This window comes from Nonomuraea sp. NPDC049480, assembly GCF_044465905.1.
Lineage (GTDB): Bacteria > Actinomycetota > Actinomycetes > Streptosporangiales > Streptosporangiaceae > Nonomuraea.
The window spans coordinates 1-229,097 of record NZ_JBITMD010000002.1; the positions used below are offsets into that span (position 1 = coordinate 1).

At 71.4% G+C, this 229,097-nt stretch carries 191 protein-coding genes (1 of these 191 running past the window's edge); 82 read left to right on the plus strand and 109 right to left on the minus strand.

The features are described from left to right. Positions 1 to 1,520 (plus strand): AAA family ATPase (locus tag ACIBX3_RS05505; protein ID WP_397113416.1); only part of this gene is annotated, 1,520 nt, incomplete at its 5' end. A 142-nt stretch (positions 1,521 to 1,662) separates the two neighbouring features. Here ACIBX3_RS05505 and ACIBX3_RS05510 read toward each other — a convergent pair. Then, on the minus strand, positions 1,663 to 2,583 hold the full coding sequence (locus tag ACIBX3_RS05510) for a DUF6461 domain-containing protein (RefSeq protein ID WP_397113418.1): 921 nt from the start codon (positions 2,581 to 2,583) through the stop codon (positions 1,663 to 1,665). Between the two features lie 102 nt (positions 2,584 to 2,685). On the opposite strand from ACIBX3_RS05510, the gene ACIBX3_RS05515 reads away from it, so the two are divergent. Continuing rightward, positions 2,686 to 3,078 (plus strand): hypothetical protein, encoded by a 393-nt coding sequence (locus tag ACIBX3_RS05515; protein ID WP_397113420.1) that lies wholly within the window; start codon positions 2,686 to 2,688, stop codon positions 3,076 to 3,078. 1 nt (position 3,079) lies between these two features. Next, on the plus strand, positions 3,080 to 5,428 hold the full coding sequence (locus tag ACIBX3_RS05520) for a DUF4132 domain-containing protein (RefSeq protein WP_397113422.1): 2,349 nt from the start codon (positions 3,080 to 3,082) through the stop codon (positions 5,426 to 5,428). On the opposite strand, the gene ACIBX3_RS05525 is transcribed toward ACIBX3_RS05520, so the two are convergent. Next, on the minus strand, positions 5,406 to 7,883 hold the full coding sequence (locus tag ACIBX3_RS05525; RefSeq protein WP_397113424.1) for a DUF4132 domain-containing protein: 2,478 nt from the start codon (positions 7,881 to 7,883) through the stop codon (positions 5,406 to 5,408). The two genes, ACIBX3_RS05520 and ACIBX3_RS05525, sit on opposite strands and share 23 nt — an antisense overlap. 24 nt (positions 7,884 to 7,907) lie before the next feature. Further along, complete coding sequence (locus ACIBX3_RS05530; protein ID WP_397113426.1) at positions 7,908 to 9,569, minus strand: acyl-CoA dehydrogenase family protein; 1,662 nt, start codon at positions 9,567 to 9,569, stop codon at positions 7,908 to 7,910. Positions 9,570 to 9,621: 52 nt separating this feature from the next. Here ACIBX3_RS05530 and ACIBX3_RS05535 point away from each other — a divergent pair, with 52 nt between their 5' ends. Further along, positions 9,622 to 10,320 (plus strand): PaaX family transcriptional regulator C-terminal domain-containing protein, encoded by a 699-nt coding sequence (locus tag ACIBX3_RS05535; RefSeq protein ID WP_397113428.1) that lies wholly within the window; start codon positions 9,622 to 9,624, stop codon positions 10,318 to 10,320. Here the strand turns inward: ACIBX3_RS05535 and ACIBX3_RS05540 are convergent. The 3 genes from ACIBX3_RS05540 to ACIBX3_RS05550 form a co-directional block, all read right to left on the minus strand. After that, entirely contained in the window at positions 10,310 to 11,338 is a 1,029-nt protein-coding gene (locus ACIBX3_RS05540) for a hypothetical protein (RefSeq protein ID WP_397113430.1), read from the minus strand. The genes ACIBX3_RS05535 and ACIBX3_RS05540 overlap by 11 nt on opposite strands. Before the next feature lie 64 nt (positions 11,339 to 11,402). Then, positions 11,403 to 12,800, minus strand: coding sequence for a glutamate--cysteine ligase (locus ACIBX3_RS05545; RefSeq protein ID WP_397113431.1), 1,398 nt, complete (start codon positions 12,798 to 12,800; stop codon positions 11,403 to 11,405). Positions 12,801 to 12,835: 35 nt separating this feature from the next. After that, complete coding sequence (locus ACIBX3_RS05550) at positions 12,836 to 13,546, minus strand: SDR family oxidoreductase (protein ID WP_397113433.1); 711 nt, start codon at positions 13,544 to 13,546, stop codon at positions 12,836 to 12,838. 101 nt (positions 13,547 to 13,647) lie between these two features. On the opposite strand from ACIBX3_RS05550, the gene ACIBX3_RS05555 reads away from it, so the two are divergent. Continuing rightward, positions 13,648 to 14,475, plus strand: coding sequence for a helix-turn-helix transcriptional regulator (locus ACIBX3_RS05555; protein WP_397113435.1), 828 nt, complete (start codon positions 13,648 to 13,650; stop codon positions 14,473 to 14,475). Between the two features lie 84 nt (positions 14,476 to 14,559). Continuing rightward, the gene (locus ACIBX3_RS05560; protein ID WP_397113437.1) at positions 14,560 to 15,597 is read left to right on the plus strand and encodes a zinc-dependent alcohol dehydrogenase family protein; all 1,038 of its coding nucleotides are present in this window, start codon (positions 14,560 to 14,562) and stop codon (positions 15,595 to 15,597) included. Here ACIBX3_RS05560 and ACIBX3_RS05565 read toward each other — a convergent pair. After that, entirely contained in the window at positions 15,575 to 16,063 is a 489-nt protein-coding gene (locus tag ACIBX3_RS05565) for a carboxymuconolactone decarboxylase family protein (RefSeq protein WP_397113439.1), read from the minus strand. The two genes, ACIBX3_RS05560 and ACIBX3_RS05565, sit on opposite strands and share 23 nt — an antisense overlap. A 158-nt stretch (positions 16,064 to 16,221) precedes the next feature. Between ACIBX3_RS05565 and ACIBX3_RS05570 the strand changes: the two genes are divergently transcribed. Together ACIBX3_RS05570 and ACIBX3_RS05575 are read left to right on the plus strand one after the other, a co-directional pair. After that, positions 16,222 to 17,244 (plus strand): hypothetical protein, encoded by a 1,023-nt coding sequence (locus ACIBX3_RS05570; protein ID WP_397113441.1) that lies wholly within the window; start codon positions 16,222 to 16,224, stop codon positions 17,242 to 17,244. A gap of 175 nt (positions 17,245 to 17,419) precedes the next feature. Continuing rightward, a complete protein-coding gene (locus ACIBX3_RS05575; protein ID WP_397113443.1) occupies positions 17,420 to 18,025 on the plus strand; it encodes a DNA-binding response regulator in 606 nt (201 codons plus the stop codon). Here the strand turns inward: ACIBX3_RS05575 and ACIBX3_RS05580 are convergent. The 6 genes from ACIBX3_RS05580 to ACIBX3_RS05605 form a co-directional block, all read right to left on the minus strand. After that, on the minus strand, positions 18,011 to 19,996 hold the full coding sequence (locus ACIBX3_RS05580) for a prolyl oligopeptidase family protein (RefSeq protein ID WP_397113445.1): 1,986 nt from the start codon (positions 19,994 to 19,996) through the stop codon (positions 18,011 to 18,013). The two genes, ACIBX3_RS05575 and ACIBX3_RS05580, sit on opposite strands and share 15 nt — an antisense overlap. Then, complete coding sequence (locus ACIBX3_RS05585) at positions 19,993 to 21,726, minus strand: ATP-binding cassette domain-containing protein (RefSeq protein WP_397113447.1); 1,734 nt, start codon at positions 21,724 to 21,726, stop codon at positions 19,993 to 19,995. The genes ACIBX3_RS05580 and ACIBX3_RS05585 overlap by 4 nt, the downstream gene beginning before the upstream one ends. After that, positions 21,723 to 23,366 carry an ABC transporter ATP-binding protein gene (locus ACIBX3_RS05590; RefSeq protein WP_397113449.1) on the minus strand — a complete coding sequence of 548 codons (1,644 nt, stop codon included), beginning with the start codon at positions 23,364 to 23,366 and terminating at the stop codon, positions 21,723 to 21,725. Before ACIBX3_RS05590 ends, ACIBX3_RS05585 begins: the two co-directional genes overlap by 4 nt. Before the next feature lie 74 nt (positions 23,367 to 23,440). Continuing rightward, a complete protein-coding gene (locus ACIBX3_RS05595) occupies positions 23,441 to 23,572 on the minus strand; it encodes a SapB/AmfS family lanthipeptide (protein ID WP_397113451.1) in 132 nt (43 codons plus the stop codon). Beyond that, positions 23,544 to 26,099 (minus strand): class III lanthionine synthetase LanKC, encoded by a 2,556-nt coding sequence (gene lanKC / locus ACIBX3_RS05600; RefSeq protein ID WP_397113453.1) that lies wholly within the window; start codon positions 26,097 to 26,099, stop codon positions 23,544 to 23,546. Before lanKC ends, ACIBX3_RS05595 begins: the two co-directional genes overlap by 29 nt. Positions 26,100 to 26,236: 137 nt before the next feature. Next, a complete protein-coding gene (locus ACIBX3_RS05605) occupies positions 26,237 to 27,367 on the minus strand; it encodes a sensor histidine kinase (RefSeq protein WP_397113455.1) in 1,131 nt (376 codons plus the stop codon). Positions 27,368 to 27,538: 171 nt separating this feature from the next. On the opposite strand from ACIBX3_RS05605, the gene ACIBX3_RS05610 reads away from it, so the two are divergent. The 4 genes from ACIBX3_RS05610 (at position 27,539) to ACIBX3_RS05625 (ending at position 33,358) form a co-directional block, all read left to right on the plus strand. Continuing rightward, positions 27,539 to 28,507 (plus strand): aldo/keto reductase, encoded by a 969-nt coding sequence (locus ACIBX3_RS05610; RefSeq protein ID WP_397113457.1) that lies wholly within the window; start codon positions 27,539 to 27,541, stop codon positions 28,505 to 28,507. 40 nt (positions 28,508 to 28,547) lie between these two features. After that, positions 28,548 to 30,227, plus strand: a complete 1,680-nt coding sequence (polX, locus tag ACIBX3_RS05615; protein ID WP_397113459.1) for a DNA polymerase/3'-5' exonuclease PolX — start codon at positions 28,548 to 28,550, stop codon at positions 30,225 to 30,227. A 423-nt stretch (positions 30,228 to 30,650) separates the two neighbouring features. Beyond that, positions 30,651 to 31,685: a sulfite oxidase gene (locus tag ACIBX3_RS05620; protein WP_397113461.1), complete on the plus strand. Its 1,035-nt coding sequence runs from the start codon at positions 30,651 to 30,653 to the stop codon at positions 31,683 to 31,685. Between the two features lie 143 nt (positions 31,686 to 31,828). Further along, positions 31,829 to 33,358, plus strand: coding sequence for a wax ester/triacylglycerol synthase family O-acyltransferase (locus tag ACIBX3_RS05625; protein ID WP_397113463.1), 1,530 nt, complete (start codon positions 31,829 to 31,831; stop codon positions 33,356 to 33,358). Here ACIBX3_RS05625 and ACIBX3_RS05630 read toward each other — a convergent pair. Then, complete coding sequence (locus ACIBX3_RS05630; protein ID WP_397113465.1) at positions 33,296 to 33,841, minus strand: TetR/AcrR family transcriptional regulator; 546 nt, start codon at positions 33,839 to 33,841, stop codon at positions 33,296 to 33,298. The genes ACIBX3_RS05625 and ACIBX3_RS05630 overlap by 63 nt on opposite strands. 130 nt (positions 33,842 to 33,971) lie before the next feature. Here ACIBX3_RS05630 and ACIBX3_RS05635 point away from each other — a divergent pair, with 130 nt between their 5' ends. The 3 genes from ACIBX3_RS05635 to ACIBX3_RS05645 all read left to right on the plus strand — a co-directional run bounded on the left by ACIBX3_RS05635 (position 33,972) and on the right by ACIBX3_RS05645 (position 37,054). Continuing rightward, the gene (locus ACIBX3_RS05635; protein WP_397113467.1) at positions 33,972 to 34,544 is read left to right on the plus strand and encodes a TetR/AcrR family transcriptional regulator; all 573 of its coding nucleotides are present in this window, start codon (positions 33,972 to 33,974) and stop codon (positions 34,542 to 34,544) included. Beyond that, positions 34,541 to 36,052 carry an MFS transporter gene (locus tag ACIBX3_RS05640; protein ID WP_397113469.1) on the plus strand — a complete coding sequence of 504 codons (1,512 nt, stop codon included), beginning with the start codon at positions 34,541 to 34,543 and terminating at the stop codon, positions 36,050 to 36,052. The genes ACIBX3_RS05635 and ACIBX3_RS05640 overlap by 4 nt, the downstream gene beginning before the upstream one ends. A 72-nt stretch (positions 36,053 to 36,124) precedes the next feature. Then, positions 36,125 to 37,054, plus strand: coding sequence for an aldo/keto reductase (locus ACIBX3_RS05645; RefSeq protein ID WP_397113471.1), 930 nt, complete (start codon positions 36,125 to 36,127; stop codon positions 37,052 to 37,054). A 19-nt stretch (positions 37,055 to 37,073) separates the two neighbouring features. On the opposite strand, the gene ACIBX3_RS05650 is transcribed toward ACIBX3_RS05645, so the two are convergent. Continuing rightward, entirely contained in the window at positions 37,074 to 38,093 is a 1,020-nt protein-coding gene (locus tag ACIBX3_RS05650; protein WP_397113473.1) for a polyprenyl synthetase family protein, read from the minus strand. Positions 38,094 to 38,361: 268 nt separating this feature from the next. On the opposite strand from ACIBX3_RS05650, the gene ACIBX3_RS05655 reads away from it, so the two are divergent. Both ACIBX3_RS05655 and ACIBX3_RS05660 read left to right on the plus strand, forming a co-directional pair. Then, a complete protein-coding gene (locus ACIBX3_RS05655) occupies positions 38,362 to 39,741 on the plus strand; it encodes a cytochrome P450 (protein ID WP_397113475.1) in 1,380 nt (459 codons plus the stop codon). After that, positions 39,738 to 41,306, plus strand: coding sequence for a prenyltransferase/squalene oxidase repeat-containing protein (locus tag ACIBX3_RS05660; RefSeq protein ID WP_397113477.1), 1,569 nt, complete (start codon positions 39,738 to 39,740; stop codon positions 41,304 to 41,306). Before ACIBX3_RS05655 ends, ACIBX3_RS05660 begins: the two co-directional genes overlap by 4 nt. Here ACIBX3_RS05660 and ACIBX3_RS05665 read toward each other — a convergent pair. Next, entirely contained in the window at positions 41,303 to 42,343 is a 1,041-nt protein-coding gene (locus ACIBX3_RS05665; protein WP_397113479.1) for a terpene synthase family protein, read from the minus strand. The genes ACIBX3_RS05660 and ACIBX3_RS05665 overlap by 4 nt on opposite strands. Before the next feature lie 187 nt (positions 42,344 to 42,530). Here ACIBX3_RS05665 and ACIBX3_RS05670 point away from each other — a divergent pair, with 187 nt between their 5' ends. The 4 genes from ACIBX3_RS05670 to ACIBX3_RS05685 are packed head-to-tail and all read left to right on the plus strand — an operon-like array spanning position 42,531 to position 46,210. Beyond that, positions 42,531 to 44,852 carry a nitrate- and nitrite sensing domain-containing protein gene (locus tag ACIBX3_RS05670; RefSeq protein ID WP_397113481.1) on the plus strand — a complete coding sequence of 774 codons (2,322 nt, stop codon included), beginning with the start codon at positions 42,531 to 42,533 and terminating at the stop codon, positions 44,850 to 44,852. After that, positions 44,849 to 45,268: a roadblock/LC7 domain-containing protein gene (locus tag ACIBX3_RS05675; RefSeq protein WP_397113483.1), complete on the plus strand. Its 420-nt coding sequence runs from the start codon at positions 44,849 to 44,851 to the stop codon at positions 45,266 to 45,268. Before ACIBX3_RS05670 ends, ACIBX3_RS05675 begins: the two co-directional genes overlap by 4 nt. After that, the gene (locus tag ACIBX3_RS05680; protein WP_397113485.1) at positions 45,265 to 45,642 is read left to right on the plus strand and encodes a DUF742 domain-containing protein; all 378 of its coding nucleotides are present in this window, start codon (positions 45,265 to 45,267) and stop codon (positions 45,640 to 45,642) included. Before ACIBX3_RS05675 ends, ACIBX3_RS05680 begins: the two co-directional genes overlap by 4 nt. Beyond that, positions 45,623 to 46,210 (plus strand): GTP-binding protein, encoded by a 588-nt coding sequence (locus ACIBX3_RS05685; protein WP_397113487.1) that lies wholly within the window; start codon positions 45,623 to 45,625, stop codon positions 46,208 to 46,210. The genes ACIBX3_RS05680 and ACIBX3_RS05685 overlap by 20 nt, the downstream gene beginning before the upstream one ends. Positions 46,211 to 46,250: 40 nt before the next feature. Here ACIBX3_RS05685 and ACIBX3_RS05690 read toward each other — a convergent pair whose 3' ends face one another. After that, the gene (locus ACIBX3_RS05690; protein WP_397113489.1) at positions 46,251 to 46,982 is read right to left on the minus strand and encodes a TioE family transcriptional regulator; all 732 of its coding nucleotides are present in this window, start codon (positions 46,980 to 46,982) and stop codon (positions 46,251 to 46,253) included. 78 nt (positions 46,983 to 47,060) lie between these two features. On the opposite strand from ACIBX3_RS05690, the gene ACIBX3_RS05695 reads away from it, so the two are divergent. Next, positions 47,061 to 48,293 (plus strand): erythromycin esterase family protein, encoded by a 1,233-nt coding sequence (locus tag ACIBX3_RS05695; RefSeq protein ID WP_397113491.1) that lies wholly within the window; start codon positions 47,061 to 47,063, stop codon positions 48,291 to 48,293. On the opposite strand, the gene ACIBX3_RS05700 is transcribed toward ACIBX3_RS05695, so the two are convergent. Further along, positions 48,265 to 49,200, minus strand: a complete 936-nt coding sequence (locus ACIBX3_RS05700) for an NAD-dependent epimerase/dehydratase family protein (RefSeq protein ID WP_397113493.1) — start codon at positions 49,198 to 49,200, stop codon at positions 48,265 to 48,267. The two genes, ACIBX3_RS05695 and ACIBX3_RS05700, sit on opposite strands and share 29 nt — an antisense overlap. Positions 49,201 to 49,222: 22 nt before the next feature. Here ACIBX3_RS05700 and ACIBX3_RS05705 point away from each other — a divergent pair, with 22 nt between their 5' ends. Then, on the plus strand, positions 49,223 to 49,834 hold the full coding sequence (locus ACIBX3_RS05705) for a TetR/AcrR family transcriptional regulator (protein WP_397113495.1): 612 nt from the start codon (positions 49,223 to 49,225) through the stop codon (positions 49,832 to 49,834). 155 nt (positions 49,835 to 49,989) lie between these two features. After that, a complete protein-coding gene (locus ACIBX3_RS05710; protein ID WP_397113497.1) occupies positions 49,990 to 52,155 on the plus strand; it encodes a BTAD domain-containing putative transcriptional regulator in 2,166 nt (721 codons plus the stop codon). Here the strand turns inward: ACIBX3_RS05710 and ACIBX3_RS05715 are convergent. The 9 genes from ACIBX3_RS05715 to ACIBX3_RS05755 form a co-directional block, all read right to left on the minus strand. Continuing rightward, positions 52,152 to 54,698: a S8 family serine peptidase gene (locus tag ACIBX3_RS05715; RefSeq protein ID WP_397113499.1), complete on the minus strand. Its 2,547-nt coding sequence runs from the start codon at positions 54,696 to 54,698 to the stop codon at positions 52,152 to 52,154. The genes ACIBX3_RS05710 and ACIBX3_RS05715 overlap by 4 nt on opposite strands. Before the next feature lie 2 nt (positions 54,699 to 54,700). Beyond that, positions 54,701 to 54,973, minus strand: coding sequence for a hypothetical protein (locus ACIBX3_RS05720; RefSeq protein ID WP_397113501.1), 273 nt, complete (start codon positions 54,971 to 54,973; stop codon positions 54,701 to 54,703). A gap of 18 nt (positions 54,974 to 54,991) precedes the next feature. Beyond that, a complete protein-coding gene (locus ACIBX3_RS05725) occupies positions 54,992 to 55,774 on the minus strand; it encodes a hypothetical protein (protein ID WP_397113503.1) in 783 nt (260 codons plus the stop codon). Between the two features lie 48 nt (positions 55,775 to 55,822). Next, positions 55,823 to 57,730, minus strand: coding sequence for a hypothetical protein (locus ACIBX3_RS05730; protein WP_397113505.1), 1,908 nt, complete (start codon positions 57,728 to 57,730; stop codon positions 55,823 to 55,825). Continuing rightward, positions 57,724 to 60,276: an alpha-mannosidase gene (locus ACIBX3_RS05735; protein WP_397113507.1), complete on the minus strand. Its 2,553-nt coding sequence runs from the start codon at positions 60,274 to 60,276 to the stop codon at positions 57,724 to 57,726. The genes ACIBX3_RS05730 and ACIBX3_RS05735 overlap by 7 nt, the downstream gene beginning before the upstream one ends. Then, complete coding sequence (locus tag ACIBX3_RS05740; protein ID WP_397113509.1) at positions 60,273 to 60,929, minus strand: SIS domain-containing protein; 657 nt, start codon at positions 60,927 to 60,929, stop codon at positions 60,273 to 60,275. Before ACIBX3_RS05740 ends, ACIBX3_RS05735 begins: the two co-directional genes overlap by 4 nt. Continuing rightward, positions 60,922 to 61,899, minus strand: a complete 978-nt coding sequence (locus ACIBX3_RS05745; protein ID WP_397113511.1) for an ROK family protein — start codon at positions 61,897 to 61,899, stop codon at positions 60,922 to 60,924. The genes ACIBX3_RS05740 and ACIBX3_RS05745 overlap by 8 nt, the downstream gene beginning before the upstream one ends. A 109-nt stretch (positions 61,900 to 62,008) precedes the next feature. After that, positions 62,009 to 63,049, minus strand: a complete 1,041-nt coding sequence (locus ACIBX3_RS05750) for a LacI family DNA-binding transcriptional regulator (protein ID WP_397113513.1) — start codon at positions 63,047 to 63,049, stop codon at positions 62,009 to 62,011. Further along, complete coding sequence (locus ACIBX3_RS05755; RefSeq protein WP_397113515.1) at positions 63,046 to 64,893, minus strand: MBL fold metallo-hydrolase; 1,848 nt, start codon at positions 64,891 to 64,893, stop codon at positions 63,046 to 63,048. Before ACIBX3_RS05755 ends, ACIBX3_RS05750 begins: the two co-directional genes overlap by 4 nt. Positions 64,894 to 64,925: 32 nt before the next feature. Here ACIBX3_RS05755 and ACIBX3_RS05760 point away from each other — a divergent pair, with 32 nt between their 5' ends. Beyond that, positions 64,926 to 66,674: a beta-N-acetylglucosaminidase domain-containing protein gene (locus ACIBX3_RS05760; protein ID WP_397113517.1), complete on the plus strand. Its 1,749-nt coding sequence runs from the start codon at positions 64,926 to 64,928 to the stop codon at positions 66,672 to 66,674. A gap of 54 nt (positions 66,675 to 66,728) precedes the next feature. Here the strand turns inward: ACIBX3_RS05760 and ACIBX3_RS05765 are convergent, their stop codons facing one another. From ACIBX3_RS05765 to ACIBX3_RS05810, 10 genes are all read right to left on the minus strand, one after another. Next, positions 66,729 to 68,243: an FAD-dependent oxidoreductase gene (locus tag ACIBX3_RS05765; protein WP_397113519.1), complete on the minus strand. Its 1,515-nt coding sequence runs from the start codon at positions 68,241 to 68,243 to the stop codon at positions 66,729 to 66,731. Beyond that, entirely contained in the window at positions 68,240 to 69,952 is a 1,713-nt protein-coding gene (locus ACIBX3_RS05770) for a hypothetical protein (RefSeq protein ID WP_397113521.1), read from the minus strand. The genes ACIBX3_RS05765 and ACIBX3_RS05770 overlap by 4 nt, the downstream gene beginning before the upstream one ends. 3 nt (positions 69,953 to 69,955) lie before the next feature. Further along, entirely contained in the window at positions 69,956 to 71,302 is a 1,347-nt protein-coding gene (locus ACIBX3_RS05775) for a GH1 family beta-glucosidase (protein ID WP_397113523.1), read from the minus strand. Next, a complete protein-coding gene (locus ACIBX3_RS05780; RefSeq protein WP_397113525.1) occupies positions 71,299 to 72,129 on the minus strand; it encodes a carbohydrate ABC transporter permease in 831 nt (276 codons plus the stop codon). The genes ACIBX3_RS05775 and ACIBX3_RS05780 overlap by 4 nt, the downstream gene beginning before the upstream one ends. Next, complete coding sequence (locus tag ACIBX3_RS05785; protein WP_397113527.1) at positions 72,126 to 73,019, minus strand: carbohydrate ABC transporter permease; 894 nt, start codon at positions 73,017 to 73,019, stop codon at positions 72,126 to 72,128. Before ACIBX3_RS05785 ends, ACIBX3_RS05780 begins: the two co-directional genes overlap by 4 nt. Positions 73,020 to 73,053: 34 nt before the next feature. Continuing rightward, positions 73,054 to 74,445 carry a hypothetical protein gene (locus ACIBX3_RS05790; RefSeq protein ID WP_397113529.1) on the minus strand — a complete coding sequence of 464 codons (1,392 nt, stop codon included), beginning with the start codon at positions 74,443 to 74,445 and terminating at the stop codon, positions 73,054 to 73,056. Positions 74,446 to 74,938: 493 nt separating this feature from the next. Beyond that, entirely contained in the window at positions 74,939 to 76,537 is a 1,599-nt protein-coding gene (locus ACIBX3_RS05795; protein WP_397114978.1) for a cation acetate symporter, read from the minus strand. A 17-nt stretch (positions 76,538 to 76,554) separates the two neighbouring features. Beyond that, positions 76,555 to 76,884, minus strand: coding sequence for a DUF485 domain-containing protein (locus ACIBX3_RS05800; protein WP_397113531.1), 330 nt, complete (start codon positions 76,882 to 76,884; stop codon positions 76,555 to 76,557). Between the two features lie 155 nt (positions 76,885 to 77,039). Then, complete coding sequence (locus ACIBX3_RS05805) at positions 77,040 to 79,298, minus strand: glycosyl hydrolase family 95 catalytic domain-containing protein (RefSeq protein WP_397113533.1); 2,259 nt, start codon at positions 79,296 to 79,298, stop codon at positions 77,040 to 77,042. Continuing rightward, positions 79,295 to 82,105: a glycosyl hydrolase family 95 catalytic domain-containing protein gene (locus ACIBX3_RS05810; RefSeq protein WP_397113535.1), complete on the minus strand. Its 2,811-nt coding sequence runs from the start codon at positions 82,103 to 82,105 to the stop codon at positions 79,295 to 79,297. The genes ACIBX3_RS05805 and ACIBX3_RS05810 overlap by 4 nt, the downstream gene beginning before the upstream one ends. A 232-nt stretch (positions 82,106 to 82,337) precedes the next feature. Here ACIBX3_RS05810 and ACIBX3_RS05815 point away from each other — a divergent pair, with 232 nt between their 5' ends. After that, a complete protein-coding gene (locus tag ACIBX3_RS05815; protein WP_397113537.1) occupies positions 82,338 to 82,994 on the plus strand; it encodes a polysaccharide lyase family 7 protein in 657 nt (218 codons plus the stop codon). A gap of 149 nt (positions 82,995 to 83,143) precedes the next feature. After that, complete coding sequence (locus ACIBX3_RS05820; RefSeq protein ID WP_397113539.1) at positions 83,144 to 83,545, plus strand: hypothetical protein; 402 nt, start codon at positions 83,144 to 83,146, stop codon at positions 83,543 to 83,545. Positions 83,546 to 83,589: 44 nt separating this feature from the next. On the opposite strand, the gene ACIBX3_RS05825 is transcribed toward ACIBX3_RS05820, so the two are convergent. From ACIBX3_RS05825 to ACIBX3_RS05840, 4 genes are read right to left on the minus strand one after another with little or no spacing between them, the layout of a single operon-like run. Beyond that, the gene (locus ACIBX3_RS05825) at positions 83,590 to 84,414 is read right to left on the minus strand and encodes a carbohydrate ABC transporter permease (protein ID WP_397113541.1); all 825 of its coding nucleotides are present in this window, start codon (positions 84,412 to 84,414) and stop codon (positions 83,590 to 83,592) included. Beyond that, the gene (locus ACIBX3_RS05830) at positions 84,411 to 85,304 is read right to left on the minus strand and encodes a carbohydrate ABC transporter permease (protein WP_397113543.1); all 894 of its coding nucleotides are present in this window, start codon (positions 85,302 to 85,304) and stop codon (positions 84,411 to 84,413) included. Before ACIBX3_RS05830 ends, ACIBX3_RS05825 begins: the two co-directional genes overlap by 4 nt. After that, the gene (locus tag ACIBX3_RS05835; RefSeq protein ID WP_397113545.1) at positions 85,301 to 86,560 is read right to left on the minus strand and encodes an ABC transporter substrate-binding protein; all 1,260 of its coding nucleotides are present in this window, start codon (positions 86,558 to 86,560) and stop codon (positions 85,301 to 85,303) included. Before ACIBX3_RS05835 ends, ACIBX3_RS05830 begins: the two co-directional genes overlap by 4 nt. A gap of 54 nt (positions 86,561 to 86,614) precedes the next feature. Continuing rightward, a complete protein-coding gene (locus ACIBX3_RS05840; RefSeq protein ID WP_397113547.1) occupies positions 86,615 to 87,778 on the minus strand; it encodes a trans-sulfuration enzyme family protein in 1,164 nt (387 codons plus the stop codon). 11 nt (positions 87,779 to 87,789) lie between these two features. Between ACIBX3_RS05840 and ACIBX3_RS05845 the strand changes: the two genes are divergently transcribed. Further along, on the plus strand, positions 87,790 to 88,788 hold the full coding sequence (locus tag ACIBX3_RS05845; protein WP_397113548.1) for a LacI family DNA-binding transcriptional regulator: 999 nt from the start codon (positions 87,790 to 87,792) through the stop codon (positions 88,786 to 88,788). A 33-nt stretch (positions 88,789 to 88,821) separates the two neighbouring features. On the opposite strand, the gene ACIBX3_RS05850 is transcribed toward ACIBX3_RS05845, so the two are convergent. The 10 genes from ACIBX3_RS05850 to ACIBX3_RS05895 form a co-directional block, all read right to left on the minus strand. Continuing rightward, on the minus strand, positions 88,822 to 90,309 hold the full coding sequence (locus ACIBX3_RS05850) for a cation acetate symporter (RefSeq protein WP_397113550.1): 1,488 nt from the start codon (positions 90,307 to 90,309) through the stop codon (positions 88,822 to 88,824). After that, positions 90,306 to 90,710, minus strand: coding sequence for a hypothetical protein (locus ACIBX3_RS05855; protein ID WP_397113552.1), 405 nt, complete (start codon positions 90,708 to 90,710; stop codon positions 90,306 to 90,308). Before ACIBX3_RS05855 ends, ACIBX3_RS05850 begins: the two co-directional genes overlap by 4 nt. Further along, positions 90,707 to 91,456 carry a LytR/AlgR family response regulator transcription factor gene (locus ACIBX3_RS05860; RefSeq protein WP_397113554.1) on the minus strand — a complete coding sequence of 250 codons (750 nt, stop codon included), beginning with the start codon at positions 91,454 to 91,456 and terminating at the stop codon, positions 90,707 to 90,709. The genes ACIBX3_RS05855 and ACIBX3_RS05860 overlap by 4 nt, the downstream gene beginning before the upstream one ends. Before the next feature lie 33 nt (positions 91,457 to 91,489). Then, positions 91,490 to 92,671: a histidine kinase gene (locus ACIBX3_RS05865; protein ID WP_397113556.1), complete on the minus strand. Its 1,182-nt coding sequence runs from the start codon at positions 92,669 to 92,671 to the stop codon at positions 91,490 to 91,492. Positions 92,672 to 92,693: 22 nt separating this feature from the next. Continuing rightward, entirely contained in the window at positions 92,694 to 93,098 is a 405-nt protein-coding gene (locus tag ACIBX3_RS05870) for an HIT family protein (protein ID WP_397113558.1), read from the minus strand. Next, complete coding sequence (locus tag ACIBX3_RS05875) at positions 93,095 to 93,802, minus strand: DUF1838 family protein (RefSeq protein WP_397113560.1); 708 nt, start codon at positions 93,800 to 93,802, stop codon at positions 93,095 to 93,097. Before ACIBX3_RS05875 ends, ACIBX3_RS05870 begins: the two co-directional genes overlap by 4 nt. 15 nt (positions 93,803 to 93,817) lie before the next feature. Further along, on the minus strand, positions 93,818 to 94,834 hold the full coding sequence (locus tag ACIBX3_RS05880) for a YihY/virulence factor BrkB family protein (protein ID WP_397113562.1): 1,017 nt from the start codon (positions 94,832 to 94,834) through the stop codon (positions 93,818 to 93,820). Position 94,835: 1 nt separating this feature from the next. Beyond that, entirely contained in the window at positions 94,836 to 95,462 is a 627-nt protein-coding gene (locus ACIBX3_RS05885) for a DUF3618 domain-containing protein (RefSeq protein ID WP_397113564.1), read from the minus strand. Beyond that, positions 95,459 to 95,839: a phage holin family protein gene (locus ACIBX3_RS05890; RefSeq protein ID WP_397113566.1), complete on the minus strand. Its 381-nt coding sequence runs from the start codon at positions 95,837 to 95,839 to the stop codon at positions 95,459 to 95,461. The genes ACIBX3_RS05885 and ACIBX3_RS05890 overlap by 4 nt, the downstream gene beginning before the upstream one ends. A 275-nt stretch (positions 95,840 to 96,114) precedes the next feature. Beyond that, positions 96,115 to 96,879, minus strand: a complete 765-nt coding sequence (locus ACIBX3_RS05895) for a class I SAM-dependent methyltransferase (protein ID WP_397113568.1) — start codon at positions 96,877 to 96,879, stop codon at positions 96,115 to 96,117. Positions 96,880 to 96,928: 49 nt separating this feature from the next. Here ACIBX3_RS05895 and ACIBX3_RS05900 point away from each other — a divergent pair, with 49 nt between their 5' ends. Further along, the gene (locus tag ACIBX3_RS05900) at positions 96,929 to 99,991 is read left to right on the plus strand and encodes a DEAD/DEAH box helicase (protein ID WP_397113570.1); all 3,063 of its coding nucleotides are present in this window, start codon (positions 96,929 to 96,931) and stop codon (positions 99,989 to 99,991) included. A gap of 2 nt (positions 99,992 to 99,993) precedes the next feature. Further along, positions 99,994 to 100,758 carry an SWIM zinc finger family protein gene (locus tag ACIBX3_RS05905; RefSeq protein ID WP_397113572.1) on the plus strand — a complete coding sequence of 255 codons (765 nt, stop codon included), beginning with the start codon at positions 99,994 to 99,996 and terminating at the stop codon, positions 100,756 to 100,758. Between the two features lie 11 nt (positions 100,759 to 100,769). Here the strand turns inward: ACIBX3_RS05905 and ACIBX3_RS05910 are convergent, their stop codons facing one another. From ACIBX3_RS05910 to ACIBX3_RS05940, 7 genes are all read right to left on the minus strand, one after another. Further along, entirely contained in the window at positions 100,770 to 101,708 is a 939-nt protein-coding gene (locus ACIBX3_RS05910) for a diacylglycerol/lipid kinase family protein (protein WP_397113574.1), read from the minus strand. Positions 101,709 to 101,754: 46 nt separating this feature from the next. Beyond that, a complete protein-coding gene (locus ACIBX3_RS05915) occupies positions 101,755 to 104,499 on the minus strand; it encodes an immune inhibitor A domain-containing protein (protein WP_397113576.1) in 2,745 nt (914 codons plus the stop codon). 121 nt (positions 104,500 to 104,620) lie between these two features. After that, positions 104,621 to 104,962 carry a fumarate reductase subunit FrdD gene (gene frdD, locus ACIBX3_RS05920; RefSeq protein ID WP_397113578.1) on the minus strand — a complete coding sequence of 114 codons (342 nt, stop codon included), beginning with the start codon at positions 104,960 to 104,962 and terminating at the stop codon, positions 104,621 to 104,623. Further along, positions 104,959 to 105,387: a hypothetical protein gene (locus ACIBX3_RS05925; protein ID WP_397113580.1), complete on the minus strand. Its 429-nt coding sequence runs from the start codon at positions 105,385 to 105,387 to the stop codon at positions 104,959 to 104,961. The genes frdD and ACIBX3_RS05925 overlap by 4 nt, the downstream gene beginning before the upstream one ends. Further along, positions 105,384 to 106,163, minus strand: coding sequence for a succinate dehydrogenase iron-sulfur subunit (gene sdhB, locus ACIBX3_RS05930; RefSeq protein WP_397113582.1), 780 nt, complete (start codon positions 106,161 to 106,163; stop codon positions 105,384 to 105,386). Before sdhB ends, ACIBX3_RS05925 begins: the two co-directional genes overlap by 4 nt. Then, entirely contained in the window at positions 106,156 to 107,889 is a 1,734-nt protein-coding gene (frdA, locus tag ACIBX3_RS05935) for a fumarate reductase (quinol) flavoprotein subunit (RefSeq protein ID WP_397113584.1), read from the minus strand. The genes sdhB and frdA overlap by 8 nt, the downstream gene beginning before the upstream one ends. Before the next feature lie 6 nt (positions 107,890 to 107,895). Beyond that, positions 107,896 to 108,129, minus strand: coding sequence for a hypothetical protein (locus ACIBX3_RS05940; RefSeq protein ID WP_397113586.1), 234 nt, complete (start codon positions 108,127 to 108,129; stop codon positions 107,896 to 107,898). A gap of 523 nt (positions 108,130 to 108,652) precedes the next feature. Between ACIBX3_RS05940 and ACIBX3_RS05945 the strand changes: the two genes are divergently transcribed. The 3 genes from ACIBX3_RS05945 to ACIBX3_RS05955 all read left to right on the plus strand — a co-directional run bounded on the left by ACIBX3_RS05945 (position 108,653) and on the right by ACIBX3_RS05955 (position 109,601). Continuing rightward, positions 108,653 to 109,030, plus strand: a complete 378-nt coding sequence (locus ACIBX3_RS05945; RefSeq protein ID WP_397113588.1) for a hypothetical protein — start codon at positions 108,653 to 108,655, stop codon at positions 109,028 to 109,030. Positions 109,031 to 109,116: 86 nt separating this feature from the next. After that, positions 109,117 to 109,314 carry a hypothetical protein gene (locus ACIBX3_RS05950; RefSeq protein WP_397113590.1) on the plus strand — a complete coding sequence of 66 codons (198 nt, stop codon included), beginning with the start codon at positions 109,117 to 109,119 and terminating at the stop codon, positions 109,312 to 109,314. After that, positions 109,314 to 109,601 carry a hypothetical protein gene (locus ACIBX3_RS05955; protein WP_397113592.1) on the plus strand — a complete coding sequence of 96 codons (288 nt, stop codon included), beginning with the start codon at positions 109,314 to 109,316 and terminating at the stop codon, positions 109,599 to 109,601. Before ACIBX3_RS05950 ends, ACIBX3_RS05955 begins: the two co-directional genes overlap by 1 nt. Here the strand turns inward: ACIBX3_RS05955 and ctaD are convergent. After that, complete coding sequence (gene ctaD / locus ACIBX3_RS05960) at positions 109,565 to 111,283, minus strand: cytochrome c oxidase subunit I (protein ID WP_397113594.1); 1,719 nt, start codon at positions 111,281 to 111,283, stop codon at positions 109,565 to 109,567. The genes ACIBX3_RS05955 and ctaD overlap by 37 nt on opposite strands. A 200-nt stretch (positions 111,284 to 111,483) precedes the next feature. On the opposite strand from ctaD, the gene ACIBX3_RS05965 reads away from it, so the two are divergent. Next, on the plus strand, positions 111,484 to 112,704 hold the full coding sequence (locus ACIBX3_RS05965) for an aminotransferase class I/II-fold pyridoxal phosphate-dependent enzyme (protein WP_397113596.1): 1,221 nt from the start codon (positions 111,484 to 111,486) through the stop codon (positions 112,702 to 112,704). Here ACIBX3_RS05965 and ACIBX3_RS05970 read toward each other — a convergent pair. Further along, the gene (locus ACIBX3_RS05970; RefSeq protein ID WP_397113598.1) at positions 112,701 to 113,252 is read right to left on the minus strand and encodes a hypothetical protein; all 552 of its coding nucleotides are present in this window, start codon (positions 113,250 to 113,252) and stop codon (positions 112,701 to 112,703) included. The genes ACIBX3_RS05965 and ACIBX3_RS05970 overlap by 4 nt on opposite strands. A gap of 70 nt (positions 113,253 to 113,322) precedes the next feature. On the opposite strand from ACIBX3_RS05970, the gene ACIBX3_RS05975 reads away from it, so the two are divergent. From ACIBX3_RS05975 to ACIBX3_RS06005, 7 genes are all read left to right on the plus strand, one after another. Further along, positions 113,323 to 114,684 (plus strand): FAD-binding oxidoreductase, encoded by a 1,362-nt coding sequence (locus ACIBX3_RS05975; RefSeq protein WP_397113600.1) that lies wholly within the window; start codon positions 113,323 to 113,325, stop codon positions 114,682 to 114,684. A 180-nt stretch (positions 114,685 to 114,864) separates the two neighbouring features. Next, positions 114,865 to 117,198, plus strand: a complete 2,334-nt coding sequence (locus tag ACIBX3_RS05980; RefSeq protein WP_397113602.1) for a protein kinase — start codon at positions 114,865 to 114,867, stop codon at positions 117,196 to 117,198. Positions 117,199 to 117,264: 66 nt separating this feature from the next. Continuing rightward, the gene (locus ACIBX3_RS05985) at positions 117,265 to 117,900 is read left to right on the plus strand and encodes a TetR/AcrR family transcriptional regulator (RefSeq protein WP_397113604.1); all 636 of its coding nucleotides are present in this window, start codon (positions 117,265 to 117,267) and stop codon (positions 117,898 to 117,900) included. Then, on the plus strand, positions 117,897 to 119,486 hold the full coding sequence (locus tag ACIBX3_RS05990) for an acyl-CoA carboxylase subunit beta (protein WP_397113606.1): 1,590 nt from the start codon (positions 117,897 to 117,899) through the stop codon (positions 119,484 to 119,486). Before ACIBX3_RS05985 ends, ACIBX3_RS05990 begins: the two co-directional genes overlap by 4 nt. Continuing rightward, on the plus strand, positions 119,483 to 121,357 hold the full coding sequence (locus ACIBX3_RS05995; protein ID WP_397113608.1) for a biotin carboxylase N-terminal domain-containing protein: 1,875 nt from the start codon (positions 119,483 to 119,485) through the stop codon (positions 121,355 to 121,357). The genes ACIBX3_RS05990 and ACIBX3_RS05995 overlap by 4 nt, the downstream gene beginning before the upstream one ends. Further along, complete coding sequence (locus ACIBX3_RS06000) at positions 121,354 to 122,115, plus strand: enoyl-CoA hydratase-related protein (RefSeq protein WP_397113610.1); 762 nt, start codon at positions 121,354 to 121,356, stop codon at positions 122,113 to 122,115. The genes ACIBX3_RS05995 and ACIBX3_RS06000 overlap by 4 nt, the downstream gene beginning before the upstream one ends. Then, positions 122,112 to 123,800, plus strand: a complete 1,689-nt coding sequence (locus ACIBX3_RS06005; RefSeq protein ID WP_397113612.1) for an acyclic terpene utilization AtuA family protein — start codon at positions 122,112 to 122,114, stop codon at positions 123,798 to 123,800. Before ACIBX3_RS06000 ends, ACIBX3_RS06005 begins: the two co-directional genes overlap by 4 nt. 9 nt (positions 123,801 to 123,809) lie before the next feature. Here ACIBX3_RS06005 and ACIBX3_RS06010 read toward each other — a convergent pair whose 3' ends face one another. Continuing rightward, positions 123,810 to 124,682, minus strand: coding sequence for an ROK family protein (locus ACIBX3_RS06010; RefSeq protein ID WP_397114980.1), 873 nt, complete (start codon positions 124,680 to 124,682; stop codon positions 123,810 to 123,812). A gap of 62 nt (positions 124,683 to 124,744) precedes the next feature. Here ACIBX3_RS06010 and ACIBX3_RS06015 point away from each other — a divergent pair, with 62 nt between their 5' ends. The 5 genes from ACIBX3_RS06015 (at position 124,745) to ACIBX3_RS06035 (ending at position 128,238) form a co-directional block, all read left to right on the plus strand. Beyond that, on the plus strand, positions 124,745 to 125,551 hold the full coding sequence (locus ACIBX3_RS06015; RefSeq protein WP_397113614.1) for a GNAT family N-acetyltransferase: 807 nt from the start codon (positions 124,745 to 124,747) through the stop codon (positions 125,549 to 125,551). Between the two features lie 61 nt (positions 125,552 to 125,612). Beyond that, positions 125,613 to 126,626, plus strand: coding sequence for a phosphotransferase family protein (locus ACIBX3_RS06020; RefSeq protein WP_397113616.1), 1,014 nt, complete (start codon positions 125,613 to 125,615; stop codon positions 126,624 to 126,626). Positions 126,627 to 126,732: 106 nt separating this feature from the next. Further along, positions 126,733 to 126,993: a hypothetical protein gene (locus ACIBX3_RS06025; protein ID WP_397113617.1), complete on the plus strand. Its 261-nt coding sequence runs from the start codon at positions 126,733 to 126,735 to the stop codon at positions 126,991 to 126,993. A gap of 57 nt (positions 126,994 to 127,050) precedes the next feature. Beyond that, entirely contained in the window at positions 127,051 to 127,902 is an 852-nt protein-coding gene (locus tag ACIBX3_RS06030) for a helix-turn-helix domain-containing protein (protein ID WP_397113619.1), read from the plus strand. A 72-nt stretch (positions 127,903 to 127,974) separates the two neighbouring features. Continuing rightward, a complete protein-coding gene (locus tag ACIBX3_RS06035; RefSeq protein ID WP_397113621.1) occupies positions 127,975 to 128,238 on the plus strand; it encodes a hypothetical protein in 264 nt (87 codons plus the stop codon). 9 nt (positions 128,239 to 128,247) lie between these two features. Here ACIBX3_RS06035 and ACIBX3_RS06040 read toward each other — a convergent pair whose 3' ends face one another. From ACIBX3_RS06040 to ACIBX3_RS06080, 9 genes are all read right to left on the minus strand, one after another. Then, positions 128,248 to 128,427 (minus strand): hypothetical protein, encoded by a 180-nt coding sequence (locus ACIBX3_RS06040; RefSeq protein ID WP_397113622.1) that lies wholly within the window; start codon positions 128,425 to 128,427, stop codon positions 128,248 to 128,250. A gap of 177 nt (positions 128,428 to 128,604) precedes the next feature. After that, positions 128,605 to 128,967: an ATP-binding cassette domain-containing protein gene (locus ACIBX3_RS06045; RefSeq protein ID WP_397113624.1), complete on the minus strand. Its 363-nt coding sequence runs from the start codon at positions 128,965 to 128,967 to the stop codon at positions 128,605 to 128,607. A gap of 185 nt (positions 128,968 to 129,152) precedes the next feature. After that, positions 129,153 to 129,608 (minus strand): hypothetical protein, encoded by a 456-nt coding sequence (locus tag ACIBX3_RS06050; protein WP_397113626.1) that lies wholly within the window; start codon positions 129,606 to 129,608, stop codon positions 129,153 to 129,155. A gap of 229 nt (positions 129,609 to 129,837) precedes the next feature. Continuing rightward, complete coding sequence (locus ACIBX3_RS06055; protein WP_397113628.1) at positions 129,838 to 131,784, minus strand: ArnT family glycosyltransferase; 1,947 nt, start codon at positions 131,782 to 131,784, stop codon at positions 129,838 to 129,840. Continuing rightward, a complete protein-coding gene (locus tag ACIBX3_RS06060) occupies positions 131,781 to 132,956 on the minus strand; it encodes a glycosyltransferase (protein WP_397113630.1) in 1,176 nt (391 codons plus the stop codon). The genes ACIBX3_RS06055 and ACIBX3_RS06060 overlap by 4 nt, the downstream gene beginning before the upstream one ends. Before the next feature lie 24 nt (positions 132,957 to 132,980). Beyond that, positions 132,981 to 134,360: a sensor histidine kinase gene (locus ACIBX3_RS06065; RefSeq protein ID WP_397113632.1), complete on the minus strand. Its 1,380-nt coding sequence runs from the start codon at positions 134,358 to 134,360 to the stop codon at positions 132,981 to 132,983. Next, positions 134,357 to 135,058, minus strand: coding sequence for a response regulator transcription factor (locus ACIBX3_RS06070; protein ID WP_397113634.1), 702 nt, complete (start codon positions 135,056 to 135,058; stop codon positions 134,357 to 134,359). The genes ACIBX3_RS06065 and ACIBX3_RS06070 overlap by 4 nt, the downstream gene beginning before the upstream one ends. Positions 135,059 to 135,169: 111 nt before the next feature. Continuing rightward, positions 135,170 to 136,690, minus strand: a complete 1,521-nt coding sequence (locus ACIBX3_RS06075) for a phytoene desaturase family protein (RefSeq protein WP_397113636.1) — start codon at positions 136,688 to 136,690, stop codon at positions 135,170 to 135,172. A 40-nt stretch (positions 136,691 to 136,730) separates the two neighbouring features. Beyond that, positions 136,731 to 137,621, minus strand: a complete 891-nt coding sequence (locus tag ACIBX3_RS06080; protein ID WP_397113638.1) for a LysR substrate-binding domain-containing protein — start codon at positions 137,619 to 137,621, stop codon at positions 136,731 to 136,733. A 70-nt stretch (positions 137,622 to 137,691) separates the two neighbouring features. On the opposite strand from ACIBX3_RS06080, the gene ACIBX3_RS06085 reads away from it, so the two are divergent. The 4 genes from ACIBX3_RS06085 (at position 137,692) to ACIBX3_RS06100 (ending at position 143,394) form a co-directional block, all read left to right on the plus strand. Further along, complete coding sequence (locus tag ACIBX3_RS06085) at positions 137,692 to 138,858, plus strand: YeiH family protein (protein ID WP_397113640.1); 1,167 nt, start codon at positions 137,692 to 137,694, stop codon at positions 138,856 to 138,858. A 107-nt stretch (positions 138,859 to 138,965) separates the two neighbouring features. Then, entirely contained in the window at positions 138,966 to 139,892 is a 927-nt protein-coding gene (locus ACIBX3_RS06090) for a pseudouridine-5'-phosphate glycosidase (protein WP_397113642.1), read from the plus strand. Continuing rightward, complete coding sequence (locus tag ACIBX3_RS06095) at positions 139,889 to 140,818, plus strand: carbohydrate kinase family protein (protein WP_397113644.1); 930 nt, start codon at positions 139,889 to 139,891, stop codon at positions 140,816 to 140,818. Before ACIBX3_RS06090 ends, ACIBX3_RS06095 begins: the two co-directional genes overlap by 4 nt. Positions 140,819 to 140,901: 83 nt before the next feature. Further along, complete coding sequence (locus tag ACIBX3_RS06100; protein ID WP_397113646.1) at positions 140,902 to 143,394, plus strand: hypothetical protein; 2,493 nt, start codon at positions 140,902 to 140,904, stop codon at positions 143,392 to 143,394. A 128-nt stretch (positions 143,395 to 143,522) separates the two neighbouring features. On the opposite strand, the gene ACIBX3_RS06105 is transcribed toward ACIBX3_RS06100, so the two are convergent. The 6 genes from ACIBX3_RS06105 to ACIBX3_RS06130 all read right to left on the minus strand — a co-directional run bounded on the left by ACIBX3_RS06105 (position 143,523) and on the right by ACIBX3_RS06130 (position 152,642). Then, on the minus strand, positions 143,523 to 146,504 hold the full coding sequence (locus ACIBX3_RS06105; RefSeq protein ID WP_397113648.1) for an AAA family ATPase: 2,982 nt from the start codon (positions 146,502 to 146,504) through the stop codon (positions 143,523 to 143,525). Positions 146,505 to 146,553: 49 nt separating this feature from the next. Next, entirely contained in the window at positions 146,554 to 146,988 is a 435-nt protein-coding gene (locus ACIBX3_RS06110) for a GNAT family N-acetyltransferase (protein ID WP_397113650.1), read from the minus strand. A 105-nt stretch (positions 146,989 to 147,093) separates the two neighbouring features. Next, a complete protein-coding gene (locus ACIBX3_RS06115) occupies positions 147,094 to 148,230 on the minus strand; it encodes an acyl-CoA dehydrogenase family protein (RefSeq protein WP_397113652.1) in 1,137 nt (378 codons plus the stop codon). Between the two features lies 1 nt (position 148,231). Beyond that, the gene (locus ACIBX3_RS06120) at positions 148,232 to 149,137 is read right to left on the minus strand and encodes a hydroxymethylglutaryl-CoA lyase (RefSeq protein WP_397113654.1); all 906 of its coding nucleotides are present in this window, start codon (positions 149,135 to 149,137) and stop codon (positions 148,232 to 148,234) included. After that, positions 149,137 to 151,068 carry an acetyl/propionyl/methylcrotonyl-CoA carboxylase subunit alpha gene (locus ACIBX3_RS06125; protein ID WP_397113656.1) on the minus strand — a complete coding sequence of 644 codons (1,932 nt, stop codon included), beginning with the start codon at positions 151,066 to 151,068 and terminating at the stop codon, positions 149,137 to 149,139. Before ACIBX3_RS06125 ends, ACIBX3_RS06120 begins: the two co-directional genes overlap by 1 nt. Positions 151,069 to 151,070: 2 nt before the next feature. Further along, positions 151,071 to 152,642 carry a carboxyl transferase domain-containing protein gene (locus tag ACIBX3_RS06130; RefSeq protein WP_397113658.1) on the minus strand — a complete coding sequence of 524 codons (1,572 nt, stop codon included), beginning with the start codon at positions 152,640 to 152,642 and terminating at the stop codon, positions 151,071 to 151,073. A gap of 61 nt (positions 152,643 to 152,703) precedes the next feature. On the opposite strand from ACIBX3_RS06130, the gene ACIBX3_RS06135 reads away from it, so the two are divergent. The 4 genes from ACIBX3_RS06135 to ACIBX3_RS06150 all read left to right on the plus strand — a co-directional run bounded on the left by ACIBX3_RS06135 (position 152,704) and on the right by ACIBX3_RS06150 (position 155,891). Continuing rightward, a complete protein-coding gene (locus ACIBX3_RS06135; protein ID WP_397113660.1) occupies positions 152,704 to 153,303 on the plus strand; it encodes a TetR/AcrR family transcriptional regulator in 600 nt (199 codons plus the stop codon). Positions 153,304 to 153,386: 83 nt separating this feature from the next. Then, positions 153,387 to 154,055: a PadR family transcriptional regulator gene (locus tag ACIBX3_RS06140; RefSeq protein ID WP_397113662.1), complete on the plus strand. Its 669-nt coding sequence runs from the start codon at positions 153,387 to 153,389 to the stop codon at positions 154,053 to 154,055. Further along, positions 154,056 to 155,033, plus strand: a complete 978-nt coding sequence (locus tag ACIBX3_RS06145; RefSeq protein ID WP_397113664.1) for an ATP-binding cassette domain-containing protein — start codon at positions 154,056 to 154,058, stop codon at positions 155,031 to 155,033. It begins immediately after the preceding gene. 3 nt (positions 155,034 to 155,036) lie between these two features. Beyond that, positions 155,037 to 155,891 (plus strand): ABC transporter permease, encoded by an 855-nt coding sequence (locus ACIBX3_RS06150; protein ID WP_397113666.1) that lies wholly within the window; start codon positions 155,037 to 155,039, stop codon positions 155,889 to 155,891. Positions 155,892 to 155,984: 93 nt separating this feature from the next. Here the strand turns inward: ACIBX3_RS06150 and ACIBX3_RS06155 are convergent, their stop codons facing one another. Then, a complete protein-coding gene (locus ACIBX3_RS06155) occupies positions 155,985 to 157,346 on the minus strand; it encodes a hypothetical protein (RefSeq protein WP_397113668.1) in 1,362 nt (453 codons plus the stop codon). 195 nt (positions 157,347 to 157,541) lie between these two features. Here ACIBX3_RS06155 and ACIBX3_RS06160 point away from each other — a divergent pair, with 195 nt between their 5' ends. Next, positions 157,542 to 159,764: a thiamine pyrophosphate-dependent enzyme gene (locus ACIBX3_RS06160; RefSeq protein WP_397113670.1), complete on the plus strand. Its 2,223-nt coding sequence runs from the start codon at positions 157,542 to 157,544 to the stop codon at positions 159,762 to 159,764. 7 nt (positions 159,765 to 159,771) lie between these two features. Here the strand turns inward: ACIBX3_RS06160 and ACIBX3_RS06165 are convergent, their stop codons facing one another. After that, positions 159,772 to 161,598 (minus strand): protein kinase, encoded by a 1,827-nt coding sequence (locus tag ACIBX3_RS06165; protein WP_397113672.1) that lies wholly within the window; start codon positions 161,596 to 161,598, stop codon positions 159,772 to 159,774. A 45-nt stretch (positions 161,599 to 161,643) separates the two neighbouring features. Next, positions 161,644 to 162,342, minus strand: a complete 699-nt coding sequence (locus ACIBX3_RS06170) for a M50 family metallopeptidase (protein WP_397113674.1) — start codon at positions 162,340 to 162,342, stop codon at positions 161,644 to 161,646. 193 nt (positions 162,343 to 162,535) lie between these two features. Between ACIBX3_RS06170 and ACIBX3_RS06175 the strand changes: the two genes are divergently transcribed. The 3 genes from ACIBX3_RS06175 to ACIBX3_RS06185 are packed head-to-tail and all read left to right on the plus strand — an operon-like array spanning position 162,536 to position 164,901. Continuing rightward, positions 162,536 to 163,009: a nuclear transport factor 2 family protein gene (locus ACIBX3_RS06175; protein WP_397113676.1), complete on the plus strand. Its 474-nt coding sequence runs from the start codon at positions 162,536 to 162,538 to the stop codon at positions 163,007 to 163,009. A gap of 16 nt (positions 163,010 to 163,025) precedes the next feature. Further along, on the plus strand, positions 163,026 to 164,144 hold the full coding sequence (locus ACIBX3_RS06180; RefSeq protein WP_397113678.1) for a magnesium and cobalt transport protein CorA: 1,119 nt from the start codon (positions 163,026 to 163,028) through the stop codon (positions 164,142 to 164,144). Positions 164,145 to 164,172: 28 nt separating this feature from the next. Next, positions 164,173 to 164,901, plus strand: a complete 729-nt coding sequence (locus tag ACIBX3_RS06185) for a hypothetical protein (protein WP_397113680.1) — start codon at positions 164,173 to 164,175, stop codon at positions 164,899 to 164,901. Between the two features lie 125 nt (positions 164,902 to 165,026). On the opposite strand, the gene ACIBX3_RS06190 is transcribed toward ACIBX3_RS06185, so the two are convergent. Next, a complete protein-coding gene (locus tag ACIBX3_RS06190) occupies positions 165,027 to 165,776 on the minus strand; it encodes a Clp protease N-terminal domain-containing protein (RefSeq protein ID WP_397113682.1) in 750 nt (249 codons plus the stop codon). Positions 165,777 to 165,801: 25 nt separating this feature from the next. Next, positions 165,802 to 166,554, minus strand: a complete 753-nt coding sequence (locus ACIBX3_RS06195) for an IclR family transcriptional regulator (RefSeq protein ID WP_397113684.1) — start codon at positions 166,552 to 166,554, stop codon at positions 165,802 to 165,804. Positions 166,555 to 166,603: 49 nt separating this feature from the next. Between ACIBX3_RS06195 and ACIBX3_RS06200 the strand changes: the two genes are divergently transcribed. The 4 genes from ACIBX3_RS06200 (at position 166,604) to ACIBX3_RS06215 (ending at position 170,422) form a co-directional block, all read left to right on the plus strand. Next, positions 166,604 to 167,644 carry a cupin domain-containing protein gene (locus ACIBX3_RS06200; protein ID WP_397113686.1) on the plus strand — a complete coding sequence of 347 codons (1,041 nt, stop codon included), beginning with the start codon at positions 166,604 to 166,606 and terminating at the stop codon, positions 167,642 to 167,644. Positions 167,645 to 167,669: 25 nt separating this feature from the next. After that, entirely contained in the window at positions 167,670 to 168,494 is an 825-nt protein-coding gene (locus ACIBX3_RS06205; RefSeq protein ID WP_397113688.1) for a fumarylacetoacetate hydrolase family protein, read from the plus strand. Continuing rightward, positions 168,487 to 169,224: a maleylpyruvate isomerase family mycothiol-dependent enzyme gene (locus ACIBX3_RS06210; RefSeq protein WP_397113690.1), complete on the plus strand. Its 738-nt coding sequence runs from the start codon at positions 168,487 to 168,489 to the stop codon at positions 169,222 to 169,224. The genes ACIBX3_RS06205 and ACIBX3_RS06210 overlap by 8 nt, the downstream gene beginning before the upstream one ends. 97 nt (positions 169,225 to 169,321) lie before the next feature. Next, positions 169,322 to 170,422: an FAD-dependent oxidoreductase gene (locus ACIBX3_RS06215; protein WP_397113692.1), complete on the plus strand. Its 1,101-nt coding sequence runs from the start codon at positions 169,322 to 169,324 to the stop codon at positions 170,420 to 170,422. Here ACIBX3_RS06215 and ACIBX3_RS06220 read toward each other — a convergent pair. The 8 genes from ACIBX3_RS06220 to ACIBX3_RS06255 are packed head-to-tail and all read right to left on the minus strand — an operon-like array spanning position 170,395 to position 181,085. Continuing rightward, on the minus strand, positions 170,395 to 171,948 hold the full coding sequence (locus ACIBX3_RS06220) for a heparinase II/III family protein (protein ID WP_397113694.1): 1,554 nt from the start codon (positions 171,946 to 171,948) through the stop codon (positions 170,395 to 170,397). The genes ACIBX3_RS06215 and ACIBX3_RS06220 overlap by 28 nt on opposite strands. Before the next feature lie 56 nt (positions 171,949 to 172,004). Then, positions 172,005 to 172,790 (minus strand): hypothetical protein, encoded by a 786-nt coding sequence (locus ACIBX3_RS06225; RefSeq protein ID WP_397113696.1) that lies wholly within the window; start codon positions 172,788 to 172,790, stop codon positions 172,005 to 172,007. Beyond that, positions 172,783 to 173,358, minus strand: a complete 576-nt coding sequence (locus ACIBX3_RS06230; RefSeq protein WP_397113697.1) for an RNA polymerase sigma factor — start codon at positions 173,356 to 173,358, stop codon at positions 172,783 to 172,785. Before ACIBX3_RS06230 ends, ACIBX3_RS06225 begins: the two co-directional genes overlap by 8 nt. A gap of 58 nt (positions 173,359 to 173,416) precedes the next feature. After that, on the minus strand, positions 173,417 to 174,370 hold the full coding sequence (locus ACIBX3_RS06235) for a winged helix DNA-binding domain-containing protein (protein ID WP_397113699.1): 954 nt from the start codon (positions 174,368 to 174,370) through the stop codon (positions 173,417 to 173,419). A gap of 8 nt (positions 174,371 to 174,378) precedes the next feature. Next, complete coding sequence (locus ACIBX3_RS06240) at positions 174,379 to 176,832, minus strand: transglutaminaseTgpA domain-containing protein (RefSeq protein WP_397113701.1); 2,454 nt, start codon at positions 176,830 to 176,832, stop codon at positions 174,379 to 174,381. Then, a complete protein-coding gene (locus ACIBX3_RS06245; RefSeq protein WP_397113703.1) occupies positions 176,829 to 177,911 on the minus strand; it encodes a DUF58 domain-containing protein in 1,083 nt (360 codons plus the stop codon). The genes ACIBX3_RS06240 and ACIBX3_RS06245 overlap by 4 nt, the downstream gene beginning before the upstream one ends. After that, on the minus strand, positions 177,911 to 178,951 hold the full coding sequence (locus ACIBX3_RS06250) for an AAA family ATPase (protein WP_397113705.1): 1,041 nt from the start codon (positions 178,949 to 178,951) through the stop codon (positions 177,911 to 177,913). Before ACIBX3_RS06250 ends, ACIBX3_RS06245 begins: the two co-directional genes overlap by 1 nt. 13 nt (positions 178,952 to 178,964) lie before the next feature. Beyond that, complete coding sequence (locus ACIBX3_RS06255) at positions 178,965 to 181,085, minus strand: fibronectin type III domain-containing protein (RefSeq protein WP_397113707.1); 2,121 nt, start codon at positions 181,083 to 181,085, stop codon at positions 178,965 to 178,967. A gap of 258 nt (positions 181,086 to 181,343) precedes the next feature. Between ACIBX3_RS06255 and ACIBX3_RS06260 the strand changes: the two genes are divergently transcribed. The 3 genes from ACIBX3_RS06260 to ACIBX3_RS06270 all read left to right on the plus strand — a co-directional run bounded on the left by ACIBX3_RS06260 (position 181,344) and on the right by ACIBX3_RS06270 (position 187,183). Continuing rightward, positions 181,344 to 182,543 carry a hypothetical protein gene (locus tag ACIBX3_RS06260; protein WP_397113709.1) on the plus strand — a complete coding sequence of 400 codons (1,200 nt, stop codon included), beginning with the start codon at positions 181,344 to 181,346 and terminating at the stop codon, positions 182,541 to 182,543. Further along, complete coding sequence (locus tag ACIBX3_RS06265; RefSeq protein ID WP_397113711.1) at positions 182,540 to 184,024, plus strand: hypothetical protein; 1,485 nt, start codon at positions 182,540 to 182,542, stop codon at positions 184,022 to 184,024. Before ACIBX3_RS06260 ends, ACIBX3_RS06265 begins: the two co-directional genes overlap by 4 nt. Before the next feature lie 63 nt (positions 184,025 to 184,087). Further along, a complete protein-coding gene (locus ACIBX3_RS06270) occupies positions 184,088 to 187,183 on the plus strand; it encodes a chromosome partitioning protein ParA (RefSeq protein ID WP_397113713.1) in 3,096 nt (1,031 codons plus the stop codon). Between the two features lie 18 nt (positions 187,184 to 187,201). On the opposite strand, the gene ACIBX3_RS06275 is transcribed toward ACIBX3_RS06270, so the two are convergent. Then, positions 187,202 to 188,419: a citrate/2-methylcitrate synthase gene (locus ACIBX3_RS06275; protein WP_397113715.1), complete on the minus strand. Its 1,218-nt coding sequence runs from the start codon at positions 188,417 to 188,419 to the stop codon at positions 187,202 to 187,204. A gap of 70 nt (positions 188,420 to 188,489) precedes the next feature. Here ACIBX3_RS06275 and ACIBX3_RS06280 point away from each other — a divergent pair, with 70 nt between their 5' ends. Further along, on the plus strand, positions 188,490 to 189,713 hold the full coding sequence (locus ACIBX3_RS06280; protein ID WP_397113717.1) for a LeuA family protein: 1,224 nt from the start codon (positions 188,490 to 188,492) through the stop codon (positions 189,711 to 189,713). A gap of 339 nt (positions 189,714 to 190,052) precedes the next feature. Further along, positions 190,053 to 190,688: an HAD family hydrolase gene (locus tag ACIBX3_RS06285; protein ID WP_397113719.1), complete on the plus strand. Its 636-nt coding sequence runs from the start codon at positions 190,053 to 190,055 to the stop codon at positions 190,686 to 190,688. A 70-nt stretch (positions 190,689 to 190,758) separates the two neighbouring features. On the opposite strand, the gene ACIBX3_RS06290 is transcribed toward ACIBX3_RS06285, so the two are convergent. From ACIBX3_RS06290 to ACIBX3_RS06300, 3 genes are read right to left on the minus strand one after another with little or no spacing between them, the layout of a single operon-like run. After that, positions 190,759 to 191,646: an NAD-dependent epimerase/dehydratase family protein gene (locus tag ACIBX3_RS06290; RefSeq protein ID WP_397113721.1), complete on the minus strand. Its 888-nt coding sequence runs from the start codon at positions 191,644 to 191,646 to the stop codon at positions 190,759 to 190,761. A gap of 22 nt (positions 191,647 to 191,668) precedes the next feature. After that, positions 191,669 to 195,472 (minus strand): AAA family ATPase, encoded by a 3,804-nt coding sequence (locus ACIBX3_RS06295; RefSeq protein ID WP_397113723.1) that lies wholly within the window; start codon positions 195,470 to 195,472, stop codon positions 191,669 to 191,671. Continuing rightward, positions 195,473 to 196,582: an exonuclease SbcCD subunit D gene (locus tag ACIBX3_RS06300; protein WP_397113725.1), complete on the minus strand. Its 1,110-nt coding sequence runs from the start codon at positions 196,580 to 196,582 to the stop codon at positions 195,473 to 195,475. Between the two features lie 107 nt (positions 196,583 to 196,689). Here ACIBX3_RS06300 and ACIBX3_RS06305 point away from each other — a divergent pair, with 107 nt between their 5' ends. Continuing rightward, positions 196,690 to 198,183 carry an alpha/beta hydrolase family protein gene (locus tag ACIBX3_RS06305; RefSeq protein ID WP_397113727.1) on the plus strand — a complete coding sequence of 498 codons (1,494 nt, stop codon included), beginning with the start codon at positions 196,690 to 196,692 and terminating at the stop codon, positions 198,181 to 198,183. Here the strand turns inward: ACIBX3_RS06305 and ACIBX3_RS06310 are convergent. Both ACIBX3_RS06310 and ACIBX3_RS06315 read right to left on the minus strand, forming a co-directional pair. Next, a complete protein-coding gene (locus ACIBX3_RS06310; RefSeq protein WP_397113729.1) occupies positions 198,156 to 199,079 on the minus strand; it encodes an alpha/beta hydrolase in 924 nt (307 codons plus the stop codon). The two genes, ACIBX3_RS06305 and ACIBX3_RS06310, sit on opposite strands and share 28 nt — an antisense overlap. 119 nt (positions 199,080 to 199,198) lie before the next feature. Continuing rightward, complete coding sequence (locus ACIBX3_RS06315) at positions 199,199 to 199,483, minus strand: enoyl-CoA hydratase-related protein (protein ID WP_397113731.1); 285 nt, start codon at positions 199,481 to 199,483, stop codon at positions 199,199 to 199,201. Between the two features lie 142 nt (positions 199,484 to 199,625). Between ACIBX3_RS06315 and ACIBX3_RS06320 the strand changes: the two genes are divergently transcribed. Next, the gene (locus tag ACIBX3_RS06320) at positions 199,626 to 201,059 is read left to right on the plus strand and encodes an LCP family protein (protein ID WP_397113733.1); all 1,434 of its coding nucleotides are present in this window, start codon (positions 199,626 to 199,628) and stop codon (positions 201,057 to 201,059) included. A gap of 10 nt (positions 201,060 to 201,069) precedes the next feature. Here ACIBX3_RS06320 and ACIBX3_RS06325 read toward each other — a convergent pair whose 3' ends face one another. The 7 genes from ACIBX3_RS06325 to ACIBX3_RS06355 all read right to left on the minus strand — a co-directional run bounded on the left by ACIBX3_RS06325 (position 201,070) and on the right by ACIBX3_RS06355 (position 208,748). Further along, positions 201,070 to 202,197 carry a mandelate racemase/muconate lactonizing enzyme family protein gene (locus tag ACIBX3_RS06325; RefSeq protein WP_397113735.1) on the minus strand — a complete coding sequence of 376 codons (1,128 nt, stop codon included), beginning with the start codon at positions 202,195 to 202,197 and terminating at the stop codon, positions 201,070 to 201,072. A 1-nt stretch (position 202,198) separates the two neighbouring features. After that, a complete protein-coding gene (locus ACIBX3_RS06330) occupies positions 202,199 to 203,167 on the minus strand; it encodes a D-2-hydroxyacid dehydrogenase (protein WP_397113737.1) in 969 nt (322 codons plus the stop codon). After that, positions 203,164 to 204,150, minus strand: a complete 987-nt coding sequence (locus tag ACIBX3_RS06335; RefSeq protein WP_397113739.1) for a hydroxyacid dehydrogenase — start codon at positions 204,148 to 204,150, stop codon at positions 203,164 to 203,166. Before ACIBX3_RS06335 ends, ACIBX3_RS06330 begins: the two co-directional genes overlap by 4 nt. After that, positions 204,144 to 205,331, minus strand: coding sequence for a hypothetical protein (locus ACIBX3_RS06340; protein ID WP_397113741.1), 1,188 nt, complete (start codon positions 205,329 to 205,331; stop codon positions 204,144 to 204,146). Before ACIBX3_RS06340 ends, ACIBX3_RS06335 begins: the two co-directional genes overlap by 7 nt. An 8-nt stretch (positions 205,332 to 205,339) precedes the next feature. Beyond that, entirely contained in the window at positions 205,340 to 206,209 is an 870-nt protein-coding gene (locus ACIBX3_RS06345; RefSeq protein WP_397113743.1) for a carbohydrate ABC transporter permease, read from the minus strand. After that, entirely contained in the window at positions 206,209 to 207,219 is a 1,011-nt protein-coding gene (locus tag ACIBX3_RS06350; protein ID WP_397113745.1) for a carbohydrate ABC transporter permease, read from the minus strand. Before ACIBX3_RS06350 ends, ACIBX3_RS06345 begins: the two co-directional genes overlap by 1 nt. A 62-nt stretch (positions 207,220 to 207,281) precedes the next feature. Next, a complete protein-coding gene (locus tag ACIBX3_RS06355) occupies positions 207,282 to 208,748 on the minus strand; it encodes an ABC transporter substrate-binding protein (RefSeq protein WP_397113747.1) in 1,467 nt (488 codons plus the stop codon). A 304-nt stretch (positions 208,749 to 209,052) separates the two neighbouring features. Between ACIBX3_RS06355 and ACIBX3_RS06360 the strand changes: the two genes are divergently transcribed. The 3 genes from ACIBX3_RS06360 to ACIBX3_RS06370 all read left to right on the plus strand — a co-directional run bounded on the left by ACIBX3_RS06360 (position 209,053) and on the right by ACIBX3_RS06370 (position 212,810). Further along, on the plus strand, positions 209,053 to 209,829 hold the full coding sequence (locus tag ACIBX3_RS06360) for a sugar phosphate isomerase/epimerase family protein (RefSeq protein ID WP_397113749.1): 777 nt from the start codon (positions 209,053 to 209,055) through the stop codon (positions 209,827 to 209,829). Between the two features lie 29 nt (positions 209,830 to 209,858). Continuing rightward, positions 209,859 to 210,887, plus strand: coding sequence for a LacI family DNA-binding transcriptional regulator (locus ACIBX3_RS06365; protein ID WP_397113751.1), 1,029 nt, complete (start codon positions 209,859 to 209,861; stop codon positions 210,885 to 210,887). A 105-nt stretch (positions 210,888 to 210,992) separates the two neighbouring features. After that, positions 210,993 to 212,810, plus strand: coding sequence for a DUF2264 domain-containing protein (locus tag ACIBX3_RS06370; protein WP_397113753.1), 1,818 nt, complete (start codon positions 210,993 to 210,995; stop codon positions 212,808 to 212,810). Positions 212,811 to 212,835: 25 nt separating this feature from the next. Here ACIBX3_RS06370 and ACIBX3_RS06375 read toward each other — a convergent pair whose 3' ends face one another. From ACIBX3_RS06375 to ACIBX3_RS06405, 7 genes are all read right to left on the minus strand, one after another. Further along, a complete protein-coding gene (locus ACIBX3_RS06375; RefSeq protein WP_397113755.1) occupies positions 212,836 to 213,132 on the minus strand; it encodes a hypothetical protein in 297 nt (98 codons plus the stop codon). A gap of 139 nt (positions 213,133 to 213,271) precedes the next feature. Then, positions 213,272 to 214,684, minus strand: a complete 1,413-nt coding sequence (locus ACIBX3_RS06380; RefSeq protein ID WP_397113757.1) for a PhoX family protein — start codon at positions 214,682 to 214,684, stop codon at positions 213,272 to 213,274. A 186-nt stretch (positions 214,685 to 214,870) separates the two neighbouring features. Then, on the minus strand, positions 214,871 to 215,296 hold the full coding sequence (locus ACIBX3_RS06385) for an archease (RefSeq protein ID WP_397113759.1): 426 nt from the start codon (positions 215,294 to 215,296) through the stop codon (positions 214,871 to 214,873). A 24-nt stretch (positions 215,297 to 215,320) separates the two neighbouring features. Then, complete coding sequence (locus ACIBX3_RS06390; protein ID WP_397113761.1) at positions 215,321 to 216,274, minus strand: asparaginase; 954 nt, start codon at positions 216,272 to 216,274, stop codon at positions 215,321 to 215,323. Beyond that, positions 216,267 to 217,085 carry an amino acid ABC transporter permease gene (locus tag ACIBX3_RS06395; protein ID WP_397113763.1) on the minus strand — a complete coding sequence of 273 codons (819 nt, stop codon included), beginning with the start codon at positions 217,083 to 217,085 and terminating at the stop codon, positions 216,267 to 216,269. Before ACIBX3_RS06395 ends, ACIBX3_RS06390 begins: the two co-directional genes overlap by 8 nt. Further along, entirely contained in the window at positions 217,082 to 217,726 is a 645-nt protein-coding gene (locus tag ACIBX3_RS06400; protein WP_397113765.1) for an amino acid ABC transporter permease, read from the minus strand. Before ACIBX3_RS06400 ends, ACIBX3_RS06395 begins: the two co-directional genes overlap by 4 nt. A 1-nt stretch (position 217,727) precedes the next feature. Continuing rightward, complete coding sequence (locus ACIBX3_RS06405) at positions 217,728 to 218,633, minus strand: glutamate ABC transporter substrate-binding protein (protein ID WP_397113767.1); 906 nt, start codon at positions 218,631 to 218,633, stop codon at positions 217,728 to 217,730. A 105-nt stretch (positions 218,634 to 218,738) separates the two neighbouring features. On the opposite strand from ACIBX3_RS06405, the gene ACIBX3_RS06410 reads away from it, so the two are divergent. From ACIBX3_RS06410 to ACIBX3_RS06455, 10 genes are all read left to right on the plus strand, one after another. Next, complete coding sequence (locus tag ACIBX3_RS06410; protein WP_397113769.1) at positions 218,739 to 219,878, plus strand: ROK family transcriptional regulator; 1,140 nt, start codon at positions 218,739 to 218,741, stop codon at positions 219,876 to 219,878. Positions 219,879 to 220,183: 305 nt separating this feature from the next. Then, positions 220,184 to 221,485 (plus strand): extracellular solute-binding protein, encoded by a 1,302-nt coding sequence (locus tag ACIBX3_RS06415; RefSeq protein ID WP_397113771.1) that lies wholly within the window; start codon positions 220,184 to 220,186, stop codon positions 221,483 to 221,485. Positions 221,486 to 221,492: 7 nt separating this feature from the next. Beyond that, a complete protein-coding gene (locus tag ACIBX3_RS06420) occupies positions 221,493 to 222,413 on the plus strand; it encodes a carbohydrate ABC transporter permease (protein ID WP_397113773.1) in 921 nt (306 codons plus the stop codon). After that, positions 222,410 to 223,291, plus strand: a complete 882-nt coding sequence (locus ACIBX3_RS06425) for a carbohydrate ABC transporter permease (protein WP_397113774.1) — start codon at positions 222,410 to 222,412, stop codon at positions 223,289 to 223,291. The genes ACIBX3_RS06420 and ACIBX3_RS06425 overlap by 4 nt, the downstream gene beginning before the upstream one ends. Before the next feature lie 18 nt (positions 223,292 to 223,309). Continuing rightward, positions 223,310 to 224,695: a carboxylesterase family protein gene (locus tag ACIBX3_RS06430; RefSeq protein WP_397113776.1), complete on the plus strand. Its 1,386-nt coding sequence runs from the start codon at positions 223,310 to 223,312 to the stop codon at positions 224,693 to 224,695. After that, complete coding sequence (locus ACIBX3_RS06435) at positions 224,695 to 225,834, plus strand: ROK family protein (RefSeq protein WP_397113778.1); 1,140 nt, start codon at positions 224,695 to 224,697, stop codon at positions 225,832 to 225,834. The genes ACIBX3_RS06430 and ACIBX3_RS06435 overlap by 1 nt, the downstream gene beginning before the upstream one ends. A gap of 62 nt (positions 225,835 to 225,896) precedes the next feature. Then, complete coding sequence (locus ACIBX3_RS06440) at positions 225,897 to 227,441, plus strand: GMC oxidoreductase (protein ID WP_397113779.1); 1,545 nt, start codon at positions 225,897 to 225,899, stop codon at positions 227,439 to 227,441. Beyond that, positions 227,438 to 228,046, plus strand: a complete 609-nt coding sequence (locus ACIBX3_RS06445; protein ID WP_397113781.1) for a hypothetical protein — start codon at positions 227,438 to 227,440, stop codon at positions 228,044 to 228,046. Before ACIBX3_RS06440 ends, ACIBX3_RS06445 begins: the two co-directional genes overlap by 4 nt. Next, positions 228,043 to 228,987, plus strand: a complete 945-nt coding sequence (locus ACIBX3_RS06450) for a sugar phosphate isomerase/epimerase family protein (protein WP_397113783.1) — start codon at positions 228,043 to 228,045, stop codon at positions 228,985 to 228,987. The genes ACIBX3_RS06445 and ACIBX3_RS06450 overlap by 4 nt, the downstream gene beginning before the upstream one ends. Beyond that, on the plus strand, positions 228,984 to 229,097 hold the 5' portion of the coding sequence (locus ACIBX3_RS06455) for a hypothetical protein (RefSeq protein WP_397113784.1). The gene runs 51 nt beyond the window's last position; the window shows 114 of its 165 coding nt (coding positions 1-114); its start codon is at positions 228,984 to 228,986; the stop codon falls past the right edge of the window. The genes ACIBX3_RS06450 and ACIBX3_RS06455 overlap by 4 nt, the downstream gene beginning before the upstream one ends.

Below are 229,097 nucleotides of genomic sequence, written 5' to 3' on the forward strand. Positions count from 1 at the left end.
CGCGGCTCCCCCAGGCACGGGTACTCATCGACATGGATCGTTACTTCGTGCTGCACGCGCCCCGGCAGACCGGGAAGACGACCGCGCTGCGCACCCTGGCCTCCGAGCTCACCGCCGAGGGTGACATCGCCGCCCTGCTGTTCTCCTGTGAGCGCGCCAAGGCGGCCGGTGACGACGTCGGCTGGGCGGAGTCGATTCTGCTGAAGTCCCTCCGCCAGGCCACCGAGTGGTCGGGATGGCCAGACGAACTGCTGCCGCCGGATCCCTGGCCGCAGTCACCCCCGGGCACCCGGTTCGGTACGGCGCTGAGCGAGTGGTGCCGCCGCTGCCCCCGCCGGGTGCTGCTGTTCTTCGACGAGATCGACGCGCTGCAGGGCAACAGCATGGTCAGCATCCTCAGTCAGCTCCGCGACGGTCACAACGCCCGGCCGGGGGGCCAGCCGTTCCCCGCATCCGTGGTCCTGTGCGGATTGCGCGACCTGCGTGACTACAAGGTCGCCTCGGGCGGCGATCCCGCCCGGTCCAACCCGGCCAGCCCGTTCAACATCATCGCCAAGTCGCTGCGCCTGGGCGACTTCACCGCCGATCAGATCGCCGAGCTGTACGACCAGCACACGCAGGCGACCGGCCAGGAGTTCACCAAGGACGCGGTGGATCGGGTCTTCGAGCTGACGCAGGGACAACCGTGGCTGGTCAACTCCCTCGCCCTTGAGATCATCTCTTGGATGAAGGTGACCGGCACCATCACCGCCGGGCAGGTGGAAGAGGCCAAGGAGCGGCTGATCCGGGCGCGCGCCACCCATCTGGACGCGCTGGTGAGGCGGCTGCACGAACCACGGGTCAAGCGGGTGATGGAGCCCGTGGTGGCCGGGTCGCTCCCCGACGCCGACCCCACCTTCTCCGACGATCTGTCCTACGTCTGCGATCTGGGCCTGGTCAAGCAGAAACCCCCGTTGGAGGTGGCCAACCCGATCTATCGGGAGGTCATCCTGCGGGTGCTGGGAGACCCGACGGAAAACTACGTGATGGCCGATCCGCGCAGCTTCGTGCTGCCGGACGGCCGTTTCGACCTGCCGCGTCTGCTGAAGGAGTTCGTCGTGTTCTGGCGCGAGCACGGCGAGGTGCTCATCCGGCAAGAGGGTTACCACGAGGCTGCCTGCCAGATCATCCTCATGGCCTTCCTGCACCGCCTGGTCAACGGCGGGGGCCATCTGGACCGGGAGTACGCCGCGGGCACCAAGCGCCTGGACGTGCTGATCCGCCGGCCCTACACCGGCCCGGACGGCGAGCGGCTGATGCAGCGGGACGCGATGGAACTGAAGGTGTGGCGCGCGGGCGAGGCCGACCCCCTGCCCGACGGGCTCGCACAGCTCGACCGCTATCTGGACCGCCTCACCCTCCCCACCGGCGTGCTCGTGGTCTTCGACCGGCGCCCAGAGGCCCCGCCCTGGAAGGAACGAGGCGGCTTCGAGCAGGCGACCACGCCGTCCGGCCGCCATGTCACCGTGCTGCGTGTATGACGGGTGCCTGAGTTTCCGGCAAGAGCCGGTCCCGCCGTTCGAAGACCATGCAGAGGATGCGACACGCCGCCGCTCTCCTCCGGAACGTGCGTTTTCGAAGCGTTCAGGAAGTACCAGTGTGCGCTGACCACCACGGAGCCGGCTACGTGGCGAGCATGGTCTTGAGCTCGGTGCGCAGGGCCGGCCACGCCTTGCCCAGGATTCGCGGCGCGGGGACCAGCGCGTCCACCGCCTCCCGGAACGGGTAGGAACCGCGGCGGCCGGTCACCGCGGCGTACAACGCCCGGAGAGCGGCGTTGTGGTCCGGTGAGACCTCTTCGCCCCAGGCCGACGGAGCCGGCGAAGCCGCGTCCGGTGGCCCGGAGGCGACGAGGTCCAGCGCCTCGCGGACCTGCGCGTCCCCGTCCAGCCCCGTCGCCGCCATGTACGCGCTCAACACCCGGTGGAGCGCCGCCCGCCGGACCGGCTCGGGTGCCAGTCGCAGGCGGACGTCGAGATCGGGGTCCGTCTCGCCCAGGGTGCTCGGCGGGCGCGGGTCCTCGGGAATCGTCCGCTCCAGCAGCAACCTGCAGGCGTCCGGGGAGGGGTGGTCGAGCGCGACCCCGGTGATCGTCTCCACCACGCCCATGGCGGCCGCGCGCCACTGGTGGCCCTCGGGCTGTTCCAGTGCGGCCAGCTCAGCGTCCAGCGCCTGCGGGTCCTTGCCCCGGCGTTCGCCCGGGAACAGCGGGTCGAGCTCGGTCACGACGGTGCCGTAGACGGCGTAGACCAGTCTCGCGTGCGCGTTGACGTTCCAGAACAGGCTGACCGTCCGGGCGTGCGCGCTGAGGTGGCGCAGCACTTCAGGCCGGACGCCCTGGTAGCCGTTGTACTCGTAGACGACGAACGAGGACCCTTCGCGGCTGATCCACAGCGCGCCCTCGTAGTCGCTCTCGTCGATCCCCTCGTCGGGCTCGTACTCGAGGTCTCCGGCCGATCCGCCGAGCCGCTCCGCGATGGCCTCGGGGGTCAGGGTGCCGGTCACCGGCTGGATCACCGTCCAGCAGACGGCATCGTCGATCATGCGGGCAGTATGCCGGGCACGGCCGACGGTTTTGTCGTCCGGCGCTGCTATAGATTGCGCCGTCCTCCGATATTTCGACATCATTCACGGGACGGGGTTTCGATGGCATCAGTGGTGTTTCGCGATGAGACGGCGACCGGCCGGGCGTTAGAGGAGTTCTCGCTGCCGGACCTGCCCGACCGGATCTCGGCCCGCGAGCTCGTACGGCTCCGCGTCCGCGAAGAGGTGGCCCGCCACAACGCCGTCCCTTCCCATCACTTCCGCGGCCTGGTCAAGCCGACCGACGCCGAGGCCGAGCTGAACGGCTACCGGATGCGCACCGCCCGCAGGCTCGACTGGGAGAAGCAGGCCGACGCCGCCGAGGCCGCTTTCGCCCGCAACGGCTTCCTCCTGCTCGTGGGTGACCGGCAGATCGAGGACCTCGGCGAGGAGGTCGACCTGACGGCCGACCCGGTGGTGTCGTTCGTCAAGCTCGTTCCCCTGGTCGGAGGCTGATGTGGATACGTGGGGTCGCCTGAGCCAGGCCGACGAGGAGGAGTTCGCGCGGCTGGACCGGGCCTTCGAAGCCGGAGAGCCGATGACCGGTGAGCACGGCGAGATCTTCGGTGTATGGGCGCTCGACCGGTTCTGCGCCGACCCGGCCGGCCCACGCCGCCGCGAGATGCTCCAGCAGGTCGTCGAGGACGTGCCGGCCTGGTCCGGGGATACGGTCTCCGGGCTGTGGAGCATGGTCCACGGGGCGACGAGGACGTGGCCCCAGGACGACACCGATCTCTACCTGGTGCCGCTCGCCGCCACCTCTTCGCTCTCCTTCCCCGAGCGGCGTATCGCGCTGGAACACGTGCCCCACGATTTCAGCAAGTATCGCTACTCTGAGTGGAAGATCCTTCGCGGACCGGTGACAGAGCTGCTGACCGAGCCTGAGGCCGGCGATCCCGGCGCGGCCGTCCGCAACGTCATATGGGAGGAAGACCCATTCGCGATCCGGCTGGCCACGGATTTCGCCTCTCGGCTCGCCTCATCCGAAGTGTTGCCGCTGCTGCGGCACTGCGCCACCGCCACCGCCTCCAAGCCCAGCCCCACGTGGCTCAAGCGGACCGCTGGCCTGCTGAACGAGCCGGCCGTCGAAGTGATCAGGGACGTCCTCCGGCAACTGGCCGCCCATCGTGAGGCGACGTTCCGGCCCCCGCACCGCGACGAGAGGTGGACGGGCGTCGTCTTCCTGCGCCGGCGGACCGCCGTGCCGCTGCGCGGCATGGTCTGGGCGTGTGAGCTGATCCACGAGCCTTGGGTGACCACGGTGCTCGGCGACGTCGCCGTGACGTGCGGCACCGGCGTCGGCGGGTCGGGTGCCAACGCTCGCAGCGAGATGCTGGCCAACGCGGCGACCGGGGTGCTGGCCCGGCGGGGCGGCCTGGACGTGGTGGCCCAGCTGGCGCGCGTGCAGGCCAAGGTACGCAAGAAGACCATCCTGGCGGCGGTGAGCCGCACGCTGGAGGCGGTCGCCGAGCGGACCGGGCTGTCGCCCGAGCGCCTGCTGGACCGCACCGTCCCGACGTTCGGCCTCGACCCCGACGGCACCCGCACCGAGCAGGGCCTGCGCCTGTCCCTGGACGGCACCATCACGTACGAAGGCCGTAGGACCATCCCCAAGACCGTCGACCGGGACCTGCTCACCGAGTTCAAGGCGACCGCCAAGGAGCTGAAGAAGGCACTGCCGGCCGAGCGCTTCCGGATCGAGCGCGCCTTGGCCACCGAGCGGATATGGCGCTGGCACGAGGTGTGCGAGTTCTTCCTGGACCCCCCGGTCACCGGCTCCTTCGCCCGCGCGCTGATTTGGGAGATCCTGCAGGGCCCCGCCGGGCTGCCGGTCCAGGTCGACGGGGCCTGGGAGCTGACCGACCCGGCCGGCCGCCGTATCCAGCCCCGCCCAGACACCCCTGTTCTCCTGTGGCACCCGATCTCGCACTCGGCGGACGAGGTCCGTGCCTGGCGCGACCACCTGATGGAGATCGGCCTGCGCCAGCCGTTCAAGCAGGCCTTCCGCGAGGTCTACCTGCTCACCCCGGCCGAGGAGGAAACCCGCGACCACTCGCGCCGCGTCGCCGGTCACCTGCTGCGCTACGGCCAGGCCAAGGCGCTGCTCACCGACCGCGGCTGGACCGGCCTGTCACTGGGTCACTGGGGCTGGGTGTACGGCTCCGGCCAAGCCGAGGCCACCAAGGAGCTCCCCGGCGGCCTGACCGCGCACTGGGATTTCCACCTCGGCGAGGGATCGTACGAACGGGACGGCTACGGCAACACCGCCTCGATCTGCGTCAGCGGCGTCATCCGCTTCACCGACGCCGCCGGTGGCCGGGTGCCGCTGGCCGAGGTGCCGGCGCTCACGTTGTCGGATACGCTGCGCGACGCCGACCTGGCCGTCGGCGTCACCTCCACCGGCCTGGAACCGGAGGGGCACGGCGAATACTGGGAGTCCTACGGCTTTGGCGACCTGACCGAGTCCGCTCACGTCCGCCGCGACGCTCTGACCCGGCTGCTGCCCCGCCTGGCCATCGCCGACCGGTGCACGCTGACCGACCGCTTCCTGCACGTCCGCGGCGACCTGCGCACGTACAAGATCCATCTGGGGTCGGGCAACATCCTCATGGAGCCCAACGACGCCTATCTGTGCATCGTCCCGAGCGGTGGCGCCGACCAGGTCTTCCTGCCGTTCGAGGAGGACGGCGGCATGCTGTCGGTCATCCTGTCGAAGGCGTTCCTGCTGGCCGCCGACACGGCGATCGACGACCCGTCCATCACCCGCCAGATCGGCCCCCCGGTCAGCCACGGATCTGAGCGGTGATGCTCGGATCGGTGATCTCGGTGTCCTTGGCCAGCAGCATCGCCTTGCTGAGGATGACCGCCAGCGTCTGGTCGCCTTCGAACGGCAGGAACACCTGATCGGCGACGGCCCCGGACGCCTGCTTCGGCACGATGCACAGGTATCGGTCGTCCGGCGTCATCAGGATGTTGCCCGACCCAAGATGGATCTTGTACGTGCGCAGATCCCCTCGGACGTGCAGGAACCGGCCCTCCAGGGAGCACCGGCCGGCGATGGCCAGGCGGGGCAGGAGCCGGGACAGGACGTCGCGCCGGGTCTGCGCGGTGACAGACAGCTCGCCGAAGCCGTAGGAGGTCCAGTAATCGCGGAACATCCCGTCCGGGCCGCCGTCCTGCCAGGTCGGGTCGTTGCCGACGCTGGCCACTCCGACGAACAGGTCGACGTCGCGCATGACCTCGCTGAACACCAGCGCAGGGATCTCGGCGAGCGGCACCGGCGGAACCCTGGAGGGATCGTTGTGCAGCCAGGCGGCGTACCCGCCGTAGTTCAGCTGGGCGTGGGGCGGAAAGAAACGCACCTGATCGGTGGTGACCCGGAGGTAGGCACCGGATTCGGTCCATTCGGCGTCGCCGTAGTCGGGTTCGGTCCAGAACTCCGCGCGCAGCCCCCACCCGGGCAGCTCGTACGCGGCGGGCGGGAAATCCCCGTCGACGGCCATGTGCAGCTCGTGGCGCCAGCCGCGGGCGGCGGCCAGCGCGTGGAACTGGTGCTGGCGAAGCACGTGGGCGGCGAAGCGGTTGGAGTAGTCGCCGGTCCTCTCCTCTGCCGGGGTGAGGAGGTAGACCTCCCGGTGCGCCTGCTTGAACGGCTGGGTGATCTCGTGCCGCTCCAGCCGGCTCCGCCAGGCCCGCACCTCGGCCACGTCACGGCCGATCGGGTGCCAGAGCCGTACCGTCGCGTCCGCCGCCGGGCGGGTCTCGGCGTCCTCGACGTCGCGCAGGCCGCCGTCCGCGTAGCCGTAAGGAACGTCGCCGATCAGCCAGATCAGCCGCCTGGCCAGGGTGCCGACCAGCGGATGGTCCAGGTAGCGTGCCCGCCACCTCTCGAACGGCCAGGTCCGCTGGGCGAGGAACAGCCGGTCCAGGCGGTCGGCCTGCGCGGAGAGCATCTTGGTGATGTCCTTCACCGCGCCCTTGAGCTCGGCGAGCTCCCCGGCGTGCTCCTGCCGGACGCTCGCGGGCGGCGCCTTGACCAGCTTCCCCTTCGCGTTGCGCCAGCCCAGGACGACCTTGCCGGCCGTCACGGCCAGCTCGGCCTCCGCCTCGCCGAGCGTCTCCACGCGCCGGCCGACCTCGGTCAGGCCGTACGAGGGCACGGCGAGCTCATCCACCTCATCCCGTGGCAGGCCGAGTGCCTTCGCCCTCGCGTCGAGCGCCCTGTTGAGCACCTTCAGCGTGGGCTTGTGCGTCACCTTCGCGGCCAGCCGGGCCAGCTGCCCCAGCGCGTCGGCGCCGTCCAGGCGCGACAGCGCGCCGATCGCGGAGGTGGCGGTCGCGGGGTGGCGCGGCCCGACGCCGGGGACCTTGCGCAGGGCCGACTCGGCGAGCGTGCCCAGGACGCGGCAGGTGTCCGGCCGCGGCGGCAGGCATCCCAGCAGCCAGATCAGCCCGCGCAGCGCGGGCGCGTTGTAGGGGTCGACGTAGTGGTCGTTGCCGCCGCGCAGGGGCAGCGATCGGGGCCGTCCGACCAGGGTGAGCCAGCCGGTGATCCGGGCCCGCGCCGCCTCGGGCCCGGCCTGCTCCAGCAGCGCCCTGGCGGTGCGCTGCCACTTGGCCGACGGTTTCGAGCTCGATATGGGTCGTGGTGAGTTGACGGACGCCGAGGATGTGGCCAGCGCGTGCTCCAGCAGGGCGGTCCAGTGCTCGTCCAGGTCCTCGGAGAGGATCTGGTCCGCCCACGGCTCGCCGACGTTGAGCAGCGGGACCCTGTGCTGGGCGATGAGCGGCGGGAAGACCACCTCGACCGCCCAGCCCGCCACGGCCGTGCGCCTGAGGGCCGCGAGCTGCGCGGGGGTGAGAGAGTTGCCGGCCTTGAGCCAGCACTCCAGGATCCAGGAGAGGTTCTCGTGGCAGTAGGTCTCGTGATGTGCCGCGCGGGTCAGGAACAGCCCGGCGGCCTCGGGCGTCCACGAGACGGAGATGCCGCCGGTGATGACCCTGGCCACGCCTTCGACGGACTCGACTTCGTCGTCGGCGCGGGACAGCAGGCGGGTGACCAGCTCCACCCGGGACGCGGCCGGCATCTGCTTGAGGGTGTCGTAGAGGGACTCGCCGGGGCCGTATGCCCAGAAGCTGAAGAAGTCCAGGCTGACGTCCTGCTTGAGGCGGACCAGTTCCTCGGCCAGCTCGTCGATCCGGCCCGCCTCGATCAGCGGCATCAGCGCCGCCACCCGCTCCCGCCCGGTCACTTCGATCATGGCGGCAGAGTCTAGTGATCTTTATCAGAGGATGACGGCTCCCTCCAGGAGATCGTCGAAGACCTCCAGCTCCTCCCCCGCCCGGTCGATCCCCCGCAGCGGCCCGTGATCGGCAAGGTGCGTCTCGGCGTACAGGCGGGCGACGAGCGCCTTGCGACCGTCGTCCAGTCCCCAGCCCGCCTGCTCCTCCAGCAGCGCCGCGGCGTACACGTCGGCCATGAACTGCGCCAGCGGGTAGAGCCGCGCCTCGGCCACCGCGGGCTCCAGCGCGGCCCACGCCGTGATCGCCTTGGCCAGGTCGTCGACGCGGGCGTGCACCAGGTCGGAGGTGGCCGCGGCGCGCAGCCGGTCGAGGAACGGTTCGTGAGCCCGCTCGCGAGCCATGGCCCGCCGCACGTCCAGGCAGAGGATGTTGTCGCCGCCCTCCCAGATCGGGTTGACCTGGGCGTCGCGCAGGAGCCTGGCCACCGGCCACTGCTCGATGTAGCCGTTGCCGCCGTGCACCTCGATCGCGTCGCTGGCGGCCGTCACGCCGAGCCGGGCGGCGCGCAGCTTGACCAGGGCGGGCGCGAGCCTCAGGCGCGGGCCGACGAGCCCGTCGAAGACGAGCGCCTGCGCGGCCTCGACCTCGACGATCAGTTCGGCGAGCTTGCGGCGCATCAGCGGCTGCTCGACGAGCGGCCGGCCGAACGCCTCGCGGGCGCGGGCGTAGCAGATCGACTCCACCAGCGCCCGCCTGGCCACTCCGAGGCCCATCATGCCCACGGAGAGCCGGGAGGCGTTGGTGAGCTTCATCATGGTCCCGAGCCCCGACCCGGAGCTCTGCCCGGCCAGCAGGAACGCCTCCGCCTCGGTGAACTCGACCTCGCCCGACGCGACCGAGCGGGTGCCGAGCTTGTCCTTGAGCCGCCGGATCCGCACCCCGTTGCGGCTGCCGTCCCGCCGCTCCCACAACACCAGGAACGGCGCCACGGCCCCCTCGGGCAGCCGCGCCAGCACCACGAACGCGGATCCGCCGGCGTTGGAGGCGAACCACTTGAAGCCCGACAGCAGCCAGGCGTCCCCGGCGGGCACGGCCGAGGTCTCCAGCGCCGCCAGGTCGGAGCCGCCCGTCCGCTCGGTAAGCATCTGAGCGGCCTCGCCGGAGTAGTAACCGTTGGCGAAGATCTCCCGGACGCGTGCGCGTACGTCCTCGGGCGCGTGCTTCTCGGCGAGTTGCACCACCATGTCGCCGCCCGTGCCGAGCGCGCAACCCATCCCGATGTCGGCCTGATTCAGCATGTACGTCCACGCGGCGCCCAGCGCCGCCGGATCCGCCCCATGAGCGCGGGCCGCTTCGGCGAACGACGGCGAGGTGAAGTTGTCCTCCATGAGCGCGTGCCGGGCGGCCAGGAACGACGGCGGCATGACGACCTCGCTGACGTCCCTGCCCCACTTGTCGTACTTCTCCAACCGCGGAGGGTTGCGGTCCGTCTCTTCGGCGGAGGAGGCCACGAGGCCCCCCATGAGCGCGCCCAGCCGGTCGAGGTGCGACTCGGCCCAGGAGAAACCGTCGCCGAGGTGGCGCCTCATGAGCAGGCGCAGCGTGGGATCGCAGGTCCACCAGTTGCGCCCGGCGGCGCCCTGGTAGCGCTCGGTGGCGTAACGGTCGCTGCGGTCGAAAGGTTCGATGAGATAACGCCCCATACTCGCGAGTGTTACATATAATCGACACGCGATGGAAGAGCGTAATAGTGCATTGAGTGCCCGTTCGGCCGTGCTGAGCGTGCTGCTGGGCACCCACCCGCCGCGCCTGCCGGCCCGCCAGCTGGTGCGCGTCGGCGCGCTGTTCGGCATCGCCGAGGGGACCGTACGGGTGGCGCTGTCGCGCATGGTGGCGGCCGGGGACCTGATCCAGGAGGACCGCTTCTACACGCTGTCGGAGCGGCTGATCGAGCGCCAGGCCAGGCAGGACGAGAGCCGGGACCCGCACACCAGGCCGTGGGACGGCACGTGGGAGGTGGCCGTGGTCACCGCGGAGCGGCGCGCGCCCGCCGACCGGGCCGCGTTCCGGCACACGATGACCGCGTTGCGCCTGGCCGAGCTGCGCGAGGGCACCTGGCTGCGGCCGGCCAACCTGGTGCGCGACTGGCCGGAGATCGTCACCGCGCAGTGCACGCTGATCGACGGCCGCCCGCACGGCGACCCCACTCCCCTGTTGTGGGATCTGGACGGCTGGGCCGCCGAGGCACACCGGCTGGAGCGGGAGCTGGAGCGCGCCGACGGGCTGGCCGAGGGGTTCCTGGTGTCGGCCGCCGTGCTACGCCACCTGCTGGCCGACCCGCTGTTGCCGGCGGAGCTGCTGCCGGCCGGCTGGCCGGGCGCGCGGCTGCGGGCCCGCTACGACGACTTCGACGCCCGCTACCGCGAGGTCCTCATGAAGCACCTCACAGAGTGACCCCGAAGATCACCCGCTTGTTCCTGAACTCGGTGACGCTCCACAGCTTGCCGCCCTGCACGGTCAGGTCCTCGGGACCGATCGGGAACGGCCTGGTCTGCGGCTTCCCGCCGGAGTAGACGAGCAGTTTGCCGTTGGTGGTGGAGTTGGCCGCCTGGCTGAGGTACCACTTCCCGCCCTGCGAGATCGCCCCCTGGATCTTGGGGTGGCCCATCACGAACACCTCGTTGGGCTCGCCGCCGGAGAAGCCGAGGTTCCAGTGCGCCACCCGGCCGCCGGGGTCGTTCTCGTGGTACTCGCCGGTGATCAACCGGTCCGTGTCGCCGCTGCGGTCGATCGACACGAACGAGAAGAGCGGGCCCGGCCGCGCGAGCCGCCAGAAGTCGGTCTGCGGGATGACGTACCGGTAGCCGAACGCGTGGAACTTGCCGTCATGCCGCCCGACCCGGGTGGGATCGCCCAGGTCGTTCTGGGCCGTGCGCAGGTCGAGCAGCTTGTTCAGGTCGAAGACGCGCAGCCCCCTGGACGTGTCGGCGACGTAGAGCAGGTCGCCGTCGATCGCGATGCCGCCCGCGTGGATGTTGATCGGCGCGTACGTGCCGTCCGGCTTGGCCGTCACCAGCAGCGCGTGCTGGTACTTCAGCGTGCGCGGGCTCAGGAACGACACCCGGATCCCGCGCTCGCCGGCCGTGGGCTTGAAATACCAGCTGGCCACGAACACCGGCACCCCGATGGAGCCGGACTCCTCCCCGCAGGACAGCCCCTGGGGATACCAGTCCGCGGTGTCCTGATCCTTGGCGTCGAAGGCATACCATTCGGCCGGTCTGGGCTGCATCGAGCCGAGCGCGGCCACGGCCCCCTTGCGGACGGCGGTCCTGTTGGCCTGCGCCAGCAGCGCTTCGACGGCGGTGCTGCCGATCTCATTGGCAAGCTTGGCCGCCCCGTCGGCGAGATCGCCCGTCGCCTGGTTCAGGGCGTAGGGCGCCTTGTCCGTGGGTACCATCCCCGTTGCCGCCATATCTCCCTCTCTTTTCCCGTCGCTTTACCAAGTGTGACGGAGCGGGGACGGCAACGGTTGGCGTTCAACGCCACAAATGCACCGGAAGTCCCGAGAGTGCAAGCTCGTAGTAGCGCCGCACGAGCCGTTCCCGGTCGCCTCCGAAGCGCGCCAGCGCCTCCCGCTGCCACGCCGCCCCCGTGCGGCGCAGCCGGGTGCGCTGCTCGACGATGCCCAGGGCGCGGTCGGCGTCACTCGGCACCACCCCGGCGCCGAGCAGCCCTTCCCGCGCCTCCGGCAGCAGGCGCAGCACCAGGTCGGCCGCTTCGAAGTCGCCGTCCACGCCCGGCCAGGAGAGCTTGGCGTCCAGGCCGTCCATGGCGGCCCGGTAGAAGTTCTGGTACGCCTCCGCGAACCGGTAGCCGGTCAGGTCCCGCTCCGCCTGCGACAGCGTCAGCCCCACCAGGAACGCCGTGTTGGCGGCCATGTCCGCGCACGACGGCCCGGCCGGCAGCGCCCGCATCTCGACCCGCAGGTGCCCGCCGTCGGCCGGGTCGTAGACGGGCCGGTTCCACTGCCAGATCGTGCCCTGGTGCAGCCGCAGCTCGGGCACCTCGTGCCGAGCGGCGTCATCGTGCAGGTCGGGCACGACCGGCTCGTAGTCGCGAACGTACCGCTCGAACAGCTCGTGCGCCCCCTCCCGCACCCAGTCCGAGCCGAACGTCACCCGCCCGTCCCTGCGCCCGCGCCGCTCCACGTCCCGGTCGTCGGCGGCCTCCTCCATCAGCGCGATCCGCGTCTCCTCCCACAGCCGCCTGCCCAGGAAGAACGGCGAGTTGCCGCACGCGGCCAGCACCGGCCCGATGGCGAGCTGGGCGGCGTTGAACAGCCGGGCGAACCGCTCGGGCGGCGTGCGGATGTGCACCTGCCAGGAGGTGTTGGCGGCCTCGAGTATCACGTCCTCCACGGCGAGCTCCAGGTCGTCGATCTTGACCAGGAACGGCTCCAGCCGCAGCCGCCTGATGCCCCTGCTCAGGGCCCGGTAGCGGTTCTGGTCGCTCATGGCGCCCACCGTGAAGTCCTCGGTGCCGAGGGTGGGCAGGATGCCGATGGGCACCGCGCCGCCGCCCTCGACCGCGCGGTCCACCTTCGTGATCGTCTCCTGGACCTCGCCGCTCAGCTGCTCGAAGGGCCTGCCCTCCAGCGGCGTCGGCGTCAGGTTCACCTCGACGTTGTAGCGGCCCAGCTCCAGCACCACGCGGGAGTCCCCGAGAGCCTCCAGCACCTGGCTGTTGCGCGGGAGCGGCCGTCCCCGATCGTCGATGAGGAACAGCTCCAGCTCGGCCCCGATCGTGACCGGGCCCTGGCCGAAGCCGGGGGTTGCGAGCAGCTCGCGCAGCACGCCCAGCTGCTCCTGGAGGCGTTCGCCGAAGCGGACGTACTCCGCCTCGGTAAATCGCTCTTTATCCAGATCTCGTCCCATCACCCCCTTCTGTCCGGTTCCTCAGGGTTGACACCTCACCAGGGGATCACGCCGTCATCCTGCAGGTAGGCGCCTGTGGGACCGTTCTCGTCCAGCGTCGCCAGCCGCACGGCGATCGCCGCACCCTGCTCGGCGGTACGGAACCCGGAGTGCCCGTTGAGGTCGGTGGCGCAGTAGCCGGGGTTGGCGGCGTTCACCTTGATCGTGGTGTCCTTGAGCTCCTTGGCGTAGCAGACCGTGATCATGTTGAGCGCGCTCTTGGAGGAGTTGTAGGCGATGAAGTTGGCGTCAGCGAAGGGACTGTCGGGGTCCGCGGCCATGGTCAGTGAGCCGAGCTCGCTCGACATGTTCACGATCCGGCCGGCCCGCGCCCTGCGCACCAGCGGCAGCATGGCGTTGGTCACGGTGACGACGCCGAACACGTTCGTCTCGTAGACCTCCCTGAGCGCCCGCGCCGGCGTGGTGCTCGGCAGGGCCTGGGCCAGGCCGGCGGAGATCCCGGCGTTGTTGACCAGGATGTCGAGGGCGCCGTACTCCCGCTCGATCCACTTCGCGGCGGCGACCGCGCTGTCCTCGATGGTCACGTCGAGACGCACGTACGGCTGCCCGAGCCGCTCGGCGGCGGCCCGCCCGCGCTCCTCGTCGCGCGCCCCCACGATCGCGGTGACGTCCTGCTCGGCCAGCAGCCGCGCGATCTCGTAGCCGATTCCCTTGTTCGCTCCGGTGATGAGTGCGATCTTCGTCATGTCTCCACGTTCGCGCAGGCCGGAGCGGCGGAGGAGAGACCTGGAAAGGCTGGGATCGGCGGTACCACCCACGACCGGCCGGCATGGCGGAGGATGGAGGCATGAACCGCGACCAACTCGCCGGCTTCCTCCGCAGCCGGCGCGCCCGCGTCACCCCGGCCGAAGTGGGACTGCCGAGCGGCGAGCGCCGTCGCACGCCGGGACTGCGCCGGCAGGAGGTCGCGCAGCTGGCCAACCTGTCGGTCGACTACTACATCCGGCTGGAGCAGGGTCGCGGCCCGAGCCCGTCGCGGCAGGTGCTCAACGCGCTGGCGAGGGCGCTCATGCTGAGCCAGGACGAGCGCGGCCACCTCTTCCACCTCGCCGGGCAGACGCTGGAGACCCCGACGATCAGCGACGACGTGCCCGGCGGCGTGCTGCACCTGCTGGCCTTCCTGGAGGACGTGCCCGCCTACGTCCTGAACGCCAGGTACGACATCCTCGCCTGGAACCCCATGGCCAACGTCCTCATGCACGGCCTCGACAACCAGCCGATCGAGCAGCGGAACGCCATCCGCTGGGTCTTCATGTCCCCCGACATCGCCGAGCACCTCACCGATGAGGAGAAGGGCCGCTTCGCCCGCGCCTCGGTCGCTGACCTGCGCGCCGCCGTCGGCCGCTACCCCGACGACCGCGAGCTGCAGGCGTTGGTCGCCGAGATGCTGGCGCTCAGTCCCGAGTTCGCCGAACTGTGGGGCAGGCACGAGGTCGGCATCCGCAGAGAACAGCGCAAACGGATCACCCACCCGCTCGTCGGCAGGATCGACGCGATCTGCCAGGTCATGGCGGTGCCCGACCGCGACGACCTCCGCCTCGTCCTCTACACGACCGAGCCCGGATCACCCTCCCACCGAGCCTTGCGCGAGCTGCGGCAACTGACTCTCCGGTGACCGGCCGCCCCGGAGTGGTGATCTCGCCCTTTCAGGATGCGGTACGCGACCTGCGGCAACTGACTCTGAAGCTAGTCTGATGAGATGCGAGCGGTTGCGTTTGACATCTTCGGCGGGGAGCTGGACGTGCGGGAGCTGCCCGATCCTGCCCCGGCCCCGCACGGAGCGGTGATCAGGGTCGAGGCGACGGGGCTGTGCCGCTCCGACTGGCACGGCTGGCAGGGGCACGATCCCGACATCAAGGCGCTCCCGCACGTGCCGGGGCACGAGTTCGCGGGCGTGGTCGAGGCCGTCGGCTCCGACGTGCGCGGCTGGCGGGCCGGGGCGCGAGTGACGGCGCCGTTCGTGTGCGCCTGCGGCACGTGCCCGTCCTGCGCGAGCGGCGACCAGCAGGTGTGCGAGCGGCAGACGCAGCCGGGCTTCACGCACTGGGGCTCGTTCGCCGAATACGTCGCCATCGACCACGCCGACGTCAACCTCGTCGCGATCCCCGAGGACATGGCCTACGCCACGGCCGCCGGGCTGGGCTGCCGTTTCGCCACCGCGTTCCGTGCCGTGGCGCAGGTGGGCCGGGTGCGGCCGGGCGAGTGGGTGGCGGTGCACGGCTGCGGCGGTGTGGGGTTGTCCGCCGTGATGATCGCGACCGCCGCGGGGGCCCGGGTGGTGGCCGTCGACATCAGCACCGACGCGCTGCACCTGGCCGAGCGGGCCGGCGCGACGCACTTCGTCAACGGCTCGGCCGGCGACGCGGCGGCCCAGGTGAGGGAGCTGACCAGGGGCGGCGCGCACGTGTCCGTCGACGCCCTCGGCAGCCCGCAGACGTGCGCGGCGTCGATCGAGAGCCTGCGCCGCAGGGGCCGGCACGTCCAGGTGGGGCTGCTGCCCGGCGGGCCGACGCCGGTGCCGATGGACCGGGTGATCGGCCACGAACTGCGGCTGCTCGGGAGCCACGGCATGGCCGCGCACGCCTACCCGCCGATGCTGGAGCTCATCAGGGCCGGGGTCCTGCACCCCGACCAGCTCGTCACCCGCACGATCGGGCTCGCCGACGCCGGCAAGGCGCTGGCCTCGATCGGCTCGGTGCCGGGCGTCACGATGATCACTCCTCGATCGCCACTCTGAGCGTCCTGAGCACCAGCGCCAGCATGCGGTAGTGGGCCACGAGCATGACCAGCTCGATCCTGCGCGCCTCGTCGTAGCGGTCGCACAGCGCCGCCCAGGTGGCGTCGGTCAGGTCGCCGGCGTAGTGGAGGTCGTCGGCCACCTGCAGCACGAGCCGGTCCTCGACCGGCCAGAGGGCGTCGGGCTGGCGTACCGACTCGATCTCCAGCTCCGTCAGGCCCGCCTCGCGGGCCAGGCGGGTGTGCTGGGCCCATTCGTAGGCGCTGTCGCTGTGGTACGCCGTCCGCAGGATGGCCAGCTCACGGTCGCGGGCGGGCAGTGTGCCGTTCAGCAGCGCGCCGCCGAACCGCAGCCAGGCGCGGTAGAGCGTCGGGTGGCGGGCCAGCGTGGTGAACACGTTGTACGGGTTGGCCCTCGTGAAGTCGTCCCACTCTTCGGGAGGAAGGGGCTGCACGCGCGGTTCCATGGTCGGAGCATCCCCCAATGAGCGGATCCCGTCAGGTATGTAGGCATGAGGCGCCGCCTGGCAAGCCCTCCCAACCATCTCGGCATGGCACCGGCCGGAGATGAACTCCGGCGGACGAGGGTCTCGTACACCGGGGCAATCACACCCCGGAGACAGCCATGACCATCAAACGTCAGCTATCCATCGTGCTCCTCCTGCCCCTCGCCGCCGCCTGCGGCCTCGTCGCCGAGACGGCGAACACCGGGCAGGCGAACACCGGGCAGGCGGCCGACGGCCGCGTCTCCGCGCCGTCCTCGTCTCCGCAGAAGCGGGCGGTCGTGACGGTGGCTGAGGCCAAGAAGATCCTCGCCCGCTGGGACGGCGCCGAGAACGAGGCGATGCGTCGGGGCGGCACGGACTGGTCGGCGGCGGAGGCGGGCCTCATCGCGGAGATCCACCAGGCCGAAGTCCGGCTGGACCGGTTGAGAGGGGAGACTCCATCCCTCACCCCGGAGGAGCGCATCGTCCAGTCCCGCTTCGCCATCCCCAGGGCGGGCACGGGGACGCCGTGGTTCATGGCCGACTTCAGGCGCAAGGGCGTCCAGGTGTGGACCCAGGTCGTCTTCGCGAAGACGCGGGCCGGGTGGCGCATGGTGGCCGGCTCCATGTCGCCGTACCGGACACCCGCCGTGGCACGTGACGGCGACGGATTCGCCACCGTGCTCGCCCCGGACGACCGCGCGGGGCTCGTGGTCTCACCCCGAGAGCTCGCCCGGACGCACGCGCGCCTGCTGAGCACCGCCGGCGACGACCCCCGCGCCAAGCGGCTCCTCGTCGACAACTTCTGGACCGGCGTGTACGCCGACACGCACAAGCAGGACCGGGAGGAAATGCCGGCCGGATGGAACCTGCGGCGCGACACCCAGCCCGCCCGGGAGCTGTACGCGCTGCGTACGACCTCCGGAAAAGCGCTGGTCTGGTACGGCATCACCGAAGAGGACACCTACACCGCCGGCTCCGGCGCGGCCGGGCTGAAGTTCTGGGACGGCACCCTTGCCAAGCCCCTGAGCAAAGGGAAGACCTTCCGGGAGAAGGCCGTCTACAAGAGGGCCTCGATGTACTTCGCCGTCGTGCCCAAGTCGTCGGGCAAGGTCGCGGTCACGTGGGGCGACTACGGCTACATGAGCGTCACCGGCTCCTGAGGGCCGCGCCGTCAAGCCATCCCATTCTTAGAAATGAGCGGCCGCTTGGCAGAACTCGGACAATTCCAGAAATCAGATTCAACGCTTTGACAGAAGGACTTTTCACGAACCAGTTAATCGGTCAAGATTAGGAGGCCCGCAGACGTTGTAGCCCGGCCGACCGCAAGGACGCACGGTGATCCGAACGTTGCTCGCAGAGGACATGAACCTGGTACGAGGGGCGCTCGTGGCGCTGCTGGCTTACGAGGACGACATCGAGGTCGTCGCCGAGGTCGCGCGAGGCGACCGCATCCTGGCCGCCGCCAGCGCCTGCCGTCCCGACGTCGCGGTGATCGACATCGCCCTGCCCGGCAAGGACGGGCTGGCCGCCGCCGGCGAGCTGCACGAGAAACTGCCCGAGTGCGGCGTGCTCATCCTGACCGGCGTGGGCACACCAGGCCTCCTGAAAAGGGCGCTGGACGTTTACGTGCGCGGCTTCATGGCCAAGGACGCGCCGCCGGGGCGGCTGGCGGACGGGATCCGCCGGGTGGCCGAGGGCGAGCGGGTCATCGACTCCGAGCTCGCGATCGCGGCCATGCGGCCGGCGGAGGCGCCGCTGACGCAGCGCGAGCTCGACGTGATCGGCGCCGCCGCCGACGGGGCGTCGATCGGGGAGATCGCCGCGTCGCTGTACCTGGCCGAGGGCACCGTCCGCAACTATCTGTCCAGGACGACGGCCAAGCTGGGGGCGCGCAGCAAGATCGACGCCGTCCGGATCGCCCGCGAGTCAGGCTGGATCTAAGCCGGTCCTGGCGGCGAGGAAGGCGAGGGCGTCGGCCGCCAGCCCGATCGAGCGGCTGACCGCCCGCGCGCCGTGCCCCACGTCCTGCTCGTGCCTGAGCAGGATCGGCCGGTCTCCCCCGGTGGCCCACTGCATCGCGGCGCACATCTTGCGCGCGTGCATGGGATCCACGCGGGTGTCGGCGGCCGAGACCGTGAACAGCGTCGCCGGGTAGTCGGTGCCCTTCCTGACATGGTGGTAGGGCGAGTAGCCGAGCAGCCAGGCGAGCTGCTCGGGGTCGCCGGGGTCGCCGTACTCGCCTTTCCAGGAAGGGCCGAGGCCGCTGAGGTGGTAGCGGGCCATGTCGAGCAGGCCCGCCGAGCACACGGCCGCGGCGAACAGCTCCGGCCGCTGGGTGACGGCGGCGCCGACGAGCAGGCCGCCGTTCGACTCGCCCCAGATGCCGAGCCGCCGGGGCGTGGTCCAGCCGTCGGCGATCAGTTTCCCGGCGGCCGCGGCGAAGTCGTCGAACACGTTCTGCTTGCGTTCCAGCATGCCGTCCCGGTGCCAGGCCTCGCCCTCCTCGCCGCCGCCGCGCAGGTTGGCGACGGCCAGCACGCCGCCCGCCTCGACCCAGGCCAGGGAGTCGGCGGCGTAGCCGGGCATGAGGGGGATGCCGAAACCGCCGTACCCGGTGAGTATCGCCGGCCGGGGGCCGCCGGGCGAGGGCAGGGCGACGACGACCATGCGGACGTGGGTGCCGTCGGCGGAGGCGTACTCGATGTGATGGCTGCGCACGTCGGGCAGCGCGACCCGGCCGGGCGCGGCCGACCAGAGGGTGGTGGCGTTCGTGCGGGCGTCGTACCGCCAGATCTCGGGAGGCGTGACGGCGTCGGTGTAGGCGAACCAGGCCTCCGAGCCGCCCTCGGGGCGGGAGGTGAGCGAGGCGATCGAGCCGCTGCCGGGCAGCGGCACCTCGGCCAGCCGTGCTCCCGTGCGGGCGTGGTGCACGGCGATCTCGCCGACCGCGTGGCGGGTTCTGGACACCAGCAGCCGGTCGCCGTCCAGGACCGTGAACGCGCCCAGCACCGCCTCCGGGTCCTCGGGGATCAGCTCGCGCCAGGCGGCGGGCTCGGCCGGGTCGGCCACGCACAGCCTGCGCCTGGGCGCGTCCCGGTCGGTGAGCAGGTAGAGGCGGCCGTCGCAGGCGACGGCGCCGGCGGTTCGGGCGTGGGCGCCGTCCTGTACGGGGTGGGGGCGGGGGGCGGCGGGATCACCCGCGGACAGGTCGGCCAGCCAGAGGGAGTTGCCGGTCGCGGTGCCGGCGGAGATCATCAGCCAGCGGCCTCCGGCGCTGATCTGGACGCCGTACGAGACCGGTCCCCTGGTGAAGATCGGCCGATCGTCACCGTCCGGTCGGTGCAGGAAGACGCCCTCGTGGAAGCGTACGTAGTAGAACGCCTCGCCGCCGGGCAACCAGGCGACCGGGGAGTAGCGGCAGCCGCCTATGGGGCCGTCGACGACGGCTCCCGAGGCCACGTCCAGGACGTACAGGTCCGCCTTCTCGTCGCCGCTGCGTGAGATCTGGTACGCGACGCGGCGGCCCTCCAGGTCGGGCTGCCAGTCGTCGAGCGTGGTCAGGCCCGTGAGGTCGAGGGTCATGGGGTCCAGGATCGGGGTGTCGTCGCAGTAGAGGACGGGATGCTCCTGTGAGGTGGACTGGCGCAGGTGGAAGCGGCGGTCGCCGCGCCAGACCGGGGGTGTGACCAGACCGGTGACGCTCATCTCCGTCAGCCTGGCCAGGAACCGGTCGCGGTGCGCGAGGGTGGCCGCGGTGGCGCGCCACAGCCGGTCCTGGGCCGCCAGCCAGGTGCGGGTACGGGGCTCGGCGGGATCCTCCAGCCAGCGGTACGGATCCTCGATCTCGTGGCCGTCACGGCGGTCGACGAGGGGGACGCGGTCGGCGGGTGGGTAACTGTCTTGAAATTTCATGACACGGGCTCCGGGTGCCAGTGGCCGGCCAGGTCGGCGTACAGCGGGGAGGCCTTGACCAGTTCGTCGTGGGTGCCGAGCAGGGTCTGGCCGCCGTCCATGAGGAGGATGCGGCGGGCGCGCAGGGCCGAGGTGAGGCGGTGGGCGATCACGATGAGCGTGCCGCCGCGTCGCGCGAATGCGCTCTCCGCCCTCGCCTCGGCGGCGGGGTCCAGGTGGCAGGTGGCCTCGTCCAGGATGATCAGGGGTGCCGGGGTGAGGTAGGCGCGGACGAGCGCGATGAGCTGTTTCTGCCCGGCCGACAGAACCGCCGGCTCCACCACCGCCTCGTAACCGCCCAGCTCGGCGACCAGTTCCCCGGCCCCGACGGCCGCCATGGCCCGCGCCACCAGCCCCTCGGCGGATCCGCCTGGCGCGTGTGCGGTCTCGGCCGTGGTCGTGGTCGTGTGCCGCAGGTATGCGAGGTTCTCCATGAGCGTGCCACGGAAGACGTACGCCTCCTGGGGGATCAGCACGCGGGCGGCGGGATCGACCTGGCCGGCGGGGACGCCGCCGATGAGGACCTCGCCCTCGGCGGGCGGGAGCATGCCGCTGATCAGGGCGGCGAGGGTGGACTTGCCCGCGCCGCTGGGTCCGACGATCGCCAGATGGTCCCCTTCGGGGATGGTCAGGTCGAGCCGGTCGACGACGGGGGTGGAGCGCGGGCCGTAGGCGAAGGTCACGTCGATGAGGCGTGTCTCGGCCGTGAGCGGGTGGATTCTCGGCCGGGAGAAGTGCGGGGGCACGGCCGCGATGATGCGGCTCAGCGCGGCGGCGAGGCGGACGCCGCTGACCCCGAGCCCCTGGACGAGGCCGCCGAGCGCGGGAGCCAGGGACTGGGTGACGTACGCCAGCGCCCCGACGATCACGCCCGCCCCCGCCCCGCCGGCCAGTAACCACGGGGTCCCGGCCAGCAGGAGCAGGACGGGCAGCCAGCCGCCGACGGCGAGGGCGGCGGTGCGGACGGCGGTCACCCCTGCCAGCCGGCGGGCGGCGGCGGCCTGCTCGCCGACCCGGTCGCTCAGCCGATCGCGCACGCGTTCCTGCAGGCCGCACGCCTCGATGTCGCGCAGCCCGCCGGCCATGCCGGTCATCGCCTCGGCCAGGTGCTCGTCGGCCAGCAGGAACGCCCGCTGCCGCCGCGCCAGCGCGGGCAGCGAGGCCAGGAACAGCCCCAGCCCGGCCGCGAACGGCGGCAGCACCAGCAGCAGCGCCTGCGGCGCCAGCGTCATGAGCCCCAGCACCACGCTGATCACCGTGAACGCGAACCCCCGCACGGTCGTGACCACCGCCGCGAACGCGTCCCTGGCCAGCTCGACCTGCAGTCCCGCCCGCGCCACGGCCGCGCTGTCCGCGCCGCTCTCCCGCCGCAGGGCCCCGTGGACGACGTGCGCCAGGAGGTCGTCGCGGAACGGCTCCGCCACGGCCGCGACGGCCAGCACCACCTGTCGGGCGGCGAGGGCGGCGACCACCCACGCGACGCCGAGCCCCGCCAGCCAGGCGAGCCCGATCACCGGCTCGGCCTCGGCGAACCCGTCTTCGATGGCGCGGGCGACGGCGTGCCCGATGAGGAACGCGGGCACCGCCTCCAGCACCGACCACCCGCCGATGCTGATGAGGTGGCGCGGCTCCCGCCCGAGCGCCCTCCAGAACCCGACCCGCACCGGGCCGTCGTGGCGCGAGGGGCTCATGTCGTGGCCTCCTGGAAGACGGCGCGATACGCGGGGTCCTGCCACAGCACGTGGTGCGGTCCCACGGCGCGGACCTTGCCGCCGTCGAGCCACACGACCTGGTCGGCGCGGGCCGCGGTGGCCGGGCGGTGCGCGGCGATGAGGCGGGTGCGGCCGCGGGGGTCGGTGGTGAGGGCGCGGGCGACCTGGCGTTCGGTGACGGTGTCGAGGCTGGAGGTGGCGTCGTCGAGCACCAGCAGCCGCTCGCCCTGGGCGAAGGCCCTGGCCAGGCCGATGCGCTGCCGCTCGCCGCCGGACATGGGGGCGTCGCGCAGGGGCGTGCCGTAGCCGTTCGGGAGCCGGGCGATGAACGTGTCCGCGCACGCGGCCGCCGCCGGTTCCGCCGGGTGCCGCCCGATGGCCTCGCCGATCGTCTCACCCACCAGGACCGGGCGTTCGAAGGCGTACCCGACGGCGCGGCGCAGCTCCTGCCGGCTCAGCTCCGCCAGCGGGACCCCGTCGAGCAGGACGGTCCCGCGTCCGGGGTCGGTGAGCCGGCCCGCGAGAGCGGCGAGGAGGGATTTGCCCGATCCGGACCGGCCCACCACGGCGGTCACGGACCCGCCGGGCAGCGTCAGGTCGCCGGCGGTGAGACCGTTCGCGCTCACGTCGCGGAACTCGACCGTGCCGGGGCCGGGCGGCAGCGTGCGGGTCCCGTGCCTGGTCGGCGGCAGGGACAGGACCTCCGAGACGCGGGAAGCGGCGGCCCGCGCCCTGGCCAGGCCGCCGATGTGACCGAGCGAGGTGCTGAGCGCCGCGCCGAGCACGGCGTAGCGGGCGGCGGCGTACAGCTCGCCGGCCGTGAGCCGGCCGGATGCGAGCATGAAGCCGCCGACGGCGAGGACGGCGACCTCCAGCAGCGGCACGACCAGTCCCGACTGGACGGCGGCGGCCGCGTTGGCGCGCCACAACTCCATGCCGTGCGCCCGCAGCCTCGGCAGCGGGGCGAGCACGCGCCGCACCTCCTGGGCGGCGGTCCCGGCGGCGGCGATGGTGCGGGCGCCGTCCATGGCGGACACGAGCCGGGCGGCGATCTCGCCCTGGACCTCCTGGTAGCCGCCCGCGATCGAGGTGGTGGCGCGGAGGAAGGCACGCAGGACGAGGAGGATGGCCACGATGCCGGCGCCGAGCGTCAGCGTCAGAACGGGGGCGATGAGAGTGAGCGCGACCAGCGCGCCCACCGTGGGCACGAGGAGGGCGAGCGCGCTGGTCACGGTCTCGGGCGCGCGGCCGGCCTCCTCGGCGTTGAGTCCGGCGCGCGTGACGAGCTCCCCTTCGGGGAAGCGGCGGGTGGCCGCGTGCCCGGCGCCGAGAACGTGGCGCAGAAGACCGCGGCGCAGCGTGGCGGCGGCGTGGGCGCTGCTCGCGCCGCGGGCCCAGACGCCGATGCTCTCGCAGAGCAGCACGACGGTGATCGCTCCGGCGCAGCCGGCGAGCCAGAGGCCCGGCCGCCCGGAGACGAGGGCGTCCACGGCGCGGCCGATGACGTACGGGACCGCCAGCTCGGCGGCCGCTCCGGCGACCGCGGTGACGGCCAGCACGGCGGGCCACGGTCCGCCACGCCGGATCATGCCGATCAGGAGCCGGTCCCCTGTCCCCACCGCGCCTCCTTCGTCGCTACCGTCGGAGGGGTCCCCACGCCACCACGAACGGCGCGGGGACCCTATGTCATGCATCAGTGGCAGAGAGCGACACTGAGGTTGCTGGGCTTGCCGGAGTGACATCCGAGAACCGTGAGCGTGCTGCCGCCGCTGGCCACGTCGCTGGCCGCGGGAGCCTCAAGACCCTGCAGGTCGAGAAGTACCATGTCGTACACCTCCTTCCAAGGTGTCGTCGGGGGTAGGCCGCTCGGGCGCGGCCTCCAGGAACGGCAGGCGGGCCGGCTGGTCGCCCAGCACCGCGCCGAGGGCGAAGAGCACGCCCGCCGTTCCGGTCGCGAAATCCATGGAGAGCCGCAGCAGCTGGTCGCCGGGGAATGCCAGGCCTCCCCCGTACGGGAGCGCGTGCCATCTCAAGCCCTTGACCAGGCCGGCATCGGGGAATGCCGCGATGAGTCCCGCCCGCCCGGTGAACAGCCCGGCCTGGACGAAGAAGCCGGAGCGCCCGGCCAGCCGCAGCCCGGCCAGCGCCGCCGCGAGCTCCTCGTCGGACCGGTGCGCCAGGTAGCGCTCCAGCACCAGGGCGATGCCGGCGGACCCCTCGTCCAGGTACGGCAGCAGCCGCCACCCCTGGTCGACCTGGAGCGAGCCGTCCTCGGACGCCCGGCAGCGCCGGAGGTCCTGCCGGAGCGCGGTCGCCGCCAGGTCGAGCAGCGCCGGGTCGCCGGTGTGCTCGTACGCGCGCAGGAACAGCAGCGCGGGTCCCGACGAGCCGTACATCAGCCCGGCGCGCGGGTTGGCGCCGCCGCTGATCTCGGGGACGGGCGCGGCGAGCCGCTCGGCGCAGATGTCGACGGCGCGGAGGGCCAGGCCGGGGTGGCCGAAGCGGAGGAGGTTCATGCCGATGCCGGACAGGCCGGAGTACAGCGCGGACTCCAGACGCTCCCAGTTCTCGCGCAGGCAGACGCCGATCAGCTCGTGCGCGTCGTCGTGGTGCCCGAGCAGGTCGAGCACGTACGCGATGCCGTGCAGCCCGTCGTACAGGCCGAGGCCGGAGCCCTGGGCGGGGCGGCGGGCGCGCTCGCGTAACCAGCGTTCGTAGTCGGGGAAGGGCCCCAGGCCGGCTGCGTGGAGGGCGAAGAGCACGCCGGCGGCGCCGTGCGCCAGGTTGAGCCCGCCACCCGGCTGGAACTGGGCCACGTCGCCGGGGAACAGCCGGTCGTCGCGGTCCGGGGTGGCGCTCGCCACGATGGCCCGGCGCATCGCGTCCCGCAGCTCCGGCCAGGAGGCCTCCCCTGGCATCGGCACGGGGGTCTGCTCGCGAGCGCCGCCGGCGATGGTCGCGACGGCCGCGTCGATCAGGCCCGCGGGCACGGGGAACGTCTCCTTGACGATCTCCCCGAGGTGGACGACCTTCGGCCGGTGCAGCGGCAGCATGATCGTGCACTGCGGCGCGAACAGGCCGAGGCGCAGGCAGGCCAGCGCGTACCTGTCCACGTCGAGGCCCTGCCGGTCGGCGGGCGGGGCGAAGGCGGGGTGGGCGAGCGCGGCGCGGGCCCGGTCGCCGGCCGATGCGGCCACCTCGTAGTCGATCAGCGCCACCCGGCCGCTCTCGGTCAGCAGGATGTTGTCGGGGTGCAGGTCGCCGAAGACGACGCCGCGCTCGTGCAGCGACGCGACGGCGGACTCGACGCTCTCCAGCGTCTCGACCGCCCACGCGGTGTACTCGGCGAGGTCGCGGCCGGTGCAGGTGGCGCGGGTCAGCGGGTAGCGGAACACCAGACGCCGCTGCAGCGGCGTGCCGTCGACGAACTCCTGCACGAGGAAGTGGTGCTCGCCCAGCGTGAAGTAGTCGCGCAGCGCGGGCGCCGCGGGCAGCCCGTCCAGGCGGCGCAGGATGTCGCGCTCGTGTGCGAGGCGGGTGACGGCGTCGCGCCCGGCCGCGTCGAGCCCGGCGTGCGGCCTGGCCTCCTTGAGCACCACCCGCTCCCCCGTGCGCGTGTCCCGCCCCAGGTAGACGCCCCCGCCGTTGGAGAAGTGCAGGACGCTCTCGATCGCGTACGGCAGCCCGCCCGTCGTCACGGCGTTGCGCGCGGCCAGATGCGGCTCCAGGAACGCGGGCAGCGTCGTCCACGGCGGCACCGCGAACGTGGCGCCTCGCACGTCGGGCACGAGCCGCCCGTCGCCGTCCTCGACGGCCAGGACGCGCTCGCCGGAGGCGGACAGGCAGCGCCGCTCGGCGAACCCGCCGTACCTGACGAACAGCGGGCCGTCACCGTAGCGCAGGTCGCTGAGGATGTACGGGCCGCGCACATCCCGCAGCAGCTCGTCGAGCTCCTTCAGCACCAGCTCCAGCTGGCCCTCGTCCCGGGGGTAGATCGTGATCAGCTTGCCGCTCGACGCCCGGGAGGCGGCCTTGGAGTTGACCATGACGAGCACGGGGGCGCCGCGCAGGAACTTGAACGCGATCGCCCGCGGCACGCAGTAGTCCCACACGGCGGCGATCGCCTTCTCGGCATCCTCGACGCGGGCGGACACGTGGATCTTCCAGCCCTGGGCGGGCAGCGGCTCCGCGCCGCCGGGGGCGTAATAGGACCAGGTGTCGGTCAGGTCGTGGGACCAGCCGTGCGGTACGGGTTTCCGCAGAAGGGGAAAGTCGGCGTCCTCAGCCGTGCTGTGCTCGATCGTGTCATAGAAACGGGGATCGGCAAGGCAATACAGCTCGTACTTGTCCATCGGGCGCTGACCTCCTGGGGCGGCGTGATTCAAAGCCTGACGCCCGAGAGACTTTCGGTCTAGTTACACACAACATTGCCGAAATATGCCTATTGAATTTTCATTTGTGTATTTATCATAATAAATCAGGCAATGGATTATTTCTTTCGTGGGACGTACACGCTGAACGTGAACTGGCCCGCGCGTGAGGACGTCGCCTCCAGCCAGCCGCCGAGGCCGGACACCCGCTCGGCCAGGTTCAGCAGGCCCTGTCCCGTGTCGCCGGGGCGGCGCGGCGGGCGCACTCCGTCGTTCCTGATCGTCAGGCGGATCAGCTGGTCGCGTTCGAGCAGGTGGATGGAGCACTGGCGGGCCTCGGCGTGCCTGAGCACGTTCGTCACGCCCTCGCGCAGGGCGTGAGTGAGCGACTCCTCGGCCTCCTCGGGCAGGTCGCGGCAGGACACCTTGATCTGGCAGCGCACCCGCGCCGACTCCAGCAGCGCCCGCGCCGAGCCCAGCTCGGCCGCCAGGGAGGAACTGCGCATGCCGTGGGCGACCGCCCTGACGTCGGCGGACAGCCCGCGCAGCAACTCGAGCGTCTCCTCCAGCTCCTCCCCCGCCTTCCCGTCCCCCTCGGCCACCAGCCGCTGCACGAGCTGCGCCTTCAGCACGAGCACGGTCAGCCGGTGGCCGACCAGGTCGTGCAGGTCGCGGGTGAAGCGGCGGCGCTCCAGCGCGACGGCTTTGCGCATGACGTCGGTACGGGCCTCGGCCAGCCGCTGGGCCCGCTTGGTCAGGGACACCAGCGCGTACTCGACCAGGCCGACGAGCGGGCCGGCGACCGCCCAGAGCAGGTGGATCATCGACTGCTGGGGCGCGGCGAGCAGCACCAGGCCGCTGGCCGGCGCGAGCAGGGTCAGCACCACCGACCGGATGCGGCCCGCCATCACCAGCAGGGCGCCGGACAGCAGCCCGCAGACCGGGGTCCAGGCCGGGCCGAACACGGTGAGCGGCAGATACGTCAGCCACGCCTGCACGGCCACGATCCACCACGAGCCGGCCCGGCGCACGGGAGTCTCCATGATGAACTTCGCGTGCAGGGCGAGCAGGACGATCAGCGTGATGGAGCCGGCGACGGCCTGCCCCGCCTTCGCCAGCTCGACCACGATCGGCACGGAAAGCCCGGCACCGCCGGCGACCAGGCCGAGGCCGCCTGCCCAGAGGGGAGAGGAGAAGGCCTCCAGCTTGGAACGTGCCCATGCCGCGAGCCCACGGTGTTCGCCTTCCACCTCACCCCCGGATGCGCCTGGCCACGGTGCGAGAGCACCCACCGCTGCCCCGTCCCTCTAATCGACATGATCTACACCGTCTCTGTAAAGGTCGTTTCCGCTTTTGGACAAGCCTGACTCTGGGTGGGACCAGGCGGTTAACCTGTGCGTTCGCCCCCTATGGTGATTTGCATGGATTACATGCGACTTGGTGACACGGGCTTGACGGTTTCGCGGGTGTGCCTGGGGATGATGAGCTACGGCGACCCGGCCCGGCAGAAGTGGGCGCTGCCGCAGGAGCAGGCCGAGCCGATCGTCCGCAGGGCGGCTGAGGCGGGCGTGACGTTCTTCGACACCGCCGACGTCTACAGCCAGGGCGAGAGCGAGGTCGTGACCGGCAACATGCTGCGCGCGATCTTCCCGCGGCGCGAGGACTACGTGCTGGCGACCAAGGTCTATTTCCCGATGGGCGAAGGGGTCAACGACCGCGGCCTGTCCCGCAAGCACATCCTGTCCTCCATCGACGCCTCACTCGAACGGCTGGGCACCGACTACGTGGACCTCTACCAGATCCACCGGTGGGACGACGAGACGCCCATCGAGGAGACCATGCAGGCGCTGCACGACGTGGTCAGGTCGGGCAAGGTCCGCTACATCGGCGCGTCCTCCATGTGGGCCTGGCAGTTCGCCAAGGCGCAGCAGGCGGCCGAGCGCAACGGGTGGACGAGGTTCGTCTCGATGCAGGACCACTACAATCTGCTCTACCGCGAGGAGGAGCGCGAGATGCTCCCGCTCTGCCTCGACCAGGGCGTGGGCGTGATCCCGTGGAGCCCGCTGGCCCGCGGCGTGCTGGCCAGGGCGGGGTCGGCGGCCACGACCACCCGGGCGGGGTCCGACGCGCGCATCGACGCCCTCTACGACCCGGAGAACGACAAGCTGATCCTCGACCGGGTGGCGCAGGTGGCCGCCGGCCGCGGGCTGCCGGCCGCGCAGGTCGCCCTGGCCTGGCTGCTGCACCAGCCGGCCGTCACCGCGCCGATCGTCGGGGCCACCAAGGACCGGCACGTCGACGACGCCGTGGCGGCCGTGGACGTGCCGCTGTCGGAGGACGAACTGGCGTTCCTGGCGGAGCCGTACCGGCCGCGCGAGGTGCGGTTCTGACCCATCCCGGATTGTCGGCCCGGCCCCCTAAGGTATGGGCATGCGGGCAAATGAGGAGGCGGCGTCGGCGCTGCAGGAATACGCGGAGCTGTTCGCGCTCTGCGGCGGCGACGCCTTCCGGGTGCGGAGCTACCAGAAGGCGGCCAAGGCCATCGCGGGGTTCCCCGAGGACATCTCGGTCGTCGACGTGCGCAGCGTCCCCGGGGTCGGCGAGGCGATCGCCAAGAAGATGGAGGAGTTCCTGCAGCGGGGGAGCTTCCGGCAGCTCGACGACCTGCGGGGGCGGGTCCCGGATGGCGTGCGCAAGCTGACGAAGGTGCCGACCCTGGGCCCGAAGACGGCGATCATGCTGTTCGAGGACTACGGCATCGACTCCACCGACGCGCTGCGCGAGGCGATCACCTCCGGCCGCCTCGACGGCGTCAAGGGCCTCGGCGCCAAGACCCTGGCCAACCTGCTCAAGGGCATCGAGCAGCTCGAGCAGTCCGGCCGCCGGGCGCACATCGGCGTCGCGATGTCGCTGGCCGAGCAGGTGATGTCCTCGCTGACGGCCGAGCGGATCGCGTACGCGGGGTCGCTGCGGCGGATGAAGGACACGATCGGCGACATCGACATCCTGGCGGTCGCGCCCGAGTCGATCATGGCGGAGTTCCGCGCGCAGCCGTACGTCGCCGAGGTCATCGCGGCCGGCGACAAGAAGACCTCGATCCGCACCACGTCCGGCACTCAGGTGGACCTGCGCGTGGTCCCGGCCGAGTCGTGGGGCGCGGCCATGCAATATTTCACCGGTTCCAAGGAGCACAACGTCGCCATCAGGGAGATGGCGGTGAAGAAGGGCTGGAAGCTGTCGGAGTACGGCCTGTTCGAGGGCGAGCGGGTGATCGCCGCCGCCACGGAGGAGGACATCTACGCCGCCCTCGGCATGCAGTACGTCCCGCCGCCGATGCGGGAGGACGGCGGTGAGGTCAAGGCCGCGCTCCGGGGCGAGTTGCCGGCGCTCGTGGAGCTGCCGGACCTCAAGGGCGACCTGCACACGCACACCGATCTGACGGACGGCATCGCCTCGCTGGAGGACATGGTGGCGGCCGGGCACGCCCGCGGCTACGCCTACTACGCGGTCACCGACCACGCGCCGGACCTGGCCATGCAGCGGATGACGCTGGACAAGGCGCTGGAGCAGCGGGGCCAGGTGGCCCGGCTGCAGGAGAAATATCCCGACATGCGGCTCCTGCACGGCACCGAGCTCAACATCGCGCCGGACGGGTCGGTCGACTGGCCCGGGGAGATTCTGCGGGAGTTCGACGTGTGCGTGGCCTCGGTGCACTCGCACTTCGGGATGTCACGGGACGAGATGACCCGCCGCTTCATCGCCGCCTGCGAAAACCCGTACGTCGACATCATCGGGCATCCCACCACTCGCAAGATCGGCAAGCGGGCGGCGGTGGACGCCGACTGGGACGCCGTCTTCCGCGCGGCCGCCCGCACGGGCACCGCCATGGAGATCGACTCGTTCCCGGACCGGTCGGACCTGCCGTCGGATCTGGTGCGGCTGGCCAAGCACCATGGGGTGAAGTTCTCGATCGACAGCGACTCGCATGCGATTCCGCATCTGGCGAACCAGCGGTTCGGGATCGGGATCGCGCAGCGGGCGTGGCTGACCCCGGACGACGTCATCAACACCTGGCCTCTGGACCGGCTCCTGGCATTCCTGGGCCGCTAGCCCAGGTGCGTCCCAAAGCCGCTCCCCTCGCCATCGACCAGCGCGAGCGGCTCAAGGCGACGCAGAGGGCCCGGCCACGCCGGCGGACATCAGCCCCGGAGCGACTTCCGGTCGACGCCGATCGGCGTGGACACCAAGGGCACCTCTTGTATTCCGACCGGCTCGAAGAAACGGTCCAGAGCAAATAAGCGGCATATGGCTGCCCTGTTCACTCGACGCCTTGTCATGACCTTTGTCTCGTCAGGCGGGTTGCAGTTGTGGAGGAGCGCACCTCGGGTAGAGGCGGGTTGGAACGTTCCCTCTCTCGTCGGACGCGACTCGCGGGCGGTTCGGCGAAAGGAGGGTGCGCGGAGTCGGCGACCACGATTAGATGGTTTACAGATAGGGAATGGGTGTTGTGAGGTGAGGTCGATGGAGCAAACCATGGCGACGATCGTGAAGCCGCTGCCCGACCACCTGTTCAGGGTGCACGACGAGAGTGCCGAGATGCGGTGGGAGGCCATGTCGGGGCAGGGATACCACACGCCGATCGACCGGTTCTTCGTGCGGAACCACACCTTCAGCCCGCTCATCGACGTCACCACCTGGCGCCTGCGGCTGCATGGCGCGGGGATCCGATGTCCGCGCGAGTTCGGCTACGCCGAGCTCCGGGCCATGCCGTCGCGGACGTACGACGTGGCGATCGAATGCGCCGGGAACGGGCGGCGGTTCTACGGGACCCAGCAGCACGACGCCGCCCCCGGCACGCAGTGGGGCCTCGGGGCGATCGGGGTCGCGCGGTGGCGAGGCGTGCCGCTGAGACACCTGCTCCAAGAGGCCGGGATACGACGCGAGGCCGTGGACGTGCTGCCGTCCGGCCTGGACGCGCCGTTCGAGGACTACGGCCACGTACGCCGGCCGCTACCGGTCGAGAAGGCCATGGACGACGTGCTCGTGGCGTACGAGATGAACGGCGAGCCACTGCCTCCCGACCATGGATTTCCCGTGCGACTGGTGGTGCCGGGATGGGTGGGAATAGCGTCGATCAAATGGCTCGGCGACATGGAAATTTCAACGAAGAAGCTCTTCACCCCATGGAACACGGTCTTTTATGCGGACGTCACGACAAACCCGGTGAAGAGCGCTTTCGAACTCGCCTGGAACGCCCGCCTGCCTCTCGGCGGGCCGCTTGTCCTGCACGGGCGATCCTGGTCGGGGCACGGCCGGATCGTCCGGGTCGAGGTCAGCTTCGACGGCGGCCTCAGCTGGCGGGAGGCCGAGCATCACGGGCATCACCTGGTCGGCGCCTGGTTGCCGTGGCACGTCGGGTGGGCTCCCCGGCGCACCGGGAGGTACATGCTCATGGCCAGGGCGACCGACGAGACTGGGGCCACCCAACCCCTGTTCACGCCCCGGCACCCGTTCGGCTATCACTTCGACGCGGTCGTGCAACACCCGATTCACGTTGTCATCGGATAGGTAATTGTCACCGATCCCGGCTGAGCTGGAGATTTACTTTACACGCGTACGGCCCGGCTGAATTCATCTGAAAGACTCTCGCGGAAACCTTCTGGAAATCCCCCCATGTGATGCTGCCCGCACGCCGGGAAAAAGGAGAGCAGATGCGCCAGCTGACCGCACTCGACGCCCAGTTCCTCAATGTCGAGACGGCGACCACCGCCGCGCACGTGGCGGGACTGGCGATACTCGACTCGGCGGAGGGGGCGGTCAACCGGGAGGCGCTGGCCGAGCTGCTGCTCGACCGGCTGCACCTGTCCCCCGCGCTCAGCCTGCGGCTGGCCGAGGTACCGCTGGGGCTGGACCATCCCTACTGGGCGCCGGATCCCGGCTTCGACATCGGCAACCATCTGTTCGAGCTGACGCTGCCCGCGCCGGGGCACGACTGGCAGCTGGCCGAGGCGGTGGCGCGGATCCACGCCCGCCGGCTCGACCGGGCACATCCACTGTGGGAGATGCACCTGATCAACGGGTTGCCGGAGGGCCGGGTGGCCGTCTACACGAAGGTGCACCACGCGGCCATCGACGGCATCTCGGGCGCGGAGACCCTGGCCACCCTGCTCGACCTCACCCCGGACGGCCACCTCACCCGCCGAAACCTCCCCACGACGAGCCGGCGAGCCCACACCGCCGCCAACGGCCACCCTGAGCCGGAGACCGGCGCCCAGGACGCTCCAGGACTGATCGGCATGCTGGCCGGAGCCGCCGTACGAACGGCGACCCACCCGGTGCGAGCCGTCCAGTCGGTGGTCAAGGCGGTCGAGGACCTGGACGCCATTCCCCTGGCCGCGGGCGTGCCCGGCGCGAAGCTCATCGCCAAGGCCGCGCGGCTGGTGGCCAGGGACCGGCCCAACCGGCCCGAGCTGCCGAGCCTGTCCGTCCCCCGCACCCCGTTCAACGGCCCCATCAGCGCCCGCCGCCACCTCTCCTTCGGCTCGGTGCCGCTCAAGGACGTCAAGAACGTCGCCAAGGCCAACGGCATGAGCGTCAACGACGTGGTCATGACCCTGTGCACGTCGGCCCTGCGTTCGTGGCTGGACGAGCGTGACGTGCTCCCGGAGGAGCCGTTGATCGTCGCCGTCCCGGTGGCGGTCCGTACGGCGGGGGCGAAGGACCTGGTGGGAAACCAGATCTCCGCCATGATCGCCCCCATGCCCACGAACGTGTCCGACCCGCACGAGCGCCTGCAGGCGGTGGGCGCGACCATGGGCCGGGCCAAGCGGCGATTCGCGCTGGCGCCGGCGACCTGGCTGAGCGAGCTGTGCTCCATGCTGCCCGCCCCGGTCACGAGCCTGGCCACGCCGGCGATCTTCCGGCTGGCGGGCATGGCGTTCCCGCCGATCAACCTGATCATCAGCAACGTGCCGGGCCCGCAGTTCCCGCTGTACCTGTGCGGCGGGCGGGTGCTGTCGTACTATCCGCTGTCCGTGCTGACCGACATGAGCGGCGGCCTGAACATCACGTGCTTCTCCTACGACGGCATGCTGGACTTCGGCATCGTCGCCTGCCCCGAACGCGTGGACGAGGTGTGGGGGCTGCTCGGCCACCTGCGTACGGCGCTGGACGAGCTGCTAGACGAGCGTGTGGGCGATGAGTTCCGCGACGGCGTCGGGGTCGATCTGATGGCCCGTTAGCTGCCAGAGGTTCTCCTGATAGAGCAGGACGGCGGCGAACATGGCGGCCGCCACCTCCAGTCTGGCCGCGTCCCCGCGCGCGCCCGGCTGTGCCAGCTCCAGCGCGAATCGGGCCCGTCTGACGAGCTCGTTGTTGAGGCGTCCGAGCCGTTCCTTGACCGAGCCGTGTGTGTCGGCCTCGCGGAACAGGATGCGCCGCATCGCCGGTGAGGCCCGCAGCGGCAGCCCGCGCGCGAGCCTGGCCAGTGTGCCGGCCGGATCGCCGGGGACCGCGTCGACCTCGCGCCCCTCCTCGATGTGCGTACGCTCGTTGACAAGAGCGACCAGTACGTCGATCTTGCGCGGGAAGTAGTCGAAGATCAGCCCTTTGCGCACTTTCGCGAACCTGGCGATGACCGCAGTCGGAGTGGCCTCGTAACCGGAGCCCGCGAACAGCTCCTCTGCCGCGTCCAGGATGCGCGTGCGCGCGTCACCCGTCACCACAGCACGAACCATAGCGCCACCTGCGGCTTCGCGCCACGTCTTCGTGCCGCGCCGAACCTAGGCGCCACCGTTGTGCGTCTGTTGTGTAGCATATGAGACAAATTTGTCGCAGACGATACGGCGGTGTCTGATGGCGATGAGCCGAGAGCAGATCATGACGGCGGCGATCCAGCACCTCAACGAGAGCCCGTCCGCCTCCATGGCGCAGCTCGCCGAGGCGGTCGGGATCAGCCGGGCCACGTTGCACCGGCACTTCAGCAGCCGGGAGGAGCTGATGCTCGCCCTGAGCCGGCGCGGCCACGACCAGTGGGAGCGGGTCCAGCTGGACGCCGGCCTCGAAGCGGCGACCGCTTCCGGGGATCGGGAAATGCTCGAGAAGGCCATGCGCGCCCTGCTCGTCGGCCTGATCGAGGTGGCCGACGAGTACGCCTTCGGCCTGACCGACTACGCGCTGGCCTACCACCCGGAGTTGCAGCGCCGCGTGGCGGAACTGGAGGACCGCGAGCTCGCCTTCTACACCGCCGCGCAGCGCGCCGGCCTGCTGAGCACCCGGCTGCCCGCCCGCTGGGTCGGCTCCCTCATGTACGGGCTGCTGGTGGCCGTGCGGGACAGCCTGCGGCACGGGGACATCGCCCGGCGGGACGTCCCCGGGCTGCTCCTGGACACGTTCCTGCACGGCGCCGCCCCCCGGAGGGACTCATGACGATCACCACGCCGCCGGTCTCGGCGAAGCGCCGCTGGGCCGGCCTGGCCGTGCTGTCGGCCAGTGTGCTGCTCGTGGTCATGGACATGACCGTGCTCAACGTCGCGCTGCCGGCGCTCTCGGCGGACCTGCGGCCCAGCTCCGTCGAGCTGCTCTGGATCGTGGACGCGTACGGGCTGGTGCTGGCCGGGCTGCTGGTCACGGTGAGCGCGCTGGGCGACCGGTGGGGGCGCAAGCGGATGTTGCTGACCGGGTTGGCGGTGTTCGGGCTGGCCTCGCTGGCGGTGCTGCTCGCCGACCGCCCGGCGGAGGTGATCGCGGTACGGGCGCTGCTCGGCGTCGGCGGTGCGATGATCATGCCGTCCACGCTCTCCATGATCCGCAACCTGTTCACGGACCCGGGCGAGCGTGCCACGGCGCTGGGCGTGTGGTCGGCGATGGCCGCGGTGGGCGCCGCGCTGGGGCCGATCCTGGCCGGGTTCCTGCTGGAGCACTTCAGCTGGCACTCGGCGTTCCTGCTGAACGTGCCGGTCATGGTGGTCGCGATCGGCGCCGGGCTGTTCCTGCTGCCCGAGTCCAGGAGCCCGAGCCCCAGCCGCTGGGACGCGCTCGCCACGGTGCTGGTGATGACGGGCATGGTGGCGCTGGTGTACGCGGTCAAGAGCTTCGGCAAATACGGCCTGACCGCGCCGAGCGCGCTGGTGGCGACGGCGGTCGCGGCCGTGGCGCTGGGCTGGTTCGCGGCGCGGTGCCTGGGCAGGCCCGATCCGCTGCTGGAGCTCAGGCTGTTCCGCAGCGGCCCCTTCTCCGCCGGGGTGACGACGGCGCTGACCACGTCGATCGCGATGGGCGCGGTGCTGTTGCTGCTCGCGCAGTGGATGCAGCTCGTGCAGGGCTACTCGCCGCTGGAGACCGGCGTGCGGCTGCTGCCCGCCGCGCTGGCCGCGCTCGTCGCCTCACCACTGGCCCCGTCGCTGGCGGGCAGGATCGGCGCGCGTACGGTCCTCGCGGGCGGGCTGGCGGTGACGGCCGCGGGCTTCATGCTGGTGTTCCTGGCGCCGGCGCCGCTGGGCTACTGGCCGGTCGCGGGCCTCCTGGTGCTGGTCGGCGTCGGGAACGGCGCGCTGGGAGTCGCCTCCGCGATGATCATGTCCGGTTCGCCCGCCGCCAAGTCGGGCAGCGCGGCGGCCATCGAGGAGACCAGCTACGACCTCGGCGGGGCGCTCGGCGTGGCCGTGCTCGGCAGCGTCGCGGCGGCCGTGTACCGCGGGGCGCTCGACTACGCGGGTCCGGCGGCCGGGGTCGCGCGGGAGTCGCTGGGCGGGGCGCTCGGCGTGGCCGGCGAGCTGGGCGCGGCGGGTGCCGCGCTGGCCGGGCGGGCGACGGCGGCGTTCACCGGCTCGCTGGCGCTGACCAGCGGGGCGGGCGCGGCGCTGATGCTGGCGGGCGCGCTGGTGGTGTGGCTGCTGACACCGCGCGACCTCGACCTGTCCGCCCCTCACCGCTGAGCGCCGCCGGCGCCGGCGCGCAACCGGGGAGCCGTCGAAGGCCGCCCTCGGCGAGGTGCGGATAATGGCGGGATGAGATCAATAGGTACCACGGACCTGTCCGTTTTCCCGATATCGCTCGGCACCAACGTCTTCGGCTGGACGGCGGACAAGGAGGCGTCGTTCGCGGTCCTGGACGCGTATGTCGAGGGCGGCGGCAACTTCATCGACACCGCCGACGTGTACCCGTACTGGGCGACCGGCGAGTCCACCTCCGAGATGATCATCGGTGAGTGGATGGCCGACCGGCGCAACCGCGACTCGCTCGTCCTGGCCACCAAGGTCGGCATGCTCGAAGGGCTGGAGGGCCTGGCCCCCGCCACCATCCGCACGGCGGTCGAGGACTCGCTGCGGCGGCTGCGTACCGACTACATCGACCTCTACTGGGCGCACGTCGACGACCACGACACGCCGATGGTGGAGACGCTGGCCGCCTTCGACGCGCTGGTGCGCGAGGGCAAGGTCCGGTACGTCGGAGCCTCCAACCACGGGGCGGCCCGGCTGGCGGAGGCGCTCAAGACCTCCGACGACGAGGGGCTGGTGCGATATGTGGCGCTGCAGCAGCAGTACAACCTGGTGGAGCGCGGTTACGAGGGTGAGCTCCGGGACGTGGTGGCCCGGGAGGGGCTGGCCAGCACGCCGTACTTCGGGCTGGCGCGCGGGTTCCTGACCGGCAAGTACGCGCCCGGGGTGACCGTCGACAGCCCGCGGGCCGGGATGGCCGCCGGATACCTGCAGACCGAGCACGGGCGCCGGACCCTGGAAACGCTCGCCAAGGTGGCGGCCGAGCGCTCGGTCCCGGCGGCGACCGTGGCGCTGGCCTGGCTCGCCGCCCAGCCGACGATCATCGCGCCGATCGCCAGCGCGCGCGACGTCGGCCAGCTGTGGGCGCTGATGACGGCCGCCGGGCTGACGCTGAGCCCTGAGGAACTGGCCCTCCTGGACGAGGCCTCCCGCGCCTGACCAGCCGGCGTGGGCGGGGTCAGCGGGTGCGGTTCACCAGGCCGGTGCACAAGGTCCGGAGGTCGGCGGCGTTCGGGAGGCATTCGTCCAGGACCTCGAGCGCCGACGCCAGGTAACGATCGGCCATGGCCCGGGCGGCGGCCCGGCCGCCGGCCTCCTCCACGAGGCGCGCGGCCTGGCGGGCGGACTCCTCGCCCGCGACCCCGGACGAGAGGACGGCGGCCAGTTCACGGGCGGCGGGCCCGTCGCCCGCGAGGGCGGCGAGGACGGGCAGCGTCTTCTTCTCCCGCCGCAGATCGTTGTGGACGGGCTTGCCGGTGACGTGGGGATCGCCCCAGATGCCGAGCATGTCGTCCGCGATCTGGAAGGCCACGCCCAGGTCCCGCCCCGCCTCCCACATCCGGTCCGCGAGCTCGGGCGCGCCGCCCAGGGCCACGCCCGCCGCCGCGGCCGCTCCCAGCAGGCCGCCGGTCTTGCCCGCGGCCATCTCCGTGTACTCGGCGATCGTGACCTCGTGGGGCCCGCTCCAGGGCCGGTTCTCGAAGGCCATGTCGGCGCTCTGCCCGTGGACGAGCTCGAGCAGGGCCGCCGACAGGTACGTCATCGCCTCCGGCCGCGCGGCGAGCCGGCCCACGGCCAGGGCGAGGAGGGCGTCTCCGGTCAGCAGCGCGGGCCCCACGCCGTACGCCTTCCAGAGCGCCTCGCGATGCCTGCGCCGCTCGTCGTGGTCGATGATGTCGTCGTGCGCCAGCGAGAAGGCGTGCACCAGCTCCACCGCCACCGCCGCCTGCAGCGCCGACTCGGCCGTGCCGCCGACGGCCTCGGCGCTGAGCATGGCGATGGTGGGCCGCACGCCCTTGCCGCCGTCCCCGTTGTACGGCCGGCCATCCGCGTCCGACCAGCCCAGCGCGAACGCCGCCATCCTGGCTCCCCACGGATGGAGCGCGGAGACCGCCTCGCGCATGGCCGGCTCGAACAGGCGCCGGCAACGCTCCACGGCACCGCCGGGCGGGACGGCGTCCGGATGGCTGAGATTCAACTGGCGCTCCTACCCCGGTACGATCTTGAATCTGCATGCAGGCGCATGTGACAATCCACTCACAGATTGACATATGTCCGGAAATGTCCGTGATGTGAGATGGGTGCCCATAGGCACACCAGAAGGTACATGTGGCGGCGAACGCCACCCCCCACGACTCCCCTATTTGATCGTCAAACGACCTCAGTGTGAGAATACCCAAAAGGCTACAAACGTCTCATATCAGACGTATAGCTGCATATCGCATCTGGATCAGGGGATCGCCGCCATGTCGCACGCCACGGACGCCTCCGGCACCAGCCCGAACACCCTCCCTTTTCACAAGGCGGTCCCACGACTCGTCAAGGACCCGGTCAACGAGCTGGCCAGAATGGGCGCCGCGGCCGGAGGGCGGATCGTCCGCCTCCACCTCGGCCCCTTCCGTCCCTACCTGGTCTCACACCCTGACGACGTCCAGCAGGTCCTCACGACGAACTGGTCCACCTTCCTGCGCGAGGGCATGTTCTGGCGGCCGATCCGGCGCCTGACCGGCCGGGGCATCCTCCGAGAAGGCGAGGAGTGGACGTCCACCCGGCGGATACTCCAGCCGCTCTTCACCGCGCGGGCCATGGCCTCCTTGTCCGAGGACATGGCCGGCGTCATCGCCGAGTCCGTGCTCGAACTCGACGACCACGCGCGGACGGGCCGGCCGATCGACGCCGAGGACGAGATGACGGCGATCATCAACCAGGCGGTCGTCGAGGTGCTCTTCGGCGGCCGGATCTCCCGGGAGACCGCCGGGCGGCTGGCGCCCGAGTTCGCGACCTGCGCCACGTCGTTCAGCTTCCGGCTGCTCTTCCCCACCGTGCCGTACTCCGTCCGGGTCCCCGGCGACCGCGCGTTCACGAACGCCACGAAGAACATCGACGCGATCGTCTATCCCCTGATCGAGCAGGCGCGCCGCGAGGGCGCCCGCGACGGGAAGGCGGATCTGATCGCGGCGCTGCTCGCGGCCAGGGCGGAGCAGGTCGGCGCGGGCGACCTGCGGCTGGTCCGCGACGACCTGGTCAGCATGTACGCCGTCGCCACGGAGACCACGGCGACGTCGCTGACCTGGCTGTGGACCCTGCTGCACGACCATCCCGCCGTGGGCGCCCGGCTCGGCGAGGAGATCGGCGACGTGGTGGGCGGCGGCCCGGTACGGCCGTCGCACGTGGCCCGGCTGCCGTACCTCGGCATGGTCCTGCAGGAGCTGTTACGGATGTACCCGGCGGGCTGGATCCTGCCCCGGCAGGCGATCGCGGACGCGGAGATCGGCGGCGTCCGGATCAGGGCCGGCTCGCAGGTGCTGATCAGCCCGTACGTCACCCACCGCCTGCCGGAGTTCTGGGACCGGCCCCTGGAGTTCGACCCGGACCGCTGGGCCGGCGAGGGCGCCGCCCTCCGGCACCGCTACGCGTTCTTTCCCTTCGGCGCAGGTCCGCACATGTGCCTCGGCCAGCATCTGTTCAACGTCGAGGCCCCGCTGGTGATCGCCAACCTGTTGAGCAGGTACCGGCCGGCCTTGACCAATCCCCAGCGGTTCGTCCCGCTGCCAGGGGCGTCGGCGCGGCCGAGACAACGGGTCCTGCTCCGCCTGACGCCGGCCGGCCGGGGCGGGACGGCGTGAACCACGAGAGCCTCGCCGGCGGCGTGACGGCGGACCTGGCCACGGCCGCGGGTGAGCTGGTCTCCAGCCTGATGCTGCGGCCATGGGGACAGGTGTCCACGTCGATCTACGAGACCGGCCGGATGGTCACACTGGCCCCGTGGCTGGTCGGTCACCTGGAACGGATCGACTACCTGATCGGCGCGCAGCGCCAGGACGGGGGCTGGGGCGCGCCGGACGGCTACGGCCTGGTGCCGACCCTGAGCGCCACCGAGGCGATCCTGTCGGCGCTGGCGCGCGGCGACCGGGGCCCGGATCTCGAGCGCCTGGCCCTGGCGGCGGAACGCGGCCTGCGTGTGCTCGCCGCCTGGCTGGGCGACCGGCTGGAACTGCCCGACATGCCGGCGATCGAGCACATCGTGCCGTCGCTCGTGGCCCGGATCAACCGGCACGTCGGGAACACGGCCGGTCACGCGCCCCTGCCGCTGCCCGACGGGATGAGCTACGACGCGCTCCGCCGGATCAGGTCGTGGATCGTCTCGGGTGCCGAGATCCCGGAGAAGCTGCTCCACGCCCTGGAGATCGCCGGCGACGCGGGGGGCGGGGCGCCAGGGATCCGGCCCACGGCCATCGGCACCGTCGGGGCGTCGCCCGCGGCGACCGCCGCCTGGCTGGGCGGACGGTGGGCGCAGGAAACGGACGGGCCGGTCCGCGGGCATCTGGAGGCGGTCGTCCGGCTCCACGGCGGCCCGGTGCCCGTCGGGTTGCCCATCACCGTGTTCGAGCGGGGCTGGGTGCTCAGCTGGCTGGTCCGCGCGGGCGTGCCCGTCGAAGCTCCGCCGGAGATGGTCGCGGATCTGAGGGCGGCGATCGGGCCCGGCGGGACGGCCGCGGGGCCGGGGCTGCCGGCCGACGCCGACACGACGTCCGTGGCGCTGTACGCCCTGTCGCTGCTCGGGGCGCCGTGCGAGCCGGACAGCCTGTGGCGGTTCCGCTCCGGCGCCCACTTCTCCACCTGGCTCGGCGAGCAGGGCGTCTCGGTCAGCGTCAACGCGCACGCCCTGGACGCCTTCGGCCAGTACGCGGCCCGCAGGCCGGCCGCCGCCCCGCGCTACGAGCCGACCATCTCCGGCCTGGCCGCCTGGATCCGCGACCGGCAGCGGCCGGACGGGAGCTGGACCGATCGCTGGCACGCCTCGCCCTACTACGCCACCGTCAGCTGCACGCTGGCGCTCGACGCCTTCGGCGGTGACGCGTCAGCCGGAGCGGTGCGCGCGGCCGTCGAGTGGGTGCTGGCCACGCAACGGCCGGACGGCTCCTGGGGCCGCTGGGAGGGCACCGCGGAAGAGACCGCGTACGGCATCCAGACCCTGCTGCTGACCAGGGGCGGAACCGACCCGCGCCGGGTGCGCGCCGCGGACGCGGGCCAGGCGTACCTGACGGCCTGGGGCGGCAAGGAGCACCCTCCGCTCTGGCATGACAAGGACCTGTACGTGCCGCTGGCCGTGACCCGCGCCGCGGTGATCGCCGCGGCGCACCTCGCGGAGCGGGCGCGCCGCCCGTCGCAGAAGGAGACGGTCCCCTAGACGCCGTGCGCGCCCACGTCCCTGACCAGGTCCTGAACGGTGTACGCGTGCGTGTCCCTGGCCATGTACCAGGCGCCGTTGAACGCCACACTCCTGCGCTGTCCCTCCGCGACGCCCGCCAGCGCGGGGGGCAGCTCCGCGAGCGCGGCGGCGAAGGCCGCGTTGAGCTCGGCGATGTGCCCGGAGACGCGTTCGACCGCCGCCTCCACGGTCATCCCGGCGCGCTCCAGGATGAGAACGGAGTTCGGCTTGCCCTCGCTTCTCTCGCGTTCGAACGTCCTGATGTCGTTGGCGAGCCGCATGCACGCGGCGCCGAGCGCGGTGGCGGGCGCGATCGATTCCCAGTGGGCGGGGTCGGCGGGGGCGGGGCCGCAGATCGCCAGGGCGGCCGCCCACCAGGTGGGGTAGAGGATCGTGACGCGGCCGTTGGCCAGATAGTCGTCGTACGCCGGCCAGGGCTCGCCGCCCGCCGCCCAGACCCGCTCGCGGGCCATGGCCGCGCCGGCCAGTTCCAGCCGCCGCACCAGGGTCGGCACGTGCGCCGCGGCGCCGGGGTGCCGGTGGAACCGGTCGCACCAGCCCTGCCAGGCGTGCAGGGCCTGCCCCATGGGATCGGGCGGCGCCGCGGAGCTCCGGGGCGACGGCCCGGAGACCCCGGCGCTCAACCTCGCGAAGAACGCGGCGACGTCGCCGTGGGACCATTGTCCCGCGATGTCGTCGGCGATGTCGTCGATGCCGAACAGGATCGTGGTCAGCGCCCCGAGATCGGCGATCTGGTCCGGCCGCGCGTGCGGGAACGTCGCCGCCGCCGACAGGCAGCTGAACGACAAGCGGCTCGCGGTGCTGTCGCCGTCGGCGAACAGCCCGGTGGAGTGCCGGAGCAGCCCTTCCGCTTCGGGCACGGCGCCGGCCGCGGCCCTGAGCACGGCGCCCCGATCCTTCTCCGGTACGCCGGCCAGCCGGTGCGCCCCGTGAAGGAGGCGGTCCACGACGTCGTTTCTGATGCTGAAGTACCCGGAGGGCCCGGCGTCGCTCACGTGATCAGGATATCCACTTGGATCCTATTTACTGAATTCTGTCAAAAAAGGGATTTTTGTGAGCAAAGTGATTAGTGCTGCTTGAGAGGTGCTTTGAGCGTGCGCTAGGGTTTCTTGATCGATAGCGTCGATATGCCACTTCAGTCCTGGTGGTCAGCATGAAAAATTCCTTCACAGGGTGGGTGTAATGGGCTTCCGCAATACCCGGCTGCGGACCAAAGTCACGGCTCTGCTGGTCTCGCTCGCGGCGCTGTGGGCCTTCGCCGCCTGGGTCACCCTTCGTGAAGGTGTCAACCTCCTGTGGGTCTCCCAGCTCGACTCCAGCATCGTGGCGCCGAGCGAACCCCTCCTCGTCGAACTGCAGCGGGAGCGCCGGATCTCGATCGTCAAGCTGAGCAACGCGACGACGCGGACCCGCAAGGACCTCGACACCCAGCGCAAGCAGACCGACCTCGCGCTGACCGCCTTCAGAGAGGCCGCGAGCGCGGGCATCGTCGACTGGGCGATGGACGACGAGGCGGCCAGGCGGCTCGGCGACGTGTTCCGGCAGCTCGACACCCTCAAGAAGACCCGGCAGGACGTGGATTCGGGCCAGGCCGGCCGCATCGAGGCGACGGCCGCCTACGGCGACGTCATCGACTCCGTCTACGGCCTCTACGGCTCCATGGCGACGCTCGACGACAAGACCCTCGCCAAGGACATCCGCACCCTCCTCACCCTGAGCCGCGCCAGGGAGGTCCTGTCCAGGGAGGACGCGCTGCTCGCCGGCGTCCTCGTCGAGGGCCGGCTGTCCCCCGCGGAGCACGCGCGGTTCACCCAGATCACGGGGGCCTGGCACCTCCTCGCCGAGCAGGCCGGCGCCGACCTCCCGCTCTCGGAGAAGGCCGCCTACGACAAGCTGATCAACGGCCAGTCCTTCGCTCGCCTGCGGGCGCTGGAGAAAGCGCTCTCCGAGCAGGACCCGAGCGCGGGAAGCCTGCCGTTCAGCGCCGACCAGTGGAAGGCCACGGCCGACCGCGCCCTGGGCGACCTCAACACACTGGTGATCGGCGGCGGGGACCGCCTGGTGGACCGGGCCGTGCCCGTCGCCGTCAACGTGGTCGTCCGGCTGGCCCTGGCGGGCGGTCTCGGGCTCCTCGCGGTCATCGCCTCGATCGTCCTGTCCATCACCACGGCGCGCTCGCTCTTCGCCCAGTTGCAGAAGCTGCGCGACGCCGCGCACGAGCTGTCGGACGACCGGCTCCCCAGCGTGGTCGACCGGATCGGGCGGGGCGAGGAGGTCGACGTGGCGGCCGAGGCGCCGCCGCTGCAGTTCGGCGACGACGAGATCGGCCAGGTGGGCCAGGCGTTCAACACCGTGCAGAGCACCGCGATCAGAGTGGCCGCCGAGCAGGCGGAGCTGCGCCGCAGCATCCGCGACATCCTGCTCAGCCTGGCCCGCAGGACGCAGGGCCTGGTGCACAGGCAGCTCACCGTGCTCGACGTGATGGAGCGCCGCGAGACCGATCCCGAGGAGCTGAAGGAGCTTTTCCGGCTGGACCACCTCGCCATCCGGATGCGGCGCAACGCGGAGAATCTCATCGTGCTCTCCGGCTCCTCCCCCGCCCGCACGTGGCGCCGCTCGGTGCCCATGGTCGACGTCGTACGCGGCGCGCTGGCCGAGGTCGAGGACTACACCCGGGTCACGCTGCTGCCGATGGGCGAGGTCGTGCTCGTCGGCCGCGCCGTCGGCGACGTCGTCCACCTGCTGGCCGAGCTCATCGAGAACGCCGTGTCGTTCTCCCCGCCGTACACGAACGTGCAGGTCGGCGGCCAGCTCGTGGCCAACGGATACGTGATCGAGATCGAGGACCGGGGCCTGGGCATGAAGCCCGAGGACCTCGCGGCCGCGAACGAGCGCATCGCGAATCCGCCCGAGTTCCGCATCACGGGCACCGCCCGGCTGGGGCTCTACGTGGTCAGCCAGCTGGCCAGGCGGCACGACATCCAGGTGGTGCTCAAGCCGTCGCCGTACGGCGGGACGACGGTCGTGGTGCTGCTGCCGCAGGACCTCGTCCAGCTCGACCCCATGCCCGAGAGGCACGGCGGCGCGGGCGGGGAACGGCTGCCGCGCCGGCCGACGGCCGTGGTGACGGCGGCGCGCCCCGCCGTCACCGGGGAGAACGTGCGCGCGCTCAAGCGCGCGCGCCCGGCCCCCGTCCCGGCGTCCGCGCCGCTCCCGGACCCGGTCCCCGAACCAGAACCTGAACCCGAACCGCCGGCGGAACCGGAGCAGCAGCCCGTGGCCGAGTTCACACCGTCCGGGCTGCCGCTGCGCGTACCCCAGGCCAACCTTGCGCCGCCGCTGCGGGACGACACGCCCACGCAGCCAGACTTCGAGGATGACGATGACGAGCGCTCGCCGGAGGAGATCCGCGCGATGATGGGATCCCTGCAGTCAGGCACCCGCCTCGGCCGCACTGAAGCGGCCAGGATGCTGGAGGAGCAGTCGGGAGGCGAGGCATCATGACCCCCACCTCGGGCACTGACCTGAACTGGCTGCTCGACGACCTCGTCGGCCGCGTCAAGGAGGCCGACCACGCCATCGTGCTGTCATCCGACGGCCTGTTGATGGCCTCGTCCGCCGGGTTGCAGCGGACCGACGGCGAGCACCTGTCCGCCGTGGCCTCCGGGCTGCAGAGCCTGGCCAGGGGCGTCTCGGACCGCATCGCCGGCGGCCCGGTGCGGCAGACCGTCGTGGAATGGAGGAACCAGTTCCTCATCGTGACCGCGGCGGGCGAGCGCGCCTGCCTGGCCGTGCTGTGCGTGCAGGGCGCCGACATCGGGCTGATCGCGTACGAGATGGCGATGATGGTCGCCCGGGTGGGCCAGTACCTCACCTCGGGCGCCCGCAACGCCGAGACCGTGGCGAGGGGCGACCGGTGACAGGGACGGGCGGCCCGACGGACGAGCACTGGGTCGACCCGGAGATCGTCCGGCCCTACGTCGTCACGCGCGGCCGGACGCAGCCGGCGCACGGCAAGTTCGACCTGATCTCCATGGCCCTGGCGATCGGCCCGCCGCCGGGCCCGGACGCCGGACTGGACCCCGAGCACCTGCGGATCCTGCAGCTCTGCCGCGAGCCCAAGTCCGTCGCCGAGATCGCCGCTCACCTGGACCTCCCCGCCGGCACCATCCGCGTGCTGCTCGGGGACCTGTTCGACCGCGAACTCGTCTCTGCCCAGGAACCGCAATCCGAGGTGGACATGCACGACATGAAGATGTACAGGGCGGTGCTCGATGGTCTTCGCTCGCTCTGAGCGCCCGCGCCTGCCGACGGCGATCAAGATCCTCGTCGCCGGGGGCTTCGGCGCGGGCAAGACGACGATGGTCGGCGCGGTCTCCGAGACCCGGCCGCTGCGGACGGAGGAGATCCTCACCGACCGCGGGGTCGGCGTGGACGACCTCACCTCGGTGGAGGCCAAGCGGACCACCACCGTGGCGATGGACTTCGGCCGGATCACGCTCGGCACCGACTACGTCCTCTACCTGTTCGGGACGCCGGGGCAGGAGCGGTTCTGGTTCGTGTGGGACGAGCTGGCGGAGGGCTCGCTCGGCGCGGTCATCCTGGCGGACACGCGGCGCCTGGCGGACTGCTTCCCGTCGGTGGACTATTTCGAGCGGCGGGGCACGCCGTTCGTGGTGGCGGTCAACTGCTTCGAGGGGGCGCCGACGTTCGAGCTGGAAGAGGTACGCCTGGCGCTGCAGCTCGACCCCGCGATCCCGATCATCATGTGTGACGCGCGGAAGCGGGACTCGAGCAGGGAGGTCCTGATCACGCTGGTGCAGCACTCGGCGCAGATGCGCGCGGAGCCCGTCGGAAGCTGAGGCCCGCTGTTCATCGTCGCGGGCCCACGAGCAGCGCGGGTCAGGCCGCGCCCTCCTGGCCCGAGGCGCGGTGGCGCAGGTAGGCGTCCAGTTCGCCGGCGCCGCCCAGCATCGCGCGCCCGCGGGCGGACAGCCGGCCGTGCCAGTCGTGCAGGGCGGACTCCAGCGGCGCCAGCCCGCCGGCGGTGCGCACCTGCTCGATCAGTGGGGAGATCTGCTCCAGCAGATAGCCGCCCCGCCGCAGCTGGTGCGCCAGCCGGGCGTCCCGTACGTCGGCCGCGCTGTACACCCGGTAACCGGTCTGCCGGTCGCGGCGCGGCATCACCAACCCGGCGCGCTCCCATTTGCGCAGCGTCGCGGGCCGGATTCCGAGTTTCCTGGCCAGCGGCCCGATGAACGTGACGCCGGGCTCGGGAGCGTCGCCGGGCAGGGTCGCGGGCGCGAGGTCGCGGAGGGCGTTCTCGACGGCGAGGAGGGTGCGGCGGTCGTCGAGGAGCCGGGCGTGGCTCTGGTCGATCAGCTCCAGCGCGTCCTCCACTGCGTCCCGGTTGACCGCCTGCATGATCGAGGTCGCGGTCTGGTGGCCGTGGCCGGGCACCAGGGCGAGGAAGGCACGGAGCGCCTGCGCGTGGAGCGCGGTGTAGGCGCGGTAGCCGGAGGGTGTGCGGGCGGCGGGCGGGAGGATGCCGGCCTCCTCGTAGTTCCTGATCGCCTGGGTGGACAGGCCGTGCTCGCGGGCGAGGTCCACCGGCCGGAGTCGCTCGTTCGCCATGTTGAAGGTCCGACCTCGTGTACGGGGCTGATATCGGCTCAAAGTCTACACAGAAGGTTCAACGATACCGTAGAAGGCATGGAAATCAGGGATACCGCTTACGCCCTCGACACGGAGGGCCCCGCCGCCGTCACGAGGCTCCTCCGGTCGCTCCCCGCCCGGCCCCGGCTGCTCGGGCTGGGCGAGGCGAAGCACGGCGAGGAGGCGCTTCTCGAACTGCGGAACGAGATCTTCCGGCACCTGGTCGAGCACGAGGGCTACCGGTCGTTCGCGTTGGAGAGCGACTGTCTCATGGGGCTGGTCGTGGACGACTACGTCACGGCGGGCACGGGGACGCTCGACGACGTCATGGCGCGTGGCTTCAGTCACGGGTTCGGTGCGTCGGCGGCCACGCGCGAGCTCGTCCGCTGGATGCGCGCGTACAACGAGGAACGGTCACCGGCGGAGCGGTTGCGGTTCTTCGGGTTCGACGGGCCCTTGGAGATGACCGTGGCCGCGAGCCCCCGGCAGGCGCTCACCGCACTGCACGGCTACCTCGCGGCCTGGATCGACGCCGGGCTCCTCGCCTGCACCGCGGAGACCCTCGATCGCCTGATCGGCGCGGACGACCGGTGGACGAATCCGGCGGCGGCCATGGATCCCACCCAGTCGGTGGGCCAGTCCGCCGAGGCCAAGGAGCTGCGTCTCATCGCGGACGATCTGGTGGCGCTGCTCGACGCGCAGACGCCGCACCTGATCGCGGCCACCTCGCGGGAGGCCTGGTGGCGGGCGTCCCTGTACGGGCGCACCGCGACCGGCCTGCTCCGCTACCACTTCTGGATGGTCGACGCGTCACCGCCCCGGGTGACACGGCTGATGTGCATGCGTGACGGGATGATGGCCGGCAACCTCGAGGCCATCGCGGAGCACGGGCCCACGCTGGTCTACGGCGGGAACCGGCACCTCCAGCGGGACAAGAGCACGTTGAAGCTGGGTGACCTGCCGCTGGAGTGGTGGAGCGCAGGGGCGATCGTCGACGCTCGGCTGGGCGACCGGTACGCCTTCCTGGCCTCGGCCCTCGGCACCGTACGCCACCAGAGCCTCGGCGTCCCGCACCCGGACACCCTGGAGGGACTCCTGTACACGCTCCCGGGAAACCGCTACGTCATCGACGCCCCCCGGCTGGCCGCGGCCCTTGACGGCGCGGGCAGGAAACCGGCCCCGCGCAAGGACATGTCGGCCGACTACCTCTACATCACGCTGGACCCGGACCACGTGGGCGAGAACGACGGGATCGTCTTCGTCAAGGACGTCCCCCCGAACCCGGCGTGAGCACGGCGGCCGTGGCCGGCCAGCCCTCCCGGGCGCTGGGATAGCGCGGGGACCAGCCGGTGGCCGCGCGGAATCGGGCGTTGCCGACCCGTAGCGAGCGGGTGAGCGAGGTGAGGCGGTCGCCGAAGAGGTACGCGGCGCGGCCGGGGACACGCAGCCACAGGCGGGCGCCGGCGGCGCGGGCGAGCGTGTCGGCGTACTCCCGCTTGGTCAGCGGCTCGTCGTCGACCACGTTGTACGTGCCCGCGGGCACCCCGAGGGCCGCGACCACGGCGGAGGCGGCGTCGGCCAGGTGGATGGAGGAGACGTAGCCGTCCGGGCGGCCGAGGACCATGCCGACGTGGTGGCGGGCCTGGGCGTACATCTGCTCGCTGTGCGCGGCGCCCGGCCCGTAGAACCAGCCGAAGCGCAGCACCACCCCCGCACCGCCGCCCTCCCGCTCGAAGCGGTGCGCGCCGGCCTCGGCGGCGAAGTTGCCGCGGGTCAGCGGGTAGTGATCCACGGGCGCGTCCTCGTCGATCCAGCGTGCGCCCTGGTCGCGGTAGAGCATGCTGACCGACTCCTGCACGACCCGGCCGACGCCGGCGGCGAGCGCGGCGTCCACGACCGCGGCCGAGCCCTCGGCGCGCACCCGGTGGTTCTCGCGCTGTGCCCCGGCGCTCATGAACCTGCTCATCGGCGGGATCGCGCTCGCCAGGTTGACCACCGCGTCGTGCCCGGCGAACGCCGAGGTCAGGGCCTCGCGGTCGAAGAGCGAGACCGTGACGGGGATGGCGCCGCGATCTCTGAGCGCGGCCGCCTTGCCCGGCGTGCGGGCGAGGGCGGTCACCGTGTGTCCCGCGGAGAGCAGCGCCGGGAGCGCGTGACCGCCGATCGCCCCGGTGCCGCCGGTGATGAACACTCGCATAGTGAGAGAGTACTCTCTTACCATGGCCAGATCCACGCCGGGCGTCACCCGGCAGCGCCTCATCGACGAGGCGGTGCGGCTGTTCTCCACCCGGGGATACGCCGCGACCTCGGTCGCCGACATCCAGGCGGCATGCGGGCTCACCACCGGCTCGGGCGCCCTGTACAAGCACTTCCCGTCCAAGCGCGCCCTCCTGGAAGAGGCCGTGCGGCAGAACCTGGAGACGATCGCCGAGCGCGCGGCGGCGGCCACGGCGCAGCCGCCCGCCGGCGAGGGCGGGCGGGTGGCGCTGGAGCGCATGGCGCGGGTGGTCTGGGACGTGCTCGAGAGCGACAGCGCGCTCGTCCGCATCATGCTGCGCGAGTACGACGCGTTCCCGGAGCTGTTCGAGCGCATGTGGCAGGGCGTGCTCGCGGGCGTCTACCAGCAGGGGGCCATGTGGATCGCCGCGCAGAAGGAGCTGGGCACCGTCGAGGCCGACGATCCGGAGGCGACCGCGGCCGTGCTGCTGGCGTCCTTGACCTACTACCCGATCCTCCGCACCATGATCGGCCACACGCCCGGTGACCTCGCCCCGGAACGTTTCCTCGCCACCTGGGTCGAGCACGCCGCCGCCACGTTGAAGCTGCGCTGATCCGGCGTCCGCGGGCCTGCGGTTCCCAGGGGTTCGCCTAGGGAAACCCCCGAGCCGGGTCCTGATACACGCCTGCCCGGCAGCTCCTATTCTTGGTCCGTTTGCCCGCGTTCCTGCTGTTTGTTCGCCGCAACGCCTTCGTGGGAGGTGCAAAGGTGCTCCTCGCCAAAGTGGCCGCGCCGATGCCGGAGCTGCGGTGGCCCGCCCAGTTCGCGTGCCAGGGACTCCTGGAGGGATCGCGGCACCGGCTGCTCGCGCCCGAGGGCTACCTGCTCGACGGGCGGCTGGCCGCCGACCTGCAGCGGAGCGGGCGAGAGCTCGGCTGGGTACGGCCGGAGCCGCACGAACTCCAGCCGCCGGGCCTGCTGGAGCTGGTGGCGGCCGGTTCGCCTGCCGCCACCGTGGTCATCCAGCCCGCCGCCGGCCTCGACCTGGACGGACCCGCGCCCACACTGGCGGCCACCGAAGTGGTGCTGTCGCCCGGCTCCGGTGACGGCGGCCTGGGAGTGGACGCGGCGACGGCACTGGCCGCGGCCGGGCACCTCGACTGCCCGCTGGGCGGCGAGAGCGTCGCCCGGCTGGTGGCGGTGACCGGTGGCCGGGCCGCCGTCGTCGACTCCGTGCTGCGAGCCGCCTGCCTGGACGGTGGCGACCGGCTCGGGGAACGCATCGCCCGCTCCGCCTGCCTCGCCGACCTCGTCGCCACCGTCACCCTCTGGGCGCTGCGCGACGCCGACCGCGCCCGGTTGGAGGCTCTCGCCCTGGCCGCCCGGCTCGGGTACGCCCACGACAGGCTGCCGGCACTGCGTCCCGCGCTCCGCGATCCGGACAGGGAACCGTGGTGGCAGCCGCTCACCGGCGGCTGGTATCGCGTGCTGCCGCTGTGGTCGACGGCGATCTGCGCGCTCCGCCGGGCCCGGCCGCGGAGCCTCCGGCAGCGGCTGGCGCGGCTGGTGGGAGAGCTGGAAAGCGATCACGCCGTCGAGGAGGCGATCGGCCTGTGCCGCCGGGTGGGCGACCGGGAGCTGGTCGCCCGGCTGCTGGCGGAGACGGGCGGAGCCGGTCGTGGGGAGCCGGGTGCTGCGACGGCGGACGGGCGGGGCTCTTCGGAGGACGGGTGGGAGGCGTGGCATCGGACCAGGTCCGCGCTCGTCGCCGGGCGCCTTTCCGAGGCGCTGGAGCACGGCAGGCGCGCCCGGCGGCTGGCTGCCGAGCCGGGCGGCGCGTACGAGCGGATCAGGTCCGAGCGGATCAGGAAGGTCCTGCGCCTGACGTACGGGGCCATGTGGGCACGTACGTCCCACGGCCGGATACGGCTCCTGCTGCGTGCGGTGGAGGCCATGGGCCTGCCTCCTGCCTCGGACGCGTCACCCACCCCATGCGCTGGCCTTCGCGAGGACACGCCTCCCGCGAGCCGGGCCGCCCCGCATGCGGCGCCGCCACCGGCCGGACGGGCCGACACCGGACGGGCCGACACCGGACGGGCCGACACCGGACGGGCCGACACCGGACGGGCCGACACCGGACGGGCCGACACCGGACGGGTGGATGTCGGGCGGGTGGATGTCGAGGCGTGGTTGCTCGGGGAATTCCGGCTGCGGATCGCCGGGCGGCCCGTCACCGAATGGTCCGGGAATCTCGGCAGATCGGTGCTCATGTTGCTCCTTCTCCGCCACCCACGCCCGATCCACCGGGACGTGATGATCGACTCGATCTGGCCGGGCGTACCGGACAGCGCCGCGCGCAACCGGCTCAACGCGGCCCTCCACACCCTCCGCGTCGACCTGCGCAAGGCCGTCCCGGACCGGCGGATCGTGGTCCACGCCCGCGAGAGCTACTCACTCGCCCCCGACCTGACCGTGTGGCTGGACACCGAGGAGTTCGCCCGCGGCTGTGCCACGATCACCGGTCCCGCTCCGGACGCGGACCTCGGACAGGCGATCCGCCGCCACGAGGAGACGCTGGCGCTGTACGCGGGCGAGCTCCTGGAGGACGCGCCGTACCTGGACTGGGTGGTCCCCGAGCGGGAGCGGCTGAACTCCGCGTACCTGGACCTGCTGGAGGGCCTGGCCGTCCTCTACCTGGCGTCGGGAGCCCACGCCAGATGCGTGGACACCTGCCGGCAGGTCATCGTCAGGGACTCGTGCCGCGAGCGGACCCACCGGCTGCTCATGCGCTCCTACGCCAGGCAGAACCAGCCGCACAAGGCCGTCGCCCAGTACGAGGCGTGCTGCCGGGAGCTCGACGCCTTGCTCGGCATGACGCCGGGCCCCGAGACGACCGCCCTGTACGAGTCGATACGCCGCCACCTGGCCGTCTAGCCCAGGCGCAGGTCACCTCGCTCCGCGATGAACGCCCCCAGCTCCCCCATGTCCCATCCGGGCTTCCTGGCGACGTCGTCGCTCTGGTGATGCCGCGCCTCCCAGCTCAGCACCCGGCGGGTCCGAGGGTCGGCGATCACCGTGACGGTGAACGAATGACGCTCGAAGGCCGCCGCAGGCTGCCCACCCGGCTGTTCCCTGGCCGCGGCCAGGAGCCGGGCCTGCGCGATCCAGTCCTGCTTGGCGAGCCGCTCGGCGCCGATCCCGAGGGGCTGGACGACGGCGGCGAGCTGCTCCGGCGACAGGGCGGCGAACTGCTCGAACGTGGTGATTCCCGCCTCGTTCATGCGCTGGGCGGTCTTCGGTCCCACGCCCTTGATCCGCTGGAAGTCGTCCACCTCCGGAGCCGGGGGCGCCGCGGTCACCGGCACCAGGTGTCCGTGGCCGTCGTTGTCGTCCCGCGTCCAGAGGCCCGAGCGGTCGGTCACCACGATCTCGCACACGTAGTCGCCGCCGGCCAGCCCGGTCAGGTCCGCCCGGTGCGTACGGCCGAACCCCGGCTGCTCCCGCTGGGCGACGGCCTTGCCGATGGTCAACTGGCCGAGCGCGGTGTGGCAGCGCAGCTCCCACGCGCAGTCCACGTCGGTCTCCCAGGCCAGCACGCCGCCGCCCTCGACGTGGAGGCTCGTGATCCGGGGGAAGACGGCCGTCCGTGCCGCCTCGACGGCCGCGGTCACGTCCAGCTTGCCCTCGCCCCACCCGTCGTCGGGCGAGGTGCCGGCGTCGCGGGCCGTACGACGCAGGATCTGCCCTGCCTGCTCCCCGTCGAGCGGGGGGAGCCCGGCGGCGAGGCGGGCCGCCATGACGAGCGCCGCCGCGCCGCAGACATGGGGCGCCGCCATGCTCGTGCCCGCCATCAGGGTGTGGGCGGCGTCCGGGCGCGGCGGTTGCGCGCTGCCGGCGGCGCGGGCGGAGGCGATCCACTCGCCCGGCGCGGTCAGGTCGGGTTTGCGCGCGCCGAGCCTGGTGGGGCCATGGCTGCTGAAGGCGGACAGTGCGCCCTGGCCGAAGAACGGGTTGGCGGGCCTGGTGGCGTACGAGCCGACCGTGATCACGCGGCGGGCGGTGCCGGGCACGGAGATGGTCCGGGTCGGGTCGGCGCCGGCGGGGGCGAACCTGCTCTGTTCGGCCGCGCCGGGGCCGCCGCGCGGCGCCCGTTCGATCCACGCGTCGTAGCGGCCGTGGCGGACGGCGTCACCGCGCAGGATCAGCCGCCAGACACCGGCCTCGATGCCGTCCCGGCCGGAGCCGGTGACGCCCGCCTCCGTGCCGGAACCACCGCCGGCGGTGATGATGACGGTGGTCGCCGTGTCGCCGCCGGCGTCGCAGTCGGTCTCGCTGTCGATCCTGACCCGGTCACCGTGGCGGGTGGTGAAGTCCCGCACCTGGCCCGGCCGGGTGAAGCCGGACGGCGGACCGTGCGGCGGCGCCACGGCGACGCCGATCTCGTCGGACCCGTCGAACCAGATCTCGACGATGTCGTCCTCCAGATCCCCCGGCGGGACGACCAGTTCGAGCTCGACCGTGTCGCCTTCGGCCAGCGTCCCGCCGGCGTGCGTGCGCCACTCCTGCTCGTTGCCGGCGGACTTGACGATGACGACGCCGGGACGGCGGGCGTAGGCGTCGAGCGCGCGTTCGACCAGGGACTCCCCCGCGTGGCCGCCGCCGTTCATGCCCTGGCTGATGTTGATCGCGACCGGGTGGCCGTCCGCGTGCTTGACGATGTAGTGGACGGCGTCTACCAGCTCTCTGGAGCGGCCGAGGCTGACGCCCGGGGTCCCGGCGAGCGCGACCACGATGAGGTCGGCGCGCGGCGCGAGGCCGGAGTAGTCTCCGCCGAGCCGGCTGTCGTCGCCGGCCGCGATGCCCGCGACGTGCGTGCCGTGCCCGGAGACGCCGTCGGTGTGCGGGACGACCCGGTGGGGGCGCGGGTCGGCGAGGGCCTTGTCGATGTCCTCCTTGACGTACTCCACGCCGTACGGCACCGCGGCCTCGGCCATGGCGTCCGCGGTCTGGTCCCACAGGTAGAGGATGCGCGAGGAGCCGTTGGCGTGCCGGAAGGCGGGATGGGTGTAGTCGATCCCGCTGTCGATGATCGCCACGATGGCGCCCGCGCCGGTGAGCGGGCCGGACCCGTCCGGGGCCTCGGCGACGCCGCGTACGTCCGGCCGCGAGACGTTCAGCTCGGGGAACAGCGGGCGCGACGACTCCACGCGCTCGATGGACGGCAGCGCCGCCAGCCGCTCCAGCGCATTCACGGGCACGCGCGCGCCCAAGACGTCGCGGTCCTCATCCGGCGCGAACGCCCAGGAGAGCAGTTCGTCCGGCCACGGGCCCTCCCCGCGGCGCAGCAGCACGTCGACCGTGCCCAAGTCGGGTCCCGGCTGCCAGCCCACGCGCTCGGCGAGCAGCGTGCCGGTCATCTCGACGTCGTCGTCCAGTCGCGCGAGAAAGTGCCGCAGGCGTGCGTCCAGCGTTGTCATGGTCACTCCGGGTGGGTCCGCCGGGGCAGTTCGATCCGCACCACGAACGGGAGCTCGGCCACGAGCCGCAGGTGCTCGATCCCGTCGACGGTGCCGGACAGCACGGTGCCCTCGGCCGCGTACGTCGTCATGCCCGCCCGCTCCAGCGCGGCGAGCTGCTCCTCGGCCAGGGGCGCGGCGGTGAGCACGAGAAGCCCGATGGCCCCGTGGCAATCCCCGGCGGCCAGGTGGCGCCGGCCACGGGCGTCGAGCTTGGCCTGCCAGTCCCGGCTCACCGCGCGCCCTCGATGTCGCTAGCGGTAGATCAGCACCCTGACGGGGCTTTCCTCGACGATCCCGGGAAGGATGTCGGGCTGTCCGAGGAACCCCGGCTGCAGGTCCGGCTGGAACCACCGGGTCGCGAACGCGGCGAACGGCGGCAGCCCGGTCCCGACGCCGACGACGTCAGCGGTGAGGTGGATCTCCAGGATCCGCGGCCGGCCCTCCAGCGGCTGCGGCAGGCTGGGGATCTCCATCGGGACGATGTTGATGAATCCCGCGCCGAACGGCTGGGGCGGCGGCTCGAACGCCGGACCCTGGCTGGCCGTGTTGATCTCGATGCTGGCGCCGCGTACCTGGTAGACCAGCGGCGCCATGACGGCCGAGGCCGACGGTCCGCCGGCGAGCGGCGTGGGGTTGCGCCACAGCACCGCGAAGAGCACGGCCCGCTCGCCGGACTGGATGATCCGGTTGGGCAGCAGCGGCCCGCCCGGCGCGATCTGCTTGAACGGGCCGACCGCCATGAGGTCGAACCACAGGTACGGCACCGGCAGCGGCGTCAGCACGCCGCCCTCGGCCGCGGTGGAATCGGGACGCGCGGCGACGGACTGGCGGCGGGTGGCCTGCTCGGTGAGCCTGCGGTACTTGTCCTGGTACTGCATGGTGTAGAGCTCGAGCTGGCGCTCGATGTGCGTCATGCACTCGCGCACCCGCTCGTCCTCCATCAGCCGCATGGTCGCCTCGTCGAGCTGCGGCGTCGCGGCCTGGCGAGTGGTGGCGGCCTGGCGGGTGGTGGCGGCCGGGTCGGTGATCGTCATGCGTCTGCCCTCGCGTGAGTCTGGGCGGGACTTCGGCGTCCTGCCTGCTCACGAACCTGGCACGGCGCGCTTAGCGAGCGCCCAGGCCGGCTGCGCGTCCCCGCTTAGTTCTCGCTTAGTTCCGGCTCGGCGGTCCCCGGCCAGCAGTTGCTCGCAGGCCAGCAGCAGCACTCCGGCGCTCCAGGCGTGCGACAGCGTCAGGTACATGCCCTTCGGCTGGAAGCAGTCCGTCTGGTAGTAGCGCTCGGTGATCATGCCGCGGTAGGCGTTGAAGTCTCCGTCGGCCGCCGGGAGCAGCTGGCGGAAGCACTCCAGGGTCTCGTGCGCCCGCTCCGCGTAGTACGGATCCCCCAGGGCCTCCGACAGCTCGATCAGCTCGGCCGTGCACACCAGCCCGTACGCGTGCACGTGCTGGTTCGACGGGGACGCCTGGTCGGAGCCCCGGGTGGCGAAGCCGTACACGCCCAAGGGTGTGCGGGGACCGAAGCGCACGTTGTAGGAGTAGCGGAAGGTGAGCATCCAGTCGGCGGCGCGGCGGGCCAGGCCGAGCCAGCGGCGCTCGCCGGTGCGGCGGTGCAGCGCCATGTACGCGATCACGGCCGCGTAGCCGTCCTCCGAGGTCGGGGCCAGATCCACGTCCTCAGGAGCGCCGTAGACGAACTCGTCTTCGACGAAGGAGGCGTAGTACTCGCCCGCGCGGACAGCGGCCCGCAGGTAGCGGTCCTCGCCGGCCTCGGCCAGGGCGGCCACCCAGGTCAGGCCGGAGGCGCCCGACCAGGACAGGACCTCGCCGGTGGCGGCGTGGTGCAGCGTGCCGAGGTTGCCGTCCGGGCGCTGGCGGGCCACCATCGCGTCCAGGTTGGAGCGGGCGGCGGCCAGCCAGCGGGGCTCTGGCCACAGCCGCAGCGCGCGCAGGAGGAACAGCGTGGCCTCGCCCAGCGTGCGGGCGTGCAGGGCGTCCTTGACCGGGGTCCAGCTCTGCGACCAGCCGGAACCCCGGTACCAGGTGCCCCAGAAGGTGCCGGACGGCGACAGGTTCGCGCAGATGAACCCGATGACCCGTTCGGCGGCGGCGACGTGCTCGGGCCGCCCCCTCCGCAGCCCGTGCTCCAGGAGCGCCGCCGCCCACGGGATGCCGCTCACCCAGCCGACGTGCATGGCCTGCCGGTCCACCCGCTCGCCGTTGGTACCGCTCACCTCACGGTCGAAGCCGGCCGTCTCCAGCAGCACGCCCGGGTCCGGGTCGTAGTGCCAGCGGTAGAGGCCGTCCGCGGCGATGCCGGCCGCCGACTCGACGTCCTCCCAGGGCCGGATGGGAGCCGTTTCGAGGCGGAGCGCGCGGTCCTCGCGCAGCAGCGGCGCGTACGCGTGCCGGTCGGCGGGCAGCTCGCACGTGGCGAGGGTCAGCGTGTGCGACTCGCCGGGCTGCCAGACGTACGTGGCGGCCTCGGCGGGCAGCGGCAACGCCGACCCGTAGTAGGTGATCGGGAACTCGCGGTACGGGAACAGCAGCGAGATCGTCGCCTGCCCGCCCTCGTGCTCCAACGCCAGGCCCGTCGTGCCCAGGGCCGACTCCTCGTCCGCGATCAGCGCCGCGCCGCCGGCGTCGCCCCACACCATGACCGCCGGAGTGGCCGCCCGGTCGGCGCGGAAGCCCCAGCGGGACGAGACCATCTCCTCCGGCCGGTCGGCGCCGGCCTCGAAGCGGGGGAACACGCGCGCGCAGGCCGCGGGCCGGTTCTCGCCGTAGAAGAGGCCGGGGATCAGCCACCACGGATCGGCGGCCGGCAGCGACCTGCTGACGCGCACGGTCCCGGCCGCGGGTTCGGCGCCGTCGTACCTGACGGTCAGGCGCAGCTCGCGGCGGCCGGTCGGCAGCCGCCCGCCCCACTCCCAGCCGATCGTGTACGGCCCCGGGCCCAGCACGTCGACGGCGATCTCGCCGATCGTCACCATGCTTCCACCGTGAACGCGCCCTTGCGGGTGGTCAGCTCGACGAGGTCCGTCTCGACGGCGGAGAGCGGATCGTCCAGGGGGATCCGGAACGTACGGATCTGGCTCGGCCCGAAGTCCGCCGTCAGCCTGACCCGGGCCAGCGGAACGCCGAGCGTGGCGACGCAGTCCCGCCCGGTGGTCTCGACGGCGCGGACGACGAGGTCGCGCGGCGCGTCCTCGTGCAGCTTCACCGCGGTCACCATGACCTGCCCGCCGCCGTCGTCCAGGAAGCCGCGCGCGCCGGGGAGCGGTCCGTCGTGGAAGCTCTCCAGCATCGCCCGCACCGGGGAGCCGAGCAGCGCGGCCCGCCGCGCGAGACCGGCGGCCCGCCAGTCGCCCGCGTGCGGCACCAGCAGGTACGTGAACCGCTGCGTCCCCTGGTCCTGGTAGGAGTAGTAGCCCTCGGGGTCCAGCAGCCGCGGGTCGTGCCAGGCGTAGACGGGGCTGCGTACGGCGGTGATGCCGATGCTGGGGCTGCGGCCCGGGGACCGCGGTGAGACGTCGTAGCCGTGCTTGGCGTTGTTCACGACGGCCAGGCCGGCTCCGGGGCCCGACAGGTCCACCCACGACTGCGCCGGTTCCTCGGCCCCGTCGACCGGCCTGGTCAGGTGCCCGAACGGGATCTCGTACGTGGCCGCCGGCGACGCCAGCGCGACCGGGAACCGCAGCTTCATCAGGTGCGCCTGCTCCCGCCAGTCCAGCGTGACCCGCACCTCGACCGCGTCGTCGTCGCCCGCGCCCAGGATGAACTCCTCGGCCATCGTGGATCGGCCCCATGCGCGCTCGACGCGGACGCGGGCCCGCAGCGGGCCGTCCTCGCGCAGCACGATGTTCGTGGTCGCCATCGCCTCGCCCGGCCAGTCGTAGGACACGACGCGGTGTCCCCAGGTGTCGGTCGGGTCCTCGCAGATCACCGTGTGCTCGCCGGTCGCCCCGGCCACCAGGTCAACGCCGGTGCGCTTGTCGAGCAGGCTCGACAGCCAGCCGGTGGCGGGGTCGAGCTCCAGGCGCAAAACGTCGTTCTCGATGTGGTGCTCACCGCAGGACAGGCCTTGGGGAGCCATGGGGGCGCCCTGGCGCAGGCGGTAGAGGCGGTAGCCCAGCGGCGGCAGCTCCGCCTGGAACACGGTGGCGCCGCGCCCCTTGTCGTCCGTGGTCGCGACGGACTGGGTGCGCTGGCAGAGCACGTCGGCGCCGCCGTCGTCCACGACGTGCACGCCGGTGGGCGCGAGGCCGTACTGCATCTCGACCCGGGTCGTGACCGGCCACGGGTGCGGGTTGAAGACGACCACCGGCTGGGTGCCGTCCTCCTGCGGGATGCGGATGTCGCGGGCGATCACGTTGTGCGCCCGCGTGATGATCCGTTTAGAGATCGCGACGGCCTCGCCGAGCTGGTCGCGGGCGTCGTCGTAGGCGGGCTCGATGGCCGAGCCCGGCAGCACGTCGTGGAACTGGTTGAACAGCACCTGCTTCCAGGCCCGCTCCAGGTCGGCGCGCACGTCGTGGCCGGCGACGGCGGCCCAGCGCTCGGCCGACAGCACCGCGGCCTGCGCCCGGCGCTGCCAGGCCTTGACGCCGGAGTGCGAGGAGTAGCAGCCGGCCGCGTGGTGCTGCAGGTCGTCGTGCCACACCGGCAGCTCGGCCAGGCCCTGCTCGCCGAGGCGCTTGGCCATCTCGTCGAAGTAGCGGCGCGGCGAGGACATCGTCAGCTCGCCGAACGTGCCCATGCGGTCGTAGCGGTGGATGGACTCGATGTTGGCCTTGGTGGGGCCGCCGCCGTGGTTGCCCACCCCGTAGAAGATCATCAGGTCGCCGAGCGAGCGGTCGAGCTGCCCCAGGGCCTTCTCGGTCTGGCCGGCGACCTCGCCGGGCGGGCTGCAGTACTCGAACGGGATCCGGTACGCCAGAACGCGGCTGCCGTCCGGGCTCTCCCACCAGAACATCGTGCCGGGCAGCTCGGCCTCGTGCGGTCCCGGGCGCAGGAAACAGTAGGAGTCCATGCCCTGGCCGCGCAGGATCGCGGGCAGCATGGCGTTGTGGCCGAACGGGTCGACGTTCATGCCGACGGTCGCGGTGACGCCGAACCTCTGCTTCAGGAAGCGCTGGCCGTACAGGCCCTGGCGGACGAACGACTCGCCGGAGGGCATGTTGCAGTCGGGCTCCACCCACCAGCCGCCGACGTTGACCCAGCGGCCCTCGGCGACCCGCTCGCGGATCCTGGCGAACAGCTCCGGGTCCGACTCCTCCACCCAGGACAGGAGCACGACCTGGTCGCAGGTGAAGACGAAGTCCGGGTACTCGTCCATGCGGTGGATCGCCGACCAGAACGTCGCGCGGGCCTCCTGGTAGCCCTCCTGCCAGGGCCACAGCCACACCGGGTCGAGATGCGCGTTGCCGATCATGTGCAGGGTGCGGTCGGGGGTGGCCGCCGGGCGGGGGGCGCGCGGAAGGCCCTGCGGCTGGGCGCCGGAGGGGGCGTTGGCCATGGGGGCGGGGCGCCTGGTCATGCGGCCGCCCAGGCGTCGACCTTCTCGCTGATCATGTGCAGCATCAGTGTGTGGATCTCCTGGATGCGCGGTGTCTCTGAGGAGGGGGCAAGGAGGAGGAGGTCGGCGTACTTGGAGGCGGCCCCTCCGTCGCCGCCGCCGAACAGTACCGTCACCGCGCCATTGCTTTGTGCCACTTCAAGGGCGTTGACCACGTTCGGGGAGTTGCCGCTGGTGGTGAACGCGGCCACGACGTCGCCCGGGCGGGCCAGCGCCTGGACCTGGCGGGCGAAGACGTCCTCGTAGGCGTAGTCGTTGGCGATGCACGTCATGACCGTGGCGTCGGTCGTGAGCGTCACCGTGGGGAGGGGGCGGCGGTCGCGCTTGTAGTGGCCGATCAGCTCGCCCGTCAAGTGCTGGGCGTCGGCGGCGCTGCCGCCGTTGCCCATCGTGTAGAGGGTGCCGCCGCGGGCGAAGGTCTCGATGAGCAGGTCCGCGGCCGCCTCGACGGCCGGCAACAGCGCCGTCATGCCCCGCGCGGCGGCCAGGTGCCCTTCGACATGCTCGGCGAGCACCGACGTGAGCGGCCGGACGGACGGCTCTCCGGACTCCCCGGAGGATACCCGCCCGGACAGCGGGGAGGGTTGTTCTGCGGTCGTGCGGCGATCACTCATGGGCTGTGGTTCTTCCTGAAACGAGAAGGTCATGGGCGACGGCACCCGCGCCGACCACGCACACACCGGCCCCAAGCCGCGCCGGCTCGATCCGCGCGCCACGCGCCGCGGGCGGCATGGCGTCCCGGGCGACGATGGCCGCCACAGGGTCGAAGAGCAGGGAACCGGACCGGGTGACGCCCCCGCCCAGGACCACGAGCTCGGGCTCGAACGCGTTCACCAGGTCGGTGAGCGCACTGCCCAGAGCCCAGGTGGTCTCGTCCCAGATCTCGCAGGCGAGCGGGTCCCCGGCCGCGGCGGCCCGGGAGACGTCCTCCGCCGTCGGCCGGTCGATCGCCGACAGGGACGAGGAACGGCCGGCGGCCAGCGCCTCGCGGGCACGCTCGGCGATGGCGGTCCCGGACGCGTACGCCTCCAGGCAGCCCAAGCGTGCGCACGTGCACTTCCGCCCGCCGGGACGCACCATGACGTGCCCGAGTTCGCCGCCGTTGCCGGCCGCGCCGCGGTGCAAGCGGCCGCCGATGACCGACCCGCCGCCGACGCCGGTCGAGATGGTCAGGTAGAGCATCGTGCTGGTGCCGCGGCCCGCGCCGTACCGGAACTCGCCCAGCGCGGCGGCTGTGGCATCGTTCTCAAGGGCCCACGGCACCCCGAACGCCTCCGCGGCCATCGCGCCCACCGGGACGTCGATCCAGCCCGGCAGGTGCGGCGGGCACTCCAACACACCGGCCGCGGTGTCCAGCGGCCCGCCGCAGGAGATGCCGACGGCGGCCACCTCGGGCAGCCCGGCCTCGGCGACCGCCTTCCTGCCCAGGTCGAACAGCCTGGTCAGGACGCGCTGCGGGCCCTCCTCCCTGCGGGTGGGGGTGACCTGCCAGCCGTGGATCCGGCCGTCGCCGGTGACGACGCCCGCGGCGAGCTTGGTGCCGCCGATGTCCAGGGACAGAACGGGGGGAAGAACGTGCTCCATGGGGCCTCCGAGCGGGAACGCGTGCCGCGTCAAGGGCTGTGACATCGTTCCCACACGGGGATCCTAGGGCGGCCTTTCCCATGGGTCAACGCAGGAGATGGGCGAAATGTCAGATCATGGGTGGTGGGGCGGTGGATTCCCGTGCCACGAGGTGCACGTTGAGCACGGTGGTGACGGAGTCGGCCTCGGGCATCTCGATGCGCTCGTCCAGCCTGCGCACGGCGGTCACGCCCAGGCTGACGGTGTCCTGGGACACCGCGGTGACCATGGGCGAGACCATGCTCATCCAGGGCGTGTCGTCGAAGGCCACGAGGCTGACGTCGGCGGGCACGCGCAGTCCCAGCTCGTGGATGGCCCGCCAGACGCCCTCGGCGAGCACGTTGTTGGCCGCGAACACGGCGGTCGGCCGGTCCGGGCCGCGCAGCATGTCGAGCGCCCGGCGCCGCGAGTCGGCCACGTCCCAGCCCGACGAGACGACCAGGTCGGGATCGACCTTGATGTCGCCCGCCCCGAGCGCCTCCAGATATCCCTGGTAGCGCTCGTAGCCGGTGGTCCAGTCGGTCTCGTCGATGAACAGCGCGATCCTGCGGTGTCCCAGCGCGACGAGGTGCGCGGTCGCCGTACGGGCGCCGACGCGGTTGCCCACCACGACCCCGTCGGTCGAGCCGGCCGCGAACTGCCGGTCCACCTCCACCACCGGGATGCCGTGCGAGGCCAGGTAGGTGGACACGGCCGAGGAGTTGGGCGTCACGATCACCCCGGCCACCCTGAGCGCGACGAGCGCTTCGGCGGCCTCGCTCTCCGCCTGCGCCGACAGGCTCGTGTCCGCCAGCACCATCGTGTAGCCGCGCTCGCGGGCCTCTCTGCTGGCCCCGGCCGCGAGCTCGGCGTAGAACGGGTTGCGCAGGTCGCTCACCAGGACCCCGACAGATCTGCTGACCTGCTGCTTCAGCGTGCGAGCCATCACATCGGGCACGTACCCGAGCTCCGCGGCGGCCCTCAGGACGCGCTCGCGCACGTCGCTGGCGGCGTACCCGCGCCCGGTGAGCGCGCGGGAGACGGTGGAGCGCGAGACGCCGGCGGCCTCCGCGACGTCCTTGATCGTAGGCCGCCTGGAACGGCTGAGGGGGGTACGCCGCTCGATGGTCATCGATACCCTTCCCCGACCACGTCGACCAGCGCCTCGGCGTGCTGCCCGAGACGCAGATCGCCGAGGGTCAAGTCGACTGCGAGGCGAACGCGGCGCCGCGGCACGACGTCGGCGCCGAGACGGAGATGCACCTGCTCCATACCCCCTCCGGGGATCCTAAGCGTCAGTGATCCCTGTTCGCGCTCCCAGCCTGGGGGAACGATGGGCTCGATGGTGGCGACGACCTTGTCGGGGAACGGGTTGCGCACGGTGGCCGTGAGCACGAACTCGCCGCCCGCCGGGACGGCCGTGTAGTAGGGGGTCAGGCGGCACAGCACGCCGTCCGCCTCCAGGTCGAGCCGGTCCAGCGGGAGCAGGTCGTAGTGCAGGGCGACGAGCTCCTCGCCGCGCTCGGTGATCATGTGAAGGTAGTCGTCGTCCACCCAGCGGGGTCGCCAGTGGCCGCTGATCATGAGCTCGGGGCGCAGGCGCCGGTAGAGCGCGGCGCTCTTGCGGTAGTCCTCGATCCTGAACCTGTTCTTGTACTGAAAATTCAGAATCTCCTGGCGTTCACCCCGAATGCCAGAGAAGTCCTGCTGGTCGCCGGTGGCCAGCACCCGGTGGCCGTCCACCACGAACTCGTACGCCGCCGCGAACAACGTGTGCCCCGGCAGGTCGTGCACCGTGATCTCGTACTCGCGCCAGCGCACCGTCTCGCCCAGCTCCAGCACCCGGTCGGTGGGGATCGGGTCGAACCACTGGCACGGCAGGTCATGGTGGAGCGGCGCGGCGAGGATGGGCGCGATGTGGGACGGCGCCCAGATCTCGGTGCCCTCGACGTCGCGCAGCAGCGGCATGCCGGCCACATGGTCGTCGTGGTAGTGGGTGGGCAGGGCGACCTCGATGCTGGTGACTCCGTAGTGCTCGCGCAGCGCGGGCAGCGAGGCCAGCCAGGGGCGGCGGGCCGCGCGGGAGGTGTTGTGCACCAGGCCGGTGGACATGTCGTAGCCGAAGTCGAAGACCATGGCCGCGCCCGACTCCGACAGCAGGACGTAGCTGTGGGACTGGGCGCTCTTGTTCATGAGCAGGTGGGAGGTCACCTCGACGAAAGGGTTGTTCAGCAGACCCTTCACGTCCCAGGGGTGGGGGCGGCGGAAGTCGACGTAGCGCTGCATGGACCGGGAGAGCTGGGCGAGTGCGGAGGCCGGGTCGGTCATCGGCTCGCCGTGCGACGGCAGTAACACCTCCAGCTCCTCCCGCTGGAGGAGCTCGCAGCTCAGGACGACCATGGCCGGGCCCTCGTTCTCGGTGTAGGACCACTGGGTGGCGGCCAGCGACCACACCTTGCCGGGCGCGTAAATGAGGTCGCCGGTGAAGGCGACCTTGTCCACGACGTACGTGACCGACCCGGGCGTGTGCCCGGGGGTGGGCAACACGCGCACGTCCACGCCTCCGTACGTGGCCGTCCGGTATTCGGGCACGACGCCGGCCACCGGCACCGGCTCCAGCAGCGAGAACCTGTCGTCACGCAGGTCGTAGTCGTTGCTGAGCTGGCGCCCGGACCACATCTCGCCGACCTTCTCGAAGAGATCGAGCTCGACCGGCGGGACGTGGATGGGGATCCCCGCCCCGGCCGCTCTGGCCAGCCCTTGAGCCTGGTCACGGTGGTGGTGCGTCATCAGGACGTCGGTGATACGGTCTATGCCCAGCTCGTCGAGGAGGTCGAGCACACGACCGGAACCGAAGTCGATCGCGATCCCGGTGCGTTCCTCCCCCGGCTGGTCAGGGGCCGTCACGACATAGACGTGACAGGTGTCCTCCACACGGAAGACACCGGGCACAACTTCGGTAACATCACTGCTCACGAGGCACGATTCTATCCGGTATCGTTCCCACAATGGATGCCCTGGACTGGATCATCCCCTGTCCGAAAAAGAGCTCAATAGGCAGATCGCATGTTGATCTGAGCGGGTGCCTGATCCAGGGCGGCGCCGCCGTCGGCACCGCGCTCGCCGCCCTCCGCACCGCTCTCACCCCCTTCGCCTCCCTGACTGAGCCTCCGGCCGTCCCCCCGGATACACCCGCCGGCGCGGTCGTGGTGGAGGTGCGGGTCGATGAGAGGGCCGAGCTGCCCGCCGAGGGTTACACGCTCACCGCCGGCGACGGCAGGGTGGTGATCGCCGGAGCCGATCCCGCGGGCGCGTTCTACGGGGTCCAGACGCTGCTCGCCCTGGCCGCCGCCCCGTGCGAGGAGCACGGGCTGTGCGTGCCGGAGTGCGACGTGCGCGACTGGCCCGACCTGCCGCTGCGGGGCACGATCGAGGGCTTCTACGGCACCCCGTGGACCCACGCCGACCGCATGGAGCACCTGCGCTTCTCCGGCAGGCACAAGCTCAACACGTACGTGTACGCCCCCAAGGACGACCCCTACCACCGGGAGCGCTGGCGGGAGCCGTACCCGGAGGAGGAGCTGGCCCGGCTGTCCGAGCTGGTCGCGGAGGCGGCGGCGCGGCACGTGCGGTTCGTGTTCGCGGTGAGCCCCGGCCTGTCCATGGTCTACAGCGACCCGGCCGAGCGGGCGGCGCTGCGGGCGAAGGCCGAGCAGGTGTGGCGGGCAGGCGTACGCGAGTTCGCGCTGCTCTTCGACGACATCCCGCCGGAGCTGCGGCATGAGCCGGACCGGGAGGCGTACGGCACGGCGGAGGGCGCGAGCGCCGGCGCCCACGCGGCCGTGTGCCGCGACTTCGCCGCCGAGTTCCTGGCGCCACGCGGTGCTGAGCGGCCGCTGACCATGGTGCCGACGGACTACGCGGGCACGGAGCGCACCGCCTACCGTGACCGGCTGGCCGAGGAGCTGCCGCCGGACGTGCTCGTCTGGTGGACCGGGTCCGACGTCGTGGTCGGCGAGATCACGGCGTACGACATGACGGCGGCCGCGGCCTCGTACGGGCACCGCGTGGCCCTGTGGGACAACTTCCCGGTCAACGACTTCGACTTCGCCAGGGTCTTCCTCGGGCCGCTGGTGGGACGGGCGACCGAGCTCGACGGCGTGCCGCTCGAGGGGATCACGGCCAACCCGATGGTGGAGGCGGCGGCCTCCCGGCTGGCGCTGACGACGGTGGCCGACTACGCCTGGCACCTGGCGGCGTACGAGCCGGCGCGCTCGCACCAGCGGGCCGTGCGCCTGCTGCCGGGCGCCGCCGAGCTGCTCCCCCTGGTACAGGCGTGCTCGTCGTGGCCGCCCGGCGACGACCAGAGCCCGGCCCTGACCGCCCTGTGCGCCTCCGCCCTCGACGCCCGCGTGCCCGGTGGCTCCGCTCCTGACGGCTCCGCCTTCGACGAGGAGCCCGCCGAGCGGCTGCGCGCCGAGCTGACCCGCCTGGCCGGGTTGCCGGCGGACGTGCCGGGGCCGATCGCCAGGGACCTGGCCCGCTGGGTGGCGGCCGCCAAGGACATGGCCGCGGCCGGCCTGGCCGCCCTCGACCTGCTCACGAACGGTGCGCGGCCGGCGGCAGGCGGCCGGGTGACGGCGGCCGAGCAGGCGCTGGCCCGCGCCGAGGCGCACGAGGCGAACGTGCTGCGCGGCGTGATCCCGCCGTTCGTGCGAGCGGCCCTGGAGCGCGCGACGGCGAGCACGGCGACCTGACCCACGAGGCGCCGGCCGGCACAGGGGGACCGGCCGGTTCGCCGAGCGCCCCCGTCACAGGGACAGCACCTGGCCGGCCGCGGCCAGGCCGGCCTGCAGGGCCGCCACGTCCACGTCCTGCACGGCCCTCCCGCTCCCCGCCGCCTGCGCGGCGGCGAGCCCGGCGGCGTGGCCGAGCATCTGGTACTGGACCTCCATCCGGATCGACGAGAACGCCACGTGCGACGCCGACACGCACACCGGCACCAGCAGGTTCGCGCATTCTTCCCGCCGCGGCACGATTGCCCCGTACGGGATCCGATACGGCCGAACGCCCACCGACAGATACCCCTCGGTGACCACCATCGCCACCGGGTCGGGATGCTCGTAGACCCACCGCCAGGTCCGCTGCACCTCCCGGATGTCGAGGTGATAGGACCCCATCGCGATCACATCGTCCTGCGGCCGACCCTGGACGAGGTCGTGCTCGGTGAGGTGCTTCTCCCCCACCATCCGCCGCGCCTCCCGCACGTACAGCTGGTGCGGCAGGTGCCCGGTGTCGGCGAACTCGTCGGCCGGCAGCCCCCACCGCCCCAGCTCGGCGCGTACGCTCGCCGGCACCTCGGGATCGTGGGACAGGAAGTACAGCAGGTCCTGGGCGTGGTGCAGGTGGTGGAGCCGGATCCGCTCGCGCTCGGCGGGACCGGCGTCAGGGTAGGCCCACGCGGACCGGTCGAGGACGCTGAGCGAGAAGGGCCCGAGCGAGTTGCCGTCGCACTTGCCGTTCGGCAGGTTCGGCTCCAGGCCCACCAGCCGCCCGGCCGGCGGCCCGATCCCCCGTTCCCGCCAGTGCCGGAACAGCCGCCGCCCGAGCTCCCAGTGCTCCTCGTCGTAGCCGGGCCGTCGCTCGAACGGGATGCGATCGGGCGCGGTGGTCATGCACACGCGGTAGCCGTACGACATGACGCCGCCGTCCCCGGCGCCCACCTCGGCCATCGGCCCGTCGGCGACCTGCGGGAGCAGGGAGCCGTCGGCGCGGAAGGGGGAGATCCACGGCGGGAAGTTGTGCGTGCCGGGCACGACCTCGCGCCGCCCGGCGAACGTCTCCCCGTGCAGCGTGCGGTCCTCCCGCCCGATCCGGTGGCTCACGCCTGCGGCGGCCAGCAGGTCGCCCTCGTAGCTCGCGTCCACGAACGCCCCGGCGGCGAAGTCGCCGCCTGCCGTGGCGGCCGAGAAGATGCGCTCGCCGTTCGTGACCACCGCGCGCAGCGGGGCGTCGAACACGACCTCCACCCCGGCACGCTCCAGCCAGGACAGGAAGATCTCCTCGGCGACATGCGGCTCTGGCCCGGCGTAGTGGCCGGGTGCGACGCCGTACGCGTCGGCGACGGCCCGGCGGAACTCGGCCGCCATGCCGCCCAGCACGCGCGGGTCGCCGATGTCGGTGTAGCCGAGCCCGCCGGACGTCATGCCGCCGACGTGCCGGCCGGGTTCGAGGAGCACGGTGTCGAGGCCGCTCCGGGCGGCGGCGACGGCGGCGCACACGCCTGCCGAGGTGGCGCCGTACACGACGACCTCGGCCTGTCTCATCGCCGCCACCAGCCCGCCACGAGCCGCAGGTCGTCGCCGGTGATCTCCTCCCCTGAGTTGTCGATGGACTCGGCGTAGTACAGCGCGGGCACGCCGAGCGCGGGCTGCGCCTCGGCGTAGGCGAGCCAGTCCGCCCGGCTCGGCATCGGCCACTGGTCGGTGTCGACGAGGTGCCCGGGCATGGCGTGGGTGGCGACCGCGTGGCGGAAGCGGAGCTGGTCGACGGCGGGGACGGGGTTGTCGTGGGGGTCGCGTTCGAGGACGTCGTTGAGCCTGATCATGTCGGTGACGTCGGCGAAGACGGGGTGCGGGGTGTGGGTGATCATGAGGGCGTCCGGTTTGACGCGCTTGGCGGCGTCGTACAGGGTGGCGAGCAGCTCGTGCAGGAGGGCGAGCCCCCAGGTGGAGCCGTACGCCTTCAGGTGCGAGCCGCTGGGGAACCACTGCGTGAAGTCGATCTTGAATCCGTCGGCGCCGAGGTCGCCGAGCAGCCGTTCCATGATCTCCTGGACGCGGAGGCGGTAGGCGGGGTTCGACGGGTCGGCGGCCACGGCCCGGCCGCCCGCGTCGAGCACGCACTCCTCGGCGGGCAGCCCGTCCGGCGACCAGGCCCGCCACCACAGCAGCACGCGCTGCCCGCGCGCGTGCCTGGCCGCGATCCACTCGCGCGGCGCGGGCCACTTCGCCGGGTCGGGCCGCAGGTCGCCGTAGGTGAGCTGCCAGCGGTCGTCGATCACGATGGTCCCCGGCACGACGCCGTGCTCCTCCAGCCTGGCCAGCCACTCGTCGTAGAGGTCCTGCCTGGACAGGTCCACCGGCGAGCGGCCGTCGGCCCGGGCGCACTGGGCGCCCCAGCCGCAGAAGATCGGCTCGCTCCACCATTCGTGCCGCTCATGGACGGGCCCGGCGGGCGCCAGGCCGTGCGCGACCAGGTCGTCGCGGTGGTGCGCGATCGCCTCCCACGGGGACGCGGCGGCGCGGAAGACGACGGCCGGTGAGCTCCACGAGCCGTGCACCACCGTGTGGCACTCGTAGTCGAAGCGCAGCAGCGCCCCGCCGTCCAGCGGTTCGTACGCGAGCTCGGTGAAGGTCAGGTCGGTGATCCCGGCGCGTACCGAGGCGCCCAGCCACGGCCCGCCGGGCACGCCGGTGGCGCCGCCGTCCGGCTCCTCCTTGGAGAAGGCCAGGACCAGCGGCGGCGGTGAGAAGACCGCGTGCAGGCGGCCCGGCGAGGCGTCGCCGATCACGGTGAGCGCGAGCGGCGTGGACACCGGCCGCACGACGTGCACGGGATGCGTGGGGGTGGGGTTGAAGACGCCGCGGGCATGCAGCCCGCTGCGGAACGTGCCGGCCGCACGGGTGTTGAGCACGGCCCGCCCGCCGAGCAGCGTCACGTCGCCGAGCACGCCGTCGCCCTCGACCCGGACCTCCAGGGCGATGGTCTCGGGAGTACAGGTCAACCGGACGATCTTCGTCTCCCAGGCGGTCGTGCGCTGGGGGAAGTCGAAGATCGCCACACCCTCGCGCTCCACGAGCACGGGCGGGAGGGTCTCGTACGTCTCGTCCCGGCCGCCCGCGGTGTGGACCGAGGCGATCAGGCTGAGTGACATCCAGCCCTCCAGCTCGGCGCTGGGGTCGGTACGGGAGACGGTCAGGCGGTAGTGACCGCTGTCCAGGAAGTAGGCCTGGTCGGTGGTGGTGATGCGCATGGTCTAGCCGAACGCCTCGATCCTGGGCAGGTCAGGGGCCGTGCCGCCCCCGGAGATGAGCTGGGCGTAGTATCGCCCGGAATCCTTGATGGTGCGTACGCCGGTCGCGTGGTCGACGTGGACGAGCCCGAACCTGGGCCGGTAGCCGAGCGCCCATTCGAAGTTGTCCATCAGCGACCAGTGGAGGTAGCCGCGCACGTCGGCGCCCGCGTCCAGGGCCGCGCGGACGGCCTGGACGTGGTCGCGCAGGTACGCGACCCTGCGGTTGTCGTGCACGAGGCCGTCGTGGGTGGGGGCGTCGCCGAAGACGCCGCCGTTCTCGGTGATCATGAGCGGGGTGCCGGGGAAGCGGCGGCTCAGCCCGATGAGCAGGTCGCGCAGCGCGTCCGCGTGGATCTCCCAGCCTTCGTCGGTCCTGGCCACGTCGCCGCTGGGCCCGACGACCCGCCAGGGGAACGGGTTGGGCGGCGCGGCGGCCATGACCCGCCTGGTGTAGTAGTTGATGCCCAGGAAGTCGCTGCGGCTCCCGATGGCGGCCTCGTCGCCGTCCCTGATGAAGCCGAGGTCGTGGCCGAGCGCCCGTTCCCAGTGCTCGCGCATGTCGTCGGGGTAGCCGTCGCCGAGCAGCGGGTCGAGGTACCAGCGGTTGACGTAGCCGTCGGAGCCCGCGGCCGCCGCCCAGTCCGCCTCGCTGTCCGTCGCCGGGTCGCAGGGGAAGAGGCTGAGCGCGCAGGCCGCCTTGACGCCCGCGTGCGTGTGCAGCACGTCGGCCGCCGCGCCGTGGCCGAGCAGCACGTGGTGCCCGGCCTTGACGGCGGTGCCCAGGTCGGCGACGCCGGGGGCGTGCAGGCCCAGCTGGAAGCCGAGCAGCGCGATGATCCACGGCTCGTTCTGGGTGATCCACCAGGTGACGCGGTCGGCCAGCCGGCCGGCGACCGGCTCGGTGTAGGCGGCGAAGGCGTTGACGGTGGAGCGCTCCGCCCAGGTCAGCGTCGCCGGCATGTCCCAGTGGTTGAGCGTGAGCACCGGCTCGACCCCGGCCTCCAGCAGCGCGTCGACGAAGCGCTCGTAGTGGTCGAGCGCCTTCGGGTCGGCGTGCGTGCCGTCCGGCATGACCCGCGACCAGCCGGTCGAGAAGCGGTAGGCCCGCAGCCCCAGCTCCTTGATCAGCTCGATGTCCTCGCGCCAGCGCAGGTAGGAGTCGCAGGCCCGGGACCCGTCGCCGCCGCCCTCGATCGCGCCGGGGCGCCGGCAGAACACGTCCCACACCGACTCGCCGCGGCCGTGGTGGCCCTCGATCTGGTACGCGGACGTGCCGGCGCCCCAGAGGAATCCGTTCGGAAAACTCATCCTTTGCTTCCCGTCGTAGCGATGCCTTTGACGAAGTGCTTCTGGCCGAGGAAGAACAGGATGATCATCGGGATCGTGGTGATCACGCTGGCCGTCATGAGGATCTCCCAGTGCCACTCGCCGCCGAAGCCGAACTGGTCGAGCAGCGCCTTCAGCCCGCGCGGCACCGTGAAGGTGGAGGAGTCGCGCAGGTAGATCAGCGGCCGCATCAGGTCGGTCCAGGCCGCCTGGAACTCGAACAGCAGCGTCACCACGACCGCCGGCTTGCACAGCGGCAGCGCGATGCGCGCGAAGATGTTCCAGTTGTTCGCGCCGTCGATCTTGGCCGCCTCGAACGGCTCGCGCGGCAGGCCCAGGAAGAACTGCCGCAGCAGGAAGATGTAGAAGGCGCTGCCGAACAGGTTCTGTGCCCACAGGGGCGTCAGGGTGCCGACCATGCCGAGGGAGTTCCAGATGAGGAACACCGGGATCATGGTGACCGCGCCCGGCAGCATCATCGTGGCCAGCAGGACACCGAACAACGCTCCCCTGCCCGGGAAGCGGAAGTAGGCGAAGCCCCAGGCCACCATCGCGCTGGTGATCGTCACGGCGACCGCGGCCAGCACCGTCACCAGCAGCGTGTTGGCCATCCACAGCGCCAGCGGCGCCTCCTGCCACACCTTGATGTAGTTGTCGAAGGTGAAGGTCTCAGGCAGGATCCGGTGGTCGAACACCTCGCTGCGCGGCTTGAACGACGCGCTGAGCAGCCAGATGAACGGGTAGATGAACGCGAGGGCGAACGCGCTCAGCGCCGTCCACGTCAGGATCAGCCTGATCCGCCGTCTCACGGCTGCTCCCCTTCGTAGTGGACGAACCGCCTGGTCACCAGGATCTGCACGGCGGTGATCGCCATGATCACGATGAACAGCAGCCAGGCCAGCGCGGACGCGTACCCCATGTGCAGGAACTCGAAGGCCTGCTGGAACAGGTAGATCGCGTAGAACAGCGCGGCGTCGTTGCTGTAGGTGGTGTTGCCGGCGCCGAAGAACGCGGTGTACGCCTCGGTGAACGACTGCAGCGCGTTGATGCTGTCCACGATGAACAGGAAGAACAGCGTCGGGCTGATCATCGGCACGGTGATCCGCAGCGTGCGCCGCCACCATCCGGCGCCGTCGACGAGCGCGGAGTCGTACAGCTCCTGGGGGACGCCGCGCAGCGCGGCCAGGATGATGACCACCGAGGCGCCGACCGTCCACAGGCTCATCAGCACCAGGCCGGGCTTGACCCAGTCCGGGTCGGTGGTCCAGGCGGGGCCCTCGATGCCGAAGATCCCGAGGAAGCCGTTGATCAGGCCGCTCTGGCCGTTGAACAGCATGAGCAGCAGGATGCCGATCGCGACCGGCGGCGTCATCTTCGGCAGGAAGAACGCGGTGCGGAAGAAGCCGGAGGCCCGCGTGGCGCTGTTGAGCAGCAGCGCGAGCCCGAGGGAGACGACGAGCTGGGTCGGGACCGACATGATCGTGAAGATGAACGTGTTCCTGAGCGCCAGCCCGACCTTCGGATCCTCGAAGAGCTGCACGTAGTTGTCGAACCCGACGAACGACGGGTCGTTGATGACGTCGTAGTCGGTGAGCGAGAGGTAGGCGCTGTTGATGACGGGCCAAGCGGTGAAGATCAGGAACCCGATGATCCAGGGGCTGATGAACAGCAGCGCCGCCCGGGTCTCGATCCACCGCATGGACCGCCGGAGAGGAGGCTTGGAGCGGGACATGTCAGTTCGTACGCTTCGTCCAGCCGGCCCAGGCCTTGTCGAGCGCCGCCTGCGCCTCCTGCTGTGCCTTGTCGAGCGCGGCCTGCGGCTGGTCCTGGCCGTTGAGCACCCGGTTCACCGCGTCCTGCCAGGCCTTCTTGAACTCCGAGTCGGCCGGGTTGGCCGGCAGGCTGAAGGTGTGGTCGTTGGCCTCGTAGAACGCCTTGACCCCCGAGTCCCACGGCTCGCCGCCCGGGGTGAGCATCTTCTGGATCTCCGCGTCGGCCTTGACGTTGCCGGTGAGGACGCCGGTGAACGGCTTCTTGTCCTTGTTGCGCAGGTCGAGGCGGGCCTGGGCGGCGGCCTTCCACGAGTCGACGAGCGTCATGGTCTTGGCGAACCGGCAGGCGGCCGCGGCGTTCTTGGAGCCCTTGGGAATGGCCCAGGCCGAGCCGGAGGAGTACGCCAGCGGCTGCCCCTGCGGGGTGCGGAAGGTGTCGAACGCGAGCGGCGCCTTGGGCGAGACGTCGTTGAGCACGTTGACGTACCACTGCTCCATCGGCATCGCGCCCAGCTCGTTCGTGGCGAACTGGTTGCCCTTGCCGAAGAAGTCGGCTGAGTCGCGCACGGCCTTGACCTTGGCGAAGCCGCCCTGCGCGGTGTAGATGCCGACGGCGAACTCCAGCGCCTTGACCACCGCGGGGTTGTTGAGCTGGGCGGTCTTGCCGTCGGCCGACAGCAGGTCGGCGCCGTTGGCCTTGGCCCACAGCGGCAGGAACTCCGGCAGCTTGCTGTCGAAGCCGATCACCTTGAGCTTGCCGCCGGGCGCGCTGTACAGCTTCTCGGCGGCGGCGGCGACCTTGTCCCAGTTGGAGCCGTTGACGTCCTCGATGGTCAGTCCGGCCTGCTTGAGCAGGCCGGCGTTGGCCATCGTGATCTGCACCTGGTTGAACTCGGGGATGCCCCAGATCTCGTTGCCGAGGGTCACCTGCGCCAGCGCGTTCTTGTTGTACATCGAGGTGTCGATCTGCTCACCCTGGATGCACGACGTCAAGGGCAGGATGGCACCGCGCGAGGCGAACGTGCCGATCTGGTCGCGGTTGGCGTAGATGATGTCCGGCGGGTCGCCGGCCGCCACCGAGGACAAGAACTGCTGGATGTCGAGGTCGCCTTCGATCAGCTTCACGTCCGCGCCGCCGAGTGACGCCTTGGCCTTCTCGACCCTGGTCGTGCCGACCTCATCGGTGGCGCCGAAGCCCATGACGGAAATGGTGCCCTGGAACGTGGCGGCCGGGTTGAACTGACCGGGCGACTGCACCGGGGCCACGCCGCCGCCGGTGCCTTTGGCACATGAGGTGAGCGCCAGGGCCAGCGACATGGACAAGACGGACCAACGGGCGAGGGGGGATGTCATCGGGGGTTCGCCTCCACACTGATCAAGCGGAGCATCAGGCATGCCTACAAGGCCACGTGGCGCCAGGCCGGTGTGGCAACGTTCACACATCTGAGAACGTACCCATGCCGCCGAAATCCCGTCAACCACTCATTTCACAGCGTTTCGCGGTCGTGGAGATCGCCAGCGGTGTGGGACGCGCGCATCTTCTTCCCAGGCCTGCCGCCCTCACACGCTTTCTCCCCGCCCAATCCACCGCCGCCGCGAACGCGGACAAGCCGCGGCCCCGGGCGCGCCGGCGGGAAGGGGGACGCGGCCGGGAAAGCCGGAGAATGCCCGGCACGGCCGCAGAACGAGGTGCGGGCAAGCGGAAGGGCCCGGCCTCGCGGAGAGGAGGCCGGGCCCTTGGGCGGAAGGCACCCGGGCGGGGAATGGGCGCCTTCGGCAGGAGGCGCCTCAGGGCAGGCGGCGCCTCGATGGGTGGCAGGGGTCAGTGCCCTCGACGGGCAGCGGGTCAGTGCGGGGTGGCCTGCTCGGCCCCGACGCCGGTCAGCGAGCGGACCTCGATCTCGGCGTACTTGGCGGCGTTGTACTCCTTGCTGAGCACCGTGCCGAGCCAGCCGCACAGGAAGCCCAGCGGGATGGACAGGATGCCGGGGTTGCTCAGCGGGAACCAGGAGAAGTCGGCCGTCTTGAACAGCGCGGTCTCCGATCCGGACACCACCGGTGAGAAGATCACCAGCACCAGCGCGGAGACCAGTCCGCCGTAGATGGCCGAGACCGCGCCCGCCGTGTTGAACCTCTTCCAGAACAGGCTGTAGAGGATCGCCGGCAGGTTGCCCGAGGCCGCCACGGCGAATGCCAGCGCCACCAGGAACGCCACGTTCTGACCCTGGGCGAGGATGCCCAGACCGATCGCGACCGCGCCGATGACCAGGGCGGAGACGCGGGCCACCACGACCTCCTGCCGCTCCGTGGCCGTGCCGCGCTTGAAGACGTGCGCGTACAGGTCATGGGCGAAGCTGGAGGAGGAGGCGAGCGTGAGCCCGGCCACCACGGCCAGGATCGTGGCGAAGGCCACGGCACCGATGAGCGCCAGCAGGATCGTGCCGCCGACCGGGCCGAACATGTCCTCGCCGACGGCCTGGGCCAGCATGGGCGCCGCGGTGTTGCCCGCCTTGTCGCCCGCGGTGATCGCGTCCTTGCCGACCAGGGCCGCCGCGCCGAAGCCGAGGACCAGGGTCAGCAGGTAGAAGGTGCCGATGATGCCGATGCCCCACAGGACCGACTTGCGGGCGTCCTTGGCGGTGGGGACGGTGTAGAAGCGGATGAGGATGTGCGGCAGGCCCGCCGTACCGAGCACCAGCGCCAGACCCAAGCTGATGAGGTCGATCTTGCCGGCCAGGCCCTGGGCCTCGGTGCCGTACTTCAGTCCGGGGATGAGGAAGCTGCCGGGGTTGGCCTTGGGGCCGCTGGTGGTGGCGGCCTGTCCGAGCAGCGCCGACAGGTTGAAGCCGAACTTGCCCAGCACCAGAAGCGTCACCAGCGCGGCGCCGCCCATCAGCAGCACGGCCTTGACGATCTGGACCCAGGTGGTGCCCTTCATGCCGCCGAACACCACGTAGACGATCATCAGCGCGCCCACGCCGACGATCGTCCAGGCCTTGCCCGCATCGCCGGTGATGCCGAGCAGCAGGCCGACCAGGGCGCCCGCGCCGACCATCTGGGCCAGCAGGTAGAAGATGCTGACCACGATCGTGGACACGCCGGCCGCGGTGCGGACCGGCCGCGGGCTCATCCGGAACGCCAGCACGTCGGCCATCGTGAACTTGCCGGAGTTCCGCATCAGCTCGGCCACCAGCAGCAACGCCACCAGCCAGGCCACCAGGAACCCGATCGAGTACAGGAACCCGTCGTAGCCGGACAGCGCGATGATCCCCGCGATGCCGAGGAACGAGGCGGCCGACATGTAGTCGCCGCCGATGGCCAAGCCGTTCTGCACGCCGGTGAACGACCGGCCGCCCGCGTAGTAGTCGGCGGCCGTCTTGGTCTGACGGCTCGCCCAGAAGGTGATCCCCAGCGTTCCCGCGACGAAGGTGAGGAAGAGGATCATTCCCAGCGTCGTGGAGCTCACTTGGTCTTCTCCTCAACCTCGTGGCGCAGCTTGTCGGCGATCGGGTCCAGCTTCTTCTCGGCGTGCCTGGCGTACGCCCACGCGATCCAGAACGTGGACACGAACTGCAACAGGCCGAAGATCAGCCCAACGTTGATCTCACCGAGCAGCTTGATCCCCATGAAGTCGCGCGCCCACCCGGACAGCACCACATACAGCAGGTACCACACGAGGAACGCCACGGTCATGGGGAACGTCCAGGCGCGGAAGCGTCGTTTCAGCTCCTGGAATTCACTGCTCTCCTGCATTTGTTCATAGACCGACGCGTCATGTTCTCTTGTTGTCACGAGACCTCCACTGTGATGCGGATCACGCTCAACGTAAGAGGCGAACCTACCCGGCGTGGAGATACGTAGAGGGGTTGTTCGCCGAGCCGCCGCCGTCCGGCGATGAGTTAGGAATGGTCTGCGGTGAAAGGTCCGTTCAGCGCGACGAACGGTCGCTAGGGCAGGCCCCAGGCAGGCGCGCTGCCGTTCGCCGCGACGTCCCGGGCCTGCGATGGACGGACGCCGCGCCGGGCGACCACGGCGGTCGCGCCCTTGCGGAGCGGGATCTCGATCGTGTCCGTCCCCCGGTACGGCAACGACCTGCCGCGCTCGTCACGCACCTCGAACGGGCCCGCGATGCCGTGCCGCAACCGCAGCGGCTCCCCGGCCTCGCTCCGCACCCTGATCCAGTCGGTACGCCCCCCGTCGCGCGAGGCGTCCACCACGAACGCCCCCTGCGCCCGCAGCCGCTCCACCGAGACGTCGCCCCAGGTCGCCGAGACCGCGGGGAACACCTCCACCACCCCGCCATGACTCTGGACGACCATGTCGAGCAGCGACTGCGCGGCGGCCAGCGGACTCTCGACGGCGAAGTTGGACCCCTCCCGGTACATCGTGTTGGGTGTGATCGCACAGTTGTCGACCACGTTGCCGTCGATGAAGAAGCGCAGGTAGGACAAGGCCTCCTCCGGGTTGCCGAACAGCGTCTCCATCGAGGAGGCCGCGGCGAAGCTGTAGCCGTGCCACCGCTCGCGTATGCTCGCCCAGTGCTCGAAGCTGCGCCGGTCGAGCGACTCGCGCAGGGGATAGAGCCACAGCAGGTGCGAGTAGTGCCGGTGCGACTCGGCGAGCGGCACGTTCGCCCCGATCATGACGCCCTGCTCGTTCCGGTGGTACGGCACCAGCCGCGCGAGGATCTCCCGCCACCGGCCCGCGCGCGGGTCGTCGACGCGGAGCCGGCCGGCGGTGTCGAGCAGGGTCCGGCAGCCCCAGCGGATCAGCGACAGGTCGTAGGTGGCGTCGGAGGCGTTGGCGTACTCGGGCGATCGGGTCTCGGGCAGGTGGAGCTTGCCGTCGGAGCCCTCGACGAGGAACCGGTCGTAGTAGTTGATCGCGCGGGTGAGCACCGGGTACAGGATGTCCTTGAGCACGCGGCCGTCCATGCTGTGCCGGTGGGCGAGCCAGACGTTGTGCATGGCCCAGGTGAGGTTGCCCGTGTGGTCGTTCGGGCTCACGCCCGGGATGCCGACGTAGCGCGGCCCGGGGCGGAGCATGCGGTCGCCCGGATGGCACAGCGCCCAGGAGTTTCCGTCGCGGTATTCGGGCCGGACGTTCAGCTCAAGGTTCTCGTGATATTTCCGGAAGGTCGTGGTGATGGCGTCGAGCTCCGGGTGGTTCGAGCCGTTGACCAGCGGATAGGCGACCTGCACGTTGAGGTTCCACCAGATGTTCGTCCAGCTGTTGCCCACCTCGGGGAACCACGGCCCCCATTCGGTGACGACGGGAGCGTTCTCCCGGGTGGCCGAGGCCATCTTGTAGAGCTGGATCCAGTAGAAGCGCTGCAGCTTCTTGTCCGGGACCGAGACCAGGCTGCGCCGGTGGAACCGCCTCCACCAGAGCCGGTGGAGGAGGACCTGCGCCTCCGGGTTGCCGTCGAGCACCTGGCGCAGCGTGCGCAGTGCCGCCTCGACGCCGGTCGAGTCCGGGAAGCCGTAGGCGATGGTCGCCGCGAGCAGCCGCCTGGAGCCGTGGCGGACCTCACGCCAGGCGGTGGTGTAGCCGCCGCCCGCGTGCATGGGCTGCTCCACGTGCCCGTCGGCGACCACCGGGTCGGGATTGCCGGTGTAGTCGGGCGGGCGGCGGATCGTCCTGGTCGTGTGCGACGGCAGCGGCGTGAACCCCCACGCCGCCGTCTCCTCCCCCGCGCTGGGCGTGAGGGAGACGAGCAGCGCGTCGCGCTGGTTGAGCACGAGCGCGCTCAGCCGCACGCTCCCCTGCGAGGTCGTGACCGTGCCGGTCAGCTCGGCGTGCTCCAGGTCCAGCCGCCAGTCCACACCGGTGACGGTCCCGGCGAAGGTCAGCGTCAGGTAACCGATGGGCAGCCGCGAGTACCCGATCGCCGCCTCCCACTGGCCGCGCTGGTCCTGCACGAGGGAGTGGTTCAGCATGAACCGCAGCACGTTGCCCTCGCCGGACTTCTGGTAGAGGTGCACGCCCAGGAACCCGTTGCCCAGGAACGGCCCCTCCTGCCAGCCGCCCGGCAGCCGCCGCCACACCATGGCGGCGTCCGCCAGGACACCGCCGTGCACGTCCCCGCCGGACGTCGCCGGCGCCCACGCGACCGGTGAAGCCACCGCGGCGGTCGCCTCCGTGCCCGCCACCACGGCGGCCGCCCCGGTCGCGGCCATGAACACGCGTCGCGAGATGCCGGTCATCGGGATCCCTCCAGGGAGAGTGCGAACAGGTGGAGCTGGGGACGGGTGAGCGCGGGCAGGGTGAGCGAGCGCAGTTCCTTGGCCGGGTCGAGCGCGGCCTGGGTCTCGAACAGGCCGACGCGCAGCGTGTTCGCGCCGTTCTGGCCGTGCCGGTGGGTGCAGCGCAGCACCTCGGTGGTGCCGGCGCCGGGCTGGCCGCCCCAGTCGGGCAGGACGAACGGGACCTGGGCGGTGGAGCCGTCGGCGTACGTGGCGGTCAGCGCGGCGCTCACGCTTCCCGAGGTGCCGGCGCCGAGCAGGCGGACCTTGGCGTACGCGCCGGGCGGGACGCTGACGGTCTGGCCCTGGCCGGTGACGTTGTTCTTGACGCCGTCACCGTAGGCGGGGAAGACGAAGCTCAGTCCCTCGTGGGTGAGCGGACCGGCGGGCGGCAGCTCCTCGGCCGGGTAGGTGTAGCCGGAGCCGTCCGCGTTCCCGTCGGTCATGGCCTCGTGTGTGGAGACGCCGTCGTTGTCGAAGTGCGCCGACAGATCCACCGGCGTGGTGCGCCCGGGCGGCGGGACGGGTGGCAGACCCCATGGATCGCCCGGCTTGGCGATCTTCACGGGCGCGATGACCGGGTCGGGCCGGCGGCCGGTGTAGAGCAGCACCTCCTGTCCCCGGGCCAGGGTGATCTCCACGATGCCCCCGCCCAGGTCCTTCACCCGCGCGGGCCGTCCGCTGCCGAGCACTGCGGTCAGCGGCCCGTCGAGCCCGTGTTTGATCCGCAGCGGCTCGCCGGCCAGGCTCCGGACCCGGATGAAGCCGGTGCGCCCGCCCTGCCGTACGGCCGAGACGAGGAACGCGCCCTCGGTCCTGAAGTCGTGCAGCGTGACGTCCTGCCAGGCCGCGGGCACGGCGGGGAAGACGCGCACGATCCCGCCCCAGCTCTGGCAGAGCAGGTCGTGGATGGACTGCGCGGCCGACAGCGGCGTCTCGATGACCGGCCCCGCCTCGGCGTAGTGGGTGTTGGCCCGGCACGGGTAACGGCTGGCCGGGTCGAAGAACCGCTCCAGGTAGGACAGCGCGGTGTCGCCCTTGCCCATCATGGCGTAGAGCGAGCACGCGCCGGTGTAGCTGTAGCCGCGGTGCGCGCTGGTCAGCGACTGCCAGTGGACGACGGACTTCTCGATGAGCTCCCGGTGCTCCGGCTGGTCCCAGTTGACCAGGTAGAGCGGGTAGACCATGAGGAGGTGGGAGTAGTGGCGGTGGGACTGCGCGTACGGCGTGTTCGCCCCGATCATGAAGCCGTCGGCGTCCACCGGGTACTCGGCGAGCTTGTCCAGCACCTCCTGCCACTTCGCCTTGAGGGGGTCGTCGATCCTGAGGCGGGCGGCCGAGTCCAGCAGCGTCCGGCAGCCCCACCTGATCAGCGCCAGGTCGTAGTTGGTGTCCTGCGGCGGCGTGACGGGGTATTCGGGTGACAGCGTGCTCGGCAGGTGCAGTCTGCCGTCGGCGCCCGGGGTCAGGAAGTGCAGGTAGTAGTTGATCGCCCGGCGCAGCAGCGGGAAGACCGTGTCGCGCAGCACCTTGTCGTCCATGGTGTGCCGGTAGGACAGCCAGGCGTTGTGCAGCGCCCAGGTGAGGTCGCCGACCTCCGCGCCCGAGCCGGGCGTGCCGACACCGCGGGTGGCGAACATGTCGGAGCTGCGGCCCACGCCGGCCGAGTCCTCACGGTACGCCGCCGGCACGTTGTTGATCAGCTGCTGCCGGTTGAGGTCGAGCGTGCTGGTGAGCGAGTCCAGCTCCAGGTGGTTGGAGCCGTTGATGAGCCAGTATTCGAGCTGCACGTTGAGGTTCCACCACACCGCCGGCCACGGGGTGGGCTCCAGCCAGGGCCCCGTGGTGGCCATGACCGGTCCGCCCGCGCGACTGGCGGCGGCGACCTTGTAGAGCTGGATCCAGTAGAAGCTCTGTAACCGCTGGTCGGGCAGGGAGACGAAGCTCTTGCCGTAGAAGTCGTGCCACCAGTCGCGGTGCCGCTTGCGCATGATCCCGTAGGGCCGGGCACCCCGGATCATGCCGAGTGCGGTCTCCTGGGCGTCGGCGGACGGGAAGCTGTGGGCGACGGCGACCAGGAGCGTGCCGTCCTTGACGCGGTGGGCGGTGGCGGTCTGCCCGCCGCCGGTGAGCGGCTGGACCACCTGCTCGATCCCGTCGGTGGTGGCGGTGGTCCAGGGCGGGTTGGGGGTGTAGCCGCTCGGCGGGGCCTCCGTGGCCGAGCGGGGGCTGACGGCCGCCTCGGGGTGGAACGTCCAGCGCACCTGCTCCTCGCCGCTCGCCTCCGCCTTGACGACCAGGATCTCGTCGTGGATGAACGCGGTGAAGGCCAGCTTGCCCTTGTCGGTGGTGATCGTGCCGGTGACCTCGGCGTCGTACAGGCTGAGCCTCCAGTCGACGGCGGTGATCGTGCCGGCGGGATCGAGGGTCATGTGGCCGACCGGCAGGCGGCAGGTGCCCCACCCGCTGCCGAACTGCGGCCGGTGGTCCTGCACGCGGCCGTGCTGCACGGTGAAGCGGATCTTGTTCTGGTTCGGCTCCTGGTAGACCATGCTGCCCAGCAGGCCGTCGCCCAGGAACGGGCCCTCGTGCCAGGCCTTGGGCAGCCGACCCCAGACGAGGTCCTGACCCTTGAGGAAATCGGGCCAGGACAGCCGCTCCCGCAGCCGCCATGGACGGGCGTGCTCGGGGGAGGCGTGCGCGGCCGTGGGGGCGAGTGCGAGCGCCAGCCCACCTGCGGCGGTGCCGAGCACGGCGCGACGGGACAACGGATGATCGTAGGGGGGTGTCATCACTTCTCCGGCTCACGGTCGATACATCGGATCTTTGATGTGTATGACACATGGATTTGACTCCGTCAACCCACACGGATCCTCCACCGAAACCCTCAATAAACCTTCCTTTCTACTCATGATGGCTCTAGCCTGCGGATGAGCAAACCCGCGGACCTCCCGCGCATCACCGCAAAATCTCATGCTGGAAAATTCGTTGGAGGTATCCATGTCACACCCCCGTACGGCCACTGCTCTCGCCTTACTGGTCACCCTCGTCTCGGCGACCCCCGCGAACGCCGCCGCCGACCCCACGGACGGCTGGCGGCAGACCACGTTCACCTACAACCTGCAGAAGCCGTGGAACCTGAGCCTGAGCCAGCGCTACGCGTACGACTCGGCCACCGGCACGCACCGGATGTGGGTCTACTCGACCGACGAGCCCATGACGGAGAGCTCGACCACGGACCCGCGCACCGAGATGCGCTGGAAGCAGGAGTACACCTCCGGCAGGCACATGTGGGACGCCGACGTGTACGTCCCCGCCGGCACGGACGGCGCCACGATCATGCAGATCCTCCGGGTCAGGCACCCCGCGGGCACCCCCGCGACCGACTTCATGGTCAACGCGTTCAACCAGAACGGCGGCACCATCAGGATCTACAACGGGACCGTGCTCAAGACCGGCGTCTACAACACCTGGTTCAACCTCAAGGTCGCGCACGACGCCACCGCCGGGAAGATCGAGGTCTACCTCGACGACCAGCGCGTGGCCACCGTCTCCGACCGCGGCCCGGCCACCCGCCACTTCAAGAACGGCGTCTACCACCACGGGAACGGCCGCGCCGAGTCCCGCTTCCGCGACATCCGCTACTGGGTCAGGTGACGCGCCACCGGCCTCATCGGTCACCACGGTCCCGGCGGACGGTCGCGGTGTGCGTGTGTGGTCTATGAAGGTGCGTCGAGTGCCAATGACATGGGGTGCCGCGGCGGCGCACGCTGGGCGGACAAGACCAGGACGAAAGGAGAATCCACATGTCAGCGATGGTCATTCGCCGTGGCCTCGCCGTCGTCGCCCTCGCTGCCACCGGCATCCTCGGGGGGATGGCAGAGTCCGCATCAGCACACCCTGTGCCCGGGTGCAACAGCAAAACGTACCCGGGATACTCCGTCCGGCACCTCCACCTGTACCTGAGCGACCCAGCCGTTGCCGTCTGCAAGGCTCACAGGCATATCGGTGGCGGGAAATTCCAGGTCTTCTACAAGATCAAGGGCCGAGGCGGCCCCAGGCAGGTTCAGGTTCAGAACGACGGAACGCTCGTCCGCACGTATCTCGTGAGAGGCGGGACGGGCACGATAAAGGGCCGGCTCCAGGGCCACCGCACTTTCTTCAGGGCCTGCCGCACCAACGGCACGGTCTGCGGCCCGTGGCGATGACTACTGGCGTTCTCGCCGAGATCCATGATTTCGGCGAGGATGCGTCAGCCCTTGACCGCGCCCGCCGTCAGCCCTTCTACGATGTAGCGGCGGATGGCGGCGAACAGGACGAGCGTGGGCACGACCGACACCACGGTCGCGGCGGCCATAGATCCCCAATCGATATCGTACTGAGTAATAAAGGAATTCATGGCGACCGGGATCGTCTTGGCGTCCTCGCTGTCGATGAAGGTGATCGCCAGGAACAACTCATTCCAACACTGGACAAACGCGAAAATAAACGTCGCCGCGATCCCCGGCAGCATGACCGGGATCACCACCCGCACCATGGCCACCAGCCGCGACGCCCCGTCCACTTGCGCGGCCTCTTCCAGAGCGACCGGCACCCGCTCGTAGAAGCCGCGCATGATGATCGTGGCGAACGGCACCAGCATGGCGACGTACACGAGCATGAGCCCGGCGAGCCGGTTGAGCAGGTCGAGGTCGGACATCAGCAGGTAGAGCGGGCCGAGCGCGATGAACAGCGGGAGCATCTGGGTGACCAGGTACGCCAGCATCACCGCCCCTCGGCCGGGGAAGGCGAAGCGGGCGAGGGTGTAACCGCCCAGCACCCCGATCACCGTCACCACCCCGGCCGCGACCAGGGACACCATGAGGCTGTTGAGCAGGTACGTCCCGAAGTCGGCGAAGGAGAACAGCTCCGCGTAGTGCTCGAACGTCACGGTGCCCGGCCAGTACTTGAGCGGCATCGAGAAGATCTCGGACTTGGGCTTGAGCGAGGTGACGACGATCCAGTACAGCGGGAAGAGCGTGATCAGCAGCCAGACGGCCAGCACGATCACCTTGGCCGCGGTCGCGAGACGTTTCATCGGGCCTTCTCGAATCTCGTCGCGTTGAGGTAGAAGACGCTGAAGGCCAGCAGCAGGCCGAGGACGAGCAGGCCCACCGCGCCGGCGCGGCCGTAGTCGCCGCCGATGACCTGCTGGATGAGGAAGGTCGTGACGATGTCGGTACTGCCGGCCGGGCCGCCGCCGGTCATCGAATAGATCAGGTCCGGGAAGTTCAGGATCCAGATGATGCGCAGCAGCACGATCAGCGCCAGCGTGGGCCGGATGTGCGGCAGCGTGACGTGCCAGAACTGCCGCAGCCGCGAGGCCCCGTCCACGGACGCCGCCTCGTAGAGCTCCTTGGGGACCGACTGCAGCGCGGCCATGATCATGATGGCGAAGAACGTCACGCCGTACCAGATGTTGGCCACGATCACCGACGTCATCGCCCATCCCGGCGAGGCCAGGAAGCCGATGCGCTGGTCGATGATCCCGGTCTTGAGCAGCAGGTCGTTGATCACCCCGAACTGCCCGTTGAACATCCACCGCCACAGCAGCCCGATGAGGAACCCCGACATGGCCCACGGGAAGAACACCCACGCCTGGTAGAGGCCGCGGCCCCGGAAGTGGCGCCGCAGCAGCAGCGCCAGCCCGAACCCGAGGAAGAACTGGAAGAACAGCGACACGACCACCCACGTGCCGGTGTTCCGCAGCGCTGTCCAGAACCGCTCCTCGGCCAGCACAGCACGGAAGTTCTCCAGGCCGATGAAGGGCGTCGAGGTGATGTCGAACAGGTTGTAGCGCTGGAAGGCCATCGCCACGCCACGGAGCACCGGGTAGTACGTGAACAGCGCCACGAACACCACGCCGGGCAGCAGGCACAGCGCGATGAACCCGGCCCGGCGCGAGGTGAAGGTGCGAGCAGCGCTCACGACACCTTCTTGGCCTGGTCGGTCCAGAAGGCGTCCCATGACTTGAGCACCTCGGCGATGGTCTTCTTGCCGGTGATCAGCGCCTGGACGTCACGGTCGGAGTCGACGCCCCACTGGCTCCAGCCCGGGTAGTCGACCGGCCTGATGGTGATCACCTGCTTGGGATCCTGCTGCGCCTCCAGGTACGCCTTCCACGCGCCCTGCGAGAACTGCGGGTCGCTCTGCGCCTGCTTGGAGATCGGGATCAGCGAGTTGCCCTTGGCGAAGGCGATGCTCTGCTTGGCCTCCGACAGGAACTGCACGAGCTTGACCGCCTCCTTCGGGTGCTTGGTGAAGGAGGTGGCGCCCCAGCCGGCGTAGCCGACGGGCTGGAAGGCGTACCCGCTGGGGCCCTTGGGGATGGGGGCGGTGGACCAGGCCGTCATGCCGCTGTCCTCGACCGTCTTGATCACTTCCGGGTCCTGGATGAGCATGCCGGTGACGCCCGAGGTGAAGCCCTGGACCATCTCGGGGTAGCCCCAGGACACCGAGTCGGGCGGCGACGCCTCCTTGAAGATCTTGACGTACAGATCCATGGCCTGGGCGGCCTCGGGGGTGGAGAAGATCGTCCGCTTGTCCTTCAGGTAGAAGGACTTCTCGGGGTTGAGTGCCTCGCCGTTGTACGCGCTGATCATCTGCACCGCGTAGTCGGCGCCGCCCTTGCCGCCCCTGAACGAGTAGCCGTAGCGGTCGCCCGAGGTCATCTTCTTGCCGGCCTCGTAGAGCTCCTGCCACGTGGCCGGGGGCTGGGCCACGCCCCAGTCCGTACGGTAGAACAACGTCCGCTGGTAGAACCCGTACGGGATCAGGTAGGCCTTGCCCCCGACCTCGACGGCCTTCTTCTGGGCCAGCTCGGTCAGGTCCGCCCAGCCGGCCCAGTCGGAGGTGGGCAGCTCGGCCAGCCAGCCGTTGTTGGAGAAGGACTTGGCCGTGTGGTCGCGCACTTCCAGCACGTCCAGGTCCTTCTTGGTCTGCAGGATCTGGGTGATCTTCTGGTCGGCGCTGTCGAGTGGCGGCGAGACGAGCTCGACCGTGACGCCCGGGTTGGCCTTCTCGAAGTCGGCGATCAGGGTCTTGATGAGCTTCGTGCGCTCGGGACTCGTCAGGCTCTCGATCATCCGGAGCCGTATCTCGCCCGAGGACGACGAGCCGCCGGAGCCGCAACCCGCGAGCACCAGCGTGGCGGCGACCGCGGTCGCCAGGAGGGGCGTTCTCATGATGAGTCTCCCGCGTTTCGAACAGCGCGCCGAGGGTTTAGACAGCGCTGTCAGTCACGCTAGGCGAGCGACCCCTTCCAGCGCTAGACCGAGATCCTTGATCAATGTGTCGGCGGGCTCCAGGCCGACCGAGAGCCGGACGAGGCCGGCGGGGATGCCCATGGTGGCCCGCACGCTCTCCTCGGTGGACAGCGCGGGCGCGTTCACCAGGCTCTCGAAGCCTCCCCAGGACACGCCGATCCTGAAATGCCGCAATTTATCGAGAAAAATTCCGACCTCTTGCCGTGAGTCCGTCGCCAGCTCGATGCTGAACAGGCTGGAGAACCCCGCCATCTGGCGCATCGCAACGGCATGCCCGGGATGCGACGGCAGCCCCGGATGGTTCACCGCCCGCACCGCCGGATGGTCGGCCAGGAACGCGGCCACCGCCAGCCCCCGCTCCTGGTGGGCCGTCATCCGCACGGGCAGCGTCCGCAGCCCCTTGATCACCTTGGCCGCGTCGTGCGGCGACATGGCGGCGCCGTAGAGCTGGTACTCGGTCAGCGCCAGCGGCCTGATCAGCCGCGACGGCCCCACCACGACACCGCCCACGAGGTCGCTGTGGCCCCCGATGTACTTGGACAACGAGTGGACGACCAGATCGACGCCCATGGTCAGCGGCTTCTGGAAGATCGGCGTGGACCAGGTGTTGTCCATCACCGTCACCAGTCCCCGCTCCCGCGCCCACCCGGTCACCTCGGCGATGTCGACGACGGCGTAGGCCATGTAGGACGGGGACTCGAAGTAGAGTAGGCGCGTGTCCGGCCTGATAGCGCTGTCACCTTCCGCGAGGTCATCGACGTGCGTATGCGTGACGCCGTACTTCTCCAGGTAGCGCAGGAACTGCGTGGTGGGCCCGTAGACCGCGCCGAGCACCAGCACGTGGTCGCCGGCCGATACGAGCGACGAGATCGTCGCCGAGATGGCGCCCATCCCGGAGCCGAAACACTTGGCCCGTTCTCCCCGCTCCAGCGCCGCCAGCTTACGCTGGGCAAGATCGACCGTCGGGTTGGTCCCCCGCCAGTAGACGTACCGCTCGTCCTCGTTCCTGACCGCCTCGCCCAGTTCCTCCGCGGTCGCGAACGTGAACAGCGAGTTCTCGAACACCGGCGGGTTGACCGCGCCCAGCACCCACGGCTCGTCCTCGCCCAGCCGGCCACAGATCCAATCGTCATCCATGGGGGCAGAGTATGACAACCAACACCCGCAAGCCGACCATGGCGGACGTGGCCCGGCACGCGGGCGTGAGTCTGAAAACCGTCTCCCGGGTGGTCAACCAGGAGCCGCACGTCCGGGCCTCCTTGCAGCAGCGGGTGCACGAGGCGATCAGCGAGCTCGGCTACCGCCGCAACGAGGCCGCCGCCCGCCTGGCCAGGGGCGCGACCATGCTGACGCTCGGGCTGGTGATGGAGAACATCTCCAACGAGTTCTACTCGCGCCTGGCCGCCGCGGTGGAGGCGGCCGCGGCCGGGCACGAGGCTCTCGTCGTGTTCGGCTCGTACGAGGAGAGCCCGGACAAGGAGCGCATGCTGATCGAGTCCATGTACGCGCGCGGCGTGGACTCCCTGATCGTCGTCCCCTCGGCGGCCGACCACGCCTGGCTGGCCGAGCACCCGAACCTGCGCATGGTGTTCGTGGACCGCGTACCGCGCGGGCTGGAGGGGGCCGACGTGGTGGTGCTCGACGACGTACGGGGCGGGCGCGCGGCCACCGAGCACCTGCTGGCCCGCGGCCACCGGCGGATCGCGCTGATCTCCGACGACGACGGGCTGAGCTCGGTCCACGACCGCGCCTGCGGCTATCGCGCCGCCCTCCGCGCGGCGGGGGTGGCGGGCGACGACACGCTGGTGGTGCGGGGGGTGTTCGATCCGTGGCGGGTGTCGCACGAGGTCTGCAGGCTGCTGGACCTGCCCGACCCGCCGACGGCGTTCTTCGCCGCCAACAACCGGGCCGCGATCGGGATCCTGCAGGCGCTGCGGGACAGGCCGGAGCGGCCCGCGTACGTGGGGTTCGACGACTTCGCGCTGGCGGACGTGTTCAGCCCGGGGGTGACGGTGGTGCGCTACGACGTGGCCCGCCTGGCCCGCAGCGCGGTGGACCTGCTGCTGAACCCCGCACCGGCGCCGCGCCGGGTGAAGGTGCCGGTGGAGCTGGTGGCCAGAGGTTCGGGAGAGCTGCCGCCTCCCTGAGAGATCGCGGCGTGCCCGTGTGTCCGATTCCTCTCAGGACGAGCGGGGGCGCCAGTCGCCGCGGTCGAGGTCCAGGTCTTCCGGGGTGTGGAGGCGGACCATGGTCCTGGCGACGCCGGCCGGGACGCGGTGCGGGGTCAGGAACGACACCGCCACCATCACCGCGAACGCGATCGGCACCGTCCACGCCGCGGGCTGGGCCAGCAGCGCCTTCGTCAAACCGCCGTACGGTGTGCCGGAGATCGTGGCCAGCACCGCGGCACAGGCGAGTCCGCCGCCCACGAACAACCCCGCCAGCGCCCCCGTGGTGGTGAGCCGGCGCCACCAGATCCCCAGCACGAGCAGCGGGCAGAACGACGAGGCCGCCACCGCGAACGCCAGCCCCACCACGTCCGCCACCGGCAGCGCCCGCGCCCACAGCGCCAGCGCGAGCGGCACCGCCACGGCCATGAGCGTGGCGATCCTGAACGAGCGCACGCTCCCCTTGAGCAGGTCCTGGGCGAGCACCCCGGCCACGGACACGGTCAGCCCGGACGAGGTGGACAGGAACGCGGCGAACGCCCCGGCCGTGACCAGTGCCGTCAGCAGGTCGCCCAGCGTGCCGCCGATCATCCGGGCGGGCAGCGTCAGCACGACCGTGTCCGTGCGCACCAGGTCGGGGGTGTAGAGGCGGCCGAGCCACCCGTACAAGGCGGGCAGCAGGTAGAAGGCGCCGAGCAGCGACAGGACCACCAGCGTCGTCCGGCGGGCGGCCCGGCCGTCCGGGTTGGTGTAGAAGCGCACGAGCACGTGCGGCAGCCCCATGGTGCCCAGGAACGTGGCCAGGATCAGCGAGTACGTCGAATACAGCCCGTACTCCTTGCTCCCCGCCAGCGGCACCTGCCAGGTGGCGGCGACCTGCGGGCTGACCCCGGGAGAGCCGTCGGCGTGCCAGGCCATCAGCAGGAACACCAGCGGCACGGCCAGCGCCGTCAGCTTGAGCCAGTACTGGAACGCCTGCACGAACGTGATCGACCGCATGCCGCCCGACAGCACGTTCACCGCCACGACCACCGCGACCAGCAGCCCGCCGACCCACACGGGCGCGCCGGTGATCGTGCGCAGCACCAGTCCGGCGCTCTGGAACTGCGGCATCAGGTAGAGCCAGCCGATCAGCACGACGAGCACGCTCGCGGTGCGGCGCACGGTCATCGACTCGAGCCTGGCCTCGGCGAAGTCCGGCAGCGTGTACGCCCCGGAGCGGCGCAGCGGCGCCGACACCAGCACCAGCAGCACCAGGTAGCCGCCGGTCCACCCGACGGGCAGCCACAACATGTCCACGCCGAAGGACAGGATGAGCCCGGCGACGCCCAGGAACGAGGCCGCCGACAGGTACTCTCCGCCGATGGCGGAGGCGTTCCAGAGCGGGCTGACCGTGCGGGAGGCGACGTAGAAGTCGGACGTGGTGCGGGAGACCCTGATGCCGAACGCCCCGATGAGCACGGCCGCCACCACGACGACGAGGACAGCTGTCAGGCTCATCGGCGTTCGACCAGCTCGGCGAAGTGGCGTTCGTTGCGTTCGGCCTGGCGGACGTACAGCCAGGCGCCGATGACGAAGGCGGGGTAGATGAGGCCGGCGAGCACCGCCCACGGGAGCGGCACGCCGAGCAGGTGCACCTGGCGCAGCTCCGGGATGAGCAGGAACAGCAGCGGCAGCCCGCCGATCACGCAGGCCAGCACAGTGCAGACGAACAGCGCGAGCCGGAACTGGGTGCGCAGCAGCGAGCGCATGTAGACCTCGCCGAGCCGGGTCTGCTCGTCGATCTCGCGGGTGGCGGGGTACCGCGGGCGGCGGGCGGCGGCGGTGCGCGGGCTCATCACCGTGACGCGTCGCGGCGTCTCGCGGGGGATCCTGCGCGTGGGGCGCGTGTCGGGGCTCATTCGGGTCTGCCCTTCCGCGCCCGGCGTACCAGCAGGTCGCGTAGCTCGCGTGTGTGCCTGCGGCTGACCGGGAGCTCGGTGTCGCCGACCCGCACGGTGCATTTGCCCGAGTCGATGTGCAGCTCCTCGATGTGCCTGACGGCCACCAGGTGGCTGCGGTGCACCCGGACGAACCCGGCGGAGGCCCAGCGCTCCTCCAGCGTGGCCAGCGGGATGCGGACGAGGTGGCTGCCGGCCGCGGTGTGCAGCCGCGCGTAGTCGCCCTGCGCTTCCACGTACATCACGTCGGCGCTGGAGACGAACCGCGTCACCCCGCCCAGCTCGACCGGGATCGTGTCGCTCTCGCCGCCCTCCACGGGGACGTCGGCCGACACCGCGACCCGCCGGATGGCCTCCGCCAGCCGCTCGGGGCGCACCGGTTTGAGCAGGTAGTCCTCGGCCTTGATCTCGAAGGCGTCCACGGCGTGCTCCTCGTACGCCGTCACGAACACCACCCGGGGAGGGTTGGCGAACTGCGACAGCAGCCGGCCGAGCACCACCCCGTCCAGTCCGCGCATCCTGATGTCGAGGAACACCGCGTCGATGGGCTTGCCGTCGGCGATGGCCCGGTCGAGCAGCCGCAGGGCCGCGGCGCCGTCCCTCGCGGTGGCCACCTCGCCGATGCGGGGGTCGGCGCGCAGCAAGTACGACAGGTCTTCGAGGGCGGGCAGCTCGTCATCGACCGCGAGGACCCGGAGTTGTGCCATAGATAGTGATAAAACCGACAACAAAGATCGAGGTCAACGGGCAGAGACGCCCGGGTGATATTTCGGCAACCTGATGTTGACCTTGGTGCCCGCGCCGGCGCCGGTCTCGACGACGAGGCCGTACTCGTCGCCGTACACCTGACGCAGCCTCTCGTCCACGTTGGCCAGCCCGACGCCGCCCGCCGGAGCGATGTCACCCGCGAGGATCCGGCGCAGGCGGTCGGGGTCCATGCCGAGCCCGTCGTCCTCGACGCTGAGGCGGCACTCGGCCCCGGCGTCCTCGGCGACGATCGTGATCCGGCCGACGCCGTTGCGGCTCTCCAGGCCGTGCCTGACGGCGTTCTCGACCAGGGGCTGCAGGCACAGGAACGGCACCGCGACCGGCAGCACCTCGGGCGCGATGCGCAGCGTGACCTGCAGCTGGTCGCCGAACCTGGCCCGTTCCAGAATCAGGTAGCGGTCGATCGAGCGCAGCTCCTCGGCCAGCGTGGTGAACTCGCCGTGCCGGCGGAAGGAGTAGCGGGTGAAGTCGGCGAACTCCAGCAGCAGCTCCCTGGCCCGCTCAGGGTCGGTGCGGACGAAGGAGGCGATCGTGGTGAGCGAGTTGTAGATGAAGTGCGGCGAGATCTGCGCCCGCAGCGCCCGCACCTCGGCCTCCATGAGCCGGGTGCGGGAGCGGTCCAGCTCGGCCAGCTCCAGCTGCGAGTCCACCCATCCGGCCACCTCCTGGGCGGCCCTGACGAGCCCAGCCGAGGCGCTCTGCCCGTAGGCGGCCAGCGCGCCGACGACCCGGTCGTCGGTGGTGAGCGGCACGACCACGGCCTGCCTGATCGGGCATTCGAGCAGCTCGCAGTCGATGGCCAGGACCTGGGTGCGGCCGTCCTTCAAGGTGGCGGCGGCGTGTTCGAAGGCCTGGTCGGCGTGGTGGTCGTCGCCGGCGCCGTCGTAGACGAGCAGCCGCTCGCCGTCGGTGATCGCCAGGGCGGCCGAGCCGAGCAGGGCGCGCAGGTGCCGCGAGGCGCGCTCGGCGCCGTCGGCGGTGAGCCCGGCGCGCAGCGGCGGCCCGGCCAGCGAGGCGGTGTGCAGGGTCTCGAACGTGGCCCGCTCCGCCGGGCTGGTGCCCAGCTCGCGGCGGCCCCGCATGACGCGCCACAGCACGATCGCCGGCACGCCCATGAGGACCGCGACCACAACGACGCCGACGAGGTACTCCACGCGGCCAGAGCCTAGCGCCCGATCAGAGTGCTCCGGCGATCCTGGCGGCGTACGAGGCGGCCTCCTCGGCGGAGTCGTATTTCGTGCGCGGCCAGAAGAAGCCGCGCAGCCCGTCCTTGTTGTTCCGCGGCACCACGTGGACGTGCAGGTGGGCGACGCTCTGGCTGACCCTGTTGTTCATGGCCACGAACGTGCCGCCGGCCTCCAGGCCCTCCTCGACCGCCCTGGCCATGGCCTGCACGCGTTCGAAGAACGGCCCGACGTCGCCGAGGTCGCCCAGCGTCTCGACGTGCGCCCGGGGCACGACGAGCACATGTCCCTTGAAGACCGGCCGGGCGTCGAGGAACGAGACCGCCACCTCGTCGGATCGCACCAGGTGGGCGGACCGCTCACCGGCGATGATTTCGCAGAACAGGTCGGGGCTCACCGTCCGCCCCTGTCGGCGAAGGCCGTCCAGCTCGTCATGTTGGGCCCGCCCCACTCCTCGGGCGCGTGCAGGAACCGCTCACCCACGCGCTCGCGCAGCCGCTCGGGCACCTCCGGCACCTTGGCGCCCCGGCAGTGGTAGACCAGCCCGCCACCGCGCTGTCCCATCGCCATCCAGGGCAGCCACGGCGAGACCCGGCACCAGGAGAACACGCACGGCACGTCGGCCACGCCGGAGTCCAGGTCCGCGGCGGAGACGAAGAACTGGAACAGCTCCAGCGCCCGGTACGTGTCGCTCGCCGAGTTCTCCGGATAGTCGGCGACCTTGAGCGGCGACGGGTAGGCCAGCCGCACGTCGATGTTGTAGACCACCTGGCCGCCCAGGCGCGTCGCCGGCACCGGGTAGGCGCCGAGCCGCTGGTTGACCGGGTCGTTGAAGACGTGGCGCACCTCGACCGCCCGTCCCGTGAGCGGGTTGTCCCAGGTGTCGAGCACCTCCCTGGTCCCGGGGTCGAGGTAGAGCGCGGCCTCCCTGGTCAGCAGCTGCCAGCCGGCGTCGGTCTCGACCGCCCTGGCCACGTTGATCCCCTCGAACCCGAACAGGTGGTGCGGGCCGTCGTCGTCCTGCCACCCGTAGACGTCGCCGGTCCAGTAGGAGATCGTCTCCGCGCCGTCGGCGGAGGCGCGTACCCGGATGAAGTCCATGATCCGCAGGCTACTTCACTCCGGCAGGTTGTCGACCTCCGGCGGATCCCGTGGCACCGCGTACGGTTCCCGCTCGGCCGGCTGTCCCTCGGCGATGCTGCGCTGCCTGATCAGCTCGGCGTCCAGCTCCGCGCCGAACAGCAGCGCCATGTTCGACAGCCACAGCCAGACGAGGAACACCACCACGGCCGCCAGGGTCCCGTACGTCCGGTTGTAGGAGCCGAAGGAGGCGACGTACAGGGCGAAGCCGCCGGAGACGATCACCCACAGCACCACCGCGAGCACGCTCCCCGGCGTGATCCAGCGCATGCCGGGCTGGCGCACGTTCGGCGCCGCCCAGTACAGCAGCATGATCAGCCCGGCGGCGACCACGACCATGAGCGGCCACTTGAGGATGTTCCAGGTGACCACCACCGCGGTTCCCAGGTTCAGCGCCTCGCCGACGGCCTCGGCGATGTCGCCGGTGAGCGTCACCGCGATCGCGCCGAGCGCGAGCAGCACGGTCGCCAGCACCGTGAGGCCGATCCTGAGCGGGGTCGTCTTCCAGAACGGGCGGCCCTCCTCGATGTCGTAGATGGCGTTGCCCGCCCTGATGAAGGCCGCGACGTAGCCGGAGGCCGACCACAGGGCGAACAGCAGCCCGGCGACGGCCACGAGGCTCGCCGTGCCGCCGCCGCCCTGGGCCGCCTGCGCGCCCTTCACGATGAGGTCCCGCACCTCGGTGGGCACCAGCACCACGAGGCTGCCGACCAGCGCGGCGGCGTCGTCCCTGCCGAGCAGCCCGAACACCGCCACGAGCACGATCAGCGCCGGGAAGACGGACAGCACGGCGTAGTAGGTGAGCCCGGCCGCCAGGTCCTGGACGCGGTCGTCCTTGAACTCGGCGACCGTGCGCCGCAGGACCTTCCACCAGGCGGTGCGGGGTAGCTCGGCGGGGCGTTGCGGGACGTCTCGGGTGCGTTGCGGGACGTCTCCGGGCCGTTGCGGGACGTCTCCGGGCCGTTCCGGGACGTCCCGGGGGGACGACGGCACCCTACTTGCCCTTGCGGCGCCTCACCATGCGGCGCACCACGAAGGCGACCACGGCGCCCGCGGCGGCGATGAGCAGCACGGGCCGCTTCTTCGCCTCCTCTGCCGCGTCCTTGACCCGGTCGGGCGTGGCGTCGCCGACCTTGCCCGTCACCTCCGCAGTCTTCTCCTTCACCGCCTCGGCCGCGTCGGACGCCTTGGTCTTCACGGCCTCGGCGGCTCCGGCCGCCTTGTCCTTGGCCGTCTCGGCCGCGCTGCCGGCCCTGCCCTTCACGTCGGCCTTGCCGGCCAGCGCGCTGACGGTCTCGCCCAGCTGTTCTCGCGTTTCCTTGATGTCCTTGCGCACGTCGCCCTCTTCCTCATCGGCGTCCCCGCGCGCCCCCGTCAGCGACTCCTCCTCGGTACGCAGGCTCTCCTGAGCCTCCGACCGTTCGTCCTTGATGGGGGATTCGGGGATGAATGTCTCGTGTTCCTGACGGGCGGCCTCCGCCTGCCGCGCGTTCTCTGCCGCACCCGGCCGCGTGGGAGGCACGTTGATGGACTCGCGCTCCGTCGGCGTGCCCACGGTCGCTCTGCGGGCGCCGACGTCACCGGCGTGCTGCTCGCTGTATCCGGGGTCGGTCTCGCTCATCGCCGTGCCCTCTCCCTGACCATGTCGACATCGGCCTTGACGCTCGCGATGGTCTCCTCAGGGACCACCGGCCCGGCTCGTTTGACCTGGTTCTTACCGATCAGGCCGAGCACGGCGGCGACGACGAACAGGGCTCCCGCCACGATCGCGGCAGCCGCCCAGCCGGGCATGACCAGAGCGAGGAGCAGGACGACGGCCGCCACCAGCGCGGCGCCGCCGAGGAACGCGACCGTACCGGCCGCCCCGAACAGGCCCGCGCCGAAGCCGGCACGCTTGCCTTTCTCCGCGAGCTCCATCCGCGCCAGGCGGAACTCATCCTTGACCAGCCTGGTGACCTGCTCGGAGAGGTCGTGGACCAGCTTCTGGGTGTCGTTCACGACTTTCGCCTCCTCCGCTGAGGAAGGCGACTACCCAGGCAAAGGGCCTTCTATCACCCGCTATTTGCGCTTAGCGGCCTTGAACAGGAAACCGAGAGCCGAAAGTACGGGGTCCTTCGACACCTCGCACCAACTGTCCGGCTGCTTCGGCTTGCTCCACGGGGACGGGAGCTCGCACGGCGGAGCCTGCGGCTTGGGCCGTTCACACCACGATCCGGGAGGGTTCATAGCTTAATTCTACAACTTCAGGAGCAACTTATATAAGTTCCCCCGCATTACCGGACATTTTTGGATCGGCCCTTTTCGCAGACGAGGTGGAGGAGCGGGGCCACCCCTCGGTAGGGGTCGGTCCTGCCGGCCCGGTCCTCCGCCTCCAGCAGGTCGTCGAGGGCATCGGGGACCGGCGCGTCGCCGGGCGCGGCGTCGCTGAGCACGCGTACGCCGTACCACTGCCGCACCTCCAGCCCCTGTACGGCCAGCCGTCCGGTCAGCTCCCCCAGCCGGTCGGCCCTGGCCGCGACGCCCAGCCGGTTGACGTAGCGCGTGTCGTCGAACGCCCGCCGGGCCTCCGCCCAGTCGCCCAGCAGCGCGGGGCGCAGGGCCAGGGCGTCGCCGTTGCGTACGAGCAGGGAGAGCAGGCCGCCGGGGGCGAGCACGCGGGCCATGGCGGCGAGCAGCGGATCGGGGTCGTCGAAGTACATGAGCACGCCGTGGCACAGGACCGCGTCGAAGCTCCCCGGCTCGAACAGCTCGCCCAGGCGCTCGGCCGCGGCCTGGACCGTCGTGATCCGCATGCCGGGCCGGATCCCGGTCTCCAGCAGGTCCAGCAGGTCGCGCGAGGCGTCCAGGGCCGTCACGCGGTGGCCGCGGGCGGCCATCCTGAGCGCCTGGGTGCCCTGGCCACAGCCGACGTCCAGGAGGCGCACGGGGGTCGCCGGGAGGTGCTCGCCGAGCTGTCTGGTGACGAGCTCCTGTCTGACCACGTCGCGCAGCGTCCCCAGCCGCTCCCGCCATCTGTCCTCTGCCCCCGAGAAGCGCATGTCAGGATCCTAGACGGGACTGATCTTCCGTGGCCGGAGGTAATCTGCCGTGGTGCTGGTACACGGGGTTTGGGCGGCGGACGGACTCGCCTTCTGGGCGGAGACCACCGACGACCCGCATCCGCAGGCCGGCCGCCCGCGTCGGGGCGACGGGCCGCGGCCGCATCCGTTCGCCGTGGCCGCGTCCGGTGTCGCCGCCGCGCTCGGGCTCGACGACGCGCCGGAGCGGACGCTGGAGCTGCTCCTTCCGGGGTCGGTCAAGGAGCCGCTGCCCTCGCCCGAGACCGGACGCCTGTCCGAGGTGACCCGGCCGCGGTTGCACCTGTGGCGGGTCCCGGTCGTCGTGCCGCCCGCCGCGGTGGCGCTGCGGGTGACGGCAGAGCACACCGGCACCGCCACCATGCGCCACTGGGCGGCCGTGGCCGGCTTCGCCCGCGACCTGGTACGCCGCGGCCGCGTCATCCCCCGACTCATCCCCGCCCCGGCCGTCCCCGCGACCCCGTCCACCGGCGCTCTCAGGGAGAGCGCCGCCGATGTCGGAGACGCCGCGGCAGAACGCGACGACCGCGGTGGCGTGGGCGGTGGCGATGTGGCGGAGGGGGGCACGGGCATGTGGGCGGTTCCCGGAGCGGAGGCGCGCGCCGTGTGGCGGCCCGTGGTCACCGGGGTCGATGCCGGATATTTCCGGGAGCTGGCGCTGGCCATGCCACCCGCGTGCCGTACCTCCCACATCGAGCGCCCCTCCGCCGGCGTCCTCCGAGAGGCCCTGGAGGCGTTCACCGACGCGTACGTCCGTCAGACCCTCACCGATCCCCTCGTCCCCCACCCCAGGACCCTCCAGGACCGCTGGCTGGCCGCGCTCACCGGCGGCGACCCCGCCTGCCCGGACGTGCCCGAGCTCCGCCGCGAGCTGGAGAAGTGGCACGCCGCCGCGACGGCGTCCGAAGGCGCGGCGCACGTGTGCTTCCGTCTGCTGGAGCCGCGGGACACCGACGACTGGCGGGTCGAGCTGGCGTTGCAGGCCGCCGACGACCCCAGCCTCTACGTCCCCGCGGCCGAGGTCTGGAGCGGGGAGCGGGTGCCCGGCCTGCCCGCCGCCCCCGAACGCGAGCTCCTGGCCGGCCTGGGCCGGGCCGTCCGGCTCTACCCGGAGCTGGACCGCGCCCTGCGCGTGCCGCGGCCGAGCGAACTGGCGCTGGACACGGCGGGGGCGTTCGGGTTCCTGCGGCAGGCGGCGCCGTTGTTGCAGGCGGCCGGATTCGGGGTGCAGCTGCCCCGCTGGGCCGGGCGTACCAAGCTGGGGCTCAAGCTGACCACCAGGACCAAGGCGCAGACCGCGGCCGTGGGCCAGGGGTTCGGGATGCGGGAGCTGGTCGACTTCCGCGTCGACCTGGCGGTGGGCGACGAGACGATCAGCGAGGCGGAGCTGGCCGAGCTGGCCAGGCTCAAGGTGCCGCTGGTCAGGGTGCGCGGCCAGTGGGTCGAGCTGGACGACAGGCAGCTGAAGGCCGCGCTCAGGGCCGTGGGGGGCGAGCGTACGGGCGAGGCCACGGCGGCCGACGTGCTCAAGCACGTCATCAGCGCCGATCTCTGGGGCGACGACGAGCTGCCGCTGCTGGAGATCGACGCCGACGGCGTGCTCGGCGACCTGCTGTCCGGCCAGGCCGAGCGGCGGCTCATACCGATCGCGACCCCGGCCGGGCTGGACGCCACGCTCCGCCCCTACCAGGAGCGCGGCCTGGCGTGGCTGAGCTTCCTGTCGGAGCTGGGGCTCGGCGGGGTTCTGGCCGACGACATGGGGCTGGGCAAGACGGTCACCACGCTGGCCCTGCTCGTCCACGAGCGGGCCGGCGCGCCGACGCTGCTGGTGTGCCCGATGTCGCTGGTCGGGAACTGGCAGCGGGAGGCGGCCAGGTTCGCGCCGGGGTTGCGCGTCTACGTGCACCACGGCAGCGGACGGGACGCCGCGCTCATCGGGGACGCCGACCTGGTGATCACCACGTACGGCACCGCGCACCGCGACCTGGAGACGCTCAAACAGCACGAATGGCGCCGGGTCGTGTGCGACGAGGCGCAGGCGATCAAGAACAGCGGGACGCTGACGGCCCAGGCCGTGCGGTCGATCCCGACGCCCACCAGGCTCGCTCTGACCGGCACCCCGGTCGAGAACCACCTCGCCGAGCTCTGGTCGATCATGGAGTTCGCCAATCCGGGCCTGCTGGGGCCGCGCTCGCGGTTCAGGACCAGGTTCCAGGAGCCCATCGAGGCCCGGCAGGACGAGGAGGCCGCCCGGGCGCTCAGACGGGCGACGGGCCCGTTCATCCTCCGCCGCCTCAAGACCGACAAATCCATCATCTCCGATCTGCCGGAGAAGATGGAGGTCAAGGAGTGGTGCCCGCTCACCCCGGAGCAGGCCTCGCTCTACCAGGCGGTCGTGGACGACATGCTGGCCAGGATCGACGACAGCGAGGGCATCGAGCGGCGCGGCCTGGTGCTGGCCACCATGGCCAAGCTCAAGCAGGTCTGCAACCATCCGGCCCACCTGCTCAAGGACGGCTCCCGGCTCGCGGGCCGGTCCGGCAAGCTGGCCCGGCTGGAGCAGCTGGCGGAGGAGATCCTGGCGGAGGGCGAGAAAGCCCTGCTGTTCACCCAGTACGCCGAGTTCGGGACGATGCTCCAGCCGTACCTGGCACAGCGGCTGGAGCGGCCGGTGTTGTGGCTGCACGGCGGCCTGCCGAAGAAGACGCGTGACCGGCTGGTGGACCGGTTCCAGCAGGACCCGGAGCCGATGTTGTTCGTGCTGTCGCTCAAGGCGGCCGGCGTCGGGCTCAACCTGACGGCCGCCAGCCATGTCGTGCACGTGGACCGCTGGTGGAACCCTGCCGTCGAGGACCAGGCCACCGACCGCGCCTTCCGCATCGGCCAGCGCAAGAACGTGCAGGTACGCAAGCTCATCTGCGCGGGCACCCTGGAGGAGCGCGTGGACGAGATGATCGAGCGAAAGAAGGCCCTGGCCGAGCGCGTGGTCGGCACCGGCGAGGAGTGGCTCACGGACCTGTCGACGGACGAGTTGCGCGAGGTGTTCCGCCTGACCGCTGAGGCGGTGAGCTGATCGTGGCGTGGTTCGACGGCGGCAGGCCGATCAGGGTGGAGGGCGGCATCAGGGCCCGTTCCCAGCGCGGTTCGATCGGCTCGACCTGGTGGTCCAGGCGTTTCATCGACATCCTGGAGCGCATCTGCGACAAGGGGCGGCTCTCGCGCGGGCGGACGTATGCGCGCCAGGGTCAGGTCCTGTCGATCGACCTGTCCGCGGGCGAGGTCAGGGCCGCCGTGCAGGGCTCGCGCCGCGACCCGTACGAGGTCGTGATCAGGATCGAGGCGTATGCCGAGAGCCGGTGGGCCGCCCTCGAGGAGGCCATCGCGGCGCAGGCCGTCTACCGGGCGAAGCTGCTGGCCGGGGAGATGCCGGTCGAGATCGAGGAGCTGTTCGCCGCTATGGGGACCGACCTGTTCCCGCGCGACCTGGACATGGAGTGCTCGTGTCCCGACTGGGGCTTCCCGTGCAAGCACCTGTCGGCGGTGCTCTACCTGCTGGCCGAGTCGTTCGACGAGGACCCGTTCCTGGTGCTGGCCTGGCGCGGGCGCACCAGGGAGCGGTTGCTGGGATCGCTGGCCGCCGAGGAGGCCGGCGAGCCGGAGGTGGCGGACGTGCCCTTCGCGGACCGTCTGGCCGACTTCTACGCCCCCGGCGCGACGGCGCACCGGCCCGAGCGCCGCACCGCGGCCGCCGCACCGGACCTCCTGCTGCGGGTCTTCCCGCCGCCAGGCGACCTGGCGCGCGTGCTCGGCCCGGCCTACCAGCGGCTCGCCGGCTCCTGACGCACGTCCGGTCAGCGGTCCTCGAAGGAGGCCGGCACCATGACGCGGACCCCGTTCGGGACCACGCGGAGCCTGATCGGGGTGCGAAGGCGCACCTCGCCGTCCACGTCGGCGGCCATCGGCGGATCGGTCTCCAGCAGCATCTCCCGCCCCATCACGAACGGCCCGCCGGCGAGGCTGCGCCACCGGCCGGTGGTGGCCCTGATCAGGGTCTCACCGAGCAGCCGCAGCTTCTTGCCCGACCCGAGCTGGTAGGCCACCAGCATGCCGTTGTCGATGCTGATGTCCTTGGCCACCTGCCAGCCGCCGTGGAAGCGGCCGTTGGCGATGTTGAGCTGGTGGGTGAGCAGCTCGTGGCGCTGCCCCTCAACCGTGATGTACGCCCGGAACGGCCGGTGGTTCGGCAGGATCGTCAGCGCGGTCAGCGGGTAGGCCGGCCGCCCCACGATCCGCTTGAGCCACGGCTTGACCTTGCCCGCCACCTCGACCGACACGCCGAAGCTGGCCAGGTTGGCGAACGGCCGGTCGTCGGCCATGCCCAGGTCGATGTCGGCCACCTTGCCGTCGGCGAACACCCGGATCGCCCCGGCCAGGTCGAGCGGCAGGCCGAGGCTGCGGGCGAAGTTGTTGGTGGTGCCGAGCGGCAGCACGCCGAGCGCCACGTCGCGGTGTGCCACATGGCGCACGGCCGAGGAGAGCGTGCCGTCGCCGCCGCCCACGATGAGCAGGTCAGGGTCGGTGGCCAGGGCGGTGTCGAGCAGGTCGCGCAGCCGCTTGGGGTTGTAGACCGACAGCTCGACCAGCGGCTCGAACCCGAGGTTGTGGATCTGCTCGATCACCTCGAAGTAGTGGCGGCGGCCCCGGCGTGAGCGAGTGTTCACCACCACCGCCACCCGGCGATCCCGCCGGATCGCCTCGGTGTGCTCGGACTTGGTGCGCAGCTCGCTCATGGTCATCAATCGTAGGGCCGCCGGGGACCCCCGGCGGCCCACTCATCTACTTCTTGGGCGGGACAACCTGGACGACAGCCCCCAGGTTCCCCGGAAGCGGGCTGACCAGCTTGAACTGCACGCCCAGCGCCTTGCCCTCGTCACCAGGGTTGCCGGTGCCGAGCACCGAGCCGGCGGCCACCTGGCCGTACAGCTCCGCGGCAGGGGTGCCGTCCGCGTGCACCACGCGGGTGGTGTACGTCTGGTCGCCCTTCGACGGCACGACCACCGAGGCGTCGAAGTCCCGGAAGGCGAGCGCGCCGTTGAGCAGCTCGACGCCTGGGTACCACGTCTTCGCGTCGGTGAAGTGCGGCACGCCCTTCTGCGCGGGGAAGTCCGTGCAGTACTCGCTGAACGGCTCGTCCGCCGCCTCCAGGCACTCCTTGAACGGATACGTCTTGCCGAAGCCGAACGCGGCGTTCGAGGTCTGCGCGCGCCCCTGGAGGTTCTTGTTGGCCGCCGGGTCCTTCTCGGCCGCGACCCCGGTGCGGCGCAGCGGCTCGTAGTGCGAGTCCACGACCAGCAGGCTGCCCTTGGGACCCAGGCTGGGCGGCAGCTGCAGGGTGCTGCCGATGTTGTTCGTGGTGAACGTCGAGTCGCGGTACCACACCAGCAGGCCCGGCGCGTTGTACTTCAGCTTCTGCACCTTCCACGAGCCGTCACGCAGGTAGTCGGTGTCGTAGGCGTACTGCAGGCCCTTGTCGAAGCCGTCGAAGTTGCGCCACTCGGCCAGGTAGAACCGGGAGATCTCGCGCTCGCCGTTGTTACGCGTCCAGCCCTGACCGCTGGTGTTGGTGAACGTGCCGCCGACGGCATTCCACCCGTTGTCGCCGCCCTCGACGTCGTCGCTCCACACGGCCGTGCCGCCGTTGGTGAGCTGGAAGTCGTCGGCGTGCCAGCCGCGCGGGGTGAAGGCGGCGTCGGTGTTGTACGTCAGCCGCAGCTTGATCGTCTGCCCGGCGAACGGCGTCAGGTCGACGTAGTCGTGCCGCCAGCCGTCGGTGTTGCCGGTGAGCCCGTACTTCTTGCCGCCGAACGCCTTGAGGTTCTTGTTCGGGTCCGGATAGTCGTCGGGCGTGGTGACCTCGGTGCCGGCCTCGTTGAAGACCTTCTGCTGGGCCCAGGTCTCGCCGCCGTCGGTCGAGACCTCGACGAAGCCGTAGTCCCAGTCTTCCTCGATCTCGTAGTTGTTCCACATCCAGAACTTGAGGTCGGTCCCGGCGGGGACGGGCAGGTCGCGGGTCAGCGTGACGTTGGCCCATTCCTGGTCCAGGTTCGTCCACCAGGCGTTCGTGCCACTGTGCGGGTCGATCATCTTCAGCGGCGTGGAGGCCAGGTTCACCCGGACGCCGTCGGCGGTGAGCTTGGGCGTGCGCGAGGACTGGCCGACCGTGACGAGCCTGGCGGCGTCACCCGGGTCGAACGTCTTCGGGTTCGCCCAGCCGAGCACCCACTTGTCCCACAGGCCCATGTGCGTCGGCATCGACTGGAAGATCGGCCCGCTGTGCGAGCCGCTGGACATCAGGTCCCAGAAGTCGACGGCCGAGCTGGCCTGGCCGGAGGTGTCGTACAGGTCGGGCAGGCCCAGGTCGTGGCCGTACTCGTGGGCGAAGACGCCGACGCCGGAGTCCTCGGGCTGCACGATGTAGTTGGAGATCTTCTTGTCGGTGCCGGGGACCTTGTAGCCGCCCGCGACCGCGCTGGAGTGCGCCCAGATGGCGTAGGTGCCCTCGGCACCGCCGTCAGCGGACTTGTCCTTGCCGGCGTGCACCAGCACCAGGTGGTCGATGACGCCGTCGGGCTCCTGGAAGTCGCCGTCGCCGTCGGCGTCGGAGATGTCCTCCAGGTCGTAGTCGGCCCACGGGAAGCCCGGCTGGGCCTGCGCCAGGGCGTCCACCGAGTCGATGGCGAGCTGCTGGGCGCCGCGTTCGTTGGCGGGGTGGCCGGACATGTCCTGCGGGACGCCGCCGCAGGCCGCGGCGCCGTACCACGCCTCGGAGTGCGGGACCTTGATCCAGCCGACCGCGGAGCCGGTGACGGAGTAGGCGCCCTTCGACATCTCCTCGTACATCTTCTTCATCGTGAAGCCGGAGATGTCGATGCCCGGCTTGCCGTCGCGCGGGTCCTTGAGGTCGGGGCGGACGCGCTCGGTGATGCCCTTGTCGCTGTAGAGCATCTTGTTGAAGTGCTCGGGGCTGAAGTCCTTGACCCAGAAGGAGTTGTTGTCCTTGCGCGGCAGGGTCGCCGGGTCGGGGATGTTGTTGTGGAGAGGGCCGTTCTTGACCGTGCCGGGCGGCTCGACCACGCAGTCGTCGGGCTGGCTGCTGACCGTGCGCAGCCGGTTGAAGCCGGAGAAATCGTCGTTGGCCTGCTCGTTGAACTCGACGAGCAAGGTCAGGAGTTTGGCCGTGCGGGTCTGCTTGGAGTTCTTGAAAATCCATTCAGCCGGGTTGCGGCCGGTCCTGACGGCCTCGTTCTCGCGGGCCGCGAGAACGCGGCCGGCTGCCGGATTCCCGCTGCTGAATTTCCGGTCGGCCTTCTCCGCCGGGGAGAGCGAGCGTGCGCTCTGGCCGGCGAGGCGGGGCTCTTCGGGATCTTTCTCGACCTGGGGCGGGGCGTAGTTGATGTAGAAGTCCGAAGCCGCGGGCTCGTACGTCGCGGCGGAGACCGCCTGTGCGCTGGGCACGGACAGAGCGGCGCCGAGGAGGGCGAACGCCGGAAAAGCTGCTAATAAGCGCTTCGTACTGGGCACCAGGAACCCTCTCTGCCCGGGGTCGCCGGGCGCATGGCCATAGGGTGTGCAATGCCGGACGCTAGAGCTTCACTCAACTGGTCGTAAAGTACGTTGTTGAAATGTGATCAAACTACGACATTTAGAACATCAGCGTTGCGGCCAGGACCCCGCCCGTGACCGCGCCGCCGTAGCAGATCACCGCGATGACCATGTCGAACCTGGCGATCCCCAGCAGCTCCTCGCTGGTGAACCTGATCCGGTGCGCGGCGTGGAAGAGACACAACACCACGATCACGAGCAGCACGAGCCGGACCAGCACGTTGTCCAGCAGCGCCCGCAGATGCCCGGCGGACGGCCAGTCGACCACGCCGAGCGGCATGAGCACCCCGAACAGCAGCACGAGCACCGGCAGCGTGAGCGCCGCCACCACTCCCCCGCCGCTGAACAGCAGCCACAGGTACGGCTCCGGCGTGCGCTTCATGGCGACCTCAGGACGAAGTAGGCGATCACGATCGAGACCAGCGCCCAGAGCGAGTGGTTGCCGCCCTGGATCATCCAGGCGGGCACCCGCCAGCCGTCCAGGCGGACGACGGTGGCCTTGGGCGCGAGGTTGAGGAACGTGACGGCGTGGAAGGCGGTCGCGGCCAGCGCGACCACGTTGATCGCGATCATCCACGGCCGGGCGGCCAGGGCGGCGAACTCCTGGAGCGTGCCGCCGCCGACGGCGTCGATGAGCATCAGCAGGAAGACGATCGACCAGGCCACGAGGACGCTGGTCAGCTCGCGCAGCACGAAAACGGTGTAGCTGCGGGTGCGGGTGAACCACAGGTTGTCGCGGCGCGGCCGGTAGGCGGCCGACGTGGTGCGTACGGCCGCGCTGGGCGTGATCTTGTCCTCGGTCGTCATCGCTTGCTCCACGGCAGGACCGAGCGCACGGCGGCGGTCAGCTTGTAGCGCTGGATGGCCTCGGCCGGATCCACGTGCTTGGGGCAGACCCGGGTGCACTCGCCGACGAACGTGCATCCCCACACGGCCTCGTCCAGGTTGAGCATGTCGAACCTGTCGCCCATGTCACGGGAGTCCAGGTTGTAGCGCTGGGCCAGGGCTATGGCGGCCGGGCCGAGGAAGTCGGGATCGAGCACGTAGACCGGGCAGGCCGAGTAGCACAGCAGGCAGTTGATGCACATGCTGTACTGCTTGTACGCCTCCAGCTGCTCGGGCGTCTGGGCGTACTCGGTGGTCAGCGGCAGCTCCTCGCCCTCCCTGACCAGCCAGGGCCGCACGGACGACAGCTTGGCCAGGAAACCGTCGATGTCCACGACCAGGTCCCTGATGACGGGGAAGCCCTTCAGCGGCTCGATCCTGACCGGGCCGCCGCCGTACTCGGCGAGGAAGGTGCCGCAGGTCAGCCTGGCCTCGCCGTTGACCGTCATGCCGCACGAGCCGCACACGCCCATCCGGCACGACCAGCGGTAGGACAGGCTCCCGTCGAGCTGGTCCTTGATGTAGTTGAGCCCGTCGAGCACGGCCCAGTCGTCCATGAGGGGCACGTCGTACCCCTGGAGGACCGGCTCGGCGTCCTGCCCGGGTCGGTAGCGGGCGACCTCCATCCTGATCGTCCGCGTGCCCGCCGCCTGCTCGACCCGCTCCGTCGTGTCAGGCGCGCCCATGGGTTCAGTCACGGCCGTACACCCTTTCTCCCGGGGGCCAGCGGGTGATCGTCACGGGCAGCAGCGTGACCGACGGCGTGCCGTCGGGCGCGCGGTGCACCAGCGAGTGCGCCAGGTAGGCGTCGTCGTCCCTGGCGGCGAAGTCGGTGCGCTGGTGCGCGCCGCGCGACTCCTCCCTGTTCAGCGCGCAGGCCGCGATCGTCTGGGCGATCTCCAGCATGGCGTGCAGCTCCTGCAGGTTGATCAGCTCGGTGTTGAAGGCGGTGCTCGTGTCCTCGACGCGGGCCTCCTCCGCGCGCTCGCGCAGGTCGGCGAAGGTGTCGACGGCCTTGGCCAGCACGTCGCCCGAACGGTAGATGCCGGCCGCCCCTTCCAGGGTGTGCTGCATCGACTCGCGCAGGTCGGCGATCCGCTCACCGGTCCTGCTGCCCTCGCGCGCGCGTTCCAAGCGCCGCCGCTCGTCGTCTCCCTGGCTGCGCGCCGCCGCCGCCTCGCCGCCGGGGTGGGATCGCGCGAACTCGGCGGCGGCGGCCCCGGCCCGGCGGCCGAAGACCAGGCACTCCGGGAGCGAGTTGGAGCCGAGCCGGTTGGCGCCGTTGATGCTCACGCAGGCGGTCTCGCCTGCCGCGTACAGGCCCGCGATGGGGGTGGCGCCGTCGATGTCGGTGTGGACGCCGCCCATCATGTAGTGCACGACCGGGCGTACCGGGATGAGGTCGGTGGCCGGGTCGAGGTTCTGGTAGCTCTTGCACAGCTCCCGGACGAACGGGATGCGGGTGTCGATCTTGTCCTCGCCCAGGTGGCGCAGGTCCAGGTAGACGACCGGCCCGTACGGGGTGTCGACGGTGCGGCCCTTCTCCTGCTCGTGCACGAACGCCTGCGAGAGCCGGTCGCGCGGCCCCAGCTCCATGCTGCGCAGTTTCGGCGTGGGCGTGGGCTTGCCGAGATCGTAGTCCTGCAGGTAGCGGTAGCCGTCCTTGTTGATCAGCCAGCCGCCTTCCGCCCTGGCCGCCTCGGTGATGAGGATGCCGGTGAAGGGCAGGCCGGTCGGGTGGTACTGGACGAACTCCATGTCCTTCAGCGGGGCGCCGGCGCGGTAGGCCAGGGCCATGCCGTCGCCGGTCTTGATGGCCGCGTTCGTGGTGAAGGGGAAGATCCGGCCGCAGCCGCCGGTGGCCAGGATGACCGTCCTGGCCGGAATGGTCTCGATGCGGCCCGTCCTGATCTCGACGGCCACCACGCCGTGGACGCGGCCGTCGTCGACGACGAGCTTGGTGACGAACCATTCGTCATACCTGATGATGTCCTGATATTTCAGGCTTGTCTGGAAAAGAGTGTGCAGCAGGTGGAAACCGGTCTTGTCGGCGGCGTACCACGTGCGCATCTTCTTCATGCCGCCGAACGGGCGCACGGCGACCCGCCCGTCCGGCTCGCGGCTCCACGGACAGCCCCAGTGCTCGAGCTGCATCAGCTCGCGCGGCGCCTCGTACACGAACGCCTCGACCGCGTCCTGGTCGGGCAGCCAGTCGCCGCCGGAGATCGTGTCGTAGCAGTGCTCGTCGAGCGTGTCGTCGAGGCCGATCACCCCCGCCGCGCCACCCTCGGCGGAGACGGTGTGGCTGCGCATCGGATAGACCTTCGACACGACCGCCACCTTCAACGACGGATCCGCCTCGGCGACCGCTATGGCCGCGCGCAGACCCGCCCCTCCTCCCCCGACGATCAGCACGTCGATCATTGGCACTCAGCTCCCGTGGTCGGGTTCTACCTGGTCCTTTACCCGCTTACCGTCGTGACGAATGGCAGACAGATGGATGCTGCCGTCGTGGTACTCGTGGCGGATCCTGCGGCAGCCGCAGTCGAAGAGCTGGTCGCGGATCAGCAGGCCGTAGCCGTCGTCGTCGAGGAGACGCTCACCGCCGACCTTCTTGCCGCAGGGCGCCGTCTCAGGAGAGAAGGGAGTTCTTGTTCCTGTCATCGCCGGTCTCCCTGGAAGGGACGAACGTGATTTCCACACAAGCACCAATGGGCGACTTCTGGAAGACCGTGAATATGACCTGTCCCAAATCATTGGGAATGTCGAATTATCACAACATCTATTGATGGCGGGAAATCGCCACCATATCGTACGCGTGGATCATGCGATCGGTGCGGAAAGCCGTGCCTGACGAATGGGGGACACATGATCACATCTACGCTTGCGCTCAATCGCCTGGAGCCGACGGGGCACGGCTGACCATCGATCTCCCGCTGGAGGCGGGAACCCTGGAATGGCACGGGCACACCAGGATCGCGGCGCCGGGGCTCCTGCGGGCCTTCAGCCTCGCGCCGGCGGGCCACGGCAAGGCCGTTCCCACGCACATCTTCCCCGGCGGGCGGGCCGAAACGTTCCGCCGCCGCGATACGACCTGCGGCTGTACGAGGCGGCCGACCGGTCGAACAGCTGCCTGGTATGGGCGGGGCCGTACCACGAGGCCACCACCTGGTTCGGGGGCGCCACGATGACGCCCCGCGTCCAGGTCGGCACACAGCAGTTCGGGACGCAGGTGTTCGGGGTCAACGACCGGGTCCTCGTCATGGCGAAAGACGCGCGCACGGCCCGCGAGTCCCTGCCCGGCTGGGGCATGACCAGGGACGGCATGGAGATCTGGAAGGACGCGCCGGCCCTCGACCCCGAGCAGAAGGCGGCGCTGGCGGGCCACGCCGTACGAGTGGCGCTACACCTTCGCGAGCCCGACCGCGGTCTTCACGGTCATGTTCCCGAAGGACGGCACCGAGGCCGGCGTGAGCAGGGAGGCCGCCGGCGACGCCATGGTCGAGGCCGTCCTGGACGGCGTGCTGAACCCGGCAGCGACCGCCTGGCCGCTGGCCGTGGATGAGACGGAGACGGGTTCACCCCGGTTGCTCGGCGGCGTAGCGTTGTCGTGGCGGGGCGCCCGGCTCGTCGCCGGCGGTAGGAGAGGGTATGAGACGTCTGCTCGTCGTCCTCGCGGTGGTGCTGCTCCCGTTCTCGATCGCCTCCCCCGCCGCGGCGAAGCTGGTGGAGCGGGGCACGCTGACCGGCCCAGGTCTGTCGCGGCCCATCGAGATCAAGCCCGGCACCGCGACCGGCGACCGGCGGCTGAACACCGTCCGCACCGGCACCGCGGTCAACAACACGTGATGGCGGAGCTGCCCGACGTGTTCTCGGCCAAGCGCCCGAAAGGCCGGCTCGGGCCCCGCTTCCAGATCGACTGGTACGAGCCGGGCGACGACCGGCCGGTCGTCGTCCAGTACGTCTACCCGTACGCGGGCGAGCGCCCCGTCGTGCACACGCCCGCGCAGAAGAACGTCGTGAGCCCCGGCTGGATGCGCGCTCCGGCGTACCTCAAGAGCACGCTCAGGGCGCTCGGCCTGCCCGCCAGGCCTCCGGCTCAGGCGCGGCCCTCCCCCTCTCCCTCGTGCTCGTGAGGGCCGATCTCCGGAGTCTCGCCCTCCTCGACCGCCGACGGCTGCTCGGCGATCTCGCGGGGATAGTGCAGGTCGAAGGCGGGCCGCTCGGAGCGGATGGGCGGGATGCTGGTGAAGTTGTGCCGCGGCGGCGGGCAGGAGGTGGCCCATTCCAGTGAGTTGCAGTAGCCCCACGGGTCGTCGAGCGTGACCTTGGGCGCGTGCCTGGCCGTCTTGAACACGTTGTAGAGGAAGGGCAGCGTGGAGGCGCCGAGCAGGAACGCGCCGACGGACGAGACCTGGTTGAGCCAGGTGAAGCCGTCGGCGACGCCGTAGTCGGCGTACCTCCTGGGCATGCCGAGCTGTCCCAGCCAGTGCTGCACCAGGAACGTGGTGTGGAAGCCGACGAACAACGTCCAGAAGTGCACCTTGCCGAGGCGGTCGTCGAGCATCCTGCCGGTCATCTTCGGCCACCAGAAGTAGAAGCCGGAGAACATCGCGAACACCACGGTCCCGAAGACCACGTAGTGGAAGTGGGCGACCACGAAGTAGGTGTCGGTGATGTGGAAGTCGAGCGGCGGCGAGGCCAGGATGACCCCGGTGAGCCCGCCGAGCAGGAACGTCACCAGGAAGCCCACGGCGAACAACATCGGCGACTCGAACGACAGGTGCCCCCGCCACATGGTGCCGATCCAGTTGAAGAACTTCACCCCGGTCGGCACCGCGATCAGGAACGTCATGAAGGAGAAGAACGGCAGCAGGACCTGCCCCGTCGGGAACATGTGGTGCGCCCACACCGTCATCGACAGCCCGGCGATCGCGATCGTGGCGCCGACCAGCCCCATGTAGCCGAAGATCGGCTTGCGGCTGAAGACCGGGATCACCTCGGTGATGATCCCGAAGAACGGCAGAGCGATGATGTACACCTCGGGGTGGCCGAAGAACCAGAACAGGTGCTGCCAGAGCAGCGGCCCGCCGTTGTCCCCCACGAAGACCTGCGTGCCCAGCTTGCGGTCCGATTCGAGCACGAGCAGCGCGGCGGCCAGCACCGGGAAGGCCATCAGCACGAGCATGCTGGTCAGCAGCGTGTTCCAGGTGAACAGCGGCATGCGGAACATCGTCATGCCGGGCGCCCGCATGCCGATGATCGTGGTGATGAAGTTGACCGCGCCGAGGATCGTGCCGAGCCCGGACAGCGCCAGCCCCATGATCCACAGATCGCCGCCGATCTGCGGCGAGTAGATCGACGTCGACAGGGGCGTGTACGCGAACCACCCGAAGTCGGCCGCCCCGCCCGGCGCGAAGAACCCCGACACCACCATCAGCCCGCCGAACAGGAACAACCAGTACGCGACCGCGTTCAGCCGGGGGAAGGCGACGTCGGGCGCCCCGATCTGCAGCGGCATCACCACGTTGGCGAAACCGGCGAACAGCGGCGTGGCGAACAGCAGCAGCATGATCGTGCCGTGCATGGTGAACAGCTGGTTGTACATCTGCCGGCTGACGAGATCCATGCCGGGCTGGGCCAGCTCGGCCCGGATGATCATGGCCATGACGCCGGCCACGAGGAAGAACCCGAACGAGGTGATCAGATACAGGTACCCGATGACCTTGTGGTCGGTCGTCGACAGCCAGGAGGTGATGACGGTCCCGGTACGGCGGCGCCGGACCTGCTCGATCGAGGGCTCGCGAACGGTCGTCACGGCTGCTCCCTCCACAACGGAGATTTGCCTGCCCCGATCTACCCATTGCACGCCAAGCGCAGCCGCGCGTGAAGTCGTTCTTTGACATTCCCCGCCGGATACTTTGCCCGCGCTGTGTCCCACATGCCGGATGATGACCGGCCCCTCCCGCACGGTCTTCTATCCTTACGGTCTCGGACCGATTCGGAGGAGAGATCTCTGTGACCGCTCAGCGTGACTACGACGCCCTCGTCCAGCGCGGGCTCTCGCTCGACCTCACCAGGGGCAAGCCGTCACCGCGCCAGCTCGACCTCTCCGACGACATGCTCGAACTGCCGGCGTCCTACCGGGCGGCCGACGGCACCGACGGCCGCAACTACGGCAACCTGCAGGGCTTGGCGGAGCTGCGCGAGCTGTTCGCGCCGCTGATCCAGGTGCCCGCCGAGCAGCTCGTCGTGGGCGGCAACGCCAGCCTGGCGCTCATGCACGACACGGTGGTGCACGCGCTGCTCACCCCGATGCCGGGGGCCGAGCGCCGCTGGGTGGAGGAGCCGGAGGTCACGTTCCTGTGCCCGGTGCCCGGCTATGACCGGCATTTCACGATCTGCGAGCGGTTCGGGATCAAGATGGTCCCGGTGCCGATGACCGCCGACGGCCCCGACATGGACGTCGTCGAGCGCCTCGTCGCCGCCGACGCGAGCGTCAAGGGCATGTGGTGCGTGCCGAAGTACAGCAACCCGTCCGGCATCGTCTACAGCGACGAGACGGTCCGCAGGCTGGCCACCATGACCACCGCCGCCCCCGATTTCCGGATTTTCTGGGACAACGCCTACGCGGTGCACCACCTCACCGACACCCCGGCCGAGCTGGCCGACCTGCTGGCGCTCGCCGCCGGGCACGGCAACGCCGACCGGGTGTTCGTCTACGCCTCCACGTCCAAGGTGACGCTGGCCGGCGCGGGCGTGTCGTTCTTCGGCTCCTCGCCGGCGAACGTGAAGTGGTTCCTGCACAACACCGCCAAGCAGTCCATCGGCCCCGACAAGATCAACCAGCTCCGGCATGTGGAGTTCCTGCGTGACGGCGCCGGCGTCGCCGCGCACATGCGGCGCCACGCCGACCTGATCGGGCCGAAGTTCGAGCTGGTCGACAAGGTGCTGACCGAGCGGCTCGGCGACCTCGCGACCTGGACGAGCCCCAAGGGCGGCTACTTCATCAGCCTGGAGGTGCCGCACGCGGCCGAGGTGGTGGCCAGGGCCAAGGCCGCGGGCATCGCGCTGACGCCCGCGGGCGCCACGCACCCGTACGGCGCGGACCCGGACGACCGCACGATCAGGATCGCCCCGACCTACCCTGAGCTGGACGAACTGGAGCAGGCCATCGAGGGCCTGGCCGTCTGCGTCCGCCTGGTCCGCTCCCTTGGAGCAAGGCTAACGCGGGGCTAACGCGAGCCGCGGAAGCCGAAGATGTATTCGCGCGTCTCGCTCGGATGGAACGAGACGCCGACCCCCGGCTCGTAGACGACGTTGTCGCGGGCGCAGTAATAGAGGTTCTCCCAGACGGTCAGGGCCTTCTCCCTGGCCGGGGCCTCATGGTTGTCGCGCTTGCGGGCGCCGTACGAGCCGATCACGTTCAGCAGGCCGAGCCCCCAGAACAGGCCGGTCAGGCAGAACGGGGCGAGCAGCACCTCGCCCCACTTCGGGTCCTGCCCCATCGCGATCACCAGCGACACGACCAGGTGGACCAGGGCCGCCGCGCCGAGCAGGATGTAGCCCTGGTTCCTGGTCCACGGCGTGTAGTGGCGGCTGGGGAAGGACAACCAGACCGCGAGCTGCGTCCGGCTCATGACATGTTTCGACGCGCCCAGCGTCGCGGCCATCGGCAGGTCGGCGACCTCCCGCGTACCGGGCAACCTGACTCTCCCGATCTTGTACGTGGTCCCCGCGGCGACCGCTCCCGGGACCGCTACGACCTGGTCGGTCTCCGAACACACCGGGCACCTGACTTCCACCTGGGCAGTTTGTCCTTAAGGAGCACTCTGTGCAAACCGTAGGGTGCATGATGTGAGACCGATCGATGCCTTGATGGACGCCCTGCCCGATGGCCGCGTCCTGACCGACCCCGACGTGATCGACTCCTACGCCCGCGACCGGACGTTCCTCGAGCCGGGAAAGCCGCTCGGCGTGGTGCTCGCGGCCTCCCGCGACGACGTGGTCACCACGATGAAGTGGGCGAGCGAGCACCGGGTGCCGGTGGTGCCGCGGGGAGGGGGCACCGGCCTGGCGGGCGCGTCCGTCGCCGGTGACGGCGCGATCATCCTGTCGCTGGCCAGGATGACGGCGATCAGGGAGCTCTCCCCCGCCGACGAGATCGCCGTCGTCGAGCCCGGCGTCATCACCGCCGACCTGGACCGGGCCGCCAGGAAGCACGGGCTGATGTACGCGCCGGACCCGTCGTCGTACGAGATCTCCACGATCGGCGGCAACCTGGCCACCAACGCCGGCGGACTGCGATGCGTGAAGTACGGCGTGACCAGGGACTCCGCGCTCGGCCTTGAGGTCGTGCTGGCCGACGGCCGGATACTGAACACCGGCCGGCGCACCATGAAGGGCGTCACCGGCTACGACCTGACCGGCCTGTTCGTCGGCTCGGAGGGCACGCTGGGCGTGATCACCGCGGCCACGGTGCGGCTGCGCCGTGCGCCGTCCGGCCCGCCGGCGACGTTCGCGGCCGAGTTCGGCTCGCTCAGGGACGCGGGCGCGGCCGTGTCGGCGATCATGGCGGCCGGCTGCCAGCCGTCGCTCATGGAGCTGCTCGACCGGGCCACGCTGGAGGCCATCGACGACATGCGCACCTTCGGGCTGGAGGCGGGCACGACGGCCATGCTCATCGGCCAGTCCGACGCGGTGGACGGGCAGGCGGTGGCCGAGCGCATGGAGCGCATCTGCATGGAGAACGGCGCCTCGTTCGTGGCCGTGTCGTCCAGCCCGCAGGAGGCCGAGGAGCTGATCGGGCTGCGCAGGATGGCGTACGACGCCAAGGAGCGGCTGGGGGCGTGCCTGGTGGAGGATGTGTGCGTGCCGCGGTCCGTGCTGCCCGAGATGATCATCGCCATCGAGGCGGCCGCGGTCCGGCACGGGGTGAAGATCTGCACGGTCGCGCACGCCGGGGACGGCAACCTGCACCCGGTCTTCATCTTCGACCGCGGGACGGTGGAGCCGCCTCCCGAGGTGTGGGCGGCGGCGGACGACGTGTTCACGCACGCGCTGGAGCTGGGCGGCACGCTCACCGGGGAGCACGGGGTGGGGCTGCTCAAGCAGCGGTGGCTGGCGATGGAGGCCGGGCCGGTGGCGGCGGAGGTGCAGCGGGGCATCAAGGCGGTCTTCGACCCGCTGGGCATCCTGAACCCCGGCAAGGCGATCTGACCGGCGGGCCGCCGAGGGCTTGACCAAGCCGTGACCTTGGGCGTCGCGACGTACACGACCTGCGGCGCGAGACTGACTCACCTCGTCAAAAGACGAAACTTCTGACACGTCCGGCAGACGCCCCAAGCGTCACGCTGGTAGCGTTTTGCCTCATCTATTGGGTTGTGATGGGGGTCCGACGTGAATCAGTTCCAGCCGTTGGCGGCGGACGACCCGCGACGGCTGGGGGCGTACGACATCGTCGCCCGGCTCGGCGAGGGCGGCCAGGGCGTTGTCTATCTGGGCAAGAGTGACTCGGGGGAACAGGCCGCGGTCAAGCTGCTGCACCACGCCCTGGTGGCCGACGCCGACGCCAGGACCCGGTTCCTGCGCGAGGTGGCGGTGGCGCAGCGGGTCGCCCGGTTCTGCACCGCTCCCGTGCTCAACGCCGACTTGGACGGGAGCCGGCCGTACATCGTGAGCGAGTACGTCCCCGGGCCCTCCCTGCGCGAGCTGGTCATCAACGAGGGTCCGCGACGGGGCGCGGCGCTGGAACGGCTCGCGATCAGCACCGCGACCGCGCTGGCCGCCATCCACCGCGCGGGGATCCTGCACCGCGACTTCAAGCCCGCCAACGTGCTCATGGGCCCCGAGGGGCCCGTCGTGATCGACTTCGGCATCGCCCGCGCCCTGGACTCCCCGGGCGCCACGGCCACCGGCATGGCCATGGGGACGCCGTCGTACCTGGCGCCTGAGCAGCTCAGCGGCGCACCGGTGTCGGAGGCGGCCGACGTGTTCGCGTGGGGCGTCACGATGGTGTTCGCCGCCACCGGCAAGCCCGCGTTCGGGGCGGACTCCATTCCCGTGGTGATGAACCGGATCCTGAACGAGGAGCCGGAGCTCGGGGCGATGGAGGGCGAGCTGGGCGAGCTGGTGGCCGCCTGCCTGTCCAAGGACCCGGCGCGACGTCCGACCGCCGACGACCTCGTCCTCCGCCTCACCGGTCAACCGGCCCCGAAGTCGGCTATCGAACCGGTAGCGGGCCGGCAGCTCCCTGGCGCGGCCAACGCCGGAGCAGCCGCCGCCAACCCTCCCGGCACCGCCCCTCAGGCGGGTGGCGGCCCTCAGCCGGGCCAGGACGCCTACCCTGGCCCCTGGACGCAGCCGACCGGTCCCCAGCCCACGGCGCCTCCGCAGACGGGCCCCTACGGCCGCCCGGCCGCGGCCGCGCAGCCCGGCCCCGGCCAGGGCGCCTCCCCCATGGGGAGCGGACCCGCGGGCGCCTCTTCCCACGGCGGCCCACAGCCCGGGCCTTCTCATGGTCCTCATGCCGGGATGCCCGGAGCGGCCGGCGGCCCGCAGCCCGGGCCTTCTCATGGCCCTCATGCCGGGATGCCCGGAGCGGGCGGCGGCCCGCAGCCCGCGATGCCGGCCGGCGGCCCGCACGCGGCCGCTCCGCACGGCGGCGGCGTTCAGGGCGGTCCGACCGGCGGCGGCCAAGGCGCCGCGTCCGGCATGCCCGCCCACGGGCCCTTCCAGGGCGGGCACGGCGGGTCGAACGGACCTGGCGGACCCGGCAACGCCGGCGGACCTGGCACGCCGGTCGGCCCTCATGGCCAGGGTGGGCAGAGTCGGCAGGGCGGGACTCCGGCGCCGGGTGACGGCGCGCCCGGCAGGCAGCGGCGCACCATGACTCTCGCCCTGTCCGGGGCCGCCGCCGCGGCGCTGCTCGTGGTCGCCGGCGTCGCCGTGGTGCAGGCGAACAGCAAGCCGGTCACGGTCGTCGCCGTGGACGGTTCGACCCAGTCCACTCCGGGCGACGGCTCGGGCGCCGGTCAACCGGGCGAGCCGCCGTCAACCGAGCAAACCCCCGCCCCGGTGGTCCCCACGGACAGTTCTGTGCCGGAGCCCACGCTCGACGTCGAAGTGACCGAGGAGACCAAGAAGCCGAGGAAGAAGCAGACCGAGCAGCCGGTCGCCTCGGTTCCGACGGTCCCTGTTCACACCGGCGAGCCGAAACCTCAGACCACGACGAAGAGGGCCGAGCCTTCGCCGACCCCCACCCCGAGCAAGAAAAAGAAGACGAATGCGGTCGATCCGGAAACGGAGCCGACCTCAGCGCCGACCACTCCCCCGGTGGGCACGGACGCGCCCACCGTGAAGCCGACTCAGAAGCCGACGACCAAGCCCACCAACGCCCCTTCGAAGCCCAACCCGTACAAGCCGACCGCGGTCTGCGGTGCCGGCTACAAGGTCGTGGCATCCCGCGCTCTGGGCTTCGATGCCACGGTGTACCTCCTGTACAACGCCGGCGCCCGCAAGAACTGCGTGGTCACGATGTCGCGCTTCGTATATCCACGCAGGGTGCAGATGAACGCGACCCTCCAGGTCAAGGGCGGCTCCAGCGGCCAGAACCCGGGCAATTTCACCGCCTACGCGGGCCCGGTCCGTCTGGCGGCGGCCAAGAAGTGCGTGATCTGGGGTGGTTCGTGGGCGGAGAAAAGCTGGAAGTCGGGCTGGAGCCACTGCAAGTAGTACGCGTTCTCGGCCCGCGGCCGCTTCCCCTTCCACCGGCGCGATCTGACGGCTACCGTAGCTGACGTGATCGTCAGATCCTCCCCAGTCCTGACCTCCAGGGGCAAGCGGACGCGGGCCGCGTTGCTGCAGGCCGGGCGTGAGGCGTTCGAGGAGCACGGATATGACGCCGTGCGGATCGACGACGTGTGCCGGCGGGCCGGGGTGTCCCATGGGTCGTTCTACACCTACTTCGACTCCAAGGAAGCGCTGTTCGGCGAGGTGGCGGAGGCGGTGGTCGGGGAGATGTTCGCGGCGAGCGTCGTCGGGGACGCCGCCTCCGGCGACCCGTACGCGCGCATCGAGGCGGCCAACCGGCTCTACCTGCGGGCCTGGGTCGCGAACTCACGGCTGGTCAGGATGCTGGAGCAGGCGGCGGTCGCCGACGGCCGGTTCGGGCGGTTGCTGCTGGAGCTGCGCGAGGTGTTCGTGCGGCGCGGCGCGGAGGGGCTGCGGCGGTTGCAGGAGCAGGGGCTGGCGGACCGGTCGCTGGATCCGAGGCTCACCGCCGTCATGCTGGGTGGGATGGTGGAGCATTTCGCTCATGTCTGGCTGGATCTCGGGGAGCAGGCCGACGAGGAGCGGGCCGTGGAGCACCTGACGCGGCTGTGGGCGCGGGCCATCGGGTTGACGCCGGCGTCAACTACGGAGGGCGGCCAATGATCAGGAGCAGGCTCGATCCGGCCGGCGAGGACTGGCGCAGGCGGCGGGAGGCGATGCTCGCCAAGCTGGCCGAGCTCGACGCCGAGCATGCCAAGGCGGTGGCCGGGGGCGGCGACAAATACGTCGAGCGGCATCGCCGCCGCGGCAAGCTCCTGGCCAGAGAGCGCATCGAGCTGCTCGTCGACGCGGACTCGCCGTTCCTGGAGCTGTCGCCGCTGGCCGCCTGGGGCAGCGAGTTCCAGGTCGGGGCCGGCATGGTGGCCGGGATCGGGGTGATCGAGGGCGTCGAGTGCGTGATCACCGCCAACGACCCCACGGTACGCGGCGGCGCGTCGAACCCGTGGACGCTCAAGAAGTCGCTACGGGCGGCCGACATCGCACTCCAGAACCGCCTCCCGTACGTGAACCTCGTCGAGAGCGGCGGTGCGGACCTGCCGACGCAGAAGGAGATCTTCATCCCGGGTGGCCGGATATTTCGGGACCTGACCAGACTGTCGGCGGCCGGGATCCCGACCGTCGCCCTCGTCTTCGGCAACTCCACGGCCGGCGGCGCGTACGTGCCCGGCATGAGCGACTACGTGGTGATGGTCCGGGAACGCGCCAAGGTGTTCCTGGGCGGCCCGCCGCTGGTCAAGATGGCCACCGGGGAGGACTCGGACGACGAGTCGCTGGGCGGCGCCGAGATGCACGCCCGGATCAGCGGCCTGGCCGACTACCTGGCCCAGGACGAGCACGACGCGCTCAGGATCGGGCGGCGCATCGTACGATCGCTCAACTGGCGCAAGCAGGGTGTCGTGCCACACGCCGCGCGGGAGCCGGGATATCCGGCGGACGAGCTGCTCGGCATCGTGCCGGAAGACCTCAAGGTGCCGTTCGACCCGCGCGAGGTGATCGCCAGGGTGGTGGACGGGAGCGAGTTCGAGGAGTTCAAGTCGCTCTACGGGGCCTCCCTCGTGACGGGGTGGGCGCGGATCCACGGCTACCCGGTGGGCGTGCTGGCGAACGCGCGCGGCGTGCTGTTCAGCGAGGAGTCGCAGAAGGCGACCCAGTTCATCCAGCTCGCGAACCAGTCGCGCACCCCGCTGCTCTTCCTGCAGAACACAACCGGCTACATGGTCGGCAAGGACTACGAGCAAGGCGGCATCATCAAGCACGGCGCCATGATGATCAACGCGGTCGCCAACTCGACCGTCCCGCACCTGACGATCGTCATGGGCGCCTCGTACGGCGCCGGCAACTACGGCATGTGCGGGCGCGCGTACGACCCGCGCTTCCTGTTCAGCTGGCCGAGCGCCAAGTCGGCGGTGATGGGCCCCGCGCAGCTGGCCGGGGTGCTGTCCCTGGTGGGGCGGGCCTCGGCGCAGGCCAAGGGGCAGGAGTACGACGAGGAGGCCGACGCGGCGATGCGCGCCATGGTGGAGGCCCAGATCGAGGCCGAGTCGCTGCCGTTCTTCCTGTCGGGGCGGCTCTACGACGACGGGGTGATCGATCCGCGCGACACGCGCACGGTGCTGGGCATGTGCCTGTCGGCGATCAACAGCGCCGCGGTGCCGCCGGCGGCGGGATACGGGGTGTTCCGGCCATGATCACCCGTCTGCTCGTCGCGAACCGGGGCGAGATCGCCCGCCGCGTCTTCCGCACCTGCAGGTCGCTCGGCATCTCAACGGTCGCCGTCTTCTCCGACCCCGACGCGGACGCGCCCCACGTGGCCGAGGCCGATCTCGCGGTACGGCTGCGCGGCGCCAAGCCGTCCGATACCTACCTGGCCGTCGACCGGATCATCGAGGCCTGCCGGGCGTCCGGGGCGGACGCGGTGCATCCCGGCTACGGCTTCCTGTCGGAGAACGCCGGCTTCGCGCGGGCGGTGCTGGCGGCAGGGCTGACCTGGGTGGGCCCGCCGCCGGCGGCCATCGAGGCCATGGGCTCCAAGATCGCGGCGAAGCGGCTGATGGCGGAGGCCGGGGTCCCGGTGCTGCCCTCGTTCGACGTGGCCGCACCCGGGGAGTTCCCGCTGCTGGTGAAGGCGTCCGCCGGGGGCGGCGGGCGGGGCATGCGGATCGTGCGCGAGGTCGGGGAGCTGGCGCGGGAGGTCGCCTCGGCGCGGCGGGAGGCGGAGGCGGCGTTCGGGGATCCGGCCGTGTTCGCCGAGCCGCTGCTGGAGCGGGCCAGGCACATCGAGGTGCAGGTGCTGGCCGACGCGCACGGGACCGTGTGGGCGCTGGGCGAGCGCGAGTGCAGCATCCAGCGGCGGCACCAGAAGGTCGTCGAGGAGTGCCCTTCCCCCGGGGTCTCGTCCGAGCTGCGCGAGCGGCTGTGCGCGGCCGCGATCAGGGCCGCCAGGAAGATCGGGTACGTCGGGGCCGGGACGGTGGAGTTCCTGGTCAAGGCGGATCGGGTGGCGTTCCTGGAGATGAACACCCGGCTCCAGGTCGAGCACCCGGTCACCGAGCTGGTCCACGGGGTGGATCTGGTGCGGCTGCAGCTGGAGGTGGCCGAAGGAGCCGCGTTGCCTCCGGTTCCTCCGGAGCCGTCCGGGCATGCAGTGGAGGTGCGGCTCTATGCGGAGGACGCCGGCTATCTCCCGCAGTCGGGGGTGTTGCAGCGGTTCGAGATCACCGGGGATGTGCGGGTGGATTCGGGGGTGGAGTCCGGATCGGTGGTCTCGCCGTACTACGACCCGATGCTGGCCAAGGTCATCGCGCACGGGTCGTCCCGGGCGGAGGCGGTACGGAAACTGGTCGCGGCGCTGCGCCGGGCGCGGCTCCACGGCCTCACCACCAACCGGGATTTGCTGCTGAAAATCCTGACAAATCCGGAATTCGAGGCGGGTGACACCCACACCGGCTTGCTGGCCCCGGACGGTCCCGTTCACGCCGACGGGCCGGAGCCGATCGGCGAGCTGCCCGCGCTGGCCGCGGCCCTGGCCATGGCCGCCGCCAACCGCCGCCGCGCCCCCGTGCTGGCCGGCATGCCGAGCGGCTGGCGCAACGTCCGCTCCCAGCCCCGCCGCGCGCACTTCAAGGAGACCGACGTCGTCTACGATCCGCTGCCCGAGGGCGTCACGGCGATCAGCGCCGAGCCGGACAAGGTGGTGCTGGAGCGCGACGGCGTACGGCAGACGTTCGAGATCGCCCAGTACGACGAGGACGGCCCCGTCCACGTCGACCACGCCGGCGGACACGCCGAGCTGACCCCGGTCCCGCGCCTGCCCGAGCCCGTCGAGCACGTCGCGCCCGGCTCCCTGCTGGCGCCCATGCCGGGCAGCGTCCTGCGGATCGAGGTGGAACCCGGCGAGCGCGTGTCGAAGGGCCGGCCGGTGCTGGTGCTGGAGGCGATGAAGATGGAGCATCGGATCATCGCCCCGGCCGACGGCGTGGTCTCCGGCGTGCACGTCGAGAAGGGACAGCAGGTCGAGGCGGGCGCCGTACTGGCCATCATCCAGGAGGAAGATCGATGACGAGCCTCGTGCAGCAGGAGCTGGCGGACGGCGTCGCCACCATCACGCTGGACTCGCCGCCCAACCGCAACGCGCTGTCGGTCCGCCTGCTCGCCGACCTCAAGGACCGGCTCACCTGGGCGCTCGCCGAACCCGGGTGCCGGGTGATCGTGCTGACCGCCACCGGGACCGTGTTCTGCTCGGGCGCCGACCTGAAGGAGCAGCGGGCCGCGGGCGCTCCGGTGACGGGGGCGCTCCCGGAGATCTTCACGCTGCTCTGGGAGAGCCCGAAGCCGGTCGTCTGCCGCCTCAACGGCACCGCGCGGGCGGGAGGCCTGGGGCTGGTGGCGTGCTCCGACTTCGCCATCGCGCCGCTGCCGGCGTCGTTCGCTTTCACGGAGGTACGCCTCGGCGTCGCGCCCGCCATGATCTCCGTGCCGGTGCTCAGGAGGGTCGATCCCCGGGCGGCGGCCGAATACTTCCTGACCGGCGAGGTCTTCGATGCCGCCAGGGCGGCCGAGATCGGGCTGCTGACGCGGGCAGTGCCGGAGGACGAGCTGGACGCGACCGTCGCGCACTACACCGAAATGTTGATCAAGGGCGGCCCGGAGGCACTGGCGATCACGAAGCGGCTGGTCAGGGAGGTTCCGGGGCTGCCGTTCGACGAGGGGCTGCGGCGGATGACGGAGCTGTCGGCCGAGCGGTTCACCTCGGAGGAGGGGCAGGAGGGCATCGCGGCGTTCTGGGAGAAACGGCTGCCGAAGTGGGCGTCGCCATGACGTTCAGGATCGCCAACTGCAGCGGCTTCTACGGCGACCGGCTCTCGGCGGCGCGCGAGATGGTCGAGGGCGGCCCGATCGACGTGCTCACCGGGGACTGGCTGGCCGAGCTGACCATGCTCATCCTGGCCGGTAACCGCCTCAAAGGCCGCCCCGGTTACGCTCCGACGTTCCTGCGCCAGCTGGAGGACGTCCTCGGCCCCTGCCTCGACAAAGGCATCAAGATCGTCTCGAACGCCGGCGGCCTGGACCCGGCCGGCTGTGCCGAGGCCGTGCGCGAGCTGGCCGCGCGGCTGGGCCTGTCGCCCAATGTCGCGCACGTCATCGGCGACGACCTCACCGGCCGGCCGCTCGACCTGGTCAACGCCGACACCGGCGAGAAGCTCGACGCGACCCCGCTGACCGCCAACGCCTACCTCGGCGGCCGCCCCATCGCGGCCGCGCTGTCGGCGGGCGCGGACGTGGTGGTGACCGGCAGGGTGACGGACGCGGCGCTGGTCACGGGGCCGGGCATCTGGCGGTACGGCTGGGGTCCCGATGATCTCGACGCGCTGGCGGGCTCGGTCGTGGCCGGGCACGTCATCGAGTGCGGCTGCCAGGCGACCGGGGGCAACTACGCGTTCTTCCAGGACGTTCCGGACCTGGCGCACTGCGGCTTCCCGATCGCCGAGCTGCGGGCCGACGGGTCGGCGGTGATCACCAAGCATCCCGGCACGGGCGGCATGGTCTCGATCGGCACGGTGACCGCGCAGCTCGTCTACGAGATCGCCGGGCCGCGCTATCCGGGTCCTGACGTGGTGGCCAGGTTCGACACGATCACGCTGACGGAGGACGGACCGGATCGGGTGCTGGTGTCGGGAGTCCGGGGAGAGCCGCCGCCCGGCACGCTCAAGGTCGCCGTCAACTACCTGGCCGGATACCGCAACACGATGACGCTGGTGCTGACGGGCCTGGACGTCGAGGCGAAGGCCCGGGTGGCGGAGGAGGCGATCTGGGCGCGGGTCCCGCGCGAGTCGTTCGACCAGGTGGACGTGACGCTCACGGACTCGGGGCTGCTGCGGATCACGGTCATGGACGCCGACCGGCACACGGCCGGCCGGGCCTTCTCCGCGGCCGTGGTGGAGACCGGCCTGGCCAGCTATCCGGGCTTCTACGGGCTCACCCCGCCGGGCGACGCCTCGCCGTACGGGGTGTACTGGCCGGCGCTCGTCCCGTCCTCCGAGGTCCGGCCACGGGTGTTCGTGAACGGCGACGAGCTGACCTTCGGCGCCTCGCCGCCTGCCGCCGTGGCCGCGTGCCCGCTCCCGGCCCCGGGACGCCGGGAGCGGGTGCGGACGCCCGGGGACGGCGGGCCGGCGGTGCGGGCACCGCTGGGGCGGATCGCCGGCGCCCGGTCGGGTGACAAGGGCGGCAACGCGAACCTGGGGGTGTGGGCCGACACTGCCGGCCGTTACGACTGGCTGGCGGGCCGGCTGACGGTCGCCGAGCTCAAGGGGCTGCTTCCGGCGCTGGCGTCGTACCGGATCGACCGGTACGAACTGCCCAACATCAAGGCGCTCAACTTCGTCGTCCACGGCCTGCTCGGCAGGGGCGTCGCGGCGAGCCCGCGCATGGACCCGCAGGCCAAGGCCCTCGGGGAGGAGCTGCGCGCCCAGGTCATGGACATTCCCGCCGCGCTGCTCTGAGCACCGGGATCACGCCCGCCATCCCAGCAGCCCCGCCCCCAGCAGCCCGGCCTGTCCGCCGAGGCGTGAGGCCCGCAGGCCGGGAGCGGGGCGGAAGGCGAGGCGCTCCCGCAGCCGGGCGCGTACCGGATCGAGGAGGGCGTCGCCCGCCAGGGACAGCCCGCCGCCGATGACGATCAGCGCCGGGTCCAGCAGCAACGTGTACGTGGCCAGCGCCAGCCCGAGCGTATCGACCGCCTCCCCCCACACCGCCCCTGCCGCGTCGTCCCCCTCCCGGACCCTGCGGAGGACGTCCTCGGCCGAGGTCTCGCCGCACCGGGCCGCGATGGCCCCGGCCGAGGCGTAGGCCGCCAGGCAGCCGCGCTGCCCGCACCCGCACGGCAGCCCGTCCGGCCGGACCGGAATGTGCCCGATCTGCCCGGCCCAGCCACCCGTGCCGCCGTACAGGGAGCCGGACAGGACGACCGCGCCCGCGATGCCCGTGCCGATCGGGAGGAACAGCACGTCCTCGCCGCCCTCCCCGTAGACCAGCTCGGCCTCCCCAGCGGCGCGCACGTCGTGTCCCAGCGCCACGGGCAGGTCCACGTCCGCGAACGCGGAGACCGGGACGTCCCGCCACCCGAAGGCGGCCGAGAAGACCGCGTGCGTGTCCGTGACGAGCCCGGGCACCGCCAGCCCCACGGCCGCCGGCCGCGTCCCGGCCCGCGGCCGGCACAGGTCGGAGACGAAGGCGGAAATGGCGGCGATCACCCGGTCGGCCCCTTCGGCGCGGGGCGTGGGACGGCGCTCGGTGTAGAGGATCGTCCCGTCACGAGCGACAAGTCCGCCTTTCATGGTGGTTCCGCCGACGTCTACCGCAGCAACGCACTCCACCCCGGCCATCCCCTCCCCGCCCTCGGCAATCACTTTGAGATCAGCATCCCCTATAGAGAAAGATGTCTCCTATGACCCCTCGCCGTCTCACCCTGGACGACCTGGACGACTGCGCCCGCCTGGCCGAGGATCGCGGCTGGCTGCCCGAGCGCCACAAGTGGCGCCTGCTGTTCGAGGTCGGCGAGCCGTACGGCTTCGACGCCCCGGACGGCGACGGACTGGCCGCGACGAACATCCTGACACGCTACGGCGACGACCACGCGGTGATCAGCATGGTCCTCACGGCTTCCAGGTTCGGCCGGATGGGGCTGGGCCGCCGGCTCATGGAGCACGTGCTGGAGCGGGCCGGGACCCGGACCGTCTCGCTGTACGCCACCGAGTACGGCCGCCCCCTCTACGAGCGGCTCGGCTTCCGCACCGCCGGGACGGCGGCCAAGCACGGGGGTGTCTTCACCGGCGAGCCCTCGAATCGCACCCGCCGCGCCACCCCGGACGACCTCGGCACGATCCTGGCGCTCGACGCCGAGCTGTTCGGCACGGACAGGTCCGCGGTGCTGCGGCGGATGTTCACGTTCGGCGAGCAGGTCAGGATCTCCGGCGGCGGCTACGGCCACTGCTGGCGCAACGACGACAACACGGTCATCGGCCCCGTCGTGGCCCGGGACGAGGAGACCGCGCGGGCGCTGATCGGCGACCTGGCACTGGAGGTGGGCGGCGAGGTGCGGATGGACTTCGGCCTTTCCCACGAGTCCATGATCAAGTGGGCGGGCGAGCACGGCATCACCGAGGCGTGGCGGGTCACGCGCATGGTGCGGGGTGGCGACCTGCCCGGCGATCAGGCCCGTCAGTTCCTGCCGTTCATGCAGGCCCTTGGTTGACCGTGTCCACGGCGCTCTCATAGGGTCGCCGCCAGAATAACGTTCTGCCAAAGGGTGGTACATGACCTCTACGCACATCGACGTCAACGCCATCGACTTCGACGCGCTCGGCACGTGGATGGACGCCGAGGGGCTGCCCGGCGGCCCGATCACGGAGGTGGCGCCGGTCCTGGGCGGCACGCAGAACGTCATGGTCCGCCTCGAGCGCGGCGGCCGCGCGTACATCCTGCGCCGCCCGCCCCTGCACGCCCGCCAGAAGAGCAACGAGGTGCTGCGCCGCGAGGCCCGGCTGCTGGCGGCGCTGCGCGGCACACCCGTCCCCGCGCCCGTGCTGGTGGCCGCGCAGACCGCGCGCGAGCCGGTCTTCTATCTCATGGAGCCGGTGGACGGGTTCAACCCGTCGACGGGACTGCCGGAGCCGCACGCCTCCGACCCGGCGATCAGGCATCGGATGGGGTTCGAGGCCGCCGCGGCGCTGGCCGAGCTGGGGCGGGTCGATCCGGGCGTGCTGCCGGGCTTCGGCCGGCCCGAGGGGTTCCTGGAGCGGCAGGTGCCGCGCTGGCTCAAGGAGCTCGACTCTTACGCCGACCTGGACGGCTACCCCGGCCCCGACATCCCCGGCCTGCGCGAGACCGCCGGCTGGCTCACCGAGCGCCTCCCCCGGTCCTTCACCCCGGGGATCATGCACGGCGACTACCACTTCGCGAACCTCATGTTCGCCTGCGACGGCCCGCGCGTGGCCGCGATCGTGGACTGGGAGATGTGCACCATCGGCGACCCGCTGCTCGACCTGGGCTGGCTGCTGGCGACCTGGCCGTCCAACAACGGCCACGTGCCCGGGCTGCCGTCGCCGCAGAAGCTCGTCGCCTACTACGCGGCCCTGTCGGAGCGCGACATGTCGGCCATCGGCTGGTACGCGGTGATGGCCTGCTTCAAGCTCGGCATCGTGCTGGAGGGCACGCACGCCCGGGCGTTCGCCGGCAAGGCGCCCAAGGACATCGGGGACCTGCTGCACGCGACGACGCTGGGGCTGTTCGAACGGGCGCGGGAGTTCATGGACGGCGTTCTCGACTGACCGAATATCACGTTTTCCCGGAACTTCCGGAAAAACGATCATATACTTCCCTATGCGACGTACAATTGCGCGCAATTGCTCTACGTATTTTCGGGGAAGGATCGTCATGCGCATGCGGTTCCTCGGCTCCACCTCGGAGGCGGGCGCCTGTCCCACCCTGTACGAGACCGACCGCGGCACCATCGTGGTGCAGGGCCTCGAAGTCACCGACGCCGAGGCGCTCGCGGACCTCCGCGACGTCCTCGACGGCGAGACCGCGGTCGAGGTGCCCCGAGAGCTCATCACCGAAATCGCCCGCCGGGTCCTGCCCGAGGGGGCGGCAACCGCTTTCCCGACCAGCACAGGAACACCTACGGCAACCGGTTGATCACAATTGCGCCTGGGGCTGGCATGATCGCCGCAAGCGAGACTAGCCTCTTGCGGCGTGACGTCGTTTCAGCAGGCGCGCATCGACCTGGGCGGCCAGCTACGCCAATTGCGCGAGGCCGCCCACCTGTCGGGCAAAGAGCTGGCCGAGCGGGTGCGGTGGCAGCCGTCCAAGGTCTCGCGGCTGGAGAACGCCCGGCAGACCCCTTCCGAAGACGACGTGGTCGTGTGGGCGCAGGCCGTGGACGCCGCGCCCGACACGACGGACGAGCTGATCAGGCAGGCCCTCGCCCTGCAGGAGCGGCACGACAGCTGGAAGCAGCGCTACCGCAGCGGCCTGGCCGCCATCCAGGAGGACATGCGGGACCTGGAGGCCCGCACGAAGCTGTTCCGCGCCTTCGAGCCGGGCATCGTCATGGGCCTGCTGCAGACCGCCGAGTACGCCAGGCACGTCTTCCGCAAGGTCAAGCGTCTCTACAGCGCCGCCGACCAGATCGACGCGGCGGTGCGGGTGCGGATGCAGCGGCAGGAGATCCTGTACGACCGCAGCAGGACGTTCAGGTTCGTGGTGCCGGAGACGGCGTTGCACACCATGCTGGCCCCGGCCGACGTCATGCGCGGCCAGCTCGACCGGCTGCTGGCCGTGAGCACGCTCCCGAACGTCGAGTTCGGCGTGATCCCCTTCGGCACGGAACTGCCGTCCGCGCCGATCAACGGGTTCTGGATCTACAACGAGGCCATGGTGGGCGTGGCCACGATGACCAAAGACCTGGTCATGCGGGATCCCGACGACATCGCCTTCTACGTCCAGGCGTTCGACGACTATGCGAAAGTGGCCGAGTTCGACGAGGGCGGACGAGAGGTCATGATTCGCATTCTTCACGCTTACCGGAAACAAAACTCACATTAACCGCAGCAATTGCTTGCCTCCTCCCCCAAGATCGTGCAATTCTGGCGCGAGACGTTGCGGAGGTGACGCAAGATGCTTGATACCGCGCTCAGCCTCGAGCGGTTCGCCTGGCATGCGGGTCGTCACGCCGACCTGTCCGTCCAGAGTCTGGCTCTGTCCAGCGATCCGGCGTACGTAGCGGTTCGCAACCGTTTCTCGGCCACCCTCGCGGAGACCGTGACGTGCTCGGAGGAGGGCGCGTTCGTCACGTCGTGGGGTTACCGCCTGGGCACCACCGAGGACGTGGAGTCCGCCGCCGCCCGCCTCGCCTTCCTGCTGGCGGCGCTGCCCGCCTGACCGCGCGGATCAGCACCCCGCCTTGTAGGAGGGTAGCCGGGCGATCAGCGCCTGCACGACACCGTCCTCGAGCTGCTTGACCTGCGCCGGGCCGGCGTCGAAGCCGACCATCTTGACCTCGCCGAGTTCGCCGGCCTGCCGCAGCGTCGACCCCGCGCCGGTGGCCGAGTTGAGGTTCGTGGCGAACACCCCCGGCCAGATCCGGGTCCTTCGCCAGCGCCGCGCTGACGGTCCTGGACGCCTCGCTCACGTCGTCGTGCGAGTACTGGACGCCGAGATGGGCGATCTCCGGATGGTTCGTCTTGATCTCCTCCTCGAAGCCCTTGATGCGCGCGTCCACGGTGCTGACGCCCGGGTCGGTGGAGATCACCAGCACCTTGCCCTTGCCGCCGATCTACTCCGACAGCGCCTTGGCCGCCGCCGCACCGCCCTTGAGGTGGTCGGTGCTGATCCTGGACAGGCCGATGCCTGGTCCTCCACCACCGTGTCCACCAGGAAGATCTTGATGTTCTGCTGCTCGGGGCTGAGGCCGGCGCAGAGCGCGAAGTCCTGTTGGACCGTCTCGATCCCGGCGGTCCTGGCCTCCTCGACGGACCCGGACGCGACGGCCGCGCCGTCGATCTCAATCGTCCCCTCGTCCGGGCGCTCGGCTCCTGACAGGATCTTCGCCGGCGTGGACTTGCCCGCGCCGTTGTCGCCGATCAGCGCTACCACCTCGCCGGGCAGCAACGTGAAACCGCGCCGCGCAACGCCTCGACCTGGCCGTAGCTCTTCGTGATCCCGCGAGCGTCGAGCAGGGGTGCGGCCATAACACCATCAAGAAGCGGCCTGAAATCGTTGTCAAGACCGAAAACGCTCATGAGAAGAGCGGGCCCGCGACTCGGACGGGCCCGCTCTTCGGCATGGGGCGCGATCTAGTTGACGCTGGCCGAGTCGACGTCCGGCCGGTCGACGTCGAGCTTGCGCTGGATGGCGATGAGGATGCTCATCATCTCCGTCTGACCGCTCTGCAGGCCGACGACCTTGGTCTCCAGCCGGTCAAACCGGGCGTCGACCTGCTCGAACCGGGCGTCAATCTGCTCGAACCGGGCGTCAATCTGCTCGAACCGGGCGTCAATCTGCTCGAACCGGGCGTCGACCTGCTCGAACCGGGCTTCCATCTTCGCTTCGAGGCTGTCGACCTTGTCTTCGACCCGGGTGACCCGCTCGTCGAGCTTGGTGACCTTGCCGTCGAGGACCTTGACGTGGTTCGCCACGCCGTTGATTCGCTCGGTCAGCTCCTGTCCCAGTTCGGCCTGGTCTGCCCGGACCCGGATGAACTCGTTGTCCAACGCCGTGCCGAGCTCACAGCAGATTTCCTTGAAGCTCAAGGTAGTCCTCCCTTACTTTGGGGGGTGAGGGGGACCGGGGATATATCCGATCTCCGGTCTTCCTCGTTCTTGACGCCTCGAAGATACCCCTCCGATCGCCGTTTCGCATCGGAACCGAAAGAAGTTTCCCCAGCTCAAAGGGCATATCGCGGCATTAAATCCGGACTCATCCGCCTATATCGAAGCGAAAAAATTTGGGACGCCGACAAGCTCGGCGCCCCTTGCGCAATTACGCCGTGCAGTCGTATAGACCGTCCTGTCCGTCCACCGCCGCGCAGTTCTCCTGAACCCAGCTCGTCACCTCCGGATCCCCCCGCCCGGGACCGCCGCCGGCACCGCCACCGGGCATGACATACCGAAGCTGACCAGACGACACGAGCTCCTTCAGACGATCCACCGTCATGGCCGGGTCGCTGCCCGTGAAGCCGCCCATGGCGATCACCGGCTTGCGGGTGGACAGGATCAGCGAGGACGCCTGCTGGGCACTGCTCACCGCGACCAGCCAGGTGGCCTTGCCCTGGTTCGCGACGAGGTACTTGGCCATGGAGTCGCTCACCCCGCCCCCGGGCCCGCCGCGCGTGAATCCGGACGGAGGTCGCTGGCCGTTCGCGCGGCCGGGGAACTGGCCGCCCTGCATGCCTCCAGGGCGCCCGAACCCGCCCATGCCGCCCGTGGAGGGACCGGCCGTCGGATTGGCGCCGTTCACCTGGGACTGCAGCGGCGTGACCGCGTACGCGGCCGGCCCCGCCAGCCCGGCGATCACTGCGGCCGCCAGCGCGATCGCCGCCACCCTGAGCGTGATCTGCGCCCGCGCCCGGGCCAGGACCAGCACCGCCACGGCCACCAGGGTCGCCCCGAGCACGACCCAGGCCAGCCACGGCGCCCAGTCGGGCGTCCGGCGCAGCACGACGAAGGACCAGCCGCCCGTCGCGGCCACCGCGAGCGGCAGCGCCCACGCCCAGGCCCGCGACCGCCGGTACGCCTGCCACATGACCACCACGCCCATCCCGCTCAGCGCGGCCACGGCGGGCGCCATTGCGGTCGCGTAATACGGGTGGAAGGTGCCGCTGGAGAAGCTGAACACCACGTAGTGGACGACGAGCCAGCCGCCCCACACCAGCCACGCCGCCCCCGACGGCCCCTCACCGAGCCGGCGCAGCCGCATCACGACGGCGAACGCCAGCGCCGCCACGCAGAACGGCAGCAGCCAGGAGATCTGGCCGGCCATGATCTCGTTGAACAGCCGACCGGCTCCGGACTCCCCGCCGAAGCCGGCGCCTCCGCCGGCACCGCCGGCCGCGCCGCCCTGGCCGAAGATCCGGCCGAGGCCGTTGTAGCCGATCACCAGGTCCCAGACGGAGTTGTCCGTCGAGCCGCCGATGTAGGGCCGCGAAGCGGCCGGCCACAGGTCCACGATGACCATCCACCAGGCGCTGGACACCACCAGCACCGCGCCCGCCGCCAGGAGGTGGCCCACCCGCTTCGGCCGGGACACCCGGGCGCACGCCAGGTACGCCACCGCGAACGCGGGCACCACCAGGTACGCCTGCAGCATCTTGGCGTTGAACGCCAGCCCGACGAACAGGGCGGCGAGCAGCAGCGACCGCAGCCGCCCCGTCCGCAGCGACTCCAGGCAGAACCAGGCCGCCAGCACCAGCAGCAGCACGAGGATCGTGTCGGGGTTGTTGTCCCGGTTGATCGCCACGGTGATCGGCGTGAGCGTCATGACGACGGCCGCGACGAGGGCGGCCGCGTGCCCCGCCCGTACTCCGGAGAAGGCCCGGCGCACGGCGGAGAACACCAGCCCGACGGCGGCCACGCCGGCCACCGCCTGCGGAATCAGCATGCTCCACGTGCTGTAGCCGAAGATCCGCGCCGACAGACCCATGACCCACAGCGCCAGCGGCGGCTTGTCGACGGTGATGAAGGACCCGGCGTCGAGCGCGCCGAAGAAGAACGCCTTCCAGCTCTGGGTGCCCGAGACGATGGCGGCGGTGTAGTACGTGTTGGCGTTGCCGCTCAGCGCCCATGCGTAGAGGACGAACGCGGTCGCCAGCACCGCCCACAGCGCGGGGCGCGACCAGCGGGGATCCTTCTCGGCGCCCAGGAACAGGCGGGCGGGCAGGGCACGGTTCACGGCGGCCCGGTGCGCGGGCCGCGTCTCAGTCGTGATCATCGCGTGGCCCTCCGCTTGGGGTTGAACACCCACACGCGCAGGAGAAGGAAGCGGACGAGCGTGGCGGCCGCGTTCGCGACGATGACCGCGATCAGCTCCACCCCGTGCGAGACCCCGTCGGGCAGCAGCGACAGGCTTCCCGAGGTGAGCGCCAGCCCGACGAGGAACGCGATCAGCCCTTCGAGCTGGTGCCGCATCGCCCCGGCCGGCCCGGTGACGCCGAAGGTGAAGCGCCGGTTGGCGGCGGTGTTGGCCACGGCCGTGACCAGCAGCGCGACCGCGTTGGCGGCCAGCGGCGGGACCACCTGCCGCAGCAGCGAGTACAGCGCCAGGTAGGCCAGCGTGCTGATCACCCCGACGATCGCGAACCGGGGCAGCTGCCTGGCCATCCCCTTCGGCAGCTCGGCCCGCTGCACCCGGGTGGGCACGGGGATGCGCGCGGCGCCGGACAACGTCTTGCGCGTCACCCTCGCCAGGCCGCGCAGGTCGTCGAGCGCGGTCCGCGGGATGTCGACCCGGCTGTCCGGATCGTCCACCCAGTCCACGGGCACCTCGTGGATGCGCAGTTCGTGCCGCTCGGCGAGCAGCAGCAGCTCGGTGTCGAAGAACCACTCCTCGTCCTCGACGCCCGGCAGCAGCGCCTGGGCGATCTCCGTGCGGACGGCCTTGAACCCGCACTGCGCGTCCGAGAACCCGGCCCCCATGACCGAGCGGAGCAGCAGGTTGTACGAGCGGGAGATGAACTCCCGCTTCGGGCCCCGCTCCACCCGCGACGCCCTGGCCAGGCGGGTGCCGATGGCCAGGTCGCTGTGGCCGGACAGCAGCGGCGCCACCAGCGGCAGGAACGCGTCCAGGTCGGTGGACAGGTCGACGTCCATGTAGCTGACGACGTCGGCGTCGCTTTCCGACCAGACCCTGCGCAGGGCTCGCCCGCGGCCCTTCTCCTCGAGGTGGATGACCCGTACGTGCGGCAGCGCCTCCGCCAGCTCGGTGGCGATCTGCCAGGTGTTGTCCGTGCTGGCGTTGTCGGCGATCGTGATCCGGAAACCGTAGGGGAAGTTCCCTGTGAGGTAGGCGTGGAGGCGGATGATGCTCGCGCGCAGCGCCCGTTGCTCGTTGTAGACCGGAACGACCACCTCGACCAGGCGCGTCCTGACTGCTGTTGTTTCCATGCGCCTAGCTCAAGGGTTCGGTCTTTAATACGACTTATCCAAATCTGAGTGCCGAATGAGACTTCCGGGGAGATCCATCGTCGCGATCGCCCCGCCGTCGTGCGCGTTCGCCAGGCTCACCTTCCCGCCGGCCTCCGCCACGGCCTGGGCCACGATCGCCAGACCGAGCCCGGATCCGGGCAGGCCACGCGCGGACGGCGAGCGCCAGAACCGGTCGAAGACGTGCGGCAGCTCATCCTCGGGCAGCCCGGGGCCATGGTCGCGGACGGTCAGCCGGCCATCGTACAGCGACACCTCGACCTGGCTGTCGGGGCTGAACTTGGCGGCGTTGTCGATGAGGTTGAGCACGGCGCGTTCCAGTGAGATGGCGCTGCCGACGACGTACCACGGGGTGAGGTCGGTGACGACCTCGGCGCCGCGCAGCCGGGCGCGCTCCACCGCCGCCGTGACCACCTCGTGGAAGGCCAGCTCGACGTGCGGCTCGTGCTCGGTGTCGCCCCTGGCCAGCTGCAGCAGGTCGGCGACCAGCGTGGTCAGCTCGGCGAACTGCGCCTTCACGTTGACCAGCAGGCGCCGCTTGGCCTCGGGGTCGAGGCTGCGACCGGTCTGCTCGCTGCGCAGCAGCAGGTCGATGTTGGTCCGCAGGGTGGTGAGCGGCGTACGCAGCTCGTGCCCGGCGTCGGCGACGAGCTGTTTCTGGCGTTCACGGGAGCTGACCAGTGCGGTGGTCATGGCGTTGAAGGAGGAGGACAGGCGGGCGATCTCGTCGTTGCCCTTGACGGGTATTCGTGTGTCGAGGTCCTCGGTCTCCGCGATGTGCTCGACGGCCTTGGTGAGCCGCCCCACCGGTCGCAGCGCCGCGCGGGCGATGAGCAGGCCGGCGGTGGCCGCGACCAGGATCCCGAGCAAGGCCACGCCGCCGAGCATCAACGCCACCATCTGAAGGGTGCTCCGAATTCCACGGAGCGGCACAGCGTCCATGATGGCCACGCCGGGCTCGACGTACTCGGTACGGATCCGCATCTCCGTGCCGTCCTCGGTGAGGCCGTTGTGATAGTGATCATTGTCTTTCCACTTACCGGCGGCCACCTGCCGGTCCTCCTCGGTGACCACCAGCGCGGGCCCGAGATAGCAGGAAGGCCTGCCGTCGGCGTAGATGATCTGGGTCGAGCGGATCGGCCCGAAGTGCACCTCCGTCTTCGGGACGGGATCGCACTTCTCCTGAAGGTAATGCTGCGGCCCACGCGGGTCCTTGCCCGGCTCGGGGCCGAGCTGCCGGTCCGCCTGCTGGTAGACCTGATGCCGGACGATCATGAAACACGCCCCTGCGCTGACCGCGACCGCCAGCGCCACGGCGACGGTGACGAGCAGCGTGAGGCGGGTGCGCAGACTGCTCCACTTCACGGCGTGGCCCGTAGCACGTAACCGACCCCGCGCACCGTGTGGATCACGCGCGCCTCGCCCCCGGCCTCGGTCTTGCGCCGCAGGTACATCACGTACACGTCGAGCGAGTTGGACGTCGGCTCGAAGTCGAAGCCCCACACCTCGCTCAGGATCTGGTCACGGGTCAGCACCTGGCGCGGGTGCGCCAGGAACAGCTCCATCAGCAGGTATTCGGTCCTGGTCAGGTCGAGCCTGCGGTCGCCGCGCGTGACCTCCCTGCTCGTCAGGTCCATGCGCAGGTCGCCGTACGTCAGCGTGTCCTCGCCCTCCGCGGCGCCCGCGTTGAGCGCGCCGCGCCGCAGCAGGGCGCGCACCCGCGCCAGCAGCTCGTCCAGCTCGAACGGTTTGACGAGGTAGTCGTCGGCCCCGGCGTCGAGCCCGGACACGCGGTCGCCGACCGCGTCGCGGGCCGTGAGCATGAGGACGGGGATGTGGTTGCCCGACGCCCGCAGCCTGCGGCAGGCGGTCAGCCCGTCGAGCCGGGGCATCATGACGTCCAGCAGCACGGCGTCGTAGGACTCATGCGCCAGCTCGTCCAGCGCCGCCTGACCATCGTTGGCTGTGACGATCTTGTAGCCTTCGAACTCCAGGCTCGACTGCAACGCCTCGCGCAACGCGGGCTCATCGTCCACTACCAGCAACCGTGCGGGCTCACTCATGGGTCAAACGCTAGGGGCAAATCATGAAAACGCTATGAAGGCAGTTGTCCAGGATTTATGAAGACCTTACGGAGCTGGACGTGTGCGCGAAGCCGACGCAATCATACAAGGTCAGGTCAGAAGGGCCATCGCGGCGTTGTGCCCGCCGATCCCGCTGACGCCGCCGCCCCTGCGCGCGCCCGCGCCGCACACGAGGATGCGCTCGTGCTCGGTCTCCACGCCCCACCCGCCCCATCGATCGCCGGCGCCGTCCTCGGCGTACGGCCAGCTCAGGTCGGTGTGGAAGATGTGGCCGCCGGGCAGGCCGGCGTCCCTCTCCAGGTCCACCGGCGTCTTGACCTCCACGCACGGGGTGCCGTCTGGAGCCCGGAGGAGGCAGTCCTCGATGGGCTCGGCCAGGACGGCGTTGAGGGAGGCGAAGGTGGCGCGGAGGGCGTCCTCACGGGCCTCATCCGGATCTTTCCGGAAGAGCCGGGCGGGCATGTGGAGGCCGAACAGCGTCATCGTCTCGGCCCTGCCCCTCAGGTCCTGCCCGAGGATGGACGGGTCGGTCAGCGAATGGCAGTAGACCTCGGCCGGCGGCAGTTCCGGGATCTCCCCCGCGGCCGCCTGCGCGTACGCAGCGGCGAGCTGGTCGCGTCCCTCGTTGATGTGGAACGTCCCACTGAAGGCGGCCCGCGGGTCCACGGACCCGTCCTTCAGGCGCGGCAGCCGGCTGAGCACCATGTTGACCTTGAGCTGTGCCCCTTCGGGAACGGTCCCCGGCCTGCCGAGCAGCCGGTCGAGCACGGCCGGGGGCAGGTTGACCAGCACGTGGCCGCCGTTCACCGCGTGCTCGCCCGCCGCGTCCGCGAACGCGACCTCCCCGGACGGCGAGATCCCGATGATCTCCGCTCCGGTCCTGATCTCCGCGCCCGCCCGGCGGGCGGCCGCCTCGAGCGCCCCGGACACCGCGCCCATGCCGCCCACGGGCACGTTCCACTCGCCGGTGCCGTCGCCGATCACGTGGTAGAGGAGACACCGGTTGGCGAGCAGGTCGGTGGCGGGGTCGGCGAACGTGCCGATCAGCGCGTCGGTGAGCACCACGCCGCGTACGGTGTCGTCGCCGAACCGCTCGTCCACGGTCTCGCCGATCGGCCGCTGGAACAGGTCGCGCCAGGCCTCCGCGCCGACCAGGCGCTCGATCTCGGCGGGGCCGCGGAGGGGTTCGAGCAGGGTGGGGGCCAGGGCCCGCGCCACCCGCGCGGTCATGCCGTAGAAGTCCTGCCACGCCTTGTGATCGGCCGCGCCGCCGGTGACGGCGCCGAACGAGGCCTTGGTACGCGCCGCGTCCTCGTTGTCGATCAGCAGCCCGGTGTCGCCCTTGGGGGTGTACGAGGCATAGCGGCGGCGGCGCAACTCCAGGTCGAGCCCCAGATCGCGGACGATCCGCGCAGGCAGGAGGCTGACGAGGTAGGAGTAACGCGACAGCCGTACGTCCACGCCGGGGAAGGCCCGCGCCGAGATCGCCAGGCCGCCCACGTGGTCGAACCGTTCCAGCACCAGCACGCGGCGACCGGCCCCGGCGAGATAGGCGGCGGCGACCAGCCCGTTGTGCCCGCCTCCGGCGACGACCACGTCATACGACCTCATCCCCGCACTTTACGGCTCAAACCACGCCGTCCGTCAATGGTCACGGCGGGCAGGCGATGGCGAGCAGGGTGGTGGCCGGTCCGGTGAGAGCGCGCCCGCGCCGCCACACCGCGCACAGGTCCCTGACCAGATCGACCCCGGCAAGGGGCACCTCGACCAGCCGCCCGGTGGCCACCTCCGCCTCCACCGCGTACGCACTGAGCACCGCGGGCGCCGCCCCCGCCTGCGCCGCGCCCTTGACCGCCGAGTTCGACCCCAGCTCCAGCCGCGGGGAGGCCCGATGCAGGCCCTTGAACGCCACCTCCAGCGTCTCCCGGGTGCCCGACCCCGGCTCACGCACGACGAGCGGCGTGGCGGCCAGCTCCGCGCCCCTCAGCGCGGTACGCCGGCGCGCCCACGGATGGTCCGGCGCCACCACGACCACCAGCCGGTCGGTCCCCACCACGCGGCTGGTGAGCCCTTCGGGCACGCTGGGCCCCTCCACGAACCCCAGCTCCACCTCCTCGGCCAGCACCCGGGCCGCGACGTCGGCGGAGTTGACCACGTCCAGCCCGACCTGGACCCCGGGCTCGCGGTGCTGCAGCTCGCCGAGCCACCGCGGCACCAGGTACTCGGCCACGGTCATGCTCGCCGCCACCCGCAGGTGGGCCGCCTCGGCGTGGCGTACCGCCTGGACGGCCCGCATGAGCTCCTCGGCGGCCGCCAGCACCTGGGCCGCCCAGCCCGCCACCACCTTGCCCTCGGCGGTGAGCGTGGAGCCCCGGGGCGTGCGCTCGATCAGCGGGAGGCCGAGGCGGCGTTCGAGCTGGGCGATGCGCTTGCTCGCCGACGGCTGCGCGATCCCGGCCACCCGCGCCGCCTGTCCCAGGCTGCCGAGTTCACCCACGTCGACCAGGAGCCGCAGCGAATCGAGGTCCGGAAGCCCGCTCATAGCCACAGGCTATGAGCTCCAAGGCAACGCGTGTCTACCGGACGCTCCCCGCCGCCGAAACACTGAGATCATGCCCACCGGCCACCGCCCACTCACCGTGACGGCACACGCCACCACACGGTCCCCCACGCCCGGCGCCCTCCCGCCGTCCGCACCGGGGTCCGGCGGTGAGGCCTCCCCGCGTGCCGCACGCGGCTCCGGCGCATCCGAGCGCCGGGCGCCCGGCGGCTCGGCACGCGACAGTGCAGCCCACGACGGGGCAGCGCGCGGCTCCGTGGTGCCCGGGGTGGCGGCGGCCGCAGGGGCGATGGTGTTCGCGCTGGTCGTCAGCCGGTTCCTGCCGATGCTCAGCCCCGCCGTGATCGCGGTGGCCTGCGGCGCGGCGCTGGCCAACCTGGCGGGGATCCCCGGACGGCTCGCGCCCGGGCTGGCGTTCGTGGCCCGGCGGGTGCTGCGGGTGGCGATCGCCCTGCTCGGCCTGCAGATCGCGGTGCCCGACGTGATCGCCCTGGGCTGGCAGACCCTGGCGGTCGTCACAGTCGCGACCGGTGTCACGTTCGTGGTGACGCCGCGGATCGGCCGCGCGCTCGGCCTCACCCCGGGCACGTCGCTGCTGGTCGCCACGGGAGTGTCCATCTGCGGCGCGGCGGCCGTCGCCGCGATGCGGGACAGCGCCCGCACATGCGATGACGACGACGCGGCCGGCGCGCTCAGCGTCGTCGTCCTGTACGGCACCGCCGCCATCGTGCTGATGCCCGTGCTGGCATCCGTCATGGGCTTGTCCCCCGCGCAGCTCACCGTGTGGGCCGGGGCCGCCGTGCACGAGGTGGCCCAGGTGGCCGCGATCGGCGCCGCCTCGGGTGTGCTGGCCGGCGCCGTGACGGTCAAGCTGGCCCGCGTCGTCCTCCTCGCGCCCATGGTCGCCCTGGTGTCCCACCGCCGGCGCCGCCTCCCGGCACACGGAAGCCCGCATCGCACGAGGCCGCCGGTCATGCCGCTGTTCGTGGCCGCGTTCCTGGCGATGGTGGCGCTGCGAAGCACGGGATGGGTTCCGGCGGCCGTCACGGACGCGGTGCCGGACGTGACCGGGGCTCTGACGGCGGCCGCCCTGTTCGGCCTGGGGACCGGGATCGACGTGCGGAAACTGGTCAAAGGAGGCAGGGTCGTGCTGCTCGGAGGCATCGCCACGGGCCTCATCGCCGCCGTCTCGCTGGCCGGCGCGGCGCTCCTCGTGTGATCATCGGGTGGACGGCCGTCGCGGCTCCGGCAATGGAACAAATGTCGTAAAATTCCCCGTTCCCCATGAACGGGGCCAAGGATCATGCAAGGAGCACGAAACCCACCATGCGCAGCACCGCCGACTCCGTACTCCAGCCGTCCGACGAGGTAGCCGAGGCCCTGGCCGGCGGCGCGCCGGTCGTGGCGCTGGAGTCCACGATCATCTCCCACGGGCTGCCGCAGCCGCGCAACCTGGAGGTGGCGCGGGAGCTGGAGGGGGTCGTACGGGCCGCGGGAGCAGTGCCGGCCACGATCGCCGTGCTGGACGGCGTGCCCAGGATCGGGCTGAACGAGGTGGAGCTGGAGCGCATCGCGACCGAGTCCGGGCTGCGCAAGCTGGGGCAGCGGGACCTGCCCGTGGCGGCGGCGCTGAAGGCGAGCGGCGCGACCACCGTGTCAGCCACGTCGTTCCTGGCCGCCCGGGCCGGGATCCGCGTCTTCGCCACCGGCGGGCTCGGCGGCGTGCACCGCGGCTGGACCGAGGACCAGGACGAGTCCGCCGACCTGGACACGCTCGCCCGTACCCGCATCACGGTCGTGTGCGCGGGCGTGAAGTCGATCCTGGACGTGCCGGCGACGCTGCAGCGCCTGGAGACCAGGGGCGTCAGCGTCGTCGGCTACCGCACCGATACCTTCCCCGGCTTCTACCTGCACTCTTCCGGCCAGCCGATCGAGTGGCGGATCGAGTCGGCGGAGGAGGCCGCGGACATCATGCGCGGCCAGGACGCGCTCGGCGGCCAGGAGACCGCGCTGATCGTCGCCAACCCGGTCCCGGAGGACCGGCAGCTCGACCCCGAGCTGCACGACCGCGTGCTGGCCGAGGCGCTGGCCGCCGCCGAGCGCGACGGGGTCAAGGGGCAGGCGATCACCCCGTTCCTGCTGGGCTATCTGGTGAACGGCACCGGCGGCGCCTCCTTGGAGGCGAACCTGGCCGCCGTGCGCGGCAACACCGCGCTCGCCGCCCAGATCGCCCTGCGCTGGGCCCGCTCGTGACCGACCGCGGCCTCCTGGTCGTCGGTGACGCGGTCACCGATGTGGTGGCGTTGCACGGTTCGCCGGTCATGTCGGGCACCGACACCGCCGCCGACATCGTGCTCCGCCCCGGCGGCTCCGGCGCGAACACCGCCGCCTGGGCCGCCCACCTGGGCGCCGACGCCCGCCTGCTGACCAGGCTCGGGTACGACAGCAGCGACTGGCACACCGCCGAGCTGGTCAAGACCGGGGTACGCCCGCACGTGACGGTGGACCAGGACCACCCCACCGCGGTCGTGATCGCGATGGTGGACAAGAACGGCGAACGTTCGATGCTCACCAACCGCGGCGCGGGCAGCCTGATCTCCGAGAGCGACTGGGACCCGGCCCTGCTGGACGGCGTCGGGCGGTTGCATCTGTCCGGCTACGTCCTGTTCGCCGAGCCGGGTCTGCGGCTGGCCGGGATCGCGATGGCGGACGCGGCCGCCGCGGGCGTCGCGATCAGCGTCGATCCGGCCTCCACGGGACCGCTGCGCGACTTCGGCGTTGAACGTTTCATCCGCGAGACCGCCCCGGCCGGCCTCGTCATCCCGAACCTCGACGAGGCCCTCCTGCTCACCGGCGCCACGACACCGGAGCGGGCCGCCGTACTGCTGAGTGAGAGCTACGGCACAGCGGTCGTCAAGCTGGGCGCCGAGGGCGCGCTGGCCGCCGTGGACGGTGAGATCGTCGCAACGGCCGCGGGATTGCCCGCAGACGTCGTAGACTCCACGGGAGCAGGAGACGCGTTCGCCGCCGGATTTCTCACAGCAACCTTGCAGGGCGCCAACGAAACGGCGGCTTTGGAGACAGGTTGCCGTGCGGGTGCCGCATGTGTGGCCCAGGTGGGCGGCCGTCCACGGTACGGTTTGGATCTGAACCGTCTTTACCCTATTCACACTGATTGATAGCTTGCCGCGTAGGCTGCACCATTAGCCACATGCGATACGAGCAGCACCACACGGCTCACTGGGGAGGATAAGGTCCGCCGATGGAAGTCGAGTCATCGATCTGCCTGAGCGACCTAGTCCCTGCTCTGCGCTGGAGCCGACCACACCAGGTGGCCGAGGCGCTGGGCAATCCGCGCCTGCCCGCGGGGTGGTGGTCCTCTCTCTCGCTGTCGAAGGCGCTCGGCACGGCCGGCCTCGACTGGATGTGCGAACGCCTCGCCCGGCTGGCCGCCTCCCGGTGGGACCATCTCCCGCTCGCCGATCTGCTTCCCGCGCTGACGGTCCACCACATCGACCCGGCGCTGCCCGGCTGGCCCGAGGCCACCCGCACGGCGATCACCGGGCTCGGCGGCTGGCAGCGGCTGCGCCGCCTGTCCCCCAGCGACCTGAGCACGCCGTCGGCCACGCCCGAAGTCGTGATCGGCTCGGTCTTCCGCGAGATCCTCGGCCGCATCCCGGCCCAGCGTGAGGCCCTGCCGGCGGACCACCCGGAGGCGACACGCCCGCTGCAACGCGGCACGGCCCCCGCCCCGTCACAGGAAGAAGTCCGGGGTACGGGGCCCTTCCCCGTCCAGCCGGAAAGCGCGCCGCCCCAGACCGGCTCCTTCGCCGCCCAGAGCAGCCCGCCGGCCGCCGCCCAGAACATCCCTTTGGCCGCCCCGCAGAACATCCCCTTGGCCGCCCCGCAGAACGGCCTGTCGCCCGCCCCGCAGAGCGGTCCACAGCCTGGCGCGCAGAGCGGTCCCCCTTCCGGCGGGCAGAGCGGCCCGCTGTCCGGCGGGCAGGGCGGCCCGTCGCCCGCCGCGCAGAACGACCCGCCGGCCGCCTCCCAGAGCGGCTCCCCCAGCGCGCCGCCGGAGGGCTCCGACCAGCAGCGGCAGCCCGGCCTGTTCGCCGTCCGGGGCGAGGGCGCACCGCAGCGTCAGACCGGCGGCCTCCCCGGCCAACCGCAGCGCCAGAGCGGCCCGTTCCCCGCTCAGGCCGCGGAATCCGGCCCCCAGCGCCCGACAGGGTCGTTCCCCGCGCAACCGTCGTCGGACAGCGGCCCCCAGCGTCCGGCCGGGTCGTTCCCGGCACAATCACCGGACGGTGCCGCTCAGCGCCAGTCCGGGTCGCTCCCCGGGCAACCGGAAAGCGGCCCCCAGCGGCAGACGGGCTCGTTCCCCGCGCAGGCGGGGAGCACCGGGACGCAACGCCAGACGGGGTCGTTCCCCGCGCAGCCCCAGAGCGGCGGGCCACGGCAGGGCCTCGCCGGCGACGGCCTCCCGCAGGGTCCGGCCTCCGGACAGTCCGAACGGCTCCCGCAGCGTCCCGGAGGCCCGCAGCCCGGGCGTCCGGACACCGGCTCGCTGCCCGGCGCCCCCTTCCCCGGCGGCGGCCCGAGCACTGGGTCCATCCCGGCCGTTCCCGGCGCGGACGCTTCCAAGAGCACCACGGGCACGCCCGCGTACCTGACGTCCAGCCCTGTGCCGTCCGACGCCGACCACGCCATGGTCCGGGTCGTGGACAGCCTGTTCCGCAGCCTGAACAAGCTGGAGCTGGCCGTGGCCGTGCACCGGCTGTTCGCGGAGGAGCCGGTCAGCCTGCGTACGCTCGCGCACAAGATGCTGGTCGAGAGGGACGCCCTGTCCCAGGCCCAGCGCACCGCCGAGGAACGTGTGCTGCACTGGCTGCGCTCGTCGGAGTCCGCCGCGGTCACGGGGCACATGTTCCGCCTGACCGAGTGGCTCGGCGCGGCGGCCACGGAGGACCAGCTCATCGGCGCCGACCCGGCCCACCCCGTGACGGTCCCCTCGCTGCGCACCCCGCTGTGGCGGGTCCTGGTGACGCTCATGCCCGACCGCCGGCTCCAGGACGGCTGGCTGGTGGTGGGCGAACTCCACCGTCTGCAGGACCGTACGAGGCAGCTCCTGGCCGCGAGCCCGCCCGACGCCGACGTCGTGGAGCTCATGGCCGAGCTGGGCATTCGCGCCCATTCGGCGAAGGCGTGGCTCGACGCGCTGCCCTCCGAGAGCGAGGCGGCGGCGGCCTCCGCTCCGGTGCCGGGCCAGGTCCTGCCCCGCCGCACGCCGGGCGCCAACGGCCACCACCACCGGGGCGGCCAGCCCATCCCGCCTGTGCCGGCGGGCTCGATCGACCCGTCCGCCGCCCTGGCCACACTGTCGGCGTTGTCGGGCGGCCGCTCCGGCATGCTGCCCGGCAGCCTGGCGGGCACCCCGTCCACGCCGCCCGCGCCCCTGCCGAGCCCATCCTCGGACCCGCGCCGCTGGCAGCGCATCGAGGTCACCCCCGAGCATCTGCGCGGTGGTCCGGTGCCGGTGCCGGAGGGGTACGCCGCCCAGCTCGGCATGCGCCCCGGCACCCTGCTGTCGGTCACCGGGCCCGGCGACAACGCCATCGTCCTGGTCTGGCAGGGCCACCAGCCGGTCTTCGACTCCCTCCAGCCGGTGCTCATGCGCCTGAACGCCCGCCCGGGCGACCAGGTGTACGTCACGGTGGACGGCTACCGCCTCGAGGCCCAGCTGACCGCCTGAGCCCGCAGCGGGTAACACACCCATGTCCGTTTGCCCACCTACCGCCACGACGGCGGGGGCGCGCGTGGTCGATCGGACCGGGCACGATGGTGCCGTTCTCGTCGCCGGTCCGGTAATCCGTGAGCGTGTCACGGGGCGTCGTCGAACAGCCGCAGCCGGTGGGCCGTGGCGGCGGCTTCGCCCCGGGTGGCGACGCCGAGCTTGGCCAGGATGTTCGACACGTGCACGCTCACCGTCTTCACCGAGATGACCAGCGCCCCGGCGATCTCCCGGTTGCTCCGCCCGTTCGCCACCTCCCGCAGGACCTCCAGCTCCCGGGCCGTCAACCCCAGCGGCGGCCCTTCCCCCGCCTCCTGCGACCCTCCGATCCGGGCCCGCCGCCCGAAGGCGTCGAGCTGCTCCAGCAGCGGTGTGGCGCCGAGCTGCCCGGCGAGTTCACGCGCCCGCCCCAGCTGCGCCGCCGCCTCTTGCCGGTCACCGGCCGCCAGCGCCGCCTGCGCGCCGCCCACCAGGCTCCTGGCCTCCGCGTACGGCTGCCGCAGCCCCACCCACGCTTCCAGCGCCAGGCCCCACGCCTTGACCTGCCACGCGACCAGTGCGGCGGCGTCCTCGATCCCCTCATCCGGCCCCATCAGCGCACTGAACGTGAGCCGTTGCGCCTGCTGCAGATCCCCCTCGACCCCGAGCTCCTGCCCCAGCGCCCGAAGCCGTGGCAGCAGCGACGCGCCGAGCAGGGCGAGCGCGCCGGGAGTCTGGCCGGCCGGCGAGGCGGCGGGTCCCAGCCGCAGCCCGGCGGGCACGACGGCCGTCAGCAGCCGGGCGAAGGTCACCAGCACCGGCCAGGAATAGCGCGAACTGATCACCAGGTCGCGCTGCTCCTCCAGGGCGCGGGCGACCATCCGCACCGCCTCGTCCAGCTGCCCCCGCGCCTCCAGCAGCCGCACCTCCCGGCGCAGATGCGGCAGCACCGTCTGGTCGCGGTACGTGCCCCGCGACAGCACGGCACGCGACGATCCCAGCAGCTGCTCCGCCCGGTCGAGCTGCCCGCGCGCGAGCGCGATGTCGGTGGCGTATCCCTGCAGGCTGGCCCGGTAGGGCGCGGGCGGCGCGAGGTCGAGCGCCTGCTCGATCACCTGGAGCGCCTCGTCCCATCGCCCGAGCGACACCAGCGGCTCGGCCAGGTTGATCGCCAGGAACGTGCCAGACGTGCGGGCCAGGCCGTAGTGCCCGGCCTCCTCGACGCCGTCCCGGGCGACCTGGGCGGCCCGCTCGTGCCGGCCCGCGCCTTCGAGCGCGTCGGACTCGGAGATCGCACAGCGCATCAGCGCGTTGTACGCCTCACCGCCGGCGGCGATGCGGCGGGCCTCGGCGAACGCCTCGAGCTGGGCCTCGATCTCGGTGTAGCGGAAGCGCGCCCAGGTGAGGTTGATCAGCGCGTGGGCCTCGACGTTGGAGTCGCCCACCGCGCGGCCGATCTCCCTGGCCAGCTGAGCCGTGGCGATCTTCTCCGAGTGGTCCTCGGGCTGGTGGAGCATCCGCGACAGGGACTCCAGCACCTGCCCGCGCAGCTTGCTCGGCGGTTCTTCGGGCACCAGCTCGGCGGCGCGGCGCAGGTCGTCGACGTGGCCGGAGCGGCCCAGGTCGTAGCGGGTCAGGCCGCGCTGGCGCAGCACGACGGCGGTCCTGATCGGGTCGGCCTCCTGATCCAGCTCGGCCAGGGCGGCTCCGGCCAGGGCGACGCCGCGTTCGTACTCGCCGGCGAGGTGGGCGACCGTGGCGGTCTGCTTGAGCACGTCGAGGCGGTCGCCGCCGATGCGCTCGGCGGCGTCGGGCACCTGGTCCCACAGCTCCAGGACCCTGGACAACATGCGGAGCTGCTCGTCGTACGCGGTGGACTTGCGCGCCGCGGCGGCCGCGTGCCACGCGCTGACCAGCGCCCACGTGGAGTCGTGGGCCGAGTGCCAGTGATGGGCGAGCTCGATCGCGCCGCGCGGGGCGGGCAGGATCGACAGGTCGCGCTCCAGCGCCTCGGCGTAGCGGGTGTGCAGGCGGGTGTGCTCGCCGGGCAGCAGGTCGTCGTGGAGCGCCTCCCGGATGAGCGCGTGCCTGAAGCTGTAGCCCTCACCGTCGACGACCAGCACGTTTCCCGCCACGGCGGGCCGCAGCGCCCGGGAGAGCGCGCTCTCGTCGAGCCCGGCGACGGCGGAGAGCAGATCGTGCTCGATGCGCTGGCCACCCGCGCTGGCCACCCGCAGCAGCTCCTGCGTCTCGTCCGGCAGCCGCTCGACGCTGGCCAGCAGCAGGTCGCGCAGCGACTCCGGCAGCGCGTCACCACCGCCGCCCTCGCTGAGCAGCGCCTCGACGAACAGCGGGTTTCCCTCGCTGCGCGCGTAGATCAGATCCATGTCGACCGCGGACGGCTCCCGCTCCAGGATGCTCGCCGCCTGCGCGACGGCCTCCCTGCGGGTCAGCCTGCGCAGCTCGGCCCTGGCCACCCACTCCACCCGGCCCAGCTCGGCCAGCATCGGCCGCAGCGGGTGGGTGCGGTGCAACTCGTCCGTGCGGTACGTCACCACGCTCAGCAGGCGGCCCGCGGTGCGCTGGTAGCGGACCAGGAAGGACAGCAGATCGCGGGTGGACCGGTCGGCCCAGTGGGCGTCCTCGACCACCAGCACGACGGTGCGCTCCTCGGCCAGCCGCTCCAGCAGCCCGAGCACCAGCTCGAACAGCCGCGCCCTGGCCTCCGCGCCGTCCCCGTCCGGCTCGCCGAACTCGGGCAGCAGCCGCGCCAGCCCCCGCGTCGCGCCGCCGGGCACGAGCGCCGCCACCCCGTCGCGGCCCAGCTCCCGCACGAGCCCGCGCAGCACGGCGGTGAACGGCGCGAACGGCAGGCCCTCCGTGCCCAGCTCCAGGCACCCGCCGACGAGCACCCTGGCGTCGTCGGCCCGCTCGATGAACTCGCCGACCAGCCGCGTCTTGCCGACCCCGGCCTCGCCGCCGACGAGCACGGTGGACGACATCCCGGCGCGCGCCCTGACCAGCGCGTCCCCGAGCACGGCGAGCTCGCGGGCACGCCCGACGAACAAAGGGCTGACGGCGTGGATACTCACGTACGCAAGGATGCCATCCACCGGCGACAGAACCGCCCGCTGATCGCCGTCAGCGCAGGACCTTACGGAAGAACGTGGCCGAGGCCTCGTATCCGAGCGCATGGTAGAACTCGGGCGCCCGCCGCGTCGCCATGGCCACGTAGCCCGCCTCGCGCGAGCGGGCCCATGTCTCGAACTCCTCCAGCAGCGCCCGCCCGATCCCCTGCCGGCGCGACCCCGACTGGACCATGGCCTCCTCGACCCAGGCGACGGGCCCGTTCGCGAACAACGTCAAGTGGACGAACCCCAGCAGGTAACCGCGCACCCGCCCTTCTACGACGGCCGTGAGCAGCAAGGCGTCATTGTTCGCCAGCAGCTCGGGGAGGGCGGCGTCGAACGCCTGGCGCTCGGGCCGGAACGTCAGCCCGAAGTCGCGCGCCAGCGCGAACACCTCGTCCGCGTCCGCCTTCTCGGCCCTCCTGATGAGAAGATCGTCAGCCGTCATGAGCAATGACACTAGATCGTGCGACATGGCCAGCGCAAACACCGTTCACCGGCCCGTCTTCGCCGGTCCGGTGAACACGTTGCCGTGCCTGACGGTTCGCTCCGCTCACAAGTCACCCAGCCCGAGCTGGCGGGCGATGAGCATGCGCTGGACCTCGCTCGTGCCCTCGCCGATCTCCAGGATCTTGGCGTCGCGGTAGAAGCGGCCGACGGGGAACTCGTTCATGAAGCCGTAGCCGCCGAACACCTGCGTGGCCTCGCGCGAGTTGTCCATGGCCGCGTTGGAGGCGACCAGCTTGGCGATCGCCGCCTCCTTCTTGAACGGCAGCCCCGCCTGCATGCGTTCGGCCGCGTGGTAGTACGCCAGGCGGGCGGTGTGCGCCCGCGCCTCCATGTCGGCGATCTTGAACTGGATGGCCTGGTAGTGGCCGATCGGGTGGCCGAAGGCCTTCCTGTCCCTGACGTACTTGAGGCACTCGTCCACGCAGCCCTGGGCCAGTCCCACGCTGACGGCGGCGATCGCGATGCGGCCCTCGTCCAGGGTCTGGAGGAACTGCGCGTAGCCGCGGCCGCGCTCGCCGAGGAGGTTCCCGGCGGGCACGCGGCAGTCGGAGAAGGACAGCTCGCGGGTGTCCGAAGCGTTCCAGCCGACCTTGGAGTACTTCTTCGAGACCGTGAAACCGGGGGTGCCGCTGGGGACGAGGATCGTGGAGATCTCGCGTTCGCCGGTGAGCGCGGCCACGCCGACGACGGCGGTGATGTCGGTGCCGGAGTTCGTGATGAACGCCTTCGTACCGTTGATCACCCATTCGGCGCCGTCCAGCACGGCCGTGGTGCGCATCCCGCCGGGCACGTCCGTCCCGCCGCCGGGCTCGGTCAGGCCGAAGGCCCCCAGCTCGGCGCCCGACGTGAGGCGGGGCAGCCAGTGGGCGCGCTGCTCCTCCGTCCCGAACCGGTAGATCGGCATCGCGCCCAGCGACACCGCCGCCTCCAGGGTGATCGACACGCTGGAGTCGACGCGGGCCAGCTCCTCCAGGGCCACGCAGAGGGCGAAGTAGTCGCCGCCCATCCCGCCGTACTCCTCGGGGAACGGCAGGCCGAACAGGCCCATCACACCCATCTGCCGCACGATGTCGTACGGGAACTCCTCGCGCTCGTAGTAGTCCCCGATCACGGGCGCCACCACGTCGCGGGCGAACGCCTCCACCGTCTTGCGCAGCTCTTCGTACTCGTCCTTGAGCATGTCAACCTTTCGAGAGCGCCTGTACGACGCGGGACGGGCTGGGCCGGCCGAGCAGCCCGGCCAGCCAGGTGCTGGTGGCCACGAGCTTGCCCAGGTCGAGCCCGGTCTCGATGCCGAGCCCGCGCAGCATCCAGACCAGGTCCTCGGTGGCGAGGTTGCCGGTGGCCGACTCGGCGTACGGGCAGCCGCCGATGCCGCCCGTGGAGGCGTCCACCGTGGTCACCCCCGCCCGCAGCGCGGCAAGGGTGTTGCCCAGCGCCTGGCCGTAGGTGTCGTGGAAGTGCACGGCGAGCTGGTCGGACCGGCGGAACGCCTCGATCAGGGCGGTCACGTGGCCCGGCGTGCCCACGCCGATGGTGTCGCCGAGCGACAGCTCGTAGCAGCCGAGCCCGAGCAGCCGCTCGCCGACCGTGACGACCTGTGCGATCGGCGTCGGCCCCTCCCAGGGGTCGCCGAAGCACATCGACACGTACGCCCGCACCTTGATCCCATTGTCCAGCGCCCTGGCCACGACCGGCTCGAACATGTCGAACTGGCTCTCCAGGCTCCGGTTGAGGTTCTTGGCGGCGAACGTCTCGGTGGCGCTGGCGAAGATCGCGATCTCGTCCACGCCCAGGTCGAGCGCCCGGTCCAGGCCACGCAGGTTCGGCACGAGCACCGGATAGCGCACGCCCTGCCTGCGGTGCAGCCGGGTGAGCAGCTCGTCGGCGTCGGCGAGCTGCGGCACCCACTCCGGGTGCACGAAGCTGGTCGCCTCGATCACCTTGTGCCCGGCGTCCGCGAGCCGGTCGATGAACTCGGCCTTGACCTCGACGGGCACGACGGCGGACTCGTTCTGCAGCCCGTCCCGCGGCCCCACCTCGTAGATCGTGACCTGCTGCGGCAGGCCCTGCATGGGGTACGGCATCACGTTTCCTCCGGGGTGACCACGGCGAGGACGGCGTCCATGTCGACCGGCCGGCCGGGCTGGGCGGGCAGCTCGGAGACCACGCCGTCGCAGGGGGCGGTGACCGTGTGCTCCATCTTCATGGCCTCCACGATGACCAGTGGCTGTCCCTCGCTCACCCGGTCGCCGGCCTGCGCCTTGACGACGAGGACGGTGCCCGGCATGGGGCTCCTGACCACGCCGTCCCCGGCCGCCGCCGCGCCCGGGCGGTCGCCGGGGTCGCCGATGAGGTGGCGGGTGAACGCCCACGCCCGGCCGTCCTTGCCGAGCCAGAGCGTGCCGGCGTCGCGTGCGTGGAGGTAGTGCTCGGTACGCCCGCCGATCGTGACGGTCAGCCCGGCGTCGCGGGCCTGGATGCGCGCGGCCGCCGGTTCGCCCCTGACCAGCACCTCGGCGGATTCCGCGGGCAGGCCGCGGACCCGGACCTCGTGCACGCCGTCCCTGGACTCCAGCCGCCACGTCGTCCACGCATGCTCGCCGAGCCGCCACCCGTCGGTGACCTCCCACGGGTCCCCGCCCTGCGGGAGGGCGTGGAAGACCAGCCCCGCGGCGGCGAGCACCTCGTCGGGGACCTCCGCATCGGGGACCAGGTCGGGGAGCACGCGCTCGACCAGGCCGGTGTCCAGCTCGCCGGCCAGGACGGCCGGGTGGGCGGCGAGCGCGCGCAGGAACGGGACGTTGGTGACCACGCCCAGGACGGCCGTGCCGGACAGAGCCCGGTCCAGCGCGCGGAACGCCGCCTCCCTGTCCGGCGCCCACGCGACGACCTTGGCCAGCATCGGGTCGTACTCGCTGCCCACGACCCCGCCCTCGGCCAGCCCCGAGTCCACCCGGACTGCGGGCTCGCGGAGGAGGAGCACGCGGCCGCCCGTCGGGAGGAAGCCGCGGGCCGGGTCCTCCGCGTACACGCGGGCCTCGACGGCGTGCCCGTCGAGCCGCACGTCCTCCTGCGCGAACGGCAGCCGCTCCCCCGCCGCCACCCGCAGCTGCAGCTCCACCAGGTCCAGCCCGGTCACCAGCTCCGTGACGGGGTGCTCGACCTGCAGGCGGGTGTTCATCTCCATGAAGTGGTAAGCGCCGGTGGCGCCGTCCACGATGAACTCGACCGTGCCCGCGCCCACGTAGCCCACCGCCCGGGCGGCCTCCACCGCCGCCGCTCCCATGCGGGCGCGCGTCTCGGGGGTCACGAAGGGCGAGGGCGCCTCCTCGACGATCTTCTGGTGCCTGCGCTGCAGGCTGCACTCGCGCTCGCCCAGGTGGACGACGGCGCCGTGGGTGTCGGCCAGGATCTGGATCTCGATGTGGCGGGGGCGCTCGACGTACCGCTCGATGAGCAGGGTGCCGTCGCCGAACGCCGCCCGGGCCGTACGCCGCGCCGACTCCAGCGCCTCGGGCAGCTCGGCGGCCGACCGCACCAGCACCATGCCCTTGCCTCCGCCGCCGGCGGACGGCTTGATCAGCGCGGGGAAGTCGCGCCACCCCGCCAGCGCGTCGTCCGGCTCGGCCCCGCCCGGCACCACCGGCACCCCGGCGGCCGACACGGTGGCCTTGGCGCGGATCTTGTCGCCCATCGCCTCGATGGCCCCGGCCGGCGGGCCGACGAAGACGAGCCCGGCCGCCGCACACCGCCGCGCGAACGCGGCGTTCTCGGCGAGGAACCCGTATCCGGGATGGACGGCCCGTGCCCCGGAATCCCGAGCCGCCTCCACAATCGCCTCAATATCCAAATATGTCGGCACTTGGAGGGCAATGTCGGCTTCGCGCACATGCTTGGCGCCCGCGTCGGACGCCGTGTGCACGGCCACCGACGTGATCCCGAGCGTGCGGAGCGTGCGGGCGATCCGTACGGCGATCTCGCCTCTGTTGGCGATGAGTACGCGGTCGAAGAGCATGGTCACATCCGGAAGACGCCGTATCCGGCGGGCTCGAGCGGGGCGTTGGCCGCCGCGGACAGCGCCAGGCCCAGGACGGTGCGGGTGTCGACCGGGTCGATCACGCCGTCGTCCCACAGCCTGGCCGTGGAGTAGTACGGGTTCCCCTGGTGCTCGTACTGCGCCCTGATCGCGTCGGCGTCGGCGCTGCCGACGGTCGTGAGCACGTTGGCGGCCTGCTCGCCGCCCATCACGGAGATGCGGGCGTTCGGCCACATCCACAGGAACCTGGGTGAGTACGCCCGCCCGGCCATCGCGTAGTTCCCGGCCCCGAACGAGCCGCCGATCATGACCGTGAACTTGGGCACGCGCGCGCACGAGACGGCGGTGACCATCTTGGCGCCGTGCTTGGCGATGCCTCCCGCCTCGTAGGCCTTGCCGACCATGAAGCCGCTGATGTTCTGCAGGAACACCAGGGGGACGCGCCGCTGGTCGCACAGCTCGATGAAGTGGGCGCCCTTCATCGCCGACTCGCTGAACAGGATGCCGTTGTTGGCCACGATCCCCACCGGGTGCCCGTGCAGGTGGGCGAACCCGGTCACGAGCGTCGGCCCGTATTCGGCCTTGAACTCCAGGAAGCGCGAGCCGTCCACGATCCTGGCGATCAGCTCTCGCACGTCGTACGGCTGCCGGGTGTCGCCGGGGACGATCCCGTACAGGTCGCGCGGGTCGTGCCGGGGCGGCTCCGGCGCGATCGTCTCCCACGGCCGGGGCGGGCGCGGCGCGAGCGTGGAGACGATGTCGCGGACGATGGCCAGGGCGTGCGCGTCGTCCTCGGCCAGGTGGTCGGTGACGCCGCTGACCCGGGCGTGCAGGTCGCCGCCGCCGAGCTCCTCGGCGGTGACCTCCTCACCGGTGGCGGCCTTCACCAGCGGCGGGCCGCCCAGGAAGATCGTGCCCTGGCCGCGGACGATGACGGCCTCGTCGCTCATCGCGGGCACGTACGCGCCGCCCGCGGTGCAGGAGCCGAGCACGGCGGCGATCTGCGGGATGCCGCGGGCCGACATCGTGGCCTGGTTGTAGAAGATGCGGCCGAAGTGCTCGCGGTCGGGGAACACCTCGTCCTGTCTCGGCAGGAACGCTCCACCCGAGTCCACGAGGTAGACGCAGGGCAGCCGGTTGTGCAGCGCCACTTCCTGCGCGCGCAGGTGCTTCTTGACCGTGATCGGGTAGTACGTGCCGCCCTTGACGGTGGCGTCGTTGGCGACGATCACACACTCGCGGCCCGAGACCCGGCCGACCCCGGTGATGATGCCGGCGGCGGGCGCCTGGTCGTCGTAGAGGCCGTTCGCGGCCAGCGGCGACAGCTCCAGGAAGCGGGAGCCCGGGTCGAGCAGGCCGTCGACGCGGTCGCGCGGCAGGAGCTTGCCGCGCTCCACGTGCCGCTGCCGCGACCGCCCTGGGCCGCCGAGCGCGGCGACGGCGAGGTGTTCGAGCAGCTCGGCGGCGAGCCGCTCGTTGAGCTCGGCGTTGCGCTTGTACGCCTCGCTCCCCGGGTCGGCGGCCGACTTCAGCACCGGCCAGTCGCTGCTCATGAATGCCCTCTCATGGCACGAATGTTAGTCATCATTAACGTAAGCGTCTAGTATGTGAGACGTGACCACCGCCTCCACCACCCCTACCCGGAATCGGCGCAACAGGCGCGCGGAGATCCTGGAGGCGGCCGCCCGCCTGTTCGCGGCGCGCGGCTTCCACGGCGTCTCCATCGAGGACATCGGCGGCGCGGTCGGCGTCTCGGGGCCGGCGCTCTACCGGCACTTCAGCGGCAAGGACGCGCTGCTCGCCGAGATGCTGCTGGACATCAGCTCGCGGCTGCGCGAGTCGGCCGTCGCGGTCGCCACCACCTCCGCCGATCCCAGGCAGACCCTCGACGCGCTGCTCGACGCGCAGATCACCTTCGCCACCGAGCAGCCGGCGCTGATCACGGTGCACGACAGGGAGCTGGGCAACGTGCCGGAGCCCCAGCGGCGGCAGATCAGGCGCCTGCAGCGGCTCTACGTCGAGGAGTGGGTGACCGCGCTGGCCGAACTGCACCCCGCGTGCCCGGCCGCCCGACTGCGCGCCGCCACCCACGCCGTCTTCGGCCTGCTCAACTCGACCCCGCACAGCGCGGGCGAGCTGCCGGGACGGGACATGCGGCCGCTGCTGCACGCGATGGCCAGGGCCGCCATCGACGCCGCTGTTAACGCTCGCTAACCAACCGGCCATGCCCCAATATGTCCTTGCTGTTCCAACTATCTAGATATATCTTTGCGATATCTCGATAGTTGGAGGTCATCATGCACGAGCCGGACTTCTGGGACGCACCGCCCCCTCCCCCGCACGCGTTCCCTCCAGGGCCTCCAGGCCCGCCGGGTTCGCCGGGTCCTCCGCATGTTCCCCCGCGCTCTCCAGACGCGCTCCGCTTCGCGGCCGGGTTCGCCGCCTCGGCGCCGGCGTTCCCGCCGCACCCGCCGGGGCCGCCGGGGCCGGAGTTCGGCACGGTCGTGCACTGGGAGACGCCCCCGCCGCGCGTGCGCCGCGGCGACGTCCGGGCGGCCCTGCTGGCCCTGCTGCACGAGGGGCCGCAGAACGGTTACCAGATGATCCAGGGCATCGAGGAACGCAGCCGCGGCGTGTGGCGGCCCAGCCCTGGCTCGGTCTACCCGGCGCTCCAGCAACTGGAGGACGAGGGCCTGGTGACGGCCGACGAGCCGGGCGGCCGCCGGACGTACCGCCTGACCGAGCAGGGACGTGAGCAGGCCGCCAGGCACGCCGACGAGGCGCCCTGGGAGGAGGTCGCCCGCACGGTGCCGGCCGACCACCACGAGCTCCGGTTGCTGTGGGCGCAGCTCAACGAGGCCTTCGCCCATCTGGTGCGCACGGCCAGCGACCGGCAGGTCGAGGAGGCCAAGAAGCTGATCAAGCAGACCCGCAGATCCGTTTTCCACATCCTGGCGGAGGACTGAATGGCCGTGGAATCAGCGGTCGCCGTACAGGGGTTGCGCAAGTCGTACGGCAAGGTCGAGGCCGTCAAAGGCGTCGACTTCGAGGTGCGGCCCGGCGAGGTGTTCGGCTTCCTCGGGCCGAACGGCGCCGGCAAGACCACCACCATCAGCATGCTCTGCACCCTGGTCAACCCCACGGGCGGCAGCGCCACCGTGGCGGGGCACGACGTGGTCCGCGAGCGCGACGAGGTGCGCAGGAACATCGGCCTCGTCTTCCAGGACCCCACCCTCGACGGTTACCTGAGCGCCGAGCAGAACCTGCGCTTCCACGCCGAGTTGTACGGCGTGCCGAAGAGCGTGGTCGCCGACCGGATCCGCCAGGTGATGGAGATGGTCGCGCTCTGGGACCGCAAGGACGCCAAGGTGATGACCTTCTCCGGCGGCATGAAGCGGCGGCTGGAGATCGCCCGCGGCCTGCTGCACTCTCCGCGGGTGCTGTTCCTCGACGAGCCGACCGTCGGGCTCGACCCGCAGACCCGCTCGGCCATCTGGGGGTACATCAACCAGTTGCGGCTCATGGAGGACATCACCATCTTCATGACCACGCACTACATGGACGAGGCCGAATACTGCGACAGGATCGCCATCATCGACCACGGCGAGATCGTCGTCATCGACTCGCCCGAGGCGCTGAAGGCCAGCGTCGGCAAGGACCGCGTGCAGATCCACACCGCCGACGACGCCAAGGCGATCGAGGCGCTGCGGGAGCGGTTCGGGCTGGAGGCGGCCGTGCACGAGGGGGCGGTCACGTTCGCGGTGGCGTCCGGCGAGGAGTTCGTGCCCCGGCTGTTCGGCGAGCTCGGCATGCCCATCAAGGCCGTGAGCGTGTCGCGGCCGTCCCTGGACGACGTGTTCATGTCGTACACGGGCTCCACGATCCGCGACGCCGAGTCCGGGGACGGCAACATGGCGTTCATGCGAGCGATGGCGAGGCGGTGAGCGATGGCGACTGAGGCGATCAGCGTCCGGGTGCCGGCGCGCGGCGCCGGGCACGACCTCCGGGCGATCAAGATAGTGCTCCACCGGGAGATCCTGCGCTTCGTCAACGACCGCACCCGCATGTTCTCCATGCTCGTGCAGCCCGTGCTGTGGCTGTTCGTCATGGGCACGGGGCTGGGGTCGCTGGTGCAGGGGTCGATCCCCGGGATCGACTTCCGCACGTTCATGTACCCCGGAATGATCTCCATGACCGTGATCATGACCGGCATGTTCTCGGCCGGGTCCATCGTGTGGGACCGCGAGTTCGGCTTCCTGCGGGAGATGCTGGTCGCGCCCGTCTCACGCGGGGCGATCGTGGTCGGCAAGTGCCTGGGCGGCGCCCTCGTGGCCACCGCGCAGGGCGTCATCATCCTGGCGATGGCGGGGCTGGTGGGGGTGCCCTACTCGCCGGGGCTGATGGTCACGCTGCTGGCGGAGATGTTCCTGGCCGCCTTCACGATCACGGCCTTCGGGGTGATGCTGGCCGCGCGGATGAAGAACATGCAAACGTTCTTCGGCCTGATGCAGATGGCGATCATGCCGATGATGTTCCTGTCGGGGGCGATGTTCCCGCTGGCCAACCTGCCGTCGTGGCTGCACGTGCTCACGGTGGTCAATCCGATGACGTACGCGGTGGATCCGATGCGGCAGGCGGTGTTCGCGCACCTGGACGTGCCGCCGCAGGTGAACGCGATGCTGAATCCGGGGGTCCAGTGGTTCGGCTTCCAGGTGCCGGTGCTGCTGGAGCTGGGGGTCGTGGCGGCCTTGGGGGCCGTGTTGCTGGGGGTGGGGATCGCGGAGTTCCGGCGGGCGGAATAGGACCGGCTCTCCAGCCGGCGGCCCCGCACCGTAGCCGGGCGAACGATGAGGCCCGGGGCAGTGTTCCCCGGGCCTCATCTCATTTCACGACGTTCAGCGCTTCACGCGGACATAGTCCTTGCGGCTGCTGGAGCCGTAGGTGTCCTCGTCACCGCCGAACACGAACCGCCAGTGCCCGGAGTCCCAGGCCTTGACCTTGGCGAAGATCCACCCGCTGTCGCGGGACCAGAACGCCTTCACGTACTCCCACTTCTTGGACCCCAGCGGCTTGAAGAACAGCGCCACCTTGCCCGAGTAGCCCTCCCAGGACCCCTCGTCGACCTGCAGCTTGCCCTTGAACTTCAGGTACTTGCCACGCTTGATCGGCTCAGGATAGGCGTTGAACTTGATCAGCCGCGTGTCCGCCTTCTCCACCGAGGGCGGCGGAGCGGGCTGGTTCACCTTGACCCAGTCGGCGTCGCTGACCGAGCCCTCGACGCCGCGCGTGCCGGCGTAGACGGCGCGCCACCAGCCGGAGGTGACGGCTTCGGCGGAGGCCCAGAAGCGGCCGTGGCGGCCGGTCACGTCGCTGGTGACGTACTCCCACCTGCCCGAGCCGGCGGCCTTGAAGAAGATCGCCACCCGCTCGCCGGCCACGCCGCCGCGGCCGTCGGCCACCAGCGCGCCGGTGAACCTGAGCTTGTCGCCCTTGCCCGCGGAATCGGGGTGGGCGCGGAAGGCGACGATCTTGCTGTCGATTTTCCCGCGCTTCACGACGACCAGCTCGGCGTCGCTGACAGAGCCCTTGGCGGCGGCCGTGGCCGCGAACTCCGCCCGCCACCGGCCGGTCACGTCGGCGCGCACGGTGGCGCCGAACCAGCCGCTGCCGCCGGTCGTCACCTTGGTGACCTCGCGGTAGGTGCTGGAGCCGCGCTCGCGGAAGGTGATCGAGATCGTCTGCCCGGCGTAGCCCTTGCCGTCGGCGCGGAGCTGTCCGGAGACCCTCACCAGATCGCCCTTGTCCACCACGTTGGGGCGGGCGTCGAAGCGGACGATGCCGGTGTCGAGCTTCTTGACGACGTCGAACGAGCCGGTCGCGGACTTGTCGCCGCCGCTGCCGTGGGCGAGGGCGAGCCAGTTCCATTTGCCGGCGTCCGAGGACTTGAACTCCTTGGTCCCGGTCCACTTCGTCCAGCCGCCGAAGGCCGAGCCCTTCGTGAGCGTGATCGGCGTGTGCACGCTCACGTCACCCGGGGCCTTCAGCTGGAATTCGGCCGTGTCCGCGTTCTTGGTGAGGAAACTGAAGGTGGCCGTGACCGGGCCGCCGGTGACATCGATCGGCGTGCTGGGACTGATGCTCACGCGAGCGATGTCGGGTGCTGGTGGTGCCGCCGTCGCGGCGGACGGTGCGAGGGCTACCAGGGCCCCGGCGCCGATCATGACGGCGAGGGCGGCGACGCGGATGCGTTGTAACATACGGGTTCCTTTCTGGAGACCCAGTGGTTCAACGCGGCATTGAGGGTGCCACGTGTGTCTTTTTAGTAGACGTGCATATGGCCGAGCAGGTTGTGAATTCTGACAAACAGTTATAGATCGGGGTCAAAAGGATCGGTCCACAATAGTCACCGGCGTACGGCAGACGGCGGAGCCGATCAAAGACATAATCGGTGTGTGGCGCGCGACACTGTTGAGACTCATTTCACCCAGGCGGTTGCGACGCTGAAGGGCGGCCCCGCGCGAGATCCCGGCCGGCCGGTCCGCGACGGCACGACGTTGACCGGCGACCAGTGCAGGACGCTGTTCCGGCGCCAGCTCGACAGCCGCCTGCTCGACATCGCCGCCCGCTGGCTGCGGGAGCGGAACGAGGGCTTCTACACGATCGGCTCCGCCGGGCACGAGGGCAACGCCGCCGTCGCCGCCGCGCTGCGGCCCGAGGACCCCGCGCTGCTGCACTATCGATCCGGCGCGTTCTACCTCACCCGCTCGGAGCTGGCGGGGCGGCTGCCGGAGCAGGGCATCAGGGACGTGCTGATGGGCCTGACGGCGGCGGCCGAGGAGCCGATCGCGGGCGGCAGGCACAAGGTGTTCGGCCATCCGGAGCTGGCCGTCATCCCGCAGACCTCGACGATCGCCAGCCATCTGCCCCGGTCGGTGGGGGTGGCCTTCGCCATCGAGCGCGCCAGGGCCCTCGGGGCGCGTCCGCCGTGGGGGCAGGAGGACGCGATCGCGGTGTGCAGCTTCGGCGACGCCTCGGTCAACCACGCGAGCGCGCTGTCCGGCCTCAACACCGCCTCTTACGCGACCTTCCAGGGGCAGCCGCTGCCGCTCCTGTTCGTGTGCGAGGACAACGGCATCGGCATCAGCGTCCGCACGCCCAAAGGGTGGGTGGAGGCGGCCGCGCGGCGTCCCGGCATCGCCTACTTCGCCGCCGACGGGTGCGACCTGGCCGAGGCCTACGACGTCGCCGTACGCGCCGTCGAACACGTACGCACCCAGCGCTCCCCCGCGTTCCTGCACCTGTCCACCGTGCGCCTCATGGGGCACGCGGGCTCCGACGTCGAGGTGGCCTACCGCACGCAGCGCGAGATCCGGGCCGACCTCGAGCGCGATCCGCTGGTGCGCACGGCGGCGCTGCTGGTCGAGGCCAGGCTGGAGACGCCGGACGACCTGCTCAAGACGTACGAGTCCACGCGCGAGCACGTGCTGCGCATCGCGCTGGAGACCACCCGCAGCCCGCGGCTGGGCTCCGCCAAGGAGGTCATGGAGCCGATCGCGCCGCGCCGTCCCGACCTGATCGCGAGGATCAGCCCGATGGCGGCGTCCGGGACGGCCAGGGAGAAGGCGTTCGCCGGGTCGCTGCCGGAGAACGACAAGCCGCTGACACTCTCGCAGTCGATCAACCGTACGCTCGCCGACGCGCTCACCGTTTATCCCGAGATGATGGTGTTCGGCGAGGACGTCGCCAAGAAGGGCGGCGTGTACGGCGTGACGAGAGGGCTGCAGAAGCGGTTCGGTCCTGGGCGGGTGTTCGACACGCTGCTGGACGAGCAGGCCATCCTGGGGCTGGCGCTGGGCTCCGGCGTGTCCGGGATGCTGCCGGTGCCGGAGATCCAATATCTGGCCTACCTGCACAACGCGCTCGACCAGATCCGCGGTGAGGCGGCCACGCTGTCGTTCTTCTCACGCAACGCCTACCGCAACCCGATGGTGGTGCGGGTTGCCGGATACGCGTACCAGAAGGGGTTCGGCGGGCACTTCCACAACGACAACGCGGTGGCGGCGCTGCGTGACATCCCCGGGCTGGTCATCGCCTCGCCGGCGCGGCCCGACGACGCGTCCGCGATGCTGCGCACGTGCCTGGCGGCGGCCAAGACGTGCGGGTCGGTGTGCGTGTTCCTGGAGCCGATCGCGCTCTACAACACGAAAGACCTGTTCGACGAGGGCGACGGGGGCTGGCTGGCGCCGTACGCGCCGCCCGCGCGCTGGGCGGAGACGCACGTGCCGATCGGCCGGGCGCGCGCCTACGGCGACGGCCGGGACCTGACGATCGTGACGTTCGGCAACGGGCTGCGGATGAGCCTGCGGGCGGCCGTGCGGCTGACCCAGGAGGGGTACGGCGTCCGCGTCCTCGACCTGCGCTGGCTCGCTCCGCTGCCGGTGGACGACCTGCTGCGGACGGCCGAGCTGACGGGCAAGGTGCTGATCGCCGACGAGACCCGGCACACCGGCGGCGTGTCGGAGGCCATCGTCGCCGAGCTGGTCGACGCCGGGTACACCGGCTCCCTGGCCCGGGTCACCTCGGCCGACAGCTTCGTCCCGCTGGGCGCGGCGGCCGACCACGTGCTGCTGTCGGAGTCGGAGATCGAGCAGGCGGCGCGCAAGCTCCTGGGCTGAGAGCGCGCTACTGCCGCACCACGGCGCCTCTGACGCAGGCCGGCTTGGACCAGGCGACCGTCGAGCGCTCCGAGATGCGCAGCGGCACGCCCACCAGGAAGCAGTAGCCGGTGTCGGGGTCCAGACCGGCGACGCGGGTCGTGGTGGCGCCCTGACCCAAGGCGGTGATGGGCTGCTCACCCTTCTCGACCGGGGAGCGCTGCAGGACCACCGGGTAGTCGCGGGCGTTCGCCGGGAGCGTCCAGCGCAGCTCCACCAGGGCGCCTTGGTCGGCGGTCACCTTGACGTTGCGGGGCGCGAGGGCGGCGACGTCCTGCCGGTCGATCGGGGTGGTGTCCTGGGGTTGCTGGGACTGGCTCGTCTGCCGGCCGGGGTCGGTGCGCGGGGTGGTCGTCGGGTTCTGCTGGAGCGACAGGTACACGGCCGCCGCCGTGCCGCCGGTGGCCACGGCCGCCACCGCACCCCCGATCACGAGCCCTCTGGCCAGCCGTCCTTTGCCGGTCGAAGCCGTGCTCTCGGCCGGCGCGGGCTGACCGGGCGGCATCGTCGCGGCCGATGGAGCGGGCGGAAGAGGCGGCGTATGCCACATGGGCCCGGGCGCGCTCACCTGCTGGGCCCTGTGCTGACCTGAGGGAGCCCCGCCGTGCCGACCCGCCGGATGCCCTGCCTGCGGGCCCGCCTGCGGACCTGCCTGCGGGCCCGCCTGCGGACCCGCCTGCGGACCCGCCTGCGCCTCCGGGGCGAAAGGTGAGGGCCGGCCGCCGTCTGCGGGCGCGGCAGGCTGTGCCTCCGGCGCGAAAGCCGAGGGTCGCCGGGCGTCGGCGGGCAGCGGATGGCCGCCCGTTCGCGGCGGGTGGGGACCGGCGGGCGGAAGGTGGTTGCCCGTCGCCGGGAACTGGCCGCCGGTGGGCAGGATCGACGGATCCGGGGTGCCGCCACGGGGACGCGGGACCGTGGACATGGCCGGGCCCGGCCCGGGATCCTGGCCCACCAGGTCCGTCACCGACAGGCCCAGCTCGGCCTGCACCGCCTGCAGGTGCCGCGCGAGCTCCCGCGCGGACCCGTACCGCTGCTCGGGCTGCTTGGACATGGCCCGCAGGATCGTCTCGAAGACCACCGGCGGCACGTCGGAGCGGTTGAGGGGCGGCGGCTCGACGCTGAGCACGCGGTACATCAGCGGCGCGATCGACGGATCCGCCGGGTTGTGGAACGCGGGCTGGCCGGCCAGCAGATGGTAGAGGGTCGAGCCGAGCGAGTAGATGTCGGTGGAGGCGGAGTGCGGGGCGCCGGTGAGCACCTCGGGCGCGGCGTGCAGCGGGGTGAACGCCTGCGAGGTGGCCGAGATCTCCGACGAGTCGACGACCCTGGCCACGCCGAAGTCGGCGATCGCGAGCTCGCCGTACCGGGAGATGAGGATGTTCTGCGGCTTGATGTCGCCGTGCAGCACCCCGGCCTCGTGTACGGCGGCCAGCGCGCCGGCCAGCTTCACCCCCGCCCTGAGCACGTCGGGCACCGGCAGCGACCCCTCTTTGCGTAACTTGTCGCGCAGAGAGCCGTTCTCGAAGAAGTCCATCGCGATGTACGGCTTGCCGGAGCGCGTCACGCCGGTGTCGAAGACGGTGACGACGTTGGGGTGGCCGGTGAGGCGGCCGGTGAGCTGCAGCTCGCGCTGGAACCTGCGCATGGTGCGCTGGTCGACCCGGTCGACGGACAGCACCTTCAGCGCCACGACGCGGTCGAGGCGCTCCTGGTAGGCGCGGTACACGACGGCGAATCCGCCCTGGCCCGCCTGATCGAGTACCCGGTAACCGGGCGCGTCCTCGACTGGCAGCACAACACTCCCCCCTGTTGCTGGCGAGTTTAGTGCGAAATATCGGGACTAGAGGGGGTACATGAAGTACACGCCGAAGACCGCGGCCGTGACCGATACCAGGAGGAAGAAGAACACGTAGAAGCCGCCGGGCAGGAACGTCAGCCTGGCCAGTTGGTCGGCGTCGGAGTCCCTGGCCTGCCGCCGGCGCCGCTTCTGCTGTAACTCGATGATCGGCCGGATCCCGCCGAACAGCAGGAACCAGACCGCGACCAGGGCGACGACCTGCTGGACCTCGGCGGGTGCGTACATGATGAGCGCGAACACGGCGCCGCCCGTCGCCAGGAGGATCAGGGCGCCGTACAGGTTGCGGATCAGCAGCAGCATGCAGACCAGGAACAGCAGCACCGTCCAGATCAGCACCGTGATGCGCCCCTGCTCGGTGAGCCACGCGGCGGCCAGCCCGAGCAGCGGCGGCGCCAGGTAGCCGGCCAAGGCGGTCAGCACCATGCCGGGCCCGGTGGGCCGGCCCCTCGTCAGCGTCACGCCCGAGGTGTCGGAGTGCAGGCGGATGCCCTCGAGCTTGCGCCGGGTGACCAGCGCCATCAGCGCGTGGCCGCCCTCGTGGGCGATCGTGATCAGACCCCTGGACAGCTGCCAGGGCATGCGGAAACCGACGATCACGAGCGCGGCGACAGCCGAGACCACCACGACCCAGGGGTCGGGGTCAGGCTGAACCTTGATCAGGTGGGCCCAGAGCTTGTCCATCGAGGAGAAACCCTATCCGGGTGGAGTCTCGGCCGTGGACACAGAACCTGATTCTGATGTGGGAATGCCGAACGGGTGGCGACGGCTGGGGCCGCCGGGGCGATCGATCGGAAGTTCGTCCGCCGTACACCTGGATGTCTCCCGCCGCCGGGGAAGATGGTGGCGCACCGGGCGGCCATGATCTGATGGAAGGGTGAACGACCAGCACGTGGCGCTCATCAGCGCTTTCTTCGACGCTCTCGGGCGGGCCGACCTCGCGGCCATGGAGACCTGTTACCACCCCGAGGTCAGCTTCGGCGACCCCATCTACCCGGAGGTCGAGGGCCGCGACCGGGTCATGCGAATGTGGCGGCTGCGGCTGGACGTGCGTGACGGGCTGCGATCGGAGCACCGGGACGTGACGGCCGACGATCACACGGGGACCGCGCGCTGGACGGCCCGCTACACGTTCCCCGGGACGGGTCGGGAAGCCGTCCTCGAAATCGACGCATTCTTCAGATTCGACGACAATCTTATCGTTCGTCACCACGACGAGTTCGATTTCCGGCGCTGGTCGCGGATGGCGCTCGGCCGGCCGCACGGGTTGATCTTCGGGTGGACTCCGATGTGGCGCAAGACCATCAGGGACCGGGCCGCGCAGCAGCTGGACGCGCTCGGCCCGGCATAGTCGTTCTGGAGGGTGCATGGCCAGGGTCAAGGGTTTCGGTCGCGGCCGCGAGGTACGCGAGGAAGCGCCCGAACTCTCCATGGACCCGCGCGCCACGGAGGAGCGCCCGTACCGGCCGACGGTCATCGACAACGCGATCTACCGGAACGGCGAGCGCGTCGACAATCCCGGCTCGCTGGCCGACGCCTTCCAGCGTCTGAAGGAAATGCCGGACGGCATGGCCTGGATCGGGCTCTACCGTCCCAAGGAATGGGAGCTCGTCAAGCTCGGCGAGGAGTTCGAGCTGCACGAGCTGGCGCTGGAGGACGCCATCGTCGGCTCCCAGCGGCCCAAGGCCGACCGCTACGGCGACACGCTCTTCGTGGTGCTGCGGGCCGCCCGCTACCTGGACGACGTGGAGGAGGTCGCGTTCGGGGAGGTGCACGTCTTCGTCGGCCCCAACTTCGTGATCACCGTACGTCATGCGGAGGCGCCCGACCTGCAGGCCGTGCGCAAGCGGATGGAGTCCGACCCGGAGTTGCTGCGGCAGGGCCCGCAGGCCGTGCTGTACGCCATCCTCGACGCCGTGGTCGACGGCTACGCGCCGGTGGTGGCCGGCCTGCAGAAGGACATCGAGGAGATCGAGGTCCAGGTCTTCGGCGGGGACCCGTCGGTGTCGCGGCGCGTGTACGAGCTGTCCGGCGAGGTCATCGAGTTCCAGCGGGCCACCGCGCCGCTGGTCGGCATGATCCACGCATTCATCGCGGGGGCTCCCAAGTACGGGGTGAACGACGAGTTGCAGAGCTACCTGCGGGACGTGGCCGACCACGCGATCACGGTGACCGAGCGGATCTCGTCGTTCCGCCAGATGCTGCAGAACATCCTGGTCGTCAACTCGACGCTGGTGACGCAGGCGCAGAACGCCGAGATGGCGCGGATGACCGAGGCGAGCATCAGGCAGGGTGAGGAGGTCAAGAAGATCTCCGCCTGGGCGGCCATCCTCTTCGCGCCCACTCTCGTGGGGACCATTTACGGAATGAACTTCGACTTCATGCCGGAAACACACTGGGTGTTCGGTTATCCGTTCGCCATCGTGCTGATGGCCGCCGTCTGCCTGATCCTCTACATGGTGTTCAAACGCCGGGACTGGCTCTAGCGTTCGCCAGGCCCTAATATCCAGCACCATGATCATTCGTCTGTTAGCGGGGACGGCCGCCGGCTTGGCCCTCCTTTCCGGAACGGCCCACGCCGAGCCGGTCAAGGGCGCCCCCGAGCTGACCCACAACGAGCTCTACAAGGCGGCCAAGCTCCCCAAGGTCGCCTGCAAGCCGGTCAAGGGCACGAGCGGCGCCTCGACCAAGAAATACATCACCAAGCTCGTGGGCTGCCTGAACTCGGCGTGGAAACCGGCCATCAAGGAGTTCAAGCCGGTGGAGGTGAAATTCAAGGAGGCGTCCGACAAACGGTCCTGCTCCACCGGGATGGACCTCTCCGGCTCCCTTTCGGAGATCTGCGCCACGTCCATCAGCGTGCGACTGGCCGACGACTGGATCAAGGCCAAGGACGACCTCAAGGTGTTCACGTCCATCGTGATGACATGGAGCGGGGTCGTCACCGGGCAGACCGGCATCGGGGAAGCGTGGTGGGGACTGGAGAACGGCGCGTCGGAATCCGTCATGCACGAGCACAACCGCCGGTACTACCTGCAGATCGACTGCTTCGCGGGTGTGTCGGCGAAGAGCCTGGGGCGGGTGGTCAAGGACTGGAAGCCGGTGATCAAGGTCCCGGACTCCTGGAAGAACAGGTTCCACGGCAAGACCGCCAATCGCCTCTACTGGATCGAGAAGGGGTACAAGGCGGGCAAACCGGGAGCGTGCAACACCTGGACGGCGGCTTCCTCGAAGGTCGCCTGACAGTTGCGTCGCGGGTGCGGCTCACCACAGCGCTCCGATCACCAGGCCGACGACGATCGCGGCGGCGAGGGTGACGCGGAGCGCCGTGAGCGCGTGCCGCCGGGTGGGGGGACGCACAGGAATCCTCAGGTTCCCAGGCCGACGTGCTCTTCCAGACGTTCGAGGCGCTGGACGAGCGGCTGCAGCTCGTTCCTGATCAGCGCGGCCAGCCCTTGGCTCTCGGCGGCGGGGTCGGCCTGCTGGGTCTGGGCGCGGAGGTGGACGTAGCCGGCCAGGGCCGCGGTGACGGCGCGCCGGGCGAGGCGGGGCTCGACGCCCAGCGCGCGCAGGACCTGGCCTGCCGTCCCGTCGGGCTCGGCGACCAGGCCGAGCAGGAGGTGCTCGCAGCCGACGTAGTTGTGACCGAGCGAGATCGCCTCGTTGGCGGCGAACTCCAGCGCGTTGGCGGCCGGCCCGCTGAAGCTTCGCGGCGCAGGAGACTCGGCGCCCGCGCCGGTTCGCTCGGCGGGTGGCGGCTGGTGGCGGGCGAGGTCGCGTTTGACCTGCTCCAGATCGATGTCCATGGCACGCAGCACGTGCAGCGCCAGGTTGGTGCCCTCGGTGAGCATGCCGGCGAGGAGGTGCTCGGTGCCGACGCCGGCGCCCTCCGCCTGGTCGGCGGCGAGCTTGATCACCGTGCGCATCTTGGCTGTCAGATGGGTCATCGCCCCGGTCGGGACGTCCAGGTTGAGGTCACTCAGAACCGTTTGCCTGATAGCGGTCACCCGGCGCACGGCCTGCTCCAGCGCGCGCTGGCATACCGCGGACACGGGCACCCCGGCCTCCTTGACGGCCTCCGCGAGGTCGTCCGGCAGATACACATTGATCTTCGGCATACCCCCTAATATAACCCCATTAGGGTTATACGTCGAGACCGGCGAGAGCCTGTTCGGCCTCGGCGATCGCCAGGCGGAGCTCCTTGGTGAACATCGCCACCCGGTCCACCCCGAAGCGGGCGGACGGGGCCGAGATCGACAGCGCCGCGACCGGCGTGCCGTGCCGGTCGCGCAGGGCCGCGCCGATGGCGGAGACGCCCTGCTCGGTCCCGTCGATGTTCAGCGCGTAGCCGCGTACCCGAACCTCGTCGAGCTCGCGCGCCAGGGCGGCGAACTCCGGGTCGGTGAGGTCGGGGTAGAGCTCCCGGAGCTGGTCGGCGGGCAGGGCGGCGAGCAGGACCTTGCCACCGGAGGAGTGCCGCGCGGGCAGGATCGTCCCCCTCCGGTCGCCCACGTGCAGGATCTGCGAGGACTCCACGCTGTCCAGGAAGCGCACCTCCGTGCCGACCCGGATGGTGAGGTTCACGGTCTCGCCGGCCCGCGCGCACAGCGCCTCCATGGCGGGCCTGGTCCTGGCACGCAGCTCGCGCAGGGCCGAGCCGCCCGTGGCGGCCTGCATGGAGGCGAAGAACGGGCCCGGCAGGTACGTGTGGTGCTCGTCCTGGACGGCGAAGTCGCGGTACACGAGCATCACCAGGAGGCGGTGGGCCGTGGACCGCGCGATGCCCAGCTCCCTCGCGACGTCGGAGACCTTGAGCCGGCCCTGGTCGCGCAGCATGTGCAGGAGCAGCAGGACGTTGTCCACCGAACCGAGAGCGTACGCAGGCTTGTTCTTCATAGCAGAATGGTAGTGCGGTATACAGAACAATTCGCCTAGCGTGGGGTCCATGAACCCGGAGGAGAGGCTGTACGCCGATTTCGCGGCCGAGAACCTGATTCCGCTGTGGACCCAGGTCGGCGACCTGATGCCGATGCATCCCAAGCCGAAGGCCAGACCGCACGTGTGGGAGTGGAAGACTCTCTACCCGCTGGCCGAGCGGGCCGGCGAGCTGGTGCCCGTCGGGAGGGGCGGGGAGCGGCGGGCGATCGCGCTGGCCAACCCCGGCCTGGACGGGGTGCCGTACGCGACGCCGACCCTCTGGGCGGCCATCCAGTACCTGGGCCCGCGCGAGGTCGCGCCCGAGCACCGCCACACCCAGAACGCCTTCCGCTTCGTCGTCGAGGGTGAGGGCGTCTGGACCGTCGTGAACGGCGACCCGGTGGCCATGCGGCGCGGCGACTTCCTGCTGACGCCCGGCTGGCACTTCCACGGCCACCACAACACCACCGACGCGCCGATGGCCTGGATCGACGGGCTGGACATCCCGCTCGTGCACTACACCGACACCTCGTTCTTCGAGTTCGGCCCCGATCAGGTGACCGACGCCACGACGCCGAGCGTGTCGCGGTCGGAGCGGCTGTGGGCGCATCCGGGTCTGCGGCCCGTGTCGGCCCTGGGCGCGACGCCGAGCTCGCCCATCGCGGCCTACCGCTGGGAGTACACGGACCGGGCGCTGGACGAGCAGCTCGCGCTGGAGGACGAGGGCCATCCGGGGGTCGTCGAGCCCGGTCACGCCGCCGTCCGCTACAGCAATCCCACGACCGGCGGCGATGTGATGCCGACGCTCAGGGCCGAGTTCCACCGGCTGCGGCCGGGGACCGTGACCGCCGCGCGGCGGGAGGTGGGGTCGTCGGTCTACCAGGTGTTCGACGGGGAGGGCACGATCACGCTCGACGGCGCCGAGCGGCGGCTGTCCCGCGGTGACCTCGTGGTGGTGCCGTCGTGGTGCGCGTGGTCGTTCCGCGCCGAGACCCGTTTTGATCTGTTCCGTTTCTCTGACACGCCCGTTTTCGAGGGCCTGCACCAGTACCGGGAGGAGCCGGCGTGAAGCTGATATCTGTAGGAGGACTCGCGTGAAGCTCGCGACGCTGCGGCTGCCGCGCCGTACGGCCGCCGCCCGCATCGACGGCGACCACGCCGTGGAGATCGGCCGGCCCGACGTCGGCGCCCTGCTGGCCGACCCCGAGTGGCGGGAGGTGGCGGCCGCCGCCGACGGGCCCTGGCATCCGCTGTCCACGGCCGATCTCGCGCCCGTGGTGCCCCGGCCCGGGAAGATCATCTGCGTGGGGCTCAACTACCGCACCCACATCCTGGAGATGGGGCGGGAGCTGCCGGAGTACCCGACGGTGTTCGCGAAGTTCGCCGAGTCGCTGATCGGGCCGTACGACGACATCGTGCTGCCCGCCGTCTCCCAGGTGATGGACTGGGAGGCCGAGCTGGCGGTCATCGTCGGTACGACGGCCAGGAACGTCACCCCCGAGCAGGCGACGGCCTGCATAGCGGGCTACTCGGTGCTCAACGACGTGACGGCCAGGGACTACCAGACCCGCACGCTGCAGTGGCTCCAGGGGAAGACGTTCGAGGCCACCACGCCGTTCGGGCCGTACCTCGTCACGCCCGACGAGGTGGCCGGCACGCCGATGACCGTGGAGTGCGCGGTGGACGGGGAGGTGATGCAGCAGGCGGACGCCGGCGACCTGGTGTTCTCGCCGGCCCAGCTGATCGCGTACCTGTCGGAGATCCTCACGCTGCGGCCCGGGGACGTCATCGCCACCGGCACGCCGGGCGGCGTCGGCCACGCGCGCAAGCCGCCGCGGTACCTGGCGGACGGCAGCAAGGTCGTGACGCGCGTCTCCGGCGTCGGGGAGCTGGTGAACACGGCGCGCCGTCATGGCTGACCTCGGATGGCTGGATTCCGGGACGGCGTACTTCGCGTCCCGGATGGAGGCCTGTGACCTCGATCGGGCAACCCGGCTGCCGGGGTGGACGGGGCGGCACGTGGTGGCGCACGTGGCCGCGAACGCCTTGGCGCTGGGGCGGCTGGTGCATTGGGCGCGCACCGGTGAGGAGCGTCCCATGTACTCCTCGCCGCAGGCCCGGGACGTCGAGATCGAGGAGCTGGCCGGGCGGCTGTCCGCCGCCGAGCTGGCCGGGCTGGCGAAGGAGACCGCCGAGGAGTTGCGGGCGGATCTGGGACGGCTGAGCGGGACGCAGTGGGAGGCCACGGTGCGTACCGCCCAGGGGCGGGTCGTGCCCGCCACCGAGATCGTCTGGATGCGGACGCGCGAGGTGTGGATACACGGCGTGGACCTGGGCGGCAGCTTCGCCGACTTCCCCGGTGAACTGGTGGACGCGCTCGTCGGGGACGTGGTCGGGCTGTGGTCGGCGCGCGGTCAGGGGCCGGCCATGGTGCTCAGGGCCACCGACGGGGAGGCGGTCTGGCACGTATCCGCGCCGGCCGCGGACTCCGTGGGGGCGGCCGGGCCGTCTCAGGCCGATGTCGTGCCGGAGGTGCGCGGCACTGCTGTGCCGGAGGTGCGCGGCACTGCGGCCGAGCTGGCGGCCTGGGTCACCGGGCGGGGGCCCGCGCCCGAGCCCGGCGCCCCGGCCATCGGGCGCTGGTTGTGACGGTGGGCCGGCGGCGTAGAGGTGGGCGGTGCGCGCAGGACGCGGAGGGCCGGCTGAGGCCGGTGGCAGATTGGGCGGGACAGGAGCTGGGGCGCTCGTGAGTGACGTGGTGGTCGTCGGGGGCGGCATCGGCGGGCTGGCCACGGCCTTCGCGCTGACCAGGGCCGGGTGGTCGGTGCGGGTGCTGGAGCGGTCGCCGGAGTTCGGCGAGGTCGGCGCGGGGCTGCAGCTCGGCCCGAACGCCACCCGCCTGCTCGCCGCCTGGGGCCTGCTCGACCGGGTGATCGCGGCCGGGGTGCTGCCCGGGCGGCTGGTGTTCCGCGACGCCCTGACCGGCGAGGAGCTCACCCGCCTGGACCTGGGCGAGGGGTTCAGACGCCGGTACGGGGCGCCGTACGTCGTGGCGCACCGCAGCGACCTGCACGCCATCCTGCTCGACGCCTGCGCCGAGGCCGGCGTGGAGCTGCTCAACGGGCGGCACGTCGAGCGGGTGGCGACCGAGGGCGGGCGGGCGCGGGCGTACTGCGCGGACGGGTCGGTGCACGAGGGCGGCGCTCTGGTGGCGGCGGACGGGCTGCAGTCGGGGCTGCGGGCACAGCTCGTGGCCGACGAACCCGAGAATTCTGGATATGTCGCCTACAGGGGCACGTGTCCGCTGCCGGAGGACTTCGACACCTCCGACGTGGTCGCCTACCTGGGCCCTGAATGCCACTTCGTCCAGTACGCCCTGCGCGGCGGCGAGCTGCTCAACCAGGTCGCGGTCTTCCGCGGCCCCGGCGACCTGGAGGCCGCCTTCGACGGCTGCTGCGCGCAGATCGGCAAGGGCCTTCCCCACCTGTGGCGCGACCGCCACTGGCCCATGCTCGACCGCCCGCCCGTCGGCACCTGGGTGCGGGGCAGGATGGCCCTGCTCGGGGACGCGGCGCACCCGATGCTGCAATACCTGGCCCAGGGCGCCTGCCAGGCGATCGAGGACGCCCATGTCCTGGCCGAGCAGTCGGCGGGCGGGGACTGGGACCGGGCGCTGGCCGCGTACCAGGAGATCCGCGTCCCGCGGACGGCCCGCGTCCAGGGCACGGCCCGGCTCTGGGGCGACATCTGGCACGTGGACGGGGTGGCCAGGGTGCTGCGTAACGAGCTGTTCCGGACCAGGGACCTGTCGAGCCACACCTACGTCGACTGGCTGTACGGGAGCTGAACGGGGCCGCCCGGCGTGTGCACGGTCATGACATGTCCGGAAATGGAGATCTGGGGTGCGGCTGCCCCCGGCACGATCACCGTCAGCACGCCGGCCGCCTCGGGAGACAGGACGGTGACCGCCTCCGCGGTACGCAGGTACCCGGGACACACCAGCCCTGGCCGCACCGCCTGACCGGCCCCCGGGACCTGCAGCAACGTCACCCGCCAGTCCCCGTCGCCGAGCACCACCGCGCCGTCGTCCCAGGAGATCACCTCCAGCGCCGGATCGAAGTGCCACAGGCTCCGCAGGGTCCCGCGGGGGACGGAGTCGTGCACCGCCATCAGGTCGGGCCCGTGGTCGACCAGGACGCGCCGGGTCCTGGTCACCCCGTACGCGTCGTCGGCCAGCTCGAAGCACTGGCGTGACGGCCCGGCGGACGAGCTCACCAGCCGCGTGGCCGTGCCGGGCCGGAAGGTCCCCGCCACGACCGGAACGTTGTGCGCCTCCGGCGAGCGTGTCCACTCCACGAAGCCCGTCCTCTCGTACGAGTGGAACCCGGCCTCCACCAGGATCCGCCGCCCGTGGGCGCTGTAGGTGACGCCGAGGTGGTCCTCGTGCCCGTGCAGCCGCCGCCCCGGGCCGAACCTGATCGAGTAGTGGGCGGACCGCGGGTCGTCCCACGCGGTCCGGCCGAAGACGTAGCCGCCGTCGAACACCCGCACCGCCGGCCCCACATGCGGAAACCCGTCCGCGCGGACGTCGGCCGGGCTGTCGCCGATGGGGACGAGTCGGCCGTCGGGCTGGGTGGCGTGCGCGATGTACGTCTCCAGTGCCGCCCGCCTGGCCACCAGCCGCTGGGGCGGCTCGGCGCCGCTCTCGCGGATCGCGCGCAGGTCCACACCGAGCCGGCGGTGCACGTACAGGCCGTAGCGGGGGGCCTGCTCGTGCAGCACGCCCTGGGCGTCGACGGCCAGCTCGGCGGAGGCGGTCATCCGGCGGATCGCCAGGTCCCGCCAGCGAGCCCGGCCGAGGCGGCAGCCGACGACCAGCAGCGCGATGTCCTGGTCCAGGCCGTGGTTGTGGCCCTGCCGGTAGAGCGCGGGGTCGGCGAGGATCTCGCCGTGCTCGGCCAGGCTGTCCCACAGCGGCCCGGTGCGTACGTGCTCGCTCAGGCACACCAGCGCCGGGGCGCGTAACGCGACCGCGTGCTCGGCCCACGCCCACGGGCTGATGCCGGGGCGGCCTCGCGGGTTCTCCCGGATCCAATGGGCGGCCAGGGCGGAGGCGCGGTCGAGGTAGGCGGGTTCGCCGGTGCGCTCGTACTGGGTGACGAGGCGGCCCATCCAGCGCAGGGCGTGCAGGTTGAGCGCCCAGGAGCGGTTGCCGTGGGGGTTCGCGGTCCAGTCGACGTCCGTGCCGAGATCGACCGGCGGCAGGCCGACGAACGTGACCCGCCCGCGCATCACCTCCTCCACCTTGATCCCGGGAAACTGGTCGCTCAGGCAGATGGCCCTGCCTGAGGTCGAGCGGGCACGCCAGAACAACGTCGTGGCTCCTGTTTCAGGACGCGCGAAACCCACGCGCCGTGCTGAGTGAGCGGCTAGGGAAGGTCCGGGCCCCGGTCGGTCCAGCCTGCGCCGAGCACGATCTCGGAGCGGCCGTCCGGACCGCTGTCCGCGCTGGACAGCACCTGCGAGGTCGCCGGGTTGATGATCAAGGTCCGCTGGACCCCCGAGGGCAGGCCGAAGGAGAACGCCTCACCGGCGCGTCCCCACGTGTCCTTACCAGGCCCCAGATATCGGACCTCGGGCAGGTCGGCGAGGGCGCGGTAGGCGGCGGCACGCACACCGGGGGCGGACGGCTTGGTCCACAGCAGGCCGCTGAGCGCGTCGGCGAGCAGGCCCTCGGAGCCGGGCGGGAGCATCGCGGTCACCCGTGCCTTGAGCGCCGCCGGCTCCGCCGGGAGGCTCTCGATCTGCCTGAACGTCAGGTCGCGTCCCCCCATGCTGAACGGCGAGGTGACCGGCTCGATCTCGCCGTTCTCCGATCTCCACGCCCTGCCGTCCCTGCTCGCCCAGAGCTCGATCACCTTGGAGCCGTCCAGCTCCTTTTCGACGTGCCAGTAGGGACCGGAGGAGGCGGACGTGGAGGCCGCTCTGGTGGCCGCCGACAGCAGGATCGCCCGGCCGCCCGAGATGTCCGTGTACGGCGGAGCCGGGCGGACGGCGAACGCGAGCGCGAGCACGAGCGCCGCGACCGGGACCGCCAGCCACGACAGCCGCCGGCGCCGGCGCTTGGCCGTCACCCGCCGCCACACCCTGGCCCGGGCGTCGGGGCCGGGTCGCGGCCGGCCGTACAGGTCGCGGACGAACTCCAGGTCATCCATGGACCAGCACCGCCTCGCCGAGCAGGGCGCGCAGCTTCTTCCTGGCCCGGTTGAGCCGCGATCCGACCGTGCCGTACGGGATGCCGAGCGCGGTGGCGATCTCGTCGTGGCTCAGGCCGGCGAGCGCGACCAGCAGCAGGACGTCCCGGTCGCGCCGGTCCAGCCCGGCCAGGGCGGCGGCCAGCTCCGGGCGCAGGCTCTGGGCGCTGACCCGGACCGCCACCGAGTCCTCGTGCCCGGGCGCGTCCCCGTCGGGGCCGCAGCGGCCGAGCGCGCGCAGGGTGCGGGCCTCGAGGCGGCGGTGTTTGCCGATGAGGTTGGTGGCGATCCCGTACAGCCAGGTGCGCACCGCCGCGCGGGACGGGTCGTAGGAGGCGCGCTTGCGGAACGCGGTGAGGAACGTCTCGGCGACGACGTCCTCGGCGTGGTCGGGGCCGAGGCGCTGGGCGACGTAGGTGTGGATCTCCCCGAAGTACGCGCCGAACACCTCGGCGAACCCGTCGGCGTCCAGGGCCCCCGGCGCGCGGGCGGCCCAGGGCACCGTGGTCGCGATGGTCTCCCCCGTCATGTGCTGCCTTCCGGTGTATCAGTGGTCATTTGTTATCACCCGATGCACCGGATCGCTTTCACGCCTTGTCCGCCAGGAATCGGCGTACGTCCGCGATCTCGTCGTCGAGCAGCCCATCCGGCAGCTCTTCGAACGGCCGCACGGTCACCTGCGTGCCCTTCCTCCCCCACACCCCCCTGATCGCGCCGTCCACCAGCACGACCGGCCGCAGGACGCCGCCTCCGGGGAACACCTGCCCGGCGTGCTCGGGCGCCAGGATCGGGTCCCTGCTGCGCCAGCCCATCAGGTATTCGTCGAACGCGGGCGCGAGCCGCACCACCGGCCCCTCCGGAGCGGGCGGCGGCTCGGCGGCGCTCAGGCGCCAGGCCGCGCGGGCCTCGCCGAGCGGCAGCCCGGACCAGGCCGCCAGGTCCTCGGGGCCGGCGGGGTGGTGCGCGCGGCGGTAGCGGGTCGCCAGTTCCTTCAGCGCGCGCTCGCGGTCCGGCTCGGGGACGACGGGGCCGCCCAGCCAGTCGGCGGCGTGCACGTACGTGGGCTTGCCGGCGCGGAGCGGGCCGAGCACGGCCAGGCCGTGGTAGGCCGCCAGCGCCACCAGGTGCACGATCCCCTGGCCGCGGGCCCGGCCGGACAGGCGTTCCTCGAGGTCGGCCTTGGTGAGCGGGCCCTGGCCTTCGAGGGTTCCGGCGATGAGCGGGAGGAGGTCGTCGCCGGTGACGCCCTCCTCGGCGAGGCGGCGCAGGATGGTCGTGTCGCGCCTGGTCAGGGCATGGATCCAGGGGAGGTCGTCGGCGTGGGCGAAGTGGAGGGTGCCACGCGGGCCCCACATCCTGACGATCTCGCGAGACTGCCAGGCGGCGTCGATGCCGGCCGGGGTGAGGGTGGCCGAGCGGGCGCGGAAGGCGAGGAGGGCGGAGGGGATGTCCTGGGCCTGCATCGCCGCCAGGTGGCGGACGATCTCGCCGGCCGTCAGGCCCGGCGGGCGGTGCAGGAGCTGTGCCTCGACGCTTCTCATGCGCGGCATCATCTCAGGAGGAGGCGCCTGCGCAGGCGGGTGGTGAAGGGGGTGCGGGCGCGTACGGCCCGGCGGACGGCGTCGCTGCGCCGCCAGGCGTCGGTGGCGGCCTCGTCGGTGACGGCCTCGGGGGCGTATCGGACGTAGTTCGAAATATCGGCCAACGGCCGGAGATTGACGGAAATGTCGCCCGCTTGCCGGGCGACGACGTCCTCCGCCGTCAACGCGTGATCACCCTTCAGCCCCAGGTCGTCGCAGGCCTGCCGCCACGCGCCGAGCACCCGCTGCCGGGGCCCCTGACCCCGGCGCCGCTTCCGCCTGCGCCACCACGGCAGGGCCAGCACCACGGCCGCGTACGCCACCAGCAGCCCGCCGCCCGCCGCCACCGGGATCACCCACGCGGCCGGCCCGCTCGGCTCCTCGCCGCCGCCGCCCTGCGGCTGGGTGGTCTTCGGCCGGTCGCCGCCCCCGCCGCGCGTGAACTCGCCCTGCAACTCCTCGCTCTCCTCGACCGCCGCCGACACGACGTCGTGGTCGTCCTTGGCGCCGCTGCGGCCGGGCGTCGGATAGAACGGCCGCCAGCCCAGCCCTTCGAACTTGATCTCCGCCCACGCCATCACATGCCCCGACTTGACGTGATACACCCCGCTGGAGGCCTGCCCGGGCCGGAATCCCACGACCACCCGCGACGGCAGCCCGAGCGTCCTGGCCATGAGCGCGAACGTGGCCGCGAACTGCTCCGACGTCCCCCGATGCGTGGTCTCCATGAAGAACTCCAGCCCTTTGAGGGAGTGTCCCGGAGGCGCGGTGACGTCGTAGCGGGCACTGGTGCGCAGGTAGCTCTGGAGCCGGTACGCCTGCCGCATGGGCTCCTCGGCGCCCTTGACGGCTTCCTGGGCGAGCTTGCGGAACAACGCCTTCTGCGGCCCTCCGGGGAACGCGATCAGGGCCGGGTCGTTCACCGGCGTGGCCGCGAGCAGGTCCTCCTTGGACGGCCTGGGCACCCGGGAGGTCACCTCGTAGCTGAACCCCTTGGCGGGCCTGCTCCCGGCCAGCAGCGCCCCGCTGCCGGGGTCCACCACCAGCCCGCGCACGCCGGTGACCTGCTGGGGCCGCTCGGCGGCCGGGAGCCAGGTGCCGGGCAGGCCGTCGAAGGTGACCTTCTGGCGTACGACGTCCGCCTTGCCCGTCCACTCCCCCTCCGGCACCCGGCCGCCGGTGGGCTGGAAGCGGGCGCCGGAGGTCCACCGAACGCCGTCGTACCGGTCGAGCACGGCCAGCCGCCAGTTGAGCGGTTTGTCCGACGTGACCGTGAACAGCTCCCTGTCCGGGATCTGCAGCCAGGCCGAGACGCGGTCCAGCGGGCTGACGCTGTCCACGCGGACGGGCGGGGGCACGTCGGCGTGCTCGCGCGGGTTGTACGGCTGCGCGGCGATCGGCAGCAGCGGCCCCACGACCAGCGCCACGGCGGCCAGCGCGCCGGCCGCGGGGAGGCCCGCCAGGAGCCAGATCGGGGGACGGTCGTCGCGGAGCGTGGCCAGGGCCGCGATCAGCACGAACAGCGCGCCGGCCACCGGGAGGTCCGATCCCTCGCCGCCGACGCCGAGCAGGAGCGCCACGCCGTAGACGAGGAGTGCCGGGACGGCGGCGGCGATTTTCGTGCTGGTCCTGGTGAGCGTCTCGGCGCCGATCGTGGCGGCCGCCCAGACGAGGGTGTGGACCAGGATCAGCAGGTCCGGGTCCGGCTGGGCGGGGAGGAGGGTGGTGAGCAGGGCGTGCCAGGAGTTGGCGACGTCGGCGAGCAGGGTGGGCTCGAATCCCCGGTAGAGGGGGATGGTTCCGGCCAACCAGAGGACGAGGTCCAGCAGGAGGGCCAGCCAGAGGGGTCGCCTGGCGGTGAGCGCGGCGACGACCGCCGGGGCCGTTGCGGCGGGGACGACTGCCAGAAGCAGGCCCGGGTCGGGGAAGACCCGGTGAAACCCCCAGCCGGCGGCACCGGCGACGGCCGCCACGAGCACCAGCCCGGCCAGCCGCCGCCACAACGGCACCGGCGGCGCCACCGGTCCCGACGGCTTCGTGTCCCCCTGCGCGGCCGCCTGCGCGGGCTTCCTGTCCGCCTGCGTCGGCTTCCCACTCGCCTGCGCAACCTGCTGCCCGGACTTCCGCCGCCCGCCCGCCCGTCCTCCGGCCTTCCGCCCGTCCGCCAGGGGCCCGGCCGCGTGTGATCCGGCCGCCTGTGGCCCGGCCGGCGGTCCCCCGGCCCAGTGCCCGGCCGTGTCGTGGCCGCCTGCCGCGGAGGCCCACGCTCCCGCACCGTCCGGCGGACCGCCCTGACCGGCGCCACTGCCGTGCCGGGAAGAGTGCGAAGGGCCGGGTTGCGCCGCACCGGTCCCGGGTTGCCCGGCCGCGGGCGGAGGCCCGAGGAGGCCCGGGTCCGGCGGGGTGCCACCGTGGTGGGTCATCGTGACCTCCAGGCGACCGGCAGCGCGTCGAGCGAGGCGATCGGCAGGACCGTGACCCCCGGGACCGAGACCGGGCCGGCGCCGACGTAGACGCAGATGACCCGGTCGAAGCGGCGCCGGACACCCGCGATCCGCCCCGCCTCCGCCGGATCCTCCGTGATCAGCACCAGCGAGCCCCCGCCCCGTGCCAGCCGCATCGCCTCCCCGACCCCGGTCGTGCCGCACTCCACGACGGCGAGCCGGTCCAGTACGGCCTCGGCGTCCGGCTTGGTGTCCGTGAGGGGGCCGTGGCCGGTGAGGACGCGGACCGGGAAGCCGGCCCGCGCGGCGGCGACAGCGACGGAGGCGGCCGCGTCCACGGCCAGCTCGCCCAGCCGGTCGCGCGTGTCGAGCACCACCGTCGTGGTGGGCAGGCTGGCGTCGATGAGCTGGCGGACCATGAGCGTCCCCGTGCGGGCGCTCGATCGCCAGTGGACGTGGCGCAGGTCGTCGCCGACGACGTACTCGCGCAGGGTGTGGAACGTGACCGTGCCGCTGGGGGCGTTGTCGCTGGTCGGCCCCTCCAGGTGGTGGGCCTTGCCGGACGGGGGCACGGGCAGGGGGACGGTGCGGGGGCGTACCAGGAGGGTGGCGGGACTGCCGTACTCCCTGACCCGGCGCGTCAGCCCGAACGGGTCGGCCCGCACGAGCAGCAGCGGCCCGACGGGGATCTCGCCGCGCACGTCCGTGGGCAGCGGGTACGACACCGTGCGCCCCCCGTTCCTGGGCAGCCTGGGTAGGTCGATCGTGTGCCGGGAGCCGCCGATCCGGTCCTGGGCGCGCAGCCCGGACAGGCCGCGGCGGCCGAGGTTGGTGACGGTGAGGACGGCCACGGCGGCGTCCCCGCGCGGCACCTTCAGCGGCGTGACCTCGCGCCGCACCTCCAGCCGGGGTCTCGGCGCGGTCCACGCGAGGGCCCCGGCCAGCGCCAGCAGCCCGCCGGTGGCCAGGACGACCGGTTCGGGATAGCCGAGCGTGAGCCCCGCGACGTACAGCACGACGGAGCCGGCGAGCGTACCCCAGCCCAGGGGAGTGAACATCAGGCCGCCTGTGGCACCGGCATCCCGGCGAGGAGCTCGCCGAGCACGGCGGCGGCGCTGATGTCGCGGAGCTCGGCCTCGGGCGAGAGGATCAGGCGGTGCCCGATGACGGGCACCGCCAGCGCCTTGACGTCCTCCGGCACCACGTAGTGCCGCCCGGCGGCGGCCGCCTTGACGCGGGCGGCGCGCAGCAGCGCCAGGCTCCCGCGAGGGCTGGCGCCGAGGCGCAGATGCGGGTTGGTACGGGTGGCCGCGCACAGCCCGACGATGTAGTCGTAGACCGGGTCGGCCACGTGGATGCGCGACGCGAAGTCGATCATCCCGGCCACGTCGGAGCCGCGCGCCACCACCTGCAGCCGCTCGACCTGCGGCCCCGTCGGCATGCCCTTGAGCACCTCCACCTCGGACACGTGATCGGGATAGCCGACGGAGATCTTCATCAGGAACCGGTCGAGCTGGGCCTCGGGCAGCGGGTACGTGCCGTCCATGTCGACGGGGTTCTGCGTGGCCACCACCAGGAACGGCCGGGGCACCGGATGGGGTTCGGCGTCCACCGTGACCCGCCGCTCCTCCATGACCTCCAGCAGCGCGGCCTGCGTCTTCGGCGAGGCGCGGTTGATCTCGTCGGCGAGCACGATGTTCGCGAACACGGGCCCCTGGTGGAACTCGAACTTCTGGTTCGCCTGGTTGAAGATCGACACACCGGTGATGTCGCTGGGGAGCAGGTCGGGCGTGAACTGGATGCGCCGCCACTCGGCGTCCACGCTGGCCGCGATGGACCGGGCGAGCGTGGTCTTCCCGGTGCCGGGGACGTCCTCGATGAGCAGGTGCCCCTCGGCGAACAGGCAGATCAGGGCCAGTTCGATGGCCTCGTGCTTGCCGCGGATGATCCGTTCGATGTTGCCGGCCAGCAGCTGGAATCGCTGGGCGAACTGCTGGGCGAGCGCCGCCGGCTGCTGCTGCGCTTGCTGGACGGGTGGCTGTTGCTGGTACGGCTGCGCGGTCTGCTCGAACTGGTCCTGGTAGTTGTACTGGGTCAACTGAGTCCCCTTCTCAGTCGGTGCACTCGAAGAGCGGCCCCTCGGGGAAGCCGCCGTCCGGAGTCGCCACCAGAGTGTCGCTCAGGTAGCCGTTGCCGTACTGGCTCTCGATCCGGTTCCAGATGTCGCTGGACGCGCCGTTGGAGGGATCCCTGTAGCCCTGTCCCTTGACCTGGCAGATCACGGTCAGCGTGATGTACTGCTTCACCGGGATCTTTCCGGCTTCTCCTGATGTGGATGGACCAGGCCGGATGATCGTGTTGGTGTCCTCGTTGCTCTTGTTCTGGTACTGCTGCCGCGGATAGGCCAGGTCCACCTCGGTCGTGGCCGCCTCCGGGCTCTCCCCCGCCGCGTTCTTCGCCTTGAGCTTGAAGGTGTGCTTCACGTTGTTCTTGAGCCCGTCCACGGTGAACGACGTGCCGTTGATCGCGTTGTTGGTGGCCGCGCCGGTCAGCTCATACGTCGTGCCCTCGCCGGCGTTCGCCGGGGCGTTCCAGCTCAGCTCCGCGCCCCGGTTCTTGGCCTTGGCGGCGAAGCCGGTCGGCGCGCCCGGCGCCACGCACGGCTTGGCCCCGGCGCTCGGCTGGGACTCGACCTCGCCGCCCGACCAGTGGGCGACCACGACGAACGTGTACTCCCTGTCGCAGGCCCCGCCTGTGACCTCGAACCGGTACGGCCCGTCCGCGTCCACCGACTCCGGCTCCGGCTTCCCCGCGCCGGACGTCTTGATCGTGTACCGCTGGACCTCGCCGCCGGTGGACGGGCTGAAGGTCACGGTCACCTTTCCGGGACCCGACCGGGCGGACACGGCCCCGGGCGCCGACGGCGGGCTGGGGGTCGGGGACGGCGACGGGGACGGGGACGCGCTCGGGGTCTCCGTGGGAGCGGGCGTCTGAGTGGGCGTCTTGGTGGGCTCGCGCGTGGGCTCCTCGGTCTCGCGCGTCCGCGTGGGCCGGGGCGCCTTGGTCGTCTTGACCGGGTCGGGCTCGGGCGGGGCGTCGGTGTTCGTGGGCTCGTTGCGCGGCGTCTGCCGGGGCTTGGGGGTGTTCGTCGGCCCGGGTACGTCCGAGTCGTCCTTGTCCACGTCGTGCTTGCGGCCCTCCGGGTCGATGACGACGGCGCGGTCGCCGTTCTCGTCGTTCGCCCAGAGCAGGCCGTCCTTGACGAACACGTCCACCGGACCGGGGCCGCCGGCCACCTGGAGCGTGGTGGGCCGGCCGCCGGCCGCGCTGTCCCAGACGATCAGGGCGCCGGTGCTCTGGTCGGGCACGTACACCTTGGTCCCGAGCACCTGCGGAACCCCCAGTTTGGCCGGGTCGCCGGTGGTGAACTTGGTGCTGAGCACCGAGTTTGACGAGGTGTCGATCACCACGAGCAGGCCCGAGTCGCCGGCCGTGAGGATCGGCACCAGCGAGCCCTCCGTCGCGGCCGGGGTGAGCACACCGCCCTTGGCGGCCTGGGCCACGCCCTTGGGCAGGGTGATCTCGCCGACGCCGCCGTCCGCGCCGACGATCGTGGCGGTGGCGCCCCGGGTGTTGACCACGACCGGCAGGCCGCCGGCGATCGTGACGGACAGCTCCTCGCCGGGCTCTCCGACCTTGAGCGGGCTCGATGCCTGACCCTCCGTCACCGGTACGACCTCGCCCTTCGCGGTCACCGGCACCCACAGGCGGCCGCCGCCGTCGATGCGGGCCGCGCCCAGCGGGCCAGGCAGGGTGATCGGGGCGCCGATGGAGTCGAGCGTGGCCGGGTTGATCTCCTGGATCGTGCCCTTGGCCGGGTCCACGGCGTACCCCGCGGTGCCGGACACGGCCAGTTGCAGGCCGGCCGCCCCGAAGTCGCGGGTCTGGGCGACGGTGAGCTGGCTCGGCTCGACACGGCTGACGAAGCCGGTGCGCTCGTCGACCAGGAGGACGTTCCCGCCGTCCTGCACGACGCGTAACTGCCGGCCCGCCTTGTCGTTGAGGTAGCCGTCGACCTCGCCGGACAGGCCGTTGACGTGCACGATCTTGCCCTTGGCCTTGGTCCAGAGCCAGGCGCCGACGTCGGCCAGCTTGGGGTTGGCGCTGGAGACGCCCACGCCGAACCACGCCGCCGCGGCGACCAGGAGCGTCGCCGCCACCCCGGCGATCACCGCAGTGCTTCGGTCCCCTCGGAGCCCGCGGATCCCCATCCGTCACTCACCCCGTATGCACGATTGCTTTACGTTTGCCCCCGTATTATCCGGCATCACCCTAGCGTGCAGACGTCTCTCGCGTGTGTGTACCGGCTGGTAGCCGCCGTGGGTTCGGAGGGTGTCCGCCTCTGTTTGGCCGAGCCGAGCTCGGCGTGTTTTGATGGATGTCCTCGCTTCACTGCGGATCCATCAAAACGAAGCCCTACCTTAGAGCGCGTGCCCGAACAGCCCCTGACCCTCGACACCGTCCTCACCGACGAGGCGGTCCTGTCGACTTACCGCCGGATGTTCGCCGCGCTCGCCCGCGACAGCGGCGCGGTGGTCGACGATCCTGCCCTGGTGGACATCGCCGAGACGCTGTTCGCGGCGTTCGCGGAGGCAGGCGAGGAGTGGCTGACGCACGAGCAGATGCGTTTCGCCTGCGGGGCCTATCCGAGCGACCAGTTCGACAACCGGCTGCGGGTGCTCAAGGGTCTTGGCGCGATCCGCGAGGTGTTCCCCAAGCCCAACCAGCTGCGTTACCGGGCCTCGTTCACGAGCGTGGTCGGGCTGATGTTCATCCGGCGGATGATGGACGACGGCGGCCAGTCGGAGATGCACCGGCTGCTGGCCCTCGAGGACCTCAACGTCGCCGACCCGCGTACGACGATGGAGGAGGCCAGGCAGAGCGCGGTCAACCTGGCGCGGGCGTTCCGGCTGTGGGCGCTGGAGCTGATCACGCTGTCCACGGGCACGATCGAGGAGCTGCGCGAGCAGGCGCCCAAGCTGTGGGGCACCGAGGAGATCGCCCGGCGCGCACAGGGGCTGCACGGCACGATCCTGACCCGCTGGCCCGAGCTCGACCGGGTCTGCACTGATCTGCGGGCGGCGATCTACGCCTACAGCGACGCCTCCCGCCGCGCCGCGGGGCGTCTGGCCGACTCGGCGGGCACCACCCGCAACCTGACGCTGCTGCCGACGGAGACGTGGCGGACGTTCGCGCAGACCGCCTCCAAGGAGCGGCTGGCCGCGGTGCTCGACGGGTTCGTGTTCGACGCGCCCGCGCCGTGGCACGATCCTGCCGCGATCGCCCGGGCCGTGGACGAGGCGCCGCGGCCTGCGCCCGCCCAGCCCACTCCCCCGCGCTCCAACCTGCCCGATTCCGGGCCTTCCGACTCGCTGGACGCCTCACCGGGCGCGGCGATGGAACGGCTGAGGGCGGTGGCCGAGTCGCTGCTGGGCGAGGCGTCACGGGTGGCGCTCGCCGACGTCCTCGGACCCGACTGGCCGTCGGCCCGCCGGGTCCTCGCCGACCTGACTACTGTGGATCTCCGTCCCGAGCTGCCGTACCGGCTGACGTGGTCCGACGAGATCACGATCGATCCGGGGCGGGAGCCGGCCTGGCTGTCGCACGGCTACCTGGAGCGCATCGCATGAGCCCGCACACCGATCGGCCGCTGCCCGACCGGCCTGCCGCCGATCCGGCGGCCGAGCGGGGCGGCGGCGTTGCCGGGCGGCAGGTGCGTGCCGCGGCGGTCGATGGGCGCGTCGCCCATGTGCGGGCGCGTTCGGGTGGGCCGCTGTGGCTGGGGCCCGGGGTGGCCGCGCCTTCCGGGATGGTACGGCTGACGTGGCCGGACTCCACGGGGCACGCCCTGCCGGTGTGGCCCGATGGGGTGACGCCGTCACTGCTGGACGAATACCAGGTCGCGCCCGTGCCCGTGGAGCGGTCAGGCGAGACCCGGCGTGTCCTGGCCGCCGTGCTCAAGTGCTGCTGGACGGACCTGTCCGTGGATCCCTGGCCCGGCGATCCGGCGCCCGTGGAGCTGGTGCTCGACACGTACCGGGCGCTGATCGGCCGCACGGACGACCTGATGCGGAACTGGGCGGTCGGGGCGCTGCGCCGCCTGCACGACTCCGCCTGGATCGTGATGGCCGACGGCGTGGTCGTGCTCGGACCGCGCTGTGCCCTGTGGCCGGTGGAGTCGCACGCGCAGCTCCAGGAGCTGGTACGCCGCCTGCCCGAGCCGGAGCGCCCGGAGCTCACCGTGGTGGGCGACGCCGACATCGTGGCCGCCGCCCGTCCCGCCGAAGCCGCCCCGGCTCCGGGATCAGGGGTCGGCGGGCGGGTCGAGGCCGGTGGGGCGGAGTTCGACGATCTGCTGAGCGGCTACGACGAGCGGCGGCGGGCCGAGCTGGTGGCGGCGTTCATGGCAGTGGAGTACGCCGCCGAGCCGGTCCAGGAGGTCCGTTTCGCCGCCCTCCGCGACCCGGCCCTGCGTCGCACGCTGGGCGAGATGCTGGCCCGGCGCGGGCGCACGCTGATCCAGAATCGCGACCGCTGGACCTCCGGTCACGACGACACCTGCGCCGCCGCACTCACCGCCGCCGACCTGACCGGCCCGCAGGCCACGCCCGGTCCACAGGACACGCCCGACTCGGACGGCACGCCCGATCTGCAGGGCACGGCCGATCCAGCGGCCCCTGCCGAACAGCCCGCCACCACGGAAGTGGCGGAGAAGCTCCGGGCTTCGGCGCCCGATCCGGGCGCCAAGCTGGGGGTGAGCGAGCGGGCGGTGCTGACGTTGGTGCTGGTGCATTCGGTGGCGATCCCGAGGGCCGAGGGGTTGCTGCCCGAGGACTCGTGGTTGTCGCCGCACCCCACACCGGCCGACGAGCTGCGCCGCCACACGCAGTTGCCGATCGGCGAGCTGGAAGCGGCGTTGCGGACGTTGCGGCACGCCGGGCTGCTGAGCCAGGTGAAGGCCGGTGAGGAGGCGGGCGGGTACGTGCCGGGCCCGCAGTTCCACCGGCTCACCCCGGCGGCGCGGCGGCGGTTGCAGGAGGAACTGATCCTGGCGGCCGGGCCGAACACGCCGCTCGCGGCCGCCGTACGAGCCAGGAGATCGGCGAGATGAGCGCGCGACGGCAGGTCAGCGCCAAGACGGATGGAAGGGTTACGGGGGTTACAGGTGTCGCAGGTGGAGAATGTCGTCGGGGACCGGGTGCTGATCGCCGTGCAGGCGGTCAACATTTCGCGGCTCTCGACCCATCCGGTGCCCACCGTCCCCGGGACGCTCATCGTCGTGGCGGGCGCCGGGCCGAAGGACTCCAACGGCGCGGGTAAGTCGTCGTTCATCGCCTCCATCACGGCGTTGCTCGGGGACGAGCAGTGGCGCTTCGCCTCGGGCGCCAAGGCGGTGTCGGAGCTGCTGTTCAACGCCGAGCTGGCCAGCGGGGCGGGCGCCCGTCAATGGGCGAGCGCCGACCACGGCTACATCGTGGGCGTCTTCGGACCGCCGGGCATGGATGGCTTCCCCGCCCCGGAGCATGGAGTGGGACCGGCCACCGGCCTCAGCTCGCCCGCCGCCGGCGGGCGGGCGGCGCCTGCCTCGGGCGAGGCCGCGGATGGGACGGCGGCGGGCGGCGCGGGCGGCGAGCTCGTTCTGGGCGGGCCGGACGGTGAGGAGCCGGGCGGTGAGTTGTTCGAGGTGCCGGACACCTCGGGCGGCGCGGTGACCGTGTGGTTGCGGGTCAACCAGGAGGCGCCGCACCTGGAGATCCGCTGGCGGGAGGGCGTCCACCTGGCGGCGTCACCGTCGGAGGCGGAGCGGGTGGCGCGGGCCGACGAGATCTGGGCGTCGCTGCCGAGGTCGGCCGGGCGGCGCGACGTGGTGGCCCGTGACCTGACCAAGGTCCTGTACGGCGACCGGGTCAGATGCGTGTCGTTCCTGTCCACCTCCGTACGCAGCAAGGTCGCCACCAACCTGCTGTCCCAGCCGCTCAACGAGATCTCCCCCGAGCGGGTCTTCGAGGCCATCGCCGCGCTCACCGGCCTCGACGCCGAGCTGGAGCAGGAGCGGGAGGCCCGCCGCGACGAGCACGCCAAGCGGGTCCGGGCGGCGCAGGCGGCCGACCGGCTGGCGGAGTTCGAGGCGGAGTCGAAGGCGTTGCTGACCACGTTCGACCGGCGCGACCAGGCGCGGATCCGGCTGGCGGACGCGCTGCGGTGCTGGCGGGGCAGGCAGGCGCGCAAGCTGGCCGACGCCGCGGCCAGGGACGAGTCGCTGGCCGCCGACCTCGAACGCCACCGCGCGGCCGGCGAGGCGGCGGCCGAGGCGATCGCCATGGTGAAGGCCGAGATCGCCACCCTGCGCGAGGACACACTCGACCGGCAGGTGTCGCAGGCCCGCAAGGAGCTGGCGGCGCTTCAGGCCAGGGCCGCCAAGCTGGACGCCGACCGGGCCGTGGCGGAGAACTCCGCCGACGAGCTGCGCGGCCGGATCCCGGCGCTGGAGGAGAGCCGCAGGTTCGCCGACGGGCGCGACGTGCCCGCGGCGGAGCAGGAGGTGCGGGAGGCGAGGCTCCGGCTCAACGAGGCGCTGAAGGCGCTCGGCGTGGCCGACCAGGAGGAGCACTCCGCCCGGACCGCGCTGGACGACGCGGAGGGCGGCCCGGCGGCGGCCCAGCTCAACGCGCTCGCGGCGGCGGGCGTCGGCGCGACGGGTCTGCTGGACGCGCTGGACGTGGCCGAGCAGGCACGCGACGCCGCGCAGTCCGGCCGCCTGCGGGGATGGCCGAACGAGCACGCCGTGATCGTGGACGCCGCCGAGCTCCCGTCTGCGGCCGAGGCGCTGGCGGGACTGCCCGGTTCCGTGCTGGTGAGCGCGGCCGGGGTGAGCGTCGTGGGGGCGTTCGACGGGGTGGCCACCGGTCGGGAGGCCCGCATCAAGGCGGCCGAGCAGCGGCTCCACCGGGCCAAGGACGCTCAGGAGGCGGCGGCGCAGGCCGTGCACGACGAGGAGGAGGCCGTCGCGGAGGCGCAGCGGCGGCTGGAGGGCGCCCGGGCAGGGGTGCGCCTGGCCGAGGTGGAGGCGCGGCTGGGCGAGCGGCGGGCCAGGCTGGTTGAGCTGAACGCGGCCGTCGAGGAGCTGGCGCCCAAGGTCGCCGAGGCCGAGCGGCTGGCCGGGGCGCTGGATTTCCGCGCCCGTACGCGGGACATGGAGATCGAGCGGCTGGAGGGCCGGCGGCAGCGGCACGAGGCGGAGCGGGGGCAGGCCCGCGACCAGGAGGCGAAGGTCGGCGCGGAGCGGGAGTCGCTCAAGCTCGCCGCGCTGGCCGCCGACTGGGGCGGCACGGTGGAGACGGCCCGCGCCTGGCTGGACGCGCTGCCGGAAGAGGAGCGGCCGCGCACCGCCGACGAATGGTGGCGGATCGCCGAACGGCACTTCGACCAGGCGTTGCGCGACACGTTCCCGGAGGAGGACGCCGAGATCCCGGAGGAGTTGCGGTTCCTGCTGAGCGAGCGGGGCGGCAGCACGGCACGCGAGCAGGCGACGTTCGCGGCCGTGTGCGGGGCGCTGGCGTCGTACCTGCGGGGTCAGGAGGAGTACGAACGCCACCAGCGGCGCCAGATCGAGGCGCAGGTCGTGTCCAGGCAGCGAGACCTCTCGGCGGCCGCGAGGGGCGCGGAGGAAGCGGCGCAGTCGACGGCCGTGCACCGGGCGGCGCTGACGGCGGCGATCAGGGCGCGGCTGACGCGGGTGGCGGAGGAGTTCGAGAAGCTCGACACCTCCTACGGCGGCTACGGCGCGACGCTGGAGTTCCCCGTGCCGCCCGCGCCCGCCGACCCCGAGCAGCGCTGGCAGTGGCGGGTGACGCCGAAGTGGCGGCGCGGCGAGGGGCAGGGGTTCGTGCCGTACAACCGGCGGGCCAACACCGCGCTCATGGACGAGAAGGCCGTCAAGCTGGTGTGCGCGGCGGCCATCGCCTCCTCCGGGGGCGGGCATCTGTGCCTGGTGCTCGACGAACTCGGCCGCAACCTGGGCAAGGAGCATCGCCGGGAGGCGGTGGCGCTGTTCAGGAGGATCGGCGAGACGTACGGGATCACGGTGATCGGTGCCTTGCAGGACGACATGGAGCCGTACGCGATCGACGCCTGCGGGCAGTACATCAAGCTGCGGCGGTCGTCGGACGCGATGCCGTACAACGAGCCGCCGGTGATCGTCGGGCACGACGAGCACGCGGAGCGGGTGCGGGCGCTGGCGGCGTACGTGGACCGGACGGCCGCCACGTGAACCGCGACCGGACGGCGGCTACGTGATCCGCGGGCCGGTGTAGGAGGCGCGCAGGCGCAGGAGGGTGCCTCGCTCGTACTCCTCCATCGCATGCGCCAGCCATCCCGCCGTCCTGGCCACGGCGAAGACGGCCTCGCCCGCGCCGCGCACCATGCCGCTCACGGCGGCGAGGATGGCGAGGGCGAAGTCGATGTTGCGATCCGGGAGGCGGCGCCGGCGCATCTCCTCCAGAACGGCCGTTCCGGCGGCGATCCGGTCGTGTCCCGGCGCGGCTTCCTTGACCAGGTCGAGCAGGAGGCCGCCGCGGCCGTCGCCGTTCTTGTAGATGCTGTGGCCGAAGCCGGGGATGCGCTCGCCGCGCCGCACGCGCTCGGCCACCGCCCGCGCGGCCTCGCGCGGCTCGGCGATCTCGGCGAGCAGGCGCTCGGCGCCGTACGACGCGCCGCCGTGCAGCGGGCCGCCCAGCACGCCGAACCCCGTCAGAACCACGGCGTACGGGTCGGCCTTGGCGGAGGCGGCGACCCTGGCGGCCAGGGTAGAGGCAGCCAGTTCGTGGTCGGCGAGCAGGACCAGCGCGGCTCTCAGCGCGGCGAGCAGTCCCGGCGGGGCGGGGTGCGGGCACAGGCGGGACCAGAGGCGTTCGGCGATCGAGTCTCCCTGCGGCTCGCCGAGCCGGGGCAGGGCGTCGACCAGGCCAGAGATCAGGCGGCGGCCGGTGGCGGCGACCGAGGCGGGGTCGAGCTGGTAGCGGAGGGAATCGGACGCGCCGAGGACCGTGGCGATCACCTGGAGGCGGTCGAGGGGCAACAGGTCCTCCGGCAGGCCGCGCTGCGCGGCGACGGCAGCACGCAACGCCTCCGGCTCACACCCCCACGACCCCGCCCTGGCGCCTGCTCTCACCTTGGCGCTCATGCCCACGCCTGGGTCGGCGGTCCAGAGCCATTCGGCGACCGCTTCGAAGTCGCTCGTCCTGGCCAGCTCCAGTGCGTCGATTCCGCGGTAGTAGGGCCTGTCGACGCCGAGCGCGGTGACGGCCGACTCGATGACGAGCTCCGGCGGCTGGTTGCGCGGCCGTCCCCGCCGGGCGAGCCGTTCGATCTCCTCGGCGGGGAACAGGCTGCGCCGCCCGTCGTCGCCGTGCCGCCGCCGCAGCACGCCCCTGCTCACGTACGCGTACAGCGTGGCCGGCTTCACCCCGAGGCGCTCGGCCGCCGTGGCCGCGTCGATCCACTCCACCCTTGCCAGCCTCCGATGTTGATGAAAATCAATATTGATCCATGTTGAGCGAGCATGTCAACGTGAGGGCATGCCCACAATCCATTTCCTCGATGTGACCAACCGGGACGGCGTGCAGACCGCGCGCAGCGGCCTGTCGAAGTTCGGCAAGACCATGGTCAACTTCTATCTGGCCAGGCTCGGGGTGGCGCAGTCCGAGATCGGTTTCCCGTTCCTCTTCCACGAGGTCCCCTACGTCAGGGCGCAGGTGGCGCTGGCGGAGGCGGGGGCGTTCGGGGAACTGCGGCTGTCGGGCTGGTGCAGGGGCGTGCCGCAGGACGTGGAGAAGGCGGCGCCGCTCGGGCTGAAGCACTACAACCTGTCCATCTCGACATCCGACTACATGATCCAGAACAAGTTCCGCGGCCGTCTGGACAGGGACGCGATCATCAGGGAGATGACGGCCGCGGTCCGCGTGGCGAAGGACGCGGGGGCGCTGACCGTGGGGGTGAACGCCGAGGACGGCTCGCGTACCGATGACGGGTTCCTGCTGGAGTTCGCGCTGGCGGCCAAGCAGGCGGGGGCCGACCGGGTGCGGTACTGCGACACGATCGGCGGCGACACGCCCGACCGCATCCGCGAGCGGTTTTCCAAGCTCGCCTCAGCCACCGGGATGCCGGTCGAGACGCACTGCCACAACGACCTGGGCATGGCCGTGGCCAACTCGGTGTCGGGCGCGCTCGGCGACCTCGACGCCGGGCAGGACGCGTGGATCAACACCTGCGTGAACGGCATCGGCGAGCGCTCGGGCAACGCCGACCTGCTGTCGACCATCCTGGCCTTCCGGCACGGCTTCGGGCTGAACGCGGAGATCGGCGACGCGCTCGACCTGTCATGGGCGCGCCGGTTCGGGCTGTGGGCGAGTTACGCGCTGGGGCAGCCGCTGCCGTACAACCAGGTGGGGGTGGGGCGGAACGCGTTCGCGCACGAGTCCGGCATCCACGCAGACGGCGCACTGAAGGATCACGGCAACTACGAGTTGTACGACGAGGCGACACTGGGGCCGTTCCCGGAGGACTGGCACGCGAGGAACGGCCGGGTGGTGCTGACCGGCGAGTACGGCGGCAAGGCAGGCTTCAGGCACGTCATGGACGGGCTCGGGATCGCGGAGATCCCGGACGAGGACCTGGCCTTCCGGCTGGTCCAGCTGTGCAACGCGATGACGGGCAGGCCGCTCACGGACGACGAGCTGCGTCTGATCGCCACCTATCCTCGGGAGTTGTCGCCGCTGTTCCCGGGCTACGCATCCGCCTGACGCGTTCGTGAGATGAGTACGGCCGCGCCTGCCAAGGGCATCGGCGCGGCCGTGGGCGCCACGGTTCGCAGTGACCGTGTAATCGTCATCACCTTAGCGCCGCCGAGCCGCCGCGGTGAGTGAATTCCCCCGATCAGAGACCCTGGTCTCCGGTATCCGGTATCCGGTATCCGGATCCGGCAGCGCGAGCAGGCACAGTAGGCTCAGGTCATCTTGTCTCACCATGCGCACTAACGTCTTGTGAAGCGATACGAAGACGCCATCAGCCCCGCTATGTCACATGCCTCCCTGTCATCCCGATAGGTTGCAGACACGGTGACTCATGGAAAGGACCGGGGTTTGGCTGTCGATCTGGTCATCTTCGACTGCGACGGGGTGCTCGTGGACAGCGAGCCCATCTCCGTACGCGTGGGCACGGCCGCGCTGCGGCGCCTGGGCTGGACGATCGACGAGGCCGAGTACACCGAGCGGTTCGTGGGCTGCTCGAACGAGTACTGGGACGAGCAGATCGGTGAGACGCCGCCGGGCTGGCGGGAGCAGCTCATCGCCGAGTACACCGCCGCCATCAAGGCCGAGCTGTGCGTCGTCGAGGGCATCGAGGCGGCGCTCGACGAGCTCACCCTTCCCATCTGCGTGGCCTCGAACGGCCGGCACGCCTCGATCCGCCGCAGCCTGGAGCTCACGGGGTTGGCGGATCGGTTCGCGGGGCGGGTGTTCAGCGCCGAGGACGTCGCCCAGGGCAAGCCGGCGCCCGACCTGTTCCTGCACGCGGCGGCCACGATGGGGGTGGCGCCGGAGCGCTGCGTGGTGGTGGAGGACAGCCCGTTCGGGGTGATGGCGGCGGTGAGCGCGGGCATGCGCTGCCTGGCGTACGCCGGTGGCCTCACCCCGGCCTCCCGCCTGGCGGACCTGGGCGCCACCAGCCTCTTCCACGAACCCGCCAGGCTCCCGGACCTGATCCGCGCCCTCGGCTGACCCGCCCCTCGTCCGGGCCCCTCGCGGGCGGCGCCGGCGACGTACCGCGCGTGCGCGCCCGGGAGGCTGGTCAGCCGGCGAGCTTGGCGCGGCCGTTCTCGTCGAGGTAGTCGCGCCACGACCGCTTCGGGTTCCAGCCCAGCATCCGATGGGCCTTCGCGCATGAGATGCCCGAGGCGTCCGGCCGGGCGAGCGGCCGCAGCTCGATCTTGTCACCGAAGTAGCGGCGCAGGACCTCGGCGAAGTCGTAGCCGCCGGCGTTGTCCGGCGAGGCGATGTAGAACACCTCGTGGCCGGGCAGGTCGGACTCGGCGGCCAGGACGATGGCGTCCGCCAGGTCGTACGCGTCGATGTAGCTCCACAGGCCCGTCCCGGCCTGCGAGGGGTCGCGGACGACCGGGCCGAGGTTGCGCTCGTAATTGCCCTCGTGCTGGACCCAGCTCGGCCGCAGGGAGACGCAGCGGATGTCGGAGCGGCGCACGGCGGCGTCCATGAGCTGCTCGCCGAAGTGCTTGGCCAGCGCGTAGGGGTCCTGCGGCCGGATCGGGTGGTCTTCGTCCACCGGCGCGTAGTCGGGCAGGAACTTCCGCTCGGGGAAGAAGAACCCGGGCACGGTCTCGCTGGAGATGTTCACGAACCGGGGCACGCCGAACCGCACGGCCGCCTCGATCATGTTGAACGTCGACATCAGGTTGTTCTGGAACACCACCTGCGGCGGGTTGTGGGTCGGATCCGGGAGGGCGGCTGCGTGCACCACCGCATCGGCCCCCCGCACGACGGCGAACGCCTGCCCGGCGTCGGTCAGGTCGGCCTGGGTGTAGCGGGGGGCGCCCGGCTCGTCCCGCTCCCAGACCGGGCGGGTGAGGTCGACGGCGGTCACCTCATGACCGCGCTCCATCAGCGCCTTGACGGCCGCCCGCCCGACCTTGCCGTGGGCTCCGGTGACGACGACGCGCATGACCTTCTCCTTGAGGTAGATCTCATCCAACGCCTATGGCGGCGAGCGTAGACCCCGTGCGCGTCTTGGTGACCTTCAGCTGGGCAGTGATCCGGGATCGCAGCTCGGCGACGTGGCTGACGATGCCCACGGCGCGGCCCCCGTCGCGCAGCCCGTCCAGGATGTCGAGCACGCCGTCCAGCGTGTCCTCGTCCAGGGTGCCGAAGCCCTCGTCCACGAACAGCGTGCCGATCTCCGCGCCGCCCGCCTCGGCCGTCACCACGTCGGCCAGGCCCAGGGCCAGGGCCAGGGAGGTGATGAAGCTCTCGCCGCCGGACAGCGTCGCGGGGTCGCGGTCGACGCCGGTCCAGCCGTCCGCCACGCGCAGTCCCAGCCCGCCGCCCGACCTGCCGCGCGAGCCTGCCGTCTTGCGCAGGTCGTGGCGCAGCAGGTAGCGGCCGGCCGACATGTGGTCCAGGCGCTCGTTCGCGGCGTCGACCACCTGCCGCAGGCGCTCGCCCAGCACGTACGACGTCAGGCTCATGTTCCACTGGTTGTCGCTGGACGTGCCGCCGGCCAGGGCGGCCATCCGCTCGGCGAGCCGGTGCCGGTCGGCCGCCGGGCGCCACCGCGCGACGCAGGCCTCCAGCTCTCCCCGCAGCTCCTCCAGGCGCCGCGCCCTGGCCGCCGCGCGGTCGCGGACGCTCGCGAGTCGCGTGTACGCCTCCTCCGCCGCCTCCCGCTCGGCCCCGGCCGCCGCCAGGTCCGGCGCGGGCTCGGCCGCGGCGGCGGCCAGCTCGGGGTCGGCCAGCGTGCTGGTGACGGCGGCGTGCTCGTCGTCCAGTCGCCGCAGCGCCTCGGCCTTGCCCTCCCGCTCGGCCGGGCTCCGGTACGCGGCCTCCACGTCCGGCACGTCCGCGAACCCCGCCTCGACCGCCGCCTCCACGGCCTGCCGCCTGGCCCTGTCCAGCTCGTCGGAGGCCGCCACCGCCGCCTGTGTCGCCTCCAGCGCCTCGCGCAGCAGCTCGGCCTCGTCGTTGAGCCTGGACAGGCGGGTGGTGAGCGTCGCGTCGCCGCCGCGGGCGGCGTCGAGGCGGGCGCTGAGTCGAGCGGCGTCACCGCTCAGCTCCTCATGCCTGGTACGGCACGCCGCCAGCCGCGCGGCCACCCTCCGCCCCTGCTCCTCCAGCTCCTGCCGCTCCCGATGGAGCCCGCCCGCCTCCTGAGCCAGCGCGGCCTCCCGCGCCGCCGACTCCCGAAGCCTGCGCAGCTCGCGCTCGGCATCGGCCAGCGCCGCCGCGGCGTCGATCTCCCCTTCCGCATCGCCGGCATGGAGCTGGCCTCCCCCGCCGCCGGCCGTCGTGCCAAGGCCACTGCCCGCACCGGAACCCGCGGTGCCGAGTTCGCCGGACGCGGTGCCGAGGCCGTCCCGATCACGGCCGGGATGCGCGGGACCTGTCGTCACGGCATCGGCGGGCGGCATGCCGAGGTCGGCTCGCGCCGAGGCCGCCCCCGGGAGGGCGGGGTCGTCGGCGGGCCGGTTCGTCTGGGCGAGGCGGATGTGGAGGCGGGTGCGTTCGGTTTCCAGGCGGCCTCGGTGGGCGTGGTGGGCGGCGAGTGCCTCGGCGATCTCCCTGGCCTGGTCCCTGACCCGTTCGCGTTCGGCTTCGACCCGGTCGACCGCGGCGGCCGAGGCGGGCTCCCGGTCGGCAACCGCCCGCAGGCGGTTCAGTTCTTCCTCCGCCTGCCGAACGCGCGCCTCGGCGGTGCCGGCGTCCAGCTCGCCGGTCGCCTCGGCCGCGGCGGCGTGCCGGGACTCGAGCGAGGCGAGGGCGCGTTCGGCCGACTCCCGCTCGGCCAGGGCGGCCTCGTGCGCGCTCTCGGCCGCCTTCTCGTCCTCGGCCGAGGGGGCGCTGGGGGCCGGGGAGGCGGGGTCGGGGTGGTGCTCGGAGCCGCAGACCGCGCACGGACGGCCGTCGGCCAGGTCGCGGGCCAGCTCCGCCGCCATCCCGTCCATGCGGGCCTGGCGCAGGTCGAGCCAGCGTTCGCGGAGCGCCTGGGCGTGGTCGACGAGCACCTGGTGCGCGGCGGCGGCCGCGTCCAGCTCCGCGGCCAGGCTCTCGCGGCGGTGGGTGGCCTCCAGCGCGGCTCTGGCCGCGTCGAGGTCCGCCGATGCCGCCGGGATGGCCGCCGCCTGCGCGCGCACCTCCGCCAGGGCCGCGCTCGCGTCGGCCAGCCGGCCGGGGATCTCGGCGTCGGCCGCCGACACCTCGGCTTCCCGCTGTGCCAGCGCGTCCAGCTCCACCGCCAGCCTGGCCAGCTCGCCGTCGATCTCGATCAGGTCGGCGGCCGCGTCGCGTACGGACTGGGCGGCCGGGATCCTGACGGCGTCCATCCGCGCCTGGGCGAGCCTGCTTTCGGCCTGTTCGATGAGGCCGGGGAGGAGGGCGAGCCGGGCGGCGACGTTCTCGTCGGCGGCGACCAGTCCGGCGAGCTCCTCCTCGACGCGGAGCAGATCGCGCCGGACCACCGACAGCCTGGCCTCCTCGGTGAGCAACTCCGACAGCCGCGCGATCTCCGCCTGCCGCTGCCGCTCCAACGCCGCCAGCTCACCCACCGAGGGAACCCGGAACACGGCGTTCTTCGCCGCACCGCCGGAGTCGGCCGGCCCGCGGCCGGCGTCGCCGTCAACCCGCCCGGCATCGCCCGCCCTGGCGACCCCGCCGCCCGCACGGTCGGTGCCGTCTCCCGTGAGCCCGCCTTGCGGGGCCTGGGAGGTGGTGGTCAGGAGGGGGCGGGCGCGGGCGAGGGCGTCGGCGGCCAGCGTCCGGGCCTTGGCGGCGGCCTCCTCGCGTTGCCTGGCCGCCGTGATGAGGGGGATCACGCGATCGGCCCTGGCGGCGTCGTCCAGGATCGCCTGGAGGTCGGCTCGTTCGTCGGCCCGCTCGTCGAGGGTGCGGCGGACGGTGAGCGCCTCGGCGTGGCGGCGTTGCCGGTCGGCGAGGGCGGCGGCCTGGTCGAAGCGCAGGCGTGCCGCGCGCAACGCCTGGCCGGCCGCCTCGTGCTCCTCCACCGTCCGCGTCACGACGGCCCGCGCGGCGTCGAGCAGAGCCCCGGCCCAGCCCTGAGGGTCGCCGTCAGGCGTGGGCTCCGGCCGGGAGAGGGCCGCGTGGAGATCGTCTCCCGCCGCCTCCTCCACCCGCTGGATGGCGAAGTCCACCTGTTGCCGGAGGTCCTGCGCCTCCCTCCACGCCAGCTTCCGCTGCTCGGCCAGCCACGACTCCGCCGTCGTGTAGACCTTGACCGTGAAGAGCCGCTCCAGCAGCTTCTCGCGCTCCTCCCCGTCGGCCCGCAGGAACCTGGCGAAGTCGCCCTGGGGCAGCATCACCACCTGCGAGAACTGGCCGGCGTTCATCCCGAGCAGCCCGCTCACCAGGTCCCCGGCCTCGTCCAGCCGGGTGGTCAGGCCGTGCCAGGACGACCCCTGCCGCTCGGAGACGACGACCTTGGACTTCTCCTCCGTGAAGCCGCTGCCGCGCAGCTTGGGCCGCTGCCACGACGGGGAGCGCTGGATGCGGAGTAAGCGGCCGCGGATCGAGACCTCCAGCGTGACTGACGGGCCGGTGGAGGGCGGGGCGTGGTCGCAGCGGAGGCTGCGGGCGTTGTTGCGCTGCCCGGGGACCTGGCCGTAGAGGGCGAAGCACAGCGCGTCGAGGATCGTGGTCTTGCCCGCCCCGGTCGGCCCGTGGACGAGGAAGAGACCCGCCTCGGCCAGGGAGTCGAAGTCGACCGTCTCGGTGCCCGGGAAGGACCCGAACGCCGTCAGCGTGAGCCGGTGCGGCCGCATCTACGCCATCGTCTCCTTCGCCCTCGACGCCTCGATGGCCTGTCTTAGCAGGTCCTCCTCCTCAGGTGCGGCAGGCTCGCCGCGAACCTCGCGGACGAAGTCGAGCGTCACCTCCGACTCGGGCCGTCCGCTCACGCTCGCGGGCCGGTGGGCGGGGGCGGCTCCGACCGGGTCGAAGGAGAGGGCGAGGGTGTGGGGGAAGCGGGCGCGCAGCCGGTCCATGGCGGATTTGGGGCGGACGGCGTCGGTGAGGGTGACCTGCAGCCAGTGCTGCTCGAAGGAGGTGTGCTCCGGCCGGGTCAGCAGCTCCTCCAGCTCCCCGCGCAACCGCCCGACCGGGCGGGGCACGGGAGCCGGTACGAACTCCGCCGACGAGCCGAGCGTGACCAGCCACGACCCCTTGAGGTGGCCGGCCTCCGAGAACGAGTAGGCCAGCGGCGACCCTGAGTAACGCACGCTCTCCGACATCCGCTGCCGCCCGTGCAGATGCCCCAGGGCCACGTAGTCCACCCCGTCGAACGCCGCCAGCGGCACGTGTGCGACCCCGCCCACGCTGATGTCGCGCTCGCTGTCGCTGGCCTGCCCCCCGGTCACGAAGCAGTGCGCCAGCACCACGGAGGCGCGGTGGCGCACGGCATCGGCCCTGACGCGGTCCATCGCGTACGTGATCGCCGCCGTGTGACTGCGGTCCGGGAGCTCCCACGGGGCGCGCACCAGCTCCGGCTCCAGGTAGGGGATGCCGTAGAAGGCCACGCCGTCCACCAGCACCGGCTCCCAGGACAGCTCGGGCGAGGCGCGCACGTGCACACCGGCGGACTCGAACAGCGCCGAGCCGAACCGCAGCCGCAGCGCCGAGTCGTGGTTGCCGCTGATCAGCACCACCCGCGCCCCGGCCGACCGCAGCCGGGCGAGCGCCTCGTCGAGCAGGGCGACGGCGTCGACCGGCGGCAGCGCGCGGTCGTAGACGTCACCGGCGACCGCCACCACGTCGACCCGTTCGGCCCGCACGGTCTCCACCAGGTGATCGACGAAGGCCGCCTGCGCCGAGAGCAGGCTCTCGCGGTGGAAGGTGCGCCCCAGATGCCAGTCGGAGGTGTGCAGGATCCGCATGTCGCAGGAAGCTAACATTTCCCACCGACAAATGCGGTCCCTGCTGTCCCACGAGCCGGGAGTAGGCTGGAAGATCAGCGGGCAATTCTACGCACATGGGGAGGCCGATGCGCACTGGCCGTGGCACCTTGAGCGTCGCCGCCGGCCTGGTGCTGGTGGCTCTTGCGACGGTCGGCTACGTGCTGCCGCCCGCGTTCGATCCGCCGCCGCTCAAGGTGGATCCAGCCTTCCAGGCCGTCCCGGCCCAGCCCGCGAACGAGCTGAGGCCGGTGGTGGCGGTCGACCCCATCCGCCGGCAGGAGATCTCCGTCGCGGCGGAGGGCCAGCGGCTGTACGGCACGCTGCGGGCGCCGCGGACGCCGGGGCGGCATCCGGCGATGGTGTTCGTGTCCGGGTCGGGCAACGGCTCGCGTACCGAGTTCACGCCGCAGGCCGAGTTCCTGGCCAAGGCCGGCGTGGTGACGGTCGCGTTCGACAAGCGCACGGTGGGCTACAACTTCCGCGAGCGGGACTTCTCGCTGCTCGCCGACGACGCGCTGCGCATGGTGGAGCACCTGCGTACGTTGCCCGAGGTGGACCCGGCGCGGGTCGGGATCTGGGGCGTCAGCGAGGGCGGCTGGGTGGTGCCGATCGCGGCGGCCAAGAGCACTGCGGTCGGGTTCGTGGTGCTGGTGTCCTCCCCGAACGTCTCCCCGCTCCGCCAGGTCGCCTGGGCGCTGAACGAGCAGTTGCTGAGGCTTCATGCCCCGATCGGCGCGCGCGACCTGCTGACCAGGGCGATGGGCGGGGTCGGCTTCAACTTCCTGCGCTATGACGCGATGCCCGCTTTAAGCCAGGTCAAGCAGCCCGTCCTGTCGTTCTACGGCACGACCGACCCCTCGATCCCCTTCGTCGAGTCCACCAAGGCGCTCATCACGGCGATGGACAGGGCGGGCAACGACGACTACACGATCCGTTTCATGGCCAACGGCGACCACGCCATGCGGGTCCACGGCGGCCCGTTCACCAAGGGCTACCTGGAGACCCTCACCAACTGGATCACCGGCCTGCCGGGCACCGCCAAGCCGGCGGTGCACATGGCGGGCGCCACCCCCGTGCAGCGGTTCGAGGCCGCCGACGTGCCCGCGGCCCCGTGGTACGCGGGCGGCACGATGCTGGGCCTGACGATCTGCCTGGCCGCCGTCGGCTACGTGGCGGGCCCGGTCGCCGCCATCGTCGTACGCCTGCGCGGCCGCGGCCACATCCCGGTCGAGGCCAACGCCCGGCTGTGGAAGCCGATCAGGCGCCGGCTGGTCAGGATCGCGTGGACGAGCCTTGGCCTGCTGGCGTCGGTGGTGGCGTTCATCATGCTGCTGGTGCTGTTCTCGATCAACCAGGCGGGCGCCTGGCCCGCCGTGCTGGCCGGCTGGCTGGTCGTGCGGGCGCTGGCCGTGCTCATGCTGATCCAGGAGGTCACGGCGGTGGCGGCGTTCGTGTCGGCGCTGCGCGAGGGCATGCAGCCGAGCCGCTGGCAGCACGTCGCGGTCGCGGGCGTGCTGGGCGGCACCGGGCTGCTGATGGTGGCGGCGGCCTACTACGGGTTGTTCTCGTTCCCCTGGTAGACGAAGGCGTTCATCCAGCGGTCGAGCTCGGCGAACACCTGCTTGCGCACCGGCTCGGCCGACAGCACCAGATCGTGCAGGCCGTCCTGGATGCGTACGCACGTGACGTGCGGCCCGACCGAGGTGGCCCAGCGGGCGATCTGCCGTGGGTCCAGCACGATGTCGGCCGAGCGTGCCTCCGGGACGAAGTCGCGTACGCGGAGCCCGGCGGAGGAGGCCAGCACCAGGACCGGCACGTCCACCTGGAGGCCGCCGTGCAGGCGGCGCTGCGCCCGGCGGATGGCGGCCAGCCACATGGCGTGCACCGAGAAGCCGGTCAGCGGCTTGAGCTCCAGGTCGTAGTCCCATTCGCCGCCGTGGTCGCGGTGCAGGGTCTGCCCGTACGTGGTGCTGATGCCCAGCGGGAGGGCCCGGCGGGTGTACGACAGCGGCGTCTTGAGCAGGTCGGCGGCCATCCGCAGCGGCGTGGGCACGTTCAGGTCGAAGAACGGGCTGTTGAGCACGAGACCCTGCACCAGGCCGCGGCCGCGGACGCGGTCGGCCCACAGCGGGGCGATCAGGCCGCCGGTCGAGTGGGCGTTGATCGTCAGCTCGTCGTGGTCCTGCCTGATGATGCGGACGGCCTCGTCGATCTCGGGGAAGTAGTCGGTGACGCTCCTGATCAGGCCCCTGGTCTGGTGCGGCAGCAGCGAGCGGCCGTACTTGCGCAGATCGAGCGCGTAGAAGTCGATGCCGCGCTGGACGTAGTGGTCGGCCAGGTGGTCCTGGAAGAAGTAGTCGGTGAATCCGTGCAGGTAGAGCACCGCCCTGCGGGATCCGGTCGTCCTGGAAACCAGCGTCGCGACGACCTGCCCCTCGAAGTCGTCCGGCAGGTGCAGAGTGGTGATCTCGTACATGCTAGTCACGATAGGGATTTTCCGGCCAGGACGGCATACCGGACGGCAAGTCCGTGCTCACTTTCATCGGGAAGTCGGCCGCCCGCTTCTCCAGGAACGCCGTCACCCCCTCCACCGTGTCAGGCGCGCCGCCCAGCTCGGCCATGAGCCGCGAGTGCGAGTTCGGCCGGGTCACGGTGAGCGAACGTGCCCCCGCCCCCGCCGAGATCGGCCCCGGCGCAGAAGGCCCGGCCCGCGCCGGTGACCACCACCACCCGCACCTCGTCGTCGGCGTCGGCCAGCTCGAATGCGTCAATCAACTCTTTCCGCATCGTAAAGGTGAACGCGTTGAGCCGCTCCGGGCGGTTCAATGTGATGGTGGCGATGCGGTCGGCCACGTCGTACGTGATCTCAGAGAAGGCCATGCCCGAATATTATTCGGTTACTGATGTTCACTTTCCCATAAAGACATATTTCGCATTCGGAGCATAGGCTGCCGCCTCGATCGAGGCCTAAGGTAGTCACTTACGGGGAAACGGGGATGGCGTGCAGCAGGCGAAGGAGCCAGTGAGCGCTGGCGGGGTCCTCGGCTGGCTGGTGCTGGCGGCACTGGCGCCGGGGGCGGCTCATCTGCGCGCCGGCTGGCGCAAGACCGGCCTCACCCTGATCGCCTGCTACGCCGCCGCTCTCCTGACGCTGCTCGGCGTGTGGCTCGTCAACGACTTCGACAGCCTGGTGGGCTCGCTGACCCAGAGCTTCCAGCTGATCGCGATCATCGTCATCGCCGGCGTGCTCGGGCTGGCGTGGTTCGTTCTGATCGTGCACTCGTTCGTGGTCCTGCGGCCGGGCCGGCTGCCGCAGTCCGGGCAGATCCTCACCGGCACGCTCGCGGGGCTGCTCGCCGTCGTGGTGATGGTGCCGTTCGGGACGCTCGGGCAGCTCGCGTGGACCTCGAACCAGACGATCGACGGCATCTTCCAGGAGTCCCCCGCCGACGGCGAGTCCCCAGTGGCCCAGCCGAAGCCCGAGGACCCCTGGGCGGGGCGCGAGCGGGTGAACATCCTGCTGCTGGGCGGCGACGCCGACGATCACCGGGTCGGCGTGCGTACCGACAGCATGAACCTGGCCAGCATCGACGTGAAGACCGGCAACACCGTGCTGTTCAGCCTGCCGCGCAACCTGGAGGACGTCCGCTTCCGCCCCGGCACCCCCATGGCCCAGCGTTTCCCCGACGGGTTCCGGCTGCCGGCCGATCCCGGCGGCGGGCGCAGCGACCTGCTCAACAGCGTCTGGGAGTACGCCGACGCGCACCCGGAGATCTTCGGCGGCAAGCAGCGCCAGGGTCCCAAGGTCCTCATGGACACGATCGGCTACACCCTCGGCGTCAAGGTCGACTGGTATGCCCTGGTCAACATGTGGGGCTTCGCCCGCCTCATCGACGCCATCGGCGGCATCACGCTCACCGTCGAGACGGACGTGGTGTTCGGCAAGTACAACGAGGGCCTGGTCAAGGCCGGCACGCGCAGGCTGAAGGGCGCCGACGCGATGTGGTACGCCCGCTCGCGCACCAACAGCGACGACTACACCCGGATGCGCCGCCAGCGGTGCGTGCTCGGCGCGCTGCTCGGCCAGGCGGACCCGGCGACGGTGCTGACCAGGTTCAGCAAGATCGCTCTGGCCACCAAGGAGCTGATCAGGACCGACATCCCGCGGCCGATGCTCAGCCATCTGGTGCCGCTCGCGCTGAAGGTCAAGAACGCGAAGGTGACGAGCGTGCAGTTCGTGCCGCCGCTGATCAACACCGGCTACCCGGACTGGGACAAGATCCGCACCATCGCGGCCAAGGCCATCCGCGACTCGGCCACCGTGAAGCCACCGGTCGCCGCGAGCTCCTCGGCCTCCCCTACGGCATCGTCGAGCCCATCACCGAAGAAGACCGCCAAGCAGGGCTCCGGCAACCCGGCGAAGGGATTGACGGAAGGCTGCGGCGGCTCCCTGTGAGCGGATACCGTCAAAGAGCGAGCGCGCGGACCGCCTGCTCGTCCACACCGATCCCCAGGCCGGGGCCGGTGGGCACGTGGGCGACACCGTCGGCGACGGTGATGACCGGATCCGTGGCGTAGGGGCTGGTGATGAACTGCCGGCCGTTGAGGTCGACCGGCGTGTCCACGCCGAACGCGGCGAACAGGTGGAGCGAGGCGGCCAGCCCGATGTCGGACTCGGTGAGGCCGGAGCCCATGATCGCCAGACCGCAGTCCTCGGCGAGCTGGCACTGACGCAGAGCCAGGGTCAGCCCGCCGCAGCGCTGCACCTTGGCGACGGCGACGTCGATGGCGTCGAGCCGGACGAACGTCGCCAGGTCGCTCGGGTGGCGCAGGCTCTCGTCCACGGCCACCGGGATGGGGCTGGCGTCACGCAGGCGGCGCAGGCCGGCGATGTCGTTGGACGGCAGCGGCTGCTCGAAGACGGCGACGTCCAGGTCTGCCAGGCGCCTGGCCACCCGGAGCGCGGCGGCGGCCGTGTAGCCCTGGTTGGCGTCCACCCAGAGAACGGCGTCGGGGGCGGCCGCGCGCACGGCGGCCACGATGGCCACGTCCTCGTCCTCGGCGTGCAGGCCGAGCTTGACCTTGAGGTGGCGGTAGCCGTGCGCGCGGCCCTCGGCCACCGAGTCGGCGGCTGCGGACGCCGACTCGGTGGCCACGATCCAGGCCAGCTCGATGGTGTCGCGCCTGCGCCGGCCCCACAGCTCGCCGAGGGACAGGCCCCGGCTGCGGGCGAAGGCGTCGTGGCAGGCCACGTCGACCGCCGCGCGCGCCAGCGGCATGCCGATCGAGAAGCCCTTGCTGATGGTCCGGTCGAAGGTGCGGCAGAGCCCGTCCAGGTCCCACAACGGACGGCCGACGGCCGCGGGGGCCAGGTAGCCCTCGATGGTGGAGACGATGGACTCGGTGGTCTCGTACGTCCAGGAGGGGATCGGGGTGGCCTCGCCCCACCCGGTGGCGCCGTCGTCGGCCGTGACCTTCACCAGGACTCTGACGGCCGGGCGGCCGCCCTGGACGACGGATCCGCCCGCGACGGCGAAGTCGCGCAGCGAGGGCAGGGCCACGGTGAAAGTCTCGACCTGTGCTATCCGGTTCACGTCAGTACCATTCGGATTTATCCACCAGATTGATCAGTTCCCGCCCGCCTGCGAAGCGCCGGGCGTTCTCCAGCAGTACGGCGAAGCGCCGCTCCTCGGCATGCGGCCCCACGCCGGCCACGTGCGGTGTGATGAGCACGTCGGGACGCCGCCAGAGGGGATGATCGGCGGGAAGCGGTTCGGTCTCGAAGACGTCCAGGGCCGCGCCGGCCAGGTGTCCCGCGGACAGGGCGGCGGCCAGGTCGTCGAGCCGGACGGTGGGCCCGCGGCCGATGTTGACGACGTACGCCCCGGGCTTGGCCAGTGCCAGCCGCCGCGCGTCCAGCAGGCCCTCGGTGGCGGGGGTGTGCGGAACCGTCAGGATGATCAGGTCTGACCCGGGAAGCAGCCGGTCGAGTTCGCCGGCCGGCAGCACCTCGGCGAAGCCCGGCACGGGGCCGCCGCGCCGGGCGTCCACGCCCATGACCCTGGTGCCGAACGCCGCCAGCAGCCTGCCGATCTCGGCCCCGATCGCGCCCACCCCGACCACCAGGGCGGTGGCCTCGCCCAGCGGGAGCACGGCGCCGGGGTCCCAGTCGGGCGCCCAGTGCGCGCGGGCCTGTTCGCGGGCGTACCTGGGCAGGCCCCTGGCCAGCGCGAGCACCAGTGCCAGCGTGTGCGCGGCCACGTGGTCGGTGTAGGTGTCACGCATGTTGGTGACCTGCACGGGGTGCGCGACCAGGGCCGGATGGTAGAACCCCGGAGGCGGCCCGGCCTGCGGGGCCTGCAGCCAGCGCAGCCGCCCGGCGTGCGCCAGCAGGTCCGCGGGCAGCGTGCCGTACGCGGCATCGGCCTCCGCCAGCGCGTGCGCCGCCTCCTCGTCGGTCGCCGGCTGGAGCACGACGAGCTCCGGCACCGCCTGCTCCAGCCGGGCCCGCCAGCCGGCGGTGGCCGGATCGTGGGGCGGCAGCAGCACCAGGGTGAAGCTCATGCCCTCCTCGCCAGGCCGGACTCTGTGATCTCGTACAGCAGCGGCTCCCCGGCGACGTAGCGGGCGAGCTCCTCGGCCATCGCCTGCCCGTGGCGGCGCCGCTCGTGGCCCAGGCTGCCCGCCACGTGCGGGGTGACGACGATGTTGGGCATCGTGAACAGCGGCGACCCCGCGACGGGCGGTTCCGGGTCGGTGACGTCGAGTACGGCGAACAGGTCGGTCCGCCGGCCCAGCACGTCCACGAGCGCGGCCTCGTCGACCAGGCCGCCGCGCGCCGTGTTGATCAGGGTGGCGTCGGGCTTCATCGACTCCAGCAGCCCGGTGCCGACCATGCGGTGCGTCTCAGGGGTGAGCGGCGCGTGCAGGCTGACCACGTCGGAGGTGGCGAACAGCTCTTCCAATCCGACGAGGCGCACCCCGAGCCGCTCGGCCTGCGCCGGGTCGGCGTACGGGTCGTGGGCCTGCACGACGAGGTCGTGGTGGGCGAGCAGCCGCGCCGTGGCCAGGCCCGTGGCGCCGAGCGAGACCAGCCCGACCACCGCGCCGTAGGCCCCGGTCTCGGGCCCGCGCGGAGCGGAGGCGGCGGCGGCGCGGGCGGCCAGCACATAGCGCCAGCCGTGCTTGAGCGCGTACAGGATCTGCGAGAGCGCGAACTCGGCCACCGGAGTGGCGTTGGCGGTGGCCGCCGAGGTGACCCGCACGCCCCTGGCCCACATCTCCGGGGTGACCAGCGGGCGGATGGAGCCCGCGCCGTACAGCACCAGCGAGAGCTTGGGCGCGGCGGCGAGCAGCTCGGCGTCCAGTCTGGGCGCCCCCCACCCGGTCACCAGCACCTCGAGGCCGGCGAGCAGGTCGGGGGTGAGCCGGTCGGCGGTGAGCGGGGGCGAGGCGATGGCGAGGTGCCGCTCGATCGCGGCCCGGGCCTGCGGGCCGTAGACGTCGTCGAAGCGGTTGGGATCCATCACGTACAGACCGTTCAGCATTGACTCTCCTTCAAGCGGGCCGCCGCCCGCACGCTGGCCAGGCGGGCGGGCGAGCCGAGCCCGGCGTGGTAGTAACGCAGTTGCCGCGCGCCCGCGGCGACGAGGTCGGCGGCCAGGGCCGGGATCCGGGCGTGGCCGTCCTCCAGCACCGTGAGGTTGGCGACGAGGGGGACCCCGGTGCGGCTCGCCGCCGCCTTCACCTGAGCCAGGGCTACCTCCTCCTGGCCCCAGCACTTGAGCATGTACGCGTCGACCGGCGCGTCGAAGGAGGCCAGGTCGATCCCCACGTCGGGGCCGGTGACCTGCGGGTCGTCGGTGGCCATGAGCAGCAGCTCGCGGCCGCCGGCCAGCGCCGCCACGTCGCGGACCAGGCCGGCGATGACCTGGGCGCGGTGACCGTACAGGGCCTGGGCACGTTCGCGGCCGAGCGCGTCGTCCAGGCTCGTCCCGGCCGGGACGCCCTGCTGCAGCTCTCCGTCCACGGCGGCGCGCACGTCGCGCGCCAGCTCCTCGACGTCCAGGCCGCGCCCGGCCAGCCCGGCCCGGCAGGCCGGGCAGAGGCAGAGGGACAGCAGCGCCCTGCCGCAGGCGGACAGGTGGGCGCCGGAGGTCTTCTCGTGGTGGCCGGCGTGGTCCGCGCCCAGCCAGCCGCACGCCTCCAGCGTCAGCGCGGGCACGTCGTACTGCTCGCAGACCTCGCGCACGAGGGTGAGCGCGTAGTCATGGACGGCGGGCTGGGCGGGACAGAGCGCGTAGGGGTAGGACTCGCCGTAGGCGTTCCTGACCGTCAGGTCGGGCGCTTCGCGGCCCAGCACCGACGAGTGGGTGAGCACCAGCCAGGCCTCGGCCCGCAGCCCGGCCCCCGCCAGCGCGGCCAGCGCCGCGCCGAACCTGTCCTCGTCGGGCACCCCCCAGCTCGGCGGGTACGGCCGGAGCCTGCCGCGCCAGCGCTCGGGGCGCAGCCGGAAGTAGGCGGCCGCGTGGTCGGCCTGCACGATCCGGTGGTGCGGATGCCACGGGGTGACGGCCCGGACCGAGTGGTAGGCGGCCTGCAGGGTCACCGTGCTCACGCCGAGGCCGGCGATGCGCTCGGCCCCCGCGGGGTCGCCCACGATGTCCCAGGTGTAGGCGAACGCGCCGTGCCTCACCATCGAGGGATCACCGGCATCGGTGATCTTCAAGCGGTATGTCACCCCTTCGTGGCGCCGGCCAGGCCGCGCGTGAAGTAGTTCTGGAAGAAAAGGAAGATCATCAGCATCGGCAGGAACGAGATCGTCATTCCCGCGGCGAACCCGGTCCAGTCGGTGGCGTACTCGCCCTGGAAGGACATCATCCCGACGGCGAGGTTCTGCAGGTCGGGCTGGCCGAGGGTGAACACCAGCGGGATGTTGAACTCGTTCCAGCTGCTGATGAACTGGAAGATGACCACCACCGCGATGACCGGTTTGGCCAGCGGGAGGATGAGACGGAACGTCTTGAGGAAGCCCGCCCCGTCGAGCTTGGCCGCCTCGAACAGGTCGGCCGGGACGCTGGAGAAGAACCCGACGAACAGCAGGACGTACAGGGCGCCGGCGCCGCCGGACATGGCCAGGATGACCCCGGCCCGCGTGTTCAGCAGGCCCAGGTTCTCGATCAGCACGAACTGCGGGACGATGATCGAGGCGACCGGGATGAACAGGGTTCCCACGATCATCCGGTACAGCAGGGTGCGGCCGGGGAACTCGTACCTGGCCAGCACGTAGCCGCACAGGGCCGCCTTGACCAGCTCGATCAGGGTCGAGGTGACCGAGTAGAGCACCGTGTTGAAGAAGTATCCGGAGAACCCGGCGTTGACCCAGGCCCGGACGAAGTTGTCGAAGTTCAGCTGGTCGGGCACGAGGCTCGCGCCGCTGGTGAACATCCCGGCCTGGGTCTTGAACGCGGCCGAGATCGTCCACAGGAAGGGATAGACCCACACGAGCCCGATGACCAGCAGGATCGGCAGGGCGATGAGGTTGGCCCGCACGGTGTTGCTGCGCCGGGTGGCCTGAGTGCCGGTTGTCTTCGTGATCGTCGCCATCAGACGCCGTACTCCTTCCTGAGCCGCTGGGCCCGGCGGACCGCGAGGCCCTGGGCGGAGACCAGGACGAAGGCGATGACGGAGAACAGCAGCGCCGCGGCCGAGGCGTAGCCGTAGGCGAACGGAACCCTGCCGAAGGCGTTCTGGTAGATGAAGTAGGACACCACGTAGGTGCTGGTGCCGGGCCCGCCCGCGGTGAGCGTGACGACCAGCCCGAAGACGTGCATGGCGTTCACCAGGCCGAGCAGGGTGATGATGACGGCGACCGGCCTGATGATCGGCAGCGTGATGCGGGTGAGCTTCTTCCACTCGCTCGCGCCGTCGATGGCGGCCGCCTCGTAGAGCTCCTCCGGCACGTTCTGCAGCGCCGCCATCCAGTAGATCATGTACTGGCCGAAGATCTGCCAGATGGAGACGAGCACGAGCACGAGCAACGCGCTCCACCGGTTGGCGAACACGTCGAACCCCTGGTCGACCAGGCCGAGGTCACGCAGGATCGCATTCAGCGCGCCGTTGGACGGGTTGAGCAGGTAGGTGAAGACCAGGCCCGCCATGGCGACGGGGATGATGAGCGGCGCGAAGAACACGGTCCGGAAGAACCGCTTGCCACGCAGCCACTTGCGGGTGAGCAGGATCGCCGCGACCAGCGAGATCGGGAGCTTGATGACGGTCGTCAGCAGGGCGAAGATCAGCGTGTTGACGACCGAGATCCAGAACAGCGGGTCCGCCAGGATCGTGCCGTAGTTGCCGCCCCCGACGAAGTTCTCGATCGGGCCGATGCCCGACCAGTCGAAGAAGGAGTAGTAGATCGTCGCGATCAGCGGCCAGATGGTGAAACCGAGGTAGAGCAGGAGGAAGGGGGCCAGGAAGACGATCAGCCAGACCCTGTCGAGGCCGCGGACACGCTCGCGGGAGTGATCGACGCGTTCGGGCCCACGCTCGGCGGGCGACCGGTCCCTGTCCGTCACCCTCTCCCTGCCCGGGGCGGGGGCGGGGGCGGTGGTTGTCATGGATGTCCTCACGAGGGAGAAGGGGACGCCGCCGCCGGCGTGCGGCCGGCGGCGTCGTCCGGTCAGCTCTTGTACATGTCCGCGGTGAAGTCCTTGGTGGTGTCCCAGTCGGGGAAGGTGTAGCAGTCCATCGACACCTTCAGACCGCCGGCCGCCTCCTGTTTGAGTCCTTCCTCCAGGGCGGCCTGCCGCTGCTTGACGATGGCGGCGCCCACGGACGCCAGAGACTGGCCGCTGACCAGCGCCTCGTTCATGGCCTCCCACTCCGCGTCGGGGGTCTTCGTCAGCGCGTTGACGTACGCCTTGGACTTGGCGATGTCGGGGCACTTGAGCAGCGGCTCCGGGAGCTGGACCCGGTAGCCCGGCTTCGCGCCGATCTGCATGATCTGCTTGAGCACCGGGTGGGTGACCATCTTCTGGTTGTCGACGTAGGACAGCGTGCCGAAGGCGTTCTTGTAGTACTGCTGGACGAAGTAGCCGTTCGGGTCGGTCATCCATTGGATGAACGTCCAGGCGGCGTCGGGATGCTTGGTCTGCGAGCTGACCCAGTACTTGTTGCCGTCGTACGTGCGGCCGCCCGCGCCGGTCTGCCCCTCGTCCGGGTCGACGCGCGGCGCCACCACGTAGTTGTCGCTGCTGAAGCCCTGGCTGTCCCACACGCTCAGCATCCAGGTGCCGTCGAAGTAGATGCCGGCCTGCCCGGCGGCGAACTGCTGGCGGGAGAAGTTCTTGTCGTTGGTGCCCGGCGCCAGGTATCCGGCCTTCTTGAGCTCCTGGATGAAGCCGAAGGTCTTCAGCTGCCCGGGCTCGGTCAGGTTGAACTTGCCCGTCTTGTAGTCGAAGAAGTCGGTCGACGAAGTCGAGACGCTGCTGAGCAGCCCGTACCAGATCCGCTGCATGTCCTCGCCCTTGGTGGGCGCGGCGATGCACTCCGCCTTGGTCTTGGCCTTGATCTGCGCGCAGGCGTTCTTGAGGTCGGTCCAGGTCTTGGGCGGGTTGTTCACGTCCAGCCCGGCCTGCTGGAAGACCTGCTTGTTGAGGAACATGTAGCCGGAGCCCCAGTAGAGGTTCTCCGTGAACGGGAAGCCGTACGTCTTCCCGTCCTGCATGTTGATGCCTTCCAGGAAGGACCCGTCCGGCCAGCGCTTGGTGAAGTCGGCGGGGACGGTCCCGCTCGGGCTGAGCGGGCGGATCCACTTCTGGTCCAGCAGTTCGGACAGCCCGGTCGCGTTCCAGTAGAACATGTCCGGCGCCTGGTTGCTCTGGAAGGCCAGGGGCAGGGTCTTCATGTAGTCGGCCTGGGTGATCGAGCGCCACTCGATCTTGATGTTGGGATGTTCCTTGGTGAACTGGGCGCCGACGTCCTTGTGGAATTTCACCTGTTCGGCGGAGAAGTCCCAGATCTTCAGCGTGGTCTGCGAGCCACCGCCGCCACTGCTGCTATTGCTCGATGTGCCGCACGCCGCCACGAGCAGTGACGCGATGGCCGCGGTGATCATCGCGGCGGTGCCAGGCCGATGAGGTTTCATGGAGCCCTCCCAAAGGGCGGATGCCAGAGGGGCGCTCGGGCTTGTGGTAAGCGCTTGCCCGAGGGTGGGTCGAGAGTAACCCGGCTCATAACCCGATTCAAGGCTTGTGAGAAAGCGGTTTCAGATCGATGCTCGGTTGTGAAGACCTACCCGTCGACAGCCTTTGCGGTCCCATCGATGCCCGAAATATGCTTGTTTCCAGGTATTTCTCGGCCGCATCGCGCCGAGGAGGTCACGACAATGTTGTGGCGTTCGACGCTGTGAATCAAAGATCTACAAGCGCTTTCTGACTTCGGGAGTACGTGTGCGCCTGCTCGCCTTCACCAAGCCCTTCGGCCCCATCGACGCCGCCCGGCTGGCCGAGGCCCTGGCCTCGGTGGGCGCCGACGGGGCGGACCTCGTCGTGCGCGAGGGCCAGACGGTCGGCCCCGCCGATCCCGGCGGCATCGGCGTCGTCGCCGCGGAGCTCGAGCGCCGCGGGCTCACCCTCGACGTCGTCACCACCGACCTGCTCGACGCCGGTGCGGACGCCGAACAGATCATCGCGGCCTGCGGCGCGAGCGGCGTCCCCCTCGTGCGGGCGGGCTTCTACCGCTACGACCCCGCGACCGGATACCGCCGGCAACTGGAGGAGTCCCGGGCCGCGCTGGCCCGCCTGGCCGGCCTCGCCGCCCGGCACGGCGTCCAGCTGGCGCTCCAGCTGCATCACGGTACGATCCATCCATCCGCCTCGCTCGCCCTCGCACTCGCAGGCGACCTGAACGACGTGCGCTTCTACGCCGACCCCGGCAACCAGGCCAAGGAGGGCAGCGAGGCATGGGCGCTCAACGTCGATCTGCTGGGTGATCGGATGGCCTGCATGGGAGTGAAGAACGCCGTCTGGCGGCCCGCCGCGGACGGCTGGGTGTGCGAGTGGCAACCGTTTGCGGACGGAGGCGTCGTCCGCTGGCCGGAGATCATCCCGGCGCTGCGCGCACGCGGCTACACCGGACCGCTGTCGCTGCACGTCCACTACCCGGCGGCCGACCCGGCGGCGGCCGTACGACGGGATCTGGACCATCTGCGCGGGCTGCTCGGCTGACGGGCGCTCCACGGGGGTAGGAGGAGCAGGTGCGTAATGTGCGGCAGGGCCGCCCGACCCGGGTGACGATCAGCGACGTCGGGGCGGCGGCGGGGGTGTCGGCCGCGACCGTCTCTCGCGTGCTCAACGGCACGGCCAAGGTCGACCCCTCGCTGGCGGCGCGCGTCCACGACGCGGTCAGGCAGCTGGGCTACCGGCCCAACGCCGCGGCGCAGGGGCTCGCCCGCGGGAAGTGGGGCACCATCGGCGTGCTGGTCCCCGACCTGGCCAACCCCTACTTTCCCGACGTGCTCAAGGCCGTCTCCGCCGTCGCCCGCTCGCACGGGCGCCACGTCATGGTCATGGAGTCGGACGAGGACCCCTCGGTCGAGCACGACCTGGTCGAGGACTTGATGCGCAGCTGCGACGGGGTGCTGCTCTGCTCCCCCCGCATGGAGCGCTCCGACCTGGTGGTCCTGACCGCCCGGGCCCACCCGCTCGTCCTGCTCGACCGGATAGTCCCCGGCCTCGCCGCGCCCGCCGTCGCCGCCGACTTCTTCGGCGGGATGATGCTGATCTGCGGCCACCTGGCGCAGCTGGGCCACCGCCGGGTCGCCTACCTGAGCGGGCCCGAGGTTTCCTGGGCCAACTCCGAGCGGATCAGGGCGCTGGAGGCGGCCAAGGCGTTCGGCATCTCCGTCACGATCCTGCCGTGCGGGTCCACCAGCCGCTGCGGGTACGAAGCCGCCGCCGAGGTGGCCGGCACCGGCGCCACCGCGCTCACCACCTACAACGACCTGGTGGCCCTGGGCGCGGTGACCCGGATGCGCGAGCTCGGGGTGCGGGTTCCCGAGGACCTGTCGGTGGTCGGGTTCGACGACATCGAGCTGGACCACGTGGCGCACACGAGCCTGACCACGGTGTCGGTCCCCCGGGGACAGCTCGGCAGGCAGGCGGCCGAGCTGCTGGAGACCCTCATGACCGAGGGGCACGACGGGGAGCCGGTGTACCTGTCGATGGAGCTGCACGTCCGCGACAGCACCGCCCCGCCTGCGGTGACCAGGGAACTGGCCGGGTGACCGTACGACCGCGCCCTCTGCGGCCGGACCGCGGGCTGTTGACAAGCGAGGGCAGTGGAGTGAACTCTATCTGAAAGCGCTTTCCCAGCGGATGAGAGAGGGCCTGTGGACATCGACGACCGCGCAGGACGGCCTGGCAGTGACCGAGACGACCTGGGGAGTCAGGTCCGCGACCTGGTCGCGCCGCTGATCTCCCGGTTCGGCCCGGGCGGGGGGCGGCTGCGGCTGGGGTTCAGCACGGCGCACTACGACCAGGCGGCCTCCGAGCTGGAAGCGTTTGCACGTCCGCTGTGGGGGCTGGCGCCGCTGGCGGCCGGCGGCGGGGCGTTCGATCACTGGGAGCTCTGGCGCGCCGGGCTCGCCGCCGGGACCGACCCCGAGCACCCCGACTACTGGGGCGCGGTCTTCGACCGGAACCAGCGGCTGGTCGAGACCGCCGCCATCGGCCTGACGCTCGCGCTGGCCCCCGAGCGGATCTGGGATCCGCTGACCGGCCGGCAGCGCGACACGGTGGCCGCCTGGTTGCGGCACGCGGTCACCGTGGAGCCGAACAACAACAACTGGATGTTCTTCCCGGTCATGGTGGGGCTCGGGCTCGACCGCGTCGGCGTCTCCTGCGACCACGACGCCAACACGGCCAGGCTCGACCGGCTGGAGCAGTTCGACCTCGGACGCGGGTGGTACTCCGACGGGCCCACGTGGCAGCGCGACTACTACATCCCGTTCGCCATGCACTTCTACGGCCTCATCTACGCGGCGCTCGCCGATGACCCGGCCAGGGCCGGGCGCTTCCGCGAGCGGGCCGCGATGTTCGCCCAGGACTTCCAGCACTGGTTCACCAGCGAGGGCGTCGCAGTCCCGTTCGGCAGGAGCCTGACCTACCGCTTCGCGCAGTCGGCGTTCTGGGGGGCGCTGGCCTTCGCCGGGGTCGAGGCGCTGCCCTGGGAGGTGACCAAGGGGCACCTGCTGCGGAACCTGCGCTGGTGGGCCCGCCGTCCCATCCGCGACACCGCCGGGCTGCTCACCATCGGCTACGGCTATCCCCAGCCGCACATGGCCGAGCAGTACAACGCGCCCGGCTCGCCGTACTGGGCCATGAAGGCGTTCCTGCCGCTCGCCCTGCCGGCGGAGCACCCGTTCTGGGCCGCCAAGGAGGCCGACGCGCCCCCGCTGCCCGAGGTCAGCACCCAGCCGGAGGCGGGCGTGGCGCTGATGCGCTGCGAGGAGGGGCGGCACGTGGTGATGCTGAGCGCTGGGCAGCGCAACCCGTGGGCGCGGCACGGCGCGGCCAAGTACGCCAAGTTCGCCTACTCCACGCGTTTCGGCTTCAGTGTGCCCGCCGGGACGCTGAAGCTGGAGCAGGGTGCCTTCGACAGCACGCTGGCGCTCAGCGAGGACGGCGAGCACTGGCGGCCGTGCGAGCTGCCGGACGACGCCTCCGCCTCCGACGGTGTGCTGCACGCGCGCTGGACGCCCTGGGACGACGAGGAGATCGAGACCTGGCTGATAGCGCTGCCCCCATGGCACGTACGGGTGCACCGGATCAGAACCGGGCGGGCCCTGCGGACGGCCGAGGGCGCCTTCGCGGTCGACCGGGACCGGCCGCCCACCCGGGTCGACACCGGTCCCGGCCGGGCCAGGCTCGACTCGCCGAACGGCCTGTGCGTGATCGAGGACCTGTCCGGCCGTCGGGAGGGAGCCCTCGTCACGGCCCTGCCCGGCACCAACGTACTCGCCCCGCGCACCACGATCCCCACGCTGAAGGGCGACCTGCCGCCCGGCGAGCACCTGCTGGCCTGCGCCGTCATCGGGCTGGAGGGCGCGGGCTCGGCGTCGGCCGGACCAGAAGGCGCCGCGGAGTGGCCGGAGCCTCCCACGTGGGATTCCGTCGAGCCTCTGCTCGGCCCGGCGCCCACGCCGTGACACCGGCCGCGGTCGAGTACGCCCGTTACCGGACGGGGACGGCGAGCTCGCGACCCCGGTAGAAGCCCTCCCGCTCCTCGACGACGTAAGGGGCGATGGCCTCACGACGACGAGCCTCGGCCTCGGAGGCCCGCCAGGAGTCGCATGCCTCCTTCGTGTCCCAGAACGACACCCCGGTGATCTCCTGCCCGTCCTCGGACCAGTACGCGTAGGCCTGGCGCAGTCCCTCCGGGTACGGGTCCGGACGCCATGCCCTTTCGAAGTCCTCCAGCGTGCCCGGCTTGATGCGGCGGGTTGTCACCCAGACGAAGTGCTCCCTCATCGCAGCCCCCTCACGAGCGGTCCCTCGGCTCGATGGCCCTCTCCCTCCCCCGGTACCCAGGTCAGAGAGGTCCATGACCCGAGGGACCATGAATGAGACCACGTCCGGGCGACGGGGCCGGTGGCGGTGGGCCTGGCGGCTACAGAGAGCCGTCCTGCCAGGGGCCGGTGATGGCGAAGGTGATGCCGGGCGACTGGATGTTGGCGAACAGCCAGCCGCCGTCCTTGCTGTCGAACACCGATCCGCACCACTCCGAGCCGGTGTAGGTGCCGGGGGCCACGGTCTTGCCGGGCACCCCGCCGGCCGGGATGACGACCGCGTTCTCGGCGAACGGGAAGATCTCCCCGTCGGTGGTGAGCCCGTGCAGGTACTCCACGCCGGACCCGTCCTCGCACAGCACGATGCCGCCGCGCGGGCTGACGCAGATGTTGTCCGGGTTGTTCAGCACGGACGCGTTCGGCGAGGCGAACAGCACGCGCAGGGTGTTGCCCGCGAGGTCGTACTCGAAGACCTGCCCCTGCCCGGTGGGGCCGCCGCTCGTGCTGACGATGTAGATCTTGCCGTCGTGGTACCAGGCGCCCTCGAGACGGGCGAACGAGGCGCCGCCCTTGGCGATGCCCTGCCGCACGACGCTCGTCTCGCCGGCGCCGGGGTCGGGGTCGTCGATGGCGACCCAGCCGATCTCGGGGTAGGTGACACCGGTGCCGTCCTTGTAGGTGACGTAGGGCGAGGAGCCGATCGTCATCATCTCCAGTACGCCGCCCTGCCCCAGGTCGCCCTTGACCTTCGGGCGGAAGCGGTAGAAGCCGCTCGGGGTGGCGTCCTCGGTCTCGTACACCCAGCCGGTCTCCGGGTCCACCGCCACGGCCTCGTGGGAGAAGCGGCCCATCTCCTTGTACGGCTTGGCGTCGCCGATCCCGTCGTGCGGCACCTCGAAGACGTAGCCGTGCCGGTAGTCGCCGTTGATCTCGGTGGTCTCCTCGCACGACAGCCAGCTGCCCCACGGGGTCGGCCCGCCGGCGCAGTTGCGGATGGTGCCGCCGAGGCTGGCCCAGCTGTCCAGGAACTTGCCCTGGCGCGTGTCGAAGATCAGCGACGTGGTCCCGCCGCCGGCGGCCGGGTTGTAGGCCGGGGTGACGAACGCGCCGTTGAGGCTGCCGACCTCGTGGTTGCGTACCAGCACGGTCCAGTGACCCTTGCCCGCGCCGCCGCTCCCACCGGCCTCCGTCCTGTCCTTCAGCGCGTCGCTGGGGCCGAACGCGGCCATGCCGTCGTGCGCGGCGGGGGTGCGGCGCCCGTCGCTCATCGGATCGCCGGTCCAGCCGTGCGACAGGTATTCGAACCCGCGGGGCAGCTTGAGCAGTTCCAGACCCGTGGTGTGGTCCTTGACCGGGTGCAGCGGCCCGTAGTCGGGGCTGAAAGCCCGCTTCACCATTGTCGAGGCGTCCGCGGTGCGCGCGGACAGTGCGGCCAGCGGCCCGCCCGCCGCCACCCCGAGGGTGGCGGCGGCCAGGCCGGTGCGAAGGAATCCCCGCCGGTCGATGTCGGTCATGTGTCTGGCTCCCTGCTCATCGCAAGGGGCGCCGCTGGTTCGGACGCCCCGCGCGAGCCACCTTCGGCCCTGCCGATGTCCGCACGGCGACGTGTACGTGTCTCCGGCCTTGCCATCCACGAAACGCGGCCGCCCGGCCACGGAGCGCGATCTTGACCAGGTCGCGCGGCCGGTGTCCGAGCCGGACTAACCGCCGACACCCACGTGGGCTCGCCACACGCCGTCGATCCTGCCGAAGCTCAGCTCCCGCACGGCGACCGCCTGCGGCACCGCCCCCACCCGGTCCACCACGGCAACCGGCACGGTGGCCAGCCGTACCTCGACCTGCCCTTCGGTGGCCTTCGTCCGCTCGTCGACGGACACGTCCACCGCCACCCGGTGGCACTCCTCCACCTGGTAGATCACCTCGTCCAGCACCGCGACGAGCAGCGCCTCGTCGGTCTCCTCCGCCGAGACGACCACGACGCAGTCGTCCGGGACGGCAGCGCCCACCTCGGCGAAGGTCTCCACCAGCGCCTGCACCGCCTCCGCCAGGCACTCCTCCCGGGTCTCCGCCCACGCCTCCACGTCGATGCCGGCGAGGTGCCGCAGCGCGCGATGCCCCCTGCTCACACTGTCCACACCACCAGCTAACACCTAGAGCCTCGCGACGATCCGTCCCACCGGCACGCCGCCGCCCAGCACCTCCACCTGCTCGAACGCGGCGGCGGACGTGACGTCGCAGCCCATCCGCCGCAACACCCCCAGCGCGATGGCCGTGGTGGCGCGCGGGCTGCCGTCGATGACCTTCACCGCCGCCGAATGCCCCGACGCCAGGGCCGCCACCAGCACCCCCTCCGCGCCGCCCTTGACCATGGCCCCCGGCAGGGCCCGCATGAGGTCGGTGTTCTGGTGGCCGGTGCCGCCGACGTACTCGGGGTGGGCGCGCATGGCGTCGGCGACCAGCCGAGGCCCGCTGCCCGGCGCGGCCAGCACCATCGCCTGCACCGCCCGCGCCAGCCCGGTCAGCGACAGCCCGAACAGCGGCGCCCCGCATCCGTCCACCGCCACGTGCGCGGTCTTCTCCCCCGCCAGTTCCTCGGTGACCGACCGCACCCGCCGCTGGAGGGGATGATCGGGTGACAGGTAGCCGGGCACGTCCCAGCCGTTCGCGACGGAGGCGGCGAGCATGGCGGCGTGCTTGCCGGAGCAGTTCATGCGCTCGCGGGAGACACCCTCGCCCTGCCTGACCAGCTCCTCCATGGTGGCCCGGTCCTCCGGCCACGACGGCGGGCAGCCCAGCGCGTCGACGTCCAGCCCACAGCCGGCGAGCAGCTCCCGCACCAGTCGCACATGGAAGTCCTCGCCCGTGTGGCTGCCCGCCGCGATCGCCAGACGCGGCCCGTCCAGGGCCCGAGCTCCGGCGCCCGCCGCGAGGCAGGCCAGCGCCTGGAACGGTTTCGCGGACGAGCGCGGCAGCACCGGCGCCTCCACCCGGCCCAGCGCCACCTCGGCCCGCCCCGACGGGTCGAGGCCGACGGCGCTGCCGTAGTGCACGCTCTCCACGAATCCCGAGCGGATCACCTCGGCGAGCACGGCGAGTTCAGGCACGTACGGTCCTCCTTCTCATCGCCTCGGGCCGGCGGGCCTCCAGCGTGCGGGCCAGCTTGGACAGCGACGCGTTGACCACCAGGTAGATCAGCGCGACCACCAGGTACGTCTGGATGAGCAGGCCGTTGTAGGCGGCCAGCACCTTGCCGCTGTAGAGCAGCTCACCGTAGCTGACGACGAAGCCGAGCGAGGTGTCCTTGAGCAGCCCGACCGACTGGCTGACGATGGACGGCAGCACCCGGCGGGCGGCCTGCGGCAGCACGATCAGCCGCAGGGCCTGGAACCGCGTCAGGCCGACGGCCAGTCCCGCCTCGGTCTGGCCGCGCTCGACCGAGTTGATCCCGGCGCGGAAGATCTCCGCGTACGCGGCCGCGTTCGACACCGTCAGCGGCACCACCAGCTTCCAGAACAGCGGCAGGTCCATCCCGTAGCGCGGCAGTGCGAACAGCACCACGTACACCAGCAGCAGCGCCGGGATCGTCCGGACCACCTCGACGTAGACGGCGGCAGGCGTGCGCACCCAGGCCCGTGGCGACACGCGCCCCAGCGCCAGGACCAGCCCGAACGCCATCGACAGCGCCGCCGCCACGACCGCCGCCAGGAACGTCGACCACAAGCCGTCCAGCAGATACCGCCACATGGGCCAGGTCCCGTACGGCTGCCAGCGCGCGGCGTCCAGCTGCCCGTTGGCCGCGAACTGCCGCACCGCCAGCGCGACCAGCGCCACGGCGGCCAGCGTGCCGGCCACGGTCGCGACTCTGATGCGCCGGCGCGCCCTGGGCCCCGGCTCGTCGAACAGGACGGTGCTCACCGGAGGATCACCAGCCGCCGTTCGAGCCGGCCGGTGACGAACCCGGCCGCGGCGGCGATCAGCCCGTACGCCACCCCCGCGCCCACGAAGATCGGGATGGGCTGGGCCTCCACCAGGTTCACCCGCTGCGCGCTCGCCGTCAGGTCGACGACCCCGACGGCGGCCGCCAGCGCGGTGTTCATGGTGGTCGCGATGAAGATGTTGCCGATGGGCTGCACCACCGTGCGCAACGCCTGCGGCAGGACGACGTGCCGCAGCGACTGGGCGAACGTCAGCCCGATCGCCCGCGCCGCCTCGCCCTGCCCCTTCGCCACCGCGTTCACGCCCGAACGCAGGGCCTCGCCGATGTAGGCGGCCTCGTACACGGCGATCACCACGATGGCCGTCACCAGCGGCGAGGCTGTGATCCCGATCTCCGGCAGGCCGAAGAACGCCAGCACGAGCAGCACCAGCAGCGGCAGGTTCTGCAACGTCTCGACGTACGCCGTGCCGAGGGAGCGCAGCACCCGCACCGGACTGACGCGGAGGGCGCAGACCAGCACGCCCAGCACCGCCGCGCCCGTGAAGGACGCGGCGGTGAGCTGGAACGTCACGATCAGCCCTTGCCACAACTCGGGCAGATGCTCGAAGAGAACCGACATGTCAGGACCCCGGCACGGAGCCGATCTGCGGCGGCTGCGGCGCGTCGCCGGTCACGACCGTGCCGATGGAGTTCTTCCAGATCTCCTGCCAGGCGCCCGCGTCCTGCATCTTCTTCAGCCAGTCGTTGACGAACTTCTTGAACTGGTCGTCGCCGTGCTTGAGCCCGATGCCGTACGGGTCCGTGGTGAACGGCTGGGTCACGATCTCGATCGACGGGTCCTTCTTGGCGTCGGCGATCAGGATCGTCTCGTCCTGCACGTACGCCACGCCCCGGTCCTGCTTGAGCGCCTGGATGCACTCGGGGTCGCTGCCGAACGTGATGATCTCGGCCTGCGGCGCCAGCTTCTTGATCGCCGGGATGGCCGGGGTGTTCGCGCCCGCGAGGACCTTCTTGCCGTTCAGGTCCTCCGGCTTGGTGATGCCCGTCGTGCCCTTCTTCACCGCGATCGTCAGACCGGAGGTGTAGTACGGGCCGGCGAACGAGACCTGCTTCGCCCGCTCCTCCGTGATCGTGTACGTCTGGAAGACCACGTCCACGGTGCCGTTGGCCAGCAGCGCCTCCCGGGTCTCCGACGCCGAGTTGACGATCTTCACCTTGGGCTCGCCCAGGATGTACGTGGCCAGGGCCTTGCCCATGTCCGCGTCGAAGCCCTCCATCTCGCCGGTGGCGGGGTTCTGCTGCGACAGCAGGGGCGCGTCCAGCGAGCCGCCCACGAGGAGCTCGCCGCGCTGCTTGATCTTCTCCATGGTGGAGCCGGGCAGGATCTCGGCAGCTGTCGCGACCGGCACCTTCGCCAGGACATCGCTCTTCGGGGACGCCGCCCCGGGAACGGCTGGGCTGCTCGACTCACCGCAGGCCGTCAGGCTTAACAGAGCGACGGCGGCGACAGCGACAAATCTCTTCATGAACGGTCACTTCCTTCGATTTCGAAGATAAGCTGGACCGTAGTGGGAAATTTCGTAGCAAGTCAATACGTCATCGGCCCAAGTCAGGAATGGTAGACATCTCACATGAACGAGCGGCTGCCCGTGCAGGGAGCACACGGGGACCTGCTGCGACTCGTCGCCACTGGCAAGGCCGAGTCGCGGGCTGACCTTTCGCGCTTATCGGGCCTGGCCGCGTCCAGCGTGTCGCTCCGCGTCGAGGAACTCATCGACGCCGGGCTCCTGGCCGAGGAGGGCTCGGGCGTCTCGCGCGGCGGCCGCCGCCCCCGCCGCCTGCGCCTGTCCCCCACCGCCGGCGTGCTGGCCGTCGCCGACCTGGGCGCCCACCACGTACGCCTCGGGCTGGTCGACCTGAGCGGGGCCCCGCTCATCATCGAGGAACGCCCCTGCGAGATCACCGACGGCCCGCAGGCCACCCTCGACCGCATCGCCGGCGCTTTCGACGAACTCCTGGCCGAGCACGTGCCGGCGGAGGTGCCGCTCCGCGGCGTCGGCACCGGCATCCCCGGCCCGGTCGACCCGGCCACCCTGCGCGTCGTCACCCCCTCCCGCATGCCCGGCTGGAACGACTTCCCCGTCGCCGACCACCTCGCCACCCGCTACGATCTGCCGATCCTCGTCGAGAACGACGCCAACCTGATGGCCGCCGGCGAGGCCCGCTGGTGGCCCGGCCGCGAGAACCTCATGGTCGTCAAGGCCGGCACCGGCATAGGGTGCGGCGTGATCGTCAACGGCCGCCTGCACCGCGGCCGCGGCGCCGCCGGCGACATCAGCCACGTCCGCGTCCGCTCCGACTCCTCCGTCATCTGCGCCTGCGGCCACCCCGACTGCCTGGAGGCGTACGCGAGCGGCGCCGCCCTCATGTCGGCCCTGGCCGAAGCGGGCATCGAGGTGACCCGCCCCGCCGACATCGTCGGCCTGGTCAACGACGCCGTCCCGGAGGCCACCAGCCTGGTCCGCAACGCCGGCCGCCGCATGGGCGAGGTCCTGACGGTCCTGGTCAACTTCTTCAACCCGGACGTGGTCGCCGTCGGCGGCAGCCTGTCAGCCGCCGAACCCCTGATCACCTCGATCCGCGCCGCCGTCTGGGAACGCTGCCTCCCGTTGGCCACCCGCGACCTGGAGATCGCCCCGGCCAAAGCAGGCCGGGACGCCGCCCTGCTCGGCGCCGGCGCCCTCCTCCTGGAAGCCGCCCTCATCCCCTGATCTTCCGCCCAGCCGTCGCCGGTAGCGGCTGGAGGGTGTGGCCATCCGATGCCGCTGAGCCTCGTGATGGATCCTGCCCGGAACCGGCACCGGCTGGACGGCAGCTGCCACCAAGCGTGACGAATCAATTTTGCTACAAGTTCCGAAATTGTTCCGTGACGGGTCAGCCGCACAGCCGAAACACGCTATACGTAGCGTCCCTTTTGGCTGCCCAAGGCGTCATCGGGTCCCTCTGATCAAAAAAGCTACTTTCGCCGAAAATCACCTCTCTATGATCAGCGCCTTCATGTGACAGGAGCCCCCCAGTGTCCAACCTCTCCCGACGCGGTGCCCTACGGCTGACCGCAGGCATAGCTCTCAGCTGCACCCTTACCCTGGCGGGCTGTGGTCGCGGCAGTGATGACACCGCCGCGACAGGCACCGCCAAGCCCATCGACGCCTCCCCTGCCAGCGGCACCGTCAATGTCTGGGCCGCCCAGGGCGATGCCGACGTGCTCGAGAAGGTCATCGAGCCCTTCAAGGCCGGGAACCCGGGCGTCACCGTGAAGTTGACGCTGATCCCGAACGCCGAGTACTACACCAAGCTCCAGGCGGCGATCGCGGCGGGCAACGGACCCGATGTCGCCCAGCTCTTCCCCGAGTCGCAGGCGCAGTTCCTCAATCCATCGATCCTTCAGCCCGTTCCGGACGGCCTCGTCGACCCCGGCGGCTTCTTCAAGAGCCTCTGGGACGCGGGCGTGGTCAAGGGCGTCGCCTACACGGTGCCCTGGTACGCCTACACCTATGCGCTCGTCTACCGCTCCGATCTGGCGGAGAAGGCGGGTGTCAAGCCGCCGGCCACGTGGGACGAGACGGTGCCGTTCCTCAAGGCGCTCCAGGGCGCCGGCGCCGGGCGCGGCCTCGGCGCCGACATCGGCTGGGACATCTTCAACGGCCAGGACGTCGCGATGTACGCCTGGCAGGCGGGCGGCTCACTGCTCTCCTCCGACGGCAAGTGGACGCTCGACACGCCGGCGATGGTCGACGCGCTGAAGTTCAACGCGTCGTTCTTCACCTCGGGCGTCGCCGACACCAGCGGGCCCGGTTTCCTCGACGCGCAGCCGTACTTCGTCGCCGGCAAGACCGCCTCCATGATCACAGGCCCGTGGGTCGTCGGTCAGCTCGACACCGCCGCGAAGAAGACCGGCTGGACGGCGTCTCACGTCGCGACCGCACCGCTGCCGGCCGGGCCGTCGGGCAGCCTCTCCTTCTCCGCGGGCGGCAGTTGGGGCGTGCTCGCCACCAGCGGCAACGCGACCGCGTCGTGGAAGCTCGTCCAGTACATCTCGCAGCCGGGAACCCAGGTCGCGCAGTACAAGGCGTACAGTTCGCTGCCGGCCGTCGTGTCCGCCTGGGACGACCCGGCCATCAAGGGCCAGCCGCTCCTTGACGCCTTCTTGACCCAGCTGAAGAACACCCGGGCATTCCCGCAGGTGAGCACCTGGCAGCAGGTCGCGACCCGGCTGGGCAAGGAGATGGAAGCGGTGGCCAAGGGCAAGCAGACCGCTGAGAAGGCCGCCGCGAGCGTCCAGGCGTACGCCGAGAGCCTCGGCACGGGTACGGGGTGATCTCCGGATGACCACCACCGTCGTCCCGGGGGAGCCGCGCACCGCGCGTCGATCCCGGGGCTCCCGTCGAACGGCTGTCGCCTGGCTGTTCCTCGCACCGTTCACCCTCGTGTTCCTGCTCTACACGGCGATCCCCACGGTCGCCGCGCTCGGGTTCAGCCTCACCGACCTGCGGGGCACGGATCTGCGCAATCCGTTCGCCGTCGACTTCACCGGCCTGGAGAACTACCTCCGCCTGTTCCAGGACGAAAGCTTCCTGCGGGACATCTTCAACACCGCCCTGTTCGTGGCGGTCGGTGTGCCGCTGACCATGGCGATCGGATTCGCCCTGGCCTTCGCGCTCAACGTAGGCATCCGGCGCCTGCGCGGCACGTTCCGCGTCGTCTTCTTCGCACCGGTCGTCACGAACATCGTGGCGGTCGCACTGATCTGGCAGTACGCCTTCAACGCCGACGGCACCGTCAACAAGGTGCTCGGCGCCGTCGGCTTCGCCGGGCCGAACTGGCTGGACGACCCGAACCTGGCCATGCCCGTGGTCATCCTGCTCGGCGTCTGGCGCAACTTCGGCACCGCGATGGTGCTGTTCCTCGCCGGTCTGCAGGCGGTTCCGCAGGACGTGTACGAGGCCGCCTCCATCGACGGGGCCGGTCGGTGGCGGCAGCTGAGGCACATCACCCTGCCGCTGCTGCTGCCCACCACGCTCATGGTGTCGGTGCTGCTGACCGTCTTCTACCTCCAGGTGTTCGACGAGCCGTACCTGCTGACGAACGGCGGCCCGCTGGGCTCCACGGAATCGGTGGCGCTGTACACCTACCACCAGTTCGGGGCCGGCGAGTTCGGGATGTCCTCGGCCGCGTCCTTCGTGATGCTCGTGCTCGTGATGCTGGTGAGCATCGTCCAGTTCCGGCTGCTGAGGCCCCGCGCATGACCACGGTCGCCACGGTGCGGGACACCGAAATGATCGACGGCCGGGTCGCCGTGCGCCGCCGGTCCGTCACGCAACCCCTGCTGTACGGCGCGCTGGTGCTGTGCGCGCTGCTCACCATGCTTCCGTTCGTCTGGGTGATCAGCGGCTCGCTGCGCAGCCTCGACGAGATCCGCTCCGACCCCGGTGCCTGGCTCCCGCAGCACGTCACCCTGGACAATTTCACCCGGCTGTTCGCCACCGAGGGCTTCGGCGGGTTCATGGCCAACAGCATCGTGGTCGCGATCATCGTGGTCGCCGGCAACGTCGTGGCGGCGTCTGCCGCCGGCTACGCGCTGGCCAAGCTCGACTTCGCGGGCAAGCGGCTCGCGTTCGGCGCCGTCATGGCGGCGCTGATGGTGCCGTTCACCGCGGTGTTCGTCACGCAGTTCGTGATCACGGTCGACCTGGGCCTGGCGGACACCCTCGCCGGTATCGCCCTGCCCGGCGTGGCGATGCCGCTGTCGGTCTTCATCATGCGGCAGTACGTGATGTCGATCCCCGGCGACCTGCTCGAAGCGGCTCGCATCGACGGCGCCGGCGAGTTCCGGATCTTCTTCCGGATCTTCCTGCCGTTGGCCGGTCCCGCCGTCGCGACGATCACGATCATGTCGTTCCTCGCCTCGTGGAACAACTTCATCTGGCCGCTCATCGTCGCTCAGAGCATGTCCAGTTACACGCTCCCGGTGGGTCTCGCCGCCACCAGTCAGGCCGCGTCGCACGTCACCGACTACGGACTGCAGCTCGCGGGTGCGATCGTCGTGATGCTGCCCGTGCTGGTGCTCTTCCTGTTCCTGCAGCGCTACTTCGTTCAGGGCATCGCCGGAACGGGAATGCGGTGACCGGTGTTGGATGATCGGATGGACTCACTCGACACCCCCGGCGAGCCTGTCACCATTCACGCTCCCGCGGGCACGATCATCGGCCGTCGCAGCGGCCGGGTGCGGCGCTTCCTCGGCATCCCCTACGCCGAAGCACCCACCGGCGCCCGGCGGTTCGCCCCGCCGGTCCCACGTGGCCGGCTCCCGGAGCCGTTCGACGCCTCCCGGCACGGCGCCACCTCGCAGCGCGTGCCGCTGTTCGCCACGACGACCATACCGGAGCCGTCGATACCGGGCGACGACGTGCTGAACCTCGGCATCGTCACCCCGGACGCGGACGACGACCGCATGCCCTTCCCCGTCCTGGTGTGGATCCACGGCGGCGGTTTCCTGGCCGGGAGCCCCGCCAGCCCGTGGTACGACGGCCGCGCCTTCGCCCGCGACGGTGTCGTCTGCGTCACCGTCGGCTACCGGCTGGGCGTCGACGGATTCGCCCCGCTGGACGGCGTCCTCCCGAACCTCGGGCTGCGCGACCTGCTGCTCGCCCTGGACTGGGTGCAGGAGAACATCGCCGCCTTCGGCGGCGATCCGGACCGGGTCACCGTCGCCGGCCAGTCGGCCGGGGGCGCGGCGGTGCTCGCACTCGTCTCCTCACCCGCGGGGAGCGGCCGCTTCCACCGCGCGGTCAGCCTGTCCGGCGGCATCTTCGGCGTAGGCTCGGACGCCGCACGCGACGTCCTCGAACGGCTCGGGCACAGACTCGGCGTGCCGCCGACACGGGCCGGATTCGGCGGCCGCACCGTGGAGCAGCTCCAGCAGGGTCTCATCGACCTGCGGAGCGAGCGGGGCAAAGGCGACGCGCTCGTGCTCGTACCGTGCGTCGGCGACGACATCCTGCCGGTGCCCATCGCCGACGGGCTCACCGTCCAGGGGCACGACGTCCCTGTGCTGCTCGGCGCGACGGGCGACGAGTTCGACAGCGGCCTCGCGCCGGAGGCCCGAGGCGCCGCGCGCATGGCGGGCACCCGCGTGACGGACACCCTGTTCCGCTCCGCCTGCGCGCGCACGGCGACCGCCCGCCGCCAGGCCCCCGCCGGCACCTGGCTGTACTCCTTCGAATGGCCGTCCCCCGTGCTCGGCGGCGCCGCGCACTGCGTCGACATCCCGTTCTTCTTCGATGTGCTCGACGGACCCGGCGTCCCCCAGGCGCTCGGACCGAACCCGCCCGCCGAATTGGCCACGCTGATGCATGCCGATCTGGCCGGCTTCGTGCACGGCCGGGAGCCGGCCTGGGCGCGGGCGACCGGCTCACTCGGCGATCCGGCGCGCGAATACGGCCGGCCCGGAGCGGCGCTCACGGCCGACACCACAGGCGTGTTCGACCCCGTGATACGGGCGATGTCCCAGGCGGCGGAGAGGTGCTGATGCCCGGGATGAACCAGAGCGCCGTCCGGCGCGTCAACACCTCGGTCGCCCTCCGGGCACTCGCCGTTTCGGCCGGGCCGATGACGCTGGCCGCACTCGCCGAGCGGACCCACCTGTCCCGCCGCACCATCGAGCTCATCATGGACTCGCTCGTGGAGGCGGGCTGGGTGACCGAGCTGGACCGCGTGCCGACCAGTGGCAACGCCGGGCGCCCCGCCCGCCGCTACGAGCTACGGGCCGAACACGCGTTGCTGGCGGCCGTCTGCATCACCACCTCGGACGTGTCCGCGGTCATCGCCGATGTGCGCGGCCGCATCGTCGGCCGGGCGCACCGGCTGCTGCGTGTCTATCAGGATCCGCAGGTCACGCTCGACGACGCGGCGGCGCTGGTGCTGGAGGCGCTCGACGACGCGGGCGGATCGACGGACCGGCTGCGCGCCGGTGCGATCGCCAGCGGTGGCGCGATCGACGACCACGGCGTCGTACGGCGCCTGGTGCACACGACGCATTGGGAAGGCGTGCACCTGCCCGGAGAACTCAAACGACGGATCCGGGTGCCCTGGTTCGCGGACAACGACAGCAACCTCGGTGCGCTCGCGGAGCGCTGGCGGGGCGTGGCCGGAGACCACGACGACGTCGTATGGGCGATCCTCGGGAACCGGACGGGCCTCGGCATCCTCATCCGCGGAGCCGTGCACCGCGGTCTGGACGGCTCCGCGGGTGAGATCGTCGAAGCCCGGTCGATACCGACCGGCTCGATCGAGAACCGCCCGGTGGCCTGGCTGACGTCACCGCAACCGGCCGAACGGAGGGTCGCGCTCAGCCGCTTCGCCGCGGCTCGCGCCGGTGATACGACCGCGCTCTCGGAGGTCGGCGAATTCGTGGACAACATCGCGTCGATCCTCACCACCTTGTCGTGGACCATCGCGCCGTCGCTCATCGTGCTCGGCGGCGGCCTGGAGGACGCCGCCGATGTGCTGCTGCCCCGGGTACGCGCGGCGTTGCGCGACGCTCGCACCCCCGCGGTCGAGTTGCGTGCCACATGCCTGGGCCGCGACGCCGCGCTCATCGGCGCCGTCAAGCTGGCCCTCGACCGCATGGACACCGAACTGTTCGGCCCACTCACCCCGCGCGCATGATCGGGCACCGAGCATCCGCGCCTGCCCGTCAGTACCCGTGGCACAAGACATGGAGTCTCACTGTGACCGACACCTCCCGCACCGATGTCCTCATCGTGGGCAGTGGCATCATGGGATCTGTCGTGGCCCGGCTGCTGCGAGAGGCCGATCCGGCGCTGGACATCACGATGGTCGACGGCGGCAACGCGATCGGCGAGACCCCCGGCCTGCACTTGCACGACCTCGACGATCCGGTCCTCTGGTCGCGCTACAACGAACAGGTCGCCACCGGCATCCAGGGCATGTACACGGGCGCCGAAGTGGTGCGCGAGGTCGCCGGCGGCCTCACCGACCTGACGCCCGGCATGGTCCACGCGCTCGCCTTGGGTGAGGACGCCGAGGCGATGCCGGCGACCGCGCTCGCGTGGAACGCGGGCGGCATGGGCGTGCACTGGACCGCCGCGACGCCGTGGCCCGCCGGGGACGAGGCGTTCGACGTCGGCGACCCGGACCGCTGGGCGGAGGACCTGGACACCGCCCGCCGGTTGCTCGCGGTCACGCCGTCCGCGATCGGCCCGACCGAGGTCGGCCGGATGGTGCTCGACGTCCTGCGCCGGCGCTTCGACGGCGTCGGACCGGGCGACCGGCGACCGCAGCCGATGCCCATGGCCGTCGCCGCGACGGCATCGGGTCCCATGCCGCGCACGGCCCCAGGGACGATCTTTCCCGCCATCGCGACAGGCGGGGACCCGGGATTCACCCTGACGACCGGCACGCTGGCCACGACGCTCCTCGTCTCCGGCGGCCGGGTCGCCGGGGCCCGGCTGCGCCGCATCGCCGACGGAGCCGAGCGGGAACTCCTGGCGGACGCCGTGGTGGTGTGCGCCGACGCGTTGCGCACCCCGCAGCTGCTGTTCGCCTCGGGCATCCGGCCGGCGGCGCTGGGCCGCTACCTCAACGAGCACGCGTTCATCACCGCCCGGGTGCTCCTCGACCTCGACCGGTTCGGCATCGGCCGCGACGCCCTGCCCCTGCCGCGCCCCGGCGAGTTCTGCACGGACTCGCTCTGGCTGCCCCAGAACGGAGCGGCGCAGCCGTTCCACGGCCAGATCATGAACCGCACGTACGTGGACGAAGACGGCCAGCCCCTCGCGCACTCCGTTGGCCTGTCGCTGTACGCCCCCGTCGAGTCACGCCCCGAGAACCGGCTCGTGTTCTCGGAAGCCCAGACCGACCTAGCCGGAATGCCGCGGATCACCGTCGAGTTCGGCTACTCCGACGCCGACCGCACGCTGATCGGCCGCGCGCTCGACGAAGTCCGGTCGATCGCCGAGGAGTTCGGCTCGTTCGATCCCGCGGCCGAGCGTGCGCTGCTGCCGCCCGGCTCGTCGCTGCACCAGACCGGCACCGTCCGGTCCGGCCTGGCCGACGACGGCACCAGCGTGTGCGACCCGGACGGCCGGGTGTGGGGCTTCGACAACCTGTACCTCGCCGGCAACGGTGTGATCCCCACCGCTATGGCCGCCAATGTCACCCTGACCGGCGCGGTGACCGCCGTACGGGCCGCCCGCGCCGTCGCCGGACGAAACACCGCGCCCGCCGCACACCGAGAGGAAGCACGATCATGATCGACATCGCCAAGGAATACCGCGTGGCGCTGCCCGCGTGGATCGACGACGAACTGGCCACCGTCCCCGCCCTCATCCCCGACCGCTACGACCGGATGCGCCTCGTGCACCGCCTCGCCGACCGCAACTGGCGCCAGGGCAACGGCGGCCCGTTCGCCGCGCTCGTCGCCGAGCGGGACTCCGGCCGGATCGTCTCGGTCGGCGTGAACGTCGTGCTCGCCTCCGGCGTCTCCAGCGCGCACGCCGAGGTCGTCGCGCTCGGACTCGCCCAGACGGCGGCCGGCGGCTGGGACCTCGGCGGCGACGGGTTGCCCGCACACGAGCTGGTCGTGAACTGGCGTCCGTGCATTCAGTGTTACGGCGCGGCCATGTGGTCCGGGATACGCGGCCTCGTCGTCGCCGGCGAGGGCCCGGAACTGGAGGAGATCACCACGTTCGACGAGGGCCCGCTCGGCGCGGACTGGGCCGAGCAGTTCGAAGCACGCGGCATCCAGGTCACCCGGGACGTGCTCCGAGACGAGGCGCTCGCCGTGTTCCGCAACTACCGCAAGGCCGTCGACGCCGGCGGCGTCACCGTCTACAACGCCCGCGGAGGTGCCGAATGACACCGGACGACACCGCCGGACCGCGCTTCGCCACCGACGTCATCACCTTCTATCACCCGAGATTCTGGGGACTCGACTCCGCCGGCGCCTTCCGCGACTGGGCCGTCAGGAACCCTGACCGTTTCTGGGAGCGGGTGCTGGACGCGCTGGCCGAGGCCGGTGTCAGCGGCATCGAGCTGACCTTCGCGCCCGGCGACATCGACTCGGCGCTGCGGGCCTTCGGCGACGCACCGTCCTTCCGCCGCGAACTCCAGGCCCGAGGCCTGTCCGTCGTGAGCGCCTTCATGGCCGCGAGCGCGGCACCCGACTGGCGGCAGAGCGAGAACCTGCCCGCGATCGTCGCCGACGCCGAGCGACACGCCGCCTTCCTCGCCGACGTGGGCGCGGAACTCCTCGTCGCCGGACTGCCCATGAGGGCGACGTTCGGGACGCGCCCACCCTTCTTCGTCGACGCCGCGTACATGACCCGGATGGCCGACATCGCCCACGTGGCCGGCGAGGCCGTCGCTCAGCACGGCGTGAAGCTCGCCTTCCACACGGAGTCCAACAGCACCCTCTGGTACGAGAGGGACATCGACCTGTTCATGGCGTTGACCGATCCCCGCTACGTGTGGCTGTGCCCCGACTCCTGCCACATCGCGCTCGGGGGAGGCGACCCCGTCGCCGTCGCGCGCCGCCACGCCCAGCGCATCGCACTGGCGCACTGGAAGGACGCGGTCAAGCCCATCGACGTCGAACTCACCATCGACGAAACGGTCTTCGCTCAGCAGCAGCCCTACATGACCGAACTGGGCACGGGCATCGTGGACTGGCGAGCGTGGGCCGAGGCGATGTCCCGCACGCCGGGCGCCGGCATCGTGCTCATCGAACTGGACGAGGCGGCCGATCCCATCGCCGCGCTCCGGGCGGGGACGGCCGTCGTACGGGAGGCACGGGCGTGATCGGCTTCGCCGCCCGCATCAGCGCCCGGCACAACACGACCCTTGCCACGACGTCCGCCGGCATCGGGCCGCTCCCAGCCTTCATGCCGGCCATGGTCCAGCGCCTCGCA

What these genes read in the sequence shown, in the direction of transcription:
- ACIBX3_RS05510 (WP_397113418.1), bottom strand. Translation starts at nt 2,583, where the DNA reads ATGATCGACGATGCCGTCTGCTGGACGGTGATCCAGCCGGTGACCGGC.
- ACIBX3_RS05515 (WP_397113420.1), top strand. Translation starts at nt 2,686, where the DNA reads ATGGCATCAGTGGTGTTTCGCGATGAGACGGCGACCGGCCGGGCGTTA.
- ACIBX3_RS05525 (WP_397113424.1), bottom strand. Translation starts at nt 7,883, where the DNA reads ATGATCGAAGTGACCGGGCGGGAGCGGGTGGCGGCGCTGATGCCGCTG.
- ACIBX3_RS05530 (WP_397113426.1), bottom strand. Translation starts at nt 9,569, where the DNA reads ATGGGGCGTTATCTCATCGAACCTTTCGACCGCAGCGACCGTTACGCC.
- ACIBX3_RS05540 (WP_397113430.1), bottom strand. Translation starts at nt 11,338, where the DNA reads ATGGCGGCAACGGGGATGGTACCCACGGACAAGGCGCCCTACGCCCTG.
- ACIBX3_RS05545 (WP_397113431.1), bottom strand. Translation starts at nt 12,800, where the DNA reads ATGGGACGAGATCTGGATAAAGAGCGATTTACCGAGGCGGAGTACGTC.
- ACIBX3_RS05550 (WP_397113433.1), bottom strand. Translation starts at nt 13,546, where the DNA reads ATGACGAAGATCGCACTCATCACCGGAGCGAACAAGGGAATCGGCTAC.
- ACIBX3_RS05555 (WP_397113435.1), top strand. Translation starts at nt 13,648, where the DNA reads ATGAACCGCGACCAACTCGCCGGCTTCCTCCGCAGCCGGCGCGCCCGC.
- ACIBX3_RS05560 (WP_397113437.1), top strand. Translation starts at nt 14,560, where the DNA reads ATGCGAGCGGTTGCGTTTGACATCTTCGGCGGGGAGCTGGACGTGCGG.
- ACIBX3_RS05565 (WP_397113439.1), bottom strand. Translation starts at nt 16,063, where the DNA reads ATGGAACCGCGCGTGCAGCCCCTTCCTCCCGAAGAGTGGGACGACTTC.
- ACIBX3_RS05570 (WP_397113441.1), top strand. Translation starts at nt 16,222, where the DNA reads ATGACCATCAAACGTCAGCTATCCATCGTGCTCCTCCTGCCCCTCGCC.
- ACIBX3_RS05580 (WP_397113445.1), bottom strand. Translation starts at nt 19,996, where the DNA reads ATGAAATTTCAAGACAGTTACCCACCCGCCGACCGCGTCCCCCTCGTC.
- ACIBX3_RS05585 (WP_397113447.1), bottom strand. Translation starts at nt 21,726, where the DNA reads ATGAGCCCCTCGCGCCACGACGGCCCGGTGCGGGTCGGGTTCTGGAGG.
- ACIBX3_RS05595 (WP_397113451.1), bottom strand. Translation starts at nt 23,572, where the DNA reads ATGGTACTTCTCGACCTGCAGGGTCTTGAGGCTCCCGCGGCCAGCGAC.
- lanKC (WP_397113453.1), bottom strand. Translation starts at nt 26,099, where the DNA reads ATGGACAAGTACGAGCTGTATTGCCTTGCCGATCCCCGTTTCTATGAC.
- ACIBX3_RS05610 (WP_397113457.1), top strand. Translation starts at nt 27,539, where the DNA reads ATGGATTACATGCGACTTGGTGACACGGGCTTGACGGTTTCGCGGGTG.
- polX (WP_397113459.1), top strand. Translation starts at nt 28,548, where the DNA reads ATGCGGGCAAATGAGGAGGCGGCGTCGGCGCTGCAGGAATACGCGGAG.
- ACIBX3_RS05620 (WP_397113461.1), top strand. Translation starts at nt 30,651, where the DNA reads ATGGCGACGATCGTGAAGCCGCTGCCCGACCACCTGTTCAGGGTGCAC.
- ACIBX3_RS05625 (WP_397113463.1), top strand. Translation starts at nt 31,829, where the DNA reads ATGCGCCAGCTGACCGCACTCGACGCCCAGTTCCTCAATGTCGAGACG.
- ACIBX3_RS05635 (WP_397113467.1), top strand. Translation starts at nt 33,972, where the DNA reads ATGGCGATGAGCCGAGAGCAGATCATGACGGCGGCGATCCAGCACCTC.
- ACIBX3_RS05640 (WP_397113469.1), top strand. Translation starts at nt 34,541, where the DNA reads ATGACGATCACCACGCCGCCGGTCTCGGCGAAGCGCCGCTGGGCCGGC.
- ACIBX3_RS05645 (WP_397113471.1), top strand. Translation starts at nt 36,125, where the DNA reads ATGAGATCAATAGGTACCACGGACCTGTCCGTTTTCCCGATATCGCTC.
- ACIBX3_RS05655 (WP_397113475.1), top strand. Translation starts at nt 38,362, where the DNA reads ATGTCGCACGCCACGGACGCCTCCGGCACCAGCCCGAACACCCTCCCT.
- ACIBX3_RS05670 (WP_397113481.1), top strand. Translation starts at nt 42,531, where the DNA reads ATGGGCTTCCGCAATACCCGGCTGCGGACCAAAGTCACGGCTCTGCTG.
- ACIBX3_RS05675 (WP_397113483.1), top strand. Translation starts at nt 44,849, where the DNA reads ATGACCCCCACCTCGGGCACTGACCTGAACTGGCTGCTCGACGACCTC.
- ACIBX3_RS05685 (WP_397113487.1), top strand. Translation starts at nt 45,623, where the DNA reads ATGGTCTTCGCTCGCTCTGAGCGCCCGCGCCTGCCGACGGCGATCAAG.
- ACIBX3_RS05690 (WP_397113489.1), bottom strand. Translation starts at nt 46,982, where the DNA reads ATGGCGAACGAGCGACTCCGGCCGGTGGACCTCGCCCGCGAGCACGGC.
- ACIBX3_RS05695 (WP_397113491.1), top strand. Translation starts at nt 47,061, where the DNA reads ATGGAAATCAGGGATACCGCTTACGCCCTCGACACGGAGGGCCCCGCC.
- ACIBX3_RS05700 (WP_397113493.1), bottom strand. Translation starts at nt 49,200, where the DNA reads ATGCGAGTGTTCATCACCGGCGGCACCGGGGCGATCGGCGGTCACGCG.
- ACIBX3_RS05705 (WP_397113495.1), top strand. Translation starts at nt 49,223, where the DNA reads ATGGCCAGATCCACGCCGGGCGTCACCCGGCAGCGCCTCATCGACGAG.
- ACIBX3_RS05715 (WP_397113499.1), bottom strand. Translation starts at nt 54,698, where the DNA reads ATGACAACGCTGGACGCACGCCTGCGGCACTTTCTCGCGCGACTGGAC.
- ACIBX3_RS05725 (WP_397113503.1), bottom strand. Translation starts at nt 55,774, where the DNA reads ATGACGATCACCGACCCGGCCGCCACCACCCGCCAGGCCGCCACCACT.
- ACIBX3_RS05730 (WP_397113505.1), bottom strand. Translation starts at nt 57,730, where the DNA reads ATGGTGACGATCGGCGAGATCGCCGTCGACGTGCTGGGCCCGGGGCCG.
- ACIBX3_RS05735 (WP_397113507.1), bottom strand. Translation starts at nt 60,276, where the DNA reads ATGACCAGGCGCCCCGCCCCCATGGCCAACGCCCCCTCCGGCGCCCAG.
- ACIBX3_RS05740 (WP_397113509.1), bottom strand. Translation starts at nt 60,929, where the DNA reads ATGAGTGATCGCCGCACGACCGCAGAACAACCCTCCCCGCTGTCCGGG.
- ACIBX3_RS05745 (WP_397113511.1), bottom strand. Translation starts at nt 61,899, where the DNA reads ATGGAGCACGTTCTTCCCCCCGTTCTGTCCCTGGACATCGGCGGCACC.
- ACIBX3_RS05750 (WP_397113513.1), bottom strand. Translation starts at nt 63,049, where the DNA reads ATGACCATCGAGCGGCGTACCCCCCTCAGCCGTTCCAGGCGGCCTACG.
- ACIBX3_RS05760 (WP_397113517.1), top strand. Translation starts at nt 64,926, where the DNA reads ATGGATGCCCTGGACTGGATCATCCCCTGTCCGAAAAAGAGCTCAATA.
- ACIBX3_RS05765 (WP_397113519.1), bottom strand. Translation starts at nt 68,243, where the DNA reads ATGAGACAGGCCGAGGTCGTCGTGTACGGCGCCACCTCGGCAGGCGTG.
- ACIBX3_RS05770 (WP_397113521.1), bottom strand. Translation starts at nt 69,952, where the DNA reads ATGCGCATCACCACCACCGACCAGGCCTACTTCCTGGACAGCGGTCAC.
- ACIBX3_RS05775 (WP_397113523.1), bottom strand. Translation starts at nt 71,302, where the DNA reads ATGAGTTTTCCGAACGGATTCCTCTGGGGCGCCGGCACGTCCGCGTAC.
- ACIBX3_RS05785 (WP_397113527.1), bottom strand. Translation starts at nt 73,019, where the DNA reads ATGCGGTGGATCGAGACCCGGGCGGCGCTGCTGTTCATCAGCCCCTGG.
- ACIBX3_RS05790 (WP_397113529.1), bottom strand. Translation starts at nt 74,445, where the DNA reads ATGACATCCCCCCTCGCCCGTTGGTCCGTCTTGTCCATGTCGCTGGCC.
- ACIBX3_RS05795 (WP_397114978.1), bottom strand. Translation starts at nt 76,537, where the DNA reads ATGATCCTCTTCCTCACCTTCGTCGCGGGAACGCTGGGGATCACCTTC.
- ACIBX3_RS05805 (WP_397113533.1), bottom strand. Translation starts at nt 79,298, where the DNA reads ATGACCGGCATCTCGCGACGCGTGTTCATGGCCGCGACCGGGGCGGCC.
- ACIBX3_RS05815 (WP_397113537.1), top strand. Translation starts at nt 82,338, where the DNA reads ATGTCACACCCCCGTACGGCCACTGCTCTCGCCTTACTGGTCACCCTC.
- ACIBX3_RS05820 (WP_397113539.1), top strand. Translation starts at nt 83,144, where the DNA reads ATGTCAGCGATGGTCATTCGCCGTGGCCTCGCCGTCGTCGCCCTCGCT.
- ACIBX3_RS05825 (WP_397113541.1), bottom strand. Translation starts at nt 84,414, where the DNA reads ATGAAACGTCTCGCGACCGCGGCCAAGGTGATCGTGCTGGCCGTCTGG.
- ACIBX3_RS05835 (WP_397113545.1), bottom strand. Translation starts at nt 86,560, where the DNA reads ATGAGAACGCCCCTCCTGGCGACCGCGGTCGCCGCCACGCTGGTGCTC.
- ACIBX3_RS05840 (WP_397113547.1), bottom strand. Translation starts at nt 87,778, where the DNA reads ATGGATGACGATTGGATCTGTGGCCGGCTGGGCGAGGACGAGCCGTGG.
- ACIBX3_RS05845 (WP_397113548.1), top strand. Translation starts at nt 87,790, where the DNA reads ATGACAACCAACACCCGCAAGCCGACCATGGCGGACGTGGCCCGGCAC.
- ACIBX3_RS05850 (WP_397113550.1), bottom strand. Translation starts at nt 90,309, where the DNA reads ATGAGCCTGACAGCTGTCCTCGTCGTCGTGGTGGCGGCCGTGCTCATC.
- ACIBX3_RS05855 (WP_397113552.1), bottom strand. Translation starts at nt 90,710, where the DNA reads ATGAGCCCCGACACGCGCCCCACGCGCAGGATCCCCCGCGAGACGCCG.
- ACIBX3_RS05860 (WP_397113554.1), bottom strand. Translation starts at nt 91,456, where the DNA reads ATGGCACAACTCCGGGTCCTCGCGGTCGATGACGAGCTGCCCGCCCTC.
- ACIBX3_RS05875 (WP_397113560.1), bottom strand. Translation starts at nt 93,802, where the DNA reads ATGGACTTCATCCGGGTACGCGCCTCCGCCGACGGCGCGGAGACGATC.
- ACIBX3_RS05885 (WP_397113564.1), bottom strand. Translation starts at nt 95,462, where the DNA reads ATGAGCGAGACCGACCCCGGATACAGCGAGCAGCACGCCGGTGACGTC.
- ACIBX3_RS05895 (WP_397113568.1), bottom strand. Translation starts at nt 96,879, where the DNA reads ATGCGCTTCTCGGGGGCAGAGGACAGATGGCGGGAGCGGCTGGGGACG.
- ACIBX3_RS05910 (WP_397113574.1), bottom strand. Translation starts at nt 101,708, where the DNA reads ATGAGCGAGCTGCGCACCAAGTCCGAGCACACCGAGGCGATCCGGCGG.
- frdD (WP_397113578.1), bottom strand. Translation starts at nt 104,962, where the DNA reads ATGAAGCGCACGCCGGAGCCGTACCTGTGGCTGCTGTTCAGCGGCGGG.
- ACIBX3_RS05925 (WP_397113580.1), bottom strand. Translation starts at nt 105,387, where the DNA reads ATGACGACCGAGGACAAGATCACGCCCAGCGCGGCCGTACGCACCACG.
- frdA (WP_397113584.1), bottom strand. Translation starts at nt 107,889, where the DNA reads ATGATCGACGTGCTGATCGTCGGGGGAGGAGGGGCGGGTCTGCGCGCG.
- ACIBX3_RS05940 (WP_397113586.1), bottom strand. Translation starts at nt 108,129, where the DNA reads ATGACAGGAACAAGAACTCCCTTCTCTCCTGAGACGGCGCCCTGCGGC.
- ACIBX3_RS05945 (WP_397113588.1), top strand. Translation starts at nt 108,653, where the DNA reads ATGACGCCCCGCGTCCAGGTCGGCACACAGCAGTTCGGGACGCAGGTG.
- ACIBX3_RS05950 (WP_397113590.1), top strand. Translation starts at nt 109,117, where the DNA reads ATGAGACGTCTGCTCGTCGTCCTCGCGGTGGTGCTGCTCCCGTTCTCG.
- ACIBX3_RS05955 (WP_397113592.1), top strand. Translation starts at nt 109,314, where the DNA reads ATGGCGGAGCTGCCCGACGTGTTCTCGGCCAAGCGCCCGAAAGGCCGG.
- ACIBX3_RS05990 (WP_397113606.1), top strand. Translation starts at nt 117,897, where the DNA reads ATGATCAGGAGCAGGCTCGATCCGGCCGGCGAGGACTGGCGCAGGCGG.
- ACIBX3_RS05995 (WP_397113608.1), top strand. Translation starts at nt 119,483, where the DNA reads ATGATCACCCGTCTGCTCGTCGCGAACCGGGGCGAGATCGCCCGCCGC.
- ACIBX3_RS06000 (WP_397113610.1), top strand. Translation starts at nt 121,354, where the DNA reads ATGACGAGCCTCGTGCAGCAGGAGCTGGCGGACGGCGTCGCCACCATC.
- ACIBX3_RS06005 (WP_397113612.1), top strand. Translation starts at nt 122,112, where the DNA reads ATGACGTTCAGGATCGCCAACTGCAGCGGCTTCTACGGCGACCGGCTC.
- ACIBX3_RS06010 (WP_397114980.1), bottom strand. Translation starts at nt 124,682, where the DNA reads ATGGCCGGGGTGGAGTGCGTTGCTGCGGTAGACGTCGGCGGAACCACC.
- ACIBX3_RS06015 (WP_397113614.1), top strand. Translation starts at nt 124,745, where the DNA reads ATGACCCCTCGCCGTCTCACCCTGGACGACCTGGACGACTGCGCCCGC.
- ACIBX3_RS06020 (WP_397113616.1), top strand. Translation starts at nt 125,613, where the DNA reads ATGACCTCTACGCACATCGACGTCAACGCCATCGACTTCGACGCGCTC.
- ACIBX3_RS06025 (WP_397113617.1), top strand. Translation starts at nt 126,733, where the DNA reads ATGCGCATGCGGTTCCTCGGCTCCACCTCGGAGGCGGGCGCCTGTCCC.
- ACIBX3_RS06035 (WP_397113621.1), top strand. Translation starts at nt 127,975, where the DNA reads ATGCTTGATACCGCGCTCAGCCTCGAGCGGTTCGCCTGGCATGCGGGT.
- ACIBX3_RS06055 (WP_397113628.1), bottom strand. Translation starts at nt 131,784, where the DNA reads ATGATCACGACTGAGACGCGGCCCGCGCACCGGGCCGCCGTGAACCGT.
- ACIBX3_RS06060 (WP_397113630.1), bottom strand. Translation starts at nt 132,956, where the DNA reads ATGGAAACAACAGCAGTCAGGACGCGCCTGGTCGAGGTGGTCGTTCCG.
- ACIBX3_RS06070 (WP_397113634.1), bottom strand. Translation starts at nt 135,058, where the DNA reads ATGAGTGAGCCCGCACGGTTGCTGGTAGTGGACGATGAGCCCGCGTTG.
- ACIBX3_RS06075 (WP_397113636.1), bottom strand. Translation starts at nt 136,690, where the DNA reads ATGAGGTCGTATGACGTGGTCGTCGCCGGAGGCGGGCACAACGGGCTG.
- ACIBX3_RS06080 (WP_397113638.1), bottom strand. Translation starts at nt 137,621, where the DNA reads ATGAGCGGGCTTCCGGACCTCGATTCGCTGCGGCTCCTGGTCGACGTG.
- ACIBX3_RS06085 (WP_397113640.1), top strand. Translation starts at nt 137,692, where the DNA reads ATGCCCACCGGCCACCGCCCACTCACCGTGACGGCACACGCCACCACA.
- ACIBX3_RS06090 (WP_397113642.1), top strand. Translation starts at nt 138,966, where the DNA reads ATGCGCAGCACCGCCGACTCCGTACTCCAGCCGTCCGACGAGGTAGCC.
- ACIBX3_RS06100 (WP_397113646.1), top strand. Translation starts at nt 140,902, where the DNA reads ATGGAAGTCGAGTCATCGATCTGCCTGAGCGACCTAGTCCCTGCTCTG.
- ACIBX3_RS06110 (WP_397113650.1), bottom strand. Translation starts at nt 146,988, where the DNA reads ATGACGGCTGACGATCTTCTCATCAGGAGGGCCGAGAAGGCGGACGCG.
- ACIBX3_RS06115 (WP_397113652.1), bottom strand. Translation starts at nt 148,230, where the DNA reads ATGCTCAAGGACGAGTACGAAGAGCTGCGCAAGACGGTGGAGGCGTTC.
- ACIBX3_RS06120 (WP_397113654.1), bottom strand. Translation starts at nt 149,137, where the DNA reads ATGCCGTACCCCATGCAGGGCCTGCCGCAGCAGGTCACGATCTACGAG.
- ACIBX3_RS06125 (WP_397113656.1), bottom strand. Translation starts at nt 151,068, where the DNA reads ATGCTCTTCGACCGCGTACTCATCGCCAACAGAGGCGAGATCGCCGTA.
- ACIBX3_RS06130 (WP_397113658.1), bottom strand. Translation starts at nt 152,642, where the DNA reads ATGAGCAGCGACTGGCCGGTGCTGAAGTCGGCCGCCGACCCGGGGAGC.
- ACIBX3_RS06140 (WP_397113662.1), top strand. Translation starts at nt 153,387, where the DNA reads ATGCACGAGCCGGACTTCTGGGACGCACCGCCCCCTCCCCCGCACGCG.
- ACIBX3_RS06145 (WP_397113664.1), top strand. Translation starts at nt 154,056, where the DNA reads ATGGCCGTGGAATCAGCGGTCGCCGTACAGGGGTTGCGCAAGTCGTAC.
- ACIBX3_RS06150 (WP_397113666.1), top strand. Translation starts at nt 155,037, where the DNA reads ATGGCGACTGAGGCGATCAGCGTCCGGGTGCCGGCGCGCGGCGCCGGG.
- ACIBX3_RS06155 (WP_397113668.1), bottom strand. Translation starts at nt 157,346, where the DNA reads ATGTTACAACGCATCCGCGTCGCCGCCCTCGCCGTCATGATCGGCGCC.
- ACIBX3_RS06170 (WP_397113674.1), bottom strand. Translation starts at nt 162,342, where the DNA reads ATGGACAAGCTCTGGGCCCACCTGATCAAGGTTCAGCCTGACCCCGAC.
- ACIBX3_RS06180 (WP_397113678.1), top strand. Translation starts at nt 163,026, where the DNA reads ATGGCCAGGGTCAAGGGTTTCGGTCGCGGCCGCGAGGTACGCGAGGAA.
- ACIBX3_RS06185 (WP_397113680.1), top strand. Translation starts at nt 164,173, where the DNA reads ATGATCATTCGTCTGTTAGCGGGGACGGCCGCCGGCTTGGCCCTCCTT.
- ACIBX3_RS06190 (WP_397113682.1), bottom strand. Translation starts at nt 165,776, where the DNA reads ATGCCGAAGATCAATGTGTATCTGCCGGACGACCTCGCGGAGGCCGTC.
- ACIBX3_RS06195 (WP_397113684.1), bottom strand. Translation starts at nt 166,554, where the DNA reads ATGAAGAACAAGCCTGCGTACGCTCTCGGTTCGGTGGACAACGTCCTG.
- ACIBX3_RS06200 (WP_397113686.1), top strand. Translation starts at nt 166,604, where the DNA reads ATGAACCCGGAGGAGAGGCTGTACGCCGATTTCGCGGCCGAGAACCTG.
- ACIBX3_RS06210 (WP_397113690.1), top strand. Translation starts at nt 168,487, where the DNA reads ATGGCTGACCTCGGATGGCTGGATTCCGGGACGGCGTACTTCGCGTCC.
- ACIBX3_RS06225 (WP_397113696.1), bottom strand. Translation starts at nt 172,790, where the DNA reads ATGGATGACCTGGAGTTCGTCCGCGACCTGTACGGCCGGCCGCGACCC.
- ACIBX3_RS06230 (WP_397113697.1), bottom strand. Translation starts at nt 173,358, where the DNA reads ATGACGGGGGAGACCATCGCGACCACGGTGCCCTGGGCCGCCCGCGCG.
- ACIBX3_RS06235 (WP_397113699.1), bottom strand. Translation starts at nt 174,370, where the DNA reads ATGAGAAGCGTCGAGGCACAGCTCCTGCACCGCCCGCCGGGCCTGACG.
- ACIBX3_RS06240 (WP_397113701.1), bottom strand. Translation starts at nt 176,832, where the DNA reads ATGACCCACCACGGTGGCACCCCGCCGGACCCGGGCCTCCTCGGGCCT.
- ACIBX3_RS06245 (WP_397113703.1), bottom strand. Translation starts at nt 177,911, where the DNA reads ATGTTCACTCCCCTGGGCTGGGGTACGCTCGCCGGCTCCGTCGTGCTG.
- ACIBX3_RS06265 (WP_397113711.1), top strand. Translation starts at nt 182,540, where the DNA reads ATGAGCCCGCACACCGATCGGCCGCTGCCCGACCGGCCTGCCGCCGAT.
- ACIBX3_RS06280 (WP_397113717.1), top strand. Translation starts at nt 188,490, where the DNA reads ATGCCCACAATCCATTTCCTCGATGTGACCAACCGGGACGGCGTGCAG.
- ACIBX3_RS06290 (WP_397113721.1), bottom strand. Translation starts at nt 191,646, where the DNA reads ATGCGCGTCGTCGTCACCGGAGCCCACGGCAAGGTCGGGCGGGCGGCC.
- ACIBX3_RS06295 (WP_397113723.1), bottom strand. Translation starts at nt 195,472, where the DNA reads ATGCGGCCGCACCGGCTCACGCTGACGGCGTTCGGGTCCTTCCCGGGC.
- ACIBX3_RS06300 (WP_397113725.1), bottom strand. Translation starts at nt 196,582, where the DNA reads ATGCGGATCCTGCACACCTCCGACTGGCATCTGGGGCGCACCTTCCAC.
- ACIBX3_RS06305 (WP_397113727.1), top strand. Translation starts at nt 196,690, where the DNA reads ATGCGCACTGGCCGTGGCACCTTGAGCGTCGCCGCCGGCCTGGTGCTG.
- ACIBX3_RS06310 (WP_397113729.1), bottom strand. Translation starts at nt 199,079, where the DNA reads ATGTACGAGATCACCACTCTGCACCTGCCGGACGACTTCGAGGGGCAG.
- ACIBX3_RS06315 (WP_397113731.1), bottom strand. Translation starts at nt 199,483, where the DNA reads ATGGCCTTCTCTGAGATCACGTACGACGTGGCCGACCGCATCGCCACC.
- ACIBX3_RS06330 (WP_397113737.1), bottom strand. Translation starts at nt 203,167, where the DNA reads ATGAGCTTCACCCTGGTGCTGCTGCCGCCCCACGATCCGGCCACCGCC.
- ACIBX3_RS06335 (WP_397113739.1), bottom strand. Translation starts at nt 204,150, where the DNA reads ATGCTGAACGGTCTGTACGTGATGGATCCCAACCGCTTCGACGACGTC.
- ACIBX3_RS06345 (WP_397113743.1), bottom strand. Translation starts at nt 206,209, where the DNA reads ATGGCGACGATCACGAAGACAACCGGCACTCAGGCCACCCGGCGCAGC.
- ACIBX3_RS06350 (WP_397113745.1), bottom strand. Translation starts at nt 207,219, where the DNA reads ATGACAACCACCGCCCCCGCCCCCGCCCCGGGCAGGGAGAGGGTGACG.
- ACIBX3_RS06355 (WP_397113747.1), bottom strand. Translation starts at nt 208,748, where the DNA reads ATGAAACCTCATCGGCCTGGCACCGCCGCGATGATCACCGCGGCCATC.
- ACIBX3_RS06375 (WP_397113755.1), bottom strand. Translation starts at nt 213,132, where the DNA reads ATGAGGGAGCACTTCGTCTGGGTGACAACCCGCCGCATCAAGCCGGGC.
- ACIBX3_RS06380 (WP_397113757.1), bottom strand. Translation starts at nt 214,684, where the DNA reads ATGACCGACATCGACCGGCGGGGATTCCTTCGCACCGGCCTGGCCGCC.
- ACIBX3_RS06400 (WP_397113765.1), bottom strand. Translation starts at nt 217,726, where the DNA reads ATGTCGGTTCTCTTCGAGCATCTGCCCGAGTTGTGGCAAGGGCTGATC.
- ACIBX3_RS06405 (WP_397113767.1), bottom strand. Translation starts at nt 218,633, where the DNA reads ATGAAGAGATTTGTCGCTGTCGCCGCCGTCGCTCTGTTAAGCCTGACG.
- ACIBX3_RS06410 (WP_397113769.1), top strand. Translation starts at nt 218,739, where the DNA reads ATGAACGAGCGGCTGCCCGTGCAGGGAGCACACGGGGACCTGCTGCGA.
- ACIBX3_RS06420 (WP_397113773.1), top strand. Translation starts at nt 221,493, where the DNA reads ATGACCACCACCGTCGTCCCGGGGGAGCCGCGCACCGCGCGTCGATCC.
- ACIBX3_RS06425 (WP_397113774.1), top strand. Translation starts at nt 222,410, where the DNA reads ATGACCACGGTCGCCACGGTGCGGGACACCGAAATGATCGACGGCCGG.
- ACIBX3_RS06430 (WP_397113776.1), top strand. Translation starts at nt 223,310, where the DNA reads ATGGACTCACTCGACACCCCCGGCGAGCCTGTCACCATTCACGCTCCC.
- ACIBX3_RS06435 (WP_397113778.1), top strand. Translation starts at nt 224,695, where the DNA reads ATGCCCGGGATGAACCAGAGCGCCGTCCGGCGCGTCAACACCTCGGTC.
- ACIBX3_RS06445 (WP_397113781.1), top strand. Translation starts at nt 227,438, where the DNA reads ATGATCGACATCGCCAAGGAATACCGCGTGGCGCTGCCCGCGTGGATC.
- ACIBX3_RS06450 (WP_397113783.1), top strand. Translation starts at nt 228,043, where the DNA reads ATGACACCGGACGACACCGCCGGACCGCGCTTCGCCACCGACGTCATC.